Annotated in this window: 201 protein-coding genes, 7 tRNA genes, 2 other RNA genes and 4 pseudogenes (2 of these 214 only partly in view); 147 read left to right on the top strand and 67 right to left on the bottom strand. The window is 55.7% G+C overall.

Translation table 11 applies throughout. The annotated features are described in order from the left end of the window. A protein-coding gene (gene mltF, locus LC417_RS17400; protein WP_033758659.1) for a membrane-bound lytic murein transglycosylase MltF crosses the window boundary here: on the bottom strand, positions 1-108 show its beginning. It extends 1,359 nt beyond the left edge of the window; 108 of the gene's 1,467 nt are visible here — the first part of the coding sequence; it begins with the start codon at positions 106-108; the stop codon falls past the left edge of the window. A gap of 267 nt (positions 109-375) precedes the next feature. Here mltF and purL point away from each other — a divergent pair, with 267 nt between their 5' ends. The 5 genes from purL to glnB all read left to right on the top strand — a co-directional run bounded on the left by purL (position 376) and on the right by glnB (position 8,799). After that, positions 376-4,263 carry a phosphoribosylformylglycinamidine synthase gene (gene purL / locus LC417_RS17395; RefSeq protein ID WP_223566186.1) on the top strand — a complete coding sequence of 1,296 codons (3,888 nt, stop codon included), beginning with the start codon at positions 376-378 and terminating at the stop codon, positions 4,261-4,263. Positions 4,264-4,842: 579 nt separating this feature from the next. Further along, the gene (locus tag LC417_RS17390; RefSeq protein ID WP_089415030.1) at positions 4,843-6,270 is read left to right on the top strand and encodes a HAMP domain-containing sensor histidine kinase; all 1,428 of its coding nucleotides are present in this window, start codon (positions 4,843-4,845) and stop codon (positions 6,268-6,270) included. Between the two features lie 3 nt (positions 6,271-6,273). Then, a complete protein-coding gene (qseG, locus tag LC417_RS17385; RefSeq protein ID WP_033769680.1) occupies positions 6,274-6,942 on the top strand; it encodes a two-component system QseEF-associated lipoprotein QseG in 669 nt (222 codons plus the stop codon). Then, on the top strand, positions 6,942-8,276 hold the full coding sequence (gene glrR / locus LC417_RS17380) for a two-component system response regulator GlrR (RefSeq protein ID WP_010257627.1): 1,335 nt from the start codon (positions 6,942-6,944) through the stop codon (positions 8,274-8,276). The genes qseG and glrR overlap by 1 nt, the downstream gene beginning before the upstream one ends. Before the next feature lie 184 nt (positions 8,277-8,460). Beyond that, on the top strand, positions 8,461-8,799 hold the full coding sequence (gene glnB, locus LC417_RS17375) for a nitrogen regulatory protein P-II (protein ID WP_003848647.1): 339 nt from the start codon (positions 8,461-8,463) through the stop codon (positions 8,797-8,799). A gap of 236 nt (positions 8,800-9,035) precedes the next feature. Here the strand turns inward: glnB and hmpA are convergent, their stop codons facing one another. Further along, a complete protein-coding gene (gene hmpA / locus LC417_RS17370) occupies positions 9,036-10,220 on the bottom strand; it encodes an NO-inducible flavohemoprotein (protein WP_124890208.1) in 1,185 nt (394 codons plus the stop codon). A gap of 326 nt (positions 10,221-10,546) precedes the next feature. Between hmpA and glyA the strand changes: the two genes are divergently transcribed. After that, on the top strand, positions 10,547-11,800 hold the full coding sequence (gene glyA / locus LC417_RS17365; RefSeq protein ID WP_010257616.1) for a serine hydroxymethyltransferase: 1,254 nt from the start codon (positions 10,547-10,549) through the stop codon (positions 11,798-11,800). 128 nt (positions 11,801-11,928) lie between these two features. Then, entirely contained in the window at positions 11,929-13,077 is a 1,149-nt protein-coding gene (locus LC417_RS17360; RefSeq protein ID WP_223566185.1) for a 3-phenylpropionate MFS transporter, read from the top strand. Here the strand turns inward: LC417_RS17360 and csiE are convergent. After that, positions 13,059-14,327: a stationary phase inducible protein CsiE gene (csiE, locus tag LC417_RS17355; RefSeq protein ID WP_010671313.1), complete on the bottom strand. Its 1,269-nt coding sequence runs from the start codon at positions 14,325-14,327 to the stop codon at positions 13,059-13,061. The genes LC417_RS17360 and csiE overlap by 19 nt on opposite strands. A 155-nt stretch (positions 14,328-14,482) precedes the next feature. On the opposite strand from csiE, the gene LC417_RS17350 reads away from it, so the two are divergent. The 3 genes from LC417_RS17350 to LC417_RS17340 all read left to right on the top strand — a co-directional run bounded on the left by LC417_RS17350 (position 14,483) and on the right by LC417_RS17340 (position 17,298). Further along, complete coding sequence (locus tag LC417_RS17350) at positions 14,483-15,109, top strand: DUF1007 family protein (RefSeq protein ID WP_010257608.1); 627 nt, start codon at positions 14,483-14,485, stop codon at positions 15,107-15,109. Continuing rightward, the gene (locus LC417_RS17345; protein WP_223566184.1) at positions 15,100-16,080 is read left to right on the top strand and encodes a nickel/cobalt transporter; all 981 of its coding nucleotides are present in this window, start codon (positions 15,100-15,102) and stop codon (positions 16,078-16,080) included. The genes LC417_RS17350 and LC417_RS17345 overlap by 10 nt, the downstream gene beginning before the upstream one ends. 204 nt (positions 16,081-16,284) lie before the next feature. Beyond that, positions 16,285-17,298 carry a TIGR04086 family membrane protein gene (locus LC417_RS17340; protein ID WP_010257601.1) on the top strand — a complete coding sequence of 338 codons (1,014 nt, stop codon included), beginning with the start codon at positions 16,285-16,287 and terminating at the stop codon, positions 17,296-17,298. A 63-nt stretch (positions 17,299-17,361) separates the two neighbouring features. On the opposite strand, the gene suhB is transcribed toward LC417_RS17340, so the two are convergent. Further along, positions 17,362-18,165, bottom strand: a complete 804-nt coding sequence (gene suhB / locus LC417_RS17335) for an inositol-1-monophosphatase (protein WP_008926709.1) — start codon at positions 18,163-18,165, stop codon at positions 17,362-17,364. Between the two features lie 132 nt (positions 18,166-18,297). On the opposite strand from suhB, the gene trmJ reads away from it, so the two are divergent. The 5 genes from trmJ (at position 18,298) to sseB (ending at position 23,186) form a co-directional block, all read left to right on the top strand. Further along, positions 18,298-19,050 carry a tRNA (cytosine(32)/uridine(32)-2'-O)-methyltransferase TrmJ gene (gene trmJ / locus LC417_RS17330; protein WP_010257594.1) on the top strand — a complete coding sequence of 251 codons (753 nt, stop codon included), beginning with the start codon at positions 18,298-18,300 and terminating at the stop codon, positions 19,048-19,050. Positions 19,051-19,180: 130 nt separating this feature from the next. Further along, on the top strand, positions 19,181-19,678 hold the full coding sequence (gene iscR, locus LC417_RS17325) for a Fe-S cluster assembly transcriptional regulator IscR (protein ID WP_010257591.1): 498 nt from the start codon (positions 19,181-19,183) through the stop codon (positions 19,676-19,678). A gap of 88 nt (positions 19,679-19,766) precedes the next feature. Further along, positions 19,767-20,927, top strand: coding sequence for an IscS subfamily cysteine desulfurase (locus LC417_RS17320; protein WP_089415033.1), 1,161 nt, complete (start codon positions 19,767-19,769; stop codon positions 20,925-20,927). Positions 20,928-21,088: 161 nt separating this feature from the next. Beyond that, positions 21,089-22,375, top strand: coding sequence for an aminopeptidase PepB (pepB, locus tag LC417_RS17315; RefSeq protein ID WP_010257585.1), 1,287 nt, complete (start codon positions 21,089-21,091; stop codon positions 22,373-22,375). Positions 22,376-22,421: 46 nt separating this feature from the next. Next, positions 22,422-23,186 (top strand): enhanced serine sensitivity protein SseB, encoded by a 765-nt coding sequence (gene sseB, locus LC417_RS17310; protein ID WP_010257582.1) that lies wholly within the window; start codon positions 22,422-22,424, stop codon positions 23,184-23,186. 270 nt (positions 23,187-23,456) lie between these two features. Here sseB and sseA read toward each other — a convergent pair whose 3' ends face one another. After that, positions 23,457-24,299, bottom strand: a complete 843-nt coding sequence (sseA, locus tag LC417_RS17305; RefSeq protein ID WP_223566183.1) for a 3-mercaptopyruvate sulfurtransferase — start codon at positions 24,297-24,299, stop codon at positions 23,457-23,459. Between the two features lie 146 nt (positions 24,300-24,445). Here sseA and LC417_RS17300 point away from each other — a divergent pair, with 146 nt between their 5' ends. The 13 genes from LC417_RS17300 to LC417_RS17240 all read left to right on the top strand — a co-directional run bounded on the left by LC417_RS17300 (position 24,446) and on the right by LC417_RS17240 (position 44,569). Continuing rightward, on the top strand, positions 24,446-29,341 hold the full coding sequence (locus LC417_RS17300) for an alpha-2-macroglobulin (protein WP_223566182.1): 4,896 nt from the start codon (positions 24,446-24,448) through the stop codon (positions 29,339-29,341). Beyond that, positions 29,342-31,681, top strand: a complete 2,340-nt coding sequence (gene pbpC / locus LC417_RS17295) for a peptidoglycan glycosyltransferase PbpC (protein WP_223566181.1) — start codon at positions 29,342-29,344, stop codon at positions 31,679-31,681. Positions 31,682-31,856: 175 nt separating this feature from the next. Continuing rightward, a complete protein-coding gene (ndk, locus tag LC417_RS17290) occupies positions 31,857-32,288 on the top strand; it encodes a nucleoside-diphosphate kinase (protein WP_003848684.1) in 432 nt (143 codons plus the stop codon). Between the two features lie 187 nt (positions 32,289-32,475). Continuing rightward, complete coding sequence (locus tag LC417_RS17285) at positions 32,476-33,645, top strand: bifunctional tRNA (adenosine(37)-C2)-methyltransferase TrmG/ribosomal RNA large subunit methyltransferase RlmN (protein ID WP_010257560.1); 1,170 nt, start codon at positions 32,476-32,478, stop codon at positions 33,643-33,645. Positions 33,646-33,725: 80 nt separating this feature from the next. After that, the gene (gene pilW / locus LC417_RS17280) at positions 33,726-34,460 is read left to right on the top strand and encodes a type IV pilus biogenesis/stability protein PilW (RefSeq protein ID WP_050679759.1); all 735 of its coding nucleotides are present in this window, start codon (positions 33,726-33,728) and stop codon (positions 34,458-34,460) included. Beyond that, entirely contained in the window at positions 34,450-35,469 is a 1,020-nt protein-coding gene (gene rodZ / locus LC417_RS17275; RefSeq protein ID WP_033758630.1) for a cytoskeleton protein RodZ, read from the top strand. Before pilW ends, rodZ begins: the two co-directional genes overlap by 11 nt. Positions 35,470-35,506: 37 nt before the next feature. Beyond that, entirely contained in the window at positions 35,507-36,628 is a 1,122-nt protein-coding gene (gene ispG / locus LC417_RS17270; RefSeq protein WP_003848692.1) for a flavodoxin-dependent (E)-4-hydroxy-3-methylbut-2-enyl-diphosphate synthase, read from the top strand. Positions 36,629-36,733: 105 nt separating this feature from the next. Continuing rightward, positions 36,734-38,008 carry a histidine--tRNA ligase gene (hisS, locus tag LC417_RS17265; protein ID WP_010257545.1) on the top strand — a complete coding sequence of 425 codons (1,275 nt, stop codon included), beginning with the start codon at positions 36,734-36,736 and terminating at the stop codon, positions 38,006-38,008. 39 nt (positions 38,009-38,047) lie between these two features. Continuing rightward, entirely contained in the window at positions 38,048-38,665 is a 618-nt protein-coding gene (locus LC417_RS17260; RefSeq protein ID WP_010257542.1) for a YfgM family protein, read from the top strand. 19 nt (positions 38,666-38,684) lie between these two features. Further along, positions 38,685-39,866, top strand: coding sequence for an outer membrane protein assembly factor BamB (gene bamB, locus LC417_RS17255; RefSeq protein WP_010257539.1), 1,182 nt, complete (start codon positions 38,685-38,687; stop codon positions 39,864-39,866). Positions 39,867-40,040: 174 nt separating this feature from the next. Further along, on the top strand, positions 40,041-41,531 hold the full coding sequence (gene der, locus LC417_RS17250; RefSeq protein ID WP_010257536.1) for a ribosome biogenesis GTPase Der: 1,491 nt from the start codon (positions 40,041-40,043) through the stop codon (positions 41,529-41,531). A gap of 62 nt (positions 41,532-41,593) precedes the next feature. Beyond that, entirely contained in the window at positions 41,594-41,815 is a 222-nt protein-coding gene (locus LC417_RS17245) for a zinc ribbon domain-containing protein (RefSeq protein ID WP_072101274.1), read from the top strand. Between the two features lie 312 nt (positions 41,816-42,127). Continuing rightward, on the top strand, positions 42,128-44,569 hold the full coding sequence (locus LC417_RS17240; RefSeq protein WP_050679732.1) for a glucose/quinate/shikimate family membrane-bound PQQ-dependent dehydrogenase: 2,442 nt from the start codon (positions 42,128-42,130) through the stop codon (positions 44,567-44,569). Positions 44,570-44,839: 270 nt separating this feature from the next. Here the strand turns inward: LC417_RS17240 and LC417_RS17235 are convergent, their stop codons facing one another. The 3 genes from LC417_RS17235 to xseA form a co-directional block, all read right to left on the bottom strand. After that, positions 44,840-45,172: a protealysin inhibitor emfourin gene (locus LC417_RS17235; protein ID WP_010671321.1), complete on the bottom strand. Its 333-nt coding sequence runs from the start codon at positions 45,170-45,172 to the stop codon at positions 44,840-44,842. Next, the gene (locus tag LC417_RS17230; RefSeq protein WP_033758623.1) at positions 45,169-46,182 is read right to left on the bottom strand and encodes a M4 family metallopeptidase; all 1,014 of its coding nucleotides are present in this window, start codon (positions 46,180-46,182) and stop codon (positions 45,169-45,171) included. The genes LC417_RS17235 and LC417_RS17230 overlap by 4 nt, the downstream gene beginning before the upstream one ends. A 780-nt stretch (positions 46,183-46,962) precedes the next feature. After that, complete coding sequence (xseA, locus tag LC417_RS17225) at positions 46,963-48,336, bottom strand: exodeoxyribonuclease VII large subunit (RefSeq protein ID WP_033758621.1); 1,374 nt, start codon at positions 48,334-48,336, stop codon at positions 46,963-46,965. Positions 48,337-48,504: 168 nt separating this feature from the next. Here xseA and guaB point away from each other — a divergent pair, with 168 nt between their 5' ends. From guaB to LC417_RS17210, 3 genes and pseudogenes are all read left to right on the top strand, one after another. After that, a complete protein-coding gene (gene guaB / locus LC417_RS17220; protein WP_223566180.1) occupies positions 48,505-49,971 on the top strand; it encodes an IMP dehydrogenase in 1,467 nt (488 codons plus the stop codon). A gap of 68 nt (positions 49,972-50,039) precedes the next feature. Beyond that, on the top strand, positions 50,040-51,620 hold the full coding sequence (gene guaA / locus LC417_RS17215; protein WP_010671325.1) for a glutamine-hydrolyzing GMP synthase: 1,581 nt from the start codon (positions 50,040-50,042) through the stop codon (positions 51,618-51,620). 303 nt (positions 51,621-51,923) lie between these two features. Next, a pseudogene (locus LC417_RS17210) lies at positions 51,924-52,616 on the top strand (tyrosine-type recombinase/integrase); the annotation flags it as partial. Positions 52,617-53,322: 706 nt separating this feature from the next. Here LC417_RS17210 and LC417_RS22545 read toward each other — a convergent pair. After that, entirely contained in the window at positions 53,323-55,962 is a 2,640-nt protein-coding gene (locus LC417_RS22545) for an ATP-binding protein (RefSeq protein ID WP_223566179.1), read from the bottom strand. A gap of 125 nt (positions 55,963-56,087) precedes the next feature. Between LC417_RS22545 and LC417_RS22605 the strand changes: the two are divergent. Further along, a pseudogene (locus LC417_RS22605) lies at positions 56,088-56,209 on the top strand (transposase); the annotation flags it as partial. Positions 56,210-56,387: 178 nt separating this feature from the next. Here the strand turns inward: LC417_RS22605 and LC417_RS17200 are convergent. Next, a pseudogene (locus LC417_RS17200) lies at positions 56,388-56,567 on the bottom strand (transposase); the annotation flags it as partial. Positions 56,568-57,147: 580 nt separating this feature from the next. Between LC417_RS17200 and LC417_RS17195 the strand changes: the two are divergent. Beyond that, positions 57,148-57,921, top strand: coding sequence for a DUF3750 domain-containing protein (locus LC417_RS17195; RefSeq protein WP_010260100.1), 774 nt, complete (start codon positions 57,148-57,150; stop codon positions 57,919-57,921). 30 nt (positions 57,922-57,951) lie between these two features. Here the strand turns inward: LC417_RS17195 and LC417_RS17190 are convergent, their stop codons facing one another. Further along, positions 57,952-58,131, bottom strand: a complete 180-nt coding sequence (locus LC417_RS17190) for a hypothetical protein (protein ID WP_022624131.1) — start codon at positions 58,129-58,131, stop codon at positions 57,952-57,954. Positions 58,132-58,324: 193 nt separating this feature from the next. Here LC417_RS17190 and LC417_RS17185 point away from each other — a divergent pair, with 193 nt between their 5' ends. Both LC417_RS17185 and LC417_RS17180 read left to right on the top strand, forming a co-directional pair. Next, positions 58,325-58,570, top strand: a complete 246-nt coding sequence (locus LC417_RS17185) for a hypothetical protein (protein WP_010671328.1) — start codon at positions 58,325-58,327, stop codon at positions 58,568-58,570. A 20-nt stretch (positions 58,571-58,590) separates the two neighbouring features. Continuing rightward, on the top strand, positions 58,591-59,088 hold the full coding sequence (locus tag LC417_RS17180; RefSeq protein ID WP_022624132.1) for an AlpA family transcriptional regulator: 498 nt from the start codon (positions 58,591-58,593) through the stop codon (positions 59,086-59,088). 3 nt (positions 59,089-59,091) lie between these two features. Here the strand turns inward: LC417_RS17180 and mgtE are convergent, their stop codons facing one another. The 5 genes from mgtE to ppk1 form a co-directional block, all read right to left on the bottom strand. Further along, complete coding sequence (gene mgtE, locus LC417_RS17175; protein WP_031594028.1) at positions 59,092-60,525, bottom strand: magnesium transporter; 1,434 nt, start codon at positions 60,523-60,525, stop codon at positions 59,092-59,094. 140 nt (positions 60,526-60,665) lie between these two features. Beyond that, the gene (locus LC417_RS17170) at positions 60,666-60,851 is read right to left on the bottom strand and encodes a YfgG family protein (protein ID WP_010671331.1); all 186 of its coding nucleotides are present in this window, start codon (positions 60,849-60,851) and stop codon (positions 60,666-60,668) included. A 101-nt stretch (positions 60,852-60,952) separates the two neighbouring features. Continuing rightward, positions 60,953-61,567 carry a tellurite resistance methyltransferase TehB gene (gene tehB, locus LC417_RS17165; RefSeq protein WP_010671332.1) on the bottom strand — a complete coding sequence of 205 codons (615 nt, stop codon included), beginning with the start codon at positions 61,565-61,567 and terminating at the stop codon, positions 60,953-60,955. Between the two features lie 41 nt (positions 61,568-61,608). Next, a complete protein-coding gene (gene ppx, locus LC417_RS17160) occupies positions 61,609-63,135 on the bottom strand; it encodes an exopolyphosphatase (protein ID WP_010260078.1) in 1,527 nt (508 codons plus the stop codon). A 5-nt stretch (positions 63,136-63,140) separates the two neighbouring features. Beyond that, complete coding sequence (gene ppk1 / locus LC417_RS17155; RefSeq protein WP_010260075.1) at positions 63,141-65,201, bottom strand: polyphosphate kinase 1; 2,061 nt, start codon at positions 65,199-65,201, stop codon at positions 63,141-63,143. 150 nt (positions 65,202-65,351) lie between these two features. Here ppk1 and LC417_RS17150 point away from each other — a divergent pair, with 150 nt between their 5' ends. Genes LC417_RS17150 through pstB form a run of 3 tightly spaced genes read left to right on the top strand, consistent with a single transcriptional unit; the run spans position 65,352 to position 69,850 of the window. Continuing rightward, positions 65,352-67,439, top strand: a complete 2,088-nt coding sequence (locus tag LC417_RS17150; RefSeq protein WP_223566178.1) for an ABC transporter permease subunit — start codon at positions 65,352-65,354, stop codon at positions 67,437-67,439. After that, entirely contained in the window at positions 67,436-69,070 is a 1,635-nt protein-coding gene (gene pstA / locus LC417_RS17145) for a phosphate ABC transporter permease PstA (protein WP_060680726.1), read from the top strand. The genes LC417_RS17150 and pstA overlap by 4 nt, the downstream gene beginning before the upstream one ends. 12 nt (positions 69,071-69,082) lie before the next feature. Then, the gene (gene pstB, locus LC417_RS17140) at positions 69,083-69,850 is read left to right on the top strand and encodes a phosphate ABC transporter ATP-binding protein PstB (RefSeq protein ID WP_010260068.1); all 768 of its coding nucleotides are present in this window, start codon (positions 69,083-69,085) and stop codon (positions 69,848-69,850) included. A 109-nt stretch (positions 69,851-69,959) separates the two neighbouring features. On the opposite strand, the gene purN is transcribed toward pstB, so the two are convergent. Together purN and purM are read right to left on the bottom strand one after the other, a co-directional pair. Continuing rightward, on the bottom strand, positions 69,960-70,598 hold the full coding sequence (gene purN, locus LC417_RS17135; protein ID WP_033788088.1) for a phosphoribosylglycinamide formyltransferase: 639 nt from the start codon (positions 70,596-70,598) through the stop codon (positions 69,960-69,962). Further along, positions 70,595-71,635 carry a phosphoribosylformylglycinamidine cyclo-ligase gene (gene purM, locus LC417_RS17130; RefSeq protein ID WP_010671337.1) on the bottom strand — a complete coding sequence of 347 codons (1,041 nt, stop codon included), beginning with the start codon at positions 71,633-71,635 and terminating at the stop codon, positions 70,595-70,597. Before purM ends, purN begins: the two co-directional genes overlap by 4 nt. Positions 71,636-71,865: 230 nt before the next feature. Between purM and upp the strand changes: the two genes are divergently transcribed. From upp to hda, 3 genes are all read left to right on the top strand, one after another. Further along, positions 71,866-72,492 (top strand): uracil phosphoribosyltransferase, encoded by a 627-nt coding sequence (upp, locus tag LC417_RS17125; RefSeq protein ID WP_009088774.1) that lies wholly within the window; start codon positions 71,866-71,868, stop codon positions 72,490-72,492. Between the two features lie 147 nt (positions 72,493-72,639). Continuing rightward, the gene (uraA, locus tag LC417_RS17120) at positions 72,640-73,923 is read left to right on the top strand and encodes a uracil permease (protein ID WP_010671338.1); all 1,284 of its coding nucleotides are present in this window, start codon (positions 72,640-72,642) and stop codon (positions 73,921-73,923) included. 107 nt (positions 73,924-74,030) lie between these two features. Then, a complete protein-coding gene (gene hda / locus LC417_RS17115; protein ID WP_195719715.1) occupies positions 74,031-74,732 on the top strand; it encodes a DnaA inactivator Hda in 702 nt (233 codons plus the stop codon). On the opposite strand, the gene arsC is transcribed toward hda, so the two are convergent. Together arsC and LC417_RS17105 are read right to left on the bottom strand one after the other, a co-directional pair. After that, on the bottom strand, positions 74,729-75,070 hold the full coding sequence (arsC, locus tag LC417_RS17110) for an arsenate reductase (glutaredoxin) (protein WP_086906249.1): 342 nt from the start codon (positions 75,068-75,070) through the stop codon (positions 74,729-74,731). The two genes, hda and arsC, sit on opposite strands and share 4 nt — an antisense overlap. A 32-nt stretch (positions 75,071-75,102) precedes the next feature. Next, positions 75,103-76,566: a M48 family metallopeptidase gene (locus tag LC417_RS17105; RefSeq protein ID WP_223566177.1), complete on the bottom strand. Its 1,464-nt coding sequence runs from the start codon at positions 76,564-76,566 to the stop codon at positions 75,103-75,105. A 754-nt stretch (positions 76,567-77,320) separates the two neighbouring features. Between LC417_RS17105 and LC417_RS17100 the strand changes: the two genes are divergently transcribed. The 9 genes from LC417_RS17100 (at position 77,321) to LC417_RS17060 (ending at position 85,957) form a co-directional block, all read left to right on the top strand. Beyond that, on the top strand, positions 77,321-77,926 hold the full coding sequence (locus tag LC417_RS17100; RefSeq protein ID WP_223566176.1) for a DsrE family protein: 606 nt from the start codon (positions 77,321-77,323) through the stop codon (positions 77,924-77,926). 31 nt (positions 77,927-77,957) lie between these two features. After that, entirely contained in the window at positions 77,958-78,566 is a 609-nt protein-coding gene (locus tag LC417_RS17095) for a DsrE family protein (RefSeq protein WP_010671341.1), read from the top strand. A 124-nt stretch (positions 78,567-78,690) separates the two neighbouring features. Next, positions 78,691-79,716 carry a LacI family DNA-binding transcriptional regulator gene (locus LC417_RS17090; protein WP_223566175.1) on the top strand — a complete coding sequence of 342 codons (1,026 nt, stop codon included), beginning with the start codon at positions 78,691-78,693 and terminating at the stop codon, positions 79,714-79,716. Continuing rightward, positions 79,700-80,722: an ABC transporter substrate-binding protein gene (locus LC417_RS17085; RefSeq protein WP_223566174.1), complete on the top strand. Its 1,023-nt coding sequence runs from the start codon at positions 79,700-79,702 to the stop codon at positions 80,720-80,722. Before LC417_RS17090 ends, LC417_RS17085 begins: the two co-directional genes overlap by 17 nt. Beyond that, positions 80,722-81,597, top strand: coding sequence for an ABC transporter permease (locus LC417_RS17080; RefSeq protein ID WP_045139763.1), 876 nt, complete (start codon positions 80,722-80,724; stop codon positions 81,595-81,597). Before LC417_RS17085 ends, LC417_RS17080 begins: the two co-directional genes overlap by 1 nt. Continuing rightward, positions 81,594-82,409 (top strand): ABC transporter permease, encoded by an 816-nt coding sequence (locus tag LC417_RS17075; protein ID WP_022624145.1) that lies wholly within the window; start codon positions 81,594-81,596, stop codon positions 82,407-82,409. Before LC417_RS17080 ends, LC417_RS17075 begins: the two co-directional genes overlap by 4 nt. Beyond that, positions 82,406-83,389, top strand: a complete 984-nt coding sequence (locus LC417_RS17070; protein ID WP_223566173.1) for an ABC transporter ATP-binding protein — start codon at positions 82,406-82,408, stop codon at positions 83,387-83,389. Before LC417_RS17075 ends, LC417_RS17070 begins: the two co-directional genes overlap by 4 nt. 10 nt (positions 83,390-83,399) lie before the next feature. Beyond that, positions 83,400-84,230 carry a phosphodiesterase gene (locus LC417_RS17065; protein WP_223566172.1) on the top strand — a complete coding sequence of 277 codons (831 nt, stop codon included), beginning with the start codon at positions 83,400-83,402 and terminating at the stop codon, positions 84,228-84,230. Between the two features lie 161 nt (positions 84,231-84,391). Beyond that, the gene (locus tag LC417_RS17060; protein ID WP_010260020.1) at positions 84,392-85,957 is read left to right on the top strand and encodes a sensor domain-containing diguanylate cyclase; all 1,566 of its coding nucleotides are present in this window, start codon (positions 84,392-84,394) and stop codon (positions 85,955-85,957) included. A gap of 99 nt (positions 85,958-86,056) precedes the next feature. Here LC417_RS17060 and bcp read toward each other — a convergent pair whose 3' ends face one another. After that, entirely contained in the window at positions 86,057-86,524 is a 468-nt protein-coding gene (gene bcp / locus LC417_RS17055) for a thioredoxin-dependent thiol peroxidase (RefSeq protein ID WP_010260016.1), read from the bottom strand. A gap of 157 nt (positions 86,525-86,681) precedes the next feature. Continuing rightward, positions 86,682-87,263, bottom strand: a complete 582-nt coding sequence (locus LC417_RS17050; RefSeq protein WP_010260011.1) for a glycine cleavage system transcriptional repressor — start codon at positions 87,261-87,263, stop codon at positions 86,682-86,684. Positions 87,264-87,406: 143 nt separating this feature from the next. Here LC417_RS17050 and dapA point away from each other — a divergent pair, with 143 nt between their 5' ends. The 6 genes from dapA (at position 87,407) to ypfH (ending at position 93,941) form a co-directional block, all read left to right on the top strand. Beyond that, the gene (dapA, locus tag LC417_RS17045; protein ID WP_010260008.1) at positions 87,407-88,285 is read left to right on the top strand and encodes a 4-hydroxy-tetrahydrodipicolinate synthase; all 879 of its coding nucleotides are present in this window, start codon (positions 87,407-87,409) and stop codon (positions 88,283-88,285) included. A gap of 14 nt (positions 88,286-88,299) precedes the next feature. Then, positions 88,300-89,331: an outer membrane protein assembly factor BamC gene (gene bamC / locus LC417_RS17040; RefSeq protein WP_010260005.1), complete on the top strand. Its 1,032-nt coding sequence runs from the start codon at positions 88,300-88,302 to the stop codon at positions 89,329-89,331. 145 nt (positions 89,332-89,476) lie between these two features. Further along, complete coding sequence (purC, locus tag LC417_RS17035; protein ID WP_010260002.1) at positions 89,477-90,190, top strand: phosphoribosylaminoimidazolesuccinocarboxamide synthase; 714 nt, start codon at positions 89,477-89,479, stop codon at positions 90,188-90,190. Between the two features lie 130 nt (positions 90,191-90,320). Then, a complete protein-coding gene (locus LC417_RS17030; protein ID WP_033778684.1) occupies positions 90,321-91,187 on the top strand; it encodes a neutral zinc metallopeptidase in 867 nt (288 codons plus the stop codon). Next, on the top strand, positions 91,187-93,187 hold the full coding sequence (locus LC417_RS17025; protein WP_223566171.1) for a tRNA(Met) cytidine acetyltransferase TmcA: 2,001 nt from the start codon (positions 91,187-91,189) through the stop codon (positions 93,185-93,187). Before LC417_RS17030 ends, LC417_RS17025 begins: the two co-directional genes overlap by 1 nt. A gap of 73 nt (positions 93,188-93,260) precedes the next feature. Continuing rightward, positions 93,261-93,941, top strand: a complete 681-nt coding sequence (ypfH, locus tag LC417_RS17020; protein WP_010259992.1) for an esterase — start codon at positions 93,261-93,263, stop codon at positions 93,939-93,941. Between the two features lie 93 nt (positions 93,942-94,034). On the opposite strand, the gene LC417_RS17015 is transcribed toward ypfH, so the two are convergent. The 3 genes from LC417_RS17015 to LC417_RS17005 are packed head-to-tail and all read right to left on the bottom strand — an operon-like array spanning position 94,035 to position 95,743. Continuing rightward, on the bottom strand, positions 94,035-94,223 hold the full coding sequence (locus tag LC417_RS17015) for a YpfN family protein (RefSeq protein WP_003848800.1): 189 nt from the start codon (positions 94,221-94,223) through the stop codon (positions 94,035-94,037). Positions 94,224-94,245: 22 nt separating this feature from the next. Beyond that, positions 94,246-95,373: a succinyl-diaminopimelate desuccinylase gene (dapE, locus tag LC417_RS17010; RefSeq protein ID WP_010671351.1), complete on the bottom strand. Its 1,128-nt coding sequence runs from the start codon at positions 95,371-95,373 to the stop codon at positions 94,246-94,248. Position 95,374: 1 nt separating this feature from the next. Next, entirely contained in the window at positions 95,375-95,743 is a 369-nt protein-coding gene (locus tag LC417_RS17005; RefSeq protein ID WP_187492419.1) for an ArsC family reductase, read from the bottom strand. Between the two features lie 283 nt (positions 95,744-96,026). On the opposite strand from LC417_RS17005, the gene LC417_RS17000 reads away from it, so the two are divergent. Further along, on the top strand, positions 96,027-96,218 hold the full coding sequence (locus tag LC417_RS17000; RefSeq protein ID WP_010259981.1) for a hypothetical protein: 192 nt from the start codon (positions 96,027-96,029) through the stop codon (positions 96,216-96,218). A gap of 104 nt (positions 96,219-96,322) precedes the next feature. Here the strand turns inward: LC417_RS17000 and acrD are convergent, their stop codons facing one another. From acrD to narQ, 3 genes are all read right to left on the bottom strand, one after another. Further along, complete coding sequence (gene acrD / locus LC417_RS16995; protein WP_182500249.1) at positions 96,323-99,439, bottom strand: multidrug efflux RND transporter permease AcrD; 3,117 nt, start codon at positions 99,437-99,439, stop codon at positions 96,323-96,325. 167 nt (positions 99,440-99,606) lie between these two features. Continuing rightward, positions 99,607-100,236: a two-component system response regulator NarL gene (gene narL / locus LC417_RS16990; protein WP_010259976.1), complete on the bottom strand. Its 630-nt coding sequence runs from the start codon at positions 100,234-100,236 to the stop codon at positions 99,607-99,609. A 137-nt stretch (positions 100,237-100,373) separates the two neighbouring features. After that, complete coding sequence (gene narQ / locus LC417_RS16985; RefSeq protein ID WP_062758776.1) at positions 100,374-102,062, bottom strand: nitrate/nitrite two-component system sensor histidine kinase NarQ; 1,689 nt, start codon at positions 102,060-102,062, stop codon at positions 100,374-100,376. 254 nt (positions 102,063-102,316) lie between these two features. On the opposite strand from narQ, the gene LC417_RS16980 reads away from it, so the two are divergent. The 4 genes from LC417_RS16980 to LC417_RS16965 all read left to right on the top strand — a co-directional run bounded on the left by LC417_RS16980 (position 102,317) and on the right by LC417_RS16965 (position 106,348). Continuing rightward, positions 102,317-102,589, top strand: coding sequence for a DUF1471 domain-containing protein (locus LC417_RS16980; RefSeq protein WP_010671356.1), 273 nt, complete (start codon positions 102,317-102,319; stop codon positions 102,587-102,589). Positions 102,590-102,867: 278 nt separating this feature from the next. Next, entirely contained in the window at positions 102,868-104,364 is a 1,497-nt protein-coding gene (gene ansP / locus LC417_RS16975; RefSeq protein WP_010259970.1) for an L-asparagine permease, read from the top strand. A 142-nt stretch (positions 104,365-104,506) separates the two neighbouring features. Next, on the top strand, positions 104,507-105,085 hold the full coding sequence (gene nudK, locus LC417_RS16970) for a GDP-mannose pyrophosphatase NudK (RefSeq protein ID WP_031592577.1): 579 nt from the start codon (positions 104,507-104,509) through the stop codon (positions 105,083-105,085). A 189-nt stretch (positions 105,086-105,274) separates the two neighbouring features. Then, positions 105,275-106,348: a DUF1176 domain-containing protein gene (locus LC417_RS16965; RefSeq protein ID WP_010259965.1), complete on the top strand. Its 1,074-nt coding sequence runs from the start codon at positions 105,275-105,277 to the stop codon at positions 106,346-106,348. On the opposite strand, the gene ampH is transcribed toward LC417_RS16965, so the two are convergent. From ampH to amiA, 5 genes are all read right to left on the bottom strand, one after another. Continuing rightward, positions 106,345-107,508 carry a D-alanyl-D-alanine-carboxypeptidase/endopeptidase AmpH gene (gene ampH, locus LC417_RS16960; RefSeq protein WP_033772869.1) on the bottom strand — a complete coding sequence of 388 codons (1,164 nt, stop codon included), beginning with the start codon at positions 107,506-107,508 and terminating at the stop codon, positions 106,345-106,347. The two genes, LC417_RS16965 and ampH, sit on opposite strands and share 4 nt — an antisense overlap. A 256-nt stretch (positions 107,509-107,764) precedes the next feature. Continuing rightward, positions 107,765-109,765, bottom strand: a complete 2,001-nt coding sequence (gene tkt, locus LC417_RS16955; protein ID WP_010259958.1) for a transketolase — start codon at positions 109,763-109,765, stop codon at positions 107,765-107,767. Positions 109,766-109,822: 57 nt separating this feature from the next. Further along, a complete protein-coding gene (tal, locus tag LC417_RS16950; protein ID WP_010259954.1) occupies positions 109,823-110,773 on the bottom strand; it encodes a transaldolase in 951 nt (316 codons plus the stop codon). A gap of 346 nt (positions 110,774-111,119) precedes the next feature. Beyond that, the gene (gene hemF / locus LC417_RS16945; protein ID WP_010259951.1) at positions 111,120-112,034 is read right to left on the bottom strand and encodes an oxygen-dependent coproporphyrinogen oxidase; all 915 of its coding nucleotides are present in this window, start codon (positions 112,032-112,034) and stop codon (positions 111,120-111,122) included. 100 nt (positions 112,035-112,134) lie between these two features. Continuing rightward, entirely contained in the window at positions 112,135-112,983 is an 849-nt protein-coding gene (gene amiA, locus LC417_RS16940) for an N-acetylmuramoyl-L-alanine amidase AmiA (protein WP_010259947.1), read from the bottom strand. A gap of 207 nt (positions 112,984-113,190) precedes the next feature. On the opposite strand from amiA, the gene LC417_RS16935 reads away from it, so the two are divergent. From LC417_RS16935 to LC417_RS16890, 10 genes are all read left to right on the top strand, one after another. Then, positions 113,191-113,616 carry a GNAT family acetyltransferase gene (locus tag LC417_RS16935; protein ID WP_003848834.1) on the top strand — a complete coding sequence of 142 codons (426 nt, stop codon included), beginning with the start codon at positions 113,191-113,193 and terminating at the stop codon, positions 113,614-113,616. Then, positions 113,606-114,073: a DUF2919 family protein gene (locus LC417_RS16930; protein ID WP_129063083.1), complete on the top strand. Its 468-nt coding sequence runs from the start codon at positions 113,606-113,608 to the stop codon at positions 114,071-114,073. Before LC417_RS16935 ends, LC417_RS16930 begins: the two co-directional genes overlap by 11 nt. A 65-nt stretch (positions 114,074-114,138) precedes the next feature. After that, positions 114,139-114,756, top strand: a complete 618-nt coding sequence (locus LC417_RS16925) for an RpoE-regulated lipoprotein (RefSeq protein WP_010259938.1) — start codon at positions 114,139-114,141, stop codon at positions 114,754-114,756. A 253-nt stretch (positions 114,757-115,009) separates the two neighbouring features. Next, a complete protein-coding gene (locus LC417_RS16920; RefSeq protein ID WP_052271804.1) occupies positions 115,010-116,026 on the top strand; it encodes a sulfate ABC transporter substrate-binding protein in 1,017 nt (338 codons plus the stop codon). Then, on the top strand, positions 116,026-116,859 hold the full coding sequence (cysT, locus tag LC417_RS16915) for a sulfate/thiosulfate ABC transporter permease CysT (RefSeq protein WP_010259932.1): 834 nt from the start codon (positions 116,026-116,028) through the stop codon (positions 116,857-116,859). Before LC417_RS16920 ends, cysT begins: the two co-directional genes overlap by 1 nt. Continuing rightward, positions 116,859-117,734: a sulfate/thiosulfate ABC transporter permease CysW gene (gene cysW, locus LC417_RS16910; protein ID WP_010259929.1), complete on the top strand. Its 876-nt coding sequence runs from the start codon at positions 116,859-116,861 to the stop codon at positions 117,732-117,734. Before cysT ends, cysW begins: the two co-directional genes overlap by 1 nt. Continuing rightward, a complete protein-coding gene (cysA, locus tag LC417_RS16905) occupies positions 117,724-118,812 on the top strand; it encodes a sulfate/thiosulfate ABC transporter ATP-binding protein CysA (RefSeq protein ID WP_010259925.1) in 1,089 nt (362 codons plus the stop codon). The genes cysW and cysA overlap by 11 nt, the downstream gene beginning before the upstream one ends. Positions 118,813-118,893: 81 nt before the next feature. Beyond that, positions 118,894-119,778: a cysteine synthase CysM gene (gene cysM, locus LC417_RS16900; protein WP_033772372.1), complete on the top strand. Its 885-nt coding sequence runs from the start codon at positions 118,894-118,896 to the stop codon at positions 119,776-119,778. Positions 119,779-119,946: 168 nt separating this feature from the next. After that, on the top strand, positions 119,947-120,627 hold the full coding sequence (locus LC417_RS16895) for a response regulator transcription factor (protein ID WP_223566170.1): 681 nt from the start codon (positions 119,947-119,949) through the stop codon (positions 120,625-120,627). Continuing rightward, positions 120,624-121,964, top strand: a complete 1,341-nt coding sequence (locus LC417_RS16890) for an ATP-binding protein (protein ID WP_061901216.1) — start codon at positions 120,624-120,626, stop codon at positions 121,962-121,964. Before LC417_RS16895 ends, LC417_RS16890 begins: the two co-directional genes overlap by 4 nt. 61 nt (positions 121,965-122,025) lie before the next feature. Here the strand turns inward: LC417_RS16890 and crr are convergent, their stop codons facing one another. The 5 genes from crr to cysZ form a co-directional block, all read right to left on the bottom strand. Beyond that, positions 122,026-122,526 (bottom strand): PTS glucose transporter subunit IIA, encoded by a 501-nt coding sequence (gene crr, locus LC417_RS16885; protein WP_010259911.1) that lies wholly within the window; start codon positions 122,524-122,526, stop codon positions 122,026-122,028. 42 nt (positions 122,527-122,568) lie between these two features. Continuing rightward, positions 122,569-124,296 carry a phosphoenolpyruvate-protein phosphotransferase PtsI gene (gene ptsI, locus LC417_RS16880; protein ID WP_010259908.1) on the bottom strand — a complete coding sequence of 576 codons (1,728 nt, stop codon included), beginning with the start codon at positions 124,294-124,296 and terminating at the stop codon, positions 122,569-122,571. Between the two features lie 161 nt (positions 124,297-124,457). Beyond that, positions 124,458-124,715 (bottom strand): phosphocarrier protein Hpr, encoded by a 258-nt coding sequence (gene ptsH, locus LC417_RS16875; protein WP_003848868.1) that lies wholly within the window; start codon positions 124,713-124,715, stop codon positions 124,458-124,460. 387 nt (positions 124,716-125,102) lie between these two features. Further along, on the bottom strand, positions 125,103-126,071 hold the full coding sequence (gene cysK, locus LC417_RS16870; RefSeq protein WP_010671366.1) for a cysteine synthase A: 969 nt from the start codon (positions 126,069-126,071) through the stop codon (positions 125,103-125,105). Positions 126,072-126,212: 141 nt separating this feature from the next. Next, positions 126,213-126,980 (bottom strand): sulfate transporter CysZ, encoded by a 768-nt coding sequence (gene cysZ, locus LC417_RS16865; protein WP_187500619.1) that lies wholly within the window; start codon positions 126,978-126,980, stop codon positions 126,213-126,215. A gap of 218 nt (positions 126,981-127,198) precedes the next feature. On the opposite strand from cysZ, the gene zipA reads away from it, so the two are divergent. The 3 genes from zipA to LC417_RS16850 all read left to right on the top strand — a co-directional run bounded on the left by zipA (position 127,199) and on the right by LC417_RS16850 (position 130,512). After that, positions 127,199-128,197 carry a cell division protein ZipA gene (gene zipA / locus LC417_RS16860; protein WP_022624162.1) on the top strand — a complete coding sequence of 333 codons (999 nt, stop codon included), beginning with the start codon at positions 127,199-127,201 and terminating at the stop codon, positions 128,195-128,197. Between the two features lie 76 nt (positions 128,198-128,273). Continuing rightward, on the top strand, positions 128,274-130,301 hold the full coding sequence (gene ligA / locus LC417_RS16855) for an NAD-dependent DNA ligase LigA (RefSeq protein ID WP_223566169.1): 2,028 nt from the start codon (positions 128,274-128,276) through the stop codon (positions 130,299-130,301). After that, positions 130,294-130,512: a DUF3820 family protein gene (locus LC417_RS16850; RefSeq protein WP_003848878.1), complete on the top strand. Its 219-nt coding sequence runs from the start codon at positions 130,294-130,296 to the stop codon at positions 130,510-130,512. Before ligA ends, LC417_RS16850 begins: the two co-directional genes overlap by 8 nt. Before the next feature lie 27 nt (positions 130,513-130,539). On the opposite strand, the gene LC417_RS16845 is transcribed toward LC417_RS16850, so the two are convergent. Then, a complete protein-coding gene (locus tag LC417_RS16845) occupies positions 130,540-131,553 on the bottom strand; it encodes a bile acid:sodium symporter family protein (protein ID WP_223566168.1) in 1,014 nt (337 codons plus the stop codon). A 95-nt stretch (positions 131,554-131,648) separates the two neighbouring features. Between LC417_RS16845 and LC417_RS16840 the strand changes: the two genes are divergently transcribed. Beyond that, the gene (locus tag LC417_RS16840; protein WP_010259882.1) at positions 131,649-132,569 is read left to right on the top strand and encodes a LysR family transcriptional regulator; all 921 of its coding nucleotides are present in this window, start codon (positions 131,649-131,651) and stop codon (positions 132,567-132,569) included. Here LC417_RS16840 and LC417_RS16835 read toward each other — a convergent pair. The 7 genes from LC417_RS16835 to LC417_RS16805 all read right to left on the bottom strand — a co-directional run bounded on the left by LC417_RS16835 (position 132,566) and on the right by LC417_RS16805 (position 133,886). Continuing rightward, positions 132,566-132,907: a FlxA-like family protein gene (locus LC417_RS16835; protein ID WP_010259880.1), complete on the bottom strand. Its 342-nt coding sequence runs from the start codon at positions 132,905-132,907 to the stop codon at positions 132,566-132,568. The two genes, LC417_RS16840 and LC417_RS16835, sit on opposite strands and share 4 nt — an antisense overlap. Positions 132,908-133,147: 240 nt before the next feature. Beyond that, positions 133,148-133,283: non-coding RNA, RtT sRNA (locus tag LC417_RS16830), on the bottom strand. Positions 133,284-133,325: 42 nt separating this feature from the next. Then, positions 133,326-133,461, bottom strand: a non-coding RNA gene (locus LC417_RS16825) — RtT sRNA. Between the two features lie 42 nt (positions 133,462-133,503). Further along, a tRNA-Lys gene (locus tag LC417_RS16820) sits at positions 133,504-133,579 on the bottom strand. A 4-nt stretch (positions 133,580-133,583) separates the two neighbouring features. Next, a tRNA-Val gene (locus LC417_RS16815) sits at positions 133,584-133,659 on the bottom strand. Between the two features lie 34 nt (positions 133,660-133,693). After that, a tRNA-Val gene (locus LC417_RS16810) sits at positions 133,694-133,769 on the bottom strand. A 41-nt stretch (positions 133,770-133,810) separates the two neighbouring features. Then, positions 133,811-133,886, bottom strand: a tRNA-Val gene (locus tag LC417_RS16805). A 272-nt stretch (positions 133,887-134,158) separates the two neighbouring features. Here LC417_RS16805 and gltX point away from each other — a divergent pair. Continuing rightward, entirely contained in the window at positions 134,159-135,574 is a 1,416-nt protein-coding gene (gltX, locus tag LC417_RS16800; protein ID WP_010257834.1) for a glutamate--tRNA ligase, read from the top strand. Positions 135,575-135,607: 33 nt separating this feature from the next. Here gltX and LC417_RS16795 read toward each other — a convergent pair whose 3' ends face one another. The 3 genes from LC417_RS16795 to LC417_RS16785 form a co-directional block, all read right to left on the bottom strand. Continuing rightward, positions 135,608-135,961 carry a YfeC-like transcriptional regulator gene (locus LC417_RS16795; protein ID WP_010257835.1) on the bottom strand — a complete coding sequence of 118 codons (354 nt, stop codon included), beginning with the start codon at positions 135,959-135,961 and terminating at the stop codon, positions 135,608-135,610. A 24-nt stretch (positions 135,962-135,985) separates the two neighbouring features. Then, positions 135,986-136,339: a YfeC-like transcriptional regulator gene (locus LC417_RS16790; protein WP_010257838.1), complete on the bottom strand. Its 354-nt coding sequence runs from the start codon at positions 136,337-136,339 to the stop codon at positions 135,986-135,988. A gap of 111 nt (positions 136,340-136,450) precedes the next feature. Further along, positions 136,451-137,239, bottom strand: coding sequence for a formate/nitrite transporter family protein (locus LC417_RS16785; protein ID WP_010257841.1), 789 nt, complete (start codon positions 137,237-137,239; stop codon positions 136,451-136,453). Between the two features lie 359 nt (positions 137,240-137,598). Here LC417_RS16785 and LC417_RS16780 point away from each other — a divergent pair. Then, positions 137,599-137,674 (top strand) — tRNA-Ala (locus LC417_RS16780). A 44-nt stretch (positions 137,675-137,718) separates the two neighbouring features. Further along, a tRNA-Ala gene (locus LC417_RS16775) sits at positions 137,719-137,794 on the top strand. 326 nt (positions 137,795-138,120) lie between these two features. Here the strand turns inward: LC417_RS16775 and LC417_RS16770 are convergent. After that, positions 138,121-139,311: a NupC/NupG family nucleoside CNT transporter gene (locus tag LC417_RS16770; protein WP_223566167.1), complete on the bottom strand. Its 1,191-nt coding sequence runs from the start codon at positions 139,309-139,311 to the stop codon at positions 138,121-138,123. Positions 139,312-139,680: 369 nt separating this feature from the next. Between LC417_RS16770 and LC417_RS16765 the strand changes: the two genes are divergently transcribed. Beyond that, complete coding sequence (locus LC417_RS16765) at positions 139,681-140,922, top strand: Nramp family divalent metal transporter (protein ID WP_010257845.1); 1,242 nt, start codon at positions 139,681-139,683, stop codon at positions 140,920-140,922. 362 nt (positions 140,923-141,284) lie between these two features. Here the strand turns inward: LC417_RS16765 and LC417_RS16760 are convergent, their stop codons facing one another. Together LC417_RS16760 and mgrA are read right to left on the bottom strand one after the other, a co-directional pair. Next, positions 141,285-141,680 carry a DUF2502 domain-containing protein gene (locus LC417_RS16760; RefSeq protein ID WP_010257849.1) on the bottom strand — a complete coding sequence of 132 codons (396 nt, stop codon included), beginning with the start codon at positions 141,678-141,680 and terminating at the stop codon, positions 141,285-141,287. A gap of 172 nt (positions 141,681-141,852) precedes the next feature. Continuing rightward, positions 141,853-142,842 (bottom strand): L-glyceraldehyde 3-phosphate reductase, encoded by a 990-nt coding sequence (gene mgrA / locus LC417_RS16755; RefSeq protein ID WP_010257851.1) that lies wholly within the window; start codon positions 142,840-142,842, stop codon positions 141,853-141,855. Between the two features lie 219 nt (positions 142,843-143,061). Between mgrA and ipdC the strand changes: the two genes are divergently transcribed. Both ipdC and glk read left to right on the top strand, forming a co-directional pair. Beyond that, the gene (gene ipdC / locus LC417_RS16750; protein WP_223566166.1) at positions 143,062-144,714 is read left to right on the top strand and encodes an indolepyruvate decarboxylase; all 1,653 of its coding nucleotides are present in this window, start codon (positions 143,062-143,064) and stop codon (positions 144,712-144,714) included. A 160-nt stretch (positions 144,715-144,874) separates the two neighbouring features. Further along, positions 144,875-145,840, top strand: coding sequence for a glucokinase (gene glk, locus LC417_RS16745; RefSeq protein ID WP_010257856.1), 966 nt, complete (start codon positions 144,875-144,877; stop codon positions 145,838-145,840). Between the two features lie 156 nt (positions 145,841-145,996). Here glk and LC417_RS16740 read toward each other — a convergent pair whose 3' ends face one another. Beyond that, positions 145,997-146,725: a LytTR family DNA-binding domain-containing protein gene (locus tag LC417_RS16740; protein WP_033769736.1), complete on the bottom strand. Its 729-nt coding sequence runs from the start codon at positions 146,723-146,725 to the stop codon at positions 145,997-145,999. Beyond that, on the bottom strand, positions 146,722-148,392 hold the full coding sequence (locus LC417_RS16735) for a sensor histidine kinase (protein WP_010257859.1): 1,671 nt from the start codon (positions 148,390-148,392) through the stop codon (positions 146,722-146,724). The genes LC417_RS16740 and LC417_RS16735 overlap by 4 nt, the downstream gene beginning before the upstream one ends. A 279-nt stretch (positions 148,393-148,671) precedes the next feature. Here LC417_RS16735 and LC417_RS16730 point away from each other — a divergent pair, with 279 nt between their 5' ends. Together LC417_RS16730 and alaC are read left to right on the top strand one after the other, a co-directional pair. After that, positions 148,672-149,196, top strand: coding sequence for a GNAT family N-acetyltransferase (locus LC417_RS16730; protein WP_223566165.1), 525 nt, complete (start codon positions 148,672-148,674; stop codon positions 149,194-149,196). A 117-nt stretch (positions 149,197-149,313) separates the two neighbouring features. Beyond that, positions 149,314-150,546, top strand: a complete 1,233-nt coding sequence (alaC, locus tag LC417_RS16725; protein ID WP_033758563.1) for an alanine transaminase — start codon at positions 149,314-149,316, stop codon at positions 150,544-150,546. A 51-nt stretch (positions 150,547-150,597) separates the two neighbouring features. On the opposite strand, the gene ypdK is transcribed toward alaC, so the two are convergent. From ypdK to LC417_RS16710, 3 genes are all read right to left on the bottom strand, one after another. Continuing rightward, positions 150,598-150,672: a membrane protein YpdK gene (ypdK, locus tag LC417_RS16720; protein WP_099257831.1), complete on the bottom strand. Its 75-nt coding sequence runs from the start codon at positions 150,670-150,672 to the stop codon at positions 150,598-150,600. Between the two features lie 202 nt (positions 150,673-150,874). Further along, the gene (locus LC417_RS16715) at positions 150,875-151,903 is read right to left on the bottom strand and encodes an HlyD family secretion protein (protein WP_010257869.1); all 1,029 of its coding nucleotides are present in this window, start codon (positions 151,901-151,903) and stop codon (positions 150,875-150,877) included. Positions 151,904-151,905: 2 nt separating this feature from the next. Next, entirely contained in the window at positions 151,906-153,504 is a 1,599-nt protein-coding gene (locus LC417_RS16710) for an MFS transporter (RefSeq protein WP_089415058.1), read from the bottom strand. Between the two features lie 149 nt (positions 153,505-153,653). On the opposite strand from LC417_RS16710, the gene LC417_RS16705 reads away from it, so the two are divergent. The 5 genes from LC417_RS16705 (at position 153,654) to LC417_RS16685 (ending at position 157,659) form a co-directional block, all read left to right on the top strand. Next, positions 153,654-154,439 (top strand): IclR family transcriptional regulator, encoded by a 786-nt coding sequence (locus tag LC417_RS16705; protein WP_010257875.1) that lies wholly within the window; start codon positions 153,654-153,656, stop codon positions 154,437-154,439. 7 nt (positions 154,440-154,446) lie between these two features. Beyond that, entirely contained in the window at positions 154,447-154,899 is a 453-nt protein-coding gene (locus LC417_RS16700; RefSeq protein WP_033769738.1) for a universal stress protein, read from the top strand. A 9-nt stretch (positions 154,900-154,908) separates the two neighbouring features. Beyond that, complete coding sequence (locus LC417_RS16695; protein ID WP_010257881.1) at positions 154,909-155,715, top strand: hypothetical protein; 807 nt, start codon at positions 154,909-154,911, stop codon at positions 155,713-155,715. Positions 155,716-155,989: 274 nt separating this feature from the next. Beyond that, positions 155,990-156,271 (top strand): lipoprotein, encoded by a 282-nt coding sequence (locus tag LC417_RS16690; protein ID WP_033758553.1) that lies wholly within the window; start codon positions 155,990-155,992, stop codon positions 156,269-156,271. Positions 156,272-156,783: 512 nt separating this feature from the next. Continuing rightward, the gene (locus tag LC417_RS16685) at positions 156,784-157,659 is read left to right on the top strand and encodes an SMP-30/gluconolactonase/LRE family protein (protein ID WP_064703376.1); all 876 of its coding nucleotides are present in this window, start codon (positions 156,784-156,786) and stop codon (positions 157,657-157,659) included. 38 nt (positions 157,660-157,697) lie between these two features. Here LC417_RS16685 and LC417_RS16680 read toward each other — a convergent pair whose 3' ends face one another. After that, entirely contained in the window at positions 157,698-158,924 is a 1,227-nt protein-coding gene (locus LC417_RS16680; RefSeq protein ID WP_022624176.1) for an OFA family MFS transporter, read from the bottom strand. A gap of 285 nt (positions 158,925-159,209) precedes the next feature. On the opposite strand from LC417_RS16680, the gene LC417_RS16675 reads away from it, so the two are divergent. After that, positions 159,210-159,443: a hypothetical protein gene (locus LC417_RS16675; RefSeq protein ID WP_010257893.1), complete on the top strand. Its 234-nt coding sequence runs from the start codon at positions 159,210-159,212 to the stop codon at positions 159,441-159,443. A 36-nt stretch (positions 159,444-159,479) separates the two neighbouring features. Here the strand turns inward: LC417_RS16675 and LC417_RS16670 are convergent, their stop codons facing one another. Then, on the bottom strand, positions 159,480-160,379 hold the full coding sequence (locus LC417_RS16670; RefSeq protein ID WP_223566202.1) for a DMT family transporter: 900 nt from the start codon (positions 160,377-160,379) through the stop codon (positions 159,480-159,482). A 177-nt stretch (positions 160,380-160,556) separates the two neighbouring features. Between LC417_RS16670 and LC417_RS16665 the strand changes: the two genes are divergently transcribed. From LC417_RS16665 to LC417_RS16545, 25 genes and pseudogenes are all read left to right on the top strand, one after another. Next, on the top strand, positions 160,557-161,426 hold the full coding sequence (locus LC417_RS16665) for a helix-turn-helix domain-containing protein (RefSeq protein WP_223566164.1): 870 nt from the start codon (positions 160,557-160,559) through the stop codon (positions 161,424-161,426). 565 nt (positions 161,427-161,991) lie between these two features. Then, positions 161,992-162,492, top strand: a complete 501-nt coding sequence (gene tssB, locus LC417_RS16660) for a type VI secretion system contractile sheath small subunit (protein WP_010671384.1) — start codon at positions 161,992-161,994, stop codon at positions 162,490-162,492. A 33-nt stretch (positions 162,493-162,525) separates the two neighbouring features. Beyond that, positions 162,526-164,073, top strand: a complete 1,548-nt coding sequence (tssC, locus tag LC417_RS16655; RefSeq protein WP_223566163.1) for a type VI secretion system contractile sheath large subunit — start codon at positions 162,526-162,528, stop codon at positions 164,071-164,073. A gap of 18 nt (positions 164,074-164,091) precedes the next feature. After that, positions 164,092-165,429, top strand: a complete 1,338-nt coding sequence (gene tssK / locus LC417_RS16650; protein ID WP_223566162.1) for a type VI secretion system baseplate subunit TssK — start codon at positions 164,092-164,094, stop codon at positions 165,427-165,429. Further along, positions 165,426-166,079, top strand: coding sequence for a type VI secretion system protein TssL, short form (gene tssL, locus LC417_RS16645; RefSeq protein ID WP_223566161.1), 654 nt, complete (start codon positions 165,426-165,428; stop codon positions 166,077-166,079). The genes tssK and tssL overlap by 4 nt, the downstream gene beginning before the upstream one ends. Before the next feature lie 3 nt (positions 166,080-166,082). Further along, on the top strand, positions 166,083-167,807 hold the full coding sequence (locus tag LC417_RS16640) for an OmpA family protein (RefSeq protein ID WP_223566160.1): 1,725 nt from the start codon (positions 166,083-166,085) through the stop codon (positions 167,805-167,807). A gap of 4 nt (positions 167,808-167,811) precedes the next feature. Continuing rightward, on the top strand, positions 167,812-168,303 hold the full coding sequence (gene hcp / locus LC417_RS16635) for a type VI secretion system effector Hcp (RefSeq protein ID WP_033758542.1): 492 nt from the start codon (positions 167,812-167,814) through the stop codon (positions 168,301-168,303). Between the two features lie 302 nt (positions 168,304-168,605). Beyond that, positions 168,606-171,245 carry a type VI secretion system ATPase TssH gene (tssH, locus tag LC417_RS16630; RefSeq protein ID WP_223566159.1) on the top strand — a complete coding sequence of 880 codons (2,640 nt, stop codon included), beginning with the start codon at positions 168,606-168,608 and terminating at the stop codon, positions 171,243-171,245. Continuing rightward, positions 171,238-171,786 (top strand): hypothetical protein, encoded by a 549-nt coding sequence (locus LC417_RS16625; RefSeq protein ID WP_033772344.1) that lies wholly within the window; start codon positions 171,238-171,240, stop codon positions 171,784-171,786. Before tssH ends, LC417_RS16625 begins: the two co-directional genes overlap by 8 nt. Beyond that, complete coding sequence (locus tag LC417_RS16620) at positions 171,780-172,241, top strand: putative T6SS immunity periplasmic lipoprotein (RefSeq protein WP_223566158.1); 462 nt, start codon at positions 171,780-171,782, stop codon at positions 172,239-172,241. The genes LC417_RS16625 and LC417_RS16620 overlap by 7 nt, the downstream gene beginning before the upstream one ends. Positions 172,242-172,274: 33 nt before the next feature. Beyond that, positions 172,275-172,742, top strand: coding sequence for a putative T6SS immunity periplasmic lipoprotein (locus LC417_RS16615; RefSeq protein WP_341275054.1), 468 nt, complete (start codon positions 172,275-172,277; stop codon positions 172,740-172,742). A gap of 303 nt (positions 172,743-173,045) precedes the next feature. Continuing rightward, positions 173,046-175,682 (top strand): type VI secretion system Vgr family protein, encoded by a 2,637-nt coding sequence (locus LC417_RS16610; protein WP_191918366.1) that lies wholly within the window; start codon positions 173,046-173,048, stop codon positions 175,680-175,682. Continuing rightward, positions 175,675-176,214, top strand: a complete 540-nt coding sequence (locus LC417_RS16605; RefSeq protein WP_033772340.1) for a hypothetical protein — start codon at positions 175,675-175,677, stop codon at positions 176,212-176,214. Before LC417_RS16610 ends, LC417_RS16605 begins: the two co-directional genes overlap by 8 nt. Before the next feature lie 8 nt (positions 176,215-176,222). Beyond that, positions 176,223-178,127, top strand: a complete 1,905-nt coding sequence (locus LC417_RS16600) for a LysM domain-containing protein (RefSeq protein ID WP_223566157.1) — start codon at positions 176,223-176,225, stop codon at positions 178,125-178,127. Then, the gene (locus tag LC417_RS16595) at positions 178,124-178,804 is read left to right on the top strand and encodes a hypothetical protein (protein WP_223566156.1); all 681 of its coding nucleotides are present in this window, start codon (positions 178,124-178,126) and stop codon (positions 178,802-178,804) included. Before LC417_RS16600 ends, LC417_RS16595 begins: the two co-directional genes overlap by 4 nt. 29 nt (positions 178,805-178,833) lie before the next feature. Beyond that, positions 178,834-179,100 (top strand): PAAR domain-containing protein, encoded by a 267-nt coding sequence (locus LC417_RS16590; protein ID WP_071998046.1) that lies wholly within the window; start codon positions 178,834-178,836, stop codon positions 179,098-179,100. A 3-nt stretch (positions 179,101-179,103) separates the two neighbouring features. After that, a complete protein-coding gene (locus LC417_RS16585) occupies positions 179,104-180,264 on the top strand; it encodes a hypothetical protein (RefSeq protein WP_223566155.1) in 1,161 nt (386 codons plus the stop codon). Next, complete coding sequence (locus LC417_RS16580; protein WP_223566154.1) at positions 180,251-183,670, top strand: ImcF-related family protein; 3,420 nt, start codon at positions 180,251-180,253, stop codon at positions 183,668-183,670. Before LC417_RS16585 ends, LC417_RS16580 begins: the two co-directional genes overlap by 14 nt. Next, positions 183,670-185,265: a type VI secretion system protein TssA gene (tssA, locus tag LC417_RS16575; RefSeq protein ID WP_223566153.1), complete on the top strand. Its 1,596-nt coding sequence runs from the start codon at positions 183,670-183,672 to the stop codon at positions 185,263-185,265. The genes LC417_RS16580 and tssA overlap by 1 nt, the downstream gene beginning before the upstream one ends. A gap of 20 nt (positions 185,266-185,285) precedes the next feature. Then, positions 185,286-187,049, top strand: coding sequence for a type VI secretion system baseplate subunit TssF (gene tssF / locus LC417_RS16570; protein WP_158149145.1), 1,764 nt, complete (start codon positions 185,286-185,288; stop codon positions 187,047-187,049). Continuing rightward, positions 187,004-188,107 (top strand): type VI secretion system baseplate subunit TssG, encoded by a 1,104-nt coding sequence (gene tssG, locus LC417_RS16565; RefSeq protein WP_033772329.1) that lies wholly within the window; start codon positions 187,004-187,006, stop codon positions 188,105-188,107. The genes tssF and tssG overlap by 46 nt, the downstream gene beginning before the upstream one ends. Further along, the gene (gene tssJ, locus LC417_RS16560; RefSeq protein ID WP_171820335.1) at positions 188,088-188,624 is read left to right on the top strand and encodes a type VI secretion system lipoprotein TssJ; all 537 of its coding nucleotides are present in this window, start codon (positions 188,088-188,090) and stop codon (positions 188,622-188,624) included. The genes tssG and tssJ overlap by 20 nt, the downstream gene beginning before the upstream one ends. Next, positions 188,617-189,069, top strand: coding sequence for a type VI secretion system baseplate subunit TssE (gene tssE, locus LC417_RS16555; RefSeq protein WP_223566152.1), 453 nt, complete (start codon positions 188,617-188,619; stop codon positions 189,067-189,069). The genes tssJ and tssE overlap by 8 nt, the downstream gene beginning before the upstream one ends. A gap of 14 nt (positions 189,070-189,083) precedes the next feature. Then, positions 189,084-189,554: pseudogene (locus LC417_RS16550) on the top strand (hypothetical protein). A gap of 91 nt (positions 189,555-189,645) precedes the next feature. Next, complete coding sequence (locus LC417_RS16545; protein WP_223566151.1) at positions 189,646-191,031, top strand: VasL domain-containing protein; 1,386 nt, start codon at positions 189,646-189,648, stop codon at positions 191,029-191,031. Positions 191,032-191,262: 231 nt separating this feature from the next. Here the strand turns inward: LC417_RS16545 and LC417_RS16540 are convergent. Continuing rightward, positions 191,263-191,337, bottom strand: a tRNA-Arg gene (locus LC417_RS16540). 304 nt (positions 191,338-191,641) lie between these two features. Continuing rightward, entirely contained in the window at positions 191,642-192,577 is a 936-nt protein-coding gene (locus LC417_RS16535; RefSeq protein ID WP_010671426.1) for a formate/nitrite transporter family protein, read from the bottom strand. Between the two features lie 242 nt (positions 192,578-192,819). Here LC417_RS16535 and ccmA point away from each other — a divergent pair, with 242 nt between their 5' ends. The 10 genes from ccmA (at position 192,820) to mlaA (ending at position 200,698) form a co-directional block, all read left to right on the top strand. After that, entirely contained in the window at positions 192,820-193,437 is a 618-nt protein-coding gene (gene ccmA, locus LC417_RS16530; RefSeq protein ID WP_010671427.1) for a cytochrome c biogenesis heme-transporting ATPase CcmA, read from the top strand. Next, complete coding sequence (gene ccmB / locus LC417_RS16525; RefSeq protein ID WP_010671428.1) at positions 193,437-194,096, top strand: heme exporter protein CcmB; 660 nt, start codon at positions 193,437-193,439, stop codon at positions 194,094-194,096. Before ccmA ends, ccmB begins: the two co-directional genes overlap by 1 nt. 68 nt (positions 194,097-194,164) lie before the next feature. Further along, positions 194,165-194,905, top strand: coding sequence for a heme ABC transporter permease (locus LC417_RS16520; protein WP_031590561.1), 741 nt, complete (start codon positions 194,165-194,167; stop codon positions 194,903-194,905). Continuing rightward, a complete protein-coding gene (gene ccmD / locus LC417_RS16515) occupies positions 194,902-195,135 on the top strand; it encodes a heme exporter protein CcmD (RefSeq protein ID WP_010257916.1) in 234 nt (77 codons plus the stop codon). Before LC417_RS16520 ends, ccmD begins: the two co-directional genes overlap by 4 nt. Then, positions 195,132-195,617: a cytochrome c maturation protein CcmE gene (ccmE, locus tag LC417_RS16510; RefSeq protein WP_061901238.1), complete on the top strand. Its 486-nt coding sequence runs from the start codon at positions 195,132-195,134 to the stop codon at positions 195,615-195,617. The genes ccmD and ccmE overlap by 4 nt, the downstream gene beginning before the upstream one ends. Further along, positions 195,614-197,572: a heme lyase CcmF/NrfE family subunit gene (locus tag LC417_RS16505; RefSeq protein WP_010257919.1), complete on the top strand. Its 1,959-nt coding sequence runs from the start codon at positions 195,614-195,616 to the stop codon at positions 197,570-197,572. Before ccmE ends, LC417_RS16505 begins: the two co-directional genes overlap by 4 nt. Next, the gene (locus tag LC417_RS16500) at positions 197,569-198,126 is read left to right on the top strand and encodes a DsbE family thiol:disulfide interchange protein (protein WP_010671431.1); all 558 of its coding nucleotides are present in this window, start codon (positions 197,569-197,571) and stop codon (positions 198,124-198,126) included. Before LC417_RS16505 ends, LC417_RS16500 begins: the two co-directional genes overlap by 4 nt. After that, positions 198,123-198,575, top strand: coding sequence for a cytochrome c-type biogenesis protein (locus tag LC417_RS16495; RefSeq protein WP_022625093.1), 453 nt, complete (start codon positions 198,123-198,125; stop codon positions 198,573-198,575). The genes LC417_RS16500 and LC417_RS16495 overlap by 4 nt, the downstream gene beginning before the upstream one ends. Further along, on the top strand, positions 198,575-199,783 hold the full coding sequence (gene ccmI, locus LC417_RS16490; protein ID WP_223566150.1) for a c-type cytochrome biogenesis protein CcmI: 1,209 nt from the start codon (positions 198,575-198,577) through the stop codon (positions 199,781-199,783). Before LC417_RS16495 ends, ccmI begins: the two co-directional genes overlap by 1 nt. Positions 199,784-199,933: 150 nt before the next feature. Then, positions 199,934-200,698, top strand: a complete 765-nt coding sequence (gene mlaA, locus LC417_RS16485) for a phospholipid-binding lipoprotein MlaA (RefSeq protein WP_010257927.1) — start codon at positions 199,934-199,936, stop codon at positions 200,696-200,698. Between the two features lie 136 nt (positions 200,699-200,834). On the opposite strand, the gene fadL is transcribed toward mlaA, so the two are convergent. Further along, positions 200,835-202,118, bottom strand: a complete 1,284-nt coding sequence (fadL, locus tag LC417_RS16480; protein WP_010671434.1) for a long-chain fatty acid transporter FadL — start codon at positions 202,116-202,118, stop codon at positions 200,835-200,837. 358 nt (positions 202,119-202,476) lie between these two features. Between fadL and LC417_RS16475 the strand changes: the two genes are divergently transcribed. From LC417_RS16475 to sixA, 4 genes are all read left to right on the top strand, one after another. Further along, positions 202,477-202,773, top strand: a complete 297-nt coding sequence (locus tag LC417_RS16475; RefSeq protein ID WP_010671435.1) for a YfcZ/YiiS family protein — start codon at positions 202,477-202,479, stop codon at positions 202,771-202,773. A 158-nt stretch (positions 202,774-202,931) separates the two neighbouring features. Then, on the top strand, positions 202,932-204,242 hold the full coding sequence (gene fadI, locus LC417_RS16470) for an acetyl-CoA C-acyltransferase FadI (RefSeq protein ID WP_033767497.1): 1,311 nt from the start codon (positions 202,932-202,934) through the stop codon (positions 204,240-204,242). Continuing rightward, the gene (fadJ, locus tag LC417_RS16465) at positions 204,242-206,338 is read left to right on the top strand and encodes a fatty acid oxidation complex subunit alpha FadJ (RefSeq protein ID WP_223566149.1); all 2,097 of its coding nucleotides are present in this window, start codon (positions 204,242-204,244) and stop codon (positions 206,336-206,338) included. The genes fadI and fadJ overlap by 1 nt, the downstream gene beginning before the upstream one ends. Before the next feature lie 224 nt (positions 206,339-206,562). Next, entirely contained in the window at positions 206,563-207,045 is a 483-nt protein-coding gene (gene sixA / locus LC417_RS16460) for a phosphohistidine phosphatase SixA (protein ID WP_010257941.1), read from the top strand. A gap of 29 nt (positions 207,046-207,074) precedes the next feature. On the opposite strand, the gene smrB is transcribed toward sixA, so the two are convergent. Continuing rightward, positions 207,075-207,623 (bottom strand): endonuclease SmrB, encoded by a 549-nt coding sequence (gene smrB / locus LC417_RS16455; protein ID WP_010257944.1) that lies wholly within the window; start codon positions 207,621-207,623, stop codon positions 207,075-207,077. Between the two features lie 159 nt (positions 207,624-207,782). On the opposite strand from smrB, the gene prmB reads away from it, so the two are divergent. The 6 genes from prmB to LC417_RS16425 are packed head-to-tail and all read left to right on the top strand — an operon-like array spanning position 207,783 to position 212,397. After that, positions 207,783-208,715: a 50S ribosomal protein L3 N(5)-glutamine methyltransferase gene (gene prmB / locus LC417_RS16450; RefSeq protein WP_010257947.1), complete on the top strand. Its 933-nt coding sequence runs from the start codon at positions 207,783-207,785 to the stop codon at positions 208,713-208,715. Between the two features lie 45 nt (positions 208,716-208,760). Next, positions 208,761-209,846, top strand: a complete 1,086-nt coding sequence (aroC, locus tag LC417_RS16445) for a chorismate synthase (RefSeq protein ID WP_010257950.1) — start codon at positions 208,761-208,763, stop codon at positions 209,844-209,846. Positions 209,847-209,850: 4 nt separating this feature from the next. Beyond that, a complete protein-coding gene (mepA, locus tag LC417_RS16440) occupies positions 209,851-210,675 on the top strand; it encodes a penicillin-insensitive murein endopeptidase (protein WP_010257953.1) in 825 nt (274 codons plus the stop codon). Between the two features lie 8 nt (positions 210,676-210,683). Further along, positions 210,684-211,487, top strand: coding sequence for a sulfite exporter TauE/SafE family protein (locus tag LC417_RS16435; protein WP_010257955.1), 804 nt, complete (start codon positions 210,684-210,686; stop codon positions 211,485-211,487). Positions 211,488-211,534: 47 nt separating this feature from the next. Further along, on the top strand, positions 211,535-212,080 hold the full coding sequence (locus LC417_RS16430) for an elongation factor P hydroxylase (RefSeq protein ID WP_003854284.1): 546 nt from the start codon (positions 211,535-211,537) through the stop codon (positions 212,078-212,080). A 32-nt stretch (positions 212,081-212,112) separates the two neighbouring features. Next, positions 212,113-212,397, top strand: coding sequence for a YfcL family protein (locus tag LC417_RS16425; protein WP_010257960.1), 285 nt, complete (start codon positions 212,113-212,115; stop codon positions 212,395-212,397). Between the two features lie 33 nt (positions 212,398-212,430). Here LC417_RS16425 and mnmC read toward each other — a convergent pair whose 3' ends face one another. Next, positions 212,431-214,437 (bottom strand): bifunctional tRNA (5-methylaminomethyl-2-thiouridine)(34)-methyltransferase MnmD/FAD-dependent 5-carboxymethylaminomethyl-2-thiouridine(34) oxidoreductase MnmC, encoded by a 2,007-nt coding sequence (mnmC, locus tag LC417_RS16420; protein ID WP_223566148.1) that lies wholly within the window; start codon positions 214,435-214,437, stop codon positions 212,431-212,433. A 154-nt stretch (positions 214,438-214,591) separates the two neighbouring features. On the opposite strand from mnmC, the gene fabB reads away from it, so the two are divergent. After that, positions 214,592-215,812 carry a beta-ketoacyl-ACP synthase I gene (gene fabB / locus LC417_RS16415; RefSeq protein ID WP_010257968.1) on the top strand — a complete coding sequence of 407 codons (1,221 nt, stop codon included), beginning with the start codon at positions 214,592-214,594 and terminating at the stop codon, positions 215,810-215,812. An 85-nt stretch (positions 215,813-215,897) separates the two neighbouring features. Here the strand turns inward: fabB and LC417_RS16410 are convergent, their stop codons facing one another. Continuing rightward, positions 215,898-217,322: a PLP-dependent aminotransferase family protein gene (locus LC417_RS16410; protein ID WP_223566147.1), complete on the bottom strand. Its 1,425-nt coding sequence runs from the start codon at positions 217,320-217,322 to the stop codon at positions 215,898-215,900. 87 nt (positions 217,323-217,409) lie between these two features. Here LC417_RS16410 and LC417_RS16405 point away from each other — a divergent pair, with 87 nt between their 5' ends. After that, the gene (locus LC417_RS16405; protein WP_050679676.1) at positions 217,410-217,853 is read left to right on the top strand and encodes a rhodanese-like domain-containing protein; all 444 of its coding nucleotides are present in this window, start codon (positions 217,410-217,412) and stop codon (positions 217,851-217,853) included. A gap of 1 nt (position 217,854) precedes the next feature. Here the strand turns inward: LC417_RS16405 and flk are convergent, their stop codons facing one another. Further along, positions 217,855-218,904, bottom strand: coding sequence for a flagella biosynthesis regulator Flk (flk, locus tag LC417_RS16400; RefSeq protein WP_223566146.1), 1,050 nt, complete (start codon positions 218,902-218,904; stop codon positions 217,855-217,857). A gap of 203 nt (positions 218,905-219,107) precedes the next feature. After that, the gene (locus LC417_RS16395) at positions 219,108-220,007 is read right to left on the bottom strand and encodes a DMT family transporter (protein ID WP_010257979.1); all 900 of its coding nucleotides are present in this window, start codon (positions 220,005-220,007) and stop codon (positions 219,108-219,110) included. Positions 220,008-220,104: 97 nt separating this feature from the next. On the opposite strand from LC417_RS16395, the gene LC417_RS16390 reads away from it, so the two are divergent. From LC417_RS16390 to LC417_RS16340, 11 genes are all read left to right on the top strand, one after another. Then, on the top strand, positions 220,105-220,884 hold the full coding sequence (locus LC417_RS16390) for a helix-turn-helix domain-containing protein (protein ID WP_033772307.1): 780 nt from the start codon (positions 220,105-220,107) through the stop codon (positions 220,882-220,884). Between the two features lie 55 nt (positions 220,885-220,939). Then, a complete protein-coding gene (gene pdxB, locus LC417_RS16385; protein ID WP_033778724.1) occupies positions 220,940-222,073 on the top strand; it encodes a 4-phosphoerythronate dehydrogenase PdxB in 1,134 nt (377 codons plus the stop codon). A 302-nt stretch (positions 222,074-222,375) separates the two neighbouring features. Continuing rightward, positions 222,376-223,383: an aspartate-semialdehyde dehydrogenase gene (locus tag LC417_RS16380; RefSeq protein WP_033778725.1), complete on the top strand. Its 1,008-nt coding sequence runs from the start codon at positions 222,376-222,378 to the stop codon at positions 223,381-223,383. Between the two features lie 2 nt (positions 223,384-223,385). After that, complete coding sequence (gene truA, locus LC417_RS16375; RefSeq protein WP_008926481.1) at positions 223,386-224,189, top strand: tRNA pseudouridine(38-40) synthase TruA; 804 nt, start codon at positions 223,386-223,388, stop codon at positions 224,187-224,189. A 29-nt stretch (positions 224,190-224,218) separates the two neighbouring features. Further along, positions 224,219-224,881, top strand: a complete 663-nt coding sequence (locus tag LC417_RS16370) for a DedA family protein (protein ID WP_223566145.1) — start codon at positions 224,219-224,221, stop codon at positions 224,879-224,881. Positions 224,882-225,025: 144 nt separating this feature from the next. Beyond that, positions 225,026-225,940 (top strand): acetyl-CoA carboxylase, carboxyltransferase subunit beta, encoded by a 915-nt coding sequence (gene accD, locus LC417_RS16365; protein ID WP_010257992.1) that lies wholly within the window; start codon positions 225,026-225,028, stop codon positions 225,938-225,940. Between the two features lie 94 nt (positions 225,941-226,034). Then, entirely contained in the window at positions 226,035-227,303 is a 1,269-nt protein-coding gene (gene folC / locus LC417_RS16360; RefSeq protein WP_223566144.1) for a bifunctional tetrahydrofolate synthase/dihydrofolate synthase, read from the top strand. After that, positions 227,293-228,081, top strand: a complete 789-nt coding sequence (gene dedD / locus LC417_RS16355) for a cell division protein DedD (RefSeq protein ID WP_223566143.1) — start codon at positions 227,293-227,295, stop codon at positions 228,079-228,081. Before folC ends, dedD begins: the two co-directional genes overlap by 11 nt. Positions 228,082-228,346: 265 nt before the next feature. After that, a complete protein-coding gene (gene cvpA / locus LC417_RS16350) occupies positions 228,347-228,832 on the top strand; it encodes a colicin V production protein (RefSeq protein ID WP_003854265.1) in 486 nt (161 codons plus the stop codon). A 37-nt stretch (positions 228,833-228,869) separates the two neighbouring features. Further along, complete coding sequence (gene purF, locus LC417_RS16345) at positions 228,870-230,387, top strand: amidophosphoribosyltransferase (protein WP_010258001.1); 1,518 nt, start codon at positions 228,870-228,872, stop codon at positions 230,385-230,387. Positions 230,388-230,499: 112 nt separating this feature from the next. Then, a protein-coding gene (locus LC417_RS16340; protein ID WP_010258003.1) for a UbiX family flavin prenyltransferase crosses the window boundary here: on the top strand, positions 230,500-230,686 show its 5' end (the start). The gene runs 383 nt beyond the window's last position; only the first 187 of its 570 coding nucleotides appear in the window; the start codon lies at positions 230,500-230,502; its stop codon lies beyond the right edge, outside the window.

Genomic DNA, 230,686 nt, shown 5'->3' with positions numbered 1-230,686 from the left:
AATCTGGTCCTGCCCACCCCCATACCAGGGAATGGATGGCCATAGCGCTAACGCTAACAGCACGGCAACCAGACCGATAAACAGATAATTAAATTTTAGGCGTTTCAAATAGTTATCTCTCGCTGGCTCTAAGGCCTCTGTCTTTTAAAGGCAGTATTTGTCTTCTTTGAACTCCCAGAGCGAGGGGCATTTTGCGCAACAAAATCACGCTGAGCAACTTTTATAGCAGCTTTTGCGCAAAATTCAGGCAAATCCGGGTCGCCAAAAATTGTGCGCAAACGGTTTCGTCGCGAGGTCGCTTTCTCTATAATACGCCCCGTTTTCCCTGTTGCGCCCAATGAAGCGTCGCCCGGCGCCCTGACGAGAGATTTATTAATGGAAATTCTGCGTGGTTCGCCCGCCCTGTCGGCATTTCGTGTAAACAAACTGCTGACCCGCTTTCAGGACGCTCATCTGCCGGTGAGTGATATTTACGCTGAGTACATCCATTTTGCTGATGTCAGCACGCCCTTAAGCGCTGACGAACAGAGCCGTCTGCAGCGCCTGCTGAAATATGGTCCCTCTCTCGCTGAACATGCCCCACAGGGGCGTCTGCTGCTGGTGACGCCTCGTCCCGGCACCATTTCGCCCTGGTCATCCAAAGCCACTGACATTGCCCACAACTGCGGTCTGCCGCAGGTCCGTCGCCTGGAGCGCGGCCTGGCCTTTTATGTACAGGCCCCACAACTGACGGAAGCGCAGTGGCAAACGCTGGGCACACTGCTGCACGATCGGATGATGGAAACGGTCTTCGGCGATCTGGCGCAGGCTGAACAGCTGTTCGCGCATCACACGCCACAGCCGGTGAAAAGTGTCGATCTGCTGGGTGAGGGCCGTCAGGCGCTGGTTCAGGCGAATATCTCACTGGGTCTGGCGCTGGCTGACGATGAAATCGACTATCTGGTGGCGGCGTTTACCGCATTGGGCCGCAATCCCAACGACATTGAACTCTATATGTTTGCGCAGGCGAACTCTGAGCACTGTCGTCACAAGATCTTCAACGCCGACTGGATTATCGACGGCGAGAAACAGCCAAAGTCGCTGTTTAAGATGATTAAAAACACCATGGAGCAGACGCCGGACTACGTGCTCTCTGCTTACAAAGATAACGCCGCCGTGATGGAAGGCTCAGAGGTTGGCCGCTTCTTTGCTGACGCCGGAGAGAGCGAATACCGCTGGCATCAGGAAGCCGCACACATCCTGATGAAGGTGGAAACCCATAACCACCCGACGGCCATCTCGCCGTGGCCTGGTGCTGCGACCGGTTCCGGTGGTGAAATTCGTGATGAAGGCGCAACCGGAAGGGGTTCAAAGCCAAAAGCGGGCCTCGTCGGTTTCTCCGTATCGAACCTGCGTATCCCTGGCTATGAACAGCCGTGGGAAGAGGACTTCGGCAAACCGGCCCGCATCGTCAGCGCGCTGGAAATTATGACCGATGGCCCGCTGGGCGGCGCTGCATTTAACAATGAATTTGGTCGTCCGGCTCTGAATGGTTACTTCCGTACCTATGAAGAGCAGGTCACCAGCCACAACGGCACTGAGCTGCGTGGCTACCATAAGCCCATTATGCTGGCGGGCGGCATCGGGAATATCCGTGCCGATCACGTGCAGAAAGGTGAAATCACCGTAGGCGCGAAGCTGGTGGTGCTGGGCGGTCCGGCAATGAATATCGGCCTGGGCGGCGGCGCGGCCTCATCAATGGCCTCGGGCCAGTCTGATGCCGATCTCGACTTTGCCTCGGTACAGCGTGATAACCCGGAGATGGAGCGCCGTTGTCAGGAAGTGATCGACCGCTGCTGGCAGCTGGGCGATGCGAACCCGATTCTGTTTATCCACGACGTGGGCGCTGGCGGTCTCTCCAATGCGATGCCGGAGCTGGTCAGCGATGGCGGTCGTGGCGGCCGGTTTAACCTGCGTGACATCCTGAGTGATGAGCCAGGCATGAGTCCGCTGGAGGTCTGGTGTAACGAATCACAGGAACGTTATGTGATGGCAGTGGCACCCGATCAGCTGGCGCAGTTTGAGGCAATTTGTCAGCGCGAACGCGCACCGTTCGCGGTCATTGGTGAAGCTACCGAAGAGCTGCACCTGAGCCTGGAAGATAGTCATTTCGGTAATAAGCCGATCGATATGCCACTTGATGTCCTGCTGGGCAAAACGCCGAAGATGACGCGGGATGTGGTGACGCAGCAGACGCAGGGCACTGCCCTGCAGCGTGACGGCATTACGCTGGTCGATGCGGTGAACCGCGTGCTGCATCTGCCTGCCGTGGCGGAAAAAACCTTCCTGATCACCATCGGTGACCGCAGCGTGACCGGCATGGTGGCGCGCGACCAGATGGTGGGACCGTGGCAGATCCCGGTTGCCAACTGTGCGGTGACTACCGCCAGCCTCGACAGCTACCACGGCGAAGCGTTTGCACTGGGCGAACGTTCACCGGTTGCACTGCTGGACTTCGCGGCCTCGGGTCGTCTGGCCGTCGGTGAAGCCCTGACCAACCTGGCGGCTACCCATATTGGTTCGCTGAAGCGTGTGAAGCTTTCCGCAAACTGGATGTCCGCAGCCGGTCATCCGGGTGAAGATGCCGGTTTATATGCGGCGGTGAAAGCGGTCGGCGAAGAGCTTTGCCCGGCGCTGGGGATCACCATCCCGGTCGGTAAAGATTCGATGTCGATGAAAACACGCTGGCAGGAAGGCAGCGAACAGCGCGAAATGACCTCACCGCTGTCGCTGGTGATTACCGCTTTTGCCCGCGTCGAAGATGTCCGTCGCACCGTCACGCCACAACTGCAGGCCGATCAGGATAACCTGCTGCTGCTGATCGATCTGGGCAACGGCGCGAATACGCTGGGCGCAACCGCGCTGTCGCAGGTTTACCGTCAGCTTGGCGACAAACCTGCCGACGTGCGCGATGCCGCTCAGCTGGCGGGCTTCTTCAATGCCATCCAGGCGCTGGTGGCTGAGCAGAAACTGCTGGCTTATCACGATCGCTCCGACGGTGGTCTGCTGGTGACGCTGGCCGAGATGGCGTTTGCTGGTCACTGCGGCATCGACGTTGACATCGCCTCGCTGGGTAACGATGCGCTGGCTGCCCTGTTTACCGAGGAGCTGGGCGCGGTGATTCAGATCAACGCCGCCGATCGCGCCGTGGTTGAGCAGATCCTGGCGGATCACGGCCTTGCCGACTCGACGCATCTGCTGGGCAGCGCGCAGCCGGGCGATCGCTTTGTGATCCGTTCTGGTGACAGCGCGGTCTACAGTGAAAGCCGCAACACGTTGCGTACCTGGTGGGCGGAAACCACCTGGCAGATGCAGCGTCTGCGCGACAACCCGGCGTGTGCCGATCAGGAGCATGAAGCGAAGAAAAACGACAGCGATCCTGGCCTGAACGTTAATCTGACCTTTAATCCGCAGGAAGATGTTGCTGCCCCGATGATCGCCACTGGCGCACGTCCAAGGGTCGCGGTGCTGCGTGAGCAGGGCGTGAACTCCCATGTAGAGATGGCCGCCGCCTTTGATCGGGCAGGTTTCACCGCCATTGACGTTCATATGAGCGATCTGCTGGCCGGACGTCGCGGTCTGGAAGAGTTCCAGGCGCTGGTCGCCTGTGGCGGCTTCTCCTACGGCGATGTGCTGGGTGCCGGTGAGGGCTGGGCGAAATCGATTCTGTTTAATCCGCGCGTGCGTGACGAGTTCGAAACCTTCTTCCATCGTCCGCAAACCCTGGCGCTGGGCGTCTGCAACGGCTGCCAGATGATGTCTAATCTGCGTGAACTGATCCCAGGCAGCGATCTCTGGCCGCGCTTTGTGCGTAACCAGTCTGAGCGCTTTGAAGCGCGCTTCAGTCTGGTAGAAGTGGCTGCCAGTCCCTCGCTGTTGCTGGACGGCATGGCCGGTTCGCATATGCCTATCGCCGTTTCGCACGGTGAAGGCTTTGTTGAAGTGCGTGATGCTACGCATCTGGCGGCGCTGGAGTCGAAAGGGCTGGTGGCACTGCGCTTTGTCGATAACTTCGGCAAGGTGACAGAAACCTATCCGGCTAACCCGAATGGCTCACCAAACGGCATCACTGCCGTGACTAATGAAAGTGGTCGCGTCACTATCATGATGCCGCATCCGGAGCGGGTGTTCCGCACCGTCAGCAACTCCTGGCATCCGGCAGAATGGGGCGAAGACAGCCCGTGGATGCGTATTTTCCGCAATGCGCGCAAACAGCTGGGTTAATGTAATCCGCTGAAAAGAGCAGGAGGCCAGTGTGCCTCCTGTTCTTTTTTGTGACTCTGTTGGCAAATGGCGACAATGAGCAGGTCGTACTGTCTCTTTTTGGCGACATCTATCTCGTTGATTTTTAATGAACGCCTCTCCGGCGCGATTTCATGTCGCTCAGCGGAGACAGTTTTCCCTTACTGTAATCAGATTTTGCGCAACAGTTGTCCGGTAAGCTTATTCAATCTGCTGAAAAATATAATGATTTATTTTCTGGCATGGAACTTGCTATACTCATGCAGCTGCTCATTCACCTGTTTATGATTGCCCCGCTTAGCGGAGAAGAGCTCATAAAGCCCGAATGACGCACCAAACGGAGCCTGCCGTCCAACTGACCGATAATCGCTTGCGTTATCAAACACCGGACGTAACGTTGAGTAAGGCTCCACCCATTTTTACGCGATGCATCACGCGTCGTGCCAGCGGCAGGCCATTGAGCCTGCCGTTTTCTTTTGTTCCCCTTTCTTCCGCCGACACCTTTCTTCCGCTGACAGAGTCCGTTAGCATCCAGACAGCAAATCTTAAGGAAGCGGCTGCGTGAAAAAATGGCGTTTATTTCCCCGTTCTCTGCGTCAGCTGGTGCTGATGGCGTTTGTACTGGTGCTGCTGCCGTTGCTGGTGCTGGCCTGGCAGGCGTGGGAAAGTCTCTCTGCGTTAAGCGAACAGGCAGCGGATACCAACCGCAATACCTTCACCGATGTTCGCAGAAGTGAGGCGATGGCACGAACGGCGGTTGAGCTGGAGCGCAGCTATCGCCAGTACTGCGTGCTGGATGATGCCTCGCTGGCGCGCCTTTATCAGACCCAGCACACCCGCTACAGCCAGATGCTGAGTTCGCACAGCGCCAGCCTGCCCGAGCTGCCCGCATTCCAGACTTTACAGGCGACGTTGCCGCTGCTGACACCGTTAAAGTGCGATAACGGTAATCCGGTTACGCCTGCCGCAGAGGCGCTGGATCGTTTTTCTGCCACCAATGCGCAGATGGTGCAGGACACGCGCGAAGTGGTGTTTTCGCGCGGCCTTCAGCTGCAGCGCGAAATTGCCGATCGCGGCCAGTTTTTTGGCTGGCAGGCGCTGATTCTGTTTATCATCAGTCTGGCGTTGATGACGCTGTTTACCGGCATGATTATCGGGCCGGTCAAGCGTATTGAGCGGATGATCAACCGGCTTGGCGAAGGCCGGGAACTGGGTAACAGCGTGACATTTCGCGGCCCGCGCGAGTTACGCTCGCTGGGACAGCGCATCGTCTGGCTCAGCGAACGGCTTCAGTGGCTGGAATCGCAGCGCCATGAATTCCTGCGCCATCTTTCTCACGAACTCAAAACACCGCTGGCCAGCCTGCGTGAAGGCACCGAACTGCTGGCGGACGAGGTAGCCGGGTCGCTGAACGCCGATCAAAAAGAGGTGGTCACTATCCTCGACGGCAGCAGCCGTCATCTGCAGCGGCTGATTGAACAGCTGCTTGATTACAACCGTAAACTGGCAGATGGCCCGATCCAGCTGGAACCGGTCAGCGTGGCGGAAATTGTGGAGGGGGTAGTGAATGCACACGCACTCTCGGCGCGCGCCAAACTCATGCAGACGGTTGTCAATCTGGAGGTCAGTCACTGCCTTGCCGAACCGATGTTACTGATGCGGGTCATCGATAATCTCTATTCGAACGCCGTGAACTACGGCAGCGAATCCGGTACCATCTGGCTGCGCAGTCAGCAGCAGGGCGATCGGGTCTGGATTGATGTCGCGAACAGCGGTACGCCGATCCCGCCGGAAGAGCAGGCAATGATTTTCGAACCTTTTTTCCAGGGTAGCCAGCAGCGCAAAGGGCCGGTAAAAGGCAGCGGGCTGGGATTGAGTATTGCCAAAGATTGCCTGCGCCGGATGCATGGCGACCTGACGCTGGTCTCCTGCGAGCAGGCTGACGTCTGTTTTCGAATTGAACTGAACACCACAGCCGGGAATGTCTGACTGATGAAATATTTACCCGTTTTACTGTTGAGCACACTGATCACGCTGCTGCTCAGCGGATGTACGACCTCCCCGGCCACCTCATCCCTGCCGTCAGGCCATCAGGTAGCGGAACCCGAGGTCAGCGTGGCTGATTACCTGGCGACCCGCTGCAGTGACCTGTGGACGATAGAGAATAGTGCGGCACTGAGTAATCCCCTCTACTGGATGCGGGCCATCGATTGCGCTGAACGCCTTTCCCCCGCCGAGGCCCGAGCCGAAGCCCACCGCTGGCCGGTTGAGAGCTGGTCGCGCGCTTTCAAGCAGGGCGTGCTGATGTCGAACGGCAACGTGACGCCAGTGGAGCGTCGTCGCTATGTTGAAACCCTGGATCGCTACAGCGGCGATTTCCCGCAGTCTGTGCGTCCGCTGCTCCAGTTGTGGCGCAGTAATCAGGCCGCGCAGCTCGACCTGAGTGAAGCGCGCACCCGTTATGTTCATCTGCAACAGAGCAGCGATACCCAGCTGGAGGCGATACGCCAGCAGATGGTTAAACAGCAGCAGCAGCTCAGCGACACGCAGCATAAGCTGGAGCGGCTTACTGATATTGAGCGCCAGCTTTCATCGCGGAAAGCCCCGGATGTGTCTGACAGCGGCCATGGCACTGCGCTGCCGCAGGATGAGGAGCAATAATGGTCAGACAAGCGGCAAAACTGCTGCTGGTGGATGACGATCCCAGCCTGCTAAAGCTGCTGGGCATGCGTCTTCGCAGCGAAGGTTATCAGGTCACCACCGCGGCCAGCGGACCCGAAGCGTTGCGTCTGCTGCAGAAAGAAAAAATCGAGCTGGTGATCAGCGATCTGCGGATGGATGAGATGGATGGTCTGGCGCTGTTTGGCGAGATCCAGAAACGCCACACCGGTCTGCCAGTGATTATCCTGACGGCACACGGTTCTATCCCGGACGCAGTTTCCGCCACGCAGCAGGGCGTGTTCAGCTTCCTGACTAAACCGGTGGATAAAGATGCGCTTTACAAAGCGATCGATGAAGCACTGGCTCAGCAGGCGCCGGTCAGCGATGACCGCTGGCGGGAAGCGATCGTCACCCGCAGCCCGCTGATGTTGCGGCTGCTGGAGCAGGCACATATGGTGGCGCAGTCGGACGTCAGCGTGCTGATTAACGGGCAGAGCGGTACCGGTAAAGAGATGCTGGCACAGGCGATTCACGCCGCCAGCCCGCGAAACGGCAAGCCCTTTGTCGCCATTAACTGTGGCGCACTGCCGGAGCAGTTGCTGGAGTCAGAGCTGTTCGGGCATGCCAAAGGGGCCTTTACCGGCGCAGTCAGTGCCCGTGACGGTCTGTTTAAAACCGCAGGTGGCGGCACGCTGTTCCTGGATGAGATTGGCGATATGCCGCAACCGCTACAGGTTAAGTTGCTGCGGGTGTTGCAGGAGCGTAAGGTCAGGCCGCTGGGCAGCGATCATGATATTGAGATTGACGTGCGCATTATTTCAGCCACGCATCGCGATCTGCCGAAGGCGATGGAGAAAAAGGAGTTTCGCGAGGATCTCTTCTATCGTCTTAATGTGGTGAACCTGAAGATTCCGGCGTTGCATCAGCGCACTGAAGATATTCCGCTGCTGGCTAATCATCTGCTGCGACAGGCGGCGGAACGGCATAAACCGCAGATCCGCAGTTTTTCCGTTGATGCGATGAAGCGGTTGATGGCGGCCAGCTGGCCGGGCAACGTGCGTCAGCTGGTTAACGTGATTGAACAATGTGTAGCGCTGAGCTCATCGCCGGTCATCAGCGATGCGCTGGTGGAGCAGGCGTTGAGCGGTGAGAACAGCGCTTTGCCGACCTTTGCAGAGGCGCGCAATCAGTTTGAGCTGAACTATCTGCGTAAGCTGTTGCAGATGACCAAAGGCAATGTAACCAATGCCGCACGTCTGGCTGGACGCAACCGCACGGAGTTCTATAAGCTGCTGTCTCGTCATGAGCTGGATGCCAGTGATTTCAAAGAGTAGCGGAGGCTGCGGAGTGATACCGGCAGGTTGCCTGCTCAGGCCCGAATCAGAATGGGTGCGGTCAGCATAATCTGGCAGCGCTTGCGGCAACCTGAAGAATCCCGGATATTACCGCCCGACAGCGCCAGCAACATTTATACTTGATAAACCCTCTGACCATGGAGGGAGTGAAAAAGGGTCTGACATGAAAAAGATTGATGCGATTATCAAACCATTCAAACTCGATGATGTCCGTGAAGCCTTAGCGGAAGTCGGCATCACCGGGATGACCGTGAGTGAAGTAAAGGGTTTTGGCCGCCAGAAAGGGCACACCGAGCTTTACCGCGGCGCAGAGTATATGGTCGACTTTTTACCTAAAGTGAAAATCGAGATGGTGGTGGGCGACGATATCGTTGATACCTGCGTCGAGACCATTATGCGCACTGCGCAGACCGGCAAAATCGGTGACGGTAAAATCTTTGTCTTCGACGTGGCGCGCGTGGTGCGCATCCGAACTGGCGAAGAGGATGAAGAGGCGATCTGATTATATCTTTATCAGCTCTTTATCAGCATAAAGAAGCCCGCGCTGCGGGCTTTTTTATGCCTGAGAAACCTGATACGGATGATTGTGCGATCGTGCCTGCTCAGGGAACACGGTCAGATCGGAAAGACGCAAAACCCGCCATCCATGGCACGCTCGGCCCGCGCCGTCCTGGCGCGGGACGCTTTCCTCTTCTGCCCGTGTTCCCTTCGCTTTAGGCTAATTCGTTGCTGCCAGATTTACATCCCTTTGTGCGGGCCGAAAAGTTCGTAATGAATGCGTGTATCTGCCACGCTGGCATCACGCAGTTGCGCCACCACATGCTGCATAAAGGGCAGCGGACCGCAGAGGTAGAAGTGGGTGTCGGGTGAGGCGAGACGTGCGGAGATCGCGGTGATATCCATCAGACCCTGCGCGTCATAGCGACCGGCATCTTCAGCGGCGGGATCGCGATACCAGACCTGACTGACGAAATCGGTGAGCTGCGCGCCCGTTGCTATCACTTCCGGGCCAAATGCATGCTGTTTGCCGTTCTCTGCTGCGTGCAGCCAGCTGACCGGCGCGCGGTGCTGACGGGCCGCCAGGGCATGCAGCATCGCCAGCATCGGCGTCTGACCCACGCCCGCGGATATCAGCGCCACCGGGGTTGCAGCATCGACCTCAAGGAAGAAGTCGCCATGCGGTGCGGCCAGCATCAGCTCATCACCCACTTTGCCATTCTGATGCAGCCAGCCGGAGACGGTGCCCTGCGCTTCACGTTTCACCGCAATCCGGTAATCTTTGCCATTACTGAGGTGAGTAAGCGAGTACTGGCGAATCTGGTGATGTTCGAAACTGGCGGGCTGCAGATGCACCGTCAGATACTGACCCGGTTTAAAGGCCGCTACCGGGCCGCCATCTACCGGACTGAAGGTAAAGCTTTTAATCACCTCGCTCTGCTGCTCAACAGCACTGATGCGAAACGCACGAGTGCCGCGCCAGCCACCGGTTTGCTGCTCCGTCGCCTGATAAATCTCCTCTTCGCGATTAATGAACACATCTGCCAGTACGCCATAGGCCCGGCCCCAGGCTGCCAGCGCCTCTTCACCCGGATTCAGCAGCTCTTTAATGGTTGCCAGCAGATTTTCACCGACGATGGCGTATTGCGCAGGCTGAATATTCAGGCTGGTATGTTTCTGTGCAATCTTTTCCACCGCAGGCAGCAGCACGGCCAGGTTCTCCAGATTCGCGCCATAGGCGCAAATGGCGTTGAACAGCGCTTCACGCTGATCGCCATTGCGCTGGTTGTTCATATTGAAAACATTTTTGAGTTCAGGATGGTGCGACAGCATACGGTCATAGAAGTGTGCGGTAAGCGCAGGACCACAGGCGGCGATGGCAGGCAGGGTCGATTTAACCGTGGCGATAGTGTGTGCATCAAGCATAAAAGCGGCCTCTCATTTAAAGATGTATTTTAAATGCATCTTATAGCCGTCTCGCCTGTGGTGTAAATAACCCGATAAATTTCCCGGTTGTCAAAGTGGCAACTTTTTGGTGCATCCTGAGAAACCGCCGTCACATCCTGAAGAAAAATTGTGGCGTCTGACAGGGTGAAAAGGTGTAAAAAAGCCCTGCCAGTAGCCAGCCAATCGTTTGCGTAAAAAGAGGAGGTTCACCCTACCTTCACCTGTTAAAACGGTTTACACTGTGGGCCTTCGCCCCTGAAGGGGGGTAAATACCGTCAGAAAGTTAGCTGAGTCAGGAGATCCGGATGTTAAAGCGTGATATGAACATTGCCGATTACGATGCCGAGTTGTGGCAGGCGATGGAGCAGGAGACAGTGCGTCAGGAAGAGCACATTGAACTGATTGCTTCTGAAAACTACACCAGCCCGCGTGTTATGCAGGCACAAGGTTCTCAGCTCACCAATAAATACGCTGAAGGCTATCCGGGCAAACGCTACTACGGCGGCTGTGAGTACGTTGATATCGTTGAGCAACTGGCGATCGATCGCGCAAAAGAACTGTTTGGTGCCGATTACGCTAACGTGCAGCCACACTCAGGTTCACAGGCTAACTTTGCGGTTTACACCGCGCTGCTGCAGCCGGGCGATACTATTCTGGGGATGAACCTGGCGCACGGTGGACACCTGACTCACGGCTCACCGGTTAACCTGTCGGGCAAACTCTATAACGTTGTGGCTTACGGTATCGATGAGACCGGTAAAATTGACTACGACGAACTGGCTGAACTGGCGAAGACGCACAAGCCAAAAATGATCGTTGGCGGATTCTCAGCTTACTCCGGCGTTTGCGACTGGGCGAAAATGCGCGAAATCGCGGATAGCGTAGGTGCATGGCTGTTTGTGGACATGGCACACGTTGCCGGCCTGATTGCTGCAGACGTTTACCCGAGTCCGATCCCGCATGCGCACATCGTGACCTCTACCACTCACAAAACGCTGGCGGGTCCGCGCGGTGGTATCATTCTGGCGAAAAACGGCGACGAAGATTTCTATAAGAAACTGAACTCTGCTGTCTTCCCTGGCGGTCAGGGCGGTCCTCTGATGCACGTTATCGCTGGTAAAGCGGTTGCGTTCAAAGAGGCGATGGAGCCGGAATTCAAAACCTACCAGCAGCAGGTGGCAAAAAACGCCAAAGCGATGGTTGAGGTGCTGATTGAGCGTGGCTATGACATCGTTTCTGGCGGCACGTATAACCATCTGTTCCTGATCGATCTGGTGAGCAAAAACCTGACCGGTAAAGAAGCGGATGCGGCGCTGGGCCGTGCCAACATCACGGTTAACAAAAACAGCGTACCTAACGATCCGAAAAGCCCGTTTGTGACTTCTGGTATCCGTATCGGTACGCCAGCTGTTACCCGTCGTGGCTTCAATGAAGCGGACGTGCGTGAGCTGGCTGGCTGGATCGCGGATGTGCTGGATAACGTCAATGACGAAGCGACCATTGAGCGCACCAAAAAGAAAGTGCTGGAAATCTGCAGCCGTCTGCCGGTCTACGCTTAATCGTTAACCTGTTGTGAGACAGCATACAAAGGATGGCATCAGCCATCCTTTTTTATTGCCTGTCCTGCGGCGCTCTGCCAGAGTAGCGCCCACTCATGCTGCCAGGCAGCACTCTTGCTGGAGGGAATATGGCAATCGGCTCCGCCAGATGGCTCGGATTGGGCTACTTCACTTACTTCTTCTGTTACGGCATTTATCTGCCATTCTGGGGCGTGTGGCTGAAAGGCACCGGTCTCGATGCTGAAAAGATTGGCCTGTTGCTCGGCTGTGGCATGGTGGCACGCTTTGTCGGCAGTCTGCTTATCGCCTCTCAGGTCAAAAATCCTTCAAGGTTGATTACGGCGCTGCGTCTGCTGGCGCTGATGACCTGCCTGTTCGCCGCCGGTTTCTGGGTGGGTGAGCAGTGGATGTGGCTGCTGGCCGTGATGATCGGCTTTAACCTCTTTTTCTCGCCGCTGGTCCCACTTAGCGATGCGCTGGCCGCCACCTGGACACAGCAGATAGGGCTGGCGTACGGGCCGGTCAGGCTGTGGGGTTCGCTGGCCTTTGTGATCAGCTCGGCGTTAACCGGCGTGCTGGTCAGTGCTTACTCTTCAAACGCCATTTTGCTGCTGCTCTCCGTCGGCGTCATCTCTATGCTGGCAGGTATGATGCTGACACCCGCCACCCAGCCACAGGGTAATGAACGGCAGGGCGCGGCGGGCGGCGGCTGGCAGGTGTGGCGTGAATTGCTGCGTGAGAATGCGGTATGGCGATTTATGCTCTGCGTAACACTGCTGCAGGGTGCGCACGCCGCCTATTACGGCTTCAGTGCTATCTGGTGGCAGGGGAGTGGCTATTCCGCCTCCACGGTGGGTTATCTCTGGTCGCTGGGCGTGGTGGCCGAAATCGTCGTGTTTGCCCTGAGCAACCGGTTGTTCCGCCGCTGGAGCGCGCGCGATCTGCTGCTGCTTTCGGGCATTTGTGCGTTAATCCGCTGGAGCCTGATGGGTGCTACTACCGCGCTGCCGCTGCTGATTGTGGCGCAAATCCTCCACTGTGGCAGCTTCACCGTCTGTCATCTGGCGGCGATGCGTTTTATTGCGGCGCGTCAGGGAGCGGAAGTGATCCGTCTGCAGTCGCTCTATTCCGCGCTGGCGATGGGGGGTGGCATTGCGATAATGACCATGATCTGCGGCGTGCTGTTCGCTCATCTGCAGGGGCATCTGTTCTGGGTGATGGCACTGGTGGCGCTGCCCGCGCTATTTCTGCGTCCCGGCTACGACTCCAGTAAATAACGAATCCGCTGCTGATGGTGTAACGTCAGCGGCAGTTCCGCATGCACCAGCGGCGGGGAGAAGAGTGGCAGCGAGGTGGGGTAGGGCGAAATGATGATGTCCACATCCCGCGGTGCGCCATCCCGCTGAAACTGTTTCACGTCCTGATAGGTAATATTGATCGGCAGCAGCGTGATCTCCCGGATCTGCTGCTCCACATCCTGCTCCAGATCGGTATCGTCACCCGTCAGAATCAGCACCTGCTTCTCCTGCAACGCATTCTCCTGCATCAGCCAGGCACCAAAAATAACGGTGATTAAGCTCACCTCTTCCGGGCTGAACGCAATCCCATATTGCTGCTCAAACGCCTGCAGCGCCTGCTGAGTGGTGCGCAACAGGCGGGGATAGAGGCGGCTGACATCCAGCGCCACGCTGTTGTCGATGCCGATAGTGAAGTGGGTGCGATCCAGCGCCTGCGCCAGATGAGGATAGAGCTGGTTAAGCAGCTCGTCGCGATCAGCAAAAGTAATGTCGGCACACCGTTCAAAGTCATTAATCAACTGCTGCGTCGCAGCCATTAACTGCTGCTCAGCAGGATGTGCAATCGCATCCACGACAGGCGTATGTATCTGGCTGAACAGCAGTGTCCAGAAGTCGGTTTCACTGACGGGCGGCGCAAGGTGGCAGCGTTTGCGCCAGTGGTGAATCACATCCTCAGCGGCCTGCCGCTCAGCCTTCTGCTGCAGCCAGTGACACTGCGCTTCACTGAACAGCACCGGCTGGCGCTGGCACAATCCATATTTCATGAAAATCTGCAGAAAAAGCCGGTCGCGTTCGCTGAAATCGCGCTTCAGACGCAGGCTACAGTGCTGGATCAGCGCCTGTAAATTGGTCTCATCCCACAGCGCCTTCTCAATCTTCATCACCTTCAGGCGCTGACGCAGGGGAGCTGCAAAATGGTCGCAGACGAAATCCTGCGATAAACGCAAACTGCGTCGCAGGTTGTGCAGCAGACAGAGGCGCCGATCCAACTCTGTGCCATGAAGACGAAAGCTGCCATCCACCATCTGATGCAATTCCAGCTGGTGATATCGCTGTATCTCAAGGCCCACATCCGCGATATCCTGTCGGGCAACAGCAGGATCGACGCCATTCAGCTGGCAGACTTTTTCAAGCGTAAGCACGGGTGTCGGCAGAAACAGCAGCAATAAAAGATGGCACTGACGCTGTGAGCGGGTGAAGAGTGGTGCCAAAGGGGTAGCAGAACTCATCAATCAGGTTTCCAGCAGGCTATTTTGAGCTAAGAATAGTCAACCCCGTCAGCGCCTGCGCGGTTTACGCGGTTTATTTGCCGGAGGTTTAAGGCGGGTCACAAAATTTTGTTACTTATAGATTCTTTTCATCGGGAACGTTACTTTATAACATTATGAAACGCACACTCTTTGCCCTCTTGATGGTATTAAGTCCGGCTGTAATGGCACATCCTCACAGCTTCATCGATATGAAAACCGAACTGGTGGCGCAGGATGACACCTTTACCGGATTAAAGATGACCTGGACCATGGATGAGATTACCTCCGCCGATCTGCTTTACGACGCGGGCGAGGCGAAACCAGGCAGCGTGGTGTGGAAGAAGCTGGCGGCAGGCGTGATGGCGAACGTGCTGGGCCAGCACTACTTTTCTGAAATCTGGCACAACCAACAGCGGGTAAAGTTTTTGAATCTGCCAACCGAATACAACCTGTCACGTAACGGCCATAAAGCGGTGCTGGAATTTATTCTGCCGCTGGCGGAACCCCCGAAGCTGACCGGGCAGCGCTTTGAGATCCTGACTTTTGATCCCACCTATTTCGTCGATATGTTCTATGACAATCCCGGTGCGTTAACGCTGCCGACGGCGCTGCAGGCGCGCTGCAAGTTCGCGCTGAACACGCCAAAGCCCAATGATTCACTGAAGCAGTATGCGCTGTCGCTGGATAAAGCCGACGCGCCTGCAGAGGAGATGGATTTAGGCCGCCAGTTTGCCCAGACGGTGATACTGACATGTCAGTAATCTCCACTCCGTTACGGGCTTCCCGCCTCTGGCCGCTGTGGCTGATGGCGGGCGTGCTGCTGAGCAGCGCATTGCTGGTCTGGCTCTACTGGCCGCAGATTCTGATGCAGAGCATACTGTGGCAAAAAGATCTGCATCGGCAGATGACTCAGCTGCTACAGCAGGTTGCGGAACAGCCCCACCAGGCAGGCATTTCGCTGGTGATATTCAGCCTGCTGTATGGCGTACTGCACGCGCTGGGGCCGGGCCATGGCAAAGTGGTGATCGCGACCTTTCTGGCAACCCATCCCACCAGAGTGAAAACCAGTATCAGGCTGACGCTGCTCGCCTCACTGCTGCAGGGTTCGGTGGCGATTGTCCTGGTGACGGTGATGCTGTTGCTGCTGAAAACGTCATCGCGACAGCTGCATCTCAGCAGTTTCTGGCTGGAGAAGGGCAGTTATCTGCTGGTGATCGGGCTGGGCGTGATGATCGGTTATCGGGCGCTGCGTTCGCTGTGGCGGACATTGCGTCCGCGTCCGGCCCCGGTATTTCGCGCCTTCAAATCTCACCATCAGCATGACGATCAGTGCGGATGCGGACACGCACATCTTCCGACACCGCAGCAGATGAGCGGCAATCTCAGCGTGAAAACCCAGCTGCTGGTGGTGGTGTCGATGGGATTACGTCCCTGTTCCGGCGCGATTATGATGCTGCTGTTTGCCAAAGTGATTGGTGTCTATGGCTGGGGGGTTATCTCTGCTGCGGTGATGGCGCTGGGCACGGCACTGACCATTTCGGCGATTGGCCTGCTGGTTCAGCAGGCGCGCACGGTGGCGCAACGGCTGGCACAGCCTGGCGTTACCGCAGGCATGACGCGACTGCTGATCCCCGCGCTGGCCTTAACCGGCAGTCTGATTTTAATCGTAGCGGGTATCGCGCTATGGCAGTCAGCGCAGATGACGCTGGGTGGCGGAATTCGACCTTTCTGAATAAAAGCGCAGCGGAAATAAAATTGCCGCTGCGCTCTTCTCTTCGTTAATTATCTCTGAATTCATCTCTTTATTTTTTTCTCTGGCTGGTTTAGTGGTGAAATGACTATTCCCTGTCTACGCTGATAATACCAAAACGGCATTCCGCCGTCGGGATGATAAAAGATCAAGACCGCTTTCTGTTTATTGCGAGGAGTATATTTCATGGCTGATACCCGTATTAATAATGGCTACACCGAAACGCTGGCGACCGGGCCGGCTGGATTGCCGTTAAAACGTATTTCCTGGAGCGCCGTGTTTGCCGGTGTCATTTGTGCGTTGATCGTTCACATTATTCTGACGCTGCTGGGAACCGCCATTGGTGCAACAACCATTGATCCGATGAAAGAACAGAATCCACTCGACGGCCTGGGCACAGGCGCGCTGGTCTGGACTGCCATTGAAATGCTGGTCGCGATGGCTGCAGGTAGTTATGTTGCAGGCCGACTGGCTCAGCGCGAAGGCGCACTGCACGGTTTACTGATGTTTGGCCTTAGCACAATTTTCACTATTTACCTGGCTATTGCGCTGGCGACCAGTGTATTAGGCGGCGCGATGAATATTGTGGGCTCAGGCTTCCAGGCGCTGGGTAGTGGTATTTCCGCCGCTGCGCCATCCGTTACCCAAATGGCAAAAGACAAACTGCAGGAGAGTAATATTAATTTAGATAACCTGCAGAACGAACTGGAAACGACTTTACGCCAGACCGGGAAACCGGAATTACAGCCAGAGAACTTAAAGCAGGATGCAAATAAAGAAGCGCAGAATGCTGAAAACCAGGCTAACAACACCGCAAACCATCCACAGACAGCGGATACTGATCTGGCTAACTGGTTAAAAGGGGTGATGGATCGTCATTCCGATACCCTGCAGGCAGCCGATCGTGATGCGCTGAAAAATATTATCAAAGCGCGCACCGGCAAAAGCGATCAGGAAGTGGATCAGATCGTGGCCAAAACTGAACAGAGCTATCAGCAGGCCGTTCAGAAGTATCAGGAACTGAAACAGCAGGCTGAACAGAAAGCGCGTGAAGCCGGTGAAAAAGCCGCTGCCGCGACTGCGAAAGCGAGCTGGTATGCCCTGATTCTGCTGATCATCGAAGCGGTGCTGGCAGGCGTGATGGGTATGGTAGGTCGTCGTACTCAGCCTCGTCAGGTGCTGTCACACGAACGTCGTTAATCATCACTGAGTAACAGGCAATAAAAAAGGCGGCTGAGAAGCCGCCTTTTTCTGTACTGAGACTTAGCGTTTTAACGCTTCGCTCAGCTCATCACGCATGTTCGACAGCATCGATTTCACCACACGTGGGTTACCCGCGACCAGGTTACCTGACAGCAGATAGCCATGGTTGCCGGTGAAGTCGGTCACCAGACCGCCCGCTTCACGGACCAGCAGTTCACCCGCCGCAAAATCCCACGGCTTCAGGCCAATCTCAAAATAGCCATCTACGCGACCGGCAGCCACATAGGCCAGATCCAGCGCAGCAGAACCGGTGCGGCGGAAGTCAGCACACTGGGTAAAGAGTTTGGTCATGATATTCATGTAAGCCGGCGCGTGCTGCTTCATTTTGAACGGGAAGCCGGTCGCCAGAACGGTGCCATCCAGATCGCGGGCCGTGCTGCCACGCAGACGATAGCCATTCAGCTGAGCGCCCTGACCGCGTGAAGAGGTGAAGAGTTCATTGCGCATTGGATCGTAAACGACGGCGACTTCGGTGCGGCCTTTAATGCGCACAGCGATAGAAACAGCAAAGTGGGGTAAACGTTTGATGAAGTTTGAGGTGCCATCCAGCGGATCGATAACCCATTGAACATCCTGATCTTCGCCCGCCAGTTCACCGCTTTCTTCGGTGATGATGGTATGTTTCGGGTAAGATTTACGAATAATTTCGATAATCAGGCGTTCTGCTTCGCGGTCAACATTCGTTACGAAGTCGTTGCTGCCTTTCTGGCTGGCTTCGACGGCGTCCGGGGTTTCATAATATTTGGCAATTAAATTTCCGGCCTTGCGCGCTGCGCGCACGGCAATGTTGAGCATTGGATGCATCGGTATCTCTCGCTGGATGTTAAAGAACGGGGAAAACGGCGCGGAGTATAGCAGCGTGTTCGGTAAATGTCCTGCTTTATGTTAATATTCTCTCTACTGATTTTACTGACCCGTTTCTGAGTATCCCTAATCATGTTGCAAAATATTCGTATCGTGCTGGTCGAGACTTCTCACACCGGTAACATGGGCTCCGTTGCGCGCGCCATGAAAACCATGGGCTTAACCAACCTCTATCTGGTTAATCCGCTGGTCAAGCCTGACTCACAGGCTATCTCACTCGCGGCCGGTGCCAGCGACGTTATCGGCGACGCCAAAATTGTCGACTCGCTGGATGAGGCCATTGCCGGATGCAGTCTGGTGGTCGGCACCAGCGCACGTTCCCGCTCGCTGCCCTGGCCGATGCTGGATGCGCGCGAATGTGGCGTGAAAAGCGTGGAAGAGGGCCAGCAGGCACCGGTTGCGCTGGTATTTGGTCGTGAACGTGTCGGCCTGACCAATGACGAGTTGCAGAAGTGCCACTATCACGTCGCAATTCAGGCAAACCCGGAATACAGCTCGCTGAATCTGGCGATGGCCGTACAGATTATCGCCTATGAAGTGCGCATGGCATGGTTACAGGCGCAGGAGCAGGCCAGCCCGCCGCCACAGTATGAAGAGTCACCTTATCCACTGGTGGATGATCTCGAGCGCTTCTATCAGCATATGGAACAGATGATGCTGAACAGCGGCTTTATCCGTGAAGCCAATCCTGGCCAGGTGATGAGCAAACTGCGTCGTCTTTACACCCGCGCCCGCCCGGAACGCGACGAACTGAACATCCTGCGCGGCATGCTTTCGTCGTTTGAAAAGCGAAAAAACGATAAAAAAGAAGCGGATAATAGTTGAGTGAATTACCAGGTTAAATACCTGACTAATTTACCAGGTTAAATAGTTGACCAATTTACTCGGGAATGGCAGACTTCAGAGCATCTGTTGCTAATCCTCCGATAACCGGACGCTATTGAGGTCGTACGCTATGAGACTGACATCCAAAGGACGTTATGCCGTTACTGCAATGCTGGACGTTGCCCTTCACTCCCATGAAGGTCCGGTCCCGCTGGCTGATATTTCAGAGCGTCAGGGCATTTCGCTCTCCTATCTGGAGCAGTTATTCTCCCGATTGCGTAAAAATGAGCTGGTGTCCAGCGTACGTGGTCCGGGCGGCGGTTATCTGTTGGGCAAAGCGTCTAATACCATCTCTGTCGGTGAAGTGATCACCGCCGTTGATGAGTCTGTTGATGCCACCAAATGTCAGGGTAAAGAAGGCTGCCAGGGCGGCGAGCGTTGCCTGACTCACGTGCTGTGGCGCGATCTGAGCGTGCGTATCAGTGACTTCCTGAACAATATTACACTGGCTGAGCTGGTGAATAATCAGGAGATCCTGGATGTAGCCGATCGTCAGAATGCGATTGATAATCGTCGCTTCCAGAGCCCGCGCACGCAGGAAATTAACGTCAACCAACGCGCCTCGTAATCCCCGCTGTTGCGGCCCTTACTGCTAACGCGGTCAGGGCCGAATCTGCTATAAAGACGTATGATTTTTTATACGGAGCTGTAGCGCAATGAAATTACCGATTTACCTGGATTACGCCGCCACCACGCCGGCCGATCCGCGTGTGGCCAGCAAAATGATGCAGTTTCTGACGCTGGATGGCACGTTCGGTAATCCGGCCTCGCGATCGCACCGTTTTGGCTGGCAGTCTGAAGAAGCGGTTGATGTTGCGCGTAATCAGATCGCCGAACTGGTCAATGCCGATCCGCGTGAAATCATCTTTACCTCTGGCGCCACCGAATCCGATAACCTCGCGATTAAAGGTGCAGCTCACGCCCATCAGGCGCGCGGCAAACATATCATCACCAGCCAGACAGAACATAAAGCGGTGCTTGATAGCTGCCAGCAGCTTGAGCGTGAAGGCTTTGCTGTCACTTATCTCACCCCGGCGGCTAACGGCATTATCTCGCCTGACCAGCTGCGTGCGGCGCTGCGCGACGACACGATTTTAGTCACCCTAATGCACGTTAATAATGAAACCGGGGTGATTCAGGATATCGCCGCCTTTGGCGAACTCTGCCGCGAACGTGAGATTCTGTTTCATGTGGATGCGACCCAGAGCGTCGGCAAGCTGCCTATCGATCTCAGCCAGTTACCGGTTGATTTGATGTCCTTTTCTGCCCACAAACTCTATGGCCCGAAAGGCATCGGCGCACTCTATGTACGGCGTAAACCGCGTGTGCAGATTGCTGCGCAGATCCACGGCGGCGGACATGAACGCGGTATGCGATCCGGGACATTGCCGGTGCATCAGATTGTCGGCATGGGCGAGGCGTATCGTATCGCAGCAGAAGAGCGCGAAACCGAGATGGCGCGCCTGCAGACTCTGCGCGATCGTCTGTGGCAGGGCATCAGCACACTGCCCGACGTCACCCTCAATGGCGATCTGCAGCAGAGCGCACCGAACATTCTTAACCTCAGTTTTGCTGACGTTGAGGGTGAATCACTGATCATGGCGCTGAAAGATCTGGCGCTCTCTTCCGGCTCGGCCTGCACCTCCGCCAGCCTGGAGCCTTCCTATGTATTGCGGGCGCTGGGCCTGACTGAAGAGCTGGCGCACAGTTCGTTGCGCTTCTCGCTGGGACGCTTCACAACCGAGGAAGAGATCGACTACGCCATTGCCCTGGTGCAGAAATCAGTGACCCGTCTGCGGGCCTTAATGAAATCCTGATATCCGGTCATAGTCCGGAAATTGCGCCTATATTTGCACTTCGCTGGCAACACCTGACGGAATCTGTTATCAGGTCTCTCTGCGAATTATATTTAACATCTTATTAAAGCCGTTATAACAATCAGGCTGGATGAAACAGATAACGATTATGGAGCTTTTCGATGACCACACAACCCATGAATATTACGCTTAGCAGCCAGCCCGCCGATGCGCGCTGGGGCGAAAAAGCGATTCTCAGCAGCAACGACAGCGGCATGACACTGCATCTGACCGGCGCGGATGCGCTGAATATCATTCAGCGTGCGGCTCACAAAATCGACAGCCAGGGGATCCGCCATGTGGCGCTGACCGGCGAAGGCTGGCACCTTGAGCAGTGCTGGGCATTCTGGCAGGGCTTCCGTGGTCCGAAAGGCCAGCGTCAGGTTGAGTGGCCGGCGCTGGGCGAACATGAGCAGGCGGAGTTTGATCGCCGTCTGAAAATTATCGACTGGGTTCGCAACGTTATTAACCTGCCTGCGGAAGATCTTGGGCCAGAACAGCTGGCACACAATGCAGTCGATCTGATCAGTGAAGTGGGCGGCAGTGCCGTCAGCTATCGCATCACCAAAGGCGACGATCTGCGGGTACAGGGGTATATGGGCCTGCACACCGTTGGACGCGGTTCAAATCGTCCGCCGGTATTTCTGGCGCTCGATTACAACCCGACCGGCGACGACGATGCCCCGGTCTACGCCTGTCTGGTCGGTAAAGGCATCACCTTTGATACCGGTGGCTACAGCCTGAAGCAGAGCAGCTTCATGGACTCAATGAAATCTGACATGGGCGGCGCGGCGACCGTCACCGGCGCGCTGGCCATGGCGATTTCGCGCGGTCTTAACAAGCGCGTCAAACTCTACCTCTGCTGTGCCGATAATATGGTCAGCAGCAACGCCTTTAAACTGGGCGACATCATTCGCTATCGCAACGGTAAATCGGTGGAAGTGATGAACACCGATGCGGAAGGGCGTCTGGTCCTGGCCGACGGTTTAATCGACGCCAGCGAGCAGAACCCGACGATGATCATCGATGCTGCGACGCTGACCGGTGCGGCTAAGACGGCGCTGGGCAACGATTACCATGCGCTGTTTACCTTTGATGATGTGATGGCACAGTCGCTGATGGGCAGCGCGGTGAGTGAGAACGAACCTTTCTGGCGTCTGCCGCTGGCCGAATTCCATCGCAGCCATCTGCCGTCTAACTTCGCCGATCTCAATAATATCGCCAGCCCGTCACATGCGGCGGGTGCCAGTAGCGCGGCAGCGTTCCTGTCACACTTCGTCAGTAACTATCAGCAGGGCTGGCTGCACATCGACTGCTCCGCGACCTATCGCAAAGGCGCAGTTGACCAGTGGGCGGCGGGTGCAACAGGTCTTGGCGTGCGTACCCTCGCCAATCTGTTACTGAAATAAGCCGATCTCAGCGGTGGCTGATGCCGCCGCTGTTCAAAGGAAAACTATGAATCGTCTTGAAGAGGTGCTGAAGCTGGCGGCCACTGAGCCTGCCCATCGGCCCGAATTTTTTCAGCTGTTGCTGGAATCTGATGCCTGGGTGCCAGGTGAAAGCACCACGCAACAGCTTGATGCCAGCACGCCCGTTGATCTGCAGCACTGGGAAAAAGAGGATGGCAGCAGCATCATTCCTTTTTTCACGTCAGAAGAGGCGATGAGTGAAGCGGTGAGCGGTGAGCAGTCCTGGCTGCGTCTGCCGGTACGAACGCTGTTTGAGATTACACGTGGCGAGACGCTGTTTCTCAATCCCAAACTGCCTTCCGGTAAAGAGTTTACTGCGGCCGAGATCACCCATCTGCTGGCTGAAGAGGGCAGTGCACTAAGCCAGCAAACCGTGCTGGAAGGCGGACAGTCACTATTGCTGTCTGAGGTGGCTGAACCCCCTGCGCAGATGATCGACTCACTGACTCAGCTCTTCAGCAAGCATAAGCAGGTGCGTCGCGCGTTTATCGCCAGTATCCGTGAGCGGGCTGACGAAGCGCCCAATCTGCTGATTGGCATTGAAGCGGACAGCAATATTGAGACGATCATTCAGGCGGCGGGCAGCGTGGCAACCGATACGCTGCCGGACGATGCGCCGGTTGATATCTGTGAGGTGACGCTGAACGATCGCGGCATCAGCCACTTCTTTACCGCCCACATCACGCCATTCTATGAGCGTCGCTGGGGCAGTTTCCTGCGCGACTTCAAGGGCAGTGAGCGGATTATCTGAGACAACAAAGTAAACAGGCGGCTCACGAGCCGCCTCATATAGCTGATATCCTGAATCAGGGGGAGTCTGGCCGCAACGAATAAGCTTAACGCGCAGGGAACAGGGTCAGAGGAGGAAAGCGTCCCGCGCCATGGACGGCGCGGGCCGAGCGGCCAGGGAGTGGCTTTAGCGACTTTCCGATCTGACCCTGTTTCCTGTGCTACCTCGTTCTTACAGCTGATCGAATCCGATATTATTAAAAAAACAGGCGGCTCATGGGCCGCCTGTTTTTTATTTCGCGATAGGTAAGTCGTCGCGACTGCCCCATTCGCCCCAGGATCCGTCATACAGTGTGACATCCCGTGCGCCCAGCGCCGTCAGCGCCAGAATCACCACCACCGCCGTCACGCCTGAGCCACAGCTGGCGACCACCGGTTGGGTAATATCGACGCGCGCATCGGCAAACAGCGTCTGAAGTTCCGCCTCCGGCTTGAGTTTTCCCTGTTCAACCAGGCTGTTCCACGGCACGTTCAGGCTGTTGGGAATATGGCCACGATGCAATCCGGGACGTGGTTCATCCACTTCGGCGTTAAAGCGATTGGCAGGACGCGCATCAATAATCTGTGCGCCGCCTTCATGGCTGACCAGCAGTACGTCCGTCAGGCGTTTCACCCGGCTTTCATCCGCGTGGGCCTCAAACTCACCTTCCGGCAGATTCACTTCGCCGGTTGCCAGCGCAAAACCGGCTTCTTTCCAGCCCTGCAAGCCCCCGGCCAGAATCGACACCTGAGCCACACCAAAGGTTTTCAGCATCCACCAGGCGCGTGGCGCAGAAAAGAGATTACCCTCGTCATACACCACCAGGTGCTTATCACTGCTGACACCCAGTTCACGCATCGCGACGGCAAAACTTTCGGCGCGGGGCAGCATATGGGGGTAAGGGCTGGTGTGATCGGAAAGCGCTTCAATATCGAAGTAAGGGGCGTCGGGTAAATGACCCGCCAGATATTCGGCCTGGATATCGCGAACCGCTTCCATCCCGGGTGGCAACAACCGTGCATCCAGCACCTGAAGCCGCTCATCGTTGTAGTGCTCTTGTAACCAGTCGGCGGACACAAACAGTGGCGTCGTCATAACAACCTCATCTCAGCAATCTGTCATACCAGTGTCAGGGAATGTGCGCACCATCTCAAGAGAAGCGTTGATTAAATGCGAGCATTGATATGAAATTGCGCTGCGTAATCAAACGACACTCCCTGCGTCCCGGTGAAGGAACTACCATGAAGAAACGCAATACCCGGCTGCTGCTCAGCATGCTGATCGGTGGCTCGCTGCTGTCAGCGACCCTGTTACCTGTTTTGCCTCTCCAGGCGGCAGAAGCACCCGCAACCTCCCAGGTCAGCAAACCGCTGACGATTATCGATCTCTCGGAACTGCAGATCGATAATGCCGCTGCGCTGGTCTTAACCTTCAGTCAGCCGCTTGATGATAAACAGGATATCGCGCAAAAAGTCAGGCTGACCGACGATAAACAGGGCCGGGTGGATGGCGGCTGGGAGCTTTCTGCTAACCGCAAAACGTTGCGCTTCCGCCATCCCGAGCCGTCGCGTCACTTCACCGTCACGGTGGATGCGGGACTGCGCGCGGCCAGCGGAGAGACGCTTGCCGCCGGTTACAGTCAGAAAATCGCCACCCGTGATATCCAGCCGATGGTGGGCTTTGCCAGTCGCGGTTCACTGCTGCCGCTGCGTATCACCCAGGGACTGCCGGTGCTGGCGCTGAATGTTGACCAGGTCGATGTCGATTTCTTCCGGATAAAGAATGCCGGCCTGGCGGAATTTCTCTCGCAGTGGAATTACGGCAACAACCTCTCAAGCTGGCAGTCGCAGGAGCTGCTGAAAAGCAGCCAGCTGGTTTATAGCGGACGCTTTGAGCTCAATCCGGCGCGTAACACGCGTGAAAAATTGCAGCTGCCGATGCGTGACATTACCGCACTTCAGCAGCCGGGCGTCTATCTGGCGGTGATGAAGCAGGCCGGTACTTATCGCTACAGCCAGCCCGCCACGCTTTTCACCCTCAGCGATATTGGCCTGTCACTGCATCGCTTCCCGACCCGGTTCGAACTGTTCGCCCAGAGTCTGGCAGACGGTCAGCCGCTTTCCGGGGTCAGCGTCAGGTTACTGGATGAGAAGGGGCAGGTGCTGCAAAGCGGTACCAGTGACAGCACCGGTCATCTGAGCCTCAAGGCGGATGAAAAAGGCAAGCTCCTGCTGGCAATTCAGGGAGAACAGACCTCAATGATCGACCTGGCGCGTCCGGCGCTGGATCTCGCTGAATTCCCGGTCGCGGGGCCGCAGGGCTATGACAAACAGCTGTTTGTTTTTGGTCCGCGCGATATCTATCGTCCCGGCGAAACGGTCATCGTGAATGCGCTGCTTCGTGATGCCGACGGACACCCCTTGCCCGCGCAGCCGATCAAAGCGGAGCTGGTGCAGCCCGATGGCCAGGTGATGCGGACTTTTGTCTGGCAGCCTGAAGCGGGATTCTACCAGCAGCGACTGGCGCTGTCCGCGTCGGCCATGACCGGCGACTGGATGTTGCGACTGAATACCGGCGATAACCTCAAGCGAGAGTGGAAGTTTCACGTCGAAGATTTTCTGCCGGAGCGTATGGCGTTAACCCTGAAAAATGACCCTCAGCCACAGGCCGCTGATGCCAGTGTTGAGTTCGGTATTGAGGGGCGCTATCTCTATGGCGCCCCGGCAGCAGGTAACACGCTACAGGGTCAACTCTATCTGCGACCGGCACGCGAGGCGGTGACTGCACTGCCAGGCTACCAGTTTGGTGACATCACCGAAGAGGGGTTAAAGCGCACGCTGGATGAGGTGGATCTCAAGCTCGACGCCAGCGGTAAAGCAGAACTCACGGTAGAAAATCAGTGGGATCAACTCCACTCCCCGCTCAATCTGATCCTGCAGGCCAGCCTGCTGGAAACCGGCGGACGTCCGGTCACCCGTCGTGCCACCCAGGCCATCTGGCCCGCTGAAGCGCTGCCAGGTATCCGGCCGCTGTTTGGTAACAAGGCGGTTTATGACTACCGCAGTGACAGCTATCACGATGAGCCGACTGTGCCGGAACAGAGCCTGGCCGAATTCGACATTGTCTATGCCAACAGTCAGGGCAAAAAACTGGCGGCAGAGAAGCTGGATGTTCGCCTGATCCGTGAACGCCATGATTACTACTGGAGCTTCTCTGACAGCGAAGGCTGGCAGTCGCAGTATAGCGACAAGGATCTGCAGGAAGATGAACGCGCCATCTCTGTCCCGGCTGATGGCAGCACCAAAGTCAGCTTCCCGGTCGAGTGGGGCCACTACCGGCTGGAAGTGCAGGCGGGCGAGAAAATCGTCAGCAGCGTGCGGTTCCAGGCCGGTTATGACTGGCAGGATAACACCAACGGCACGGGGGCATTGCGCCCGGATCAGGTCAGACTGAAGCTGGATAAAGCGGCTTACCAGCCGGGCGATACCGTGCATCTGCAGGTTGAGTCACCGGCGGCCGGTAAAGGTTACCTGATGGTGGAGTCGAGCAGCGGCACGCTCTGGTGGCAGCCACTGACCGTACCTAAGGGCGGCACAACGGTGGATGTCCCTGTTGCTGAGAGCTGGCAGCGTCACGATCTCTACTTCAGCGCCATCGTGGTGCGAGACGGCGATAAGGTCAGTGGCGCAACGCCAAAACGCGCGGTGGGGCTGTTGCATCTGCCGATGGCGACGGAGGCGCGCCGCTTAAATCTGACGCTGGATGCGCCCGATAAAATCCGTCCTGAGCAACGCCTGACGGTAAAAGTCCACGCCAGTCGTGACGGCGGCCCGCTGCCTGAAAAAGTGAATGTACTGCTGTCAGCAGTGGACAGCGGCGTTCTGAGCGTCACGGATTATAAAACCCCCGATCCGTGGCAGGCGTTTTTTGGTCGTAAACGCTATAACGTCGATCAGTACGACGTCTTTGGCCAGCTGATCGAAGGCGGTGGCCGGCTCGCGGCACTGCGTTTTGGTGGTGATGGCGAAGATGAATCGATGACGCGCGGCGGCAAAAAGCCGGTGACGCACGTCAATATCGTGGCGCAGCAGTTACAGGCAGTCACGCTGGATAAAGAGGGCAACGGGTCGATTACGCTGCCGATCCCGACCTTTAACGGTGAACTGCGGCTGATGACCCAGGCATGGAGCGACGACAGCTTCGGAGCGGCCGAACGTAAACTGGTGGTCGCGGCGCCGCTGATCAGCGAACTGGCCACCCCGCGCTTCCTTGCCAGCGGCGATACAGCCTCACTGGCGCTGGATCTCACTAACCTGACCGATCTGCCGCAAACCCTGAAGGTGGATCTGAGCAGCAGTGGCTTAGTGGATCTGGCCGGGGCTGCCAGCCAGAGCGTGACGCTGGCCAAAGGCGCACGTACCACACTTCAGATTCCGGTCACGGCGAAAACCGGCTTTGGTGATGGTGAGGTCGCCGTGCAGATTTCCGGTCTGAACCTGCCGGGCGAGCAGGTGAAGCCCAGCAAACAGCAGTGGAAAATCGGCGTCAGACCACCTTATCCGGCCCGGACGCTGAATTTCGATGCCGTCATCAATTCCGATCAGCCCTGGCAGGTCGCGGCAACCGCGTTTACCGGCCTGGATGCTCAGACCCTGAGTGGACAGCTGACGCTGAGCAATCGTCCGCCGCTCAATATCGCCAGTTATATCAGTGCGCTTTACGCCTATCCCTACGGCTGTCTGGAACAGACCACCAGCGGCCTCTGGCCGTCGCTCTACACCAGCCATGCCGAGCTGACCGCGATGGGGATAAAAACCAGCAGTGACGAGGCGCGCCGGGCCGCCGTCGACACCGGCATTGCCCGTCTGGCGGGCATGCAGCGGGCCAACGGTAGCTTCGGGCTGTGGGACAAACAGAGTGAGGAGGAGTTCTGGCTGACGCCTTACGTGACCGATTTCCTGCTTCGCGCCAGCGAGGCGGGCTATGCGCTGCCGGATAATGTAGTTGATCGCGCTAACGCACGGCTGCTGCGCTATCTGCAGGATCCCGCGCAGATCAGCGGCGGCGGCAGTGATAACAACGCCGCGCTGCAGTTCAGCGTGCAGGCTTACGCCGGACTGGTGCTGGCGCGTCAGCAGCGTGCGCCGCTGGGGGCGCTGCGCGCCTTGTATGAAAAGCGTGAGAAGGCCCGCTCCGGCCTGGCGCTGATGCAGCTTGGCGTGGCGCTGAAGCTGATGGGTGACGGGCAGCGCGCATCGCTTGCGATCATGCAGGGTGCCAGTCTGACGCGCTCAGATAAAGAGTGGTATGGCGACTATGGCAGCACGGTGCGCGATCAGGGGATGATGATAGCCCTGTTAGCAGAGAATAAGCTGCAGCCTGATTTGCAGAATAGTCTGCTGCTGTCGCTGTCAAAAGAGGTCAACGGCAAGCGCTGGTTCTCGACTCAGGAGAATAACGCGCTCTATTTAGCGGCGCATACGCTGCAGCGTGCGCAGGGCGGAAGCTGGCAGGCGCAACTGTCGGGCAATGCACAGCCTCTGCAGGGTGATGCGCCACTGAATAAAGGGCTGGGAGCTGAACGACTGTTGCAGGGCTTAGCCATCAGTAATCCGGGCAGTGCGCCGCTGTATGGTCGTCTGGATGTCACCGGTTATCCGCTGGCCGCGCCACAGCCGGAGAGCAATGTGCTCGGGATAAAACGTGAATACTTTACGCTGGATGGCAAAGCCGCCGATCTCAGCAATCTGCGCAGCGGCGAGTTGCTGGTGGTGCGTCTGACCGTTTCGTCGAAGCGCAGCATCACCGATGCGCTGGTGGTGGATCTGCTGCCTGCCGGTCTGGAGCTGGAAAACCAGAACCTGGCTGACAGCAGCGCCAGCCTCGGCGACAGTGCGGATGCGCTGAAGGAGAGCATGGGTGACATGCAGCAGGCAGACATCAGACACATTGAGTTCCGTGACGATCGCTTTGTGGCGGCACTGGCGGTGGATACTTATCGTCCCGCGACGCTGGTCTACCTGGCGCGGGCGGTCACACCGGGTCGCTATCTGATGCCACCACCGCAGGTCGAGTCGATGTATGTGCCGGAGTGGCGCGCCACCGGCAGCACGCCGTCGCAGCTGCATATTCAGTAAGTGACGCGACGCGTGGTAAACGTCAGCAGCATCAAAAAGTGGTGGCTCGCGCTGCCGCTTTTTTTTCTGGCGCTGTGGCTGGCGACATGGGGGCTGGATCGGCTTTTCCCGTTGCCGCTTAAACAGGTGCAGCCTGCGCGGGTGGTTGTTGCCAGCGACGGTACACCATTGTGGCGCTTTGCTGACAGCAAGGGGATCTGGCGCTATCCGGTCACGCCAGAGGAGGTGGCTCCGGCCTATCTGCAGGCGCTGCTGACCTACGAAGATCGCTGGTTCTGGTATCACCCTGGCATCAATCCCCTGGCTCTGCTGCGCGCCGCCTGGCAGGATCTGCGCCATCAGAGCGTGATTTCCGGAGGCAGCACGCTGACCATGCAGGTGGCACGCCTTATCGACCCGCAACCCCGAACGCTGCGCGGCAAGCTGATTCAGGCGTGGCGGGCGCTGCAGCTGGAGTGGCATCTTTCCAAACGAGACATCCTGACGCTCTACCTTAACCGTGCGCCCTTTGGCGGCACGCTGGAAGGGGTGGGCGCGGCCAGCTGGAGCTGGCTGGGAAAAGCCCCGTCACAGCTGACGCCGGGCGAGGCGGCGCTGCTGGCCGTTTTGCCGCAGGCACCCAGCCGTCTGCGGCCCGATCGCTGGCCTGAGCGGGCAGAAGCCGCACGCAACAAAGTGCTGGATCGGCTGGCGGAATACCGGATCTGGTCTGCTGAACAGGTGGCGGAAATCCGTCAGGAGCCGGTGTGGCTGCCGCCGCGCCAGATGCCACAGATGGCGCCGCTGCTGGCCCGGCGACTGCTGTCGATCAGCCACAGCGATAAGATTGTCTCTACGCTTGACCCCTCACTGCAGCGCGAACTGGAAAGTCTGGCGCTGAATGTTAAAAATCAGCTTCCTCCACGCACTTCGCTGGCGATGCTGGTGGTGGATCACACCACCATGGCGGTTCGCGGCTACGTCGGCTCGGCTGATTTTACCGATGACAGCCGTTTTGGCCATGTGGATATGATCGCCAGCGTGCGTTCGCCAGGCTCGGTGTTAAAACCCTTTATTTACGGCATGGCGCTGGATGAGGGGCTGATTCATGCTGAATCACTGCTGCAGGATGTGCCGCGTCGCTTTGGTGATTACCGGCCAGGCAACTTCGATACCGGATTTCACGGGCCGGTCAGCGCCAGTGACGCGCTGGTGCGGTCGCTGAATCTGCCTGCGGTGCAGCTTCTGGAGGCGCTGGGACCGAAAAACGTTGCAGCGCGCCTGCGCAATGTCGGTCTGAACTTACGTTTCCCCCCCGGCGCTGAACCTAATCTTTCCCTGATTCTCGGCGGCACCGGAGCGCGCATGGATGAGATCGTGGCAGCCTACAGCGCCTTTGCCCGCCACGGCAACGCCGGCCAGCTGCGCTGGATGCCCGATCAACCCTTACAGCAGCGGCCGCTGCTTTCGCCTGAGTCGGCGTGGATCATCCGGCGTATCCTGGCCGGGGAAGCGCAGCCCGCGGGCAATGGCAGCGTACCCGATGTGGTGCCACTGGCCTGGAAAACCGGCACCAGTTATGGCTACCGCGACGCCTGGTCGGTGGGGATCAATCCCCGTTATCTGATTGGCGTCTGGGTCGGAAGACCGGATGCGACGCCGGTTGCCGGGCAGTTTGGTTTTGCCTCTGCCGTGCCCGTCATGAATCAGATCAACAGCCTGCTGATGAGTCGCCTTGGCAGACGTGATGTTCCGGGCGATCCGCGGCCGGCCTCGGTGACGGTGGCGAGCATTTGCTGGCCTGGCGGTCAGCCGTTGCCCGCCGGAGACGAAAACTGTCGCCAGCGACGGCAAAGCTGGGTCGCCGCCGACACGCTGCCGCCTACACTGCTGGCACCCGGCCAGGAGAGCCTCAGCGGATTACGCCTGGGCTACTGGCAGAATGCGCAGGGACTGCGCGTCGCAGCAGACTGCCCCGGCGCCACCCGCCATGAACGGCTGGTCTGGCCGCTGCCGCTGGAGGCCTGGCTGCCGCCTCAGGAGCGGCGGGCGCAACGTCTGCCCCCTGTCGATGCCCGGTGTCCGCCGTTACAGCAGGGCAGCAGCGCTCCGCTGATCGTTACCGGCGTGATTGAGGGGCAAATTGTCAGACCGCTGCCGGGCAGGAGCGCGCTGACAATGCCGGTCGCGGTGCAGGGAGGGCAGGGCGCGCAGCGCTGGTGGTTCCTGAATGGTGAGCCTCTGATGACGCAGAACGCCGCAGACAGCCTGTCGCTGCAGCTCGATCATCCGGGCGAGTATCAGCTGGTGGTGATGGATGAAGAGGGGCAACTTGTCTCGGTCACCTTCAGCCGGGGCTGACGCTTTTTTGCGCTAAATCATAACTATGGCGCGTCTGCTTCGACTCAGATCAAGAATTTTCATCAAATTAGGGATCTCTGATAGGCAATGCCGGACTCAGCCCCTATAATCGGCGCCGTTTCTTAACCGGGGCGGACGCCACCGGTTTCTTCAGAACGTCAAGACAGAGGTCATCATGGCAATCGAACGTACTTTTTCTATCATCAAGCCAAACGCCGTCGCTAAAAATGTGATTGGTGCTATCTACAACCGTTTTGAAAGCGCTGGCTTCAAAATCGTTGGCGCAAAAATGCTGCAGCTGAGCAAAGAGCAGGCTGAAGGTTTTTACGCTGAGCACCAGGGCAAGCCATTCTTCGATGGTCTGGTTGAATTCATGACCTCTGGCCCGGTTGTTGTTTCCGTGCTGGAAGGTGAAAATGCCGTTCAGCGTCACCGTGACCTGATGGGTGCCACTAACCCGGCAAACGCACTGGCTGGCACACTGCGTGCTGACTACGCTGACAGCTTCACCGAAAACGCCACGCACGGTTCAGATTCTGCTGAATCCGCTGCCCGCGAAATCGCTTATTTCTTTGGCGAAAACGAGATCTGCCCACGTACCCGTTAATCGCCTGGCGATAAACGTTACGTCGGCTTTACAAAAATCTGCGTAGGGGAGGTCACTCCCGCCTGTTATCAGGCTGCAGATGTTGTACAATATTGCGCCTTCATTGACTCAGCTTAATGAAGGCGCAATTTTTTTCACCTATCCCTGAACAGCGCCATAACGTGTAACAACGAGGCCAGAGAATATTATGTCCGAACAGATTGTGACGTCCGCGTCAGCATCCCCTATTGTCGTCTCCCCCAAAAGCCAGAAAATAAACCTGCTGGATCTCAACCGTCAGCAGATGCGCGAATTCTTCCTGTCGCTGGGCGAAAAGCCTTTCCGCGCCGATCAGGTCATGAAGTGGATTTATCACTACTGCTGCGATGACTTCGAGCAGATGACCGACATCAACAAAAAGCTGCGTAACCGGCTGATGGAGCTGACGGAGATCCGTGCGCCAGAAGTGGCAGAAGAGATGCGCTCTACCGACGGCACCATCAAATGGGCCATTCGCGTGGGCGACCAGCTGGTGGAAACGGTCTATATCCCGGAAGGGGACCGCGCCACGCTCTGTGTCTCTTCACAGGTGGGTTGTGCGCTGGAGTGTAAATTCTGTTCGACCGCACAGCAGGGCTTTAACCGTAACCTGCGGGTGTCAGAAATTATTGGTCAGGTGTGGCGCGCGGCGAAAATTGTCGGCGCAGCCAAAATCACCGGCCAGCGTCCTATCACCAACGTGGTGATGATGGGCATGGGCGAGCCGCTGCTCAACCTCAATAACGTGGTCCCGGCGATGGAGATCATGCTGGATGACTTCGGTTTTGGTCTGTCGAAGCGTCGCGTGACCCTCTCTACCTCGGGTGTGGTACCTGCGCTGGATAAACTGGGCGATATGATCGACGTCGCGCTGGCGATTTCCCTGCACGCGCCTAACGATAAGTTGCGTGATGATATTGTCCCGATCAACAAAAAGTACAATATCGAAACCTTCCTGGCGGCGGTGAAACGCTACATTGGCAAATCTAACGCCAATCAGGGACGCGTGACCATCGAGTACGTGTTGCTGGATCACGTCAATGACAGCACAGATGATGCGCATGAACTCGCCGCATTACTGAAAGAAACACCTTGTAAAATCAACCTGATCCCCTGGAACCCCTTCCCGGGCGCGCCTTATGGCCGTAGCTCCAATAGCCGCATCGATCGTTTCTCCAAAGTCCTGATGGACTATGGTTTTACGACCATCGTGCGTAAAACCCGTGGCGACGATATCGATGCCGCCTGTGGTCAGTTAGCCGGTGAGGTGATCGACCGTACCAAGCGTACGATGCGTAAAAAAATGGCGGGTGAAGCCATCTCTGTGAAGGCTCTCTAGAAGAGTGACTCAGAGCGTTTCCTGAAGTGATGACGCGTGGCAGGCTGCAGCCTGTCAACGTCAACCGGATGGAAACGATTATGCGTAACGGATTACCTGCAGTTTTACTGGCGCTGTTTGTTGTAAGCGGGTGTGTCAGCCAGCATCACGAACCCGGAGCAGAAGAGGTGCGTCTGCAGTTAGGGATGCACTATCTGGCGGGTGGCGACTATGCCGCAGCTGAGCGAAACTTTCTGCGGGCACAGGCCGCCGCGCCAGAGGATTACCGGGTCTCGCTTGCGCTGGCTCGACTGGCGCAGAAGCAGGGTAATCAGACAGCGGCGCAGGCACGGTTTATACTGGCACAGCAGCAGGCCCCGGATAATGGTTTTGTTGCTAACAATTACGGTGCGTTTCTCTGCGCTTTAAGGCAGTATGGCGAAGCGCATCAACAGTTTAGTCGGGCAAGCGCAGCACAGCAGTTTGATGCACGCAATGACGCGCTTGAACTGGCAGGGTTTTGTTATCTGCAGGCTGGCGATATTGCCGATGCCCGCAGGACACTACGCCAGGCCATTGAGGCTGACAGACGCAAAGCTGATTCGCTGCTGTCGGAAGCTGAAAAGCAGATGGCAGATAACCATCTGGCGAAGGTGCAGGTTTTGCTTGATATTTACCAGCAACAGCTGCCCGCAACGGCACGAAGTCTGGCGTTACACTTACGTTTCGCCGCGCTACAGGGAGATGCCGCTGACGTTTCACGTTATGGCGACCAGTTAGCGCGACGTTTTCCGCAATCGATACAGTACCAGCGTTATTTAGCTAATGAATACTGAAGCCACTCAAGAAAACTCTGCATTACATTCAACAGGTGAACGCCTGCGTCTGGCCCGTGAGCAGATGGGGCTGACGCAGCAGAACGTCGCTGAACGCCTGTGCCTGAAACTTTCTACCGTGCGTGATATCGAGGAAGACAAATCGCCTGCCGATCTGGCCTCCACGTTCCTGCGCGGATACATTCGCTCCTACGCGCGTCTGGTGCACATTCCTGAAGAGGAACTGCTGCCGATGATGGCGAAACAGACACCGATTCGGGCTTCAAAGATCGAGCCGATGCAAAGTTTCTCGCTGGGCAAACGCCGCAAGAAACGCGACGGCTGGTTGATGATTTTCACCTGGCTGGTGGTGTTTGTGGTGGTGGGCCTGACCGGTGCCTGGTGGTGGCAGAATCATAAAGAGTCGCAGGATGATCTGGTGCCGATGACCGATCAGAACAGCAGCAGCGGTGATAGCGGCCAGTCCATTCCGCTGGGTGAATCCAGCGGTGACAGCGCGGCACCTGCCGCACCTGACGAAAGCAATACCACCAGTGACAACAGCGCAGCCAGTGCGCCAGCGAGTGCGGCTCCGGCCGCCACTGGCAGCAATAGCGCGACCACCGCACAGCCGGATACCACCAGCAATGCCGTGGTTTCACCGAGCCAGGCGCCCGTGGACAACTCAGCGGCTGCACCTGCGGCCGCTAACACGAATACCAATAACAGCACGGCACCTCAGATGCCAGTAGGTGCAGCGGCGGTCAGTGAACCGGCTGCTGACCCTAATGCGGTGGTGATGACCTTTAACGCCGACTGCTGGCTGGAAGTGAGCGATGCCACCGGCAAAAAACTGTTCAGCGGCATTCAGCGCAGTGGTGGTAAACTCAGCCTCGCAGGAACGCCTCCGTATCGTCTGAAAATTGGCGCGCCTTCCGCTGTTCAGGTGCAATATCAGAATCAGCCCGTTGATTTAAGTCGTTTTATCCGTAATAACCAGGTTGCTCGCCTGACGTTGGGTGCGCAATAACAGCGTATCGCGTACCGGGCAATTGTGGAGAAGAAATATGCATAACGAAGCACCCATTATCCGTCGTAAATCCAAACGCATTTACGTCGGCAAGGTGCCGGTCGGTGACGGCGCACCCATCGCTGTCCAGTCGATGACCAACACCCGCACCACTGACGTGGAGGCGACGGTAAATCAGATCAAAGCCCTTGAGCGAGTCGGTGTCGACATCGTTCGTATCTCGGTGCCTACCATGGATGCCGCAGAAGCATTCAGACTGATCAAACAGCAGGTAAACGTCCCGCTGGTTGCAGATATTCATTTTGACTACCGCATCGCCCTGAAAGTCGCCGAGTATGGCGTCGACTGCCTGCGCATCAATCCCGGTAATATCGGGAACAATGAGCGCATCCGTATGGTGGTCGACTGCGCGCGCGACAACAATATTCCGATTCGAATTGGCGTGAACGCCGGTTCGCTGGAAAAAGATCTGCAGGAAAAGTATGGCGAGCCGACGCCGCAGGCGTTGCTGGAATCTGCCATGCGCCATGTCGATCATCTCGACCGTCTTAACTTCGATCAATTCAAAGTCAGCGTTAAAGCCTCTGACGTTTTCCTCGCGGTTGAATCTTATCGTCTGCTGGCGAAACAGATTGAACAGCCACTGCATCTCGGTATCACCGAAGCGGGTGGCGCGCGGGCTGGCGCAGTGAAATCGGCGATTGGACTGGGTCTGCTGCTGTCAGAAGGGATCGGCGATACGCTGCGTATCTCGCTGGCCGCCGATCCGGTAGAAGAAGTCAAAGTCGGTTTCGATATCCTCAAGTCACTGCGCATCCGTTCTCGTGGCATCAACTTCATCGCCTGTCCGACCTGCTCACGTCAGGAGTTCGACGTTATCGGTACGGTCAACGCGCTGGAGCAGCGTCTGGAAGACCTCATCACCCCGATGGATGTCTCCATCATCGGCTGCGTGGTCAACGGACCCGGCGAGGCGACTCTCTCTACGCTGGGCGTGACCGGCGGCAGCAAGAAGAGTGGTTTCTACGAGGATGGTGTGCGTCAGCGTGATCGTCTCGACAACAATGACATGATCGATCAGCTGGAAGCGCGCATTCGTGCTAAAGCGTCGATGCTGGATGCCAGTCGCCGTATTGATGTGCAGCATCTGGAAAAATAATGGCGTACGCGGTTTGCGTGCGTGACTTTTTTGACTGAACCTGTGCGGTTTCATCCTCATAAGGTATGATGCCGGACAGGTTTTTTTGCATTAAGAGATTCTAACGTGGCGAAGAATATTCAGGCGATTCGCGGGATGAACGACTACCTGCCTGCGGATACCGCCCTCTGGCAACGGATTGAAGGCGTTCTCAAGCAGACGCTGGCGAGCTACGGTTACAGCGAAATTCGCTTACCGCTGGTGGAGCAAACCCCACTGTTTAAACGCGCCATCGGTGAAGTCACCGACGTGGTTGAAAAAGAGATGTATACCTTCGAAGACCGCAACGGTGAAAGCCTGACGCTGCGTCCGGAAGGCACTGCAGGTTGCGTGCGAGCCGGTATTGAACACGGTTTACTCTACAACCAGGAGCAGCGCCTGTGGTATATGGGCCCGATGTTCCGCTATGAGCGTCCGCAGAAAGGCCGCTATCGTCAGTTCTACCAGATTGGCGTGGAAGTGTTTGGTCTGCAGGGACCGGACATCGATGCTGAACTGATCATGCTGAACGCCCGCTGGTGGAAAGCCCTGGGTATCTCTGAGCACGTTCGTCTGGAACTCAACTCTATCGGTTCGCTGGAAGCACGCGCGCATTACCGCGACGCGCTGGTCGCCTTCCTTGAACAGCATAAAGAGGTGCTGGATGAGGATTGTAAACGCCGCATGTACACCAATCCGATGCGCGTTCTCGACACTAAAAATCCCGATATTCAGCAGCTACTGAATGATGCGCCACAGCTTGGCGACTATCTTGATGACGAATCACGCGAACATTTCAGCGGCCTGTGTGCCCTGCTGGATGACGCCGGGATCAGCTACACCGTCAATCAGCGTCTGGTACGCGGTCTTGATTATTACAATCGCACCGTGATTGAGTGGGTCACCGATAGCCTGGGTTCACAGGGCACGGTATGTGGTGGCGGTCGCTATGATGGCCTGGTTGAGCAGCTCGGTGGGCGCGCAACACCTGCCGTTGGCTTTGCCATGGGCATGGAGCGTCTGGTGCTGCTGGTTCAGGCGGTTAATCCTGAATTTGAACCGACGAGCAATGTGGATGTCTATGTTATCGCTTCAGGTCAGGGCGTGCAGTCTGCAGCAATGCAGCTGGCTGAGAAATTGCGTGATGAAGCGCCAGAACTGAGGCTGATGACCAACTTTGGCGGCGGCAACTTCAAGAAACAGTTTGCCCGTGCTGACAAGTGGGGCGCTCGCGTCGCACTGGTGTTAGGCGAGGACGAGGTCAAAGCCGGTCAGGTCGTGATTAAAGATCTGCGCCGTGGCGAGCAGCAAACGCTGGATCAGGCAGAGGCTGCTGCTGTCTTGCGCTCGCTGTTACAGTAAGCGTGACACAGCACCAACCATAGAAAGGAGAGGGATTGCGTGGAAGTGTATAGCAATGAGAACGAGCAGACCGACGCGCTGCGCAACTTTTTTGCCAACAATGGCAAAGCGTTAGCTATTGGCGTGGTGATCGGCATTGCTGCGCTGGGCGGCTGGCGTTACTGGAGCAGTCATCAGGACGATACGGCGAAGACAGTATCAGCGCAGTATCAGCAGCTCACCAGCGCCATGCAGGCGGGCAAACCGGAGACGCTGGAAGCGGTAAACCGTTTTGCCAGTGAAAACAGCAACACCTACGGTGCGCTGGCTGCGATGGATCTGGCGAAGCAGTATGTTGACGCCGGTCAGCTTGATAAAGCCGCGACGCTGCTGCAAAACGGACTGAAAGATACCAAAGATGCCAATCTGCAGGCGGTGATTAACCTGCGCCTGGCACGCATTCAACTGCAACAGAATCAAGCGGATGCGGCGCTTAAAACCCTTGACGGTGTGAAGGGTGATGGCTGGACAGCCATTGTGGCCGATATTCGCGGCGAAGCGCTGCTGACCAAAGGCGACAAGCAGGGCGCGCGCGATGCCTGGAGTAAAGGGGTTGAATCTGACGCCTCTCCGGCATTGAAGCAAATGATGCAGATGAAGATGAATAACTTAAGCTAAGCCAGTCAAGAGAGAGCGCATGGAATTACGTAAATACCTGCTGCCGGGACTGATTTCAGTCACTTTGCTCAGCGGTTGTTCGCTGTTTAGCGGCGAAGAAGATGTAGTAAAAATGGCCCCGTTGCCGAAGGTGGAAAATCAGTTCACGCCACAGAAAGTGTGGAGCACCTCGGTAGGCGATGGTGTCGGTGATTTCTACTCAAATCTGCATCCTGCCTGGCAGGATAATACGGTTTATGCTGCCGACCGCTTTGGTATCGTCAAAGCGCTCGATGCCGCAGACGGTAAAGAAAAATGGAAAGTCGATCTCTCTGAGAAAACCGGCTTCTTCTCTAAAAATCGCTCAGCCATGTTATCAGGTGGCCTGACGGCTGATGGCGATCGGGTCTATGTGGGCAGCGAACGCGGCCAGGTTTATGCCCTCAACAGCAGTGATGGTAGCCTGGCGTGGCAGACGAAAGTCGCCGGTGAAGCACTGTCACGTCCGGTAGTCAGCGATGGTCTGGTGCTGGTTCATACCAGCAACGGCATGTTGCAGGGCCTGGATCAGAGCAGCGGTGCCGTGAAGTGGAGCGTTAACCTGGATATGCCAGCGTTGTCTCTGCGCGGTGAATCTGCTCCGGCTGTCGCTTTTGGTGGCGCGATTGTCGGTGGCGACAATGGTCGTGTCAGTGCCGTGGTGCTGAACCAGGGACAACTGGTCTGGCAGCAGCGTATTTCCCAGGTCAGCGGTGCCACTGAGATCGATCGTCTGAACGATGTCGATACCACTCCGGTTATCGTCAATGGCGTGGTTTACGCGCTGGCGTATAACGGCAATCTGACAGCACTGGATCTGCGTTCCGGCCAGATTTTGTGGAAACGCGAAATTGGCGGTGTGAAAGATCTGATTGTGGATGCCGGCCGCATCTATCTGGTCGATCAGGACGATCGTGTGATTGCGCTTAACGCTGACGGCGGTGTCGCCATCTGGCGTCAAAGCGATCTGCTGCATCGCAACCTGACTTCGCCGGTGCTCTACAACGGCTATCTGGTTGTCGGCGACAGCGAAGGTTATCTGCACTGGCTGAACACCACGGATGGTCGTTTTGTTGCGCAGCAGGAACTGGATAGCTCAGGCTTCCAGACCGAGCCGGTGGTCGCCAGCGATAAGCTGCTGATCCAGTCGAAAGATGGTGAGGTTTATGCGATTACCCGTTAACGGGTACACGTCTGGCAGGTGAAATCCTCCGTTCCGACGGCTCCTGATTTAATCAGGGGCCGTTTCGTTTTTAGTCAGGCATGGTATTCTTTGCGCCTTAAGCCTGAACTTGACGGCCAGAGCCGTTATAATCACGCCATTCGGGCGATTAATTATTTATTGAGGCATTTTGTTATGGTACCTGTGGTCGCGCTGGTTGGGCGTCCCAATGTGGGAAAATCTACGCTATTTAACCGCTTAACCCGCACACGTGATGCGCTGGTAGCGGATTTTCCTGGACTGACTCGCGATCGCAAATATGGTCGCGCCGAAGTGGAAGGGCGCGAATTTATTGTTATTGATACCGGTGGTATCGACGGCACCGAAGAGGGTGTTGAAACGCGGATGGCCGAGCAGTCACTGCTGGCGATTGAAGAAGCGGATGTCGTGCTGTTTATGGTCGATGCGCGTGCGGGCATGATGGCCGCCGATCAGCAAATCGCTAAGCATCTCCGTTCCCGCCAGAAAGCGACTTTCCTGGTGGCCAACAAAACTGACGGGATGGATCCTGATCAGGCGGTTGTGGACTTCTATTCACTGGGCCTGGGCGAGATCCACGCCATTGCGGCATCGCATGGTCGTGGTGTGAGCAGCCTGATAGAAGAGGCACTGCTGCCATGGATGGACAAAGTTGAGACGGTCGAGCTCACGGAAGAAGAAGAGAACCAGGCGTACTGGGCTGCGCTTGAAGCTGACGAGATTGCTGAGCAGGAAGCCGCCGAGGAAGAAGAAAACTTCGACCCGACGGGCCTGCCGATCAAACTGGCGATTGTTGGCCGTCCTAACGTAGGTAAGTCAACACTTACCAACCGTATTCTCGGTGAAGACCGCGTGGTGGTCTACGATATGCCGGGCACCACCCGCGACAGCATCTATATTCCGATGGAGCGTGATGGACGTGAATACGTTCTGATCGACACGGCGGGCGTGCGTAAGCGTGCCAAAATCTCTGACACCGTAGAGAAATTCTCGGTGATCAAGACGCTGCAGGCGATTGAAGATGCCAACGTGGTGATGCTGGTGATTGATGCCCATGCCGGTATTTCCGATCAGGATCTGTCGCTGCTTGGCTTCATTCTCAACAGTGGTCGTTCGCTGGTGATTGTGGTCAACAAATGGGATGGCCTGTCGCAGGAAGTGCGTGATGAAGTGAAAGAGACACTGGACTACCGTCTGGGCTTTATCGATTTCGCCCGCATCCACTTTATCTCTGCGCTGCACGGCAGCGGCGTCGGCAATCTGTTTGAGTCGATCACTGAAGCCTATGACTGTTCGACGAAGCGTGTAAACACCTCGCTGCTGACCCGTATCATGAATATGGCGGCAGACGATCACCAGCCACCGCTGGTACGCAGTCGTCGCGTTAAGCTCAAATACGCGCACGCGGGGGGCTATAACCCGCCTATCGTGGTAATCCACGGTAATCAGGTTAAGGATCTGCCCGATTCTTACAAACGCTACCTGATGAACTATTTCCGTAAATCACTTAACGTGATGGGAACGCCAATTCGTATTCAGTTCAAAGAGGGTGATAACCCTTATGAAGGCAAACGTAACCTGCTGACACCAACGCAGCAGCGTAAACGTAAGCGTCTGCTGGCGCATATGAAAAAGAACAAGCGTTAAGAATAGAGGGCCATCTGGCCCTCTTTTTTTTGCTCTGAATAAACCGGAGCAGGGAGAAAATAGTGACTATTATTTGCGAAAAATGTCAGCAACCGCTGTCGCTCAGTGACGGTGAATTTATCTGTATTACCTGCGGTACGCATTACCCCGCACAACCCTGCTGTCCGGCGTGTCATCAACCGCTTGAGGTGCTCAAAGCCTGCGGCGCGGTGGACTATTTTTGCCGGAACGGACATGGCCTTATCTCCCGCAAGCGCGTCCTTTTCCAGCCGCCAGGTCACTGACGCCGCTTTCAGCTACGCTTAAAACGTCTGAGAATTCAGAGCGACGACTGGCTCATTTTGTAGCAAAAATGCTATTGCGCCGTAACAAATGAGTTGTAGATATTCACTCTGTAATGTACCAGGTGGTACAATCCTGCCGCGTCGTGGGAGGGGCCAGCCACATCCGTGTTCTTCCGGCCCCTTGATCTCACGGACACGGGTCTGTTTATATTTGATTTGAAACCGAGCGGTGCCCGGCGCGGACTGACTTAACGCGCCGGCGTCCGGATGGCATCTGTCCGGGCGCTCTGTTTATTCAGGAGAGTAAGTATTATGGCTGAAACATCCTCCCGCTCCGGAAAGGGGCTGGGAATAGCATCCGTGCTGCTCGGACTGGTGCTGCTTGCCACCGGTCTGTTTTTTGCAATTGGCGGCGGCAAACTGGTTGCACTTGGTGGCAGCGGGTACTTTTTAATTGCGGGTATCGTCACTGTACTCTCCGCAATTCAGTTCTTCCGTCGCAAATCCTCGGCAGTGGTTCTGTTCCTGCTGGTCTTTGTCGGCACCCTGATCTGGTCGCTGTTCGACGCGGGCCTGGAATTCTGGCCGCTGGTATCACGCCTGATGGTGCCTGCCGGACTGATGCTGCTTGCCTTCCTGATCTGGCCTTCACTGCGTAAGCATGAAGGTAAGCGCTCACTGGCAAAACCCTCTTATGCGTTCTCTGCGCTGCTGGCGGCAGGCATGGTTGTTACGCTGGTGCAGATGTTCCAGCCTCATCCTACCGTTGCAGGCACGGGCGAAGAGCTGCCGCTAATCCCGGTAGATAAAGCGAAACAGCAGAAAGACTGGGATAACTACGGTAATACCCCGCAGGGCAGCCGCTTTGTGGCGCTGGATCAAATCACCCGCGACAACGTGAAAGATCTGCAGGTGGCCTGGACCTTCCGCACCGGTGATACCCCTGTCAGCCCGACCGGCAACGGCGCAGAAGATCAGCAGACACCGTTGCAGATTGGCAATACCCTTTATCTCTGCACACCGCACAACAACGTCATCGCCGTTGAAGCCAACAGCGGTAAGCAGATCTGGAAACGTGAAATCAATGCCAAAGCGGAAGTCTGGCCGCGCTGTCGTGGTCTGGCTTACTTTGACGCCACAAAACCGCTGCAGCAGCCAGATAAGCCGGGGTCTTCACCTGTGACTGCCGCAGTGTTGCCAGCCGGTGACAGCTGTCAGCGTCGTATTCTGATGAACACCATCGACGCGCGTCTGATTGCGATCAATGCTGACAACGGTGAGTTCTGTGAAAACTTTGGCGATCACGGCATCGTTGATCTCAAAGCGGGCATGGGCAAGGCACCGGATCCGCAATATCAGCTGACCTCAGCGCCAACCCTGGCTGGCACCACTGTGGTGGTCGGCGGTCGCGTAGCGGATAACGTGCAGACGGATATGCCGGGTGGCGTGTTGCGTGGCTTTGACGTTATCACCGGCCAGATGCGCTGGGCGTTTGACCCAGGCAATGTTGACCCGAATGCGATATTGATGCCGGGTAAAGATTATACCCGCAGTACGCCGAACTCATGGGCACCGATGTCTTACGACCCGGCAATGAACACCGTGTTCATTCCAATGGGCAGTTCGTCGGTTGACCTCTGGGGTGCGAACCGTACTGAGCTGGATCACAAATATGGCGCATCGGTTCTGGCGCTGGATGCCACGACCGGTAAAGAGAAGTGGGTCTATCAGACCGTGCATAACGATCTGTGGGACTTTGACCTGCCGATGCAGCCAAGCCTGATCGACTTCCCGCAAAAAGATGGCACTACCAAACCAGCGGTAGTGATTGGCGGCAAAACCGGCATGATCTTCGTACTTGACCGTATGACCGGCAAGCCGCTGACCAAAGTCGAAGAACTGCCGATGCCGCAGGGTCATATCCCGAACGAGCAGTACACCAAAACGCAGCCACACTCGACCGGGATGCCGCAGATTGGCAACCAGACGCTGAAAGAGTCTGACATGTGGGGTGCCACGCCGTTTGATCAGCTGGCCTGCCGCATTGGCTTCAAATCTATGCGCTATGATGGCCTGTTCACTGTGCCGGACACCGACAAGTCTCTGAGCTTCCCGGGTTCGCTGGGCGGTATGAACTGGGGCAGCATGTCGGTCGATCCGAACAACCACCTGTTGTTCGTCAATGATATGCGTCTGGGTCTGTGGGTCCAGATGATCCCGGCTGATACCAGCAATATTGCGCGCGGCAGCAACGGCGGCGAAGCGATCAACACCGGTATGGGTGCCGTTCCGCTGAAAGGCACGCCATATGCTGTGAATAAAAATCGCTTTATGTCACCGCTGGGTATCCCATGTCAGAAACCGCCATTTGGTACGCTGTCGGCGATTGACATGAAAACGCAGAAAATCGTCTGGCAGGTGCCGGTCGGCACGGTGCAGGATACCGGACCATTCGGTATCAAGATGCGCGTGAAAATGCCGGTTGGCATGCCAACGCTGGGCGGTACGCTGGCCACGCAGGGCGGCCTGGTGTTCATCGCGGGTACGCAGGATTACTATCTGCGCGCCTTTGATTCTTCAACCGGTAAAGAGGTGTGGAAAGCACGTCTGCCGGTGGGCAGTCAGGGTGGCCCGATGAGCTACGTCTCACCGAAAGATGGAAAGCAGTATATCCTGATCTCGGCAGGTGGCGCACGTCAGTCACCGGACCGTGGTGATTATGTAATTGCTTACGCGCTGCCAGACAGCAAGTAACAACACTTAATGAAAAGGGCCGACATTGTCGGCCCTTTTTTACGGAAAAGTCTTGCCTGGTTCGCTGTAAGACCGAGCATGCTCAGGGAACACGGTCAGATCGGAAAGTCGCAAAATCGTCATCCATGACTGCTCGGCCCGCGCCGTCCATGGCGCGGGACGCTTTCCTCTTCTGAACGTGTTACCTTCGCTTTAAGCTCATTTGTCGCTAACAGATGTACATCGGATTATCAGCAGTCTGAGGGCCGACATTGTCGGCCTTTTTTTTGCTTATTTACCGTCGCGCCACAGCGCCTGCAACTCAGGTGGCGCCACCTGTTCCGGAATCAACAGCACTATCGTCCCGACCTCGCGGTGCGTTGCATACTGAATCTGGATGCGAAAATAGCGTTGATCGCCACTGCCCACCTGCGCGGCTTTCTCCTCCGGTTCGCCCAGCGGCATCGCCTGCTGCAGCGCATGGCAGACGCGCTCTCTTTCTGGCGGCGGCAGATCGCCCAGCATAAAGCGTCGTTCGGCGCGTAGCCCCGGAATAAAGGCCATGCCGCCTTCACGCGCGACGATGATGGTGGCGTCATCAGTGAGTTCGGGCAGGTCACTCATAGCACGCCAACCTCCTTCCACGCCTGTTCAATGGCACTGCCGACCGATTCGTTGAACCGTTTTTTACCATGCTGAACGGTGAAGCGGGCAAAGGTCTTGAAGTCAGCATCCTGTGGCAGTTCGTCGTCACACACCGTGTCGTACCAGGCATATCCCGCCTGTTCCCACGCATAACCACCCAGCGCTGTTGCTGCCAGATAAAAAGCCCGGTTAGGGATGCCGGAGTTGATATGAACCCCGCCATTATCTTCACGTGTCTTCACGTAATGATCCATGTGTGCCGGTTGCGGATCTTTGCCCAGCATCGGGTCATCATAGGCCGAGCCAGGTTCAGACATCGATCGCAGACCACGCCCATTGATGCCGCTTGCCAGCAGGCCTTCGCCGATAATCCAGTCCGCCTCATCGGCGCGCTGTTTTTTACTGAACTGTTTCACCAGCGAGCCAAACACATCTGACAGTGACTCGTTCAGTGCACCAGCCTGCTCGAAGTAGATCAAGCCGGCTTCATTTTCCGTCACGCCATGCGCCAGTTCATGCGCCACAACGTCAATCGCAATGGTGAAGCGATTAAAGATTTCGCCGTCACCATCACCAAATACCATTTGCTGACCGTTCCAGAAGGCGTTCTGGTATTTGTCACCGTAGTGCACGGTACCGAGCAATTTCAGCCCCTGATTATCCAGCGAATTACGCTGATAAGCCTGCCAGAAGAAGTCATAGGTTACGCCAAGATAGTCCCATGCTTCCTCAGCCGCCACGTCGTCATTGCCGGGCTGGCCCTCCTGACGAATCAACTTACCTGGCAGGGTCTGCTGACTTTGCGCATCATAAATTTCACGATCCACGTGGCCGCCTGCCGCGGATTTTGCCACCGGCTGCTTTTGCCAGTGTTCCGCCATCAGGTGCTGGACGTGTGTCAGGGTGCGACGCGCCTGCTCCTGCTGGTGGCCGGAACCGTGCGCGATGATTTTGCGAAGGATATAGGGAGGAATAACGCAATAAGCCATCTGAAACTCCTTGGCGACAGGGAATGTGCCAGAAAGTATAGACCCGTCAGGCTGGTTAGACCTCATTAGTAAGGCCAGCGTTAAGTGTAAAAGTGTGAGCTGACGGGCAGAGTCAGGAGACGGTTTTGCGGCGGCGCTTTTCTGAGGCAACAACTTTGGCAAGCCATCTGAAACGCCCTGGCGACAGGGAATGTGCCAGAAAGTATAGACCCGTCAGGCTGGTTAGACCTCATTAGTAAGGCCAGCGTTAAGTGTAAAAGTGTGAGCTGACGAGCAGAGTCAGGAGGCGGTTTTGCGGCGGCGCTTTTCTGAGGCAACAACGTTGGCAAGCCATCTGAAACGCCCTGGCGACAGGGAATGTGCCAGAAAGTATAGACCCGTCAGGCGGGTTAGACCTCATTAGTAAGGCCAGCGTTAAGTGTAAAAGTGTGAGCTGACGGGCAGAGTCAGGAGGCGGTTTTGCGGCGGCGCTTTTCTGAGGCAACAACTTTGGCAAGCCATCTGAAACGCCCTGGCGACAGGGAATGTGCCAGAAAGTATAGACCCGTCAGGCTGGTTAGACCTCATTAGTAAGGCCAGCGTTAAGTGTAAAAGTGTGAGCTGACGAGCAGAGTCAGGAGGCGGTTTTGCGGCGGCGCTTTTCTGAGGCAACAACGTTGGCAAGCCATCTGAAACGCCCTGGCGACAGGGAATGTGCCAGAAAGTATAGACCCGTCAGGCGGGTTAGACCTCATTAGTAAGGCCAGCGTTAAGTGTAAAAGTGTGAGCTGACGGGCAGAGTCAGGAGGCGGTTTTGCGGCGGCGCTTTTTTTCAGGCAGTAACTGCGTCACCTGGCTTTCAACCCAGCCATCATCAAGACGGGTACGGAGCAGGTCGCCGCTCTGGAGCTGTGCGGTTTTCTTCACCACCTGTCCGGCAGTGTCGGTGGTCACGCTAAAACCGCGCGCCAGCGTCGCCAGCGGGCTGACGCCTTCCAGCTGCGCCACCAACTGACCAAAGTGCTGTTTGCTGGTGCTCAGCTGTTTTGTCATGCTCTGCTGCAGGCGGTAGTGCCAGCTTTGCAACTGTTTTTGCGCATCGAACAGCCGCTGCTGAGGCTGCTGGGCATTGAGTCGATGCGACAGACGATCCTGCTGACGCGTGGCCTGACGCAGGCGGGTTTCCATCGCTTCTCCCAGTCGCTGCTGCAGGCGGAACAGGGCGGTCTGCTGACGGGCCAGACGCAGCTGCGGATGCTGCTGTTGCAGACGATGTTCAAGGCGGGAGTAAAGCCGCTGCTGACGTGCCAGGTAGTAATCCATCGCCATCTCCAGCCGCTGTTGCTGTGACTGCAACTGACGCAGCAACTCCAGCTGGTTACGGCTGACAATTTCAGCCGCGGCGGAAGGGGTGGGTGCACGTAAATCGGCAACGAAGTCGGCAATGGTGACATCGGTTTCATGACCCACCGCGCTGACGATGGGAATGCGGCTGGCAAAAATGGCGCGCGCCACGCGTTCATCGTTAAAGCCCCACAAATCTTCCAGCGAACCGCCGCCGCGTCCGACAATTAATACGTCGCACTCGTTGCGCAGGTTGGCGATTTCAATTGCGCGGACGATAGCCGCTGGCGCATCGACGCCCTGAACCACGGTCGGGTAGATGACCACGGGCAGGGAGGGATCACGGCGATGCAGCACGCGTAACACATCGTGCAGCGCCGCGCCGGTGGAAGAGGTGATCACCCCGACCTGACGCGCCGGTTCCGGCAGCGGTTGCTTATGCTGCGGATCAAACAGTCCTTCGGTAGCCAGTTTTGCTTTCAGCAGTTCAAACTGCTGCTGCAGCAAGCCTTCACCCGCCGGATGCATACTTTCGGCAATCAGCTGATAGTCACCGCGTGGCTCATAGAGAGTGATGTTGGCGCGCACCAGCACCTGCTGACCATGCTGCGGACGGAAGGTGACGCGTCGGTTACTGTTGCGGAACATAGCACAGCGAACCTGAGCGCCATCATCTTTCAGCGTGAAGTACCAGTGACCGGATGCCGGTTGCGTGAAGTTGGAGATCTCGGCGCTGATCCAGACCAGGCCCATCTCTTTCTCCAGCAGCTGACGCACTGTCGTATTGAGACGGCTGACGGTAAAAATATTGGCGATGGGTGGCAGCGACATGTGACGAAGATCAAATTCCAAATCAGCAGGTTAATTCATCGATACTACAGGGCTGCCAGTGCGGATCAAGAGTTTTTCGTAAATAATGCTGGAGGCAATCGATTACGGCCTGTATAATGCCGCGGCAATATTTTATCTATTCTCAATCACCCGAGGTGGAGTATTGCCATGTTAAGAATCGCTAAAGAAGCACTCACTTTTGACGACGTTCTGCTCGTCCCTGCACACTCCACCGTCCTGCCGAATACGGCCGATCTCAGCACTCAGCTGACCAAAAATATCCGTTTAAATATTCCTATGCTCTCCGCTGCCATGGACACCGTGACCGAGTCGGGTCTGGCGATTGCGCTGGCACAGGAAGGCGGCTTTGGCTTCATCCATAAAAATATGTCAATCGAACGCCAGGCGGACGAAGTGCGCAAGGTGAAGAAACATGAAAGCGGCGTGGTGACTGAACCACAGACCGTCCTGCCAACCACCCCACTGGCTGACGTTAAAGCGCTGACCGAGCGCAACGGCTTTGCGGGCTATCCGGTGGTTAACCGCGACAACGAACTGGTGGGTATTATCACCGGTCGTGACGTGCGCTTTGTCACTGACCTTTCACAGCCTGTCTCTGCAGTCATGACCCCGAAAGATCGTCTGGTGACGGTGAAAGAGGGCGAAGCGCGCGATGTGGTGCTGCACAGGATGCATGAAAAGCGCGTTGAGAAAGCGCTGGTGGTAGATGACAGCTTCCATCTGCTGGGCATGATCACCGTTAAAGATTTCCAGAAAGCTGAACGTAAACCTAATGCCTGTAAAGATGAGCAGGGCCGTCTGCGTGTCGGTGCGGCAGTTGGCGCAGGTGCAGGTAACGAAGAGCGTATCGATGCGCTGGTTGCAGCGGGCGTTGACGTGCTGCTGATTGACTCTTCACACGGCCATTCTGAAGGCGTGCTGTCACGTATCCGTGAAACCCGTGCCAAATACCCGGACCTTGAAATCGTCGGCGGCAACGTAGCCACCGGTGCAGGCGCACTGGCGCTGGTTGCGGCAGGTGTCAGCGCCGTTAAAGTGGGTATCGGCCCGGGCTCTATCTGTACTACCCGTATCGTAACCGGCGTGGGCGTTCCGCAGATCACTGCCGTCTCTGACGCAGTCACCGCGCTGGAAGGCACCGGTATTCCGGTGATTGCCGATGGCGGTATCCGTTTCTCCGGTGACATCGCGAAAGCGATCGCCGCCGGTGCGTCCTGTGTCATGGTCGGTTCGATGCTGGCGGGGACCGAAGAGTCACCGGGCGAGATCGAACTCTATCAGGGCCGTTCGTTCAAATCCTATCGCGGTATGGGTTCACTGGGCGCGATGTCTAAAGGCTCTTCTGACCGCTACTTCCAGACCGATAACGCCGCTGACAAACTGGTGCCGGAAGGTATCGAAGGTCGCGTGGCCTATAAAGGCCGTCTGAAAGAGATCGTGCATCAGCAGATGGGCGGCCTGCGCTCGTGCATGGGCCTGACCGGTTGCCCGACCATTGATGACCTGCGCACTAAGGCGGAGTTTGTCCGCATCAGCGGCGCCGGCATCAATGAGAGCCACGTGCATGATGTGACCATCACCAAAGAGTCACCGAACTACCGCATGGGTTCATAATCCCGATTTCCCGCCCGGCTTCAGCCGGGCGCTTTTATTGATTAAGTCACCGTTCTGGAAAACCCTCAATGACGACGGAAAATATCCATAAGCATCGCATTCTGATTCTCGATTTCGGCTCACAATATACTCAGCTGGTCGCACGTCGCGTACGCGAGCTGGGCGTTTACTGTGAACTCTGGGCATGGGATGTTACCGAAGAGCAGATTCGCCAGTTCAACCCAAGCGGCATCATCCTTTCCGGTGGCCCGGAGAGCACCACCGAACTGAACAGCCCGCGTGCGCCTGAATATGTCTTCAGCGCTGGCGTGCCGGTGCTGGGTGTCTGCTACGGTATGCAGACGATGGCGATGCAGCTGGGCGGCACCGTTGCTGGCTCAACTGAGCGCGAGTTTGGTTATGCGCAGGTTGAAGTGACGACGCCAAGCGCTCTGGTTCGCGATATTGAAGATGCGATCAGCGCCGCCGGCAAACCGCTGCTGGATGTCTGGATGAGCCACGGCGACAAAGTCACGGCGATCCCGGCTGACTTCGTGACCGTTGCCAGCACAGAAACCTGTCCGTTCGCCATCATGGCTAACGAAGAGAAGCGTTTCTACGGCGTGCAGTTCCACCCGGAAGTGACCCATACCCGCCAGGGCCTGCGGATGCTTGAGCGCTTCGTTATCGACATCTGTGAATGTGAAGCCCTGTGGACGCCAGCCAAAATCATTGAAGATGCGGTTGAACGCCTGCGTGTGCAGGTCGGCAACGACAAAGTGATCCTCGGCCTGTCTGGTGGTGTTGACTCCTCCGTGACGGCAATGCTGCTGCATCGCGCCATTGGCGACCGTCTGACCTGTGTGTTCGTAGATAACGGCCTGCTGCGCCTGAACGAAGCACAACAGGTTATGGATATGTTTGGCGACCACTTCGGCCTCAACATTATTCACGTTGAAGGCGAAGCGCGCTTCCTCGACGCGCTGGCAGGTGAGAATGAGCCGGAAGCGAAACGTAAAATTATCGGTCGCGTCTTTGTGGAAGTCTTCGACGAAGAAGCGCTGAAGCTGCAGGACGTTAAGTGGCTGGCACAGGGCACCATCTATCCGGATGTTATTGAGTCTGCGGCCTCTGCAACCGGTAAGGCGCACGTCATCAAATCGCATCACAACGTCGGCGGCCTGCCGAAAGAGATGAAGATGGGCCTGGTTGAGCCGCTGCGTGAGCTGTTCAAAGATGAAGTGCGTAAGATTGGTCTGGAGCTGGGCCTGCCTTACGACATGCTCTATCGCCATCCGTTCCCGGGCCCAGGTCTGGGCGTGCGCGTGCTGGGCGAAGTGAAGAAAGAGTATTGCGACCTGCTGCGCCGTGCCGATGCCATCTTCATTGAAGAGCTGCATAAAGCGGATCTCTATAACAAAGTCAGCCAGGCCTTCACCGTCTTCCTGCCGGTACGTTCAGTCGGCGTGATGGGCGATGGCCGTAAATATGACTGGGTTGTCTCGCTGCGTGCGGTGGAAACCATCGACTTTATGACCGCACACTGGGCGCACCTGCCGTATGATTTCCTGGGTCGTGTCTCTAACCGCATCATCAATGAAGTCGACGGCATCTCCCGCGTGGTGTATGACATCAGCGGTAAGCCACCAGCGACGATTGAGTGGGAATGATTTCGCGTCTGGCAACAGCCAGTACGTAAAAGCAGTAAAGCACCTCTAAGCCCGCATCACTGCGGGCTTTTTTGTTTTTGTGTCTGACACTTTCTGGCAGCTGTTAGCAACGGGAAGCACGGTTTTTTCAATGGAATTTTTGATAGTACTCTCTGGTTTAGAATTCAGATTTGAGAAAGTACCATGTGATAAATGTCGATTGAGTTATGGTATTTTTTATAACTCACTTAAAAACAGAGGGTTAAATGACTTTTCTGAGCTTTTTGCAACATGGTATTAATTTATATAGGAAAACAATAAACCATGTTGACTGACACCAGGCTGCGTCACCTTAAGCCGAAGGAGAAACTCTATAAAGTTAATGACCGTGATGGTCTGTACGTTGCGATCACTCCGGCGGGGACGATCTCATTTCGTTATAACTATTCGATAAACGGAAGACAGGGGACCGTTACTTTTGGCCGCTATGGTGTTGGAGGGATTACGCTTGCAGAAGCGCGTGAACGGCTCAATGAAGCTAAAAAAATGGTTGCCGGTGGAAGATCGCCTGCGAGGGAGAAAGCCAGAGATAAAGCGCGTATCAAAGATGCGGAGACTTTTGGTGCGTGGGCTGAGAAATGGTTACGCGGTTATCAAATGGCTGAATCGACGCGTGATATGCGGCGTTCGGTATATCAAAGGGAGTTGAAGTCAAAATTTGCCCAGCAGAAACTGATTGAGATTACACATGAAGACTTACGCGCATTAACCGATAACATTTTCGAGAGAGGGGCAGCGGCGACAGCTGTGCACGCCAGAGAGATTGTATTGCAAGTCTATTGCTGGGCTATTGAGCGCGGTCAGAAGGTGGAGAATCCAGCTGATCGGGTACGGCCTGCAAGCATAGCAAAATTTGAGCCTCGTAACAGGACATTGACGGCAGGTGAAGTTGGATTGATGTACCACTATATGAAACATGTAGGCACTACGCCATCAATCAGAGCAGCGATTAATTTATGGTACGTAAAATTTAGTCATTAGTGCATTGGAATTGCAAAATATGCGGCTATGCCCGGCTAGCTTAACTTTATTAGTCTGCATGTTAATTAGACAATTCCTCGCCGTACATATAGTGGATGGGGGCATCGTGAAATAAACCTTAGGCTGGCAAGTGCTTGGCGACTCGCGTTCAGCAATCCGCCAACATGATACCTCGCATTATCTTCTCCAACGTTATCAACCTTGGCATGGACTAGCACAGTCCTTTTGGTATCTAGATTAATTTCAATAAATTCTGCAGCCTCACGGCTGGTTCGCCAGTTCGAACTGTTCTTCAGGTTTCTTAATTCTTTGTTCGATTTGAGTGGGATATTTATCTAAGTTACAGCAGTCTATTTTTCACTAAGTCTAGAAATCCAGGGCTCCAGTCGGGTAGGCCATATTTACGTAGTCAGACAAGCACGCTGAAGCACACCTTAATATCAAATCGCTGCTGGAATTTTTATAGATCATCTCATGTTTATTTTACATGTTCAACGACAGCTGTTTTAAAAAGCTAGGATAATCACGATTAGAACGTTTGAATTCAGTTGTCATCACGTTCTCCTGATTTAATCCAGGAACGTGTCAACGCTATTGAAGATGTTCTATTAATAAAAAAAGCCCATCATCTGGGCTTTTTTTAGATATTTGTATGCTGAATTATTGTGTGGCTGGATATTAATTAATCATCTGTTTGCTTTTCAGGACTGAAAAATTGATCAACGTCATCAAGACTCATGTTACGTTTGAAGTATTGCCCGTCAATAAAAACTACAGTGCCGTCATCACATTGCCAGGCTGGAGATGATGCTTTATAAACTGAGTGGCCATCTTCAATTTTAGTGAGTTTTTTTATGACGTTATCCGGTATGTTAAATTCTTCACTAATTATTTCAAGAACGATTTCATTCAATGCTTTTTGGTTTTCCAACTCAGGAAGCGATCGTGCCCACAGTGGGCCATTTATAAACCCACGAACACCATATCCAACAGAGATACAAGATTCTGTTCTTTTAGATGGTTTATCTTTTGGTCTTTCTAAGGATGCAGCTGAGTTGAAAATAACCCATACCTCATTTTTCTGTTTCAAATAATTAAGGAGTTCAGGTTTATTAAAATAGCTCCCACCAATTTCACAGAATTTTAAATGTCCAATGTTCCCGCCGATCGAGGCAATTTGTTCGGCAATGGTTTCTTGATCTTCATCTTTGGATACAATTTTTTGCAACAAAAAGCTTTGTTCTGTTGCCCATTTTTGTATTGCCTCGGAAGAGGCTAGCAGAGATGCAAAATCTCTTGCTGCCCTTACTGGTATTCCTAATAAAACTCCTCTGAAAGAACCTGTGCATATTTTTGCACCTTGGGACGAAACTGTACCTGAAATACTTTCGTATGGATGGTATCTGTTGGAAAGTCTGTCAGGATAAAGGGTCGCTCTACCAACAATTTCACCTGAATCTTCTTTTATTAATGATACGGTAGATTCGAACGGTAACCCAATTTCATCAAGATATGAATCACCCTCAACCCTTTTAAGGAAATCCGATACTGGCTCCGTTTCCCAGTTCCTACCATCTATGATCTCGAAAATATCTCCAAATGTAACTTTTATCGGAACGTTGGATGTTGGGAAACTCCTTGATATGGCCTCATTTAGAACTTTTATGCCATTTTTAGATACTGACCAAAAATCATGTTTAGTTTCCGAATACCATAAATCTTTCTGAAGTTTTTCCATATCTAGATACACGGATATTTCTGTCCCTCCAGCAGTCATTCTATCAGTGTATTCAGCTCCACACAGTAGTGGACGAGTATTCAGGCCTTCAGGAAATGATAATAGAGTTGTTTGGTCAGGGCTGGAATCAAAGCGGCGAGATTTAATTGCTATTGTATCCCCAAGCATGAAAATAGAAAAAAAACCTATTCCATAGCGACCTGAAACGTTATTTTTATGAGGGAAGTTATCGTTATACTCTCCAATAGCTGTATCGCTCAGCCAGCCGCTTTTCCCAAAGGAAAGTAGATTTTCAACTATGGAGACTTCAGACATACCTACACCATTATCTCTAACATTGAGTAAATATGAATCCTTTTCTTTAATTAACTCGACCTCAACCAACGGAGAAGGTGCTTGCGGATCTACAATTTGTCTGAGACGCACAGAGTCCATAGCGTTTTGTATGATTTCTCTTAATGCTGCCATGTTGTCATGACCGTAAAGTTGGTCACCACCTAAGTTTGCAATAAGCTGCGGAATATCTGAAATTGAAAATTCAGTATCAATTGGATGCCAACCATCGGTTTGAATACAGGTTTTTAAATTTGCTGCAGACTCGATATTTGAAACACGGCGAGCTGCAAATCGGCATTCATTTCCCCTGCGTCTAGCCAATAAATCATCAGTTTTCCTTAGCTCAACATCAATCATTTTGAGGGTGTCGTGTAACATCCACCACTCTTTGGCTTCAGTTTTAGGAAAAGGGCGTAATGCAGCGAAATACAAAGTGTCATTTCGATTTTGAGCTTGAGTTAACTTGTTTTGAAAGGTCCAGTGATGATTGGAATAGTCGGATAGTCTATTTTTTCTGAGTGCACGTAAAAAACCAGGAGCTCTACGTTCGTCAATTTGAGCTGCATCTGCAACACGAAGAACGCATGCCAATTTTAGTAGGTCAATGGACCAACTACTAGGAAAAGGGGAAGGTGCGGGGATTATTTTATCCTGCATGCTATTTTCAAGCTTTGAATGATCCCACCAATGAGATGCTGCTACTTGCCCAATAAAATCACCAAATTTGTCTCTGGCGTCTGCATCATCAATTAGGTAGCGTAAACCTGAGTCTCCTTTCCATGATACTTTAGGTAAATTCCCTGCACGAATAGCATGTTGTTCTCGAAGGAATATTTCAATAATGGATGCGTCATCAATATCTTCATTACTTGTGCTTTTGATTCTATTATGTATTCTTTTCCATTCACGTGAGTCTTTTATTTCTTCAAGACCACCTGGGTAGGCTGCCATAGTCATTGCAGAATCATGGAAAAGAAAACTGCACCCTAATACAAAACCTTCAACTGGATTGATAAAAAAATCAGGACCTACAATTTGACTGCTTATTTCCCAAAGAGCATCCAAGTGTTCTATATCATGAACTGTGTAGTTTGGAAGATCTATCGATATTTCTGATACGAGAACTCGCGCATTCTCTCTAGCTTTAGTGAATGAAGCAACGAGAGCTTCAACAGATGATTGGTGGGCTTTAGCCTGTTCACTTTCGAAGGCCATCTTCCACAGTAATGTCTCTTTGAAATTATTCACAATGCACCTAATTTAATGAGTTTTTTGGATTGATCTTATTACAATACTGACTGTAAACATCCCTGTAAATCGAACCAATCATTTTTAGAGATGTACCGACATACTAACTCTATACTCTTAGGATATTGCTATGCCTAAAGCCCCGATTCACCAAACACCTGATCATCACCGTTCTGAAGTCCGTCAAAGCCGGACGTACTGTTAAGGATGTCTGTGTAAAGCTGGTGTCTTTCAAGCCAGCTATTACATTTATGGACTACCACCGTTTTGCAAGTGCTCTATCTGGTTTTAGTTTATTGCTTACTACTATCTTGCATCAGCAATACTAAACTGTTCCCATATAGGTATGCCAGATGCGGAGATAACCAAAGCGCCTCTTTATCCAGCATAGCTTCAGCGAGCAGCTTCCTGAGTCGGGCGTTTTACTCTTCAGGTGACTTGAGCCGCTTCATTTTGGATACTCCCATGCCGTCAAACTTCCTGCGTGAGGTGTAGAAAGAGACGTCTGAAATAGCGTGCCTGCGGCAGAGTTTCCGGGCAGAAACCCCGACTTCGACCTCGCGGAGGATACTGAAGATCTGTTCGTCGGAAAAACGCTTCTTCATGGAGATGTCTTCACGTTGTTGATGAAGACATTATTAACATCGCGGTGTATTAATTAACGGGGGGCAGGGCAGATGAGTTGCCATCCTGCAGAGGCAGCCTCTATCACGAGAAAGGTTAATCCAACTTCTTGAACATTTTTACTGTGAATGGCATTTTTCATGGCAGCCTGATAGCTTTTATATAATGCTATTTTTTTAAATGGACTTTCTTGTTGAGTTAATAATAGAGTGGCAATAACCCGGTTCTCGCCGATTAAATACTGACGCTTTGAAAGCCCGCTCCTCAGCGGGCTTTTTTATTGCTCTGACCGTGTGCAGACTCGCTATTTTAACCTTTCAGCACATCCAGGTCCGTCGCTGGTGTTTTCCTGTTCACTTTGCCGGAAATTACGCTATCCTCCATGCAGTAAAAGCCCGCAACTGACGTCAGTTGTGTCCCGCTTTTACCCGCCGCTTTCATCGATCGTCCGTATCCCAAAGCCGCCGCTTTCATCGATCGTCCGTATCCCAAAGCCGCCGTTTACTGAAACCGCCTGCTGAACAGGCGATTCGCGATTCTTACGTCACCAGGAATGTTGTCATGCTCTCACTTAAAGTGTTCAGCCTGTTTTTTGTTGCCGTACTGCTGCTATCGCTGGGAGCCAGCATTGCGCAGGCGACGCGTCACAGCGAAACCGCAGAGCCGGGCGGCTGGGCGACCGCCCGACGTGATTCGTCCGGGATAGCACCCGACCCGCGCGCTTTATATAGCCTGGCTATTGTACAGGTCTATGCTGCGCCGACCTATGGCTGGAAAGGGGCGGTGGCGGTGCATCCGTGGATCATCTTCAAGCGCGCAGGTGAAACTCGATTCACTCGCTACGAAGTGATTAGCTGGGGCAGCGGCGATAAAGTCCGGCGCAACACCAACCTGCCTGATGGCTACTGGTATGGCGCAAAACCGCGGCTGCTGGTGGAACATCGCGGACCGGAAGCAGAAGCGATGATCCCGCAGATTGAAGCCGCCATTAAATCCTATCCGTGGCCGACAACCTACCGCGCCTGGCCAGGACCGAACAGCAACACCTTCCTGGCGCATATTGGCCGCGAAGTACCCGCTTTAAGGCTTGATCTGCCCGCTAACGCGCTGGGTAAAGATTACCGGCCACTGTGGCGTCCGGTCGGGCTGCCGCCATCCGGGCGCGGTGTGCAGGTGTCGATTCTGGGTGTGGCGGGAGTGACGCTGGGTGCAGAAGAGGGATTTGAAGTGAATCTGCTGGGCCTGAACATGGGAGTCGATTTCACACCGTTCCGGCTGCGTCTGCCGTTTATTGGCGGCCTGGGAAATGACAACCTTCAGCAGGATAAGCCCTGACAGTCTGGCCCCGTCAGGGGCCGTTTCACTTCAGCACACGCCAAAGTCACCCTCTTCGTGATAGAGATTGACGCTCTCTGCTTTTACTTCGATCTCTTTTTTCGCCGCATCATCAACGCGTGCACACCATAAGGTGTCGCCTTCGACGCGCAGCACCTGCATTTTCGGGCCGCCGGTTTTCGACTGAACAAAATCCTCTGCTTTAAACATATTGCCTCCGTTGTTAATCGTTTCTGCTGCCAGATGACTTCTGGCGCTGATCGTTTTTTGTGTGACGTTTTCCAGTTTATACCCTGACTGTTTTACTGCGAGAAAAAGTCTGCGCATGCTGAGCCGCACTAAGATAATTTCATCAGGTTGTCAGTTGACAACTTATCAATTCGGCGTCAGGATAGGGAAAAACATGGCAAGGAAGCGGCATCCCAACAAAGAGATCGAAACGGCGTTACGTTACGCCGAATCCCATGGCTGGCTGGTCGTCACGGGAGGCCATCACGCCTGGGGAAAAATGTACTGTCCGAAAAATCTGTTGATGTGCCGATGCGGGGAGTTTTGTCTGACCTGTATCTGGAGCACACCAAAAAACGCACATCAGCATGCCCGCGCGCTGCGACGCGTGGTCGACAACTGTCACTATCTGAAGTCCTGATGCAGCACAAGGAGAAGCATATGGAATATTGTTTCACATTACGGTTCAGCCTGCCGGAAGGGCATGCGCCGGTGGATGAACTGCTGGAAACGCTGGCAGCGGCAGGCTGTGATGATGCGCTAATCGGCCTGGGCATGCCGGGCAGAATTGCACTGGAGTTCACCCGGGAGTCTGACTCTGCAACGGATGTATTGAAGCAGGCAGAAGAGGATGTGTTGCGTGCGATACCGGGGGCCACGCTGGTGGAAGCCGCACCCGATTTTGTGGGATTGACGGATGTGGCGGAGATCATCGGCATGACGCGTCAGAATATGCGTAAGCTGATGCTCAGCCACCGCCCGCCGTTTCCGCTGCCGGTGCATGACGGTAAAACCGCCATCTGGCACTTAGCGGATGTGCTGGAGTGGCTGAGTCAGCGTGGTAACTATACGCTGCCTGCGGCGACCCGAGAGCTGGCACAGGTAACGCGGCAGCGCAATCTTAACGGATCGCTGCAACGTTACGGTCTGCAAGCCTGACGATCAGTGCGGCAGCAGGAAGATTGTCGCCAGCCCCAGGAAAATAAAGAAGCCGCCGGTGTCGGTAAGGGCAGTGATCAATACGCTGGAGCCGACGGCGGGATCGCGATTCATTTTAGTCATGACCAGCGGCACCAGCACGCCCATCAGCGCGGCCAGCAGCAGATTAAGCGCCATAGCCAGCATCATAACGCCGCCCAGCGCCATATTGTCATACATCATCCAGGTGATGCCGCCCATGATGCCGCCCCAGAACAGGCCGTTGATCAGCGCCACGCCAAGCTCGCGGACGATCAAAAACGAAAAGTTGCCCGGTTCAACCTGATGTAAGGCCAGCGCCCGCACAATCATGGTGATGGTCTGATTACCGGTATTGCCGCCGATACCCGCGACGATCGGCATCAGCGTGGCCAGCGCCACGATTTGCGAAATCGTCCCTTCAAACAGCCCGATAACCCGGGAGGCGACAAAGGCGGTGCAGAGGTTAATCGCCAGCCAGGCCCAGCGTTTACGTACCGATTTACGCACCGGCGCGAACACATCCTCTTCCTGGCTGATCCCCCCCATTTTACGAATATTGCTTTCGTTTTCGGCATTCACCAGATCGATGATGTCTTCAATGGTCACGCGGCCAATCAGCTTGCCTTTCGCATCGGTGACGGCGGCTGAAATGAGGTTATAACGTTCAAAGGCACTGGCAGCGTCTTCGGCCTTATCATTGAGCTGGAAGGTGGTAGGGCGGGCGTTCATCACGTCGCTCACCAGGGTTTTGGGTTTGTTAAGCAGGATGTCCGTCAGCAGCAGTTCGCCCAGCAGCTGATTATCTTTATTGGTGATAAAGAGTTTATCGGTACCGCCCGGCATGCTTTTGCGCTTGCGCAGAAAGCGTTGCACCGTTGCAAGCGTGACATCTTCACGCACCGTCAGGATATTGAAATCCATCACGCGGCCTACGCGGTCACGGTCAAGCTGCACCATATCGAGCATGCGGGCGCGCAGGGCGGGCTCCACCGTTGCCAGCAGGCGTCCGGTCAGGTCACGTGGCAGATAACGCGCCAGCCAGACCTGATCGTCGATATCCAGCGGCTGGATAGCGCGCAGGATATCGCGGTCGCTCATCTCTTCGGTGAGGCTGGCCCAGACCGTTTCAGACGCTTCAACCAGCACATGGCCGCGCCGCTCGTTCGGCACCAGCCGCCACAGCGCCTGACGTTCTTCTTCGGGCAGGGCTTCGAGAATATCCGCGAGGTCAGCGGCATGCAGTTGCAGAATGTCCTGCTCCAGCGCGTCACGCTGGGCCGCATTTTCACGTTGCTGTTCAGGATTGAGATCGCCCGATTTCTCCAGCAGGGCATCAACCAGATCGTGCTCGCTGAGCAGCAGCGTCAGAATGCGATGACGTATTTCACTTAAACGTTGAGAGTGAGAGGCAGACACATTGGATCCCTTAAGTCTGAAAGCACCAGCACGAAGTGTAGCGTTTCGCCTGAAAAAGGGATGCAAAAAAGAGTCCAGTTATCTGGATAACGTTTAAGTTTCAGGTACGTTTGAGGCGAAAGGTCGTTATTGGTTATTCGCTATCGCGTATCGCCTGATGTTATGGCAACCGGTTCAGGAATAGCTTTCTGTTGCTGATGATGCTCGAAGGCAGCAGGCAGGATAAAAATCAGGCGACTAAAAAGAATGATAAAACTAATCAGCAACACAATGCGGGTCATGGTGCCGGTTTTTTGACGTCTTCGGGGAGAAATAGCGCTGTTCACGCGGGGTGGTTCCTGTAATGACCCCATCTGGGGCGACTGCAATATTTAGTCACAGTCGCCTGATGAAATCAATCGCTGTTGAAAAAAACAGCAGATAAAGATCAGTAACTCGCTTTTTGCGCCAGCAGCGTCGCAAACCGACAGGTGATGCGGTTGCCATTTTCATCTGTGCGATGCAGCTGACCGGGGTGCTCGTTGTACTTCACGATGTGCCAGTTGCGGTAGTAGTGGCTGAGCTCACCTGATTTAAACGCAAAGGAGAAATCAGCCGGGCAGGGCATATCGTCCGTGTTCATCGCCGCCACGATCAGGTTAAAACCGTCTCTGACCGTACAGGCCTGCATGTCGGCAATCAGCTGCGGAATAGTCTGCGGCTGCAGGAACATCATCACCACGGTCGACAGCACAAAGTTAAAGCCGCCATTAAAGCGCGTGTTGTTCAGGTCGCGCTGCTCGGTATGTATGCCGCTGAGATTTTCCTGCGCAATAATCTCCTGCAGGCGCGCCAGGCTTTGCGGATTATGATCCCACGCCGTGACGTCAAAACCGTGCTGATTCAGAAACAGCGTATTGCGTCCCACGCCACAGCCAAGGTCAAGCGCCTTGCCGACGTTGAGCTGGGGCAGCGCCGCAACCACTTCGGAGTGGGGCGGCGTTAAACCATAGGTTTCGGCAAAATAGTTTTCGCCTGAAAGGGGTGCGGTTGGTTGTGTCATATTCATCATTTCAGTTAAACGGGCGCCAGGCGCCCGTGTTGTCAGACTTCTTCTTCGAGGATCAGTTTCCATCCCGTGACGTCATTCCAGTAAACCTGCTCCCGTTCAAGATCGAGCTGAACCAGGTTGTTCTGCGTGAAATAGCCCGCCGGGAAGGTCAGCGTCCAGTGGCCGTCATCGCATTTCAGGGTTAACGCCTCCGGACGCGTGGTGGCCTGTCGCTGATTATTCAGCAGGGTACCCAGGCGAAGCAGGAAGATCAGCGGCACAAACTGCTTTTTCTTGAACAGCGTCACGCGCGGCAGCTCATCAAGCTTTATTGCTTTACGATGGAATCTGACCAGCGCCGCCAGCAGCATCTGCTGATCCTGATTGAAGCCCGGCAGGTTGGTGTTTTGCAGAATATAGGCTGAATGGCGTTGCAGGCCGCTGTGATTGATGGTCAGGCCCACTTCGTGCAGCATCGCCGCCCATTTCAGCAGTGCGGCCAGTTGTGGATTCGCCAGTTTCTGATTCTGCTCGCGCCACTGCAGATAAAGCTGCTCGGTGGTGTCGAGCACGCGTCGTGCCTGATCGCTGTCGATAGCGTAATGGTTCGCCAGACTCTGTGCAGTACGGCTGCGAATATCCTGATGGCGGAAACGGCCCTCCATCTCATAGAGCACGCCTTCACGCAGCGCACCGTCGGAGAGGCGCAATTCGCGAATGGCCAGCGCATCAAATACGCCGCACAGAATCGCCAGCCCGGGTACAAACACACCTTTACGCTCTTCCGACAGACCCGGCAGGCTGAGTGCAGCAAAGGATTTGTGTTTCATCACCTCGTCATAGAGCTTTTCGAGGCGCTCAGGCGTAATCAGCTTCTCTTTTTCATCCATCGCCAGCAGCACTTCGCAGGCGGCTTTGATGGTGCCGGACGCGCCCAGCGCATATTGCCAGCCATGCAGACGATATTGCCACGCCAGCGTTTCCAGCTTCTGTGCGGCCGCTAAACGGGCGCGACGGAAGTTTTCACGGCTGATTTCACCTTTCGGGAAATAGAGCTGGGCGAAACTGACGCAACCCATGCGTCGGCTCTCAACCAGTTGCGGTTCAAAATCCTCACCTATGACCAGTTCGGTGGAGCCGCCGCCGATATCGATCACCAGCTTGCGGCCTTTCTCCGGCTGGGTATGTTCAACGCCCATAAAGATCAGGCGAGCCTCTTCATGGCCCGAAATCACCTCGATCGGATAAGGGATCACCTCGGCCGCACGTTGCAGGAAGGTTTCGGCGTTGACCGCCTCGCGCAGCGTGTGGGTACCGACAATCGTCACGTTGCTCGGACTGAACCCCTGCAGGCGCTCGGCGAACAGGGCCAGGCAGGCTAACCCCCGCTCCATCGCTTCCTCGCTGAGGTTGTGCCGGGCATCCAGCCCGTCAGCCAGATGGACGCGCTGCTTAAGGCGGCCCAGTACCTGCATCGCACCATCGACAACCCGCGCAATCACCATATGGAAACTGTTCGAGCCCAGGTCAATCGCCGCAAACTCCTGGGGTTTTGGCGTACTTTTATGAGAAATTGGCATAGGATTTATTCAGGTTGTTCCAGTTTCTTGATGTAATCATAAATGGCCAGCTGCGATCGCACTTTACGACGATTGCCGCGCTGGACGTAATGGTTACTCAACTCTTTATCGACGATGCGGGCTTTCACCGTATCACTCAACTGAATAGCAATAATGTCGAGTATGCGCTGCCGGATGTGGGGATCGAGAATCGCCACTGCCACTTCGATACGGTAATCAATGTTACGTGTCATCCAGTCAGCGGAGGAGAGGAACACCTTCTTATCGCCGCCATTCTCAAAAATATAGACGCGATCGTGTTCCAGATAACGGTCAACAATACTGATGACACGAATATTTTCACTGATCCCGGGCAAGTCAGGGATTAATGAGCACATTCCGCGCACCAGAAGATTGACCTTCACCCCTACGCTGGAGGCTGTATAAAGCCGATCAACCAGACCTTTGTCCACCAGATTGTTGATTTTCAGAGTAATGCCGCAGGGCTTATTCTGCTGCGCATTAGCAATTTCGGTGTCGATTAGCTCATACAGCATCCTGCGCGAGTTCTGCGGCGAGACCATCAGATGATCGAACGTCACGGGCCGGTAGGGATTCTCAATAAAGTTGAACACCCGACGTACTTCATTGGTGATACGCGCATCCGCGGTCAGCAACGAGTAGTCCGTATAGAGACGCGCGGTTTTCTCGTTAAAGTTGCCGGTACCGATATGCGCGTAGCGCACAATCTCTTCGCCTTCGCGGCGTGAGATCAGGAACAGCTTGGCGTGGATCTTCAGGCCTGGTGCGGAGAAAATGACATGCACGCCCGCTTCAGTCAGGCGTTTCGCCCAGTAAATATTGGCTTCTTCATCAAAGCGCGCCTGCAGCTCCACCACCACCGTGACTTTTTTACCGTTATAGGCGGCATGGATCATCGCATCCATGATGCGGGAATGTTTCGCGACGCGATAGATGTTGATTTTTATCGCCAGCACGCTGGGGTCGAACGACGCCTGACGCAGCAGCTCCAGCACATGCTCAAAGGTGTGGTACGGGTAGTAGAGCAGCACGTCGCGATTGCGAATCGCATCAAAGCCGTTGCGGAAGCCATCAAAGCCGATGTGGCGAATCTGCGGCAGCGGGCGGTTCACCAGGTTATTTTTGCCGACGTTCGGGAAGCCGATAAAGTCTTTGAAGTTGTGGTAGCGGCCGCCTGGCAGGATGGAGTCCAGGTTTGAGATGGAAAGCTTGTGGCACAGCAGCGACACCATCGTGTCGGGCATATCGCGCTGGTAGACGAAACGCACCGGTTCCGCCGTCAGTCGCTGCTTCAGGCTGGAGGACATCAGTTCCAGCAGGCTCGACTCCATCTCCGTGACCAGGTCGTACTCGGCGTCACGCGTCATTTTCATTGAATAGGCGTTGAGCGCGTCGTAGTCGTAGAAGCCTTTAAAAATGTCATCCAGGCAGTAGCGCAGAATGTTATCCAGCAGGATCATCGGTTTACGGCGACGCGGTGGCTCAGCCGGTAAATTGATGAAACGCGGGACTTTGTCGGACGGAATTTCCAGCAGCGCATACTGAATATTGTCACCGCGGATAATTTCTACCGCCAGGTAGGTGTAGTCATCTTTAAGGAATTCGGTCAGATCCGTTTCATGGGTGATCAGAATCGGCGAGATATGCTGACGCAGTTCGTGCTTGAAGTAGTGGCGCAGCCACGCCTGCTGATTGGATGAAAGCTGACGTTCATTGATCAGGAAGATCTGGTTACGTGCCATCTCCAGCAGCAGATCGTTATATAACGCATCAAACTCCTGATCGGACTTCATTACCCGCTGCTGAATTTTCTTAAACAGATGGCGTGGCGTACTGGCGGAACCCTGCTCTTCACCAATCAGAATGCGGCGTTTGAGGTCGGCAAAACGCACTTTATAGAATTCGTCGAGATTATTGGAGTAGATACCCAGAAAGCGCATCCGCTCAATCAGTGGATTGCTTTTGTCTGCTGCTTCCTGCAAAACCCGTTCATTAAAGGATAACCAGCTTAATTCTTTTTCAATATAAAGCTTTACCTGACCCATTCTCACTCCATTTAGCGGTTGCAGGACTGAAGATCCAGTATCCACCAACATTATGGCGAGAGTATGGCAGCGTTGTCCAACGCCAGGAGTTGTCTTATCAATCGGCTACGGGCAACATAGCGGCTTATTTTGGCCTGCTAGCGGAACCGCATGAGCGCAAACCACATTCCTGTCCAATTCAGCGATCGTAAGCGTCGTGCCGTTGACCGTCTGACACGGCGACTGGTCACCTGCTGTGGCGTGGCGATCCTGCTATTGATGCTGCTGCTCTTCTGCTGGCTGATTGGCGTGGTATTACCGCTGTTTAATGCGCCGGGCCTGCAGATTGCGGCCAGCCAGCAACTCTGGGATCGTGCGCCAGCCTTAGCGATTGGCAATCAGGGGAAGGTCGGCTGGCGCATCAGCGAGCGCGGTGCGGCGCGTTTTATTCCGCTGGATGGTCAGCCTGCGGAACCGGCACTGGCGCTGACCCCGCCGCCCGGGGAGATAGTGCGGAGTGCCGATGAGCAGACGCTACTGCTGAATATGCAGGGTGCGCTGACACTGATGCAGCCAACCGCCGACCAGCAGTGGCGTTTTCCGCTGGGAGACAAACCGTTTCATCTGCCCGATGGCGCAGTGACGAAGATGGCGCTGGCGACGCGCCATGCGGGTCAGTGGCGTATAGCCGCACTCACTGAGGCCGGACTCCGGGTGCTGACGCTCGGCACCGATCGCCAGGCCTCGGTTATCCCGCTGCCGCAACGCCAGCTGGATCTGCTGGCGCTCTCGCCGTCCGGCGATCTGCTCTACACCACCGAAGGCAATCTGCTGCGGGTCTGGCAACTTGACGATGACCGTGCACTATTGCGCGAAACGCACGCCCTGCCGCAGCGGCCAAAAAGTCTGCATCTGCTGGTGGGCGGTAAAAGCCTGCTGATTCAGGATGGCAGCGGCGTCACGCAGTGGTTTGCTATCGCTAGCGAACAGGGGCCGCGCCTGCAGCGCATTCGTACCTTTGCCAACAGCGACGGCGAGACCATTCTGGTGACGGAATCACAACGCCGCGTGTTTGCGACGCTCAGCAAACAGGGGCTGTTAAGGCTGTTCGCCAGCAAGCAGGATGGCCCGACACTGCAGCGTCAGCTGGAACCTGGCATTGTGCAGGCTCAGTTTTCGCCGCGTGGCGACAGCCTGCTGATTGAACGGGCGGGAAGCTGGCAGACTCTGCGGCTTGATAATCCGTGGCCGGACGTCACCTGGCGCAATTTCTGGCAAAAAATCTGGTATGAAAATTACCCCGGACCGGACTGGATCTGGCAATCGACCGCGGCGGGTGACAGTTATCAGGCCAAGTTCAGCCTGATGCCGATGGTGATGGGTACGCTGAAAGCGGCGAGTTTAGCGCTGCTGTTTGCCACACCGCTGGCGCTGGCGGCGGCGATGTACACCGCCTGGTTTATGGCGCCCGGCCTGCGACGCTGGGTCAAACCGGCCATTGAGATGATGGGTGCGCTGCCAAGCGTGGTCGTGGGGCTGATTGCCGGGATCTGGCTCGCGCCGCATATTGGTCAGGCGCTGGTAGGTGTGCTGCTGCTGCCGCTGACGCTGGCGGGCACGCTGCTGCTGTGCGGCGTGTTCAGCGCGCGTTTACCGCCGCGCTGGCGTCAGCCGGGTCATGAAGTGCTGATTCTGCTGCCGCTGTTGCTGCTGGTCACGCTGCTGACGCTGTGGCTGCCCACGCTGTTGATACCGGATGCGGGCGACTGGCTGCCGCATTACGAACAGCGCAATCTGCTGGTGGCCGCGCTGGCGATGGGCTTTGCGCTGGTACCGCTGATCTTTACCCTCTCTGAGGATGCGCTGTTCAGCGTGCCGGCTGCACTGGGGCAGGGCTCGCTGGCACTGGGCGCGACGCCGTGGCAAACCCTGACCCGCGTCGTGCTGCCGGGTGCTTCCGCCGGTATTTTTGCCGCTCTGATGATTGGTCTGGGGCGTGCCGTAGGAGAAACCATGATTTTGCTGATGGCGACCGGCAACACGCCGCAAAGTGAAGGTGGCCTGTTCAGCGGCCTGCGCGCGCTGTCCGCCAATATCGCCATTGAGATGCCGGAAGCGGCGGCGGGGAGTGCCCATTATCGCGTGCTGTTTCTTAGCGCCCTGATGCTGCTGCTGTTTACGCTGGTGATCAACACGGTTGCCGAGCTGATCCGTCAGCGGCTGCGCCAGCGCTACAGCCAGCACGAGGAGCAGGCATGAAAGCGATGCAACAGAACGATCGCTGGCGCTGGCTAACCGCCGGTGCCGTAGCCGTCTGCCTGCTGGCCTTTACGCTACTGATTGGGTTACTGGCCTGGCAGGGCGTGCGCGCTTTCTGGCCGCAGCGCGTCGATCTCTACACGTTTAGCCAGCCTGAAGGGGGCGAGACGCGGCTGCTGGGTGAAACCCTGGAACATCAGCGGCGCTTTCCGGCCCCGGCAGATGAGCAGGGCAACAGCGGCGGACAGGTTAATCGCTATCTGATTAAAACCGGTAACCGTGACTGGGACGCACCCGATTTCCGGGTGGTTTACAGTCGCACGGCGGCGCAGGTCAGCCAGCCCGCGGACATCATGGTGCTGCAGCGCCGCAGCCACGGTCAGGCATACGGCTGGTTTGTCGGCCTGCGTGAGGATAATGAAGAGCTGACTGCGCAGGATCCCGATGCACTGCTGCATCAGCGGCTCGGACAGGTGCAGATGCTGGTGCGGCAGGCTAATCAGATTCGCCGGGTCGATATGGCGCGCCTCAACAGCCAGCGTGAGCAGCTTGATGAGCAGGCGGCCACAAACCGTGCTGCCGGGCGCTTTGATTTGCAGGCCGAGTCAGAATATCAGGCCAATCAGGCTGCTTTGCAGCGCCGTTTTAATCAGCTGAGCGAGACACTGGCTTCGCTGCAACAGCAGAGTCAGCGCGATCTGTTAATCCTGCGGGATGTGCATGGCACCGAACATGCGATCCCGCTGACCGAAATCGTTGACAGCTGGAAGCCGAACGCGATGACGCTGACCGGCAAAACGCTGCATTTTCTGCATCAGCTGTGGCGTTTCGTCAGCGATTCACCCGCTGAAGGCGAGAGTGAATCCGGGGCGTTCCCGGCGATCTTTGGCACCGTGCTGATGGTGCTGCTGATGTCGGTGGTCGTGATGCCGCTGGGTGTCATCGCCGCCATCTGGCTGCATGAATATGCCGGACGCAATGCGCTGACCAGACTGGTGCGCATCGCGGTGGTCAATCTGGCAGGCGTTCCTTCAATCGTCTATGGCGTATTTGGTCTGGGCTTCTTTGTCTGGCTGGTGGGCGGCACGATAGACCAGCTCTTCTTCGCCAGCGCGCTGCCCAATCCCACCTTCGGGACACCTGGTTTGCTGTGGGCGTCGCTGACTCTGGCGTTACTAACGCTGCCGGTGGTGATTGTGGCGACCGAAGAGGGACTATCCCGCATTCCCAACAGCCTGCGGCAGGGTTCGCTGGCGCTGGGCGCGACTCAGGCGGAAACCCTGTGGAACGTGGTGCTGCCGATGGCGGTGCCTGCCATGCTGACCGGCCTGATTCTGGCGGTGGCGCGTGCCGCTGGTGAAACCGCGCCGCTGATGCTGGTTGGCGTGGTAAAAATGGTGCCGGAACTGCCCGTCGACGCGGTGTTTCCTTATCTGCATCTGGATCGCAAATTTATGCATCTGGGCTTCCAGATTTACGATCTGGCGTTTCAGAGTCCGAATATTGAAGCTGACCGGCCGCTGGTGTTCGCCACCGCGCTGCTGCTGGTGCTGATTATTCTGTCGCTTAATCTGCTGGCGATGGGCCTGCGTCACCGTCTGCGTGAACGCTATCGCCTTATGACTCAATAACAGGCTATGACTATGACGTCCGACACGGATATCGCGCTGACCGTTAACCAGCTGTCGCTGTGGTATGGCGAGCGCCAGGCACTGCAGGCTATTTCGCTGCAGGTGCCGAAAAACAAGATTACCGCGCTGATTGGTCCCTCCGGCTGTGGCAAATCGACGCTGCTGCGCTGCTTTAATCGCATGAATGATGTGATTGATCATTGCCGGGTCGAGGGTGAGGTGTTGCTGGGATCGCAGCCGATCCTGCGGCCTGAGCAGGATCTCTCGGCGCTGCGTCGTCGGGTCGGCATGGTGTTTCAGCGGCCCAATCCTTTTCCAAAATCGATCTATGAAAATGTGGTCTACGGGCTGCGTTTACAGGGTGTACGCGATCGGCGGGTGCTGAACGAAGCCTGTGAACGTGCGCTGCGCGCGGCGGCGCTGTGGAGTGAGGTCAAAGATCAGCTGTCACAGAATGCGCTGACGCTCTCGACCGGACAGCAGCAGCGGCTGGTGATTGCCCGCGCCATTGCGATTGAACCGGAAGTTCTGCTGCTGGATGAGCCGACCTCCGCGCTCGATCCCATCTCAACGCTGGTGATTGAAGAGCTGATGACTACGCTCAAGCAGCATTTCACGCTGGTGCTGGTGACGCACAACATGCAGCAGGCTTCTCGCGTGTCAGATTACACCGCGTTTATGCATCAGGGCGCGTTAGTGGAGTTTGATGAGACTGACCGTATCTTTACCGCGCCAAAACAGCGACGGACCGAAGATTACATTACGGGGCGCTACGGTTAAGTCAGTAACGGGAGCAGAGCAGGTTGTTATGTCAGACGGCTCATAGGCTCCCTGAGTCTTTACCCCGACCGCCAGCACTTCAGGGGAAGCCCCGGCTTCCCCTGTCGGGTCAGTCGTTAGCATAACCCTGCGGCGGCAGCGGTTCGCCATCCAGCCAGGCCTTGCCGTCACGCATCGCCAGACGACCCTCAACAAACCAGCCGATTACCATCGGATAGATGGCATGCTCCTGATGCTGCACCCGCTCCGTAATCTCCGCTTCGCTGTCGCCGGGAAAAACCGGGACTTTTGCCTGCAGGATCACCGGACCCCCATCCAGCTCGTCAGTGACGAAATGTACGGAGGTGCCATGTTCGCTGTCGCCATTTTCCAGCGCCTGACGATGCGTATGCAGACCCGGATATTTCGGCAACAGGGAGGGGTGGATATTCAGCAGGCGATCGTGAAAATGGGCCACGAACGCGCTGCTGAGAATGCGCATATATCCTGCCAGTACAATCAGGTCTGGACTGTAGGCTTCGATTTCAGCGATGAGCTGGCGATCGAAGGCTTCGCGGTCAGTGAAGTCGCTGGCGGCAAGCGAGTGGGCAGGAATACCTGCCTCCTGCGCCCGCGTAAGGCCATAAGCGGCGGCGCGGTTGCTGAACACGGCAGCCACGCTGCCGTGAATCCGCCCGCTTGCACAGGCGTCAAGGATGGACTGAAGGTTACTTCCGTTGCCGGAAATCAGTACAACCAGCTTTTTCATCCGTTGATGACCACACGCTCTTCGGCATCAGACGCTTTAATTACGCCGAGCTTCCAGGCTTTCTCGCCCGCAGCCTGCATCAGCGCAATCGCGTTGTCCGCGTCTGCCGGACTCAGGGCGATGATCATGCCGACGCCGCAGTTAAAGGTACGGTACATCTCGAAACGGCTGACGTTGCCCGCCTGCTGTAACCAGCTGAAGACGGCCGGCCACTGCCAGCTCTTCTCGTCGATCACCGCCTGAGTGTTATCGGGCAGCACGCGCGGAATATTCTCCCAGAAGCCGCCGCCGGTCAGGTGTGCGATAGCGTGCACATCGACCTGCTCAATCAGGCTCAGGATATTTTTCACGTAGATGCGGGTCGGTTCCAGCAGATGATCGGCCAGCGGTTTGCCTTCCAGCTGTTCAGCCAGCGGATCGGTGTTGCTGACTTCCAGAATCTTACGCACCAGCGAATAGCCGTTGGAGTGCGGGCCGCTGGAGCCGAGGGCGATAAGTACATCGCCATCCTGCACCTTGCTGCCATCAATGATCTCTGACTTTTCCACCACGCCAACACAGAAACCGGCCACATCGTAATCTTCGCCGTGATACATGCCTGGCATCTCAGCGGTTTCACCGCCCACCAGCGCACAACCCGACTGCAGACAACCTTCGGCGATGCCGGTGATCACCGCAGAGGCGGTATCCACATCCAGTTTGCCGGTAGCGTAGTAGTCGAGGAAGAAGAGGGGCTCGGCGCCCTGTACTACCAGGTCGTTGACGCACATCGCCACCAGGTCAACACCAATGGCATCGTGACGTTTGAGATCCATCGCCAGACGCAGCTTGGTGCCAACGCCATCGGTGCCGGAGACCAGCACCGGTTCACGGTATTTCTGCGGCAGCGCGCAAAGCGCACCAAAACCGCCCAGTCCACCCATCACTTCCGGGCGACGCGTCTTTTTCACTACGCCTTTAATACGGTCAACCAGAGCGTTACCAGCATCAATATCAACACCGGCGTCTTTGTAACTGAGAGAGGTTTTGTCGGTCACTGCGAGGTCCCCACGCGAGTTGCGGTTGGTGGTTTAAAATAAAGCGCGGCAATTCTATCAGTGCAGGCAAACGTTTGCGAGTCCGGGATTGCGCATCGGACGATTTTCATTAATCCTCTATTTGTCCCGGTAAAACCCGCGGCTTTGCGCAAGAGCAGGTGGCGCGGAGCGTAAAAGGCGGTATAATCCCGCGATTTTTTTTTAGCTCAACTCATTCCGGGAGAACACCAATGAAGATCGTGGAAGTCAGACACCCGCTGGTCAAACATAAACTGGGCTTGATGCGTGAGCATGATATCAGTACAAAGCGTTTTCGCGAGCTGGCGTCTGAAGTGGGCAGCCTGCTGACCTACGAAGCGACCGCCGATCTGGAAACAGAGCGCGTAACCATTGAGGGCTGGAATGGCCCGGTAGAGATCGATCAGATCAAAGGCAAAAAAATCACGGTGGTGCCGATTCTGCGTGCCGGCCTGGGCATGATGGAAGGGGTGCTGGAGCACGTTCCCAGCGCCCGCATCAGCGTGGTGGGTGTTTACCGTGATGAAGAGACACTGGAGCCGGTTCCCTATTTCCAGAAGCTGGTCTCTAACATCGAAGAGCGCCTGGCGCTGGTTGTCGATCCTATGCTGGCGACCGGCGGTTCCATGATCGCCACCATCGACCTGCTGAAGAAAGCGGGCTGCACCAGCATTAAAGTGCTGGTACTGGTTGCCGCGCCAGAAGGGATTGCCGCGCTGGAGAAAGCGCATCCTGACGTTGAGCTTTACACCGCGTCAGTGGATCAGGGACTGAATGAAAAGGGTTACATCATTCCCGGGCTCGGCGATGCCGGGGACAAGATTTTCGGAACCAAATAAATCGCACAGCCGACCAGAGAGTCGGCTTTTTTTTGGCAAAAAAAAGATCCCCGAACGGGTTTGGTGTGGCTGCGAGGCTCACCGGCGTGCCTGCTGCTGTGCCAGAGGCGCGCGCCCTGGGGGATAAATAACACAAGGGGATAAATGATGACTCGTCGCGCCATTGGCGTCAGTGAACGACCGCCGTTACTGCAAACCATTCCACTCAGCCTGCAACACCTGTTCGCCATGTTTGGTGCCACGGTACTGGTACCGATTCTGTTCCACATCAACCCGGCGACGGTGCTGTTATTTAACGGCGTAGGCACGCTGATCTACCTCTTTATCTGTAAAGGCAAAATTCCCGCTTACCTCGGTTCCAGTTTTGCCTTTATCTCGCCAGTACTGCTATTGCTGCCGCTGGGTTATGAGGTCGCGCTGGGCGGATTTATCCTGTGCGGCGTGCTGTTCTGTCTGGTGGCGCTGATTGTCAAACGCGCGGGCACCGGCTGGCTCGATGTGATGTTTCCCCCGGCGGCGATGGGCGCGATTGTCGCCGTCATCGGTCTGGAGCTGGCGGGTGTTGCCGCAAATATGGCAGGTCTGCTGCCCGCGGAAGGCAGTGCGCCCGACAGTACAACCGTGCTGATTTCGCTGGTCACGCTGGCAGTGACGGTATTCGGTTCCGTGCTGTTTCGTGGCTTCCTGGCGATCATCCCGATTCTGGTCGGGGTGGTGGCGGGTTATCTGCTCTCTGCATTTATGGGCATCGTTGACTGGAGCGGCGTGGTCAAAGCCCCCTGGTTTGCGCTGCCAACCTTCTATACCCCGCGCTTTGAGTGGGTGGCGATGCTGACGATCCTGCCTGCGGCGCTGGTGGTGATTGCCGAGCATATCGGTCATCTGGTGGTCACCGCCAACATCGTAAAGAAAGATCTGATTCGCGACCCTGGCCTGCATCGTTCGATGTTCGCCAACGGCTTATCAACGGTCATCTCCGGCTTCTTTGGTTCAACGCCTAACACCACCTACGGCGAAAACATCGGTGTGATGGCAATTACCCGCGTCTACAGTACCTGGGTGATTGGCGGCGCGGCGATTCTGGCAATCCTGCTCTCCTGTGTCGGCAAACTGGCGGCGGTGATCCAGGCGATCCCGGTACCGGTAATGGGCGGCGTGTCGCTGCTGCTGTATGGCGTGATCGGCGCATCCGGTATCCGGGTGTTGATCGAGTCCAAAGTCGATTACAACAAAGCGCAAAATCTGATCCTGACCTCGGTGATCCTGATCATCGGCGTCAGCGGTGCGAAGGTGCATATCGGTGCTGCGGAGCTGAAAGGCATGGCGCTGGCGACAATCGTAGGGGTTGGATTAGCGCTGATCTTCCGTGTGATCTCGCTGCTGCGTCCGGAAGAAGTGGTGCTGGAGGCTGAAGAATCGCGCGAGCCGTGATCGCAGCAAGCCTGACAGGATCGGGGCAGGGACGCCCCATTCATCTCTTTCTGAAAACTGTGTTAGACTTCCCCCGATTTTTTGCTTGTTCTCTTGCTGAGGTGCTTCTGAACACGCCGGCACAATTGTCATTGCCACTCTATTTACCTGACGATGAAACCTTCTCCAGCTTCTGGCCGGGGGAAAACCCGTCGCTGATTGCCGCGCTGAAAGGCGCTCTCAACCAACAACATGGCAGCTATCTCTACTTCTGGTCACGCGAAGGCGGAGGGCGGAGCCATTTGCTGCACGCCGCGTGCGCCGAGATGTCAGCGCGCAGCGAAGCGGTCGGTTACGTTCCGCTGGATAAACGCACCTGGTTTGTACCGGAAGTACTGGAAGGGATGGAGCAGCTTTCACTGGTCTGCATCGATAACATCGAGTGCATTGCAGGCGAGCCTGAATGGGAAATGGCGATCTTCGATCTCTATAACCGTATTCTGGAAACCGGCAATACGCGCCTGTTTATTACCGGCGATCGTCCGCCACGCCAGCTTAATCTGCAACTGCCCGATCTCGCCTCGCGGCTGGACTGGGGGCAGATCTATCGGCTGCAGCCTCTCTCCGACGAAGACAAATTACAGGCGCTGCAACTGCGCGCCGGGTTACGCGGATTTGAGCTGCCGGAAGATGTGGGGCGCTTCCTGCTGAAGCGACTGGATCGTGAGATGCGCACCCTGTTTGATACGCTGGATCGGCTTGATCGCGCCTCGATCAGCGCCCAGCGTAAACTCACCATTCCGTTTGTGAAAGAGACACTCGGCCTTTAAAACAGGTCGAGCACCGCTTCGGGCGGACGCCCGATCCGCGCCTTGTCGCCATTGATCACTATCGGCCTTTCAATCAGCACCGGATGTTCCACCAGCGCATCCAGCAGTGCACTTTCGCTTTTGTCGCTGAGTGCCAGTTCGCTATAGATCGCCTCTTTAGTCCGCATCAACTGCTGTGCGCTCTGCATTCCCAGTTTCTGTAACAGGATTTGCAGCGTCTCGCGATCGGGCGGCGTTTGCAGATAGAGCACCACTTCCGGCTCGATCCCGCGGGCGTTCAGCAGTGCCAGCGTCTCGCGGCTCTTGCTGCAGCGCGGGTTGTGGTAAATCGTCACCATCTCAGACTCTCCTTTATTCGCAGCGTGAATGCTCAGCCTTTCTGATATTGCTTAAAGCGCTGTTGTAACTGGCGCAGCTGATCGATACGGGCATCGTAGCGCGCCTGTTTCAGGCTGCCGAGCGGCACCTGTGCGCTGGCGCTGCCAAGCGCGGTGATCGCCTGATCGAGCTGGCCATTCAGCGCCAGACTCTCTGCCCGCGCCGATAACTCTTCATCATTCAGTCCCTGCTGTGCAGACGCCTGGGCCAGCAAATCCCAGCCGTTGGGATCATCTTTATTAGCCCAGGTGTAGCGATTCAGAATGCGGCTGGCATTGGCATACTGTTTCGCTTCAACGTAGGCATTGGCCAGGTTGAGCTGCACCACCGGGCTGTTTTTTGCACTGGTGGCGGCGCTGAGCAGGGCGATCGCCTGTTGTGGCTGATTCAGGCCGATATCGATGTCTGACATAAGATCCAGGAACCAGACTTTATTCGGCTGTTTCGCCAGCAACGGCGTCATAATCCGCTTCGCATCGGCAAAACTTTTCGCCTGCAAAAACTGTATGGCTTTGCCATATTGTGACGCCAGCTGCTCACGAGAATTGCCGCTGGCATACTGGCTCAGCAGTTCGTCGGTGAGCTGATTACGCCCGGTTGAGTACATTCCCAGTGAACGCACCTTTGCCAGATAGAAATCTTCTGTAGATTGCACCACCACCGGCCGCATCTGGTTAGCGCGGTTGCGGGCATCCGCCAGACGGCTGTCGGGCAGGGGATGCGTCAGCAGAATTTCAGGAGGCTTCGAGGAGAAACGGCTCTGATCGGCCAGCTTCTGTAAAAAGTTCGGCATCGCCTGAGGATCAAACCCGGCGCGCTGCAGTACCTGAATTCCGATGCGGTCGGCTTCCTGCTCATTACCCTGGGTAAAACTGATAATTCCCTGCTGAGTTCCCGCCAGGGTGCCGGTCAGTGCTGCCATGCCCGCCTGCGGATTGGCCATCGCCAGCAGAATAGAGCCCAGCGCACCGACCCATGTCAGTGGCGCATTGCGCTTCTGATCTTCCATTGCGCGCGCCAGATGGCGCTGGGTAACGTGTGAGATCTCATGCGCCATTACTGACGCCAGCTGGCTTTCATTTTCGGTATAGCGGAACAGCGCTGAGTGCAGCACCACGTTGCCACCAAAAAAGGCAAAGGCGTTGAGCTCATCGTTCTGAATCAGAAAGAAGTGGAACGGGGTTTTCACTGAGTCGGCATGCGACACCAGTCGCTGACCCAGCTGATTAATATACTGATTAAGCAACGGATCGTTGATCAGCGGCGCACTGGCACGCAGCTGGCGCACATAAAAGTCGCCCATCTGCAGTTCCTGATTAATCGACAGCGTCGAACCGGCCGTAGTGCCAATATCGGGAAGTGAATCACTGACATCGGCATAAGCAGGTGACAGAGTAGTGAAAATGAGCGTCGGAAGGAGCGCGGCGATCAGCGTTTTCTTTAACCGGTTCAACATGCCTTAATCCTGTAGAGAGGCCCTGAAAATGGACAGGTGCGCAGCGGGAATGTTCCATTTTTCGCAGATAACGACGGTTCGTGACTATCTTAACCAGAGCATCAAAAGAATGAAATGTCGTTTTCTGGCAAACGACCGACGTAATTTGTGCAAGATCGCCCATTTTGACGAAAAAAACTGAACATCCTGCCAACTTAAACCGCGGTTAAACGAATAAAAACCGGCGGAGTATCGCCGGGTTTGTGAGCGGTTAAGTAACGCCTTATTCATTTATTCCCAATGCGCTTCGGCAGAATAAAGCAGAATCTGCTGCCGCGCAGATTTAGCCTGTGAGCGAATTTTTTTAAAGTTATGTAAATTCACTCAAAAAAACTGACTATGGCATGAGTTTTTCCAGGTCTACTCTGAAAAAATAGCCCTCTCTGAGCCGTGAATCTCCTCTTCGCCATTGATAAATTAAATCGTAGCTTCCGCCGTTATCCTGCTTATTCCAGCTACAACTGGCTGTTATTTATTCCTGTTAATGTCACAGGAAGGGAAAAAAGCTTAAAGAGTCAGGTCCATTCTGATTAAGACCTTTTTTTTCTCCTAATGAAACTTTTCGATTAATACGGAAGGTGAATAATTTCAGCGGTTATCAACCGCGCGCTGACCTGAATTTACGCAGGCGAGAATTATGCCTGCGCTGTGATATAGATAGCCGACCTGATTCAGTCCTGAATCTGCCAGCCATTATTTGCCGGAGAGAAGTGTTATGCGTTCAGTTGTTTCATACGCGTTAATCGCCATTATTGGCGGAGTCGTTGGCGCGGCTGTCACACAGAGTGGCGAGATTTATGACAAAGTGACACGCCATTTTGCAACCGAGCCACAGGAAGCCCCGGGATTCTGGAGTACACCGGCGATTGAAGGTTACGGCAAAATTCATTATGAGCCCGACGCCGCGTTTAAACCGGTGGCAGGCCTGAGCAATAAAATTGTTTTCCAGATTACCCGAAGCGATGGCGCGATGACCGCGCCCAATCTGGGACTGGAGCGTGTGGCGCGCGTGGTGAATTTATATATCGCCTCCGGCATTCCGGCCGATCAGCTGAAGTTTGTCGTTTCGGTCACCGGCGATGCGACGCCCGCCATGCTGGATAATGCCCATTTTAAAAAGTTTTATGGCACCGAAAATCCAAACCTGAAGCTGATTAATGAGCTGAATCAGGCGGGAGTGAAAGTCTCGGTCTGCGATCAGTCCGTGGCATTCCATCACTATCCCAATAACTGGATTGATAAATCTGTAGTCCATGCGCTTTCCAGTCCGACCACCGTATCAACCCTGCAAAACCAGGGATACGCGTGGCTGGCAATGTAATTAATGTTTTAAACGATCGGGAGAAGAGTTAATGCGTCCAGCAGCTTTAGTGGTGATGGCAGCCGTAGCGGGATTTATCGGAGGCAATGTTTTACAGTTGCCGGAATTATTCGATAAGGTCAGCGGAAAAATGGCGGATAATAAATCCGAACCTGCTGATTTCTGGAGTACGCCAGCGATTGAAGGCTACGGCAAAATACATTATGTCGATACGCCTGCATTTAAACCCGGTACGACAGCGGGCCTGAGTAATAAAATAGTATTTCAGATCAACCGCAGTGAAGGGGATATTCGTAAGCCGAATCTCGGTCTGGAGCGCGTAGCGCGCGTCACCAACCTCTATTATGCGGCAGGTGTGCCACTCGACCAGCTGAAATTTGTGGTATCAATTAACGGCGACGCGGTTTCATCAGCGCTGAATAATGACCAGTTCAGCAAAGCCTACGGCGTCGATAACCCGAACCTGAAGCTGATCAGCGAACTGAAAAAAGCGGGCGTTCAGGTCACTATCTGCGATCAGTCAGTGGCGTTTCATCAGCTTGAGCGCAACTGGATCGACCCGATGGTCACTCACACCATCTCCAGCGGCACCACCGTTGCGACCCTGGAAAACAGCGGTTACGCCTTCCTGATGCTTTAATTCCCTCACAGCGGCGTCACTGCCGCTGTCACCTGCCCGTCAAATTCCTGTGATGCCCCTGTCATAGAACGCCGCTAGTGTTGTCGCAATGAGATCGATCTCATCGACAATACACGAGGCAGTTATGACCGATTTAATCAGCGTAGCCAGACTGGCAGGGGTCTCCCGCGCAACCGCCGCACGCGCCTTTTCTGACCCTCATCTGCTAAAACCGGGCACGCTGCAAAAGGTGCTTGCCGCCTCGGAACAGATCGGTTTCCGTCCAAATCATATTGCCCGTCAGCTCCGCACCCAGCACTCCACCACGCTTGGCGTCCTGTTGCCTTCACTGCTCAATCCGGTTTTTGCCATGCAGTTACAGGCGATGGAGCAGCAGGCTCGTCTGGCGGGATATGGGCTGCTGGTAGCAACCAGTGACTATCAGGCTGAGCGGGAAGCGGCCATTGTCGAACATATGCTGCACCAGCGTGTCGCCGGTCTGGTACTGACGGTGGCAGATGCCGACAGCAGTGCGCTGCTGCCGACACTGGCGGCGGCGAAGATGCCCTTCGTGCTGACCCACAACGTTCCGCAACAGCACGAATGGCCCGCGCTGTGCGTAGATAACCGCAAAGCCATTGCCGAAGCGACCGCCCATCTGGTGTCACTGGGCCACCGCCACATCGTGATGGCTGCGGGTCCTATGCAGCAATCTGACCGCGCCCGTCTGCGCTATCTCGGCTACTGCGATGCCATGCAGCAGGCCGGTCTGACGCCGCAGGCGATGATTGAGATGCCCAGCCATATCCAGTCCGATTTCCATCTGTTGCTGCCGCTGATTAATGCACCTTTGCCGCTGACGGCGGTGATTTGCAGTAACGATCTGCTGGCTATCAGCCTGCTGGGCGCCGCTGCGCGTGCCGGCGTCAGCGTACCGAATCAGCTCTCCGTGATCGGCTTCGATGGCATTGAGCTGGGCGAACAGCTTTCACCTTCACTGGCCAGCGTGGTGCAGCCGATTGCGCTAATGGGCGCGCGCGCTATTGACCTGCTTCTGAATCCCGTCGGCGGTAAAACCCATCTGCTGGCACATCATTTACGTCTCGGGGAGAGTGTCGCCCCGGCATTTCATGGCTCTTTTTCAGGGGAACATCATGTCACTCACCGTTAACTTCAAACCTATCGCCAGCGCTGCGCTGCTGGCCGGATGCACGCTTGCCTCATCGTGGGCGCAGGCGGCTGAAAATGCTATCTGCTACAACTGCCCGCCAGAGTGGGCCGACTGGGCGACACAGCTCCAGGCGATCGAAAAAACGACGGGCATTCATGTGCCGCAGGACAATAAAAATTCGGGTCAGGCGCTGGCGCAGCTGGTCGCCGAGAAAAGCAATCCGGTCGCCGACGTGGTCTATTACGGCGTCAGCTTCGGCATTCAGGCAGTCAGTACAGACGTGGTCAGCGCTTACAAACCGGCAAACTGGGATCAGATCCCGGCAGGCATGAAAGATCCTGCTGGCAAGTGGGTAGCGCTGCACTCCGGTACCATGGGTTTTATGGTCAATGTTGATGCGCTGGGTGGCGCGCCGGTGCCGCGTTCCTGGGATGATCTGCTGAAGCCGGAATATAAAGGCATGGTGGGTTATCTTGATCCGGCCAGCGCCTTTGTGGGCTACGTTGCAGCCGTCGCGGTGAACCAGGCGAAAGGCGGCAGTCTTCATGATTTCACCCCGGCCATCAACTGGTTCAAAGCACTGCAACGCAACCAGCCGATTGTGCCTAAGCAGACCGCCTATGCCCGGCTGATTTCAGGCGAAATCCCGATTCTGATCGACTACGACTTCAACGCCTATCGCGCCCGCTACAAAGATCACGCCAATGTGGAATTTGTGATCCCCAGCGAGGGGACGGTCACGGTGCCTTACGTCATCAGCCTGGTGAAAAATGCGCCGCATCCGGCCAACGGTAAGAAAGTGATCGATTTCGTGCTGTCAGATGCCGGTCAGGCGATCTGGGCTAATGCCTGGCTGCGTCCGGTCCGGGCGGGGGCGATGTCACCCGAAGCGAAGAAATATTTTCTGCCTGACAGCGACTATGCGCGCGCTCACACGGTGGATTATCAGCAGATGGCCGACGCGCAGAAGAGCTTCTCCGCCCGTTATCTGAACGAGATCCGCTGATGTCACTCTCAGAGATCAATCCGTTTGCTGCTGGCGACTCAGTTCGCCACCGCCTTCGGCCGCTGGGGGCAAACTGGCCGTGGATGCTGCTGCCTGCGCTGCTGTTCTTTGCTGCCTTCTGGCTGTTGCCGTTTGCTCGTCTGTTGCAGATCGGTATGACGGAAGATCGTACAACTCACCACAGCGGCTACTGGACGGTAATCAGCCAGCCGCAATATCTGCAAAGCCTGCTGAATACCGTGCTGCTCTCGGCAGCGGTCACGCTGGTGACGCTGCTGATTGCTGCGGTGGTGGGCTGCTTTCTGGCACGGCAGCGCTTTACCGGGCGAGGCACGCTGCTGGCGCTGCTGACCTTTCCGCTGGCCTTTCCGGGCGTGGTGGTGGGATTTCTGATGGTCATGCTGGCGGGGCGTCAGGGTGTTCTGGCGCAACTCAGTCTCAGTCTGTTTCATGAACGCTGGGTCCTTGCTTATTCGCTCAGCGGTTTATTTATTGGCTATCTCTATTTTTCGCTGCCGCGCGCCATCGTGACGCTGGTGGCGGCCAGTGAAAAGCTGGACCGTTCGCTGGAAGAGGCCGCCCGATCGCTGGGTGCCAGCCAGTGGCGCATCATCATTGACGTCATCATTCCTGGCCTGAAACCGGCGCTGCTCTCCTGCGGCGCGCTCTGTTTCGCCACCAGCATGGGCGCCTTTGGCACCGCATTTACCCTTGGCACAGAGCTCGCGGTGCTGCCGCTGACCATTTATGGTGAGTTCACTAATTACGCCAACTTTGCCACCGCAGCGGCGCTTTCGGTGGTGATGGGGGCGGTGGCCTGGCTGGCGCTGATGCTGGCGAACGGACTGGCTGCCCGCCGTAAGGAGAAGACATGAAACGCCGGGGGCTGTTCTGGCTGCAGGTGGTGATCACCAGCCTCACCGCGCTGTTTATGATTGTGCCGGTTGTGCTCTCGATGCTGGCGGGCGTCACGCAGAACTATTTCACTGGCCTGCGCAGCGGCCTGACGCTGAAGTGGGTGGAACAGGTGTGGCAGATGTATGCCGACACCTTCTGGCTGTCGCTGCTGATCGCTCTGAGTTGTCTGGCGGTGACGGTTATCGCTGGCGTGCCGGCCGCCTGGGGCTTACTGAAATCACCGTCACGCTGGGCCAGCCGCATTGAGGAGTGCCTGATGCTGCCAGTCGCATTGCCGGGCCTGGCCACCGCACTGGGCATCATTCTGCTTTATGGTCAGTTCAGCGCGTTGCGCGACAGCTGGCTCTTCATCCTTATCGGCCATGTGCTCTTTACCTTGCCCTTTATGATCCGACCGGTGCTGTCGGTGATGCAGGCGATTGATCTGCCGCGCCTTGAAGAAGCTGCCGCCAGCCTGGGGGCAGGCTTCTGGCGCCGCTTCTTTACCGTGGTCGTCCCGAACTGCCGCAACGGCATTCTGGCGGGCGCATTTATGGTGATCACCCTGTCGGTGGGGGAGTTCAACATTACCTGGATGCTGCACACGCCACTGACCAAAACCCTGCCGGTCGGTCTGGCCGACAGCTACACCTCGATGCGGCTGGAAGTCGGGTCCGCCTATACCCTGATCTTTATTATGATGATTTTACCGCTGCTGCTGTTGCTCAACGCCTGTAATCACTGGCTGGAACGGCAATCTTCGCGGCAGCAGAGAGAGGAAACCGTATGAATGAGGCCGTCAACGTGACGCTGAGCCACTGCTCGCGTCGCTTTAATCAGCAGGTCGCGCTGCATCCGCTCGACCTGCGGGTTCACGCCGGTGAAACACTGGTATTGCTGGGGCCGTCAGGCTGTGGCAAAACCACGCTGCTGCGTATTATCAGCGGTCTGGATAGCAGCGATCCCCCGGGAGAGATCTGGTTTGACAAGCGTAACGTCACCGCGCTGCCGATTGAGAAACGCAATGTTGGCATGGTGTTTCAGAACTACGCGCTGTTCCCGACGCTCAACGTGGCGCAGAACGTCGCCTATGGTCTGAAGGTACAGGGCGTGCCACATGCCGAGCGTGATGCGCGGGTCGCGGAGATGCTGGCACTGGTTGACCTGACACATCTGTCCCACCGGGCGATTGATAAATTGTCTGGCGGGCAGAAGCAGCGGGTGGCGCTGGCACGTGCGCTGGCTGCCCGGCCTAAAGTTCTGTTGTTCGATGAGCCGCTGGCGGCGCTTGACGCCAGGCTGCGCGATCGGCTGCGGCTGGAGATCGGCGCGCTGCTCAAGCGGCTGGCGATCACCGCGGTTTACGTCACCCACGATCAGCAGGAGGCGATGGCGCTGGGCGATCGCATCGCGGTGATGGAGCAGGGCCGTCTGGTGCAGCTCGATACTCCGCAGGGAATTTATCAGCGCCCGGCCTCCCGCTTTGTGGCGGATTTTGTGGGCGCCATAAACTGCATTGCGCACGATCCCGACGGTCATCCCCTGCGTTTTTGCCGCCCGGAAGATGTGTTGCTGGCCGACGACACCCGCTATGCCCAGCGCGGTGTGGTGGTGGGCAGTACGTTTCTTGGCGCCTCGCAGCGCTTACTGATCGATATTGGGCTGGATAACCCCATTCAGGTCGAGCGTCATGCCCGCGAAATCTGGCAGGCGGGACAGCGCATCAGCTGGTCGCTGACCCGCCAGGCCGCGCTGGAATTTAGTTGCTAAGGAGTCTGTTGTGTCTGTTCAACCCACAGTCATCGCGCAAATCAGCGATCTGCATATCAAGGCTTTTGGTCGTCTCTCTTATAAACAGGTCGATACCCATGCCGCTTTACTGCAGGTTATCGATACCCTTAACGCGCTGCAGCCGCGCCCCGATGTGGTGGTGATTACCGGCGACCTGGTCGATTTTGGCAGGCCGGAAGAGTATCAGACGCTGCGCGAAGCCCTGCAGCGCCTCCAGTTGCCCTTTTATCTGATGGCGGGCAATCACGACGATCGCGAGGCACTGCGTGCTGCCTTCCCGGATCACACCTACCTGCAGGCGGGACCAACCCTGAACTGGCAGCTTAGTGTGGGCGGCGTCAGGCTGCTGGCCCTGGACTCCAGCGTACCGCAACAGCCGTGGGGGGAGGTGGATGAGCAGCAGTTGCAATGGCTGGATCAGGCACTGCGCGAGGCCGCGGATCAGCCCACGCTGGTGATGCTGCATCATCCCCCTTTTGCCTGTGGCATTGCGCATATGGATCGGCAACGGTTACGCCATCCTGAGGCACTTGAGGCGATCATTGCCCGCCATCCGCAGGTTGAGCGGGTGCTTTGTGGTCATCTGCATCGCAGCCTGCAGACCCGCTTTGCCGGAACCCTGGCCTGTGTCGCACCAGGCGTGTCGCATCAGGTGGTTCTGGATCTGCACCCGGAGGGGCCGGCTCACTTTATTCTGGAGCCGCCCGGCTTTTTGCTCCATTGCTGGCAGCCAATGCAGGGAATGGTCACGCATCAGTGCGCGATTGGCCACTTTTCGGGACCCTGGCCATTTTACGATAGTCAGGGGTTAATCGATTAGTGCCAGCTAAATCTGTATTAAGCGGGGTGATATTTGTCTTAATGCTGCTCAAAAATGCCGACACAGTGTAGACTTAAGCCCGGCTATCAGGGCTTCTGGCACACATTAAAAAAATAATCAGGCATTCACGACATGACACTCTTCTCCGGGGCGGCGACGCCATGTTAAAGCTCTTTCGGCCCAAGGCCGACTTGCGCAATCTGATCGCCCTGCTGGTGATTGTCAGCATTGTTATCACGCTCGCGAATACGCTCTACGCCACCTGGCGGGTGCAGCGCCAGGTGCTGATTGACACCACGCTTGAGGCTAACCGGGCCTATGCCGCCAAGCTGGCCTCAACCAGTGAAATTTTCTTCCAGCTGGCGCAGTCACAGTTGCACTACAGCGCCAATCAGCTAAGCCGTGACTTTAATAATGAAGGACTGCTGAATAGCGAAGTCAATCGTCTGCGTGAGCAGACTACCAGTTTCAACTCGGTGGCCGTGGTGGATGAGCAGGGCGCGATCAAAGCGATCTCGCCCGAATCCCTGACGCTGAAAGGGATGCGTGTCACCAGCGACGCCTCCCGCGAAGCGCTGACGCTGCGGCAGCCGATCATCAGTAAACCGACCCTTTCTGCAGCCAATAATCTGCTGGTGTTTGTCTCCTGGCCAATCTGGAGTCCCGATGGCGACTATCTGGGCTACATCGGCGGCACGATCTATCTGAAGAAAAAAAGCATTCTGAATGCGCTACTGGGTGAACAATTCTACCGTGATGGCACCACGGTCTATGTGCTCGACAGTAATAATGAGGTGTTGTATCACCAGAATCGTCAGCTGATTGGTAAAGTTCTGCCCGCCATCGTCAGTCCGCGTGACGAGCAGACCAATGGCTCGCTGATGCTTGCGGGTGCAGGTGAGTCGACGCAGCTGGCGGGCTATGCCGTCGTCCCGACTACCGGCTGGACGGTGGTAGCGCTGAAGCCGATTAACGTCACGCTGAACCCGCTTTCAGGCCTGTTAATGAAAGTCCTGAAAAACTCGGTGCCGTTCGCACTGCTGACCCTGCTGGTTGCGTTAGGGCTGGCACGGCTGATTGCCCGACCACTGTTCCAGCTGGCCCGCAAAGCCAGCCGTATGGATGCGCAGGGCGTATCAAAAGAGATTGGCGGCATCAGTGCCTGGTATTTTGAGGCGGCGCAGGTCAAGCGCGCGCTACTCACCGGCATCGGACTGGTGCAGGACAAAATCGGTCGTCTGAGTTCGGAAGCCCAGACCGACCCCCTGACTCAGTTGCTGAATCGGCGTGGTCTTAATGCGGTACTGGAGTACTACCGCACGCTACGTCAGCCTTTCTCGGTGCTGGCGCTGGATATCGATCACTTTAAAAACGTCAACGATAGCTGGGGCCACGATGTGGGCGACCGGGTGATTCAGCAGGTGGCGAGCACGCTGCGTGCCAGCGCCCGTCAGTCTGATGTGGTGTGCCGCAACGGCGGAGAGGAGTTTCTGATGCTGCTGCCGGGAACGGCGCTGGATGAGGCGCAGATTATCGCCGAGCGCGTGCGCCTGGGCATTGCAGAAGCCTGGCTCACCGACGTGGGACGCATTACCTTGTCTATCGGCGTCGCGGCATGGAATGGTTCGCAGGATGTCGGGCTGGAAGGCAGTTTAAAACAGGCGGATGCGGCACTCTATGAGGCGAAAAATGCCGGGCGCAACTGCGTTATCGTGGCCGCCGCGTAATCGCGTTAACTCACAGTGTTTCGCAACGGCAGGATAAAAATGGGTGGGGAAGAGGCAGCTAAGCAGGGCGCGGCGTTAAGGCTACCGCGCCCCTCAACATCAGGCTGACTTGACGTAATCCAGCACCATGTCGTGGTGATTCGAGGTCTTGAAGTTATCAAACACTTTTTCGATCCTGCCCTCGGCATCTATCAGGAAGCTGATGCGATGAATGCCGTCATAGGTTTTCCCCATAAACGTTTTTTCACCCCAGACGCCAAACGCCTGGCAGACTTCATGGTTTTCATCGGAGAGCAGGGTAAAGTTCAGCAGCTCTTTTTCGACAAACTTTGACAGTTTTTCCGGTTTGTCGGTGCTGATGCCCAGCACTTCCACGCCCGCTTTTTTCAACTCATCCATGTTGTCACGCAGACCGCACGCCTGCACGGTGCAGCCTGGTGTCATCGCTTTCGGGTAAAAGTACACCAGAACGCGCTGTCCCTGGAAGTCGGTCAGATTCACGTGTTCGCCGTCCTGATCGGGCAGGCTAAATGCGGGTGCAGTATCTCCGGCTTTCAGTGGATTCATTACATCTCTCCATTTTCTTATTCAGGCTGTGGGTAATACACCATCCGGTCAGAAACGGCCAGAGGGAAAATTACCATCAGGGGGTATTTCACCACATAGCCGGTCACCTTTCAGTGGCAGTAATGTGGAGAAATAACTCCGGTTAATTGACCAAAGCTTAGCGTACCGCGCTGACAGATTCGCTGCTGTCGGCATCTGACACACTGTAAAGGCGCAGCGTTCCCTGAGCATTCAGCTCCTGACACAGGGTATTAAACGCCTGCTCAAACGGGGTGCCACTGGTTCGCGTCGGACTGTGAGCGGTCATTTGAATATAGAGCGTAGGGGGCAAATTGTGTTGCGCTGGCGTGATGCGCGACACCAGTTCGGCCACATTCATCTGATGCTTATCGATAAGATCGGTAAAGCGTTCAATAATATGCGGCGAATCAGCCACCTCAACCTGAATGAACGCGGTGTCGGGCATCGGCGGACGGAGCCGGGCATTGGTGCGCTTCATGACGATCAGCAGTTCCAGCTCTGCCCCTTTCAGTGGCAGGGTCGATTCAATCAGTGTGATCGCGTTCCAGCTGCCCGACAGCAGCATGATAAAGGTGAACTCATCCCCAAGCATGGCAAGACGGCTATCTTCAATATTGCAACCGCAGCTGCTGACGTGTCGGGTAATGGTGTTGACGATACCCGGACGGTCAACACCGAGCGCGGTGATCACCAGATGATGGGGCTGAGATTGCGGCAAAATGGCTTTTCCTCTGCTTTCGCTAATAACCATAAGGTAAACATAAAAAAAACTGCTGACAAGCGCGGGAATGGCGTGGCTGGCTTGCTTTTCCCTAAGTGTAAAACGTACCATGAAGCACTTGTTTGTCGAGGGGATCGCCAATGTTTACGGGAAGTATTGTTGCACTCGTTACGCCAATGGATGACAGCGGTAATGTCTGCCGGTCGAGTCTGAAAAAACTGATTGATTATCACGTCGCCAGCGGCACCGCGGCGATCGTTTCCGTCGGCACCACAGGCGAATCTGCTACCCTGAGCCATGAAGAACATGGTGATGTGGTGATGCTGACCCTGGAGCTGGCCGATGGCCGTATTCCGGTGATTGCCGGAACCGGGGCAAACGCCACTGCTGAAGGCATCTCTCTGACTAAGCGTTTTGAAAATTCCGGCGTTGTGGGTTGCCTGACCGTGACCCCATATTATAACCGTCCGACGCAGGAAGGGCTGTTCCAGCACTTTAAAGCGATTGCGAATAGCACCAGCCTGCCACAGATGCTGTATAACGTTCCTTCGCGTACCGGTTGTGACATGCTGCCGGAAACCGTTGCCCGCCTGGCCGAAATCAAAAATATTATCGGAATCAAAGAGGCAACCGGGAACTTATCGCGGGTTAGTCAGATCCAAGAGCTGGTTAATGAAGATTTCATTCTGGTGAGTGGCGATGACGCGACTGCGCTGGACTTTATGCAACTGGGCGGCAAAGGCGTTATTTCGGTGACGGCCAACGTGGCTGCGCGCGAAATGGTCGAACTGTGTCAACTCGCACAGCAGGGCAATTTCGTCGAGGCACGCCGCCTGAATCAGCGTCTGATGCATCTGCACCAGACGCTTTTCTGTGAACCCAATCCTATCCCGGTGAAATGGGCTGCGAAACAGCTAGGATTAATCGCTAACGACACGCTGCGTCTGCCAATGACGCCACTGACTGCAGCCGGCCAGCCGAAAGTGGAGCAGGCGCTGGTGAAAGCGGGTTTGCGATAATTTAGGGAGTTTGAATGAATTACTCAGTAAAGCGGTCAACAGTAGCCACAGTGGTGGGGCTTTCTACCCTGATGCTGTTGTCGGCCTGTTCAAGCGATCAGCGTTATAAGCGCCAGGTCAGCGGTGACGAATCTTATCTTGAAGCCAGTCAGTTAAATGAACTGAAAGCGCCTGCCGGAATGATCCTGCCGGTGCAGCGTGGTGATTTCGACGTGCCGCGCACGACCAGTCAGGCACCCACCGGCAAGCAGCTCGACATCCGTCCGCCAGCCCAGCCGCTGGCGCTGATGAACGGCACCCGCGCACAGTTCAGCAACAATACCGGCGCGCTGATGATTGATAACAGCCGCGGCTCAGTCTGGTCGCAGGTCGTCAACGTGGTGCAGTCTTACAAATTCCCGATTGCTTCCCGTAATGACGCAGGCCAGCAGCTGACGACGGACTGGGTGCAGTGGAACCGTGCTGATGAAGATCAGCAGTATCGTGGCCGCTACCAGATCAGCGTGCAGTCGCAGAGCTATCAGCAGCAGTTAACCGTTCGTCTGCTGGAGCTGCAGCAGGATGGTAAAACCATTACCTCACCTGTGCAGATCCAGCGTTACACCGCGCAGATGCTGAATGACATCAGCACCGGTATGGACAAGATTGATACGGCGAGTGAAAACGCGGCCTCTGGTCGGGTGAATGGGGCCATTGATGTGCAGAGCGGTGCAGATGATACCGGCCTGCCACTGCTGATCCTGCGTACGCCATACAACGTGGCATGGCAGCGTCTGCCTGATGCAATGAAACGCGTCGGGATGGAAGTGACTGACACGACCCGCTCAACCGGCAGCATGAAGGTGACCTACAAGTCACTGAGCAGCAGCGACTGGGATTCAGTCGGTGCGAAAGATCCGGAATTACCAAACGGTGATTACAAAGTGCAGGTCGGCGATCTCGACAACCGCACCAGTCTGCAATTCATCGACCCGAAAGGGCATGTGCTGACCCAGTCGCAGAACGATGCGCTGGTGGCCGTGTTCCAGGCGGCGCTGAACAAATAAAGTTGCCCCAGGCCGGAGATTCTCCGGCCTTTTTATTTTGTTTTTGGCATAATAGCGCGCGGCGAAGTAAACGATTGCGTCAAGGCAATCGCCGCAGCGGCACTGGCCGCTGAACACCCGTTATTTCAAGTCTGGAGTGAACAAGATGCAAAAGCGAGCTGAGTTGTATCGCGGTAAAGCGAAAACCGTATACAGCACCGATAACCCGGATCTGCTGATACTCGAATTCCGCAACGATACGTCAGCAGGTGATGGCGCCCGAATCGAGCAATTTGATCGCAAGGGAATGGTTAACAACAAGTTTAACCATTTTATCATGACTAAATTGCAGGAAGCGGGTATCCCGACCCAGATGGAAGCGCTGCTGTCAGATACTGAAGCGCTGGTGAAGAAGCTGGAGATGGTGCCGGTAGAGTGCGTGGTACGTAACCGCGCCGCAGGCTCGCTGGTAAAACGTCTGGGCGTGGAAGAGGGCATTGTGCTCAATCCGCCGCTGTTTGATCTTTTCCTGAAAGATGATGCAAAGCATGACCCGATGGTCAATGAATCCTACTGCGAAACCTTTGGCTGGGTCAGCAAACAGAACCTGGCGCGGATGCAGGAGCTGACCTTTAAAGCCAACGAGGTGCTGAGCAAACTGTTCGACGATGCGGGCCTGATTCTGGTCGACTTCAAACTGGAGTTTGGTCTGTTTAACGGCGAAGTGACGCTGGGCGATGAGTTTTCGCCAGACGGTGCGCGCCTGTGGGACAAAGAGACGCTGGATAAAATGGATAAAGACCGTTTCCGCCAGAGTCTGGGCGGCGTGGTGGAAGCCTATGAGGCGGTTGCACAGCGGCTGGGCGTGAAGCTTGACTGAGTTTGCCTGCCGCGCAGAAAGAAAAAGGAGAGCCCCGGCTCTCCTTTTTTCATTTCAGGGTAAAGCTGGTGATTGCTGCTTCACACAACTAAAATCATGCCATCTGAAAAAATGACTGAGGGAACACAGCATGCGCTGGCAAGGGCGTCGCGAAAGCGACAATGTAGAAGACCGTCGCGATCAATCGTCCGGTTTAGGCGGCGGAGGCCGCCAGATTCGTCTGCCGCGCGGTAAAGGCGGTATTGTGCTGCTGATTGTCGTGGCCATCGCGGGTTATTACGGTTACGACCTGACCGCACTGCTGACAGGCGGCGAAGTTGCACCGACCAGCCAGCAGCAACAGCGCAGCGTCAGCGCCAATGATGATGAGGCTGCGAAATTCACGAAGGTGATTCTGGCCACCACGGAAGATACCTGGGGCAAACTGTTCCAGCAGATGAACAAACAGTATGTGCCGCCGAAGCTGGTGATGTATCGCGGCGCAACCCGCACCGGCTGTGGTACCGGACAGTCAGTCATGGGGCCGTTCTACTGTCCTGCCGATCAGACCGTCTACATCGACCTCTCTTTTTATGACGAGATGAAAACCAAACTCGGCGCGGACGGTGACTTCGCCCAGGGCTACGTCGTCGCGCATGAAGTTGGCCACCATGTCCAGAAACTACTGGGCATTGAACCGAAAGTGCGTGAAATGCAGCAGGGTGCCAGCCAGACGCAGGTTAATCAGCTCTCCGTCAAAATGGAACTGCAGGCGGACTGTTTTGCCGGTGTCTGGGGACACTATATGCAGCAGGAAAATATCCTTGAAGCGGGCGATCTGCAGGAAGCGCTGAATGCCGCCGAGGCAATTGGCGATGACCGCCTGCAGCAGAAAGGTCAGGGCCGCGTAGTGCCGGACAGCTTCACCCACGGCACGTCTGAGCAGCGCTACACCTGGTTCAAGCGCGGGTTTGATGGTGGCAATCCAGGACAGTGCAACACCTTCGCCAGCAACTAATGAGTCTGCAGCCTCTTACGCAGCTTATGCAGCAGGCCGGTGTGCGTCGTCTGGCGGTGATCAGCGGCGACCCGGCCTGGTGTTTACTACGGGCTGCGGCGTGGCGTGAAACGCTGACCGGCGACTGGCTGGCGTTGAGCCCGGAACCGCTGTTCTCTGCTTCGGATAAAGGGCCGGGTCAGTATAAAACGCCGGTCCTGCACAAACAGCCTGCTGCGGTGCGCACACTGCTTGGCCGTGAATTTCGTCATGCTCTGTTTGACGCTCGTCAGGGCTTTCATGCCGACGCTTTCGCTGCGCTGGCTGGCACGCTCACCGCCGGTAGCTGGCTGTTACTGCTGGTGCCGCCCTGGGAACAGTGGGCGCAGCAGCCTGACAGCGACAGCCTGCGCTGGGCCGATGTCGCTGAACCCATCGCCACCCCTTATTTTGTTCACCACCTGCAACAGCTGATATTAGCGGATGACCAGGTGCTGCTGGAGCGGCAGCATCAGCCATGCCGGTTTCCGGCGCAGCCGGACTGGCCGCAGTGGCACTGTCAGGCACCGCAGCAGCAGCAGGCGATACTCGATCAGCTGATGAGGCTGCCATCGGGGGTTGCCGTGCTGACCGCGCCCCGCGGACGCGGTAAATCGGCGCTGGCGGGTATGCTGGTACGATTGAACGGACATTGTCTGGTGACGGCTCCGGCCAAAGCCTCAACGGAGGTGCTGAGCACCTTCGCCGCTGACGCTTTTCACTTTATGGCACCCGATGCGCTGCTGGCGCTGGAGACGCCACCGCAGGCGGAATGGCTGATTGTGGATGAAGCGGCGGCGATCCCGGCACCGCTGCTTCAGGCGCTGGTCAGTCGATATCCCCGCGTATTGCTCACCACCACCGTACAGGGCTACGAAGGAAGCGGGCGCGGGTTTATCCTTAAATTCTGCGCCGGGCTTCCTGATGCACACTATTTTACGCTCGATGAGCCGCTGCGCTGGTCGCGTTTCGATCCGCTGGAGCAGTGGCTGAACCAGGCGCTGCTGTTTGACGATGCCGCCGCGACCGCACCCGATTCTCCTGTAACGCCTCATCATGTTGAGCGCCACGATTTCAGCGCGCTGGAGGCCGCGTATCGTCTGCTGACCAGTGCACACTATCGTACCTCGCCACTTGATCTGCGCCGCCTGCTGGATGCTCCGGGCATGCAGCTGTGGCGGGCCGGCGACGCGCCGGCGTTACAGGGCGCGCTCTGGCTGGTGGAAGAGGGCGGTCTTGAACCTGCACTGGCACAGGCGGTCTGGGCGGGCACCCGGCGACCCCGCGGGAATCTGGTGGCGCAGTCGCTGGCAGCCCACGCTGGTCTGGCTGAGGCGGCGACATTGCGCTCGCTGCGCATCAGCCGTATTGCCGTGGCGGCGGAGCGGCGTCGTCTGGGAACCGGACAGCAGCTGGTTGCGGCAGCGGCCAGTGCGGCAGCCGGATATGACTACCTCTCCGTCAGCTTCGGCTACACTGAATCTCTCTGGGCGTTCTGGCGCGCCTGTGGCTTTAGCCTGGTGCGGATTGGCAGTCAGCGCGAAGCCAGCAGCGGCTGCTACGCGGCGATGGCCATGTTGCCCTGTTCTGCTGCGGGTGAGGCATTGCAACACCGCGCGGCAGAACAGCTGGCGCGAGACTGGCCGCTGTTGCGCCAGCATATCGCACTGGAACTGCAGTTTGATCAGGTTACTGACGACGGATTGACCGCGCAGGATATTCGTCTGGCGGCGGGTTTTGCCTGGGCGCAGCGGCCACTGGAAGCGAGCCTGCCGGTGTTGCAGCGTCTGGTGCAGGCCAGTTCAGCCTCTTTACCGCTGCTGGCTGCGGCGGTGGCCACACCCACAGCCCTGGGCGAACTGGCCCAGCAGGCGGGAGTGAGTGGGCGCAAAGCGCTAGTCGCAGCGCTGCGTCAGCAGGCGGCAGCGGCCCTCCAGACACTGGGCGTTGATGCAGCCTTGCTGCACCTGCCGTTGAAATAATTCGACCAGCTGGTTCAAATTATCCTCATATGATTTTATGCCAGGCGGCGTAGAGTGAACACAGGAGGTCAACATGACACTGAAATATGTAATCGTTCAACAGCCTGCCACCACAGCACAGCTGTTTCTGCTCTACCATGGCGTTGGCGATAACCCGGATTCAATGGGCGAGATTGGCAACTGGTTTGCCCGAACGTTTCCCGACGCGCTGGTGGTGTCCGTCGGCTCGCCTGGTGCGAGTCGTCAGTGGTTCGGCGAAACCGATCTGCACGATCAGACCGTCCAGCAGCGGGTTGATGCGGCCATGCCGCAGTTTGTTGGGTCTGTGCGTCACTGGCAAAAAAAGAGCAGCGTGCGGCCGGAAGCGACAGCCTTAATCGGCTTTTCGCAGGGCGGCAGTATGGTGCTGGAAGGGGTTAAGGCGCATCCGGATCTGGCGGGCCGCGCGGTGGTGTTTAATGGCCGGTTTATTACCCTGCCGGAGAAGGCCAGTACCCGCACCACCATTCACCTGATCCACGGTGATTATGATGAGCAGGTCCCGCTGCACCATGCGCAGCAGGCGGAGCATCGGCTGACCGCCTGCGGTGGCGATGTTACCCTGGATATCGTTGACGATCTGGAACACGCCATCGATCACCGCAGCATGGAGCTGGCGCTGAATCATCTGCGTTATACGGTGCCAAAACGCTACTTTGATGAGGCGTTAAGCGGCGCAAAACCGGGTGACGATGACGTTATCGTGATGATGTAAAGAAGCCCCTGCGCAAGCTCGATCTTAACGCTGATGAGAGCTGAATTTGTGAAGAACCATAAAAAAGCCCCTGCATAGCAGGGGCTTTTTCGTTTACTTCTTCTTCGGCCAGTTGTCGTCGTCATCCCATTTATCGTTGAAATCACGATGCGGCGGCAGGTCAGGTTTGTTATCCATAAATTTTTTATGATCGATGCGTTTCAGATCTTTATAAACGTTCATCAGCACGCCAACCATCAGCAGGATCACCAGGATCCACCAGTAATCTTTAATAAATTCCATTTGCTGCTCCTTAAAACCGCCGTCAGGCGATCAGTTGTTCCATGATGCGTTGGTACATCCGGCTCAGCATCTGCAGGTCGGAGGCTTTCACACACTCATTGATTTTATGAATGGTGGCATTCACTGGCCCCAGTTCCACCACCTGTGCACCCATCCGGGCAATAAAGCGGCCATCGGAGGTTCCGCCCGTGGTCAGCAGCTGCGGCTTAATTTCATTATAGTGCGCTACAGCTTTCACGACGGCATCAACCAGCTTACCGCGCGTGGTCAGGAAGGGCTGGCCAGAGAGTTTCCACTCAATGGTGTAACGCAACTGGTGACGATCCAGCAGCTCTGCGACCCGCTGACGAATCATCTCATCGGTGAGTTCGGTGCTGAAGCGGAAGTTAAACTGCACAAACAGCTCGCCGGGGATCACATTGTTACTGCCGGTGCCCGCCTGGACGTTGGCAATCTGCATGCTGGTCGCCGGAAAGAACTCATTCCCCTGATCCCACTCGGTCGCGACCAGCTCGTTCAGCGCGGGCATCGCCCGGTGAACCGGGTTATCCGCCAGATGCGGATAGGCGACGTGGCCCTGCACGCCATGCACCATCAGGTTAGCGGTGATTGAGCCGCGACGGCCATTTTTCACCACATCACCTACCACTTCCGTGCTGGAGGGCTCGCCGACCAGGCAATAGTCGAGCCGTTCGCGGCGCGCCATCAGCCGCTCAACCACTTTAACCGTGCCGTTGGCCCCGCTGGCCTCTTCATCAGAGGTAATCATAAAGGCGAGTCGCCCTCGGTGATTGGGACGCACTGCAACAAAACGTTCGGCAGCCACCACCATTGCCGCCAGCGATCCTTTCATGTCGGCCGCGCCGCGACCGAACAGCATGCCGTCGCGGATGGTGGGTTCAAACGGCGGATTAATCCAGCGGCTGGCATCGCCAGGCGGCACCACATCGGTGTGACCGGCAAACGCCAGCGTTTCACCTTCGCCACGGGTGGCCCAGAAATTCAGGGTGTCGTCGATGTTCATCGTTTCAATCTTAAAGCCAATGGCTTCAAGACGGGCGATCAGCAGAGCCTGACATCCGGCATCATCGGGGCTGAGAGAGGGGCGACGAATAAGCTGCTGCGTCAGCTCAATGACCGGGCAAAACATATTATGACTTCTCCTGGATAGCATTCTGATAGGTGGCTTCGCTGAAACCGGCGAGCAGGGCGCCATCCGGGGCGCGCAACAGCGGACGCTTAATCATGGCGGGATGCGCCAGCATCAGCGCTTTGGCGCTGCTGGCATCGGTAACCGCGTCGCGATCACTCTCAGGCAATTTACGCCAGGTGGTGCCCCGGGTGTTAAGCAGAGCCTGATAACCCAGTGCATCGATAAACTCCTGCAGCAGGACATCGTTCAGGCCATCCGCACGGTAGTCGTGGAAGTGATAGTCAACGCCTGCGTCTGTTAAAAAGCGCCGGGCTTTTTTTATGGTGTCGCAATTTTTAATCCCGAACATCACCCACTGCGTGCTCATTGCCCGATCCTTATTGTCCTGTGAGAAGTGAAGCTGAAAAAAGCAGCCAAAGTGCGAGTTTACCATAGTGTGATCCGTTGCGGCATCTGCACAGGCGCGGGAATCGGGCCATAGAGCACGGCAGCGAAGTCATCGTCTGGCATCGGGTAAACGCTATCAATTTCGCAGCTAACCATTACCCTGCTTATCAATAAGAGCTTAGGAATTTCGCCATGTTGATAAAATAGTCTACCGCTGGGTTTAAAATAAATTATTTTCAACGGGGTTAAGGAGTTGCTGAAGTGTGCGTCAGCTTGCAAAACCAGCAACATTCATGTTTTTATGGCGTATGCCGATAGATATAACAGGTGTAAACGTATTCACCTGTATAAAAAAAGAGCGTAACATTGCCAGCACAATAAGAGAGGGCATTATGATTGACACCGAAATGGGAACCTGGAAAGAATTTATCGAAGCGATGTTACGCAACAAGTAACGCGCGAAGAAAAAGCAGGTTAATCCCGCTTGCTGGAATTCTTACCACACACAGAAATAAGGCGGCCACTGATATCAGTGACCGCTTTTTATTTGCGCCTCTACTTAGTCGAGCGGCTTCTCTTTGAGCGGGAAACGGCGGCGTACCAGTACAAAGAACAGCGGCACAAAAAAGATCGCCAGCAGTGTGGCAGAGATCATTCCGCCCATCACACCGGTTCCTACGGCATGCTGGCTGCCGGAGCCCGCTCCGCTGCTGATCGCCATGGGCAGTACACCAAAGATAAAGGCCAGCGAGGTCATCAGAATCGGCCGCAGGCGCTGACGCGATGCCTCCAGCGTAGATTCCACCAGCTCGCGTCCACGGCTGTTGATCTCATTAGCAAATTCTACAATCAGGATGGCGTTTTTGGCGGATAACCCCACTACCGTCAGCAGGCCAACCTGGAAATAGACGTCATTTTCCAGCCCACGCATCCAGGTGGCGATCAGCGCCCCGACCACGCCCAGCGGCACCACCAGCATCACCGAGAACGGGATCGACCAGCTTTCATACAGCGCGGCCAGGCAGAGGAACACCACCAGCAGCGAAATCGCATAAAGTGCCGGTGCCTGCGAACCGGAGAGCCGCTCCTGATAAGAGGCACCGGTCCACTGGAACCCGACGCCCAGGGGCAGGGCATTAACCAGTTTTTCCATCTCATCCATCGCCGTGCCACTGCTGACGCCACTGGCCGCTTCGCCGACAATCTCCAGCGATGAATAGCCGTTGTAGCGTTCAAGACGCGGGGAACCGGTCTCCCAGCGGCTGGTGGCAAACGCGGAGAAGGGCACCATTTTGCCGCTGCTATTTCGCACGTACCATTTGTTGATGTCGTCTGGCAGCATGCGGAATTCAGCGGCAGCCTGCACATAGACCTTCTTCACCCGGCCACGATCCAGGAAGTCATTCACGTAGCTGGAGCCCCACGCGGTGGTCAGGGTGTCGTTGATGGTATCCAGCGACACGCCCAGCGCCTGCGCTTTACGTGCATCAACATCGATCTGCAGCTGCGGGCTGTCATCCAGTCCATTGTGCCGTACCCGCGACAGCGCGTTGTCATTGCCCGCCATCTCCAGCAGTTTGTCACGCATCGCCATCAGTTGGGTATGACCGACGCCCGCGTGATCCTGCAGTTGCAGGTCAAAGCCGGAGCTGCTGCCCATGCCGGTGATGGCTGGCGGGCTGCTGGCAATCACCCGGCCCTCTTTGATCTTCTGGAATGCCTTCGTCGCGCGATCGATAATCGCGAACGAGGTGCGATCGGAACCGGGCCGCGCTTCCCAGTCTTTCAGCCGCACAAACAGACGCGCCACGTTTTGTCCATTGCCGCCCGGACCTGCGCCGATGGTGGAGAAGACCGACAGCACGTTGGCCTTCTCCTCGGTGAGATAATAGTTTTCAACTTTGGCGACGACGCTGGCAGTTTGCTCAAGCGTCGCGCCTGCCGGAAGCTGAACCTGAGTCAGGAATACGCCGCGATCTTCCAGCGGCAGAAACGACGTCGGCAGACGCAGAAACAGAAAGGCCATCAGGCCGATGATGCCGAGATAGAGCAGCAGCCAGCGACCGCCCTTACGCAGGATACCCGCGACCCCGCGCTCGTAGCGGTCAGCATTGCGATTAAAGTGACGATTGAACCAGCCGAAGAAGCCGCGACGCTCAGGCTGCTCGCCCTGCGCCACGGGTTTGAGCAGCGTGGCACAGAGCGCCGGTGTCAGGATCATCGCCACCAGCACCGACAGCACCATCGCCGACACAATGGTAATTGAGAACTGACGGTAGATGGCGCCGACGGTGCCGCCGAAAAACGCCATCGGCACAAACACCGCAGAGAGCACCAGCGCGATACCCACCAGCGCGCCCTGAATCTGGCCCATCGATTTTCGGGTGGCGGCACGCGGCGAGAGTCCCTCTTCATGCATGATACGTTCAACGTTTTCCACCACCACGATGGCATCATCCACCAGCAGCCCGATTGCCAGCACCATGGCAAACATGGTCAGGGTATTGATGCTGAACCCGCAGGCATAGAGCACGCTGAAGGTGCCGAACAGCACCACCGGCACTGCAATAGTAGGAATTAAGGTGGCACGGAAGTTCTGCATAAACAGGTACATCACGCCAAATACCAGCACAATCGCCTCCAGCAACGTCTTCACCACATCTGTGATTGACGCTTTAACGAAAGGGGATGTTTCATAGGCGATTTTTGCTTCCAGACCGTGCGGGAAGTAGTGGGACAGCTCCTCAATGCGCGCCCGCACCAGCTTATCGGTGTTCATCTCGTTGGCACCGGATGCCAGCTTCACCCCCAGGCCTGACGCGGGCTGGCCGTTGTAACGACTCAGATAATCATACTTCTCAGCGCCCAGCGCCACGCTGGCGACATCGCCCAGCGTCACCACCGAACCATCGGGATTGTTCTTCAGGGTAATCGCCCGGAACTGCTCAGGGGTCTGCAGCATCGACTGGGCGTTGACCGTAGCGTTAAGCGCCTGTTTCTCTACCGACGGCAGGCCACCCACCTGACCCACGGCAACCTGGGTGTTCTGCGACTGGATCGCACTGACCACATCTTCCGTGGTCAGCGAATAGGCGATCAGTTTATTGGGATCGAGCCAGATACGCATCGCATATTGCGAGCCGTAAGCGTCAACCTGGCCGACGCCATCAATACGGCTTAGCGGATCCTGAATATTACTGGCGACATAGTCTGAAATATCCTGCTTATCCATGCTGCCGTCGGTTGAAACGAATGCCACCATCAGAATATTACTGTCACCGGTTTTATTGACGGTTACACCCTGCGACTGCACCGCCTGTGGCAATTTTCGCAGTGCGGATTGCAGCTGGTTCTGTACCTGCTGACGGGCTTCATCGGGATTGGTCCCGGCGGTAAAGGTGAGGGTGATCTGTGCCTGGCCGGTGTTGCTGCTGTTAGAGGACATGTACATCAGATTATCGATGCCGGTCATGTTCTGCTCGATCACCTGGGTAACGGTGTTTTCCAGCGTCTGGGCGGATGCGCCCGGATAGTTAGCGGTGATGCGCACGTTGGGCGGTGCCAGATCGGGGTACTGTTCAATAGGCAGCGAAATAATCGAAAGCGTGCCACACAGGCACAGCAGAATCGCCAGAACCCAGGCAAAGATAGGGCGGTCGATAAAGAAATTCGACATTAAATCGACACTCCTCACTACTTTTATCGTTGGTCAGGCCCACCAGCAACGGGCGCTCTGGCAGGAAACTCGGCGGGTCTTTGCCACGTTTCTCCGCCGCCGTTTACTCTACGTGCGGCAGCGGGGGAAATCGTGGAGAAATTGAGGAGAAAATGTAAATTCGTTGGCTATTTGCGGCTTTCAAGCCACATCACCGTGGCGGCGACGCGTGAGCGGACATCCAGTTTCCGCAGCAGGTTACGAATGTGCACTTTTACCGTCTCTTCAGAGATATGCAGAATAGCGGCAACCTCTTTATTCGACAGGCCACGCGCCACCTCCTGCAGCACATCCCGTTCGCGCTCGGTGAGCTGACGCAGAGGATCGGCACTGTGCTGGCGATTAGCCAGATAGCGGGTGACGCCCTCGCTGAAGACCTTTTCGCCCCGTGATGCCTGCAGGATATGCGCCAGCAGGACCTCCGGCTCGCTGTCCTTGAGCAGATAGCCGTCAGCACCGGCATCCACCATGGCAAAAATATCGCTGCGGGCGTCAGAAACGGTCAGCACCAGAATGCGCGAACTGATCCCTTCATGGCGCAGCGCCTTCAGCGTATCCAGTCCGGACATGCCTTTCATATTCAGGTCGAGCAGAATGATGTCCGGTTCCTGATGGCGGGCCTCCGCCAGCGCTTCAGTGCCGTTGCTGGCTTCGGCGATCACCTCCAGCCGGGGATCCAGCGCCAGCAGCTGACGGACACCGCGGCGCATCAGCGGGTGGTCATCCACAATCATCAATGTTAATGCGGGCTGTTGCATATTTTCTCCGTTGCATTGGTTTCAGACTGCGGCAGATCAGACGGTATTGTTCAGGGACAACACCCTGTTCTGTATCGAATAGCCCGCGGTCGCAAACCGATAGATTATTTTAATGAATTAAGACCCGCTCTGGCCTGCTATTCCAGCGGGCGCGCCGGTTGCGGTGGAAAGCGCAACTCCACCCTGGTACCCCGTGGCTGTGCGTGGAGGGTCAGATGGCCGCTCAGGCGCTGAGCGCGCTCCGCCATAATAGTCAGGCCGTAATGGCCCGGCGGTTCCTCAGTGCTGTTCATCCCCACGCCATCATCGGTAATTGTCAGTAAGTGCTCACCTTTTTCACTGTGCTGATAATCCACCCGGATAACCTGCGCACTGGCGTGACGAATCGCATTCAGCAGCGCCTCACGGACGATCTGCAACACATGCACCTGCTGTTGTGCTTCCAGACTCTGCAGTCCGGTCTGATAGTTAAAGTGTATCTCTGCACTGCTCTTCTCCTGCAGCGAGGCGATCATCGCCTGCATGGCCGCCACCAGATCCGCCTGCTCAATGGTCAGACGGAAAGTGGTCAGCAGCTCACGCAGCTGACGATAGGCCTCGGCCAGCGCCTGATCGAAGTCCGCGATAATGGTATGGGCGGCGCTATCGTCTTTATCAACGGCGCGGCGCAGCAGGGTCAGCTGAATGCGTAAAAACGAGAGCGACTGCGCCAGCGAGTCATGTAATTCCCGGGCAATGGTCGTGCGCTCTTCAATCAGCAGCATCTGCTGATACTGCTGCTGTGCCTGCCAGATCCAGATAGCCCGTCCCAGCATCGCCGCCAGGCTGCGCATCAGTTCGTCCGGAGGCGAGGCACCAGCTGTCTGCCAGCGCAGCTCGCCAATCTGCTGCTCGTCCTGCTGTAACGGCAGACGTTGCCACTGACCGGCTGCCTGATCATCACCGGCACGAAACTGAAACTGGTCGCTGTCGAGCCGGATCGCCGTCAGTTTCTCGCGCGTCAGTACATTGGTTAACACGGCTTCAAACAGTGCCGGATGCAGCGGGCTGGCGGTCAGCATTTGTGAGCTGTCATAGAGTAGCGACAGCGTGCGATTCGCCTGGGTTAAATCTTCTGTTTTGGCGCGCACCGTGCTTTCCAGCAGCTGGTAGTGCGAATGCAGCCGTGCCGCCATGCCGCTGAAGGCATGCGACAGCACCCGCAGTTCATTCTGCTGCTCAACGTGCAGCGGCGGAAAAGCAAAGTTGCCGCTCTCTACGTAGCGACTGGCGGTGACCAGCGCATTAAGCGGGCGCACCACCTGCAGTCGGGTAAAGCGAATCGTCATCAGTGCCAGCGCCACAATCGCAATGACCCCCACCAGGCTGCTGGCGGCCACCAGATGCATTTTCAACTCGGTATAGCGTTGCAGACCCAGCACAAAGCGATCGATTTCACCGACGTAGATTGGCACCTGCTGCTGATAAGCCACGGTATCGCCCTGTTGCAACTGTTGCTGCAGCGAGGGCCAGGCGGCACGCAGCCGTTGATAGCGAACACTTACTTCACGGGGTACCCAGGGCCGATCAAGTTTTTGCAGCACCGGGGCATCCAGCGTTTGCTGATAGCGCGCCAGATGATGAGCCAGATTTTGCGGCTGACGGCTGGCATCCCAGGCCATGCGATAGCTCTGCATGCGCAGTGAACCCGCCAGATTGATCGCCTCCGCGTCGCGCTGGCTGCTCAGGAGCGTGACTAATGCCAGACCGGTGGTGAGCAGCGACAGCAGGACAATGGCGCTGAGCGCCTGAGCGATGCTTTGAGTTACGGAACGTTTAACAATCACATGAATGGCCCTGTTGAGAGTGCGGGAATTATAAGAGCGCATTAACGTAACGCAAATGATCCATTCCCTGTTTATCGCACAGGACGTTACACATCGCACATAAAATGACCGCAACTGACAGTTCCCAGGACGTGCTGCTGTTCAACGCTTAAAAAAGGAACAGGTTTACATCGTCCCGATGTTGCTTTTCATTGCAGCGCTAATAATTCATCCAGTCATCAACTCAACCCCGAACACAGATTAAGGAGCATCCAATGAAAAAGCTGAATGCTGTCCTGGCAGGCGCATTACTGGCTACCGCCTCATTTGCCACTTTTGCCGCCGCGCCGGTCGATCAGTCGCAGGCGCAGAGTATGCAGAGCATCGGTAGCGTTTCGGTCTCCGGCGTTCGCGGCTCGCTGGACGATGCGAATCGCCAGCTGTCGCAAAAAGCGGAAGAGATGGGCGCCAGCCATTACCGCGTTATCGGTGTCGATAACCCAGGCGACTCCAGCCTGTGGAGCGGCACCGCAGAGATTTATCGCTAACCCAACCCTCCTGTTTCCATCCCTGTAGCTTTTACCGGCCTGAAAATGGCCGGTTTTTTTGTTTTTGTGCATCAGGATGGATTCTTACAAATCAGCCTGTGCATCTGCCCGGTATATTTTGCTTCGTTCTTGCAGAACGGGTAGGATTCATCGCCGTAAATTCCCGCGCTGCCTGGCACTCACTCACAGGCAAACGCACAGAGGAAAATACCCCGTTTCACAGGGCATTACGCCTGAAATGGGGGCGACGACTGATAGTCAGGACAAACAGGAATGCTATGAAATCTAAAAACAAAACCCCAGGCGAGATGCGCGCTGCGAAACGACGCTGGCTCAACTCTCATGACGCCGGCTACCAGAAGGCGATGGGTAACCGTCACGTACAGATGATTGCGATCGGCGGTGCCATCGGTACCGGTTTGTTCCTGGGCGCAGGTGGCCGTTTGCAGGCTGCTGGCCCCGCCTTAGCCATCATCTATCTGGTGTGTGGCATCTTCTCCTTCTTTATTCTGCGTGCGCTGGGCGAACTGGTGTTACACCGTCCCAGCAGCGGCAGCTTCGTCTCCTACGCCCGTGAATTCCTGGGTGAGAAAGCCTCCTACGTGGCGGGCTGGATGTACTTCGTCAACTGGGCAATGACCGGCATCGTCGATATCACCGCCGTCGCGCTCTACATGCACTACTGGGGCGCGTTTGGTGATGTGCCACAGTGGGTGTTCGCCCTGGGCGCGCTGGCGATTGTCGGCACCATGAACATGATCGGCGTAAAGTGGTTTGCCGAGATGGAGTTCTGGTTCGCGCTGGTGAAAGTGCTGGCAATTGTGATCTTCCTGGTGGTGGGCGTGGTGTTCCTTGGCACCGGCAAACCGCTGGATGGCAACAGCACCGGCTTCCATCTGATCACCGATAACGGTGGCATGTTCCCGCACGGCTTACTGCCTGCGCTGGTGCTGATTCAGGGTGTGGTGTTCGCCTTTGCCTCTATCGAACTGGTAGGTACGGCGGCGGGAGAATGTAAAGACCCGAAAACCATGCTGCCGAAAGCGATCAACAGCGTGATCTGGCGTATCGGCCTGTTCTACGTTGGCTCCGTGGTCCTGCTGGTGCTGCTGCTGCCGTGGAACGCCTATCAGGCGGGTCAGAGTCCGTTTGTTACCTTCTTCTCGAAGCTGGGCGTGCCTTACGTTGGCAGCATCATGAATATCGTAGTGCTGAGTGCGGCGCTCTCCAGCCTGAACTCGGGCCTCTACTCAACCGGGCGTATTCTGCGCTCCATGTCGATGGGTGGCTCTGCACCGAAATTCATGTCTAAGATGAACGGTCAGCAGGTGCCTTATGCCGGTATTCTGGTGACCATCGCCGTCTATGTGATTGGTGTGGTGCTTAACTACTATGTGCCTTCTCAGGTGTTTGAGATCGTCCTGAACGTCGCCTCGCTGGGGATTATCTCCTCCTGGGCCTTTATCGTGGTTTGTCAGCTGCGTCTGCGCAAAGCGATTAAAGAGGGCAAGGCGGATGATGTCAGCTTCAAGCTGCCAGGCGCGCCGTTTACCTCATGGCTGACGCTGCTGTTCCTGTTCAGCGTGCTGGTGCTGATGGCGTTTGACTACCCGAACGGGACTTACACCATCGCCTCCATTCCGCTTATCGCGGTATTGCTGGTGCTGGGATGGTTTGGCGTGCGTAAACGTGTTCACGCCATAGCTGAGACCGAACAGGATCATCACGAAGAGGAGCCTCAGCCGACCCGACTGGCTGACGACACCTCACGCTGATAAGCGCTGCAGCAATCAGGCCAGCCTTCGGGCTGGTTTTTTTTTGGCGTAAACCGCCTCATTCACCGCGAGAATTAAGATAGTTTTCCCGCAAGCTTGCCCCTATGATGAAAGGCTCCCTTTATGCGGTAGCGGAGTCCTCATGTCGTTTAAGATCAACATCATCAAAGATAAGCTCCTGTCCGAAAACTGGTTTGTGCTGCGTAACTACACTTATGAGATCACCGATGGTCGTGGCGAGGTTATCCGCCATAAACGTGAAGTCTACGATCGCGGAAACGGGGCGACCATCCTGCTCTATAACCGTGAAAAGAACAGCGTGGTCCTGACGCGCCAGTTCCGTATCGCCACTTACGTCAACGGTAACGAGGGCGGCATGTTAATTGAAGCCTGTGCCGGCTTGCTGGACGACGACTCTCCGGAAGATTGCATTCGCAAAGAGGCGATTGAAGAGACCGGTTATGCGGTGGGCGAGGTGGAGAAACTTTATGCCTGCTATATGTCGCCGGGCGGCGTCACTGAATTGATCCACTTTTTCGCAGCGGAATATAATGAATCGCTGCGCGACAATGCGGGCGGCGGTGTTGAAGATGAGTCGATCGACGTGCTGGAACTGCCTTTCCCTGATGCACTGGCAATGGTCGCTGATGGCCGCATTCGCGACGGCAAAACCGTCATGCTGTTGCAGCATGCGCAGATTGCTGGCTGGCTGATACCATAAAAAATCATGCAGTTAGCCTGTTGCAGCGTGACAGCGTTGAGCGTGGAAAGTGAAGCATAATCCACTTTTCATGCACGCTTTTTAAGCAGTTAACTGCGCTTTTTGCACAGGTTCACAGAATGGGAACCCTGGCAGGCCCGTTGATGCGCTATCCTCTCCACTCTGGGTATTCGGGGATCGATTTTCTTAATGTCGTATTGGATGAAATCGCTGTGGCTGTTGCCGTCTCTGTGGGTTGCCTGTGTTCAGGCGGAACCGTTGCAAAAGTCATTCAACGACTGGCAAATCACCTGCAACAATGAAGCCTTTTGTGTGGCGCGCAATATTCCGGGCGACAAAGGGTTAGTGATGACGATTTCGCGGCATGCGGGCGTCAACGATCGCCCCTTGCTGCGAATCGACTACGGCAGTGCCTACAGTGGCGCGCTGCCTGGCGGTTCGCTTCAGGATAACCTGCTACTGGATCAGCGCCGTCTGAAACCCGACCTCAAACACTGGACGGTTGAACCGCATCATCTCGCCACCAGCAATGCCATCGCAATTGATGAGTTTCTTGATCTGGTGATGGAGGCGAAAACCCTTCAGCTCACTTTCGATCCCAATGCGCTGATCTCCCTGCGCGGTATGAAGGCCGCGCTGTTGCTGATGGATGACACCCAGGGGCGGGTCAACAGCATGAGCGCATGGGTTAAACGTGGCGATCGCGCCAGCTGGGATGTTCCGCCGCCGCCTGCGCTGCCGCCACTGCCGCCTGCTGTCGAGCCACCCGCGGCATTGACGCGCGATGAGACCAGCGGATTAATTGATTACGGCACCTGGCGGGTCAATACCGACTCCTGCTCACTCGATCCACTGCGCCGTGAAGTCAGCGTGGCGCCACTCACCGATCAGCGCGCGCTGCTGCTGGTGAGTTGTGAAATGGGGGCTTATAACGTGATCGATCTGGCGTTTGAAGTGACGCGCAGCCAGCCGTATGTCGCGCGCGGCATCACCTTAACTCTGCCGTTTACCCCACCAGGTGCCAGTGACCGACAGCTTGAGCTGATTAACGCCGAATATGATGCGGCCAGCGGCCAGCTCTACACCTTTGGTAAAGGACGTGGGTTGGGTGACTGCGGCAGTGCCACTCGCTGGCAGTTTGATGGCACGCGTTTTGTGTTAGCGGAGTATGCGGAGGAGTCAACCTGTGACGCCTGGCACAGCAGTGATGACTGGCCAACCCTGTGGGTCAGCCAGTCTGACGGTGGCGTACAGCAGCGTTAACGAATCGCCTGCACCATCATCGGTGAGCCAAGCTGATTGCCGACCAGTTCGGCCAGCATATTATTCACGCCGTCGCTCATTGGCGTAAAGCGGGTCAGCGGCGAGCGGGTCACCACCACAAATACCCCCACGTTATGCTGCGGCACCATCGCCATATAGGTGATGAAACCGCCGCCGCCGCCGGTTTTCTGAATAATGCCAGGGCGACCATTTTTCGGCCCCATAAAGACCCAGCCCATCCCCAGCGCATCCGCTTTACCCGGCACATCCATGCCTTCTACTTTGCTCAGCTGATCGCGACGATAGATCAGCGTCTGCAGTCGATCGATCTGCGGCGTGCGGTGGTTAACCGAAGAGTTAAGGAACTGCTGCATCCAGCGGCCCATATCATCCGGCGTGGAGTAAACACCGCCGCTGCCAATCGCCGCCAGGGTGTTATTGCACGGACTGGCCCCTTTTTCCGCCACCATCAGGCGTCCGCACTGCTCAGGCGACGGCGTAAACGTCGTGTCCTTCATGCCGAGCGGTCGGGTAATCAGCTGCTGAAACAGTGCCGGATAGGGTTTGCCGGTGGCGCGCGACAGCGCATCACCCAGCAGATCGTAGCCCAGGTTGGAGTAGGCGGCACTGCTGCCTGGCGCCGCTTTGAGGTTAGCGCGCGACAGCCACGCCCAGCGTTCACCACGGGTCGGCCAGACAAATACCGGACGCTGCGCTTTGCCGCCTGGCTGTTCGCGAGGCAGTCCGCTGGTGTGGGTCGAGAGATTGATCAGGCGAATGGGCTGACCATTGTAGGTGGGCACGCGTGAACCCGGCGGCGCATATTTACTCAGGGGATCGTCGAGGCGAATCTGTCCGCGCTCAGCCAGCTTCACCATCACTTCACTGGTCATCAGCTTACTCAGCGAGGCGATGCGAATCAGCGAATCTTTCTGCGGACGGATATTGTTGCCGGGACGGGTTTCACCAAAGCTGGCGAACACCCGCTGATTGCCATCAATCGCCACCAGTGCCATGCCGGTTGCACCGCTGCCGTAAAAGATATGTTCCGCATAGCGATCAACAATCTGAGAGGCCAGCAGCGGATCGGGCGCGACCTGCGCCATGCTTTTTAATGGAAGCAGTGAAACCATCAGGGCCAGTAAATAGGGTGTGCGCATGTTCAACGGAAGTGGCTTCGCTATAAAATCGGAGGAAATCTGCCTTCACTCATCGGGATGCATCAGGACAGAACCGCGTTATCCTGGCAGAACAACAGCAGGAACAGACGGACAGCCAGCGCACAGGCAGCATTAAGTATGACGGCTCTATAGTAATGAGTTTGCGCAGGGCGGGAAGAGGGGAATGGAGTTTTTTTTATGTATCAGGCTATAAGTAGAAATGGCCCTTCCCGGTGAGCCGGGAAGGGCATAAGCATTAAACTGGCTTGAGTAATGCTTCAGCGTGGCTGACGATATTCTCAACCGTGAAGCCAAACTCCGGGAACAGCTGACTGGCCGGGGCGGATTCACCAAAGGTGGTCATACCGACAATCGCACCGTCCAGACCGACATACTTGAACCAGTAGTCAGCAATACCCGCTTCTACCGCCACACGCGCTTTCACGCCGCTCGGCAGTACGGATTCGCGGTAAGCGGCATCCTGCGCATCAAACAGGTCAGTAGAAGGCAGTGAAACCACCCGCACCTTGTGACCGCCTGAAGTGAGCTTATCCGCTGCACCCAGGGTGATCTCAATCTCTGAACCGGTTGCGATCAGAATCACTTCTGGTGTGCCGTCGCAATCCTTCAGCACGTAGCCGCCGCGTTTGATGTTTTCGATCTGCTCCGGGGTACGTTCCGGCTGCAGCAGATTCTGACGCGAGAGGATCAGCGCTGTCGGGCCGTGATGACGTTCGACGGCGGCTTTCCACGCTACAGCGGTTTCGACCTGATCGCACGGACGCCATACGCTCATGTTTGGTGTCAGACGCAGGCTGGCGATCTGCTCTACCGGCTGGTGCGTCGGGCCATCTTCGCCCAGACCGATGGAGTCATGGGTGTAGACCAGAATCTGTCGTGCCTTCATCAGTGCAGCCATACGCGCGGCGTTACGCGCATATTCAACAAACATCAGGAAGGTTGCGGTGTAGGGAACGAAACCGCCATGGTGCGCGATACCGTTACCAATCGCCGTCATACCAAATTCACGCACGCCGTAGTGAATATAGTTACCGGCCGGATCCTCTTTGATCGATTTAGAACCAGACCAGATGGTGAGGTTACTCGGTGCCAGGTCAGCAGAACCGCCGAGGAACTCCGGCAGCATTTTGCCGTAGGCTTCCAGCGAGTTTTGTGACGCTTTACGGCTGGCGATTTTCTGCGGGTTAGCCTGCAACTCCTGAATGAACCGGGTCGCTTCGGTTTCCCAGTTGGCGGGCATTTCGCCATTCATCCGGCGCTCATACTCTTTCGCCAGCTCTGGATGGGCTTCTTTGTAAGCCGCAAATTTTGCATCCCAGGCTTTTTCACGTTCAGCACCCGCCGCTTTGGCATCCCACTGCTGGTAGATTTCAGCCGGGATCTCAAACGCCGGATAGTTCCAGCCGAGCTGTTTGCGGGTCAGGGCAACTTCTGCCTCACCCAGCGCCGCGCCGTGCGACTCCTCTTTACCGGCTTTGTTCGGCGAACCGAAACCGATAATGGTGCGGCAGATAATCAGTGAAGGCTTATCGGTGACGCTCTGCGCCTCTTTGATCGCCTCACGAATGGCATCAGCGTCATGGCCGTCGATGTCGCCAATCACATGCCAGTTGTAGGACTCAAAGCGTTTATGGGTGTCGTCAGTAAACCAGCCTTCGGTCTCGCCATCGATCGAGATACCGTTATGGTCATAGAAGCCGATCAGTTTGCCGAGACCCAGGGTCCCCGCCAGTGAACAGACTTCGTGCGAGATGCCTTCCATCAGACAGCCATCGCCCATAAACACATAGGTGTGGTGATCGACAATCTCATGATCCGGACGGTTAAACTGCGCGGCCAGCGTGCGTTCTGCAATCGCTAAGCCCACGGCGTTAGCCAGTCCCTGACCCAGCGGGCCAGTGGTGGTTTCAACGCCTGGGGTGTAGCCGATTTCCGGGTGACCTGGCGTTTTAGAGTGCAGCTGACGGAAATTTTTCAGCTCTTCAATCGGCAGGTCATAACCGCTCAGGTGCAGCAGGCTATAAAGCAGCATCGAGCCGTGGCCGTTGGAGAGGATAAAGCGGTCGCGATCAAGCCAGGCGGGATTGGTCGGATTATGCTGGAGGAAGTCGCGCCACAACACTTCGGCGATATCGGCCATTCCCATTGGCGCACCGGGGTGGCCTGAATTTGCCTTCTGTACCGCATCCATGCTCAGTGCACGAATCGCGTTTGCCAACTCTCTGCGTGAGGACATAAAGTTCTCCCTTGTTATGCATCAGGGCGGGAAAGTCCCGCCCGACTAAAATAAAGACTACAGGCGTGCGGCGAGCACATCTTCCAGCTTCTGCTGGTCAACCGCGAACTGGCGGATGCCGTCAGAGAGTTTTTCAACTGCCATTGGATCCTGATTATGTTCCCAACGGAACTCCGCCTCGGAGAGCGGCGACGGCTGATGGAAACCTTCAGTTGAAGGTTCCAGTTTGCGCTCAAGCGGCGCATCACTGTTCTGCAACTCTTCCAGCAGGTTAGGTGACAGGGTCAGGCGGTCGCAGCCTGCCAGTGCGATAATCTGCTCCACTTTACGGAAGCTGGCACCCATGATGATGGTGCTGTAACGGTGCTTTTTGTAGTAATCGTAGATGCGACGCACGGATTTCACGCCCGGATCTTCATCCGCCACGTAGGGGTCCATGGGTTTGCGCGAGTTATACCAGTCGTAGATGCGGCCAACGAACGGGGAGATCAGGAACACGCCCGCTTCGGCACAGGCACGCGCCTGAGCAAAGGAGAAGAGCAGTGTCAGGTTGCACTGAATGCCGTTTTTTTCCAGCTCTTCCGCTGCGCGGATGCCTTCCCAGGTCGAGGCCAGCTTAATCAGTACGCGTGAGCGATCGATACCGTGCTCTTCATACATCCGAATCAGTTTTTCTGCTTTGGTCACACACATGCCACGATCGAAGGAGAGGCGCGCATCCACTTCGGTCGAAACACGGCCCGGTATGCTTTTCAGGATTTCCATACCAAGGTTGATCGCCACTTTGTCGCTGGCGTTGATAATCTGCGTCTCTTTGCTGCCGCCCTGTTTTTTGGCGTACTCAATCGCGTCATCCATCAGGTGCTTATACCCTTCGAGACCGGACGCTTTCAGAATGAGTGAGGGGTTGGTGGTGGCGTCTTCCGGATGGTAATTACGAATCGATTCGATATCACCACTGTCCGCCACCACGGTGGTGAACTGTTTTAGGGCTTCTAGCTGGTTCATCTCTAAACTCCTTGAAAAGAAAAATGAAAGCGAACAGGGGGCACCTCAGGCCTCGCAGCCGGTCTGTGGCATGTTCTGCTACCGGGAACGCGAACCCATAACATTGCAACAGAGAGTTTCTGATGAACATGCGGTTTCTCTGATTGTTGCGCTGCGAGGCGGTGCGAAGGAGCCGTCATGCGGTGTTAACCGTGGGGTGCGCCATATTCCACCCATAAGCATAGCAGTCAGGAGGAATGACGCAGGCCACACTGTAGCAATCTGTGCCCTGTAAAAAAGAAGAGGCCGATCAGGCGAGAGGTAAGCGCAGCGCGGGTTGAGACCCGCGCTGCAGCGGCAGAAACGATCAGACTGGCAGGTTCAGCCAGTTCTTCACCGGCAGGAAATCGCGATAGAGGGCGGCTTCAGGTGAGTCGGCATCGGGCTGATAATCATATTCCCAGCGCACCAGCGGGGGCATCGACATCAGGATCGATTCAGTGCGACCGCCGGTCTGCAGACCAAACAGCGTGCCGCGGTCCCACACCAGATTAAACTCCACATAGCGGCCACGGCGGTAGAGCTGGAACTGACGCTCACGATCGCCCCACGGGTGCGCTTTACGGCGCGCCACAATCGGCCGATAGGCATCCATAAAGCCGCGGCCAACCGCCTGCATAAAGCTGAAGCTCTGCTCAAAGTCGGGCGTATTGAGATCGTCAAAAAACAGGCCGCCAATGCCGCGCTGCTCATCACGATGCTTCAGATAGAAATAGTCATCACACCACTTTTTATAGCGCGGATAGACATCCTCGCCAAAAGGCTGGCAGAGGTCAGCGGCAGTCTGGTGCCAGTGCAGCGCATCTTCTTCGAAGCCATAAAAAGGGGTCAGGTCAAATCCGCCACCAAACCACCAGACCGGATCGGCACCCGGTTTCTCCGCGATAAAAAAGCGCACGTTGGCGTGGCTGGTAGGTACATAAGGGTTGTTCGGGTGGATCACCAGCGACACGCCCATTGCTTCAAAGCTGCGACCCGCCAGCTCCGGCCGGTGTGCAGTGGCGGATGCCGGCATCTGATCGCCATGCACGTGCGAAAAGTTGACGCCCGCCTGCTCAAACACCGCGCCGTTGCGCAGCACGCGGCTCTGACCGCCGCCGCCGCCAGGACGCTGCCAGCTATCTTCGGCAAACGCTGCGCCGCCATCTTCAGCCGCCAGCTGGTTACAAATCTCATCCTGCAATGCGAGCAGGAACGCTTTTACGCGGGAAATATCAGCCATTTTTTCGCTTATGGTTTGTCAAAGTCTGACGCGATTATACGCAAAACCGCGCCGCTTGCATGAGTGCGGCGAGTCGCACGGCCTGAACCGGCGACACGCATCAGGCGTTGCGGCGATCAAACTCATCAAAGTAATTGACGATGCCGCTGGCAATAGCCGAGGCGATTTTCTGACGAAACGCGGTGGTGCCGAGCAATTGCTCTTCACGCGGATTGGTAATAAAGGAGGTTTCGACCAGCACCGAGGGGATCGACGGTGACTTGAGTACCGCAAAGGCAGCCTGCTCGGTGTGCTGGCTGTGAAGATGATGAACCGGGCGGATCTGATCCAGTACATGCTTGCCCAGCGTCAGGCTGTTTTTGATGGTGTCTGTCTGCACCAGATCGAACAGGATCTGCTGCAGATAGTGATCCTGCTGCTGCGCTTTCACGCCACCCAGCTTATCCGCATCGTTCTCCCGCTGTGACAGATAACGCGCCATCGAGCTGCTGGCACCGCGATTAGAGAGCGCAAACACCGAGGCACCGCTGGCATCGGGACTGGTAAAACCGTCGGCATGAATCGACATAAAGAGATCGGCGCCGTGCTGGTGGGCGATCTCCACCCGCTGATAGAGCGGAATAAAGTGGTCGCTGTCGCGGGTCAGACGCACTTCTATGCGCGGATGGCTCTGTAGCTGACGTTGCACGTTACCGGCAATCTCCAGCACGATGTGTTTCTCTTCGGAACCCTCTTCGCCAACGGCACCAGAGTCGATGCCGCCGTGACCGGGGTCGATCATCACGATACGTTTCCCGTTCTTAGCGGGCGGGGCAGGGCGCGAGTGACGATTGGCACCAGTAAGCGCAGACTGCTCTTTAGCCTGAACCGCGCGCGGCGATAAAATGGCCAGAGCCAGCCCGGAAAGCAGTAACTGACGGCGATGAATCAAACGTTTAAGCAGGTGCATGTGCGGGTCCGATAACAGGAATCTTGCCGGTGTTATAGCCTAAGGGGCTGCTGCCTGCGATCACAGAACCATTTCAGGGCATTACTTTGTATTGCAGGTCGCGAACAGTAAATTTGCGCTTTTTTATTTGTCGCCCGTCATGGAGGGTTGCGTGCGGCAGAGAATGCGTGATAATCAGCAAATTGTGCTTATTTGCAGGTAAAGAAGATGGAAATCCGCGCCTTCCGCCAGGAAGATTTTGAAGAAGTGATCACCTTATGGGAACGTTGCGATTTGTTACGGCCATGGAACGATCCTGAGCTGGATATCGAACGCAAAATGAATCACGACCCCGATCTCTTTCTGGTCGCTGAAGTGGGCGGCGTGGTCGTGGGCACACTGATGGGCGGCTATGATGGCCATCGCGGCGCGGCTTACTATCTGGCCGTGCATCCCGACTATCAGGGACGCGGCTTTGCGAATGCGCTGATGAACCGTCTGGAGAAGAAGCTTATCGCGCGCGGCTGTCCGAAACTGCATCTGATGATCCGCGAAGAGAATGATCAGGTAGTGGCGTTCTATGAGAAGCTCGATTATGAGCCGGTCGATGCGCTGCTGTTTGGTAAACGTCTGATCGAAGATCGTGAATACTAAGCCGTCACCGGGCTATCTGCCGGACGAGTATGACGCCAGAGGGCAGCTGCGGCTGCCGTTTCTTTTTTGGCTGATCCTGTTACTCCAGGCACGGACCTGGCTGCTGCTGGTGATGGCCGGTGCGTCTCGGCAGCAGGGCAACGATCTGCTGGCGCTGTTCTATCCGGATCGTCAGGCGTTCTGGATCGGCCTTGCGCTGGGTTTACCGGCGCTGGCGGGCCTGCTGCTGACCGGGTATCGCACCCGCCTGCTGCGACTCTGGCAGCACTGGCGCAGCGTGCTGGCGCTGTCGCTGCTGGTGAATCTGCTCTGGCAGGGAATGCAGTTTGTGCAGGGCGATCTGCTCACCTCACCGCTGCCATTGTTGCTGACGCTCTTTGACCTGCTGGCGCTGATCTGGCTGCAATCCAGCCGCCGCTGTCGCGACTGCTTTCTGCCCGAACATCATCTTCACTAAACTTTTTGTCGCTTTGCGACTCCAATCAGTTCCGCCTTTCCGGCATCGCATTTACAGGAGTTCTCATGAAAGCTGTTCGTTCCACGCTACTGATTGCCGCGGTTGTACTGAGCGGCTGTGCCAGTTCGGGTTCCGGCGCTGACAGCAGCCAGCAGGCAAGCTGGTGGAATCCGCTGACGTATCACTGGTCTTCGGCGCTGCCGTGGAACTGGTTCGGTTCCTCGCTGACCGCGACTGAACAGGGTGTGGGTGGGTTAACTGCCTCGACCGCCATGAAAGAGGACGCGATTAATGCCGGACTGAACGGTGACTATAGCCTGCGTCAGGGCATGCGCAGCCAGAACGGTCAGGTGGTCTCTTTCTGGCAGGCGCTGGATGATGGCAACGTTAAGCTGGTGATTTACGGGCAGTCGCAGGTCGAACGTATTGAGGTCATGGACAGCGCAATCGCCAGCAGCGATGGCAGCAAAGTGGGTGATCTCTTCAGTAATAAGTTCAGCAAAGCCTTCGACAACTGCACCTTAGCCAGCGGCACCGATGCGCGTGACGTGGCGTGCCGCGCACCTGGCAGTCAGCATCTGACCTATGTTTATCATGGTGACTGGCATGGACCGGAGGGATTAATGCCCTCGGACGATACGCTGAAAAGCTGGAAAATCAGCAAGATTGTCTGGCAGCGTTAATCCCTCGTCTTCAGCGCGCCGCCCGTCAGGCGGCCGCTGAGCCTCTCAAAACCTTTGCCGGCGCGCACGGCACGGGGTTCCTCCTACCTATCGGCTTTTGCTGATTTTTGCATAAACAGTGCCGTCGTCTTATGCTTTTTTCGACTTTGAAATCATCAAACGATATATAAAACCGTTACTGGTTTTCACTGAGTTATAAATAAACTGGTGCCTCAGCGGGTGAGATCCGCATCAAACTTTTTCAGGGTGCCAAATGACATTACAAGCGATGAAAAAAATCGTGAGCGGTATCGCGTTGTCGCTGAGCCTGGCCGGCGCAGCCAATGCCACTGAACTCCTCAATAGCTCTTACGATGTTTCGCGGGAGCTGTTTGTCGCCCTGAATGCTCCCTTCGTTAAGCAGTGGGATGCCAGCCATCCCGGCGATCCACTGACCATTAAGATGTCGCACGCCGGTTCATCGAAGCAGGCGCTGGCAATCCTGCAGGGACTGCGCGCGGATGTCGTCACATACAATCAGGTTACGGATGTGCAGGTGCTGCACGATAAAGGCAACCTGATTGCCGCAGACTGGAAAAGCCGTCTGCCGAATAACAGCTCGCCTTTCTACTCCACCATGGCGTTTCTGGTGCGCAAAGGGAATCCAAAACAGATTCACGACTGGTCAGATTTGACCCGCAGTGATGTGAAGCTGATTTTCCCGAATCCGAAAACCTCAGGTAATGGCCGCTACACCTATCTGGCCGCCTGGGGCGCAGCGGAGAAAGCGGACGGGGGCGATCAGGCCAAAACCCGTGCCTTTATGACGCAATTTCTGAAAAACGTTGAAGTATTCGACACCGGTGGTCGCGGTGCCACCACGACCTTTGCTGAGCGTGGCCTGGGCGACGTATTAATTAGCTTTGAGTCCGAAGTGAATAACATCCGCAACCAGTACGGCAAAGATGAGTATGAAGTGGTGGTGCCGAAAACCAACATTCTGGCGGAGTTTCCGGTGGCATGGGTGGATAAAAACGTCGCCACCAATAAAACCGCTGATGCGGCCAGCGCTTATCTGAACTATCTCTATACACCTGAAGCGCAGAATATTATTACTCACTACTACTATCGCGTGAACAATGCACAGCTGATGGCGGAGCAGAAAGATCGCTTCCCGCAGACCAACCTGTTCCGGGTGGAAGAGGCGTTTGGCGGCTGGGATAAGGTGATGAAGACGCACTTCGTCAGCGGCGGTGAGCTTGATAAGTTGTTAGCGGCGGGGCGCGGATAATGTTTGCAGCCAGCCAGAAACGCGTGTTGCCCGGCTTTGGTCTCAGCCTTGGCACCAGTCTGCTCTTTACCTGTCTGATTCTGCTGCTGCCTATCAGCGCGGTGATCATGCAGCTGTCGCAGATGACGCTGCAACAGTACTGGGATGTGGTGACCAATCCGCAGCTGATTGCCGCCTATAAAGTAACGCTGCTCTCTGCAGGCGTCGCCTCACTGTTTAATGCGGTGTTCGGCATGCTGATGGCATGGATCCTGACCCGTTACCGTTTTCCGGGGCGGACGCTGCTGGATGGCCTGATGGATCTGCCGTTTGCACTGCCTACGGCGGTGGCGGGTCTGACCCTGGCCGGACTCTTTTCGGTCAACGGCTGGTATGGACAGTGGTTCGCTCAGTTCGACATCAAAATTTCCTATACCTGGATTGGTATCGCCATCGCCATGGCCTTTACCAGCATTCCGTTTGTGGTGCGTACCGTACAGCCGGTGCTGGAAGAGTTAGGCCCGGAGTATGAAGAGGCGGCCGAAACGCTGGGTGCCACGCCGTGGCAGAGCTTCCGCCGCGTCGTGTTGCCGGAAGTGGCACCGGCGCTGCTGGCCGGAACGGCGCTCTCCTTTACCCGCAGCCTGGGTGAATTTGGTGCGGTGATCTTTATTGCCGGTAACATCGCCTGGAAAACGGAAGTCACCTCGCTGATGATTTTTGTCCGGCTGCAGGAGTTCGACTATCCGGCGGCCAGCGCCATCGCCTCGGTGATCCTGGCGGCATCGCTGATTCTGTTATTTGCGATTAACACATTACAGAGCCGCTTTGGCCGTCGTCTGGGAGGTCACTAATGGCTGAGGTTTCACAGATTAATCACGCTGCACGTCAGCCAGTGAACTGGGGTAAGTGGCTGCTGATTAGTATCGGCGCGCTGATCTCGATTCTGCTGCTGGTGGTGCCGATGGCCTCCATCTTCTGGGAAGCGCTGAATCAGGGGCTGATTGTCGCTCTCAGCAATCTGGCGGATCCGGACATGCTGCACGCCATCTGGCTGACCGTAATGGTGGCGTTGATCACCGTACCGGTTAACCTGGTGTTCGGCACGCTGCTCGCCTGGCTGGTGACGCGCTTTACCTTTCCGGGGCGTCAGTTGCTGCTGACCCTGTTTGATATTCCTTTTGCCGTGTCGCCGGTCGTGGCCGGTCTGATGTATCTGCTGTTCTGGGGCGTTAATGGCCCGGCAGGCGGCTGGCTGGATGCGCATAACATCCAGATTATGTTTGCCTGGCCTGGCATGGTGCTGGCGACGGTGTTTGTGACCTGTCCGTTTGTGGTGCGCGAACTGGTGCCGGTGATGCTGAGTCAGGGCAGTCACGAAGATGAAGCGGCGGTGCTGCTGGGTGCCTCTGGCTGGCAGATGTTCCGCCGCGTAACGCTGCCGAACATTCGCTGGGCGCTGCTGTATGGCATCGTGCTGACCAACGCCCGTGCGATTGGTGAATTTGGTGCGGTCTCGGTGGTATCGGGATCGATTCGCGGTGAGACCTACACATTACCGCTTCAGGTTGAATTATTGCATCAGGATTACAACACCGTTGGCGCGTTTACCGCGGCCGCCCTGTTAACCCTGATGGCAATTGTGACGCTGTTTCTGAAAAGTATTGTGCAGTGGCGTTTAGAGCAACAGCACAAACGCCTGCAACAGGAGGGAAATCATGAGCATTGAGATTAACAAGATCAACAAATCCTTTGGTCGCACATCGGTGCTGAACGATATCTCTCTGGATATTGCCTCGGGTGAAATGGTGGCGTTGCTTGGCCCATCAGGCTCGGGTAAAACCACGCTGCTGCGCATCATTGCCGGGCTGGAGCATCAGAACAGCGGTCATATCCGTTTTCATGGCAACGATGTCAGCCGCCTGCATGCGCGCGATCGTCAGGTCGGTTTTGTCTTCCAGCACTACGCGCTGTTCCGTCATATGACGGTATTCGACAACATCGCCTTTGGCCTGACCGTGCTGCCACGTCGTGAGCGTCCTTCAACGGCGGAGATCAAACAGCGTGTTACCCGTCTGCTGGAGATGGTGCAGCTGGCTCATCTGGCGAATCGCTTCCCGGCACAGCTGTCGGGCGGTCAGAAACAGCGTGTGGCGCTGGCGCGTGCGTTAGCGGTTGAACCACAGATTCTGCTGCTGGACGAACCCTTTGGCGCGCTGGATGCTCAGGTGCGTAAAGAGCTGCGCCGCTGGCTGCGTCAGCTGCATGAAGAGCTGAAATTCACCAGTGTATTTGTCACCCACGACCAGGAAGAGGCGATGGAAGTCGCGGATCGCGTGGTGGTGATGAGCCAGGGCAACATTGAACAGGTCGGCACGCCAGATGATGTGTGGCGCGATCCGGCGACCCGTTTTGTGCTGGAATTCCTGGGTGAAGTGAACCGCTTTGATGGCGAGATTCAGGGATCACAGTTCCACGTTGGCGCGCACCACTGGCCGCTGGGCTATACCTCGGCCCACCAGGGCGCGGTTGAGCTGTTCCTGCGTCCGTGGGAAATCGACGTGTCACGCCGCAGCAGTCTGGAAACCCCGCTGCCGGTACAGGTACTGGAGGTGAGCCCGCGTGGACACTTCTGGCAGCTGGTCGTCCAGCCTGCAGGCTGGCAAAGCGAGCCGGTCTCGGTGGTGTTTGAAGGTGAGCAGACAGCGCCGATTCGCGGCGAGCGTCTGTTTGTTGGCTTGCAGCAGGCGCGTCTCTATAAGGGCGATACGCCACTGCGCGCAGTTGCCTTTGCACAAAGCGCCTGATATTTTCTCTTCAACACCGGGCGGGAGTGACACTCCCGCCTTTTTTTCGCATCTGGTTTGTAAGATGCCAGGAACCGCACCGTGACGACTCTCGAAAATACCATCGGCAATACCCCGCTGATTAAGTTGCAGCGCCTGACGCCCGCCAACGGCAGCGAGGTCTGGCTCAAGCTGGAAGGCAATAATCCGGCAGGTTCGGTAAAAGATCGCGCGGCCTGGTCGATGATCAATCAGGCAGAGCTGCGTGGTGATATTTCACCTGGCGATCAGCTGATTGAAGCTACCAGCGGCAACACCGGGATTGCGCTGGCGATGATCGCGGCGATGAAAGGCTACCGACTTCGCCTGCTGATGCCCGACAATATGAGTCAGGAGCGGCAGGACGCGATGCGCGCCTATGGCGCAGAGTTAATTCTGGTGCCCCGTGAACAGGGCATGGAGGGCGCACGCGATCTGGCGCAGGCGATGGCGGCGCGCGGTGAAGGCCGGGTGCTGGACCAGTTTAATAATCCCGATAACCCATTGGGTCACTATCAGACCACCGGCCCGGAATTGTGGCAACAGTCGAACCAGCGCATGACCCATTTTGTCTCCAGTATGGGCACCACCGGCACCATTACCGGCGTGGGGCGTTATCTGAAAGAGCTCAACACGGGCGTGCAGGTGATCGGTTTGCAGCCCAGCGAAGGCAGCAGTATTCCGGGTATTCGACGCTGGCCGCTGGCCTATCTGCCGGGGATCTACCGTCCCGATCTGGTGGATGATGTAATGGATATGACGCAGAAAGAAGCGGAAGAGACCATGCGGGCGCTGGCACGCCGTGAAGGCATTTTCTGTGGCGTCAGCTCAGGCGGCGCGGTGGCGGGTGCGCTGCGCATTGCGCAGGCCAATCCTGGCAGCGTGGTGGTGGCGATCGCCTGCGATCGCGGTGACCGTTATCTCTCTACCGGACTCTACCATCAGTAACTTCTGCCGATGCGGAATCAGGCCTGTGCGCGCATTAACTGCCCACAGGCCTTTTTTTAACCCCAATTTTCGGTGCCAGACAGACTGAATCTGTAAGGATCGCGTAAATCAGGCTGCGCGAATGTTCAGCACAGGACAAAATAGCGGCAATTCTCCAGAGAGATAACCATGAAAATTTTGCTTGTTGATGATGATGTTGAATTAGGCACCATGTTAAGCCAGTACCTGATCGGGGAAGGGTTTGATGCCCAGCTGGTTCTGACCGGCAGCGTCGGGATTCAGGGCGCGTTGTCGGGAGAGTTCACCGCCATGATTCTGGACATCATGTTGCCCGACATGAGCGGCATCGATGTGTTGCGTCAGGTGCGCCAGAACAGCCGGATACCGGTCATTATGCTGACCGCCAAAGGCGATAATATTGATCGCGTGATCGGTCTGGAGATGGGCGCGGATGACTATATGCCCAAGCCCTGCTATCCCCGTGAACTGGTGGCGCGTCTGCGCGCCGTATTGCGCCGTTTCGAAGAGCAGGCGCCACAGCCAGACGCCAGAGAGCCGCTGCGCTGGGGAGAGCTGATGCTTAATCCCGCCACCCGCATCAGCGAATGGCAGGGTAAAACCTTTGATCTGACGGCGTCGGAATTTAATCTGCTGGATCTGCTGCTGCGTGCGCCGGACAGAGTGGTGTCAAAAGATGAGCTCTCCGAAAAGGGACTCGGTCGTCCGCGTGAAGCCTATGACCGCAGCGTCGATGTGCATATCAGTAACATTCGTCAGAAGCTCAGTGCATTAACCGCTGACAGCATCAACATCGAAACCGTTCGCAGCATCGGTTACCGTATTCGATGAAACAGAGTTACCGTGGACGCATGTTCTGGAAGATCTTTATCGGCTTCTGGATCGTTTTTGTCATCATGAGCCAGCTTATCTGGCTCGGCTTCACGCTCTCCGGTAAACGGCATGAACCGCCTGAACTCGTGGCTATCCGTCGTATTGTGGATCTGCAGATGACCTCCGCCGCGTCAGTGCTGGAGCGGGGCGGGCCTGATGCGCTGAATGCGATGCTCTCGGACTGGGATAACAGCGATCGGCAGTTCTTCCACGTCACCCAACAGACAAAACCGTCCCAATCAGAAAACAGCGGCAACCTGGATATCAGAGGGCGCTTTCCTGAAGAGGTGGTGCGCTGGGTTCGCGGCGCGGATGGCAAAGCCTATCATCTGCGCTACGACCTGGATGGCATGCGTAAAGACAGCACGCTGAACATGATGCCGCGAAAATTTCTGAATATTCCTGAGCCGATGTTTGTCTTCGCCGGTTCGGTGGGATTGCTGTTCAGTCTGCTTCTGGCCTGGAATCTGACGCGACCTATGCGTCAGCTGCGGGAAGGATTTTCCCGCGTGGCTGAGGGCGATTTAAGCGTGCGGCTGTTTCCGATCATGCGTAAGCGCCACGACGAGATCTCAAACGTCGCTGAAGCCTTTGACGCTATGGTCGAGCGGCTCGATACCCTGGTGCGCGCCCGTGAAGAACTGTTGCATGATATCTCACATGAGCTTCGTTCACCGCTGGCGCGACTGCAGCTGGCGACCGGGCTGGCCAGACAGACGCCAGAAAGTGTGAACAGTTCGCTTGATCGCATTGATGAAGAGGCGCGTCGGCTGGACAAGATGATCGGTGAACTGCTGACACTGTCGCGGGCTGAGCATGAAAGCATCCCGGATGAGCAATATTTTGATCTGACCGGCTTGCTGCAGGCGGTTATTACCGATGTCCGTTATGAAGCGCAGATCCCAGGCGTGCAGGTAGAGTTGCAGGTCGACGATCGCGCTGATTACACCGTGCGGGGCAATGCAGAGCTGATACGGCGCGGAGCAGAGAATGTATTACGCAATGCGCTGCGCTTCTCTCAGCCAGGGCAGCGGATTGATGTTCATCTGCGCGCAGAACAGCAGTGGCTGGTGATTCAGGTGCGCGATCAGGGGCCGGGTGTCGATGAGGATAAGCTCTCCAGCATCTTTGACCCGTTTGTGCGGGTGAATTCGCCGCTGATGGGCAAAGGTTATGGTCTGGGACTGGCTATCGTGCGCAAGGTGGTGCTGGCGCATCATGGTGAGGTTGAGGCAAGAAACCGGCCAGAAGGCGGACTGGAACTGACGCTGCGTCTGCCGCACTGGCAGCCCTGAACAGGCATACAGCAGAAACGATAACGGCACCCGCGGGTGCCGTTATGTTATGAACGAATGCTTACTTTCTGATGCGAATCACCGGCGTTTCGCCGACGGTGACCTGGCCAGTCAGCTTAATCAATTCCTTGATTTCATCCATGTTGGAGATGACAACCGGTGTCAGGGTTGATTTCGCTTTCTCTTCCAGCAACGGCAGGTCGAACTCGATAACCACGTCGCCTTTTTTGACCTTCTGGCCTTCTTCAGCGATGCGTTTGAAGCCTTCACCTTTCAGTTCTACCGTATCGATACCGAAGTGGACGAACAGCTCAATGCCATTGTCTGATTCGATCGAAAAAGCGTGATTGGTTTCAAAAATCTTACCGATAGTGCCATCAACAGGAGCAACCATTTTGTTGCCGCTGGGCTTGATCGCAATACCGTCGCCCACGATTTTTTCTGCAAACACCACATCTGGTACGTCTTCAATGTTCACGATTTCGCCTGACAGAGGCGCTACGATGTCAATTGTCCCAGCGCTATCCGTTTTTTCGCCAAAAAGTTTAGAAAACAAACCCATGATCTTCTCCTAAGCAGTAATTTGGGGCCAGCATCATGCGGATTAGCAGAGCGTTTTTTCCTTAATGAACTTGTTTACCAGGTTCATTAAATCTTCCGCTGTCGGTTGAGCCAGTGCCTGCTCCGCCAATGCCTTCGCATCTTCAAAATTAGTATTACGAATGATTTTCTTGATGCCAGGGATAGAAATGGCACTCATGCTGAACTCGTCCAGCCCCATTCCCAGTAACAGTAGTGTAGCACGTTCATCACCTGCCAGCTCACCACACATGCCGGTCCATTTACCTTCAGCGTGAGATGCATCAATGACTTGCTTGATTAAGTTAAGCACAGACGGCGCCATTGGGTTGTACAGGTGCGAGATCAAATCATTACCACGATCGACCGCCAGAGTATACTGCGTCAGATCGTTTGTCCCAATACTGAAGAAGTCGACTTCCTTCGCCAGATGATGAGCAATCACGGCTGAAGCCGGGGTTTCCACCATGATGCCGACTTCGATGCTCTCATCAAAGGCTTTACCTTCTTCACGCAACTGCGCTTTCAGCAGTTCCAGCTCCGCTTTCAGGCTGCGTACTTCTTCAACCGAAATAATCATCGGGAACATGATGCGCAGTTTACCGAAAGAGGAGGCGCGCAGAATGGCACGCAGCTGCGCATGCAGAATCTCTTTGCGGTCCATGGCGATACGGATAGCGCGCCAGCCGAGGAACGGGTTCTCTTCTTTTGGCAGGTTCATGTAAGGCAGATCTTTGTCGCCGCCGATGTCCATGGTACGCACGATAACGGCCTGTGAACCCATGGCTTCAGCGACGGCTTTGTACGCCTGGAACTGCTCTTCTTCGCTTGGCAGTGAGTCACGATCCATAAACAGGAATTCGGTGCGGTAGAGACCCACGCCTTCAGCGCCGTTACGTTCAGCACCGGCGATATCGCGCACAGTACCGATGTTGGCGCAGACTTCAACCTGATGACCATCCAGCGTAACGGCTGGCAGATCTTTCAGCTTAGCTAATTCATGTTTTTCCGACAGATACTGGTTCTGTACGGCTTTCAGCTCTTCCTGAATCGCTTCTGAAGGATTGACGTGAATCGCATTGTTAACGCCATCCAGAATCAGGAAATCGCCATTTTTCACCGTGACGGTCACATTGCCGGTACCGACAATGGCTGGGATCTCCAGCGAGCGCGCCATGATTGAGGTATGTGAGGTACGGCCACCCAGATCGGTGATAAAGCCCAGCACCTTCTTCAGGTTCAGCTGTGCGGTTTCTGACGGCGTTAAATCTTTTGCCACCAGAATTGATTCGTCCGGAATAGCGCTCAGGTCAACGATATGCAGACCGAGGATGTTTTGCAGCAGACGCTTACCGATGTCACGTACGTCAGCCGCACGCTCTTTCAGATATTCGTCATCTAACTCCTCCAGTGCTTTCGCCTGGCCATCGATGACCGAGTAAGCAGCAGCATCGGCAGAAGCGTGATCTTTTTTGATCAGGTCGATGATTTCCTGCTCCAGCTCTTCATCTTCCAGCAACATAATGTGGCCTTCGAAGATTGCTGCTTTCTCTTCACCGAGGGTTTCACCCGCTTTGACGCGAATCGCTTCCAGTTGTAATGCCGCTTTGCTGCGGCCATCGAGGAAGCGCTGAACTTCCTGCTCAACCTGGTCATCAGAAATTTTCTTGCGGTTGATGACGATCTCGTCTTCTTTCAGCAGCAGTGCTTTGCCGAAAGCGATACCTGGTGATGCTAAAATGCCTGAAATCATAACGCTACCTTTTAATCACGATGGCTGATGGGACTCTGTGCGGTGCCATTGTCGCGGGACACGTACTCTACGAAAGCAATAACGCGGACAGGTTGTCCGCGATCAAGATGTTTGCACTCAATGGCGCAGAGGAGTCGATTTGCTGGAGAGCTGAGCGGAGATTACTCCAGTTCAGCCATCAGTTTGACCAGATGCTCAACTGCTTTCTGCTCGTCTTCACCTTCCGCGGAAAGGGTCACAACCGTTCCCTGGGTTAAACCCAGTGTCTGCAGCTTGAACAGGCTCTTCGCGCTCGCTGATTTACCGTTAGAGGTCACGGTAATTTCTGACTGGAAAGCTTTGGCTTCTTTAACGAATTGCGCAGCTGGGCGAGTGTGCAGACCGTTTGGTGCAGTAATGGTAACTTCTTGCTGGAACATTCTATTTCCCCAACGTTATCAGGATGAGTGTTATGGATCTAAAGTCTAGCCTGGAGCCTTTACTTTAGCCTGTGTAGGTGCGCGGGTATAGCTTCATGCTGACCAAAGACGCGCATGCGTCAAATCTACAGTCCGTTGCGTCTCAAAACCGATTCTACACGTCACCGGTTAATTATGCCGTGATTCGCCGTTTCACTGAATCCGTAAATCGATTCAGCTTGATCCACTTCAAACGCGGATTAATTTCAGGCATCGAAATAATTGGCAGTCTAAATACCAGAGCGGCGTCACTGAAATCAATCTGCCGGGTGATGAAAGTGAGATCTGCACCACAAAAAAGCACCCGATTGGGTGCTTTTTTCTCCATTTTCGGACTATCGGCCTCTGCTACTGAAGCTCTTTTTCAGTGAAGAGATCGGCAAACAAGGCGGTACTCAGATAGCGTTCACCGGAGGAGGGGAGGATCACCACAATATTTTTGTTGGCGAAGGCTTCATCTTCCTGCAGCTTCAGCGCCGCGGCAACGGCAGCACCGGATGAGATACCGGCCAGAATACCTTCCTCTTCCATCAGCCGACGCGCCGTACTGATCGCTTCTTCATTGGTGATGGCCACGACGCGGTCCACCAGATTCAGCTCAAGGTTGCCCGGGATAAAGCCTGCGCCGATACCCTGAATTTTGTGTGGGCCGGGCTTGATCTCATCGCCCGCCAGCGCCTGAGCAATCACCGGGGAATCGGTCGGCTCAACCGCGACGGTAATCAGATCTTTTTTGCCTTTGGTGTTTTTGATGTAGCGGCTCACGCCGGTCAGCGTACCGCCGGTGCCGACACCGGCAATAAAGACATCCACTTCGCCGTCCGTGTCTTCCCAGATTTCCGGGCCGGTGGTCTTTTCATGGATTTCCGGGTTGGCCGGGTTGCTGAACTGCTGCAGCAGCACATATTTATCCGGATTGCTGGCAACAACCTCTTCAGCTTTGCTGATGGCACCTTTCATGCCTTTGGTGCCTTCGGTCAATATCAGCGTCGCGCCCAGCGCCTTCAGCAACTTACGGCGCTCCACTGACATGGTTTCTGGCATCGTCAGCGTTAATTTATAACCACGCGCTGCGGCGACATAGGCCAGAGCAATGCCGGTGTTGCCGCTGGTCGGTTCAACCAGTTCAACACCCGGTTTCAGAATACCGCGTTTTTCTGCGTCCCAAATCATATTGGCACCGATACGGCATTTTACGCTGAAGCTCGGGTTACGGGATTCAACTTTCGCAAGGATGCGGCCGTTACCGATGCGGTTCAGTCGAACCAATGGCGTATGACCAATTGTCAAAGAGTTGTCTTCATAGATCTTACTCATAGCCTGTCCTTAACTGTATGAATTATTGGGAACCCTATGAGCATACCTTTTCTGCCTGGTGGCGGAAGGAAAGAAATCGTATATCTATATGTCGCCCGGCAATAAGCCCTGCTAAAAAGAGCATAAGGCGCACTGATGAATTTAGCGCAACTCATCACGTGCCAGCGTTGACCGGTAGCGATCGACCCACATGGCGGTGGCACCGCAGACGGCAACCGGCATGATCACGAGGTTCAGAACCGGGATCATGGTGAACAGACTGATTAGCGCGCCAAACTGCATATTGGCCGTTTTGTGCTGACGCAGGGCGTTACGCATCTGCTGAAACGGCACTTTGTGGTTATCAAACGGGTAGTCGCAATACTGGATGGACAACATCCAGGCGCTGAACAGGAACCACAGCACCGGCGCAACGGTCTGGCCAAAGCCAGGAATAAAGTAGAGCAGCAGCAGTCCCAGCGCGCGGGGCAGGTAATAACCCAGTTTTTGCAGCTCGCGCTTCATAATGCGCGGCACATCCTTAATCATTCCAGCCCAGCCGCTGTCCGGCAGGGGCTTGCCTGTCAGGCGGCCTTCCAGTTGCTCGGCCAGCAGGCCGCAAAACGGAGCGGCAATTAAGTTTGCCAGGGTCGAAAAGAAGTAGCTAAACACCAGCACAATCGCAATCACCGACAGCGGCCATAACAGATAGCTCAGCCACTGCAGCCAGTCCGGAATATGGGCCATCAGCCGCGGGATCCAGTCACCGAGACGATAGAACAGCCAGATGAAAGCGCCACCCAGCATCACGATATTGATCAGCAACGGCATCACTACAAAGCGGCGAATGCCAGGCAGACGTACCAGTTTCCAGCCCTGGCTAAAGTAGTGCATGCCGTTAAAATTTGAGACGGAATTCTCAATGGCCATAAAGCCAGTTCTCCTGAAGATGTTAAGGCGCGCCCACTATAACCTGGCTTTTTCTCCAGGCCAGGTGCCGTTTGGGTAAAAAAACAGCGAAAAAGCGTGGGTTGCCTATCTTATTTGTCAGAAAATAGTGCACAGACTTGCACTTGTGTAGCAGGGCAAATACAGTTAGAGAATAAAGTTTGCCGCGGTGGCAAGGTATTGGAACAACAGAGAATACAATGATGCAGGATTTGCGTCTGATATTAATCGTTGTTGGCGCGATCGCCATTATAGCGCTCCTTCTTCACGGGCTGTGGACCAGCCGTAAAGAGCGTTCGTCAGTGTTCCGCGATCGCCCGCACAAACGTCTAAAACAACGTGATGAAAATGATGAGCAGGACCTGATTGACGACGAGGATGATGGCGTCGGCGAGGTTCGCGTTCGTTCTGATCGCAACGTACATCAGGAACCGCGTTTCGATGAGATTCGCGAGCCACAGCCAGAAGCGCCGCGTAAGCCTGCGCCCGCTGAGCCTGTGCGTCAGCCTGCGCCACGACCCGCACCGCAACCCGAACCTGAAAGCGACCCGCTTTTTAACACGGCACCGCAGCCTGCTCCGCAGTCGCGCCCTGAACCGGTTCGTCAGCAGCCCGCACCCACTTTTGTCGCGCCGCCCGTTCAGGCCGACCCGCTGCTGGATCTCGACCCGCTGGAATCTGTACAGCCAGCACCGCAGTACCAGGCAGAACCTGAGCCGCAGCCTGAAGTGACACCGGCGCCCGCGCCAGCACAGCCTGCTGCTAAAGCGCCAGCGGAAAAACCGAAAGAAGCGGTACTGGTGCTGCATGTTGCCGCACACTCGGGCGGTGAACTGAACGGTGAGGCCCTACTGCAGGGTATTCTCCAGGCGGGCTTCCAGTTTGGTGAAATGAACATTTTCCATCGTCATCTCAGTCCGGCTGGCAGCGGCCCTGTATTGTTCAGTCTGGCCAATATGGTTAAGCCGGGCTCGTTCAATCCTGACCTGATGACCGATTTCAGCACACCTGGCATCTCTATCTTTATGATGGTGCCTTCTTATGGCGATGCGAATCAGAACTTCAAGCTGATGCTGCAGTCGGCTCAGCGTATCGCTGATGATGTAGGTGGCGTGGTGCTGGATGATGAGCGTCGCATGATGACGCCACAGAAGCTGGAAACTTACAAAGCGCGTATCCGCGATGTGGTTGGCGTCTGAGACCTGCGCTAAACGCTATCTGAATTGTTAAAAACAAACCCCCGCCTGTCGGGGGTTTTTTATCTGATGGGGCTTTATGAAATCCGTCCAGGATCACATCACCGAACTGCGCACCACGTTGCGCCATCATGAATATCTCTATCACGTTATGGATGCGCCGGAAGTGCCGGATGCTGAATACGATCGTCTGATGCGTGAACTGCGTCAGCTGGAGGAGGAGCACCCGGATCTCATTACGCCAGACTCGCCGACACAACGCGTGGGTGCCGCGCCGCTGACGGTCTTCGAGCAGGTGCGCCATGAAGTCCCGATGCTGTCGCTGGATAACGCTTTTGATGAAGCCACGTTTATGGCTTTCAACAAGCGGGTGCAGGATCGGCTGAAAAGCAGTGACGATATTACCTACTGCTGTGAACTCAAGCTTGATGGCGCTGCGGTCAGCCTGATGTATGAAAATGGTCTGCTGGTCCAGGCCGCAACGCGCGGTGACGGCACAACCGGCGAGAACATTACCGCCAATGTCCGCACCATTCGCGCTATCCCGCTGCGGCTTAAAGGCGACAACATTCCGGCACGGCTGGAAGTGCGTGGCGAAATATTTATGACGCAGCGCGGCTTTGAAAAGCTGAATGAGGAAGCACGCCGGACTGATGGCAAAGTCTTTGCTAATCCGCGCAATGCAGCAGCCGGTTCTCTGCGTCAGCTGGATCCGCGCATTACCGCCAAACGTCCGCTGACCTTCTTCTGCTACGGTTTTGGCCTGCTGGAAGGCGGTGAGATGCCGCACAGTCACATGGGGCGTCTGCAACAGTTTAAAGCCTGGGGCCTGCCGGTCAGCGACCGCATTAAGCTGGTGCACAACGCAGAAGAAGCCCTGGCCTTCTATCGTGATATTGAACAACAGCGTCCGAATCTGGGTTTTGATATTGATGGCGTAGTGATCAAAGTCGATTCACAGGAACTGCAGGAAAAGCTGGGCTTTGTGGCGCGCGCGCCGCGCTGGGCGATTGCCTTTAAATTCCCGGCACAGGAACAACTGACCTGGGTGCGGGACGTCGAATTTCAGGTTGGCCGCACCGGGGCTATCACACCGGTGGCTCGCCTTGAGCCGGTGCAGGTCGCGGGCGTGATTGTCAGCAATGCCACGCTGCATAATGCGGATGAAATCGAGCGGCTGGGATTACGCATCGGCGATCGGGTCGTTATTCGCCGCGCCGGTGATGTGATCCCGCAGGTGGTCAACGTGGTGATGGCCGAGCGCCCTGAACAGACGCGTGAAGTCCTGTTCCCGGCACACTGTCCGGTCTGTGGTTCCGAGGTTGAACGGGTCGAAGGGGAATCGGTCACGCGCTGCACGGGCGGTTTAATCTGCGGTGCTCAGCGCAAAGAGGCGCTGAAGCATTTTGTCTCGCGTCGGGCACTGGATGTTGATGGCATGGGCGATAAGATTATCGACCAGCTGGTGGAGAAAGAGTACGTCAACACGCCAGCGGATCTGTTCCGTCTCACGGCGGGCAAACTGACCGGACTGGATCGCATGGGGCCGAAATCGGCGCAAAACGTTGTCGACGCGCTGGAGAAAGCGAAATCGACTACGCTGGCGCGTTTCCTCTATGCACTGGGCATTCGTGAAGTGGGTGAAGCCACCGCTGCCAATCTGGCTAACCATTTTGGTGAGTTGCAGAAGGTCATGGATGCCGATCTTGAGGCGCTGATTGCGGTGCCGGATGTCGGCAAAGTCGTTGCGGCACACGTGCGCAACTTCATGGAAGAGGAAAGCAACCGTGAGGTTATCCGCCAGCTGGTCGAGGATATCGGTATTCACTGGCCGCAGGTGGTGGCGGTGAGAGCCGAAGAGATCGACAGTCCGTTCGCGGGTAAAACGGTGGTGCTGACCGGCTCACTGTCGCAGATGAACCGCGATGATGCCAAAGCGCAGCTGATCGCTCTGGGCGCAAAAGTCAGCGGCAGTGTCTCAAAGAAAACTGATTTGCTGATTGCCGGTGAAGCGGCTGGTTCAAAGCTGGCGAAAGCAGCGGAGCTTGGCATTGAAGTGATTGATGAAGCGGAAATGATCCGCCTGCTGGGAGCCTCAGATGGATGAACATCAGCTGGTGGCGATAGCCAATACGCCTATGCCGTTTGGCAAATATAAGGGGCGGATGCTGATCGATCTGCCTGAGCCTTATCTGCTGTGGTTTGCCCGCAGTGGGGACTTTCCGTCTGGTCTGCTGGGTGATCTCATGCAACTCACCCTGACAATAAAAATTGAGGGTCTGGAAGGGTTAGTTAAACCGCTTCAGACCCGTAAGTAACGCTGCCCGCACTGGCGGGCAGCCGATCTATTTCTGAGACTCCATTACCGAATCCTTGACCTGCACAGCCTGCTGCTGCTTCTCATTGGTCTTCTTATAACGTCCGGCAATAAATGAGCAGACCATCAGCTGTACCTGATGGAAAATCATCAGCGGCAGCACAATAATCCCCACGGTACTGGCCGGGAACAGGATATTCGCCATCGGCACGCCATTCGCCAGACTCTTCTTCGAACCACAAAACAGCACCACAATTTCATCGGCGCGTTTAAAGCGGAACAGGCGCGAGGCCAGCAGGTTGATAATCAGCACGGCGGTCAGCAGGATGATTGAGCCTGCCACAATCCACAGCAGCGTAATCAACCCAACGCGATGCCAGATGCCGTTAACCACCGCTTCACTGAAGGCGGAGTAGACCACCAGCAGAATGGAGGTCTGGTCGGTTTTGCCAATCAGGCTGCGGTGCTTTTCAACCCAGCCCCCGATCCAGCGCCGTGAGAGGTGTCCCAGCACGAAAGGCACCATCAGTTGCAGCATAATCTTCCCGATCTGCTCCAGTCCATCGCTGGGCCCGCTGCTGTGAATATCCATCACCAGGTTCACCAGCAACGGCGAAATAAACACACCCAGCAGGCTTGATGCAGAGGCGCTGCATACCGCTGCCGCAACGTTACCGCCCGCCATGGAGGTAAACGCGATAGCAGACTGCACGGTCGCAGGCAGGATACAGAGGTAGATAAAGCCGGTATAAATTTCCGGGCCGACATTAACCGGATGCCACCAGACCAGCAACAGACCCAGCACTGGAAACAGCACAAAGGTGCTGAACATAATCCACAGATGCAACCGCCAGTGACTGCTGCCTGAGATGATCTTTTCACGCGACAGCTTGGCACCATGCATAAAGAACAGCAGTGCTATCGCTGCCGTCGCGAGATAGCTGAATATATCAACGTAGATCCCTCTGGCTGGCAGGAAAGAGGCCAGCAGCACGGTGATGATGAGTTTAACCATCATCGGATCGAGTTTTAAAAATCCCATTGTTAAATTCCGGTAAATTTTTCAATAGCGCGATTGTGCGTGAAACCTGTTTAGAAATAAAATTGATTTATTGAATTAATCTATGAGCAGAATCGATGAATTACACCCTGCGTCAGCTACGAACCTTTATTGCGGTGGCTCACTATGGCGGATTCAGCCAGGCGGGGCAGGCGATAGGTCTGAGTCAGTCGGCGGTCAGCCACAGTATTAAAGAGCTGGAAGCGGAAACCGGCGTGCGGTTGCTGGATCGAACCACCCGGGAGGTGATGCTGACTGAAGCGGGAAAACAGCTGGCGTCACGCATGGAGCGCCTGCTGGAGGAGATTCATACCACGCTGCTGGATATCCGCAGTTTTGGCGAACAGCGCAGTGGTACCGTCAGGGTGGCAGCCAGCCAGACCATTTCCGCTCATCTGATGCCGCAATGTCTGGCTGCCAGCCAGCAACACTTTCCTGACATCAAAGTGATACTGCACGATCGCGCCCAGCAGTGGGTGCTGCAAAGTGTGCGTAACGCCGAAGTCGATTTCGGGATTGTGATTGGGCCACTCAGCGACAGCGATTTTGACAGCATCGCGATTCTTGATGAGCCTTTCCTGCTGCTATGCCGTGATGATGATCCGCTGGCGCAGGTGGAAAGGGCAGAATGGTCAATGCTGGATGGCCGCACCATGGTGCTTCAGGACTATGCTTCGGGCAGTCGGGTCCTCATTGATGCGGCGATGCAGCAGCAGAATATCAGGGCTGAAGTCGTTCAGGAGATTGGTCATCCCGCTACGCTGTTTCCGATGGTACAGGTGGGGATCGGCATCAGTATTCTGCCCGCGCTGGCGTTACCGTTACCGGCGGATCGCGCATTAACGGTGCGGCGTCTATATCCTGAAATCAATCGCAGCCTCACGCTGATCAAGCGTAAAAACCGCTCGCTGACGCCTGCTGCCGAAGCGATCTGGCAGGAGGTGCGCCAGCAGGCGACGCTGCTGGCGCAACAACGCGAGGCCAGGCCCGCATTTTAGATGTAGACGTCAATTTTGTTGGTGTCGGTAGGGCGGTTAATCCCGTCTGCTTTGCTCTCACTGACGGACGAGCTGTCACTCTTTGGCTGATCCTGCTCGGCCTGCTTCTGTTCCAGCTGAGCAATCTGTGCCTGCAGCATGGTGATTTGTGACTGATACATCTGCTGCATTTCAGACTTCTGTTCGTCAGTCAGTTCTTTGTTGTCGGCCAGCTCTTTGACTTGCGTTAAGACGTTCTGAATCTGTTTATTCAGCGCCGCGACCTGAGAGGCAACACTGCCGCCACCGCTGTCACCGCCACTGACTGCACTGCTTAGAATTCCGGAAATTGAAGACATCATTTTTCTCCCTGTAAGTTGTCAGATACGTTATCGGCACGCTGTGAAACGACTTGAGAGCTGAAATTGTTAAGGTTGCGAAAAGGTGAGAGCTTATCTGTTACGCCAATGTCAGTGCTCCCTGATCCAGCACGCTTTTTAAAGCCTGAAGTCGCAGAAAAGGGCAGTTCAGATTTAAGTCATGCTTAAGTCAGTGCAGCAGAAACGAAAAAAGCGCCTTAAAGGCGCTTTATTCTGAATTGGTGGGTCGTGCAGGATAGCCTCGGCCCGTCGTGGGCCTCGCCCTGCGGGTGATGCTGTCGCATCAGCCTGAATCGCTCCCGGCGATTCAGTCGAACCTGCAGCAGGTTCTCATCCTGCACGGTAAAGTCCGAGCCCCGGAAACGAAAAAAGCGCCTTAAGGCGCTTTATTCTGAATTGGTGGGTCGTGCAGGATAGCCTCGGCCCGTCGTGGGCCTCGCCCTGCGGGTGATGCTGTCGCATCAGCCTGAATCGCTCCCGGCGATTCAGTCGAACCTGCAGCAGGTTCTCATCCTGCACGGTAAAGTCCGAGCCACGGAAACGAAAAAAGCGCCTTAAGGCGCTTTATTCTGAATTGGTGGGTCGTGCAGGATTCGAACCTGCGACCAATTGATTAAAAGTCAACTGCTCTACCAACTGAGCTAACGACCCGAAGTGGTGGGTGATGACGGGTTCGAACCGCCGACCCCCTCCTTGTAAGGGAGATGCTCTACCAACTGAGCTAATCACCCACTTCGTACTTCAGTACTACTAACAGGCAAGATATGGTGGGTGATGACGGGTTCGAACCGCCGACCCCCTCCTTGTAAGGGAGATGCTCTACCAACTGAGCTAATCACCCATATCTTCATACCTGTTCACTGCGGGCCACGCTGTTAAGAGTGGTGGGTGATGACGGGTTCGAACCGCCGACCCCCTCCTTGTAAGGGAGATGCTCTACCAACTGAGCTAATCACCCCCGCTGTGTGGAGTCGCATTATAGGGATAGTTGATTTTGAGTCAACGCTTTTTAAAACATAAATGTGCGTTCGGTTTATTTTTAAACACCCTGTCGCGCTTTTAGCCAATGTGCTGGTTTTACTGGCAGAAAAGCCCCTTTTCCCGGGCGGCAACTGGCGGGCATGCATTGAGGATTCACCGTCAGATGCTAGAATGTGCCCACTGTTTTTTCGCGTCTAACCTGTTTTTTGTCATCCAGACAGAGAACCCGCGCATCTAAGGCAATACTCAATGAAAATCAAAACACGCTTCGCGCCCAGCCCGACTGGCTATCTGCATGTAGGTGGCGCCCGTACCGCACTTTACTCCTGGCTCTTTGCCCGTCACAACCAGGGCGAGTTCGTGCTGCGCATTGAAGATACCGATCTGGAGCGCTCCACGCCGGAAGCTATCGAAGCCATCATGGATGGCATGAACTGGCTGAGCCTCGACTGGAATGAAGGCCCTTACTACCAGACAAAACGTTTTGATCGTTACAACGCGGTCATTGATGAAATGCTGGAAGCGGGTACAGCCTATAAATGCTACTGCTCTAAAGAACGTCTGGAAGCGCTGCGTGAAGAGCAGATGGCCAACAACGAAAAGCCGCGTTACGACGGCCGCTGCCGTGACAGCCATGAACATCATGCAGATGATGAGCCGTGCGTTGTGCGTTTCCGCAATCCGCAGGAAGGTTCGGTCATCTTTGACGACCAGATCCGTGGCCCGATTGAGTTCAGCAACCAGGAGCTGGATGATCTGATCATCCGCCGCACCGATGGTTCGCCAACCTACAACTTCTGCGTCGTCGTGGATGACTGGGATATGGGCATCACCCATGTGATTCGCGGTGAAGACCACATTAACAACACGCCACGTCAGATCAACATCCTCAAAGCAATTGGCGCGCAGGTTCCGGTGTATGCCCACGTCTCAATGATCCTGGGCGATGACGGCAAAAAGCTCTCCAAGCGTCATGGCGCGGTAGGGGTGATGCAGTATCGTGATGATGGCTACCTGCCAGAAGCGCTGCTCAACTACCTGGTTCGTCTGGGCTGGTCACATGGCGATCAGGAAATCTTCAGCGTGGCCGAAATGGCTGAGCTCTTTACCCTGGATGCGGTCAGTAAGTCTGCCAGTGCGTTCAACACTGAGAAACTGCAGTGGCTGAACCATCACTACATCAATACGCTGCCGCCAGAATATGTGGCGACACATCTGCAGTGGCATATTGAAGAGCAGAAAATTGATACCCGCACGGGCCCGGAACTGGCGAAGCTGGTTGGTCTGTTAGGCGAGCGCTGCAAAACATTGAAAGAGATGGCTGCATCCTGCCGCTACTTCTATGAAGACTTTGCAGAATTTGATGCCGATGCCGCGAAGAAACATCTTCGTCCGGTAGCGCGTCAGCCGCTGGAAGTGGTACGCGATAAGCTGGCCGCGATCGAAGAGTGGACGGCTGAAAACGTACATCAGGCTATTCAGAGCACCGCAGATGAGCTGGAAGTCGGGATGGGGAAAGTGGGCATGCCGCTGCGCGTGGCCGTAACCGGTGCCGGTCAGTCACCCGGACTGGATGTCACCGTGGAAGCGATAGGCCGCAGCCGCAGCGTTGCACGTATTGAGCAGGCGCTGGCCTTTATCAGTGAGCGGGAAGCGCAGGCTTAATAAACAGAACCGGAAGCTTCGCGCTTCCGGTTTTTACTCTTCAGTAATATCCAGACGCTGCAACATGCCTTTAATACCTATCCGTAATATCAGCGCTGACAGCTGCTCCTGTTCAGCCTGACTCATTTGTGGAACCGCATTCACCAACAGTGCCGTCAGTGAATCTGCCGGAACCCTGTACATTGCGGCGGGTTCGTGCAGGCTACGCGTCGAATGGATAAATTTTTCTACGCGATCATCGACATGAATCAATCGCGCCTTGCCGCCCTGAATGCCGGGTCTGGGCAGGGTGGTCCAGTTTTCGCGCTTAATCCATTTGTTCACTGTCTGTCGGCTCAGGCCCGTCTCTGAGGCGAGTTCTTCGGGTGTTAACCATTCCTTTTTCATCATACCTTCCCTGATAAATACACCTTACTCTTCGCTGATTCCCAGTCGCTGCAAAACGCCCTTGATACCTTCGCGTAAGATTAGTGCAGTGAATTGATCCTGCTCGTCCTGAGTCATTTGCTGGACGGAACTTATTAATAACGCAGGTAATGAATTAGACGGAGTGCCATAAGTTGCCGTCGGCTCGTTAAGGTTACGGGTCGACTGAATAAAACTTTTCACGCGCTCATCAATGTGAATCAATCGGGCTTTACCGCCTTGCACACCGGGCTTCGGCGTGGTCGTCCAGTTTTCCCGCTTGATCCATTTATTCACCGTTTGCCGACTGTAACCCGTCTCTGCAGCCAGCTCTTCGGGGGTAAGCCATTCCTTTTTCACGATGCAGTCCCTGATTAATACATTAGCAGGACATATTACAGCAAAACGTAACGGGTGAAAGTAACTGAAGCTGAAATTGCCTTTTGTCTCTCGACAAAAGGCAAAACATCATTACTGAGGATTACTGGCAGGTTCAGCGGCAGGGCGGAATGCAAGGAAATAGGCCAGACCAACGAACACGGCACCACCCACGGCATTGCCTGAGAAGACGGCAATAAAATTAGGAAAGTACTCTGCCCAGCTCATCTGACCGGCAAAAATGGCGGCCGGAATAATAAACATGTTAGCGACAACGTGCTGGAAGCCAATGGCCACAAATGCCATCACCGGGAACCACATGCCGAAGATCTTGCCGACCACATCTTTACTGGCAAAGGCCAGCCATACCGCCAGGCAAACCAGCCAGTTACAGCCGATGCCGGAAATAAAGGCGTGCAGGAAATCAGCGTGGACTTTTGCAGAGGCGATAGCAACGGTCTTCTTCAGGTAATCGCCCTCGGTCATACCCAGCATGTGACCAAAGAACCAGGCGACAGCCACGCTGCCGAGAAAGTTAGCCAGGGTAACCCAGAACCAGTTACGCGCCACGCTCATAAAGCTGATGCGACGGGCGAACCAGGCCACCGGTAAGGTCATCATATTACCGGTCAGCAGTTCACCACCCGCCAGCACGGTCATGATGATCCCCACCGGGAAGACCGCGGCACCTAACAGGCCACCAAAAGAGCCCCATTCAGCGGGAAGGGTGTTGATCACGTGAAGATCCAGCAGGAAGCCGGTCGCAATAAATGCGCCCGCCATAAAGCCGAGAATCAGAAGGATGCTGACAGGTGCACGGCTTTTAGCCACGCCTGACTGGATCGCCAGTTGTGCGATTTCTTTAGGTGTATGCAGCGACATAGTATCTCAGTAGTTTTTTTATGATTAATGGGACGATAACGCCTGGTGGACGTGTGGTGCGCGGGAGAGGGTCCCGGGTACCACTAAATTAGCGGGCTAAGTTTTGCATGCGAAAAAGCCGAAGACAAGAAAATTCCTATAACATATTTAACCGTGAATTAACCTGACGGCAGACTGAATAACAGTTAAAAAACGGTCCTGTGTGAACAGACACGATTTTCCCCTGCAGCATGCTGCTGAAACTTCGCAGGTTGCCGCCTTTTTCAGCGATCAAACAGAGAATGTCATTTTGCCGTTGACACCCCGGAGGGGGTTTCATATTATGCCGTCCGTCGCTTAACGCGACAGTTTTTCGGTTCGGGGCTATAGCTCAGCTGGGAGAGCGCCTGCATGGCATGCAGGAGGTCAGCGGTTCGATCCCGCTTAGCTCCACCAAACTTCTTCCCAAAAGTTTGGCACTGAAAAACGATTCCAGATGTGGGGGTATAGCTCAGCTGGGAGAGCGCTTGCATGGCATGCAAGAGGTCAGCGGTTCGATCCCGCTTATCTCCACCATTTTCTGACACGCCGTTGTCAAAATCCTTTCTGATTAATCTCTTATTCGCCAGTTGCTGCGGATCCCAACGCTATTGCTTTGCCATACGCGCTGCTGCGCACGCTTAATTGCGTTATCAACCGGCATAACCTGCTATGACATCCGATGCTGTTTGCGGGACGCTGTGCCGCCTGTTGTGCACTATCTGAATGCAGATGTGACATGTGCAATGAAAGAGTTAACGCAGGAAAGTGGAATCAGCGGGAAGCAGAGCAAGGATAGAGCAGAAAGAGAAGGGCGAGACCTGCTCGCCCTTTGATGCTTAGAGTAGTGCGCAGAACCGTGCTTAGAACGCCAGAACCAGACCGGCGATAGCGGCGGAAAGCACGCTCACCAGCGTAGAGCCGTACAGCAGCTTCAGACCAAAGCGGGAAACCACGTTGCCCTGTTCTTCGTTCAGACCTTTAATCGCACCGGCCACGATGCCGATAGAAGAGAAGTTAGCGAACGAGACCAGGAACACAGAAAGAATACCTTCTGAATGTGGCGACAGCTGACCCGCGATTTTCTGCAGATCCATCATGGCAACAAACTCATTCGACACCAGCTTGGTCGCCATAATACTGCCGACCTGCAACGCTTCGCCAGCAGGCACGCCCATCACCCAGGCAAACGGATAGAAGACAAAGCCGAGAACGCCCTGGAAGGAGATGCCGAAGATCAGATCAAACAGCGCATTCAGACCTGAAATCAGCGCGATAAAACCAATCAGCATGGCGGCAACGATAATCGCGACGCGGAAACCGGCCAGGATATACTCGCCCAGCATCTCAAAGAAGCTCTGGCCTTTGTGCAGATCCTGCAACTGCAGATCTTCTTCGTTCTCAACGCGATAAGGGTTGATCAGCGACAGCACGATAAAGGTGCTGAACATGTTGAGCACCAGCGCGGCGACCACATACTTCGGCTGCAGCATGGTCATGTAGGCGCCGACGATCGACATCGATACGGTCGACATCGCGGTCGCGGCCATGGTGTACATGCGGCGCTGTGACATTTGGCCCAGGATATCTTTATAGGCGATGAAGTTTTCTGATTGTCCCAGTATCAGAGAACTCACGGCGTTGAAAGATTCCAGTTTTCCCATGCCATTCACTTTCGACAGTACGGTACCAATACCGCGAATCACCCATGGCAGGATACGGAAATGCTGCAGAATACCGATCAGCGCAGAGATAAAGACGATAGGGCACAATACGTTAAGGAAGAAGAAGGCCAGGCCTTTGTCGCTCATGTTGCCGAAGACGAAGTTGGTACCCTCAGCGGCATACTTCAGCAGATGGTCAAAGAAGCCCGCGAATCCTTTGACGAAACCGAGTCCCGCTTCTGAGTTCAGGAAGAACCAGGCGAGCACAATTTCAATCACCAGTAGCTGTATAATGTAGCGAATGCGAATGCTTTTACGATCGTGACTAACCAGCAAGGCGAGTATCCCGACCAACACCAGTGCTAAAAGAAATTGCAAAATATGGGACATGGTTGCTCCAAATTTGAGGAGGGTTGTATTTTGTTGCGTATTCTATGTAACGCGTTACTTAAAAACGAGATCTGAACCACAATATAAGTATTCGCTATCGTTATATTTTCCAGAAAAGTTCCAGAGATCACGTCCTGTTTACAAATACTTCACTTCAGATAACCACATAATTATTGTCTGAATTTTACACCGGGCGTAAAGTGACACTATTGCTCACATTTTTAGCAATCACATCCTTTACTGTAATGTATAGCAATGGCTATACTTTATAGCAGCATCTATTACACCGATAACAACAAACGAATTTCACTTGCACCTGCTAACCCCTAAGCTGCCGGGGCAGGCAAATGTTCAGACAGGGTACCGGATATGTTTGAAAGTCGTACCGCCGAGCGCGCCGCTCGCGGAGTCAGAAAAGTCAAACTCGCACTACTGGGGCCCGCTTTTATCGCCGCTATCGGCTATATCGATCCGGGCAACTTTGCGACCAACATTCAGGCGGGCGCTGCTTACGGCTACAAATTGCTGTGGGTGGTGGTATGGGCCAACATCATGGCCATGCTTATTCAGCTGATGTCAGCCAAGCTGGGTATCGCTACCGGCAAAAACCTCGCTGAACACATCCGCGATCGTTTTCCCCGGCCCGCCGTCTGGTTTTACTGGGTGCAGGCGGAAATTATCGCCATGGCCACTGACCTGGCGGAATTTATCGGTGCCGCGCTGGGGTTCAAACTGCTGCTCGGCATTTCTTTGATGCAGGGCGCGGTGCTGACCGGCATCGCCACGTTCCTGATATTAATGTTACAGAGCCGGGGGCAAAAGCCGCTGGAGCTGGTGATTGGCGGACTGCTGCTGTTTGTGGCGGCGGCCTATATCGTCGAACTCTTCTTCTCTCAGCCCAGTGTCAAAGAGCTGGTGATCGGCATGGCGCTGCCCGCGTTACCAACGTCGGATGCCGTATTCCTGGCGGCGGGTGTGCTGGGTGCGACCATTATGCCGCACGTGATTTACCTGCACTCCGCGCTGACGCAGGGCAAAAGTGAGGACAGCAAAGGTCAGCGGTACTCCTCAACTAAACTGGATGTGGCGATTGCCATGACCATCGCCGGATTTGTTAACCTGGCAATGATGGCGACTGCCGCAGCGGCGTTTCACTTCAGCGGGCACAGTAAAATCGCTGAACTCGATCAGGCCTATCTGACGTTGCAACCGCTGTTAGGTCAGGCAGCGGCGACGGTGTTTGGTCTGAGCCTGGTCGCCGCCGGATTATCTTCAACGGTGGTCGGTACGCTGGCGGGGCAGGTGGTGATGCAGGGCTTTATCCACTTCCATATTCCCCTGTGGGTGCGCCGAACCGTCACCATGCTGCCCTCTTTTATTGTCATCTGGGCCGGCTGGGACCCGACAAGGGTGCTGGTGATGAGTCAGGTGCTGCTGAGTTTTGGTATTGCGCTGGCGTTGATTCCGCTGCTCTCCTTTACCGGCAACCGCGAGCTGATGGGCGATGATATGGTTAACTCGCGTCTGATGCAGAATACCGGGCGACTGATCGTGCTGCTGGTGATTACGCTGAATCTTTACCTGCTGGTGGGTGAAGCGCTGGGGCTGTAGCGGTTATGGTAAACAAGAAAACGCCCGGCTATGCCGGGCATTTTCTTGTTGGCAACGTCTGGCCAGGTTCGCAGTGATACCGAGCCAGCGCAGGAAACACGGTCAGATCGGAAAGACGCAAAATCCGTCATCCATGACATGCTCGGCCCGCGCGATTACGCACCTCATCCCTGAGGTGCGCACGTAGCCGGGCCAACGCGTTGCGTTGTTCAAAAACGCTCCCGGCGTTTTTGTCCATGGCGCGGGACGCTTTCCTCTTCTGACCGTGTTCCCTGCGCGTTGAGTTTATGCGTTGCGGCCAGAATCACACTGATTGAAGTCTTTGTGTTGTCTGAAACGCCCGGTTCTGCCGGGCGTTTTTATTAATGGCGATCGTGTCCGTGATGGTCTGGACCGCGATGGTCAGGACCACGACGGTCATGATGATCCCAGCCACGATCACGATCGCGGCGATACTGATGTTCCCAGCGACGCTCACGGTCGCGCTCATGCCAGCGGCGTTCGCGCTCCCACTGCTGCTGACGACGCCACTCTTCGTGTCGCCACCAGCGGCGTTCGTTGTAAGAATAGCGGTCGTTCCACCAGCGCGGTTCACGCCAGCGACCACCATCCCAGTAATAGCCACGGCGATCGCGATCGCCAAGATTCAGGGTGACGCCGGGGGCCAGAGTAATAGAGGCACTGGAGGCCTGGGCTGTGTGGTGTGCCAGCGGCGACAACAGGGCCAGCAGGGCAGCAAAAATAAGGGCTCTTTTCATTTTCTTCTCCTCATCAACAGTCTGACGCTGTTGCGGCGCAGCGATTATGCCTGCGTATTGCTGTTGTTACCGCATCATTGTGTCGGAAGATTGTGAGGAAATTGGGGAGAGAAAGGGGTTTGAGACTATTCTGGCGCAGAAAACGCCCGGCCTCAGCCGGGCGCTAAAACCGTTACAGCAGCGCCGCGTCAATCGCAGCTAACTCGCTGTCGCTGAACTGACGGCGAGCGAGCATCGCCACCGCGTCATCGATCTGGGCTGTTTTGCTGGCTCCGATCAGTACTGAAGTCACACGCTCATCGCGCAGCACCCACGCCAGCGCCATCTGCGCCAGCTTCTGTTCGCGCTGCTGCGCAATAGCATTAAGCTTGCGGACTTTCTCCATCTTCTCATCCGTCAGCTGGTTCTCATTCAGGAACTTGCTGCCGCTGGCCGCGCGCGAATCTTCAGGAATGCCCTGCAGATAGCGATCGGTGAGCACGCCGCCTGCCAGCGGAGAGAAGGCGATACAGCCGACGCCCGCATCGCCCAGCGTCTGAATCAATCCCTGCTCAGGTGTTCGTTCAAACATCGAATATCGCGGCTGGTGAATCAGACAAGGGGTGCCGAGATCGCGCAGGATAGCTATCGCTTCGGCGGCGAGATCGGCCGGATAGTTAGAAAGGGCAGCGTAAAGTGCTTTGCCCTGGCGCACCACATGATCCAGCGCGCGCATCGTCTCTTCCAGCGGGGTTTCCGGATCGGGACGGTGATGATAGAAAATATCCACATACTCCAGCCCCATTCGCTTCAGGCTCTGATCCAGACTGGCGACCAGATATTTACGCGAACCCCAATCCCCATAAGGCCCCTGCCACATGGTATAGCCCGCTTTAGTGGAGATGATCAGCTCATCACGATGGGCACGAAAATCTTCCCGCAGAATACGACCGAAGTTCTCTTCTGCTGAGCCAGGGGGTGGACCGTAATTGTTGGCTAAGTCGAAGTGCGTAATGCCAAGGTCAAACGCATGACGCAGCAGCTCACGGCTGTTATCGACCCGGGTACTGTCACCAAAGTTATGCCACAGTCCCAGCGAAATGGCGGGCAGTTTAATGCCGCTGCGGCCGCTGCGGCGATATTCCATCTGTTGATAGCGATCGGGATGAGGGAAAAGGGACATTCAGCGCTCCTGGATAAAAACGGGGATATCTGCCAAAAGTCTATCAGTGTATACGGTTACACTTAGTGACAGCGCGCTGCAATTCGTATTTTTACAGAATATTCCGCCAGCGTAACGTCGCCTTTCCAGCCATTGCGGCTGGCTAAAATAGCGGCACGCCTCGCTAATTTCATCCTCTGTCAGATACTTAACCCGACTCTTCCCTGAAAGGAATGCGCAATGTCCACGTTTACTGTTGGAGATTACCTGCTGACCCGTCTGCAGGAGATTGGTGTAAAGCATCTGTTTGGCGTGCCGGGCGACTATAACCTGCAATTTCTTGACCACGTCATCGCCCATCCGGCCATCAGCTGGGTAGGCTGCGCTAATGAGCTTAACGCAGCCTATGCGGCAGACGGTTATGCACGCTGCAACGGCGCGGGAGCGCTATTGACCACGTTTGGTGTGGGCGAGCTCAGCGCGATTAATGGCATTGCGGGCAGTTATGCCGAGTATCTGCCGGTGATCCATATCGTTGGCGCGCCTGCGACACAGGCCCAGTTGCAGGGGGATTGTGTTCATCATTCGCTGGGCGATGGCGATTTCCAGCATTTTATCCGCATGGCCACAGAAGTCAGTGCGGCAACGGCACAGCTTACCGCCGACAACGCCACGGCTGAGATCGATCGGGTGATCGTCAGTGCGCTGCAGGCTCGTCGTCCCGGCTATTTGTCGCTGGCCGTCGACGTGGCGGCCATGGAGGTGCAGCCACCCGCGCAGCCCCTGAACAGTCATCAATCCTCTTCGCCCGCTGCGCGTCGCGCTTTCAGCGACGCGGCGGAACGTTTGCTGGCACCGGCGCAGCGGGTTTCACTCCTGGCCGATTTTCTTGCGCTGCGCTGGCAGCAGCAGTCCGCACTGGCCGCGCTGCGTGAACAGTGTGCGATTCCCTGTGCCAGCCTGCTGATGGGCAAGGGGGTTCTGGATGAACAGCAGCCGGGTTACGTCGGTACCTATGCCGGTGAGGCCAGCGCAGGTCAGGTGTGCGAACAGATCGAGCAGGTGGATGTGGCGATCTGCGTCGGGGTGCGATTTACCGACACCATTACTGCAGGCTTCACGCAGCAGTTTAACCCTGAGCGGCTGATTGATCTGCAGCCCCTCAGCGCCAGCGTGGGCGGTGAACGTTTTGCGCCACTGTCGATGGCGGATGCGCTGAGCGAACTGCTGCCGCTGTTTGAACGCTATGGCCAGCAGTGGCAACCCGGTGCCACGCCGCCCGCCGCGCAGCCTGCAGAACCGGCGGCGGTGATCAGCCAGCAGGCGTTCTGGCAGGCGATGCAGGCATTCCTGCAACCCGGCGACCTTATTCTGGCCGAGCAGGGGACAGCCGCCTTTGGGGCCGCCGCGTTAAGATTGCCCTCGCAGGCGCAGCTGGTGGTTCAGCCATTATGGGGATCAATCGGCTATACTCTTCCGGCAGCATTTGGCGCGCAGACTGCCGATCCTGATCGCCGGGTTATCCTGATCATCGGGGACGGTTCGGCGCAGCTGACAATTCAGGAACTGGGTTCGATGCTGCGTGACCAGCAGCGACTGATACTCTTTTTGCTGAATAATGAAGGCTATACCGTCGAACGGGCGATTCATGGCGCAACACAACGTTACAATGATATTGCCCAGTGGAGCTGGACGGCCTTACCGCACGCCCTTAGCCTGCAGGGCCAGGCGCAGAGCTGGCGTATCAGTGAAACGGTGCAGTTAGAGGAAGTGATGGCGCGACTCTCAGAGCCGAAGTGGCTCTCTCTGGTTGAAGTCGTCATGCAGAAAGAGGATTTGCCGCCACTGCTACGAAAAGTCACCGCCTGCCTGAATCAACGCAACGGCGGCTAAGATTCAGATAGTTGCCGCTGTGCAGGGTGGACTATCGCGGTTAGGCTGTAGCACACCTGAGTAAGACGCTCACCAATCGCACCGGTGAGCGTTGTTGTTTTATGGGCAGAATTTTATAGTGTCCTCCAACTCTTAAGACCCCAAGCGGAGCAACAGAAGAATGACAACCTATGCCTTGGTCGGCGATGTCGGCGGTACTAACGCACGCCTCGCCCTGTGTGAGGTGGAAAGCGGCAGCATCACCCAGGCCAAAACATTCTCAACATCAGAATACGACAGCCTCGAAGCCGTCATCCGCCACTATCTTGATGAACAACAGCAGGACGTTAAAGATGGCTGTATTGCCATTGCCTGCCCGATTACCGATGACTGGGTTGAAATGACCAACCATGACTGGGCGTTTTCCACGCGCAAGCTCAAAGAGAACATCGGTTTTGAACACCTGGAAATCATTAACGACTTCACTGCGGTATCTATGGCGATCCCGATGCTGACCGCCGAAAACGTGATTCAGTTTGGCGGTACAGAGCCAGTCAAAGATAAACCTATCGCGATTTATGGTGCCGGCACCGGATTAGGCGTCAGCCATCTGGTGCATGTGGACAAGCGCTGGGTCAGCCTGCCAGGTGAGGGCGGTCATGTCGACTTCGCTGCCAACAGCGAAGAAGAAGATCAGATCCTGGAAGTGCTGCGCGAAGAACTGGGCCATGTTTCAGCGGAACGTGTGCTGTCAGGTGCCGGTCTGGTTAACCTCTATCGTGCGATTGTTAAAGTGGATAATCGCGTGCCGGAAAACCTGAAGCCGAAAGATGTCAGCCAGCGTGCGCTGGATGACAGCTGCACCGACTGCCGTCGCGCGCTGTCAATGTTCTGCGTCATCATGGGCCGTTTCGGCGGTAACCTGGCGCTGAATCTCGGCACCTTTGGTGGTGTCTATATTGCCGGCGGCATCGTGCCACGCTTCCTGGAGTTCTTTAAGTCGTCGGGTTTCCGTGCGGCGTTTGAAGATAAAGGCCGCTTCCGAGACTATGTTGCCAGCATCCCGGTTTATATGATTACGCACGACCAGCCTGGCCTGCTGGGCGCGGGCGCGCATCTGCGCCAGACGCTGGGTCGCGAAATCTGATTCTGTTTTACCTCGCGCGCGTACTGCCATTTGCGCGCGAGCGATTTTCCCGATCTGCCTGCTTTAGCGGGGCAGGATCGGGAAATCCCCCCGAACTTTTTGCTGCTCTCCTGCTTTGCCATCCCCCTTTCTGAACAGGCCTTTAGCCCTCCTGCGCTACAGGCGCATCAGCTGTCGAAACTGCTTCACCTTACTGCGGCTGACCGGCACCTGAAACTCCAGATCGCGCAGCTTCAGCAGATAGGTGTTGTTAAACCACGGCTCGATTTCACGAATCTTGCTGAGGCTGACGCAGAAAGAGCGGTGGCAGCGGAAAAATTGCTGTTCCGGCAGGCGTGAACAGAACTCGGTAATATTCATCGACATCACGTAGGATTCGCGCCGGGTATAAACAAAGGTCAGCTTCTCATGCGCCTCAACGTAGTAAATATCATTCACGTCAGTGACGATAATGCGCTCATCTTTGATCAGGTTGACCGTCTGCGGCGCGGGCGTGGCGCTGAGATGGCTGACCGCCTGCTGCGCCTGCGCTGTGGCTTCGAGCTTGTTCAGCATGGTAACAATCCGCGACTCCTGATAGGGCTTGAGAATGTAGTCAAACGCCTCCAGCTCAAACGCTTCCACCGCATGCTCTTTCCACGCGGTAATAAAGACAATCAGTGGCTTGTGGGCAAACTGATGGATATTCTGTGCCAGCAGCATGCCATCCAGTGAGGGGATGTTGATATCGAGGAAAATCACATCAACCCGATGCTGTTGCAGGTACTTCAGCACGTCCAGACCATCGTCAAAACAGGCTTCAATCTCGATTTTGCTGTGATGCTGAATCATCCAGCTCAGCTCCTGCTGCGCCAGGAATTCATCTTCCACAATAATGGCTTTCATAACAGATTCTCCGCCAGGCGCTGGCCATTCTTACTCAGCGTAAAGGAAATCTCGGTGCCCGGCTGATGCCGCACGATATTCAATCCCTGACCCGACAAAAGTTTTACCCGATGATGCACATTGAGCAGGCCGATTTTATTACCGGGCATCTCGTTGCGCGCCACCCGTGCTATCACTTCGTCACTGATGCCCTGGCCGGTATCCCGCACCGAGATCCGCACCTGATCGCCCAGATCCCGGACGCTCAGCGTCACCACGCCTTTGCCTTTACAGGGCTGGATGCCATGGACAATGGCATTCTCCACCAGAGGCTGGATCAGCAGACTCGGCAGCAGAAAATGGAGATCCTCATCGACGTCATAGATCATCGTCAGCTTATCGCCAAACCGGGCCTGCTCGATGGCGATGTAATCTTTCACCTGCCACAGCTCTTTACGGATGTCGATTAGCTCATCGTCGTTCAGTTCCAGGTTGTAGCGCAGATAGCGTGACAGATTTATCACCAGCTGACGGGCGGTATCGGGATTGAGCCGGATAGAAGAGGAGATAGCATTCAGGGCGTTGAACAGGAAATGAGGATTTATTTTACTTTGCAGCGCACGCAGTTCCGCTTTATTAGCCATCTCGCGCAACTGCTCGGCACGCGATACTTCAAGCTGGGTTGAGATGATTTGTGACAGGCCGATCGCCATCTCCTTCAGCGAGCCGGTAATACGGTGTGCGCGGCGATAGTAGATTTTCAGCGTGCCGGTGACTTTGCCTTTCTCCCACAGCGGGATCACAATCATGGAGTGAATATCTTTGGTGCGATGCGCTTCATCGTTGTTCTTAATGATAATTTTACCGCTGGCGATCGACTGCGCCGTGGTGGGGCTGATGCCATCATCCCCATGTTTATAATTATGTTCGCCATAGCCGACGTAGGCCAGAATCTGTTTTTTATCGGTCATCGCCACCGCATCGGCTTTGATCTCCCGTCGGATAATGTCACAGATGTTGCGCAGCGAGTCGCTGTTCACCTGACGGAACAGCGGCAGGGTTTTATTGGCGATCTCCAGCGCCAGCTTGGCCTGGCGGGCGGCAATCGCCTCTTTTTCCCCCTCGACGCTCTGCACCAGCAGTACAATGATGCCGATACTGGAGGCACCGAGGATCATCGGCAGGGCAATTTCCGACACAATCGCCAGCCCGAGTGAGGTGGGGCGCGCCCACACAACAATCAACAACATCGTCAGGGCTTCACAGAGCATGCCGCCGACGATACCGGCACGCCAGCGGTGCTCTTTCAGTACCCGGCGATTAATACCGCCCGCGACGATACCGGCAATGATGCTGGTAATCAGGCAGGGCACGGAGGTTACGCCGTGAATATCGATCAGAAAACGGTGCAGACCGGCAATAACCCCGGTGGCGATCCCGACCCAGGGACCAAACAGAATGCCACCCGCCATCACGGCGATGACCCGCACATTCAGCAGTGAACCATCGACATCGACACCCGACCAGGTACTGAACAGCGCAAACAGGGAAAAGATGGCAGTAACGGCTACTTTCTCCGCACGGGTGTGTTCATCTTTTTGCAGCAGCTGACGAAACGGGCGGGTGCGTGTCAGAAAGAACAGGCAGATCAGCATCAGGGCGGCGCGGTCAAATACTGCCAGTAACATCGTGAAGTGGGAGGACACAGGCGACTCGTCGGCAATGGAAAGTGCCTCTATGATAAAAAATGTGATCGCGAACCGCTAGCGTCCCGATCAATCACGGCGGGAGTTAGTGTTTCAGATCAATTTTTACGACATATCTGCAAAAAGGGGAAAGGTTGAGTGCATTAAAGGGGAACAGTTTTTTCGCCCTGCAGAGGCTGGTCGCTAAGGTGCCGTTTTGCTATGTTGCGCGATGAGGTGCGCCAGTGACCGCTGGAAAACCGCGCCCATCGGGAGCAGCAGATGCAACTAGTCACCGCCAGATTAACCCTGAGTAAATTACAGCCAGAAGACTGGCAACTGTTTCGTGCCGTCCATGAAGATCGCGACACCATGACCTGGGTGAGCGAAATCCCCGATGAAGCGGATATCCGCCAGCGCTTCACCGAGCGTCTGGCCCCCTGGCAGGCGAGCAGTTTTCATATGCTCTGCCTGGTTGCGCGACGTCGTGACAACGGTGAGCCGATTGGCCTGTTTGGCTGCAGCCCCGAATGGGAGCCATACCGTCAGGCGGAGGTGGGCTATATGCTGCTGCATCGCCACTGCGGTCAGGGATATGGCAGCGAAGCCCTGGCGGCGCTGTGTCAGTTTTTGCTTGAAGCCGATTTCCACAAACTCAAAGCGATGGTGATTGAAGGGAACTGGGCGTCACGCCGTATTCTGGAGAAAAACGGCTTTCAGCTGGAGGGCACGCTACGGGATAATTATCTGCTGAACGGCTACTGGGTGAACGATTGGCTGCTGGGGCGGCTGAATCCGCAAAAATAAAAATATTTTCCGCCACCCTCGACAAAATGATCCTCGCCACGTTATGTTCGTAACGGGTCACCACAGTGACCCGCGTCGCTCGGACGGTCCGGGCGCTTACGTAATCCAGAGGACATCATGGCTGATAACAGCACACCCCGTCGTTTCTCGCGTATCGAACGTTTACCCCCTTACGTTTTCAACATCACCGCTGAACTGAAGATGGCTGCGCGTCGGCGCGGCGAAGATATCATCGACTTTTCAATGGGCAACCCGGATGGTCCGACTCCGCCACACATCGTCGAAAAGTTATGCCAGGTGGCGCAGCGTGACGATACCCACGGTTATTCCACTTCTCGCGGTATTCCGCGCCTGCGCCGGGCGATCTCGCGCTGGTACGCCGATCGCTATCAGGTTGAGATCGATCCTGAATCAGAGGCGATTGTCACCATCGGTTCCAAAGAGGGGCTGGCGCACCTGATGCTGGCGACGCTGGATCACGGTGATACCGTGCTGGTGCCCAATCCCAGCTATCCGATCCATATCTACGGTGCGGTGATTGCCGGGGCGCAGGTACGCTCGGTGCCGCTGGTGGCGGGTGTCGACTTCTTCAATGAGCTGGAACGCGCCATCCGCGAGAGCTATCCCAAGCCAAAAATGATGATCCTCGGCTTCCCGTCCAACCCCACCGCACAGTGTGTGGAGCTCGACTTTTTCGAACGGGTGATTGCGCTGGCGAAGCAGTACAACGTGCTGGTGATCCACGATCTGGCCTATGCCGACATCGTCTACGATGGCTGGAAAGCGCCATCGATTATGCAGGTGCCGGGCGCGCGTGATGTCGCCGTCGAATTCTTTACCCTGTCAAAAAGCTACAACATGGCGGGCTGGCGTATCGGTTTCATGGTGGGCAACAAAGAGCTGGTCGCCGCGCTGGCGCGAATCAAAAGTTATCATGACTACGGCACCTTTACGCCACTGCAGGTGGCGGCGATTGCGGCGCTGGAAGGGGATCAACAGTGCGTACGCGACATCGCAGAGCAGTACAAACGCCGCCGTGATGTGCTGGTCAAAGGATTGCATGAAGCGGGCTGGATGGTGGATAACCCGAAAGCCTCAATGTACGTCTGGGCAAAAATACCGGACCATTACGCACATCTTGGGTCGCTGGAGTTCGCTAAGCAACTGCTGCAGGAGGCGAAAGTCTGTGTCTCGCCCGGTATCGGGTTTGGCGACTATGGCGACACGCACGTGCGTTTTGCGCTGATAGAGAACAGCGATCGTATTCGTCAGGCGGTACGGGGAATTAAAGCGATGTTTCGTGCCGATGGCATATTGCCAGGCAGCATAAAAATGGAAGAAGAACGCTGACAGCCAGCAGGGGCGACTCAGGGGTCGCCCCGTGGCGGCACTGTCACGCCATTACTTCAGCAGCAGAACAAAGGTTCCGAACCAAAGTAACGCGAAAAAAGATATTCCCATCAAGGCATATTTCACAAAGCAACTCCTCTGAGCGGTTACGATGATGGCGATCCCAAACCAGTGCAACGCGAACAGATGTGGAAAAGAGATCGCCATTTACAGTCATGGTCTGCTCTTTTCCGGGTTGATCTGAATAACTCAGAACAGGATCGAGCGCTAATTTACGCGTAATCCTCCCCAAATGAAATAGGTCCGTTCTGAGATATTGCTCACAATTTTACGGCACTTCGATTTCAGGGATCGCCGACATGCCTACACGTAACTGAGCCAGATGCTGTTGGTCGCCATCCAGCACAATTTTCACCGGCAGACGTTGAACGACTTTAGTGTAGTTGCCGGTGGCGTTATCGGGAGAGATCGCCGAAAAAGTTGCGCCGGTGGCCGGTGCGATGCTGTCCACATGACCGGTAAAGGTCTCGCCCGGCAGGGCGTCCACCCGGATCCGCACCCGCTGGCCGGGACGCACATCGCTTAACTGCGTCTCAAGATAGTTAGCAGTAATGTAGGTTTGCTGCAGTGGCACCACCGCCAGCAGACGGGTGCCGGCTGATACGTACGCGCCGGTCCGCACCGAGCGCTGACCTACCATGCCGTCAACGGGCGCAGTAATGCGCGTGTAGGAGAGATTCAGCCTGGCCTGATCGACGCTGGCCTTCGCCGCTGCAACATCCGCTTCCGCAGAACGCACCGCCGCCTGTAACACCCCCACCTGTTTTACTGCCGACGCCAGCGCGGCCTGACTCTGATGCACGGCTGCCAGCGCCGAGCGCTGGTTTGAGCTGGCTTTCTGCTGATCGTCGGCTGCCACGGTACCGCTTTTATAGAGGCGGTTATAACGATCGGCGCTCTGACCGGCATACTGCGCAGAGGCTTCGCTGGCCGCGACGCTGGCTTTCTGTTGATCAATCACCGACTGCTGCTGCTCCAGCTGTGCCTGACTGCTCAGCAGTTTCGCCTGGCTCACCTGCAGGTCAGCCTCCGCACTCTCAAGCGCCACACGATAGTCACGATCGTCCAGCGTCGCCAGCAGCTGACCCGCTTTGACCTGCTGATTATCCTGCACCTGCACGTGGCTGATGTAGCCCGAGACTTTCGGTGCCACCAGGGTGTAGTCCGCATTGACGTAAGCGTCGTTGGTGCGGTGATCATTGCCGGTCATCAGTGACCAGACCACAAAAGCGATGGCCAGTAACACCAGCAGCAACAGACTCAGCAGCAGGGTTCTTTTCATTTCGAAAGCACGCATATTCAGTTATTCCGGGAAGGGTTTTGAATCAAAGTTTGAGGCGGCCACACCCGTTTTGGCAGGATGGCGGTAAGCAATAACAGGCAGGCGGCAAAGCCGGTCAGCATCAGCCAGCTGTCGCTCAGACCAAGGATCGTGGCCTGATGCCTGACCAGGGAAGCGAATCCGCTGAGATTATCGGCGGCGCTGATGCTGCCATCCGGCAACAGCGGCAAGCTGCTGCTGGCCTGACTGGCCGTCGGCGCTGTCATCAGCCAGCTGCGACTGGCCGCCTGATTAATCAGCACACTGGAGTGAAACTGCTCACGATGCGAAAGGAAAACCTCAACCAGCGTAGAGGCAGCGATGCTGGAAAAGCCGCGCACCGTATTAAACATTGCCGAGGCAAACGGGCCTTCTGGCGGGGCCACAACGCTGGTGGCGCTCATCAGTATCGGCAAAATGATCATCGGTTGTCCGAACGCCTGCAGGATCTGCAGCAGCCAGAAATTCTGTCTTGCCCAGTCACTGGTGATCTGTGTGCCCAGCAGACAGGAGGTCACCAGCAAGCCGACGCCCGCCGTCAGCATCCAGCGGCAGTCGATCCAGCGGATATTCAGCAGGGCTGCAATCAGCGGTGCGATCAGCAGTTGCGGCAGACCCACCGCCAGCGCCAGCGGGGCAAACTCAAGGGTGCGAAAGCCGCTGACCTGAGCAAAATAGGCCGAAGGCAGCGCGGAGCCAGAAAGCCCAAGGATGAGCACGCAGGCCAGGCCCAGCAAGCCATGCGCCAGATTTGGCCGTCGGAGCATCTGCAATTTAAACAGCGGCAGCGGGTGAAACCACTCATTAATCAGGAAAACCAGCAGCAGCGGCAGCGCGGTGAGCAACATACCGGTAATCAGTGGCGAGTTCAGCCAGTCGAGGCGCTCACCCTGGGTCAGCACCAGAATCAGCAGCGCAACACCACTGCAGCCGGTCACCATGCCGAACAGATCGATCTGCTGAAAGCGTTCCGGTCGCAGCGGATCCTGGGGCAATCCCCATCCTGTCAGCAGCATAGCGATCAGCATCAACGGCACGACCTGCCAGAACACCATCATCCAGCTGACGTGATCGGTCCACAACGAGGCCAGCGAGGCCGCCATATTGGGGCCAAACGTCGCGGTCAGGGCATAGCCCGCCAGGCCAAAAAGTTTAAAGGGCGGCGGCAGAAAGCGCAGGGCGACCGTCATCAGCATTGGCGGTAAGGCGCCGCCAAACAGGCCCTGCAATACGCGCAGGCTGATAAACAGCGTCGGATCCCGCACCAGCGGCAGCAGAATGCCAGTCAGCATAAATCCCGCCGACACGCCTAACGTAAAACGCCGCAGCGACAGGGTGACGGCAAACCAGGGCGCAATCATCATGGCGGCCACTTCTGCCGCCTGATAGCCAGAGATAATCCAGCTACCCTGATCGTAACTGATGCCGATCGCGGCACGGATATCGGCCAGCGCGATATCACTGACGCGATCGTTCAGCCCGGAGGTCAGGGCGGCGATGAGCACGCCGACTAATCCCAGTGCCAGTTGCAGTGTAAAAGGATGAGGGGCCGGCGCGGCGGCAGGCTTAGCGTTCATTGCAGGCGATCTCGTTATTATGATGCAGTGTACTGCGATGTGATACAGGTCGTAATATTACATCCCGGTATACTGTATTGCAATGTGGTACAGGCTGTAAAAAGTGCGGCATTCGCGCTACAGTAAGGCAGCTCAAACAGGACGACGCTATGGCACATCAACCCTCCAGCCGCGAGGATGAAAAAACGGGCGGTATACAGGTCATCGCCCGTGCGGCAAAAATTCTTAATGCGCTTGGCGAACAGCCCGGCGGCATGAGCCTCGGTGAGATAGCTCAGGCGGTCGAACTGCCGCGCTCAACGGTGCAGCGTATTGTTGCCGCGCTCGACAGCGCAGAGCTGGTGCGCAGCAGCGGGGCGGGCGGATTGCGTCTGGGGCCGGCGCTGTTAAAACTGATCTCCAGCGTACATACCGATGTGGTTGATCTGGTCAGTCCGCTGCTGGAAAAACTCTCTTCCGACACCAATGAAACCGTCTCGCTGGCGCGCGCCAGCGGCAGTCAGCTGGCGATTATTCACCACGTGGTGGCGTCGCGTGAGCTTCGGGTGGTTCCGCATATGGGACTCAATCTGCCGCTCTACAGCACCTCCGGTGGACGGGCGTTGCTGGCGCTGGAGTGTGAAAAAGATGTACGGACGATCGTTGGCGACGCCTGGCAGGAGTTAACCGATATGACGGTGAAAACGCTGCCTCAGTTGCTGCAACTTATCAGGGAAGTGCGCGAAACCGGTATCGCCGTGGATCGCGGTGAAACGCTGGAAGGTATCTCTACCATGGCGTTTGCGCTGGATACGCTGTTTGGTCGCTTTTCTGTCTCTTTGCTGGTGCCTTCTGCACGTTTTCTGCGACACGAAGCCCGTTTTCGTGACGAGATGCTGAAGTGTAAAGAGGCACTGGTGCGTGAAATCGGCAAAGTCGCCGCGATAGAAGGATAAGCATTCGATGAAAACCCTGCTGATGGCCATTGATCACTCTCCGGTAGCGGAAAAAGTGGTCGCCTTAACCATTGAAGAAGCGCTGGCGCATCGCGCCGATGTGGTCGTGCTGTGCTGCGTCGATCCCGCTTACTCCTCCTGTAATCAGCCAATGGAAATCGATGCGGGTGAAGATCCGGCCGATTTTGTGGCCGCGCAGGATGAGCAGAATACGGCAGAAATGGTGGTGCGCCATGCACTGGCTCCGTTACTGCGTGCGGGCATTAATGCGCGGGGCATGATTCTGGCGGGTGACGCGGCAGATACTATCGTTGCCCAGTCGCAACAGCTTAAGGCCAGCATGATTATCATGGGACGTCGCCATCTCTCCTCTTTGAATCGGCTGTTAAAAGGCTCAGTCAGCGCATCGGTTATTGAGCGCGCTCACTGTCCTGTGCTGATCGATGTGCGTAAGGATTAATCCCGCCGCATGAATGCTCTGCTTTTTATTACGCTGGCCGCGTTTGCGCTGCTGGCGCTGATTGTTATTGTGCTGATCAAAACCACCCGGCTGCGTTTGTGGCAGGGGCTGATCATCTTTCTGCTGCCCCTGATACTGGCAAACCTGCTCTGGTTCAGCTGGGTTGCGCCGCATCAGTTGCAGGCCAGTCAGCGTGAGCAGGCGGTAAATCAACTGGCAAAGATGCCCGGTTATCGGGTGCTGCAGACTCAGGAACCGGCGTTATGGCTGTTGCTGACCCAGGAGCTGACCCGGCGCATCCGGGCGGGGGAGCCAGCTGAGAAGGCGACGGGCGAGCTACGTGGCTGGCTGATTGAGGTGATTAATCAGCGGCTGATGCGCGGAACTGACGCGGCGGTGGTCAACTATATCAGCGTCTCAGTTGAAGAGATGCGGGCGCTGAACCAAATCGATCCGGGCCTCTGCTTCCGTTATCTCTATCCGCAGGTGAGTGGCGGCATCAATCTGCTGACCACACTGCCGCCGTCGCTGAATCGCAAAGAGGCGGATGCCATGGAGCAGCTGCTGCTGAACAGTCCATTGCCCGATCAGCCACTGGATAAGGCGCTGGCGCAGGATGATCTGCAAAAAATTGTCGCCCGGCTCTATCAGCAGTGGGGGGATAAGCTGCAGCAGCTGAATATGCCTGCCGACACGGCGGTTGATCGCTCATCGCTGTGTGCCATGTCGATTGATCTCTACAGCGCGATTCTGGCATTACCTGACAAGCGCGCCGCTAACCTGTTACGTAGAATGATTGCGCTGACTGGCCAGTAAGCGGCAGCGGAGCAGCGGAATGGCGGGCGAAAAAAAGCCCGCTAAGCGCGGGCAGGGAAGAGAGGAACAGATTTTTATTTTTGGCATTTCCTGGTGTGGTGCAGTCTTCGTTTTGTCTGAATGCATCTTGTCACGCCGTGCATGATAGTGATAGCCGTTTAATCGTATTACATTAATCGGTAAAAGCTTCTCAAGTTTTGAACTTTCGCGCATTAATCCTATGGATGCGCGGCATGCTGCGTCATAAACTGCGCGGCAACGTGAGGATAACTTAATGAAAAAACTAATAACCGGCGCACTGGCGCTGATTTTGCTGAGTGGATGTACTGCCAGCAAACCCGGGGCGTTTGAACGTGTAGATGAAGATCCAGGCTCAAATACCGTGCAGTACCGTTTTGACCCGGTAAAGGTCAATCGTGATGCAATGAATATTGATCTGGCGAATTACTGCAGTAATAAAGGCTTTGATAAAGTCGAGGCGTTACCTGCGCAGGAGAGTCATATTCCGGGACTGCAGAAAGCGTGGTTCCAGTGTAATTATGCTGTGAAAAGCTAAATAAAACGGGCGGGATAATTATCCCGCCCTTAAAGTTTAATGATTTTATTTTATGCTGTGTGACATCTTTGCCCGTTAGCGGCGATGGTGACCGCCATGATACCCACCGTGATAACCTCCATAGTAGCCTCCATGATATCCGCCGCCACCCCCGCGGTGCCAGCCATTGTCGTGTCTGGGGCTGATGATACAACCACTTAATAATGTCATCAGCGCAACCACCGAAGCGACTTTAATTAATCTCTTCATCGGAAGCTTCTCCTCTTTTCCAATGACTATGACACTACGCTGGAAAAGTGGAGTGAAGATGTACGCTTTGTAGAGTTATTTAAGAAGATATGACGGAATATTTCAGAGTGCTGCGCTTTGCAGCGGAGAATAATAAAGAAATAAGAATGAACTGAATAGTAAATACTATCAAAGAGAATAGTCTTAAAATCAAGCGGAAATAATTCTCATTTGAAAGTTTTTACAACTACATTATTAGCATGTCAGTTCAATGGGAGAAAAACATGGCGCATGACGTAAAAAATATTCTGGCTTTACAGGCTGAACTGGGCGAATGCCCGCTCTGGTCAGTGGAAGAACAGGTGCTGTACTGTGTCGATATTCTGGCACCCGCCATTCACCGTTTTGATCCGGTCAGCGGTGAACTGCAAACCTTCCCGCAGGCGGAAGAGGTGGGATGCATCGGTCTGCGTGAGCAGGGCGGTCTGATAGCTGCATTGCGTGGCGGTGTCTGGCTGCTGGATGCGCAGGGTAAGCCAGAGAAAAAGATCGCAGAGAATCCCGGTGTGGCTGCGCAAAGTCGCTTTAATGATGGCCGCGTTGATCCCTGGGGGAATTTCTGGTGCGGCAGCCTGTGGGAACCTCAGGACAAAAATGGCGGGCTGCTGTGCCGCGTGACGCCTGACCTGAAACTAGAGGTCAAAGCGCGTGACATTAAAATTTCCAACGGGCTGGCCTTCTCTCCCGACCGGCGCTGGATGTATCACAGTGACACGCCGAATGAAGCGCTCTATCGCTATCCATTAAATGCGCAGGGCGAACCGGGCGAACGCACTCTGTTCCGCCGTTTCGACGCGAAAGGTGGATTGCCGGATGGTGCCGCAGTGGATAGCGAAGGATTTTACTGGTCCGCACAGTTTGATGGCGGTCGCGTAGTACGCATCGATCCCCAGAGCAGCGAAATCGTCGATGAGATCCTGCTGCCGGTGAAGTGGCCAACCATGGTGGCCTTTGGTGGCGCCGATCTTAAAACGCTGTTTATTACCAGTTCACGGGAAGATCGCACCGAAGAGGAGCTGGCACGCTATCCGCAGTCAGGCGATATCTTTGCGGTGGACGTCTCGGTGGCGGGCATGGCAGAGCCGCGATTCCGCGGCTAAACGTGAACGGGCCGCTCTGGCGCGGCCCGTCGTGATGGTTAATGACGTTGCAATACAGGTGTTGCTGTAACAGAACTCTGTGGTAAGCGGATGGTGAGTGACAGGAACAGGGAGATGACCAGCAGCGTCATAATCAGGCTGAAGGTGACGGTGAACCCGCCAAACAGCGAGGCGACCAGTGAGCCCAGCACGCTTCCGATACCAAATCCGAGATAGAGCAGACCATAGTTTTTTGTCAGGTTGTTGAGGCCGAAAAAGTCACTGACCAGCGACGGGAATACCGTGATGGTACCGCCAAAGCTGAAGGCTACACAGGCGAGTGACAGGAAGAAGGTGATCTCATTCATTCGGGTAAACAGCAGCACGCTCATCCCGATCAGCGACACGATTTGCGCCAGTGAAATAACCCGGATGCGCATCATTTTGTCAGACAGTATGCCCAGCACCAGACGGCCACTCAGGTTGGCAATCGCAATCACCGTTACCGCACTGGCAGCGGTCTGTGTAGTCAGATGCACCAGCCCTTCGCCGATATCTTTGGCAACGCCTATCACATAGAGACCGCTCATGCAGGCTGTCAGGAACATCAGCGCCAGCATCCAGTACTGTGGCAGACGCACCGACTGTGCCAGCGTGTAATCCCGCGCATGTTGCTGACCATTCGTGCTGCTCCCGGTATCCTGAAGGGGGGCATCACGCATCAGCAGTGCACCGAGGATAATCATCGACATCGCGAGCACGCCCCAGATCATAAAGGTCTGCTCCAGACCCACCGTCGCCAGCAGCGCCCCGCAGATAAATTTGAATCCCAGACTGCCAAGACCGTAAGCGCCAATCGCACAGGCAGAGATCATTCCTTTGCGCTCCGGAAACCACTTCACGCAGTTTGAGAGCGTCATCAGGTAACCTGCGCCATCCGCCAGACCCACCAGCAGTCCGGCGCTGAAATAGAGCATCATCAGGTTATTAGCATGCGCGGTAAGCCAGAAACCCAGCGCCATCAGCACACCCGCCCCGATAGTGACGCGGCGTACGCCAAAACGTTCCTGTAATTTACCGGCCAGCGAGGAGGCAATAGCCAGCCCCAGACTCAGCAGACCAAACGAAAAAGCAACCTGACTGACCGTCGCATCCAGCTTCTGTGACAGCTGGCCGTTGAACAAACTCCATGTGTAGACTGACCCCAGTGCGAACTGAGTGATTACCGTTCCGAACAATGTAAGCCAGCGAGCACGCTGGTAAGAAGCCTGTTGAGTCTGGTTCATAATTTTTCTCTCCCATCCGGGAATCTGGAAACTGCGGTCAGAATAAAGCAGTGATTCGCGCGCGTGAGCAGTAAAGGCATGAACGGAACGGATCGGGGAATGAAATGCCATTCAGGCGGTATGAATGGCATCGGGAGAGATTAGCGACGTCGCGTCAAAAGTAAGCAAAACGGCAGCTTAATGATTAAGCGTAATTAGCCGTAAGATAATGTTTCATTAAGATGATTCTGTGAGCAGGTTTACAGATTATTTGCCAGGCTAACAGTTCACTTATCAGGAGGAAATATGAAAGACCGGACATATGAATCCAGCACCAGTGAGGATGAAGTTTGCTGCATCATCGGTCAGGCGGTGATTGAACTCAGTACAGAACAACAGCCTGTGACCAAATCGACGCTGGCATTAAAACTGCTGTCGATGGCCGATCGTGATAGTGACGATGAGCGTGTTCTGCTCTACTGGATTGCGCGTAAAGCGATCAATAAACCACAGAAACTCCTTCAGCAGCAGTGGGCATAACGCCCATCCGGACGCGGGCCTCAGCCCGCCTCCGCGTCAGATGATTATCCGGCGACGACTTGCCGGCCAACGGGCAAACATCACGATATTGCCCAGTAAAATCATGACAAGGCCAGGGATGGCGCTGGCATGCCACTCATATCCTTCATAACGGGTAGAGAGTGCCAGCGCCACCAGCGGAAACAGCACCGTTGTATAGGCAGCCCGACTGGCTCCGATACGTCCCACCAGCGTAAAATAGGCCCCGAATCCCATCACCGATCCCACGATAGCCAGATAGATCAATGCCCCAAACCACTGTGTATTCCATGTCGGCTGCAGCGAAACACCCTGCAGCAGCGAGACCAGTGCCATGATCAGCGCACCGTATAACATGCCGTAACTGTTGGTTGTCAGCACGTCACGTTGCAGACGCTGATGCCGCTGACTGATCATATTGCCGAATGAAAATCCCAGGGTGCCCAGCGCACTTAACCCAATGCCCCACATCAAGCCGGCCGAGGCCTGAGTGCTGCGCAGATCGTGCCAGAACAACGCAACAATACCCGCCATGCCGAGCACTATCGCCGGAATCAGACGTGCGGAAGGGCGCTGACGGAAAAATATCCAGCTGTTAATGGCGTTATACATCACCGCCAAAGAGAAAATGACCGACTCCAGTCCGCTGCTGATATAGCCAGAGGCGTAATAAAAGCAGACAAAGTTAAAGCCAAAAACGCAACAGCCCTGCAGCACACAGAAAAGGTGATCCTGCAGCGTCAGCCTGTGCAGACGCTTTATCAGCTTAAGCAGGAATAACATGACCAGCGAGGCCAGCAAAAAACGCCAGAAGACAGCGACGGTTACGGCGCTGATGCCTGCAGACTGTTGCGCATAAATCGCAATCCAGGTCGTGCCCCAGATCAGCACGACTGAGAGATACAAAAACAGGTTCATTACCAGATTCTCCACCGCAAAACGCCGAGTCTGCGCCCGCAACGCTCCCTGGTCTTGCAGCGGATTGCGCAGGGTTTGCAAAATCTTGCGCATTTTTACTCTCTGTCCCGATGTGCTCTGTTTTCTGTCCCGCGCAATCCGTAAACTGGCACTCTGTTTATCTGAACTGATACCCCGATGAGTCGCTTCCAGACCTTTGACATGCTGCAACGCCACAAAGCACAACTGCGCGATCAGGTGCAGCTTCACAGCGGCATTCAGCTTGCAGCCTGGTTTAATAGTGGCGATCGCGTGACAAACCTCAGCGATCATCACACGCTAAGCCTTTACGTGGCGGGCGGCTACGATACCTGGCATAAAACCCCGCATGGCTGGCGTAACGGTGGCGCACCCGATCGCTTCTGTCTGATGCCGGCTGGCACGGAATCGACCTGGGATCTGCGTGCCGATCTCGCCTTTGTTCATCTCTATTGCAGCGAGAACCAGTTGCGGCAACTGGCCGAACGGGTCTGGGACCGCAGTCCGGCGCAGTTAAACCTGCATGAGAAAATCTTTTCTGTTGATGACCGCATTACCCAGCTCTATCGACACTTTCTGCTGAGCAGCGACTGGCAACAGCCCGCCAGCCAGCTGACGCTGAGCAGCGCATCAACACTACTGCTGACCCATCTGCTGCAGCACTACAGCGAAGTTAAGTGGCAACTGCCCCAGGTGAGGGGCGGACTGGCTCCCGCAGTATTACGTCGGGTTCTCGACTTCATTGAGGCTCACATTGACCAGCCTTTAACCTTGGCTGTGCTGGCGCAGGAAGCAGCATTGAGTGAGTTTCACTTTGCCCGCATGTTCCGCCATACCACTGGCGAAGCGCCGCACCAGTTCGTGATGCGCCGTCGTATGGATCGTGCAAGGATGTTGCTTGAGCGGCCCGAGCTGACGATGACCGATATTGCCCTTCAGTGTGGTTACCACTCTTCAGCCCACTTCAGCCATCGTTTCCGGCAGGTTTATGGCATGACGCCCTCAGCGTGTCGTCGGGAAAGTCGATGAACTTCTTAGCGGCAACAGGCACATTAGCAGCGTATAACAGTGCCACAAATCATTAACATAACTTATTATAAAAACTAACCCGTTTGGGCTGGTTCTCGTTTTCACTTTCTGCCGCTATCCTGTAAAAAAAGCATGAACCGCACTTTTTAGCATTGGGTAATTTCTCTGCTCAATCCCGCAATGAACTATTCACTGAAACATTTTTTAGTCCCAGCTATCATGCGCCCCACAGCCGAAATCTTAAGAAAAATCTTATATATCAGATCAGTATCAGATTTTTTCTGGCAAGTTCATCCTGTTACATTTGGTTACATATTATCATTTCCTTTGGTTAACCCACTATTTCTAAACTCGCGCCATGGGTGTTTATCTGAAAAATAAATTCAGGATTTACGCTCTTTCATCACGTCATATCGCCAGTAAATGGAATGTACTCGCTTCTGACCGCAGGTCCTGCTTTTCATTGAATGTTTAATAGCAGGAATGTTTTATGGCAGGGTAAGCCATTCTTAATATTTGACACTGGCTGTGGCGGTTTCTATCACTCCATAGAACAGGGACAGCCATGTCTAACTCTTCCTTTCAGTCCGAAATACCCAAGGCACGTATCAATTTAAAACTTGATTTGCATACGGGCGGGGCGAGCAAGAAAACCGAACTCCCCCTGAAATTACTGGTGGCGGGCGACTTCAGTAATGGTCAGGAGTCCGCGCCACTCTCTGAACGCAAAAAAGTTAATCTGAACAAAAATAACTTTGACTCAGTACTTTCCGAATATTCCCCAAAAGTAAATCTCACCGTTAAAAACACGCTTGCCGGTGACGGTAGCGAAGACAATATCAATCTGACATTCCAGAGCATGAAGGATTTCACCCCTGAGCAGGTTTCCCGGCAGATCCCTCAGCTGAAGGCGATGCTTTCCATGCGTAATCTGCTTCGCGATTTAAAAGCTAACCTGCTGGACAATCAGGCTTTCCGGAAAGAGCTTGAAAAAATTCTGCTCGACCCGGCATTAAGCGCAGAACTCAGATCTGAGTTGTCTGCTCTGGCCCCTAAACAGCCATAACGGTCAGGATGTTTTAACGGATTAATAAGGAAGATGTTGATGTCTGTAAAAAATGAGAATGCCGCGGGTGGCGAGAGTGTGGTGCTGGAACGTCCGGCCGCTGGTGGGGTTTATGCGTCTCTGTTTAAAAAAATCAATCTGAACCCGGTCTCCGAACTCAGTGCACTGGATATCTGGCAGGATGCGCAGGCGATGTCGGATGCGACTGCGGATGAACGTTTAACGGCCGGGATGCAGGTGTTCCTGGAGTGCCTGACAAAAGCGGGCTCAAAAGTTGAAAAACTCGACAAAAACCTGATTGACCATCATATCGCTGAGCTGGACTACCAGATTAGTCGTCAGCTTGATGCTGTCATGCACCATGAGGACTTCCAGGCGGTAGAAAGTCTGTGGCGCGGCGTGAAATCGCTTGTCGACAAAACCGATTTCCGTCAGAACGTGAAGGTTGAACTGCTGGATATGTCCAAAGAAGACCTGCGACAGGACTTCGAAGACTGCCCGGAAATTATCCAGAGCGGACTGTATAAGCATACCTATATTGATGAGTATGACACCCCGGGTGGAGAGCCGATTGCCGCGCTGATTTCCGCCTACGAGTTTGATGCTTCCGCTCAGGATGTAACGCTTCTGCGCAACATATCTAAAGTCTCTGCTGCTGCGCATATGCCGTTTATCGGCTCCGCTGGCCCTAAATTTTTCCTCAAGGATTCGATGGAGGAAGTGGCGGCTATAAAAGATATCGGTAACTACTTTGACCGTGCCGAGTACATCAAGTGGAAATCGTTTCGTGAGACGGATGATTCCCGCTATATCGGTCTGGTGATGCCGCGTGTGCTGGGCCGCCTGCCGTATGGCCCGGATACCTTACCCGTGCGCAGCTTCAACTATGTTGAAGAAGTGAAAGGCCCGGATCACGACAAATACCTCTGGGCCAACGCATCCTTCGCCTTTGCATCCAACATGGTGCGCAGCTTTATCAATAACGGCTGGTGTGTGCAAATCCGTGGCCCGCAGGCCGGTGGTGCCGTTCAGGATCTGCCTATCCACCTGTATGACCTCGGCACCGGCAATCAGGTGAAAATCCCCTCTGAAGTGATGATCCCGGAAACCCGCGAATTTGAATTCGCCAACCTCGGCTTCATTCCGCTCTCCTACTACAAGAACCGCGACTACGCGTGCTTCTTCTCGGCGAACTCGACCCAGAAACCAGCCCTGTATGACACCGCAGATGCGACAGCCAACAGCCGCATCAATGCGCGTCTGCCGTACATCTTCCTGCTGTCGCGTATTGCCCACTACCTGAAGCTTATACAGCGGGAAAATATCGGGACCACCAAGGACCGTCGTCTGCTGGAGCTTGAGCTGAACACCTGGGTTCGTAGTCTGGTGACTGAAATGACCGATCCGGGCGACGAGCTGCAGGCTTCTCACCCGCTGCGCGACGCGAAAGTGACGGTGGAGGATATCGAGGACAACCCAGGTTTCTTCCGTGTGAAGCTCTATGCCGTGCCGCACTTCCAGGTGGAAGGGATGGACGTCAATCTGTCGCTGGTTTCCCAGATGCCGAAAGCGAAATCCTAAGGCGAGGGGAAATCAGGGATGAAAATTTACCGCCCACTTTGGGAAGATGGGGCCGCTCTGGCCCCGCAACAGTTCCAGCAGCAGGCCCGTTGGAATGAACGTGTTGCAGACATGGTCGCCCGGATGGGTATTTCTCATCCCTGGGGCGTGGTTGCGGCAGAATTTGATGATGCAGTGCTTGCGCTCTCGCGCCTAAATGCCACACGTCTGGTGGTGCGCTTTCAGGACGGGACCCTTGTTGATACCGACCTGGCAGACACGCTTCCTCCGGTCTGTGATTTGTCTGTTGCCGCCGGCAGTGAGGCTGTTGACGTGGTTGTCGCGCTGCCACTGCTGAGCGCCGGCGGTGGCAACCTCGATAACGGTCAGGACAGTGAGCGGCCGCGCCGCTGGAAAGCGGAGCGTGTCGTCGTGCAGGAACTGGCCGGCCATGAAAGCGGGGAACTCGCGATCCTGCGTCATGCGCTGACCCTGCGTCTGTCCAGCCAGGAAAACACGGCATACCTGACCTGTCCGGTAGCCCGTCTGGTGCGTAATGCGCAGGGGCAGTGGAGCCGGGACCCGGCTTTTATCCCGCCGATGATGTCCATTGCGGCCAGTCCGTGGCTTACTACCGAACTGAATGACCTGCTGGTGCGCCTGCAGGCACGCAGGAAGCGTTTGATGGCCATGCGCCGTGAAAGCAATGAGCGGATGGCCGACTTTGCGGTCGCCGATGTCTCCCTGTTCTGGCTGCTCAATGCCCTGAACAGCGCTGAACCCGTACTAACTGAATTGTTGCAGACCCCGTCTCGTCACCCGGAACTGCTGTACCGCGAACTGACCCGCCTGGCCGGCAGCCTGCTGACTTTCTCACTTGAGCACGACGCCGGGGATATTCCTGCTTATCAGCACGATGCACCGGAACGGATATTTCCGCCGTTGCTGGCACTGCTCGACAAGCTTCTGGAAGCGAGCCTGCCGTCGCGGGTGGTGAGTATCCACCTGGAGCATCAGGATCAGATCTGGAAAGGTGCCCTGCACGATGCGCGCCTGCGCGAAGGGGCAGACTTCTATCTCTCCGTTCGATCCTCCATGCCGAATCATGAACTACAGACGAAATTCCCGCAGCTGTGTAAAGCGGGCAGCTTTGACGATGTGTCGGATGTGGTGAATGTGGCCCTGAGCGGGATGGTTATCAAGCCGCTGGCCCATGTTCCGGCCGCTATCCCTTTACGTCTTGAGAACCAGTATTTCTCGCTGGATCTGAGTACGGAGGCGGCACGGGCAATGCTTGAGATGGGCAGCTGCACCTTCTACACCCCGCGCTCACTGGGGGATGTAAATCTGGAACTCTTTGCGGTCCTGCGCTCATGAATAAATCCGAACTCAGCCAGATAGAACGTATTTTCTACCCGGGCTGGCTGATGGCCAGCCAGCTGCGGGGCGGTCAGGAAGTCCGGGACGGGGAAGGGCTTTATCGCCGTGCCTGCCGTCTGGTGCAGGAGGCGAAAACGGCGCTCACGGAGGCAGGTTACAGCGACATCAGCCGTGACCATATGGTGTATGCCCTGTGTGCACTGCTTGATGAGAGCGTGATGAATCGCGGAACCACTGATGATGGTTACCTGACGTGGCGTCGTGATCCGCTGCAGGCCCACTTCTTTGGTACCCTCAATGCCGGTGAGGAGCTGTGGGAACGGATCCGCAACCTGCTGAAAGAAACCGCCCCTGACGCCGCCGTTCTGACCTGCATGTACCGCACTTTGCAGCTGGGCTTTGTCGGTCAGTATCGCGCCCAGGATGATGAGCGTCGGGAAGATATCGTTCGTGCGCTCGCGGAACGGGTGCCGGCCTTCACGCTGACACAGGACGCCCCCATTGTTGCCCGGGTATCACGCCTGCGCAGCGGTCGTCGCTGGTACTGGATGACCTTGGTTGTGGCCGCTGTCGCCCTGGTGGCGCTGTGGTTCTTCCTTTCGTCTTCGCTTACCGAGCTGGTGAGCCAGACTGTCAGGCCGGGGTAAGCGATGCGGGATGCGTACCGAAGTCTGTTAACTGCCCTGGGTGCCGTACTGGCGCTGTGGCTCATTCTGGGATTCTGGCCACTGTCCACGGGCAGCCGCGCGGCGCTCAGTCTGCTGGTTGTTCTGGTGTCCGGGGTGATGTTCTGGCGTCAGCGTCGGGCCTCCGGGGCGCGGGCGACCGCTGTCCGGGAGATTGTGGATGAAAACCTGCCGCCGGAAGATTTTCAGGGGGCGGTGATCCTCGTCTGCGGCGACAACGCCCCGCTGTTTGTGTCCGGTTTCCGTCACCGGGAAACCCGGCAGGGCTGGTATCTGTGGGTGAAGGATGCAGAACAGCTGCCACTCCTGGCACAGCACCTGAGCCTGGTGCGCCCGGCCCTGGCGTCGCAAATTTCCATCATGCTGGCGGTGGTACCTGAACAGCACATCTCCGGGGATGATTTTACCCAGAATCTTCGGGGCTGGCAGCGGGCTGTCGTCCAGTGCCGTGCGGCATTTGGCACGATCCCCCCGCTGTGGACCGTGACCTGGGTATCGCCCCCAGTGGTCTGCGCGGAGGCCGAACCCGTCTGGTTTACCACAGTAAGCCAGCGAAGCGGTATTCAGGTGTATCAGCCCGGTCAGGGCAATGTGTCATTGACGGAGTGGACCCGGGAGAGTGGATCTGACGGGAGACTTTCTCGTCTGAGTCAGGGTCTGTGGCTGGACAGCCTGCTTGCCTGGCAGAACAGCGCGGTGAATGACCTGCTGTCGGTACGCCAGGGCGAGCTGCCGGTGATGAAGCCTTGCGTACAGGGCATGTGCATGGTGCCGGTGAGCGGTATCGCGGGGAATCTCTGGCAACAGCACATTACTTCCGTGACGGCGCTGCCACCGGATGCCGTTGTGACGACAGAGCCACTGCCGCTGCCTGAGCTGCTGCTGCCAGCGTTACCGCGCCGACGCGGTGTCAGTCGCAGAATGGTGTTCTGGCGCTATGTCGGATTACTGGGCGGGATTTTCCTGGCCCTTGCCATGCTGGCGTCCTGGATGAACAACCAGCGTCTCATTCGTAATGTGGGCGATCACCTTGCGTTATATCACCAACTGGGGGATAAGCCTGCTGCCCCGAAACTGCGTGCGCAGCAGCGCCTGCGAGCCGATGGCGCATTGCTGGACGACTGGCAGCGTCGCGGGGAGCCACTGCGTTATCGCCTGGGGCTGTATCAGGGGCTGCGCCTGGTGCCGCCTGTTGAGGCTGCCATCAGTGACTGGGCCCCGCCGCCACCGCCTCCACCGGTTATCAAGAAAATCATTCAGGGTCCGAAAACCATTCGCCTCGACAGCATGTCGCTGTTCGATTCCGGCAAATCCGTGCTGAAGGCTGGCTCCACCAAAATGCTGGTCAACTCCCTGGTCGGTATCAGGGCGAAGCCAGGCTGGCTGATTGTGGTGAGTGGGCATACCGATAACACCGGTAATGCACAACTGAACCAGACGCTCTCTCAGAAACGTGCCGAAGCGGTACGCGACTGGATGCGTGATACCGGTGATGTACCGGAAAGCTGTTTTGCGGTTCAGGGCTATGGCGAGAGCCGTCCGATCGCAACCAATGACACCCCGGATGGGCGCGCGCTCAACCGCCGTGTCGAAATCAGTCTGGTACCGCAGGCCAATGCCTGTCAGATACCGGGCCACACCCAGGCGTCATCGCAGGATGATGACGCATCACAACACAATGGAGAGTAATTCCATGGCAATTCCTGTTTATCTTTGGCTGAAAGACGACGGCGGCGCGGACATTAAAGGTTCTGTGGACGTTCAGGATCGTGAAGGCAGCATCGAAGTTGTCGCTCAGGAGCATAACCTGTACATCCCGACGGACAACAACACCGGCAAGCTGACCGGTACCCGTATCCACACCCCGTTCCTGTTCACCAAGGAAATCGACTCGTCCAGCCCGTACCTGTACAAGGCTGTGACCACCGGTCAGACCCTCAAGTCTGCGGAATTCAGGTGGTACAAAATCAACGACGCGGGCCAGGAAGTGGAGTACTTCAACACCAAACTGGAAAACGTGAAAGTGGTGAAAGTGAATCCTGAAATGTATGACATCAAGGATCCTTCCAAAGAGAAGCACAACCACCTTGAGCGCATTGAACTGCGTTACGAAAAAATCACCTGGACCTACAAAGACGGCAACATCATTCATTCCGATAGCTGGAACGAACGCGCCACCGCCTGATTACGCGTCATATTTCGCGCCACAGGTGCGTTGGCTGCGTTCGCTCGCTCCGGTCACATAGTTATCTATGTTCCCGGAGACTTAAGAACTTGCCGCCTTCCTGCGACACGAACTCTTTAGCGTAATCCTCGTTTTTAAGCGGAGGGGGATGACCTTTCCGCTGTTTTGCTGAACGTCTGCAGCTCGCGGGCTTTCAGCAAAGAAAACCACAAACTGCCAGCCTGACCGTATGCGCTTTGGTCCCCTTAACGGGAACAGCGATGGGCGGTAGCGTGTCCAGGAACCGACAAAGAGAGAGATTCATGGAAAACCCAGCCATCCTGTTGCGACGTCTGAACCCTTACTGTGCCCGTGCGATGGAAGGGGCGGCGTCGCTCTGCCAGACCCGCGCCCATGCGGAAATTTTGCCGGAGCACTGGCTGCTGAAGCTGCTCGAACAGGGGGAAGGTGACCTGACGGTGCTGGCCCGCCGCTATGAGTGGGATATGGACCAGCTTTGGCAGGATTTGCTTGCCTGGCTGGATAAACAGCCGCGTTCAGTACGTCAACGTCCACAGTTGTCTGATGCCATTCAGACGCTGATGCAGGAAGCCTGGCTGATTGCTTCCCTTAACGGCGAGGAACAAATCCGCAGCATCCATCTACTGATGGCGCTGGTTTACAAACAGAAACTGGTTCGCTGTGACGGGCTGTGGCCACTGCTGACGCTGGGCCAGAGTCAGCTGGAACGTATGCGTCCGCTGCTTGATGGGCAGTCGGATGAACGTCCGGAAGTGCAGCAGGAAGCCGGACTGGCGCAGAACCACGGTGGTGACTTGGAATTTGTCGGCCGTCCGGTCGATGCAGAGCTGAACGTCGGGGAGCTGAACCTGGCGCTGCAGAACGCGCTGGATAAATTCACTCTGGATGTCACCGCCAAAGCGAAGGAGGGCAAGATTGACCCCGTGTTCGGCCGTGATACCGAAATCCGCCAGATGGTCGACATTCTCTCGCGCCGTCGTAAGAACAACCCGATTCTGGTCGGTGAACCGGGTGTCGGTAAAACGGCTCTGGTCGAAGGTCTGGCGCTGCGTATTGCCGAGGGCAACGTACCTGAATCCCTCAAACCGGTCATCCTGCGCACCCTTGACCTCGGTCTGTTGCAGGCGGGCGCAGGCGTGAAAGGTGAATTTGAACAACGCCTGAAAAACGTCATCGATGCGGTTCAGCAGTCGCCGGTGCCGGTTCTGCTGTTTATCGACGAAGCGCATACCATCATTGGTGCCGGTAACCAGGTGGGCGGAGCCGATGCGGCCAACCTGCTGAAGCCAGCGCTGGCTCGCGGCGAACTGCGCACCATTGCTGCGACAACCTGGTCCGAATACAAGCAGTACTTCGAGCGCGATGCCGCGCTGGAGCGCCGATTCCAGCGGGTGTTGGTGGACGAGCCGGACGATGAGACGGCGTGTCTGATGCTGCGTGGCCTCAAATCCCGCTATGCCGAACACCACAATGTACACATCACTGACGATGCGGTGCGCGCTGCGGTCACGCTGTCCCGTCGCTACCTGACAGGTCGCCAGCTGCCGGACAAGGCCGTTGACCTGCTGGATACCGCCGCTGCGCGCGTGCGCATGAGCCTCGACACCGTGCCGGAACAGCTGACCCGCATTCGCTCGCAGATTACCTCTCTTGAAATGGAGAAGCAGGCGCTGCAGGAAGATATCGCCGTCGGCACTCAGAGTCATGGTGAACGCCTGACCGCCATTGAGCAGGAAGAGAACGATCTCATCGTTGCACTCGACGAGCTTCAAACCCAGTACGGTCAGGAACTGAAACTCACCGGACAACTGCTGGAAAGCCGGCAGGACATCTCCCGTCGTAGCGAGACGCGCACGCTGCAACAGGAGCTGAAGGGCATGCAGCACAGCAACCCGCTGCTTTCCGTTGATGTGGACGTACGCACCGTTGCCACCGTGATTGCCGACTGGACCGGCGTGCCGCTGTCGTCACTGATGAAAGACGAACAGACCGACCTGCTGACCCTGGAAAACGAAATTGGCCAGCGAGTGGTAGGCCAGAATGTTCCTCTGACCGCCATCGCTCAGCGCCTGCGTGCGGCGAAAACAGGCCTCACCTCAGAAAATGGTCCGCAGGGTGTCTTTCTGCTGGTCGGCCCGAGCGGCGTCGGCAAGACCGAAACCGCGCTGGCGCTGGCGGATGTGCTGTACGGTGGCGAGAAGTCACTCATCACCATCAACCTGTCCGAGTACCAGGAACCGCACACGGTGTCGCAGCTGAAAGGCTCCCCGCCGGGCTATGTCGGTTACGGCCAGGGCGGTATTCTCACCGAGGCCGTGCGCAAGCGTCCGTACAGCGTGGTGCTGCTCGATGAAGTGGAAAAGGCGCACCGCGACGTGATGAACCTGTTCTATCAGGTCTTTGACCGCGGCTTTATGCGTGATGGCGAAGGGCGTGAAATCGACTTCCGTAACACAGTTATCCTGATGACCTCGAACCTCGGCAGCGATCACCTGATGCAGCTGCTGGATGAGCAGCCGGACGCCACCGAAGGTGACCTGCACGCGCTGCTGCGCCCGATCCTGCGCAACCACTTCCAGCCCGCGCTGCTGGCGCGCTTCCAGACCGTGATTTACCGCCCGCTGAGTGAGCCTGCCATGGGCACCATCGTGGAAATGAAGCTCGCACAGGTCAGCAAGCGCTTACATCGTCACTACGGCCTGACCACGCAGATTGATGAGAGCCTGTATGACGCGCTGGTCGCCGCCTGCCTGCTGCCGGACACCGGTGCACGCAATGTTGACAGCCTGCTCAATCAGCAAATTCTGCCGGTGCTGAGTCAGCAGCTGCTGACTCATATGGCGGCGAAGCAGAAACCGCAGTCGCTGCGGCTTGGATGGGATGATGAAGAAGGGATTGTACTGGAATTTACACATGACTGATGAAACGCAGGATGAGTACAGGATTAAAGAAGGTGGTGTCAGGCTACTTACGACGGGTGAGATACAGATGGCACACTCTGTATTTTTATCCACCATTGATTATTCGAAAGTATGGATCCACAGAGAGAGTTATCTCCCTTTCAATCTACAGGATAAGAATACGGCTATGACCCCAAATGGGGAGATTTATTTTCGTGACCAATACTGCGACGATTTCTCCCAGACAACTGACGATCTTCAACATATGTTCATCCATGAAATGGGGCATGTCTGGCAACGAATGAAAGGCATGAATATTATTATGAGAGGATTGGTCAGTTGGATGGTTAGTTATCGTTACACTCTTGATGGTCGCCTGTTAAGTGAATATCCGATGGAGCAGCAGGCGCAGATTATTGCAGATAATTTTACACTAGAGGCTCATGGCTATGATGGTTGGTTGCGTCTCAGGGGCTGGGAGATCGTTACTCTTGATGGTGATGCATCTGAATCAATCATCCGAGAAATGTATAGAAATTCATTGAGAGGGTTTCCATGGTAAAAATAAAGTGGTGGCATTCAGTACTGTTTCTTATTTTAGCTGTCACTTCTGCCTTTACATTAACCGGATGCCCGTGGGGTGGGATGAAATATTACCCAGCTGAAACAGCCAGCGTCTGGATGAAGAATAATGCAGTTTGTTATTACGTCCCAGATAGTAAGGATTATCAGCCTGTTTTCATCTCTATCAACCTCAGGAATAAATCGTCTAAAGAAAGGCAGTTTACCGAAAACCCGAATTTACGAATTATTGATGGTCAATTATGTATTAGTCCTTCGTTTTACCATTTTCCTGATACGTCAAAAGCCCCATTTATTGTTGAGGTTGTATTGCAGTCTAAGAGTAAAAGTAACCATCCAAGGAGCTTTGTCACCGGATTTGAAATGATCAACGGTAAGGCCCGGGATGTATCGTTGACGACACGGGAATACCATGTGCCAGCGACGGCACGCTAAACACTATACTGAATAGTAACATTCGGTTTCTATATGATGATAATCCGATGCTTTGATTTATGCCTGAAAGGAATATTCACCTTCTTTTTCCTTTCCGTGCTGACAGGATGTCCTGGCCCGGGAGACAGGATGATTCCTCATGAAACCACATCTGTCAGCAAGCAGGGGGAAAATGTATGTTTAGATATTCCAGATGCTCAGGATTATCAACCTGCTGACATGGGGATAAATCCACGAGGAACACCTTCGAAGGAGAAGGATTTTAATTTCTCTCCAGGCCTCACGATCGTTAATGGAAAATTATGCATTCCACCTTCTTTTTATCATTTTCCGGATAAGGGGAAGCTTATTTTTGAGTATGTATTGATTTCAAAGAAACATGAAGATGAGCCACGGAAATTTGTCGTTGGCGTGGGGGTGAATAATGGGCAGGTATACAATTTTCCTCTGATCGATCGAGAAATAGCAAGGCCATATGGATCAATTCAAGTTTCCGAGTAGCTGGTCAATATAAGATAATGAGAACATTCACCTTTATTGCGTTGGTCGTGATAAGCGTACTCTTTCTTCCGGTTGCTTTTATTTACACGTTTGTTAAGCGCTTTATCCCCATTAGTGGCGATGGCGAATACGGCATAAACAATTTTGAAATGACCGTATTGCTGATTAAAACCTTCGCCAGTGCCCTCGGGGCCGGAGCCATAATCACGCTTTTTCGTACTCGCTGAGTACCCCGATTAAACCTGCAATTTGCCCTTCGGCAAAAAAGTCATGGACTGCAGGTAATCCCATGGAGTCAATATCATGAGTCTGACTGATACGCTTAAGAACACCCTGTCTGCGCTAACTGAAGGCAGACTGAACCGCTACCGTCTGGATATTCCGTCCTGCGCAGCCTCATTGGATGTGGAAGAGTTTAGCGGTAAGGAGTTCATGAGTGAGCTTTACCACTACGACATTATCTTTACCAGCAGCGATCAGAATATCAGTTCAGCGCAACTGTTGACCAAACCAGCCACGCTGACCATGGGAACTGGGCCACTGATGGGGTTGACCGGGCAGAAAGTGGTGCATGGTGTGGTGACGCATTTTAAGCGTATCAGTGGTTCACGTGACCAGGCAACGTACCAGATTATTATTGAGCCGTTCTTGTCTTTGCTGCGCAAGCAATTCCGTACCCACCGCTTTTTTGTCAATAAGTCGGTACCGGAAGTTGTCGCCGAAGTGTTGCAGGAGCATGGCCTGAAAGGCTGGGAGTATGAGTTCACCCTAAAAGCCGACTATCCGAAGCGTGAACAGATTAACCAGTACAAGGAAAATGACCTTGCGTTCATTGAGCGTCTGCTGGCCGAAGTGGGGATTTTCTACTTCTTTACCCTGCAACCCGACACCCAGACCGAAGTGGTGCATTTCGCAGACAAACAGAGCGCATGGACGTTTGGTAAGTCTTTGCCACTCAGCAGTCCATCGGGAATGAGTGACAGTGCAGCGGACTCGGTATGGGGGGTTAATGTCCGACAGAACGTGGTTGAGCGCTCTGTCACCGCCAGTGATTACAATCACCGTGAAGCCCAGAATGTCCTGACCTCTGTACCGGCGGACATGACCCGCGGCGACGGTGACGGTGTTACCTACGGTGAGGTTTATCACTATCTACCGCGTCATCTTGAACGTGGCGACAAAATCACACCTTCAGCGGAAACCGGCAATTTCTGGGCACGCCTTGAGCATGAGCGTTTTCTTTCCGGACAGACGATTATCAGCGGGTGCAGCAATGATGCCCTGCTTTCTCCGGCCCAGGTGCTGACCATCAGTGAAAGTGTGGTACCACCGACACTGCCATCAGAAACGGACAACGGCATAATCATCACCCGAACGGGCTATATAGCCAGCCGTAAAGATGCCCTGATCGTGATGTGGGAAGGGATGCCGTATTACGAGAACCGCTGCTGGCGTCCTGCTGCTAAAAAGCGCCCGGTGGTCAGCGGCACCCTGACGGCACGAGTGACCAGCGCCAAAGATAACGACATCTACGCCTGGCAGGATGCATCCGGCATGTACCGGGTGAAGTTTGATGCCGACCGTGATGATAAAAAACAGGGCATGGAAAGCATGCCGGTGCGTTTTGCCAGGCCTTACGGTGGTGATAAGTACGGCTTCCACTTCCCGCTGATACAGGGCACGGAAGTCGCCATTGCGTTCCACGAAGGTGATCCAGATCGTCCGTATATTGCGCACGCGCTGCACGACTCCCGCCACGTTGACCATGTCACTGAAGCCAACAGCACCCGAAATGTTATCCGCACAGCTGGCCTGAACAAGCTGCGGATGGAGGATAAGCGCGGCGAGGAACACATCAAGCTCAGTACAGAGTACGGGGGTAAGACGCAGCTTAATTTAGGTCACAACGTGGATGCTTCCCGCGAACTGCGCGGTGAAGGTGCGGAGTTGCGTACCGATCGGTATGTGTCCATCCGGGGTGGTGCCGGGGTGTTTATCACTGCAGATAAACAGCCGTTTGCCGGGGACAATATGCTCTCTATGCAGGAGGCGATTGCCCAGCTCGAGAATGCACTGAGTATTGCGCGAAGCATGTCAGACGCAGCTGAAACTGCGCAGGCGCTACCCGCGGATATTCAGAGCCAGGTGAAGTTGACTAATGCCCTCAAAGATCTTGTGCAGCCAGGAATGGTGTTGAATGCACCAGAAGGCGTGAGCATCACCAGCCCACAGGCGGTTCGCATGGCGTCGGGTAGTGCCAGCGTTGGGATCATGTCGCAACAGAATACAGACATTAGCGCTCTTAAACGATTTACCGTAGCAGCAGGTGAAGCCGTGAGTATGCTGGCCCGTAAGGCCGGGATGAAACTCTTTGCGACTAAGGGAAAAGTAGAAATCCAGGCTCAGGATGATGCGCTTGAGGCGATAGCCAAAAAGGATGTGACCGTAACCAGCACAGATGGGCGGGTAGAAATCACGGCTGCGAAAGATGTCGTGCTTAAAAATCTGGAGGGTTCGTTCATCCAGTTGCAGGGTAAGAATATTATTCTGGGCTGTGAAGGTAATATCCTGTGGAAATGTGCCAATGCGCAGAAAATGGGCAGTGTAAGCATGAGTAGTGTTATGCCCCAGTTTCCATCGGGATATAGTGGGAAGTTTACTGCATCGTCTGTTGCAGGAGTTCCAGTTGCTGCCGCGGCATACATGTTGACATCGAGTAATGGGCAGAAATTATTTGGTAGAACAGACGAGAATGGTGAAACATTTCCTGTTTACTCATCAAACCCGAATGAGTCTTTTGAACTTGAAATGATTCAAAGTGATTATTGGTACGATAGTGAAAATATTGTGGACAGAGTACATTGCACATCATTTTCAGATATGTCATTCCAGGACGATGGCTGTCAATGCAGTGATTGTGAGGGAAATAAAAGTGCGTGATATTACTTTTAAGTTTAAAATTTTGTTATGTATGTTGCTGACTCCATCTTTTTCTTTTGCAAGTGGCACATGGAATGCTAAATCAGCACAAATGCAATGTGGCTCAGCTTTGGTAAAGGTCAGTGCTGAATGCCAGGTGAATCAAAAAAGCCCAACGGAGAATATATGCAAAAATTACCACTTGGAAATAAAGAACGGCACGAATAATAAAGAGTTTTCTTTGCCATACATCCCGAACAGCCAAAAAGCTCTCCTGGAAAAACAGGGTTATTCCTTCAATAATGTAGTTAAGCCTGGTGATTGGGCTCCCTCCACTATGAAATGCTATGACAATGAAAATATTGTGATCGGATACCATCTTGGGCTGGATGAAGATGAGAGCGTAAAGGGATCATTGTTGTCATATATTGATGCCCCATTTATTGATCTTTCAGGGAACTTTATTACAGGCAACAAGCTTTCTGAGCTTAGATCTCGAGAAATGAAAAACCCCTACGATAATACAAGCATAGACTTTATTAGCAATCGCTGAGGTATGGTATGTCTGATTTATATGAGTATTTAAATGCCAAAAAGGGAAAGGCATATTTTGATGACCAGATTAAACCATTTTCTTTAATCTCAATCTATCCGGATATAGATACATCCCGAAAGCTAAGAGGTAACAGTCGTACAATAGGAGATGCTAATAAAGATGTCCAGGATACTATTATAGATATGATAATTACCATAGCTGTCCGCTATGGATTAAGTTATAAAGAGATATCTTATATATTATTAACTACTAAGGTTGAGTCTGGATTTAATCCCGATGCGGCAGCGGGGACTACTAGTGCAGCTGGTTTAGCACAAGGAACGGTTGGTTTTATCAACGATGCATTGACACAATCTGAAGACATTCTTGGTTTTCAGCTAGATCTTCGTAATGAGGAAGTTTTTGACGCTGAAAAAGGATGCTATGCGGTTATTTATTCCTTTTTACTTAACAAATCGAAGGTGATGGAGAGTTACACATCAGATCAAAGTGAATACTGGGAATGGCTTTATTTGTTGCATCATGATGGTGCCTATAGTTTAGGAAAATATCTCGATGGTACACGTGAGAAAAGTGCAGATGGCGAGAAGTGGGCGCTTTATATAACTAAGCATTTATCAGTTGTGGAAGGGTTACTAAAAAATACTGAAGTTAATACTATATTTAAACTGTCTACCGGAAATAATACAGCATTCAAAAACAAAAATTATATTGCTGCAATTTTTCCATTTCCCATTTCAATATGCCCAAATTTAGTGTCAGACTATGAGAAAGCTCTAGTTTTTATCAAAGGCGTGACTGATGCAAACGGGATGACTAAATCAGTCAATGCTATCGCAGGTTCAGAAATTGTGTTTGCTATTCTTGCTGATAATTACAAAGAATTAGCCAAAGCAACTGTTGAAAAAAATACCAATGAAAAGCATAAGACTCTAACTTATACCGTTAAGAAAGGCGACACTTTATCAGCAATAGCGAAGAAATATCGTGTATCAGTAGAGAAATTGGCAAGAATTAATAAGATCCATAACGTCAACATGTTGCGCATTGGTGCGAAATTAAAAACACCTGATAGTAATCAAAACCATGGATATGTTAGCCGCTATGTTTCTGAGCAGACCAGGAAAGAGATTCTCAAAAGCATCGGAGTTGAAAATGCTAATGCTAAAGCAGCCATTGAGTATTCAAGAAGCCATATTGTTTTACCTAAAGGAAGCAAGTCAGCAGACTCGGAAAAGAAAAATAATGTAATTCATATTAAAACGACGACGACGGATAAGTCCGTTGCTCGCAGGAGTAAAAATGAACCAGAGAAGCATCAGACTACTTCAGAGGGAAAGGCAAAAGAAATTTCTGTTGTTAACGACTTTGAACCTCTAGTCAAGTTTCGAACTGATATATCTGAAAAATTACAGAGCTTGGTTTCTGCTCATTCAATTGATGTTATTAAAGGAATAATGAAATCTGCAGGTGTCCATAAAATTACTATCACTAGCACCCTACGCACTCCCGAAGAGCAAGTGGAAGCAATGTACAACAATATGTGCAACAAGGGTGTACAATCCCAGCTTGATTATTATGCTGCTGCGGGTCGGGAAGTTGTACAAGTAGGTATCGCTGTGGGTGGCATAGATAAAAGTAAGGAGAATCAGGTTAAAAAAGCCATGATTGATAAAGTCAATTCTTTACAAAAAGATGGACGTCTTGTTTCAAAACATTGTGTTTCGCTTGAATCGTATGCTCAGAGAAATGTATTTGATATAAGTAAAAGATTATTACCTGTCACTTTGCAGCGGGCTTTTGATAAGGCTATTACAAAATATGTAAAAGATAATCCAGGAAAAGTGAAATATATCAGTCCATTTGAAAATCGTGGTGAACCAGCATTCCATGTGGAGATTGTACAATGAATAAAATATTGTTTTTTATTGCTGTCGTTCCTTTTTTTGCATTTTGCAATACTATTAAGGTAAAAGATGGTCTGTATTATGGATATTGGGTTTATAAAGATCATGGTGCCGTGAAAGAGTATGGTGTTTTAGCTAACGAACCTAGAAAATTGATGGGTGAATATATATTAACGCCTGTTCATAAGTTTACTGATGATAATGAAATATATATTAAAGTTAAGGGGGGTATCCCAATCGTATATTTTTATCAAAAAAGTGTTGGGTCTGATCTTAATACGGTTGGATGGGCTGGCGCTAGATTTACTGAGGGGGATATGATTATTTCTACAAGCACTATTCGAATGGTCACAGAGGATGCCACAGACCATATATTTGTTGGTGAGGAATTCTTAGGGAAACGGATAAGGCTTAAAAAGGATGAAGTGGTTCCGTTGTCATTAATTGATGACAATAGTTTTAATGTGGACTGTAATCAATACTTGGATATTAATGCTTATAGGGAGAATGGTATTCCTGATTATGAAGAGCCAGATCCAAAAGGACGGGAAGGGATAGGTTTATCTTATCCTGCAACGGTTTTTGCAGTCGGTGAACTCGGTGTTTGTTCTGCATTTCTCGATGATGATATTGTTCCTCAAATTAAAAACGGATGGATTAATTTCCGTCGACTCAATTAAAACATATAAACTAATTTGTTAGGTGTGATATGTCCAAAGGATTTGTATTGCCAGGAGATAAAACTACTCACGGCGGTGAGGTTATATCTGCATCTTCGACCATAATCGTGAACGGAAAGAATGTAGCCCTCGTTGGCGATGAAATTAATTGCCCTGTTGAAGGGCATGGTATTAATGCCATTATAGAAGGGTCACCAGAATGGATCTCTGATGGGAAGCCTGTTGTTGTGGATGGCTGCGAATGTGAATGTGGTTGCCATGTTATCTCCAGTGCGCCGGATTGTTCAGTAGGATAAGTTATGAGCTGGGAGCGTCAGAAAGCTACAATTTCTGCAGAACCTGATGAGCCGTCACTGGTCATCTGGCTGATTGCAGGCCTTATTGCTGTTATTGCTGGAGTGTTGCTCTTTGTACTCCACGCCAATCAGTTTCTGGATGAATTGCAAAAATTTAACCTCTGGATTGTTGCCGGAAGCCCTCTTTTTATCTGGTTCGTGACGATTTGTATTCGCGGCTGGATGTATAACCACGCAATGGATCGTCACCAGTTTGAATCTGATGAAGCAGATTATGCACAGCAGCAATGGATTTCCTGGGCCGGGCGTTATCTGGCGGTTCTGCATAGCCGGGTTATCCTGCCTCATGAATTGACGCCATCCACATTTCTGCAGGCCCCCAAAGATCTTGAGCAGGGTAGCTCTCTTTCTCGGAGAATAACGTTACCTGTGGGCGAAGATGCTTTTTCAGCATTGATTGGGGGCCTGGACATATCAGAATTACAGCGCTTAACTGACCTCCCTTTCCACGCAACCTTACTGACGGATTCACACGATCCTGATAAGACATTGCAGAGAGAATTTTCAGCATGCTGGCTCCAGTTAGTTGGACAGGCGTTTCCCGTACCGTTACTGACAATTCTTAAAGACCGAACCTTCGATTGGGTGGGCGAACGTCTTAAATCCCCGGTTCTGGATGTTGAGCTTCTGTTAGTTCACCAGACTCAGGGAGGGAATGAGTACAGTGATTCGCTCTCGGCTTTAATGCTGACCTCTGATGATGTAGCAACGAAGTATCAGCTTAACCATCACGCTCGCCTTCTTCGGCCTATGTCGCTTGAATCAACCCAAATGCTGAGTGAAGAGCTTGATACCTTTTTCTCGACCCAATCACAGGCTATCGCTGCGCGTGCAATAGTGGGTGACAGCATGGAGTGGGGTGATGATTTTTCCACTCTGCTGGCCAGTGCAAAACAATATGAAGGCCGCTGGAAACCCCAGCAGTGCCATTGGCTGGAGAAATATGCCGGGCTCAGCGGTCCTTTCTCACCGTGGATTATGGCCGCCGTCGTCAGTGATATAGCTATGCTCACAAAAGAAGATTGCCTGATGCTTTCGGGTGACAAAGAGCAGCGATTTGTAAATACCGTAACTACAGGGAATCTGATGAATGGCGAAGGATAACTCAGTGTGGCGTGGTAACTGGGGACGCATCAGTATTACTGCGCTGATTGCTGTCGCGATCGGATTGGCTATCTGGAAAAAGGGGGATGCGTTCGGACTGACCAGTATTGGCCTTAAGCTGCTGGTATTTATGGCGGTGATAATCCTTCTGCTGCTTGTCCGCCATGGCAAAATCATTTGTCTTGCGATTAAACAACAGTGGTCGCGTTTTCAGGCAAAGCGTAAAAGTGTCCTGCCTGCCGATGAAGGACGTGTCAAACAGACCGCCCCACGCAATGTCACCGTCGACTCCATCCGCCTCGCCATGCGTAACCTCTACGGTCGGCGCTGGGGCCGTAAAACACGTATCCTGCTGATAACTGGTACTGCTGCAGAAGTGGAGCAGCTCACACCCGGCCTCACCAGCCAGCTCTGGCAGGAAGATCGCGGTACGCTGTTACTGTGGGGCGGTGATCTCAATACGCCAGCGGACAGTGCCTGGCTGACCGCGCTGCGCAGACTGCGACGCCGTCCGGTGGATGGGCTGGTGTGGGTCACTTCAGCCTTTGACCAGCTCCCAGCACCAGGGCTGGAGCAGCCATTGCCTGTACCGTCTGAAAGCACCATGGATTCCCTATCTCATGCCATTAGCGCCCGCATGGATGCGCTGGGCTGGAAACTCCCGCTGTATGTCTGGTCCCTGCATCCGCGCGCCGGTAAGCCGGAAAGGCGTATTACGCAGGCGGCAGGTTGTCTGTTACCTGTCGGTTGTCGTACCGAAGGGCTGGCAGAACAACTCTCTGCCCTGACGCCGGATTTGACTTCACAGGGTCTGCAGCAGACCTGCGGTGATGTGAAACATAACTTCTTACTGACGCTGGCTGACCAGCTCATTCGCGAACCAGAAAGTGTGACTGCACCGCTGTCGGTGATGCTCAATCCGTACCGCCCGCTGCCGCTGGCTGGTGTGGTGTTTAGTCAGCCCTCTGCCGGTGCCGAACGTGTCGTAACACATCACTGGGGCATGGATAAGCGCTGGGATGTTTTGCCTGAGTCTGTCCGCACGCTTCCTGCCGGACTGCGTCCGCGCAAGCCGGGCATTCCATGGCGCAAAGTGTTTGCGTCAGTTGTCGCCCTGGCGATGGTGGGCTGGGCTGCATGGATGAGCATCGCGTATGTCACCAACCGCAGCCAGATTGACGGCGCGAATATCCAGACCGCACTTGCCGCCCGACAGAATCAGCCGCTGGAGCAGCGCCTGCACGCGCTGTCTGAACTCCAGAAAACCCTGGCTCGTCTGCAGTACCGCTCTGAGCATGGCGTGCCGTGGTTCGAGAAGGCCGGCCTGAGCCAGAATAATGCCCTGCTGGCAGCACTCTGGCCACGCTATCAGGACAGTGCACTGCCGCTGTTGCGGGATGCGGCCGCAACCCATCTTCAAAAGCAAGTCAGCGCCTTTAACGCGTTGCCGCCGGGTAGCCCACTGCGTGAGCAGATGGCAAAAGCCACCTATGACCAGCTCAAGCTCTACCTGATGCTGGCGCGTCCGGAACATATGGACGCGGCCTGGTTCAGCCCGGCGCTGTTGCACGACTGGCCAAAACGCGATGGCGTGAAAGACGGTGTCTGGCAGGGCGTGGCGCCGTCACTGCTGTCGTTCTATGGTGCGCAGCTGGTTGCGCACCCTGAGTGGAAATTGCGGGCAGATGAGAACATGGTCAGCCAGGCGCGTTCCCTGCTGGTTCGCCTGATGGGCTTACGTAACAGTGAGTCGACCCTGTACCAGAAGATGCTCTCCCAGGTGGCGCATCTGTATGTCGATATGCGCCTTGAAGACATGACCGGCGATACCGATGCATCCCGTCTGTTCAGCACTACGGAAATCGTGCCGGGCATGTTCACCCGTCAGGCCTGGGAGCAGGCCGTGCAGCCCGCCATCGAGAAGGTGGTGAAGGCGCGCCGGGACGAGCTTGACTGGGTGCTGACTGACAGTAAGCGTCAGGTGAATAAACAGAACGAAACCTCGCCGGAAGCACTGAAAAAACGTCTGACCGAGCGCTACTTCGCTGACTTCGGCGGAGCCTGGCTGGAGTTTCTCAACAGCCTGCGCTGGAACCGGGCCACCACGCTGTCGGACTCTATTGACCAGCTGAGTCTGATGGCTGATGTGCGTCAGTCACCTCTGGTGGCGTTGATGAACACCCTCAATGTGCAGGGGCGCACGGGTCAAACTGGCGAAGCGATTTCCGACTCGCTGGTGAAGTCAGCGAAGAACCTGCTCGGTGGTGACAACAAAGATGCCATTGACCAGAGTGTCGGGGTTCATGGCCCGCTGGATGCGACCTTTGGCCCGGTGCTGGCGCTGATGGACAAGATCCGCACGGGCGCACAGGAGTTGAGTCTGCAGTCGTTTCTGACCCGCGTGACGCAGGTGCGTCTGCGACTGCAGCAGGTGACCAATGCTGCTGACCCGCAGGCTATGGCCCAGACCATTGCCCAGACCGTATTCCAGGGCAAGGCTGTGGATCTGACCGAAACCCGCGACTACGGCAGCCTGATTGCCGCGAGTCTCGGTCAGGAGTGGAGCGGCTTTGGGCGCACGGTGTTTGTGAACCCAATGGAGCAGGCCTGGCAGCAGGTGCTGACCCCGGCGGCCGACAGCCTCAATGCACAGTGGCAGCAGGCGGTGGTGGCTGAGTGGAACAGTGCCTTTGGTGGCCGTTATCCGTTCAACAACTCCAGCAGTGATGTTTCTCTGCCGCTGCTGGCCAAATACCTCAACGCAGATTCCGGGCGTATCGCGCAGTTCCTGCAAATCCGCCTCAAAGGCGTGCTGCACAAAGAGGGCAACCACTGGGTGCCGGACAGCATCAACTCGCAGGGCCTGGCCTTTAATCCGGCGTTCCTCAACGCCATCAACACCCTGAGTCATATCTCGGATGTGGCCTTCACCGAAGGCAATGCCGGCATGAACTTCGAGCTGCGCCCGGGCACCGCCGCTGGCGTGATGCAGACGGATATGATTATCGACAGCCAGAAGCTGACCTATTTGAACCAACTGCCAGCGTGGAAGCGCTTTTCGTGGCCTGCGGATACCGAAGTCCCTGGCGCGAACCTGAGCTGGGTTAGTATCCAGGCTGGCACCCGTCAATATGCCGAAATTCCGGGAGCATGGGGCTGGATACGCCTGCTTGATAAAGCCGCCGTCAGTGCTTACCCGGGTGTCGACAGCAGTTACAGTCTGAGCTGGAAAGCGCAGGATGGCCGTATGCTCAATTACACCCTGCGTACCGAAGCGGGCGAGGGGCCATTGGCGCTGCTGAAGCTGCGTAATTTTCGCCTGCCGGAAACTATCTTCAGCACCACCGGCGTCATACCGTCAGACCCGGCGACAGATACGGCCAGTGACGACGGGGAGGCGTACTGATGAGCACACTCAATGCCTTACTCAGTGCCTGCCAGGCAGAGCAGGAACCATTACTTTTAGAAACCCGTGAGCGTGTGGCGCAGTGGGGCAGCTGGCTGCAGCCGCTGTCCGGTTCATCACCCGTGGGCGAGGATCCGGGCTATAACGATGACTTCCAGCAGATGCGCGAGGAGGTCAACAAGCTCTCCGGCGCGGATACCGAGCTCATCTGCCGGCTGGCAGAGAAGCTGCTGACCACGACCGCCAAAGATATCCGTGTGGCGACGTACTACTGCTGGGCGAAGCTGCACCGCGAAGGTGAGCAGGGGCTGGCGGAAGGGCTCGAACTGCTGGCCGGTTTGCTGGAGCGCTTTGGACCACAGCTGCACCCGCAGCGTGACCGCAGCCGTAAGGCGGCACTGGAATGGCTGGCAGGGTCGCGCATGACCGACTCGCTTTCCCTGTACCCGGAAGTGGTCAGGATCGATGCGATGCGAACCACTGGTGCGCTGCTGCTGATATCACAGCTTATTGAGAATGAGCCCGATGAAACCCGTCCTGAACTCAATGCGCTGTATGGTGCCCTGGAAAGTCGTTTGCACAAAGCGGGGGGCGTGGATGCCGTGGTACCGCAGAACGCCAGTACCAGCGAAACCCCTTCACCTGCCAGTCACAACGATGCACCGGCTATCGGGCGTATCACTTCCGGCCAGGATTTGCTGGCCCAGGCCCGCACCCTCACCGAATATCTGCGTGAGCAGCCGGACGGCTGGCTGTCAGCACACCATCTGATGAAGAGCCTGCGTCACGACACCCTGCGGGCTATCCCGGCCCCGGATGCGCAGGGGCGTACACGCATCGAGCCACCAAGGGCGGATCAGCGCGCGTTACTCAAACGCCTCTACCTGCAGCAGAACTGGGCTGAAATGCTGGATACAGCAGACAGCACGTTTTCCCGCGGTGCCAACCACCTGTGGCTGGATTTACAGTGGTACATCCACCAGGCGCTGACGAAATCCGGCAAGGAAACGCTGGCCGACATTGTCACGGCTGATCTGAAAGGGCTGCTGTCGCGCCTGTCCGGGCTGGAGACGCTGGCGTTCAGTGACGGCACGCCGTTTGCGGACGAAGTGACGCTGAACTGGATCCAGCAGAGCGTGCTGGACACCGTCGGCGGTTGGGGTAATGACACGCCATCAGCCCCGGTCACCGCCGGTAACGATGACATTCTGTCGCTGGAGCCGAAAGCCGTAGCGCTGGCCGACAGTGAAGGCCCGGATGCGGCGCTGGGCTGGTTGCAGACCCGGCCCGGCATCGCCACCGCGCGCCAGCAATGGCTGTTGCGACTGCTAATGGGCCGCATTGCTGAGCAGTACGGTAAGAATGACCTGGCGGTGCACCTGTTTGCAGAACTGGGTGAGCGCGCCAGAGAAGTGACCCTCAATGACTGGGAGCCAGAGCTGCTGTTTGAGGTACAGGCCCGTCATCTGAAACTCCTGCGCCTGAAAGCTGGTCGCAGTGAGGCTGATAAGACCCGCCTTACGCCGGTAATGGACCAGTTACTTGCCGGGCTGATCGCCGTCGATCCCGCCCGTGCCGCCGTGCTTTGCGGTTAAATCGACAGGAACAGAAATAAATGGAAGATTTGACCCTGCGTTATTACGACGCGGAAATGCGCTACCTCCGTGAAGCGGCCAAAGAATTTGCTCAGACCCATCCGGATCGGGCCGCGATGCTGGATCTGGATAAGGCCGGCACACCTGATCCCTATGTCGAACGTCTGTTTGAAGGTTTTGCTTTTTCGATGGGGCGGCTGCGCGAGAAGATTGACGACGACCTGCCGGAACTGACCGAAGGGCTGGTCAGCATGCTCTGGCCACACTACCTGCGCACCATTCCTTCACTCTCAGTAGTGGCGTTCACACCTGCGCTTCAGGCCGTGAAGATGGCGGAAGTGATGCCAGCGGGTCTGGAAGTGTATTCCCGCCCGGTGGGGCCTAAAAATACGGTCTGTCGCTACCGTACTACCCGGGATGTGATGCTCAACCCGCTGAACATCTCAGGGGTGACTATGACCACTGAGCCTGACGGGCGTTCGCTGCTGCGGATGCGCTTTGCCTGCAGCACTCAGGCAGACTGGTCCCATGCTGACCTCAGTCACCTGAGCCTCTATCTTGAGGCTGACGCGCCCGTCAGTAGCCAGCTGCACCTGATGCTGACCAGAAGGCAGGCCGCTCTGTATATGCGCCTGCCCGGGCAGATCGACCGTATCCGGCTTGACGGGTATTTCTCACCGGGCGGGTTTGCCGAAGAGGATGGGCTGTGGCCGAAAGGCGACACCGCATTCAGTGGCTACCAGCTGCTGCTGGAGTATTTCACCTTCCGCAACAAGTTTATGTTTGTCCACCTCAACGGTCTGGACGACATTACGCCGCCTGCCGGGGCTGAGTACTTCGACATCGAAGTGGTCTTCAGCACGCCGTGGCCATCAGACCTGCCGGTCACCGATGATGCGGTTCGCCTCCACTGCGTGCCGGTGATTAACCTGTTTACGCTGGAGGCTGACCCTCTCACCATCACCGGGCTTGAAAGTGAGTACCTGCTGCGTCCTAAGCGGCTCCAGGACGGGCATACTGAGATTTATTCGGTGGATTCGGTTACCGGTTCAAACCGCACCAGTGATGCCGAATACGTGCCGTTCAGCAGCTTCCGCCACAAGGGCGGGATGATGCGCAGTCATGCGCCACCTCGCTATTACCACACCCGCGTTAAGCGGGGTGTCACCGGGCTGTATGACACCTGGCTGATTCTGGGCGGGCACCAGTGGGAAGATGACCGCCTGTTTGAGCGCGAAGCCGTATCGCTGCAAATCACCGGCACCAACGGTCAGTTACCGCGCCGGGCGCTTCAGAGCACGCTGCTCGACCGCAGTGAGCAGGTGGTCAGTACACCGCTTTCAGTACGCAACCTCTGTAAGCCCACGCTGCCGGTTTACCCGCCTGCGGAAGACCGTTTCCACTGGCGGGTATTGAGCCACCTCGGCTCCGGGTTTCTGAATATGATGAGTACTGCCGAAGTGCTGCGCGGGACGCTGGCACTCTATAACTGGCAGGGAGATGAACTGAATACCCGGCGTCTGGAGGCGATTCAGCAGGTGGAGCACCACCGCCTGCAACGTTTTGAGCAGGGCTACCTGCTGCGGGGGCTGGATATCGAAGTGACCCTCGACAGCAACGGCTTCACCGGCGAGGGCGATATTCACCTGTTCGGTGAAATGCTAAACCGGTTCTTCGCTCTGTATGCCGATATGAACCAGTTTAACCAGCTCACCCTCATTGTTCAGCCAGAAGGAAAATGCATCCGGTGGAAAGAGAATCACAGTCCGCGCCTGCCCGGCTGATAGCGCAACTGGGGGACCGGCTGCCATATATCAACTTTTACCGCTTCTGCCAGTTGCTGGAGCAGAACCAGCCGGACAAACCGGTTACGGGCAGTACCTGGCAGGTACGTCATGAACCGGTACGTTTTCGGCCACACCCGGGGATGGGTTTTCCGGCTTCAGAAATTAAAGGTATTGAGCAGTCTGAGCATTCGCATCTGCCGCCGACTGTGCGCATCACCTTTATGGGACTCTACGGCGTGGAGTCCCCGCTGCCGACGCACTATATCGATGACATTACCCAGCGACGGGAAGGGTATGAGGCCACCGCGGATTTCCTCGATATCTTCAACCACCGGCTGATTGCCCAGTACTACCGTATCTGGCGTAAATACTCATACCCGGCGACTTTCGAAGAAGGCGGTAAGGACAACACCTCGCAGTACCTGCTGGGACTTGCCGGGCTCGGGATTAACGGCTGCACGGACAGTATCGCGACTCCGGCTTCACGCTTTCTGGCACTGCTGCCGGTCATGTTGCTGCCGGGGCGTACCGCAGAAGGCATGGCCTCGCTGGTGCGCCTGCTGGCACCCAACACACAGGCGAAAATCTGGCACCACGATAAACGCCGCGCGCCGCTGAAAAAGCCCCTGACCATGAGCGTCAGCCAGCCCGTCACCCTGACAAACCGTCCGGTGATGGGCAGCTATGCCACCGACGTGAACAGCCGGGTGCTGATGCGCCTGACTACCTCTGACCCGGCTGAAGTACAGGGCTGGTTACCGGGCGGGGAGCTTCACACGGATTTAATGGCGCTGCTGCATGTCTATCTTGGCTCCCGCCTCGATGTGCGGTTACAGCTGTGTGTCGACCGAAGTCTGCTGCCTGACGCGACCATCAGCAGTAAACCGCAGGCAGGTGCCGTGCAACTGGGCCGTACCGCCGTGATGCGGCCGCTGAATGCAGCGAACACCGTCATGCACCCCAAAACCATAACCATCAATCTTGGCCGCTATGAGCGGGTACAGGAAAATATTCACCGCAGGGAGACCGATGAAGATGGCGATTACCGCTGGTAAATTTCCTCTGGTTGCACTGGCCGCGGGCATCACACTGATGCTCGCTGGCTGTGGGCTGACCCAGAAAGTGACGGACGGCACCGTTGCCGTGACCAAATCGATTTTTTACAAGCAGGTAAAAACCCTGCATCTGGATATCCGCGCCCGCGAGGCCGTTAACAGCAATGCAGGCGGGGTGGCGCTGTCGACGGTGGTGCGTATTTACCAGCTCAAAGACCGGAAAACATTCGACATGACGGACTATCCGTCACTGTTTAAGGCTGACAGTCAGGCCATCAAAGCAGACCTGGTGGCGGAGAAAGACATCCGCCTGCAGCCGGGTGGGGCAGTGACGGTTGATATGCCGATGGAAGAGAGTGCGCAGTATGTGGCGGTGGCCGGGATGTTTATGTCACCGGACCAGGAGAACAACACTTGGCGTGTGGTGCTGAGTCGTGACGATCTCGATCCGGATAAAGCACGCGTCATTGAGGCGGGGAACAACCGGCTGACACTTCAGGCGCTGAAAGATGAGTGAGTTATCCCGTCCTTCATTGTATGAAACACTCTACGGCAACTTCACCGGCGGCCTCGATCTCCATCAGGTCAGTGAACAAAATCAGGTCATCCTGTCGGTGCTGGATAACATGCAGCGCATCCTCAACTGTCGCGCCGGCACGCTGGCGCATCTGCCGGACTATGGCCTGCCGGATATGACCAAAATACTGCAGGGCATGCCGGGTACCGCCCATGAGCTGATGGGTGCTCTGTCGACTGTTCTGCTCAGATATGAGCCACGCCTGAGAAAAATAGCCGTTGTCCTGCTGGAACAGAACATCCCCGGCGAGCTGCGCTATGCCATTGATGCAGAACTTAACGGTGTTGGCCTCGTACGCTATGGCACCGAGTTTATGCCAGAAGGGCGGGTTCTCCTGCGACACCTGAAGCAACAGCAGTATCTTGACACAGCAACCCGTCTGTAAGGCCAGTTAATACCATGTCAGTAAAATCACAGTTCCTCGAAAAACTACAGGCCAGAGAGCCAGCCCCGATCTTATCTACCAGCAAGACTCAGGCCGATATTGCAGCGTTTCGCCTGCGAATGGTGCAGCTTCAGGAGCAGATGGATGCGTGGCTGGTGGGTACCGGATTGAATGTGGAAACATTTACCGTTGCTGTTACGGACCTGCTGGTGGAGGACAGGACTTTTGAGATTGCCGCTATCACCCTGCGTTACGACGACCGCTCTGTAAAATTTACACCGGTATTTTTGTACGGTTAGGGCGTGACAGGATGCGTGGAATTGACCCTTTATGCAGAAGGCAGTGTGACGTCTGTGGGGCGCCTTTTCATGCGGGCAGGTCATTTCAGTGACTGGTCCTTTACTCCGCCGGGAGCATTATCCCGTCCCGGACAGAGTTTTGATGAAAGCACCTTTTTTAGTCTGATTCTGGCGCTTCTGCCATAACTGCTGGTATTGCAGTACCCGTTCCTCTGAATATGCCCGCATAAGCGTTAATCATCCATATTTCCGTACGCGTCAAAATGGACAACTGGTCATGAATCACATCCCCCCACATAAAATCAAAACCGGTGGTGACCCGCGCATGCTACCGGATTATGCCGCCCTGCGTGATGAACTGAGTAAGCTGACACATCCGGCTCGCCCGGATGTGAACTGGCATTATGCCGAAAAACGCTGTCTCTCACTGTTTGAACAAAATGGTGTGGAGCTACAGACGCTGTCCTGGTACACGCTGGCCCGTACGCAACTGGCTGGTTTATTGGGGCTCAATGAAGGGCTGGCGATACTCGAGGCACTGATAAGCCATCAGTGGGGCGCACTCTGGCCGCAGCCTGTCCATGCCCGCATGAAAATCCTCAGTAGTCTGAGTCAGCGTTTACAGCAACTGATTCGCTCGCTCCCGCTAAATCACAGCGACCTCAGCCAGCTGTATCGGGCGGAGCAACAGCTTACCGCTCTGGGTGAGGTGCTGCAGGGCCTGGAGCTTAAGCATCTGAGCCAACTTGATACGTTACGTACCTTGATGCACAACAGTGCTGCCAGGCTGGAAAACAGCGATGGCATAACCAGCACCAGGCCGGACATTCAGCCAGGTATCAGGTTGCCTGCCACCGCGATGAATAGTGCCGCAGCATCCACGAAGGACCTTGCTGGTAGTCCGCCTGAAGATACGTCAGCGAGCGTAGTGAAGTGGGTTTATGCGGCGCTGCCGGAACACCAGGCGAATGCAGAAGCATTGGCGGCAATACCCAATCAGGTAAAAAAATGGAAATTCTTCACTGCCGGGATGTGTACCATGCTGGTGATAAGCACAGTCACACTATGGAGCTGGCAGTTTCTTAATCGGCCAGTCCCGTTGCAGACTCAGCTTGCAGCCTCACTGGCTCCATTGCCTGCACCTCTTACGTCTGAACAGCTGGATATGTCGCGTCAGCAAGCTCCGTTACCACAGGTTTTAATAACACAAACACAGCAGCAGCTTGCCCGGCTGGGTAAATTGCCTCCTGACTGGAATATTGACTACAGTCGACAGTTGCTGGAACAGGTCCGGGTAATTTGGCCGCAGCAGGCTAAGCCACTAATCCAGCAGTGGCAGCAACAGCTTAATGCTGCCGCATTGCCAACAGAACAGCTGAATGGCTGGTCTCAGGGAATGGCGACACTACAAAAACTGAGTGACAGGCTAAACGCACTGGATGGGCAGAAAGGAAAATACCTGACGGTCAGTGAGCTGAAATCAGTCGTTTTTTCCGCTATGCAATCCTTTAATCAATCCATACCGGCTGAAGAGCAGCTAAGGGTATTGTCACAAAATCCGGCAGACGAACCTTTGCCTTCGGCTGCCAGAGCTCAGCTGGAGATGCATCTGAAGCAACTGATAGCCCGTTATGCAGAAATAAAACAGGATGCATTAAAATAAAAAAAAGATATTTAAAGCACAGGTATCCAGCTGATAACCCAGACCTGGCAGGTCATAATCACAACTCATTCACTGGTGTTCATTGATTTGTCCAAAGAACATAGCCAGGGCCGGCAGATGATTATTGATTCTGAGAAGAAAAAGGGCAAAGGGGGATAGCCGTCAGTAATGGCTTGTTATTGATTATTAAGAGTTTTAATTGATAGGGCGGGTTTAAGTTCAGGGCAGGCCTGGTGTCCCCTGCAGGAATCGAACCTGCAACTAGCCCTTAGGAGGGGCTCGTTATATCCATTTAACTAAGAGGACAGCGGCGCGCAGTATAGCGCAAACAGGCAGTGAGATTCACTACATCGCCGTCCGTTTGCTCATTCCGTCAGCAATCCCGGTTTTCTGCGCGCGCTAACGTTACGTGCAGAAAGCGGAAACAGCTGTACTGAAGTCCGGGATGTCATCCAGACTGAAGCGGCACCCCGACTCTAAAATCTTCACTCCCTCTTTGCAGCAGACACTTCCAGTAAACGTTTTTCAGACGCCCGCCTGGCAAATCGCCTTCAGCAAACAGACCTGAAAAGCAGACAGAGCGGTTCAATCTGCTCTGTCTGCCCTGGATTTACTCAGCCTTTTCCTGCTCTTCACGCTGGCGACGTTTCTCCTGCTTCTTCTTCTCAGCCTTCGCTTTAGCCACAGCAGCTTCACTCATGTCGTTGCGGATCTGCGCGTGGCTGATCAGGGCAAAAATCAGCGTGCCGCCGGTAATGTTGCCGAGCAGCGTCGGCAGGGCAAACGGCCAGAAGAATTCATACCAGCTGATGCTGCCATTAAAGACCAGATAGAGCACTTCCACCGATCCCACCACGATATGCGCCAGATCACCCAGCGCAACCAGCCAGGTCATCATCACAATCACCAGCAGTTTGGCACCCCCCGCCGAGGGGAACATCCAGACCATGGTGGCGATAATCCAGCCGGAGATCACCGCATTGGCAAACATCTCGCCGGGCGTATTTTCCATCACCTTCATACTGATGTTGGTAAATGCCTGACGGGTAGCTTCGTCAAATATCGGCATCTCATTAAACGCCAGCGCACCCAGTGCCGTCCCGATCAGGTTACCCAGCAAGACGATGCCCCATAAACGTAATAGCAGGGCGCCATTACTCCAGGTCGGTTTGTGCATCACCGGCAGGACTGCCGTGACGGTATTTTCGGTAAACAGCTGCTGACGCGCCATGATGACGATAACAAAACCAAAGGTATAACCCAGGTTTTCAAGCAGAAACGCCCCTGGTACGCCATCCAGATGCACCTGAAATATCCCCTTCGCCATCAGCGAGGCGCCCATGGATAAGCCCGCCGCAATGGCTGACCAGAGCAGCGCCATACCGTCGCGCTCCAGCTCTTTTTCCCCATCCTGGCGTATCTCTTCATGGATGGCGGCGGCGCGGGAGGGTAAAGCCTCCTCATCGACTTCGATGTCAGTGCCCTTATCCTTCTCTTCACTCTCGACGTCGTTAGGACCCTGTTCATTACCTGATGAAGGCTTCATATTTTCTCCTGGTGATAGTGCTGTCGCGTAATAAGCGTAGCCGTTTTTTATTTGCCGATAATGTAACGATCGATGCGAATAAGCGTAACAACGTTTTTCGGAACTGCATTTTTATTCAGACTGCGGGCGATACCGCACGAATAAACCCATGGCATCGAAACTGAGCGGTGGCTCACACTTCGGCCCACAGCAACATTGTGGTAATATCCCGGCCACTTTTAGCTGGTGCGATTCCCCCCTCGATGTTGGAAATCATTACGCTCACTTGTGCATACGACGAACGTGCGCTGTTCCGGCAGCTCTCATTTCGCGTCTCTGCAGGCGACATTGTGCAGATTGAAGGCCCCAATGGTGCCGGTAAGACCTCACTCTTACGCCTGCTGGCTGGCCTGAGCCGTCCTGAACAGGGTGAAATACGCTGGCAGCAGCAGCCAATCCTGCGGCAGCGCGAAGCCTGGCATCAGGCGATGCTCTATCTGGGCCATCATCCCGGTGTCAAAGGCGTGCTTACGCCGCTGGAAAACCTGCGTTTCTACCATCCTGATTGCAGTGATGCGCAGATCTTTGCTGCGCTGGAAAGCGTCGATCTCACGGGCGACGAAGAGGTGCCGGTTAGCCGGTTATCGGCGGGCCAGCAGCGTCGGGTAGCGCTGGCGCGGCTGTGGCTCAGCCAGGCCCGCATATGGATTCTCGACGAGCCGCTGACCGCCATCGACAAAGCGGGTGTTAAAAAATTAATGGCGAAATTCGCCCGGCATGCCGATAACGGTGGCGCAGTGATCCTGACAACCCATCAGGATTTGCCCGCGGATGCTGCGCGGGTGCGCAAAATTCGCCTCGGCGACGGGGAGGCAGGCTGATGCTGTTTCGCCTCATCCAGCGTGAATTGCGCATCGCCTTTCGCGGCGGGGCGGATGTAGTCAATCCGCTCTGGTTTTTCCTGATTGTTATTACCCTGTTTCCGCTGGGCATCGGACCTGACCCGCAACAGCTGGCGCGCATTGCACCGGGCGTAGCCTGGGTTGCCGCGCTGCTGGCGTCGCTGCTGGCGCTGGAGCGGCTGTTTCGCGATGACTTCAGCGATGGTTCGCTGGAGCAACTGGTACTGCTGCCGACGCCGCTCCCGGTAACGGTTATCGGCAAAGTGGTGGCGCACTGGCTGGTCACAGGCGTGCCGCTGATTATCCTGTCGCCGCTGGCCGCGCTGCTGCTGTCACTGGATTTTAATGGCTGGCGGGCGATGGCCCTGACGCTGCTGCTCGGCACGCCAACCCTGAGTTTTCTCGGTGCCATTGGTGTAGGTCTCACGGTGGGTTTACGGCGCGGTGGCGTATTGCTTAGCCTGCTGGTGCTGCCGCTGGCCATTCCGGTCTTGATCTTCGCCAGTGCGGCGATGGAGGCGGCCAGTCAGGGGTTGCCGATTAATGGCTATCTGGCGATTCTCGGCGCGATGCTGCTGGGCAGCGCCACGCTCTCCCCGTTTGCCACGGCGGCAGCGCTAAGAATTACTTTGCAATAACAGCCGTTGAAATAACCGCGCGTAAAAGACGCGGCAACACTCTTTTATCGTTAATGTGAGCATTTGATATGTGGAAAGCGTTACATCAGCTGGCCAGGCCCGAACGGCTCTATCAGTTTTCGGGGCGACTGGTGCCGTGGTTCGCCATCTCAGGGCTGGCGACGTTGCTGCTGGGCTGGGCCTGGGGCTTTGGATTTGCTCCCGCTGACTATCAGCAGGGCGACAGTTTCCGCATCATGTACATTCATGTGCCCGCCGCGATGTGGTCGATGGGCATTTATGCCTCGATGGCCATCGCCGCCTTTATCGGTCTGGTGTGGCAGATGAAAATGGCCGATCTGGTTTCCGCCGCCATGGCACCGGTGGGCGCGGTCTTTACCTTTATTGCGCTGGTCACCGGATCCGCATGGGGCAAGCCGATGTGGGGGACCTGGTGGATCTGGGATGCGCGCCTCACTTCGGAGCTGGTGCTGCTGTTCCTCTATATGGGCGTGATTGCGCTCTGGCACGCTTTTGATGACCGCCGCACCGCAGGCCGGGCCGCGGGTGTTCTCATCCTGGTCGGCGTAGTTAATCTGCCGATCATTCACTTCTCAGTGCAGTGGTGGAATACCCTGCATCAGGGCTCGTCGGGCATTCTCCAGCAGGCGATTGCGCCAGTGATGCGAACACCGCTGCGCTGGGCAATCATCGGTTATCTGCTGGTATTTATCACGCTGACCCTGATGCGGCTGCGCAACCTGATTCTGTTAACCGAACGTCATCGTCCCTGGGCGATTGATGTGGCGAAGCGGGGAGAGCAGGCATGACACCCGCCTTTTCCTCCTGGCACGCCTTCTTTGAGATGGGGGGCTACGCCTTCTATGTCTGGCTGGCAGTTGCCTGCACGCTGATTCCGCTTGTCGGGCTGACGCTGCATACCCTGTTGCTGCGCCGCCGCCTGCTGGCTGAGATCCGCCAGCGCGACGCGCGGGAACGCCGCATTCGGGCAGCGAAATCTAAAAAAGCCGCGGCTGAAGCGGCAGGAGAGACATTGTGAATACCCGTCGACGCAACCGCCTCTATGCGGCAGTGGCGATTCTGCTCGGCCTCGGCCTGGCCACCGCGCTGGTGATGTATGCGCTGCGCTCAAACATCGATCTGTTCTATACCCCAGGTGAAATCCTTTACGGCAAAGGCGAGGCGCACGAGAAGCCCGAAGCGGGCCAGCGGCTGCGCGTCGGCGGCATGGTGATGCCCGGCAGCGTCCGGCGCGATCCGAATACGCTTGCCGTGTCGTTCAAACTTTATGATGCCCGCGGCGTGGTCAGCGTCAGTTTTGAAGGCATCCTGCCGGATCTGTTCCGTGAAGGGCAGGGCGTCGTCGCGCAGGGCGTGCTGGCGGCGGGCAACCAGGTGATCGCCAAAGAAGTCCTGGCGAAACATGATGAGAAATATACGCCGCCGGAGATTGAAGACGCGATGAAGAGTAATCACACCGGCCCCCAGTCGCTGTATCAGGCGGGAAATAAATCATTATGATGCCCGAGATTGGTACTTTTCTGCTCTGCCTGGCGCTGGGGCTCTCCCTGCTGCTGAGCAGCTATCCGCTATGGGGCGCAGTGCGCCAGGATGCCCGCCTGATGGCAATGGCACGTCCGCTGGCCTGCGGTCTGTTTATCTGCATCGCGGCGGCTTTCGCGCTGCTGGTCTGGGCCTTTATCAGCAACGATTTTACCGTTGCCTATGTCGTCACAAACTCCAACAGCCTGCTGCCGGTTTACTATCGCATTGCTGCCACCTGGGGCGCGCATGAAGGATCGCTGCTGCTGTGGGTGTTGCTGCTCAGCACCTGGACATTGGCGGTGGCGATATTCAGTCGCGGTATGCCGCAGGATGCGCTGGCACGCGTGCTGGCGGTCATGGGCATGATCAATCTCGGCTTCCTGCTGTTTATCCTGCTGACCTCGAATCCATTTGGCCGCACGTTGCCGGACTTTCCGATAGACGGGCACGACCTGAATCCGATGCTGCAGGATATCGGCCTGATCTTCCATCCGCCGCTGCTCTATATGGGTTATGTCGGCTTTTCGGTGGCGTTTGCTTTTGCTATCGCCTCGCTGATGGCCGGACGGCTGGATACGGCCTGGGCGCGCTGGTCGCGTCCCTGGACCACGGCGGCCTGGGTCTTTCTGACGATTGGTATTGTCCTTGGCTCGGCCTGGGCCTATTACGAGCTGGGCTGGGGCGGCTGGTGGTTCTGGGACCCGGTTGAAAATGCGTCGTTTATGCCGTGGCTGGCAGGCACCGCCCTGATGCACTCGCTGGCGGTCACGGAAAAGCGAGGCACCTTTAAGGCCTGGACCGTGCTGCTGGCGATTACCGCGTTTTCGCTGAGCCTGCTGGGGACGTTCCTGGTGCGATCCGGGGTACTGGTGTCGGTGCATTCCTTCGCCTCGGATCCGGCACGCGGGATGTTTATCCTCGCGTTTCTGGTGATTGTTATCGGCAGTTCGCTCCTGCTCTACGCGATTAAAGGCGGGCAGGTACGTGGCCGGGTGCAGAATGAAACCTGGTCGCGCGAATCGTTTTTGCTGGGTAATAACGTGCTGCTGATTGCCGCGATGCTGGTGGTTCTGCTCGGCACATTGTTGCCGCTGGTGCACAAGCAACTGGGCCTGGGCAGCATTTCGGTCGGTGAGCCGTTCTTCAACACTATGTTCAGCTGGCTGATGGCGCCGTTTGCTTTGCTGATGGGGATCGGACCGCTGGTGCGCTGGCGTCGCGATGAGCCGCAGAAGCTGGCAAAGCGGCTGGCGCTGGCGCTTATCGTGACCCTGGCCTGTTCCGTCATCATTCCCTGGTGGCTGCAGGATCGCATTGAGGCGATGACCGTGGTTGGCCTGCTGATGTCACTCTGGATTATCGTGCTGACGCTGCTGGAACTTCATGAGCGCGCCACTCACCGTCATCCGTTCTTTGCCGGTTTACGTCACCTGTCGCGCAGTCACTGGGGCATGGTACTGGGCCATCTTGGGGTAGGGGTGACGGTGATCGGTATTGCATTCAGCACCCAGTACAGCGTGGAACGCGATGTGCGGATGAAGGCGGGTGATAGCATCGATATTCATCACTATCACTTTGTCTTCCGCGGCGTGCAGAATCTGCAGGGGCCTAACTACAGCGGCGGCATGGGCATCATCGATGTCACGCGCAACGGCAAACATGAAGCGACGCTGCAGGCAGAGAAACGCTTTTATACGGCCGCCCGCACCATGATGACCGAAGCGGCGATTGATGGGGGTTTCAGCCGCGATCTCTATGCGGCGCTGGGCGAAGAGCTGGAGGATGGCGGCTGGGCCGTGCGCATCTACTACAAACCCTTTGTCCGCTGGATCTGGTTCGGTGGCGCGCTGATGGCGCTGGGTGGGCTGTTCTGCCTGTTTGATCCCCGTTATCGTTCGCGCAAAAAAGCGGGAATTGAGGAGCGGACATGAACAAGAAAATCCTGTTTATTCCCCTGATGCTGTTTCTGTTGCTGGCGGCGGCGCTGCTGTGGCAGCTGACACGTAATGCCGATGGCGACGATCCGACCCGTCTCGAATCCGCTCTGATCGGCAAGCCGGTGCCGCTGTTCCGGCTGGAAGCACTCGATCAGCCAGGCAAAACCTACGACCAGCGCGTGCTGACGGATGGCAAACCGATATTGCTGAACGTCTGGGCGACCTGGTGTCCTACCTGTCGCGCCGAGCATCAGTATCTGAATACGCTGGCGGAGCAGGGCATTCGCGTCGTCGGACTGAACTACAAAGACGATCGTCACAAGGCGGTTAACTGGCTGAATACGCTGGGCAACCCCTACGCGCTTAGCCTCTATGATGGCAACGGCATGCTGGGACTGGATCTCGGCGTCTATGGCGCGCCGGAAACCTTTCTGATCGACGGTAAAGGGATCATCCGTTATCGCCACGCGGGCGATCTCAATGCGCGCGTCTGGGATCAGGAAGTGAAACCCTTGTGGATGAAATATAGCGCGGAGGCGGGATCATGAGAACGCTGTTACTGCTGTGCGGCCTGCTGTTCAGCATTAACCTATGGGCAAGCATCGACACGCTGCAATTTGACTCGGTGGCTCAGGAAGAACAATACCGCGACCTGACCGCTTCACTGCGCTGTCCGAAGTGCCAGAACAACAGCATCGCCGACTCAAACGCCATGATTGCCGCCGATATGCGGCTGAAAGTCTATCAGCTGATGAAGCAGGGCCAGAGTCGCCAGCAGATCATCGACTATATGGTGGCGCGTTACGGCAATTTCGTCAGCTATTCGCCACCGGTCACGCCCTCAACCCTGGTTTTGTGGGCTGGTCCGGCGCTGTTTGCGCTGCTGGGCGGCGCGGTGATTATCCTGCGCAGCCGTCAGCGAAAAACCCGCAGTGAGCTGGATGAAGATGAGCAACAGCGTCTTAATGCGCTACTGAAGTCAGACAGGAAGCCGTAATGAGTGCATTTTGGATCACCCTTTTTCTGTTACTGCTGGCGGCCTGTACGCTGTTCCTGGCGGCGGGCTGGCGGCAACGTCAGGCCAGCACAGGCGATCGCGATCGCCTTAATCAGCGCTTCTACCATCAGCGGATAGATGAGCTGGCACAGGATGAAGATCAGGGCGTCGTCGCTCAGCGTCCGCTGATGGAGCGGGAGTTACAGCAGACACTGCTGGCGGATATTCCACCGGCACAGACGATGAAATCACACAGCAGCAGTCGCTGGATTTTGCTGCCAGGCCTGATCGTGCTGATTGGGGTATCGCTGGGAACTTACCTGAAAACCGGTGGCCTGGCACAGCTCACGGGCTGGAAGCAGGTGCAGCAGGCATATCCTGAGCTGCGTGCCCGACTGATGGACCCTGGCGCTAAACCGCTGAGCATGGAGGAGCTGGCGCGTTTACAGCTCGGATTGCGTACCGCGTTGCAAACGGAACCGGATAATCTGGCTGACTGGACGATGCTGGGACGGCTCGGCATGGTGCTGAATAATGCCGATATCGCCAGCCAGGCATTTGAGCATGCGCTACAGCTTGCTCCCAACGATCTGGCGCTAAAACAGGATTATGCTGAAGTCCTGACGCGATCCCCCGACCCGCAGGATAACCGTCAGGCGTCACTGCTGCTGCAGGCATTGCTTAAAGCGGATCCGCAAAACCTGCGTACGCTGAGCCTGCTGGCATTTAATGCTTACGGACAGCAGCAATATGATCAGGCTATCGACGCATGGCAGACCCTGCTGGGTCTGTTGCCGGCCGGTGATTCGCGACAGGCGATGATCGCCCGCAGCATCGAAAAGGCCAGAAGTGCCGCCGGGCAACAGAGTCGTCAACTGGCACTGACCGTGACGCTGGCACCTAAGGCAGAAAAAATGTTACCGCAGGACGGAGTGTTGTATATTTCGGTTTCTGACGGTGCTTCACCGGTGCCGGTGGCTGTTAAGCGGATGCCGCTCAGTCACTTCCCGTTGTCGCTGACGCTGGATGACAGCAACGCCATGATGCCGGATCGCCTGCTTTCGGCGCAGCATCAGGTCGAGGTCCGGGTGCGTATCTCCCGTGACCCAGCCAATCCCCGGCCGGGTGACTGGCTGGGCCTGAGCGCAGTGACGCCCTGGGATGGGCATCAGCCGATCGCGGTAGAGATTAATCAGCAGCTTCCCTGAACGCATCAACTGACCGCGTTCAGGATGATGCGTGCCATTGCCTGCTGCCTCTGGCACAAAGTCAGCTATGCTCATCGGGTAAGTCGATACGATACCGGGCTGTGACCTGAACGATGGGTAGACCTTTTTCATCCGCACAGGGAGATTGGAATGAATTATCGCCTGACCAGCCTGGCTGTCGCCAGCGTCCTTCTGGTAGGTTGTGCCAGTTCAAAGCCGGCGAATAGCGATCCTGCTCAGCGCAGCGATCCGTTCGAAGGCTTTAACCGCACGATGTTTAACTTTAACTACAACGTGCTGGATCCGTATGTATTGCGTCCGGTCGCTGTGGCCTGGCGTGATTATGTGCCGGTGCCGGCACGTACCGGCCTGAGCAATTTCCTCGGCAACCTGGAAGAACCTGCCAGCATGGTCAACGCCATCCTGATCGGTAACGGACGTGATGCAGGTATTCACTTCACCCGTTTCTTCCTGAACAGCGTGCTGGGACTGGGCGGCTTCATTGACGTTGCCGGTAAAGCGAATCCGGAACTGGCGCGTGAAGAGCCGCACCGTTTCGGTACCACGCTGGGTCACTATGGCGTCGGCTACGGGCCTTACGTTGAGTTGCCTGCTTACGGCAGCTTCACGGTGCGTCAGGATGGCGGCGACTACGTTGATACGCTTTATCCGATCCTTGGCTGGCTGACCTGGCCAATGTCGATTGGTAAATGGACGCTTGAAGGGATTGAGACCCGCGCGCAGTTGCTGGACTCTGATGCAATCCTGAAACAGCAGAGCGATCCGTACGCCTTTATCCGTAACGCTTACTTCCAGCGTCACGACTTCCTGGCGCGCGGCGGCAAGCTCAAGCCGGAAGATAATCCTAACGCAGCCGCGATTCAGGATGACCTTAAGGATATTGACGCCGAGTAATCGCCCGCGATGCGCCGCCAGAGATGGCGGTTTTTGCCTCTTTGCGCAGGGCGTATGCTCCCTGAGCCATTAAGCGATCCACGTCCACAAAAAAGGGCGACTCACCAGAGTCGCCCTTTTTAATCGTAACATCCGGTCAGAACTTGTAGTTAAAGTTCGCGCCGTAGAGCCAGGCCTTGCCTTCAGAGGTAAAGGTATAAGGACCTTCTTTCACCGTCACTTTCTGTCCGTGCATATAAGAGATGCCTAAATCCACCGAGGCATCATCGTTAAAGGCATAGGATGTACCGGCACTCAGCCATAAACGATCCTGGTCAGGGATGGAGATAGAGCGCTTATCGGCCGGAACCGGGCTGTCATCAAACGCAATACCGGTACGGAACGTCCAGTTCTTGTCGTAGGAATAGGTTGTACCCAGTGCAATGCGGTAGGCATCGTGGAAGCTTTCATCTTTATAGAACAGTGTCTGGCCGTTAGAGCCAGTGGCTTTCAGCTCCTGGAACTGGCTCCAGCTGGTGTAAGCCATGCTGTAGTGAACCGCCCACTGCGGTGCCACTTTATGCCAGCCCGACACTTCCCACATCTCTGGCAGATTCAGCGTTAACGCGCCTGGAACGGTGGTGCCGTTGGTGCCAAAAGGTACGCCTGACACTTCCGGATTATTCACCGCATTCAGCCGGGATGAGAGATTACTTTTGTAATCGCCATCAAAATCAACTTTCACTTCTGAACGATAGGTAAAGCCGAAGCGGTTATTTTCATCCACTTCATACAGGATGCCAGCATTCCAGCCGTAGCCCCACTCATCGCCTTTCAGATGGGCAACCTGCGTATCAGCCGGAACCCCCAGACGCGCGCCTGACTCACCGGCATAACGCTCAATTTTGGCTTTAGCGTAAACCGCATCAAAACCGATGCCTGCACTAAAATGTTCATTAAACCGATAAGCGGTGCTGAGATTTAAATTGCCGGTCATCAGGTCAGTTTTACCGCCGTAACCGCCAGCGGTGTAGCCATTATTAAACTCTGTTGCTAAGCCGTAGTTTGAGGTTGCAGATGCGCCAATCCACCACTGATCGTTGATGGGCTGGACATAATGAATATTGGGTACCCACTGATTAGGGGCAATATTATTCGCATCCAGGCTGCGGCCACTGGGACTGCGACCACTGATATTTACATCCGGCGCAATATAGACAGCCCCGATAGAAAATTCCGGGCGATCCATTAACGCCATTGTCGCCGGGTTACGGCTGGCAGACGCCGCGGTATCACCCATTGCCCCTTCGCCTGAATATGCGCGACCTAAACCAATCGAAGAGAATTCATTTAACTGAAACCCAGCAGCGTAAACGTGGGAAGAGACAAGCGCCACTGCAGCCGCCACGGCTGACTTTGCAAACAGGTTTTTATGGTTCATGACCACAACCTCATGTGAATTATTATTTAACGCTATAACGTCGCGTAACAAAGGACGGCGGATTGTAGGGACTGATGTAAAGCGCACATATCAGACCAGTGCGGAGAGTATAGGTCCGACCTGTGTGCATGTTGCAATATTGTTTTTAAAATATTTCAGGTTTGATCGCTTAAAATTCGATCTGCATAACAAAAAGCCCCTGATCCTGGACAGCATAACTATTCCAGTTTGTTCTGGATCAATTTTTATTGTGATATTCGTCACTTAGCAACAGGTGCGTGGCGCATCTTTCAGCGAGCAGGTAAGATTTCGTCCATAAAATCGCTCAACCTATGCAATTGCTGGTCTGGAGAATGAAATGACTGATGCCATTAAAAAATGCAGTGCGACCGAAACCGCAGCCTGTTGTTGTGTTGATGTCGGCACGGTAATGGATAACACCGATTGCACCGCCAGCTGGTCAGAATGGTTTGCGCAGCGTGCCGATGCGGAAGCGAAATTAGCGCAACTGACCGAACGTGCCCGCGAGGTTGAATCAGAACCCTGTCTGATTGAATCGCGCTTCAGCGAAGTGGATCAGGGAGTGCAGCTGGATATCGATTTCACCTTCAGCTGCCAGGCTGAAACCATGATTTTTCAACTCGGTTTGCGTTAAGTCCCATTACGCCGCGTCACTGCGGCGTTTTTCATTTTCGTGTTTCCCTTCGCACTTTTTCCCTTCCGATATTGGCGGCTCACCCGCTTGTGGTTAACACTGATCAGGTCAGACCTCTTCAGGCAATGATGCCACAGTCCCAGCCACAGGTGAGAACAATGAGCAAAGCGCAGCCGCTGCTGACGCGTGATGGTGAACGCATCGCAATAACCCACGGATTACGCACCCCTTTCTTACGCCAGGCGACCGGCTTCCATGGCATTCCCGCCATTGAGCTGGGACGCATGGTGGTCAGCGAATTAATGGCGCGCAGTGAACTGCCGGCTGAGGTGATCGAGCAACTGGTCTTTGGGCAGGTGGTGCAGATGCCGGAAGCGCCGAACATTGCGCGTGAAATTGTATTAAGCAGCGGGTTGAGTGTGCATACCGATGCCTACAGCGTCAGCCGTGCCTGCGCCACCAGCTTTCAGGCGGTAGCGAATGTGGCAGAAAGTCTGCTGGCGGGCACCATCTCTGCCGGTATTGCCGGTGGCGCAGACTCTTCGTCGGTGTTGCCGATTGGGGTCAGTAAAACGCTGGCCCGCGCGCTGGTGGATCTCAATAAAGCCCGCAGCTTCGGTCAAAAACTGCACATCCTGCGGCGTCTGCGTCCGCGTGATCTGCTGCCGGTCCCGCCCGCAGTGGCGGAGTATTCGACCGGCCTGCGCATGGGCGACACTGCGGAGCAGATGGCTAAGAGTCACGGCATCACGCGCGAAGCACAGGATGCGCTGGCGCTGCGATCCCATCAGCATGCCGCAAGGGCCTGGCAATCCGGGGTACTGAATCAGGAAGTCATGGCAGCCTTTGTGCCGCCGTGGAAAAGCGCCATCGATCAGGACAATAACGTGCGGATGAACGCCAAAGCGGAGGATTACGCCCGACTGCGTCCGGCATTTGATCGCCAGCACGGCAGCGTCACCGCGGCCAACAGCACGCCTCTCACCGACGGCGCGGCGGCAGTGATTCTGATGCGCGAGGGCCGCGCCCGTGAACTGGGCATCAGGCCGCTGGGCTATCTGCGCAGCTACGCCTTTACCGCCATTGGTGTGCAGCAGGATATGCTGCTGGGCCCGGCTTACGCTTCACCACTGGCACTGGATCGCGCCGGCATAACCCTGGCCGATCTGACGCTAATCGATATGCATGAAGCTTTTGCTGCCCAGACGCTGAGCAACCTGCACATGTTTCGCGACGAGCGCTTTGCCCGTGAAGTGCTGAATCGCCCACACGCGCTGGGCGAAGTGAATGAAGAGCGCTTTAACGTGCTGGGCGGATCGATCGCCTATGGTCATCCTTTTGCCGCCACGGGTGCGCGCATGATCACCCAGACGCTGAATGAATTACGCCGTCGTGGTGGCGGGTTAGGACTGGTCACGGCCTGCGCGGCAGGCGGCCTGGGTGCGGCAATGATTCTGGAGGCCGAATAATGGAGCAGAATGCGTTTCATCTGAAGATGCGACTGGATCACGTCGGCATCATTACGATCGATGTCCCTGGTGAAAAGATGAACACCCTGAAAGCGGAATTTGCCGGGCAGATCACCGCCATCATTGCGGAAGCGCGGCGTGATCCGCAACTGGCTGGCCTGGTGCTGATTTCCGGCAAAGCGGACAACTTCATCGCGGGCGCAGACATCAGCATGATTGATCGCTGTAAGAGCGCGCAGGAAGCCGAAGCGCTGGCAAAACAGGGCCAGGAAGTGATGGCTGCGCTCGACGCGCTGCCGTTCCCGGTGGTCGCGGCGATCCACGGCGCCTGCCTCGGCGGCGGACTGGAACTGGCGCTGGCCTGTGATGCCCGTATCTGCTCGCTGGATGATAAAACCCGCCTCGGTTTGCCGGAAGTGCAACTCGGCTTACTGCCAGGCTCTGGCGGCACTCAGCGGCTGCCACGCTTAATCGGCGTGCAGCAGGCGCTGCCACTGATTCTTACTGGCAAAGCCCTGCGGGCGAAACAGGCCCGTAAGCTGGGCGTGGTTGATGACGCCGTTCCTCTGGCGATTCTGCTGGAGACCGCTATTGCCCGGGTGAAAAAGGGCAAGGTTAGTGGACGAACGCTGCCGATGCGCGATCGTCTGCTACATGGTCCGGTTGGCCGTCAGGCGCTATTTGCGCTGGCGACCCGACAGACCGCAGCCAAAACGCAGGGTAACTATCCGGCGGCAAAACGCATTATTGAGGTGGTGCGCATCGGGCTGGAGCAGGGCAGTCGGGCCGGACATGAGGCTGAAGCACGTGCCTTCGGTGAGCTGGCGATGACGCCAGAATCTGTTGCGCTGCGCGGGATCTTTTTCGCGACTACGGCTATGAAAAAGGAGCGGGGCGGTGAAGCGGAACCCGGCACCGTTAAGTGTGTTGGTATCCTCGGCGGCGGCCTGATGGGCGGCGGCATCGCCAGCGTCACTGCAATCAACGCCGGGTTGCCGGTACGCATTAAAGATATCAGCCTGGAAGGGGTGAACCATGCGCTGAAAACCAGCTGGGAACTGCTGAGCAAAAAGGTTAAACGCCGCCAGCTCTCTCCGGCACAGCGTCAGCAGCAGATGGCACGTATCACGGGCGGCATCGATTATCAGGGCTTCTCACAGCGCGACGTGGTAATTGAAGCCGTATTCGAAGATTTAGCCCTGAAGCAGCAGATGGTCAGCGAAGTGGAGGCACACTGTCAGCCGCATACGCTGTTTGCCTCAAATACCTCTTCGCTGCCGATTGAGGCGATCGCCGCCGGCGCCCAGCGTCCTGAGAACGTCATCGGGCTGCACTATTTCAGTCCGGTAGAGAAAATGCCGCTGGTGGAGGTGATTCCTCATCTGAATACCTCTACCGCGACGCTGGTGACGATTGTGGCGCTGGCGCGCAGTCAGGGTAAAACCCCGATTGTGGTGGCGGACAAGCCTGGCTTCTATGTTAACCGCATCCTGACGCCCTATATAAATGAAGCGATGCGCTGCCTGCTGGAGGGCGAGCCGATTGACCATATTGATCGGGCGCTGGTGAAGTTTGGTTTCCCGGTCGGCCCGATTCAGCTGCTGGATGAGGTCGGTATCGACGTTGGCAGCAAAATCAGTCCCATCCTGTATCAGGCTTATGGTGAACGCTTTGCCGCGCCAGCCGCTTTTGATGCGGTGCTGAAAGATGGTCGCAAGGGGCGTAAAAACAGCAAAGGCTTTTATCGCTATGACCAGCCGCGCTGGCAGCGTAAAAAACCGGACGCTTCGCTGTATAATTTGCTGAAAGTCTCGCCGCAGGCCAGGCAGAGTGAAGCGCAGATTGCTGAACGCTGCGTGATGATGATGCTGAACGAAGCGGCACGCTGTCTTGATGAGCAGGTGGTTCGCTGCGCCCGTGATGGGGATATCGGTGCGGTGTTTGGCATCGGCTTTCCGCCTTTCTTAGGCGGCCCGTTCCACTACATGGACAAACTGGGCGCGGCGGAAGTGGTCAACAGATTAACCCGGCTTGCGCAGCAGCATGGCGAACGATTCACACCCTGTGAGGCGCTGATTCAGGCGGCTGCAAAATAGACGAAATTTTACATTTCTGCTGAAAATGGAATAACCAATCCGATTCAGCGGCTTAGAAAAGCGCCGCCAGAGTGTGCGGCGCAGCATGATTCTGAGAAGTGCTTATTTAATAAACAACCGGTTGACTATACTAAAGCCATTAGGGTAAAACACAGCGTTCATTCGCAGAGTGAAGAGTCAGGCGCTACGCGTCGGGCGATGTCGACAAACAACAGCGGTGCTTTATGCAAGTTTTTATCATGCGTCACGGCGATGCGGCTCTGGAAGCAGCCAGTGATTCAGTCAGGCCTTTAACCTTATGTGGCTGCAATGAATCACGTCAGATGGCCAACTGGCTTAACAGCCAGACGCCGGACATTGAGCGTGTCCTGGTGAGTCCCTATTTACGCGCGCAGCAAACGCTCGCGACCGTGCGTGAAGCCTTTCCCCTGCCGGAAAGCCAGGACGTTCTGCCGGAATTAACGCCGGGCGGCGATCCGGAGATGGTCGGGTGTTATCTGCAGGCCCTGGCGAATGAAGGCGTGAAATCGGCTCTGGTGATCTCACATTTACCGTTGGTGGGGTATTTAGTCTCTGAACTGTGCCCGCAGGAAGCACCGCCAATGTTCGCCACTTCCGCTATTGCCTGCGTGGAATTCGATCCCGCAGCGAGTGCCGGTAAACTGCTGTGGCAGGTCAGTCCCAAAAAGCTGGCTAAAGCAATCTGACGTCTGTGGGCCGATCATTCCGGCCCCTCTCAGGGCAATTCAGGCGGTTGCCACTCCTCAATCTCAATCAAAACCAGCAGCGCGGCGTCACCGCCGAACATTTTGGGCGCCTGATGAAAAGCCATCACCCACGGATGCTGGGCCAGCCACAGCGGCGTCTGCTGCTTCAGAATATGCTTTCCATGACCGGTCATGACGCTGGCGCAGAACAGATGTTCACGGCGGCAGGCGGCGATCAGTGCCCCCAGTTCCTGCTTGGCCTGCTGCTGCGTTAAGCCGTGCAGATCGAGGAAAATCTCTGGCGTATAGTCGCCGCGACGTAATTTTTTCAGCTCAAAATGGCTGACATCGGCGCGCACGTAACGGGTGGCACCTTCCGTTGAGAGCAGTGGCTGAAACTCATCCGAAAAGTAATGACTGTTGTCCGCCTGCTCTGAAAGCAGACGTTTTACCGGGATGTGGCGGGTTTTAACCGGCGCTTTGTGGACAAACGTGTCCTGTTTTAACTGGCGTGTACCCGTCATCAACTGGCGAAACAGCGCCTGGTCATCCGGGCTTAGTGGTGTTTTTTTACTCATGGCAGGTCAGTCATATCAGAAAAGGCTGTCACACAGCAGAGCCGATACCTTACCGTTAAGCGTCATTAAATGTCAGCTTTTTCACCTCGCTGCGCTGAATTCTCCCCGGCTTCATGGCACACTACTGGCCGATTTAGCAAAAGGCCTGCGGAGGGCTACGTGGACAAAATTTTCGTCGATGAGGCAGTGAACGAGCTGCACACCATTCAGGACATGCTGCGCTGGGCGGTCAGCCGCTTTTCCGCTGCCGGAATCTGGTACGGACATGGCACAGACAATCCCTGGGACGAAGCCGTTCAACTGGTCCTGCCGTCACTCTGGCTGCCGCTGGATATTCCTGAAGATATGCGCAATGCGCGTCTGACCGCCAGCGAACGTCTTCTGATCGTTGAGCGCGTCATTCGTCGCGTTAACGAGCGCATTCCGGTCGCCTATCTGACTAATAAAGCCTGGTTCTGCGGCCACGAGTTCTTTGTTGATGAGCGCGTGCTGGTGCCGCGTTCACCGATTGGCGAACTGATTGAGAACCGCTTTGCCGGTCTGGTCAGCACGCCACCTCATCATATTCTGGATATGTGTACCGGCAGCGGCTGCATCGCGATTGCCTGCGCCTATGCCTTCCCGGAAGCGGAAGTGGACGCGGTGGATATCTCCACCGGTGCGCTGGCGGTTGCCGAGCAGAACATTGAAGAACATGGCCTGATTCATCAGGTTACGCCGATTCGCGCTGACCTGTTCCGCGAATTGCCACCGCTGAAATATGATCTGATCGTCACCAATCCGCCGTATGTTGATGCGGAAGATATGGATGATCTGCCGAACGAATATCGCCACGAACCAGAGCTCGGGCTGGCGGCAGGCAGCGACGGCCTGAAGCTGGTGCGTCGCATTCTGGCCTGTGCACCAGATTATCTCAGCGAGCAGGGCGTACTGGTCTGCGAAGTGGGCAACAGCATGGTGCACATGATCGAGCAGTATCCCGACGTGCCCTTTACCTGGCTGGAATTCGACAACGGCGGTGATGGCGTCTTTACGCTGACGCGCCAGCAGATTGTCGACGCAAAACACCATTTCTCTTTTTACAAAGACTAAAAGTGGGGCGAAGCATCGCCCGCCGAACCCTGAGAAGGAAATAGCATGGCCGGAAACAGCATCGGGCAATTTTTTCGAGTAACGACCTTTGGCGAGTCCCATGGGCTTGCGCTGGGCTGTATCGTTGACGGCGTGCCGCCAGGCATCCCGCTGACCGAAGCGGATATTCAGCATGACCTCGATCGCCGTCGTCCTGGCACATCGCGCTATACCACGCAGCGCCGCGAGCCGGATCAGGTGAAAATTTTGTCCGGCGTCTTTGAGGGTGTGACCACCGGTACTTCGATTGGCCTGCTGATTGAAAATACCGATCAGCGTTCGCAGGATTATGGCGCTATCAAAGATCTCTTCCGGCCGGGCCATGCTGATTACACCTACGAGCAGAAATATGGTCAGCGCGACTACCGTGGCGGTGGACGCTCGTCGGCGCGCGAAACCGCGATGCGCGTGGCGGCCGGTGCGATTGCCAAGAAATACCTGCAGATGAAACACGGTGTCGTGGTGCGCGGCTATCTGTCACAGATTGGTGACATCGCCTGTGAGCTGAAAGACTGGAGCATCGTGGAAGAGAATCCGTTCTTCTGCCCGGATGCGGACAAGCTGGAGGCGCTGGATGAACTGATGCGCGGCCTGAAAAAAGAGGGCGACTCCATTGGCGCTAAAGTCACGGTCATGGCAGATCACGTGCCGCCAGGCCTGGGCGAGCCGGTATTTGACCGGCTGGATGCCGATCTGGCACATGCGCTGATGAGCATCAATGCCGTTAAAGGCGTTGAAATCGGCGACGGCTTTGCGGTGGTTAACCAGCGCGGCAGCCAGCATCGCGACGAGATCCGCCACGATGGTTTCCAGAGCAACCACGCCGGGGGGATTCTGGGCGGCATCAGCAGCGGCCAGACCATCAGCGCCAATCTGGCGATGAAACCAACCTCCAGCATCACCGTGCCGGGTAAAACCATTACCCGCGACGGCGAAGAAGTGGAGATGATCACCAAAGGCCGCCACGATCCCTGCGTCGGGATCCGCGCAGTGCCGATCGCCGAGGCGATGATGGCGATCGTCCTGATGGATCATCTGCTGCGCCAGCGGGCGCAGAACGGTGACGTTAACAGCTCCGTACCGCGCTGGTGATGCCATGAAGGCTCTTCTGCTTACCCTGAGTGCGCTGTTGATCAGCGCCTCCAGCCTGGCGGCGACGCCGTGGCAACGCATCCAGCAGCCGATCACCGGCGCACCGCAGTCAATCGGCGGCTTTGCCAACGGCTGTATTGTTGGCGCCGAGGCGCTGCCGCTGAATTCACCGCACTATCAGGTGATGCGTCAGGATCAGCGGCGCTACTTTGGTCATCCCGATCTGATTCAGTTTATTCAGCGTCTCAGTACGCAGGTGCATAACCTGCAACTGGGCAACGTGCTGATAGGCGACATGGGCATGGCAGCAGGCGGACGTTTCAGCAGCGGTCACGCCAGCCATCAGACCGGGCTGGATGTCGATATCTGGCTGCAACTGCCGAAAACCCGCTGGAGCGCCCAGCAACTGCTGAAGCCGCAGCCGCTCGATCTGGTCGGGCCGGGTGACAAAAATGTGATTGCGCGTCACTGGCAGCCAGAAATTGATAGCCTGATTAAACTGGCCGCCAAAGATGATGATGTGACACGGATCTTCGTCAATCCGGCGATTAAAAAGCAGCTTTGTGCCGATGCGGGTAACGATCGTGACTGGCTGCGTAAAGTGCGCCCGTGGTTTGCTCACCGTGCCCATATGCATGTGCGCCTGCGCTGCCCGGCGGGCAGTATCGGCTGTGAAGATCAGCCTGCACCGCCTGCTGGCGATGGCTGTGGCGCAGAGCTGCAGAGCTGGTTCCTGCCAAAACAGCCTGGCTCGGGCGCGCCGGTGAAACGTGAGCCGCCGCCATTACCGCCTGCCTGTCAGGCCCTGCTGGATAAACATCTACTGTAGGGGATTCCATGGATTGGTTTGTGGTCAGCCCGCTGCTCGTCGGGCTGCTGTTTTTAATCGCCATGCTCGCCGGTTTTATTGATTCAATCGCGGGTGGCGGGGGATTACTTACGGTACCTTCGTTGCTGGCGGCGGGCCTCTCTCCGGCCCAGGCGCTGGCGACCAATAAACTGCAATCGGTCGGTGGATCGTTTTCCGCCAGTCTCTACTTTATCCGGCGTGGTGCGGTCAATCTGAATGAACAGTGGCTGAACATTGCCATGACGCTGCTGGGTTCCGTGCTGGGCGCGATACTGATTCAGCGCCTGCAGGCGGATTTCCTGCGCCAGATGCTGCCGCTGTTTTTAATCGCTATCGGTCTGTGGTTCCTGCTGATGCCGCGACTCGGCGAAGTGGATCGCGCGCGCCGTCTGCATGGTCTGGCCTTTGCCCTGGTCGGCGGCGGGGCTGTGGGGTTCTATGACGGATTTTTCGGACCGGGTGCAGGATCTTTTTATGCGCTGGCTTTCGTCACGCTCTGCGGCTACAACCTTGCCAAAGCGACCGCCCATGCCAAGGTCCTCAACTTCACCTCGAACCTCGGCAGCCTGCTGTTCTTTATGTTCGGCGGCAAAGTGGTGTGGGGAACCGGCCTGATCATGATGCTCGGCGCTTTCTGCGGCGCGCGTCTGGGCGCAAGACTGGTGCTGAGCCGCGGACAGAAGCTGATCCGCCCGATGGTGGTGATTGTGTCTGCCGTCATGAGCATTAAATTACTGTGGGACAGCCATGGCAGCGCCGTTATGGCCTGGCTTGCCACGCTGCAATCGTAACCTAAAACCTAAAACCTAAAACCTAAAACCTAAAACCTGATACCGTCATGAACCCGACTCATCATTATGAACAGCTGATCACGCTGTTTGATCGCTGTTTCAGCGATGAATTTCAGACCCGTCTAATTAAAGGCGATGATGAACCGATCTATCTTCCTGCTGATGCCGAATCGCCGTGGAATCGTGTGGTCTTTGCTCACGGCTTCTACGCCAGCGCCCTGCATGAGATCTCTCACTGGTGCATCGCCGGTGAAGCGCGCCGCAAACTGGTCGATTTTGGCTACTGGTACTGTCCGGATGGCCGCGATGCGCTGACCCAGAGTCAGTTTGAAGCGGTGGAAGTGAAGCCACAGGCGCTGGAGTGGATGTTTTGTACGGCGGCAGGCTTTCCCTTCAACGTGAGTTGTGACAATCTCGACGGGGATTGTGAGCCGGATCGCATTGCGTTCCAGCGTAAAGTGCATGCTCAGGTCATGAGCTATCTGACGTCGGGCATTCCCGACCGTCCCGCGCGTTTTATTACCGCCCTGGCGGAATTTTATGGCAGGCCTTCATTAACAGCATCGCAGTTTCCCTGGCCGGACGATCTGTGATGCAGAAAGGCATTATTAAAAGAGGAATTGAGATGATCGCAGAATTTGAAGCGCGTATTCTGGCCCTGATTGACGACATGGTCGAGCATGCCAGTGACGATGAGCTGTTCGCCAGCGGTTATCTGCGCGGGCATCTGACACTGGCGGTCGCTGAAGTGGAGCAACTGGGCGAACATACGCCAGAAGCGCTGCAGATTCAGGTGACCCGCAGTCTGCAAAATGCCATTGCTGCCGGAGAACTCTCGCCGCGCGATCAGGCATTAGTGGTCGGGATGTGGGATAACCTGTTTGTTCAGGCACGCCAGCTCTCCGCGTAATGGTGCAGGGCGGCATGCCGCCCTTAGCGTCCGCTAAACGGCTTTTCCCTTCAGTAATTTCCTCACCCAGTAACGATTCGGATTGAGTGCTGCCAGGGTACTGGCATCCAGAGGCTGCGGCTCGCCCGCCAGCTGAGCTGCCAGCACTTCGGCCGCCAGCGGCGCACTGCACAGGCCGCGCGATCCCAGCGCCCCAAACAGATACAAGCCCGCAAGATCGGGTGCGTCAGCGATATCGCCGCCTGCCGCCTGCTGTGCCGGTAAATCAGCATACTGCGCCAGCGTAGCAGCATAATCCGGCACGCCGCCCACCATCGGCAGGTGATCCCGGGTGGCGCAGCGCACCCCCATTCTTGCCTCTCCGTCACTGACATCCACCGTTTCGGCCCAGCTGCTGTCAGGCAGGCAATGCAGCAGGCGGCTGCGGTTCTCCTGCTGATCCTCCTCCCGATACGCGGTTGCGGTATCGCCACGGTGATAGCTGGCCCCGATACAGTGCGTACCAAACTGCGGGCTGACGGGCGTCAGATAGCCGTCGTAACAGAGCACCGTTTGCAGCGCGTTGAGGCCCGGCGTGGAGGGAACATGGCTTACCTGACCGGCCACCGGATAGGTCGGCAGCGGGGCGCTTTGCGCAAAGTCGGCAATCGCATGACCGTTTGCCAGTACGACGGTCGGATGACGCACAGCCGGACGATCGCTGAACGTCAGCGTCCAGTGATCATCCTCCCGGGAAAGCGCGCTCACCCGGTGCAGCCAGTGAATGCGCAATCCCTGGGTCTCGCCATGCGCCAGCATCGCGGTGGTCAGCTCTGCCGGTGAGAGCCAGCCGCCTTGCGGATAGAAAATGCCGCCACAGCCATGTTCAACATTCGCCAGTTTTTCAGCTTCTGCCACATCGACGCCACAGGCGATGATTTCAGGCAGGTCCATCGCCAGCATCTGATCGATCTTCTTACGGCTTTTCTCATCCCAGCCCAGCTGCAGCACACCGCTCCAGTGATGCTCATAGGTGACGGTTAATTGATCATAGAGCCGCCGGGCAAAGCTGAATGCCGAGGGGAAAAAAGTGGCAAGTGCCGGGTCGTGCTGATTGAGCAGCGGATAGAGCGCTCCCTGACGGTTGCCGGATGCGCCCAGCGCGGGCGCCTCATCGGCGCAATAAAGCGTTACCCGCCAGCCGCGACGCAGCAGCGCCAGCGCCAGGGTGGCACTGGCGACGCCGCCGCCAATCAGTGCCACATCACGCTGCTCCGCAGCCTGACGATGATACCAGGGCTGCGCGGCGGGCAGCGGAGGCGCATCCTGCAACGGCCCGCATAGCATTTCGCGCTTCGGACCAAATCCTTTGCGGCGGATGACCGCAAAGCCCGCCTGCTGCAGACCGCGCCGGACAATACCTGCAGCCGTAAAGGTCGCGAAGGTCCCCTGCGGCCGCGCCAGTTTTGCCATCATGCCGAACAGCTCCGGCGTCCACATATCCGGGTTCTTTGAGGGCGCGAACCCATCCAGGAACCAGGCATCTACCTGACGATTCAGGCTCTCATCCAGCTGGCCCATCAGCAGGTTAATATCGCCCAGCCACAGGTCGAGCGTGATGCGGCCGCCATCAAACAGCAGACGCTGACAGCCGGGCAGGGCAGCGGGCCACTGCGCCTGCAGCGCCTCCGCCCAGGGGGCCAGTTCGGGCCAGTGCTGCTGCGCCGCAGTTAAATCTTCACGGGTTAACGGAAATTTCTCAAAGCTGATGAAATGCAGACGTTTTAAAGTGGCGTCGGGCTGTTCGCGCTGAAACGCATCGAACGCCTGCCACAGCGTCAGGAAATTAAGACCGGTGCCAAAACCGCTCTCCGCCACGATCAGCAGATCGCGCGGATGCTCAGTAAAACGCTGGGGAAAACCGTTGCCGCCAAGGAAGACATAGCGTGTCTCTTCCAGACCGTTGTCATTAGAGAAATAGACATCGCCAAACGCTCGGGAAACAGGTGTACCCTGTTCATTCCAGTTTAGCTTTGCATGTTCAACCGGGGTCAATTTCACGGTAAAGGCTCGTTTTTCAGGCAGTGGCGCGATTCTAGCGACCCGCGTGACATGACGCAAATTTACAAAAGGAAATAGCTGATCGGACTTGTTCGGCGTACAAGTGTACGCTAGAGTGCATGCCAATTAAGAAGAAGTGGATGAGGAAGATTGAATGAAACGTGCTGTGATTACTGGCTTAGGGATCGTTTCCAGTATTGGTAATAACCAGCAGGAGGTGCTGTCATCTCTGCGTGAAGGACGCTCTGGCATCACCTTTTCTGAAGAGATGAAAGATTCCGGCATGCGTAGTCACGTCTGGGGTAACGTTAAATTAGATACCACCGGCCTCATCGATCGCAAAGTTGTGCGCTTTATGAGTGATGCGTCCATCTATGCTTATCTTTCCATGGAAGAAGCGATTAAAGATTCTGGCCTCAGCGCTGAAGCGTATCAGAGCAACCCACGAGTGGGTCTGATTGCGGGTTCAGGCGGCGGCTCCCCACGTTTCCAGGTATTTGGTGCTGACGCAATGCGCAGCCCACGCGGCCTGAAAGCGGTTGGCCCTTATGTGGTCACCAAAGCGATGGCCTCTGGCGTCTCTGCCTGCCTCGCAACGCCATTCAAAATTCATGGCGTAAATTACTCGATTAGCTCCGCCTGTGCCACCTCTGCGCACTGTATCGGTAACGCCGTTGAGCAGATCCAGCTTGGCAAACAGGATATCGTTTTTGCGGGCGGCGGCGAAGAGCTGTGCTGGGAAATGGCCTGTGAGTTCGACGCCATGGGCGCGCTCTCTACCCGTTACAACGACACGCCAGAAAAAGCGTCACGCACTTATGACAATGAGCGCGACGGCTTTGTTATCGCCGGTGGTGGTGGCATGGTCGTCGTTGAAGAGCTGGAGCATGCGCTGGCACGTGGTGCGCATATCTATGCCGAAATCGTCGGTTATGGTGCCACTTCAGACGGTGCAGACATGGTTGCTCCATCAGGTGAAGGCGCAGTGCGCTGCATGAAGATGGCGATGCACGGTGTCGATACCCCAATTGACTATCTGAACAGCCACGGAACCTCTACCCCAGTGGGTGATGTGAAAGAGCTGGGTGCGATTCGTGAAGTGTTTGGCGATAACACGCCATACATCTCAGCAACGAAAGCGATGACCGGCCACTCTCTGGGTGCGGCTGGCGTGCAGGAAGCGATCTACTCGCTGCTGATGCTGGAGCATGGTTTTATCGCGCCAAGCATCAACATCACCTCGCTTGACGCGGCAGCAACCGGTATGAACATCGTCACTGAGCCGATGGAAAAAGAGCTGACTACCGTGATGTCTAACAGCTTTGGTTTTGGCGGTACCAACGCCACATTGACCATGCGTAAATATCAGGCGTAATTATTACGTCAGCACTCTGAAGGGCCGGCTTGCCGGCCCTTTTTGTTTTACAGCCCATCCGCTTTACCTCGTTCAACCCTCCGTTTTAGCCCTCCCGCTGCAGCAGCCGCAGCAATGTATCGCATCCCGCCACAATCTCGTCAGGCGTCAGTGCGGCAAAGCCCAGCATCCAGCCTTGCTGAGACGAAGGCCCGGCATAGAGCGGACTCAGACGCGGCAGCAGCAAACCCTGTTGAGCCGCCAGTGCGCTTAATCGCGCTTCATCCTGTTGCAGTCTGACAGTTACCTGTAATCCGCCGCTGCTGGTAATCGGCGTGATCCACGGCGACAGTTGCTGAGCGATTAGCGTCAGCAGCAGATCGCGACGGCTGCGATAGAGCTGACGCATCAGCCGCAGATGGCTGGCGAAATGTCCCTGTTGCAGAAAGGCGGCGGTGACAGCCTGCGGCAGCAGGGCGCTGTGTCCATCCAGCACGCTGCGTGCCTGGCCTATGGGGGTAATAAGCGCGGGCGGGACCACCATCCAGGCCAGCCGCAGGGAGGGAAACAGCGACTTCGAGAAGGTACCCAGCGTAATCACCCGCTGATGGCGATCCAGTCCCTGTAGCGCAGGGATAGGACGTTCGTCGTAGTGAAATTCGCTGTCATAATCGTCTTCGATCAGCCAGCACCGGTTGCGCTGCGCCCAGTCCAGCCACGCCAGGCGTCGCGCCAGGCTCAGCGTCACGCCGGTAGGATAATGATGCGATGGCGTCAGATACATCAGTTTTGCACTGCCGCTGGCGGGGATGGCACCTTCGGCATCGACCTCAATCCCGCGCACCTGTGCGCCGGCAGCCAGAAAGGCGTTACGCGCACCAGGATAGCCCGGCTCCTCCATCCATACCTCATCACCGGGATCGACGAACATCATTGCCAGTAACTGCAGTGCCTGTTGTGAACTGGTCAGAATGATCACCCGTTCCGGCTGGCATGCCACGCCCCGGGAAAGTGCCAGATAATCCGCGAGTGCGCTGCGTAACGGCAGGTAGCCGCAGGGATCGCCGTATCCCATTGCGGCGCTGCCCAGTGAACGCTGCACGCTGCTGCCGAGGCGTCGCCACGTGTCATGGGGAAAAGCGCGTAACTCCGGTGAACCGGCGGCGAATGCATGGGGAAAAGGGGGATCCTGACAGCCACCGGTTGCCAGTACCTGCTGGCCCCGCGCCGAGAAACGGACGGGCTGAGGCCGGGCTGGAAATGATGATGAGTGGGTGGGGATGATGATGGCAACAAAAGTACCGCGACCGGTCTCGCGTCGCAGATAGCCTTCACTTTCCAGCTGTCCGTAGGCCGCTTCCACCGTCACACGTGACAGACGCAGATCCTGCGCCAGCTGACGACTGGACGGCAACTGCTGACCAGCATGCAGATGGTGCCGGTTGATCGCCAGTCGCAGGGTAGAGCAGAGCCGCTCGCGCACGCCGCCACTGGTCTGATGCTGAAAAAGTTGTAATAACGGTGAAGACATATGGGTCTTATACCTGATGGGGAATGGGTATCAGTAAGCAGTCCACTTTGCCGTAAACTGCAGACTCACCACAACAGGAGAATCGCTATGTCATCGGTTTTACGAATTCCGGCCGCTACCCCGCAGCAAAGCCTCGACTATCTGCAGGCAAAACTCGCTTTTTACACCGACGCCTGGGATCTGGCGGAAGATCTGGAACGGCAAATCCCGGATATCGTGGTAATCGATGCTCGCGCGCCGGAGGCTTATCGCGCCGGGCATATTTGCGGCGCGATCAACTTTCCGCATCGCGAGATGGATACCACTACGACGGCCCGGCTCGATCGCAGCAAAGTTTATGTCACGTATTGTGACGGCATTGGCTGTAACGGCTCGACGAAAGCGGCCTGGAAACTGGCCTCGCTGGGATTTCAGGTGAAGGAGTTGATTGGCGGGCTGGATTTCTGGAAACGTGACGGTCATCCGCTGACCTGGGGTGATGCACCGGGCGAATGGCCAGTCGCCGCGCCCAAAGCATTCTGTGGTTGTTAACTCAGAGGACCAGCCAGAGCAAAAGGGTGATGACAACCAGAGCGACAAAGAAGCCCAGCAGGGGGCGCTTTGCCAGAGGCTGAATCGCGGGCGGCAGCGAGGCGACAAAGGGCGACCAGATCGGCTGCGGTTTAATCTCGCTGGCAGACAGCGGCTGTTCGAGAAGTTTTTCTGCCCGGTCGGCGCGACGGCTGAACAGGAAGTTCAGCAGATCCTGGGTCTGCGTTACGGTGAGCACCGTCTGCGGTGTCGCCTGAAAACGCTGCTGGCTGTAATCCTCCAGTTGTTGCCGCTCCTGCTGATCAAGCGGCTGTTTCAGGGACGCTTCCAGCAATTGCAGCGTCGATGCACTATGCTGACTCAGCGTCTGACGCACCTGCAGATACTGGGTCAGCAGCGGGAAGTGGCGCGACGGGATGGGATCACCGCTGGTCAGATTCACCAGTTTCAGCGCAGCCGTCCACAGCTTACCGGTGGATTCGCCAGTGGCAGCGGCCAGGCGTACCACCTGCTGATTCAGCGTATGGTGCTCGGCAGGCAGCAGCGTGCGATCGCTGACGCGGATCTGCTGCGGTTGAGGAATCGTCATCTGCCCGTTCTGCAGCATCGTCAGCACCTGGCGCAGCTGATCCTGGCTCAGCGCGCTCAGTACGGTCTGACCAAATTGCTGACGAATAAAGTCGCTGACGGCCTGACGGTTATTCCCTTTCGGCAGCAGATCGGTGAGCTGGGTCATCAGCTGGCGTGTGGCATGCCCATTTTGCGTCTGCGTAAGGCGGCCATTAAGGTACTGTTCCGCTGCCGGAAAATGACGCGACTGCAACTCAGCTTCACTCTTTACGCCCACTTCATGGCGTACGCCCGCCCACAGTTCAGGCGCTTTAAGATTACTGAGCGATGAGATACGCACGATCAGGCGTTCTAACGTCGTGCGCTGCGCAGGGGAGAGGGGCTGTTCACCGGCCACTGAACCGTGACGCGTTACGCCAGTTTGCGGATTGACAGATGAACGATCGCCGACCGGCACACCGGGGCCGCTGAGTGGTTGCATGGCGGATTCCTTGGGAAAACAGAACAGCGTGGGGTGCGCCGGAAAATGAATAGGCCATGATAGCAAAAGCCCCCGGGAAATCCCACGGGGGACATGCGTTTCGGCGCGAGATTTACGCTTCAGTTGTAGACTCTCTTCACTGCCATCCTCAACAGTACCCTCACTCGCCACAGCCGCTACCCGTAATCTGCCGGCCGCGCTATTCAGGCCTGTGGGTGGCTCACCGGTTTACGGCGGGATAAGGGGGTACGCAGCCGCTGCGCCAGTATCACACCGCCAAGCGTCAGACCGCCGCCAATCCAGTGGTAACTGTGTAGTTGCTCATGCAGGAAAATCACCGCGATCACCGCGGTAAATACCGGGATCAGATTCATAAAGATACTGGTGGTGCTGGCACCCAGACGCTGCACACCGTGGATCCACAGGAACGGCGCGATGATCGAAGCAAACAGACCGGCAAAGGCCACCAGCGGCAGGTTGTGCCGGTTAAGCGCCACCTCGGGGGCCAGCAGAAAGCCAGGCAACAGCAGCACGACACCGAATAAAATCTGCACATACAGGCTTTGCCAGATCGGCAGCGGCAGTGCCCAGCGTCGTGTCAGCACGCCATACAGCGCATAGGCGGCGGAGGCGGCCAGCATCAGCAGTTCACCTTTGCCCAGACCGTGATTCAGCAGCTGCATCACGTTGCCCTCACTGACCAGCCACACCAGACCGGTAAAGGAGATGATGCTGCCGAGCAGGATGCCCAGCGTCGGCGCAATCCGTAGGATCACCACGCTCAGCAGCACGGTGAGCAGGGGGATGAGGGCGCCGATAATGCCCATAAAGAGTGCGCTGACACTTTGTGCTGCGTAGTAGGCGAGACTCTGATAGAGCACCATGCCGAGCAGGCCAAGGATCGCCAGCCGCCAGAGGTGCGGTTTAATGACCTGACGCGTGCGCCAGACGCCGGGCAGCACAAAGGGCGTCAGCACCAGCAGCGCCAGTAACCAGCGGTAGAATGAGATCGCCGCCGGATCGATCGCATCCGCCGAGAGTTTGCTGACAATTGAGTTGATCGACCAGATTATTACCGCAAAGAGCGGGTACAGGAAAAACATGCTGACTCTCCACACGCCATAATGAGGCGCAGTGTACGCTTGTCCGGATTTATTCAGATAGTTAATATCGGACAAAATTAGTTGTGGAGCGGACAGAATGACCCTGAAAGTGATCTACCAGCCGCCCCTTGACGCGCCGCAACTGCGCTACTTTATGCGTTATGAGCAGGCCAATGCCCGCACCGAATATCTGCCGCATGCGCATGCCTGGGGTCAGCTCATTATGGTGAAAAGCCACGTACTGGAGATGCAGGTCGAGGGTGAGCGATTGCTGACACCGGCAGATATTCCGGTCTGGATCCCACCGGGTCAGCTTCATAGTAGCTATAACCATCGTCAGGCACAGTTCCGTACCTTTAATCTGGCGGCCCCGTTATGCGCCGATCTGCCCCGGCGCGCCTGCCTGCTGCTGGTCGATCCCATTGCACACGCCATTTTGGATGAGTTTGCTGAGCAGCAAATCGAGCAACCCGAAACGGATGCGCAGTGGCGGCTGTGCGAGGTGCTGCGCGATCGCCTGCAGCTGGCGCAGGTACAGGAGAGTTATCTGCCCACCTCTGACGATAAATTTCTGGCGCCGGTGTTACATGCGCTGGAAGCGCATCCGGGCGATAACACCACGCTGGCAGGCTGGGCGGCGCGGGTCTTTACCACCGAACGGACGCTGGCGCGGCGCTGCCAGCAGCAGCTTCATATGACCTTTGGCGAGTGGAGGCAGCGGCTGCGGTTTCTGCGCGCCATTGTGCTGCTGGAGCAGGGGGAAAGCGTGCAGAGCATCGCCCATGAGCTGGGGTACAGTTCAGCTTCGGCGCTGATTGTGATGTTCCAGCAACAGGCGGGAACCACGCCCGAACGCTACCGTGCGCGGTTAGGCTAACGCGTCGCTTTGTGCCAGAATAATTGCCTGATATGTAACTGACAGGAAAGCCGTGGTGAAAATTCTGGTCGATGAAAATATGCCTTATGCCCGTGAGCTATTCAGCCGTACCGGCGACGTGGTCGCGGTGCCGGGGCGTCCGCTGCCGGTAGCTGAACTGGCCGATGCCGATGGCCTGATGGTGCGCTCAGTCACCCAGGTTAATGAGGCCCTGCTGGCAGGAAAGCCGGTGAAATTTGTCGGAACCGCCACGGCGGGCACCGACCATATCGACGAGAACTGGCTGCAGCAGGCGGGCATTGCGTTCTCTGCCGCACCCGGCTGTAACGCCATTGCGGTGGTGGAGTATGTTTTTTCTGCGCTGCTGCTGCTGGCGGAACGCGATGGTTTCCAGCTGCGTGACCGCACTGTCGGCATCGTTGGCGTCGGTAACGTCGGTGGGCGACTGCAAAAGCGTCTTGAGGCCTGGGGCATCAAAACCCTGCTGTGCGATCCGCCGCGCGCCGATCGCGGTGATGAGGGGGATTTCCTGTCGCTGGAGGCTGTGACAGAGCAGGCTGATATTCTGACGTTCCATACGCCGCTGTTTAAAGAGGGCCCGTATAAAAGCTGGCATCTGGCGGATGCGGCCCTGCTGATGGCGCTAAAGCCTAATACTATTCTGATCAACGCCTGTCGCGGCCCGGTGGTGGACAACAGCGCGCTGCTGGAGGTGCTGAAAATGCGGCACGATCTTAGCGTCGTGCTGGATGTCTGGGAGCCGGAGCCGGATCTGTCGCTGGCGCTGCTGGATAAGGTCGATATCGCCACGCCGCACATCGCGGGCTACACGCTGGAAGGCAAAGCGCGCGGCACCACCCAGGTGTTTGAAGCCTGGTGCGACTTTATTGGTCAGCCGCAGCAGGTGCCGCTCAGTACCTTACTGCCGGTGCCGGAATTCAGTGAAATCACCCTGAATGGCCCGCTGGATCAGCCAACGCTGAAACGCCTGGCGCATCTGGTGTATGATGTGCGCCGCGATGATGCCCCCCTGCGTAAAGTGGCGGCGAAACCCGGCGAGTTTGATCGCCTGCGCAAGCAGTATCAGGAGCGCCGCGAGTGGTCATCGCTGCAGGTGAACTGCGATGACGCCACAACCGCTGAGCTGCTGAACCAGCTGGGCTTTAACGCAATCATCTCCCCGGAATAGCGGGCGCTGCAGGTCAGGCGCCCTGGCGCGGTTTCCGCACTGAATTAATCAGTGAACGGAAGGCGCGCGCTGCTGGCATGTCTGCATGACGGCGGGTTCTGGGGGGATATACCCAATGGATTTCGGGTTGCATTGAGGCGGCAAGAGAACGAATCCCGATGAGCTTACTCAGGTAAGTGATTCGGGTGAGTGAACGCAGCCAACAAAGATGCAACGTGAAAGACGACGGGGATAAATCTGAATCCCTGGGCGGTGAATATCACCGCCTTCTGTTTTTATGTCATTGTCTGGAGTAAACCAACATGTCTGACGGCTGGAATATTGCGCTACTTGGCGCGACAGGCGCAGTAGGGAACGCTGTACTGGAACTGCTGGCGGAACGCCAGTTCCCGGTTGGTGAATTATATTTGCTGGCCAGCGAAAACAGCGCGGGCGAAATCAAACGTTTCGAAGGCCGCTCGGTGCGGGTCGAAAATGCGGAGACGTTCGACTGGTCACAGGCGCAGCTGGCCTTTTTCGTGGCGGGACGTGACGCCTCGGCGCGCTTTGCCGATGAAGCGGCCAATGCCGGTTGTCTGGTGATCGACAGCAGCGAGCTGTTTGCGCTGGAACCCGATGTGCCGCTGGTGGTGCCAGATGTGAATCCGCAGGTGCTGGCAGATTATCGCAATCGCAACATCATCAGCGTGGCGGACAACCTGGTAAGCCAGCTGCTGACCGCAATTAAACCGCTGGTGGATGCGGCCGGATTGAGTCGTTTACAGGTGACTAACCTGATCTCAGTCTCCAGCTACGGCAAAGTGGCTGTCGATGCGCTGGCCGGGGAAAGTGCCCGCCTGCTGAACGGTCTTCCGGCCGATGAACACCATTTTGGTCGTCAGCTGGCGTTTAACCTGATGCCACAACAGGCCGACGCAGAAGGCAGCGTGGAGAGTGAGCGTCGCCTGATTGATCAGGTGCGTAAGGTATTGCAGGACGAAGGCTTACCGATTGCGGTCAGCAGCGTACAGGCTCCGGTGTTCTACGGTAATGCGCAGATTGTGCATATCGAAAACCTGCGCCCGCTCTCTGCGGAAGAAGCGCGTGCCGAACTGGCGCTGGCGTCAGATATTCGTCTGAGCGAAGAGGATGAAGTGCCGACGCCGGTCACGGATGCCTCAGGCAACGGCGAACTGAGCATCGGCGCTGTGCGCAACGACTACGGTATCCCGGAGCTGCTGCAGTTCTGGTCAGTAGCGGACAACATTCGTTTTGGCGGCGCGCTGATGGCGGTGAAAACCGCTGAGAAACTGGTTCAGGAGTATCTGTAACCATGTCCGATGGTCAGACGCAAAAACTGGCGCTCGGCATCGAGTATGACGGTAGCCGTTACTACGGCTGGCAGCGTCAGAATGAAGTCCGCAGCGTGCAGGAGAAGGTAGAACGCGCGCTGTCGAAAGTCGCCGATCATCCGGTCAGCATTTTTTGTGCTGGCCGCACCGATGCAGGCGTACACGGGACGGGGCAGGTGGTCCATTTCGAGACCACCTCGCAGCGGCCTGATGGCGCCTGGACGCTGGGCGTCAACGCTAATCTGCCGCCGGATATTGCGGTGCGCTGGGTGAAAGCGGTGCCGGATGAATTTCATGCCCGCTTCAGCGCCACGGCCCGACGCTATCGCTACCTGATCTACAATCAGCGTCTGCGTCCGGCGGTGCTGGCGCAGGGCGTGACGCACTTTTACCATCCTCTGGATGCAGAGAAGATGCAGCGCGCCGGGCAGTGTTTGTTAGGCGAGAATGATTTCACCTCATTCCGAGCCGTGCAGTGCCAGTCGCGTACACCGTGGCGCAACGTGATTCACCTCAACGTGACGCGTCAGGGTCCCTACGTGATTGTGGATATCAAAGCCAATGCCTTTGTGCATCACATGGTGCGCAATATCGTGGGCAGCCTGATGGAGATAGGCTGCGGCAATAAGCCGGAGTCATGGATGGCAACGCTGCTGGCGGCGAAGGATCGGACATTAGCCGCAGCCACAGCCCGGGCAGAGGGGTTGTATCTGGTGGCGGTGGATTACCCATCCCACTTTGCGTTACCACAGCCGTCGATGGGACCGTTGTTCCTCGCGGATTAATTCACTTTCAGGACTTAAAAGGGCGCGCCATGGAGTTTCTCCATTTTCTGGTTGATTTTATTCTGCACATTGATGTGCATCTTGCCGAACTGGTTGCACAGTACGGTATCTGGATTTACGCTATTTTGTTCCTGATTTTGTTCTGCGAAACCGGTCTGGTGGTGACGCCCTTCCTGCCGGGTGACTCGTTGCTGTTTGTGGCGGGCGCACTGGCGGCGTTGCCGGGTAACGATCTTAATGTGCATGTGATGGTGGCATTATTAGTGGTGGCCGCGGTTCTGGGCGACGCAGTGAACTACACCATTGGCCGCATGTTTGGCGAAAGGTTGTTCAGTAACCCGAACTCGAAGATTTTCCGTCGCAGCCATCTGGATAAAACCCATGTGTTTTATGCCCGTCATGGTGGAAAAACCATTATCCTGGCGCGCTTCGTGCCGATCGTGCGAACCTTTGCGCCGTTTGTTGCCGGTATGGGCCATATGTCCTATCGCCACTTCGCGCTGTTCAACGTAACGGGTGCGCTGCTCTGGGTGCTGCTGTTCTCCTATGCCGGCTACCTGTTTGGCGATCTGCCGGTGGTGCAGGAAAACCTGAAGCTGCTGATTGTGGGCATTATCCTGGTCTCGATTCTGCCAGGTGTGATTGAAGTCTGGCGTCATCGCCGTCAGGCTAAGCAGCAGAAGCAGCCGTAAGGCTGCGCTCAGGGGTAAGACCAGATTTTTATCCACAGTCTGAACAGGTTGTGGTTTAATGAGCGACATTTACCGTCTGCTGAAGCGGTTTTCAGCAGTATCAAGACGACTGGACCAGGTCAGTTTTAAACAGAAAGGTCATCAATGAGCTGGATTGAACGCATTCTTAATAAAAGCACCGGAACGCCTGTGCGCAAAGCCAGTATCCCGGAAGGGGTCTGGACCAAGTGTGACAGCTGTGGTCAGGTGCTCTACCGCGCCGAGCTGGAGCGTAATCTTGAGGTCTGCCCGAAGTGTGACCATCACATGCGGATGCACGCACGTGAGCGCCTCGGCAGTGTCCTCGATCAGGGCACGATGGTTGAGCTGGGTAGTGAACTTGAACCTAAAGATCTGCTCAAGTTCCGTGACTCCAAAAAGTACAAAGATCGTCTGATCGCGGCCCAGAAAGACACCGGTGAGAAAGATGCGCTGGTGGTCATGAAAGGTCAGCTGCACGGCATGCCGGTTGTTGCGGCGGCCTTTGAATTTGCCTTTATGGGCGGTTCAATGGGCTCTGTGGTCGGTGCGCGTTTTGTACGTGCGGTTGAGCAGGCGTTAGAAGATAACTGCCCGCTGATCTGCTTCTCCGCCAGCGGCGGGGCGCGTATGCAGGAAGCGCTGCAGTCGCTGATGCAGATGGCGAAAACCAGTGCGGCACTGGCAAAAATGCGTGAGCGCGGTCTGCCTTATATTTCCGTGCTGACTGACCCGACTATGGGTGGTGTTTCGGCCAGTTTTGCCATGCTGGGCGACCTCAATATCGCGGAACCTAAAGCACTGATCGGCTTTGCCGGCCCACGCGTTATTGAGCAGACCGTGCGTGAAAAACTGCCGCCGGGCTTCCAGCGCAGTGAGTTTCTGATTGAAAAGGGCGCGATTGATATGATCATTCGCCGTCCGGAAATGCGCTACAAACTGGCAAGCCTGCTGGCAAAAATGATGAACCTGCCGGCACCGCTGCATGATGGTGAACAGTCCGCTCCGGCGACGACTGAATCGGAAAGCAACGAGGCCTGACAGGAGATAGAGAGGTGCGTCCAAAGCACCTCTTACCAATGCACCGTATACCGCAGCAGCAGCCTGCCAGGTATAAATAAGCAAAACGGGACATATGGACAATCTTCACCTTCCCCAAGCCACGTCGCCTTTGGCCACGTGGCTTTATTATCTTGAGCACCTGCATACTCAGGCCATTGAACTGGGTCTGGACCGTATTCGTCAGGTAGCGCTTCGTCTCGACCTGCTGAAACCCGCTCCTTTTGTCTTTACCGTGGCCGGTACTAATGGCAAAGGCACCACCTGTCGCACCCTGGAAACGCTGCTGATCGCCGCGGGTTACCGCGTTGGCGTGTACAGCTCACCGCATCTGGTGCGCTATACCGAGCGCGTTCGGGTTCAGGGAGAGGAGCTGAGTGAAGCGCAGCACTGCGCCAGTTTTGCGGAGATTGAAGCCGGACGTGCAGATATTTCGCTGACCTATTTTGAATTTGGCACGCTCTCTGCGTTGAATCTGTTCCGCCAGGCGCAGCTGGATGTCGTGATCCTCGAAGTCGGCCTCGGTGGACGGCTGGATGCGACAAACATCGTGGATGCCGATGTCGCGGTGGTCACCAGCATTGCACTCGATCACACCGACTGGCTTGGCCCGGATCGCGAAAGCATCGGGCGTGAAAAAGCCGGTGTGTTCCGGGCGGGAAAACCTGCGGTCGTGGGTGAACCGGATATGCCGCAGAGTATTGCCGTGGTCGCACAGGAAAAAGGTGCGCAGCTGATGCAGCGCAACCGTGACTGGTCGTGGCATGCGCAGGCAGAAAGCTGGTCACTGCGTGATGCGACAGGTGAGCTGAACGATCTGCCGCTGCCGCAGGTGCCGCTGCCTAACGCGGCGACCGCGCTGGTTGCGCTGCGGGTCTCCGGGCTTGAGGTCAGTGAGGCGCAGATTCGCGCCAGCCTGCCGCTGGCGATGCTGCCAGGCCGTTTTCAGACCCTCAGCGAATCACCGCGCGTTATTCTGGATGTCGCCCATAACCCGCATGCGGCAGCGTATCTGGCGTCGCGGCTGGCGTCACTGCCGAAACGCGGCAAAGTGCATGCCGTGGTGGGCATGCTGCATGACAAAGATATCGCCGGAACGCTGGCGGCGCTGGCACCGGTGGTCGATGCCTGGTACTGCGCGCCCCTCGAGGGTCCGCGCGGCGCCAGTGCTGAGCAACTGCTGAACAACCTTTCGCAGGGCGAGGCTTTTAGTTCGGTTGAGCTCGCCTGGCAGCAGGCACGCCAGCGGTTAGCGCCGCAGGACATTGTGCTGGTCTGTGGTTCATTCCACACCGTTGCACAGGTCATGGAATCGATTGAAACGGAGAAAGGACGTGGCAAGTAAGTTTCAGAACCGTTTAGTCGGCACCGTTATTCTGGTCGCCGTTGGCGTGATTGTGCTGCCAGGGCTGCTGGATGGTCAGAAAAAGCATTACAAAGAGGAGTTTGCCGCCATTCCGCTGGTGCCGAAACCTGACGATCAGCAGGACAGCGAAATGGTGCCGCCGGTAACCCAGTCGCTGCCGGCACAGCCGCCCGAAGGCGCGGGCAATGCGGTCATCAGCAGCAATGGCAATGGCAACGGTAAAACCAACGCTACGGCAGAGCAGGGTCGGACTCAACCGGAAGACGAGAGCGATCCGGTAGTGGTTTCGCCGCCGCCGGTCCATCAGTCTGTGCCCGCACAGACGGTGACGAAGCCGAAGGTCGTTGAGCAGCAGAAACCGAAAGTAACAGAACAGCCTAAGCAGAAGCCGGTCGAACAGCAGAAGCCAAAAGCCGTGGAGCAGCCTAAACCTAAACCGGTTGAACAGCCTAAAGTGGTCGAACAGCCGAAGCAGGAAGAGCCGCCGAAAACGGCAGAGACGACAGCGCCGGCAGGGCAGGCTTATGTGGTGCAGTTAGGTGCGCTGAAAAACGCCAGCAAAGTGAATGAGATTGTCGCGCAGCTGCGGCTGTCGGGCTATCGCGCCTTTACCGTTCCTTCAACGCCGGTACAGGGTCAGATCACCCGCATTTACGTTGGGCCTGATGCGTCGAAAGCCAAAATGCAGAGTGCGGTTGGCGAGCTGAAAAGTATCTCAGGACTGGGCGGTGTCGTGAAACCCTACAGCGCCCGCTAAAACGGGCGATTGGCGCTGCCGATAGCAGTAACAGGCAGCGTCTTTTACCCCTCAGACAGCGCGTTTAATGCGCGCTGCCGCGAAAAAAATTGACGATTTTCAACGGCCTGTCCGGCTGAGAATCACCCGGGCGATAGCGTTTTTTTTCATCGCCTTTTTTATGGATGCAGAAAAAGAAAACCGCTACGCAAACGTTTTCTTTTTCTGTTAGAATGCGCCCCGAACTGGATGCAGGGGTGCAATTGCACTGGCGCTGGAAGAGTTCATGATCTGGATTGATTACGTCATTATTGCGGTAGTTGGTTTTTCGGCTCTGGTCAGCCTGGTCCGTGGGTTTGTCCGGGAAGCCTTATCTCTTGTTACCTGGGGATGCGCGTTTTTTGTCGCCAGTCATTACTACGCCTACCTTGCAGTCTGGTTTACAGGTTTTGACGACGAACTGGTTCGTAACGGTATCGCCATCGGTGTGCTGTTTGTGGCAACCCTGATTGTGGGGGCCATTGTGAACTACGTTATCGGCACGCTGGTGGAAAAAACCGGCCTGTCGGGAACCGACCGGGTGTTGGGCGTCTGTTTCGGGGCATTGCGTGGTGTGCTGATCGTAGCCGCTTTGCTGTTCTTCCTCGATACATTCACTGGCTTTTCCAAAAGTCCGGACTGGCAACAGTCTCAACTCATTCCCGAGTTCAGTTATATAATCAGGTGGTTTTTTGATTACCTGAAAAGCACGTCGAGTTTTTTACCCCGGTGATGTGACCGGGAGTGCGGCTTAATGAGGAAATGACAACATGTGCGGTATTGTCGGTATCACCGGTTTCATGCCGGTCAACCAGTCGATCTATGACGCGTTAACGGTGCTCCAGCACCGCGGGCAGGATGCCGCAGGCATTTGTACTATCGATGCGCTGAAATGTTTTCGCCTGCGAAAGGCAAACGGCCTGGTCAGCGACGTTTTCGAAGCACGCCACATGCAGCGTCTGCAGGGCAATATGGGGATCGGTCACGCGCGTTATCCAACCGCGGGAAGCTCCAGTGCCTCTGAAGCGCAGCCATTCTATGTAAACTCCCCGTATGGCATCACCCTGGCGCACAACGGTAACCTGACCAACGCCCACGTGCTGCGTAAGCACCTGTTTGAAAAGGGCCGCCGTCACGTTAATACCACCTCAGATTCTGAAATCCTGCTGAACATCTTTGCGCAGGAGTTAGATCGTTTCCAAAACGATCCGCTGACAGCCGACAACATCTTTGCTGCGGTTGCTGCCGTGCATCAGCAGGTGCGCGGAGCCTATGCGGTGGTGTCGATGATTATCGGCCACGGCATGGTCGCCTTCCGTGATCCTAACGGTATCCGTCCGCTGGTGCTGGGCAAGCGCGTTATCGCTGATGGCCGCACCGAATATATGGTCGCCTCCGAGAGCGTGGCGCTGGATACGCTGGGCTTTGAGTTCATCCGTGACGTTGCACCGGGTGAAGCGGTTTATGTGACTGAGGCGGGCCAGCTGTCTACCCGCCAGTGCGCTGAAAATCCGAAAAGCAATCCGTGCCTGTTCGAGTATGTCTATTTTGCGCGTCCCGACTCCTTCCTCGACAAAATCTCGGTCTACAGCGCCCGTGTCCGTATGGGTACCAAGCTGGGTGAGAAAATTGCGCGCGAGTGGGAAGATCTCGATATCGACGTCGTGATTCCGATTCCTGAAACCTCCACCGATATCGCGCTGGAAATTGCACGTATTCTCGACAAACCCTATCGCCAGGGCTTCGTGAAGAACCGGTACGTTGGCCGTACTTTTATCATGCCGGGCCAGCAGTTACGCCGCAGCGCGGTGCGCCGCAAGCTCAACGCTAACCGCGCCGAATTCCGTGATAAAAATGTGCTGCTGGTGGATGACTCTATTGTTCGCGGTACCACCTCAGAGCAGATCATTGAGATGGCGCGTGAAGCGGGCGCAAAAAGGGTTTATCTGGCGTCAGCGGCGCCGGAAATTCGTTTCCCGAACGTCTACGGTATCGATATGCCCAGCGCCACGGAACTGATTGCGCATGGCCGTGAAGTGGAAGAGATTCGCCAGCTGATTAAAGCCGATGCGCTGATCTTCCAGGATCTGGACGATCTGATCGAAGCGGTTCGCGAAGAGAATCCGGACATTGCGCAATTTGAGTGCTCGGTGTTCAACGGCATTTACGTGACGAAAGATGTCGATCAGCAATATCTGGAGTATCTCGAGTCGCTGCGTAATGATGATGCCAAAGCGCTTCAGCGGCAGAACGAAGTCGAAAACCTCGAGCTGCACAACGAAGGCTGATACCTTCAGCAGGCGGGCAGCATAAAACAGGGCGGGAGCAATCCCGCCCTGTTTGTTTTCAGAAACCCGCAGGCCGCGTATGATGGCCCATTGGCTGAAATAAGGTTGGAATATGAAACGACTCATCATTGGCATCTCTGGCGCAAGCGGGGTGATCTATGGCGTGCGCATGCTGCAGGTGTTGCAGCAGGTGGAAGAAGTAGAAACGCATCTGGTTATGAGTCAGGCGGCGCGTCAGACGCTGGGACTGGAGAGCGATTATTCGCTGCGTGACGTGCAGGCGCTGGCCGATGTGGTGC

It is taken from the genome of Pantoea sp. OVA07A (assembly GCF_019969975.1).
Taxonomy (GTDB): domain Bacteria; phylum Pseudomonadota; class Gammaproteobacteria; order Enterobacterales; family Enterobacteriaceae; genus Pantoea; species Pantoea agglomerans.
The sequence above is the reverse complement of the archived record's forward strand: the minus strand, read 5'-3'. Positions and strand labels throughout refer to the sequence as shown.

Coding starts and splice junctions, on each gene's coding strand:
- purL (WP_223566186.1), top strand. CDS start 376: ATGGAAATTCTGCGTGGTTCGCCCGCCCTGTCGGCATTTCGTGTAAAC.
- qseG (WP_033769680.1), top strand. CDS start 6,274: ATGAAATATTTACCCGTTTTACTGTTGAGCACACTGATCACGCTGCTG.
- glrR (WP_010257627.1), top strand. CDS start 6,942: ATGGTCAGACAAGCGGCAAAACTGCTGCTGGTGGATGACGATCCCAGC.
- glnB (WP_003848647.1), top strand. CDS start 8,461: ATGAAAAAGATTGATGCGATTATCAAACCATTCAAACTCGATGATGTC.
- hmpA (WP_124890208.1), bottom strand. CDS start 10,220: ATGCTTGATGCACACACTATCGCCACGGTTAAATCGACCCTGCCTGCC.
- glyA (WP_010257616.1), top strand. CDS start 10,547: ATGTTAAAGCGTGATATGAACATTGCCGATTACGATGCCGAGTTGTGG.
- LC417_RS17360 (WP_223566185.1), top strand. CDS start 11,929: ATGGCAATCGGCTCCGCCAGATGGCTCGGATTGGGCTACTTCACTTAC.
- csiE (WP_010671313.1), bottom strand. CDS start 14,327: ATGAGTTCTGCTACCCCTTTGGCACCACTCTTCACCCGCTCACAGCGT.
- LC417_RS17350 (WP_010257608.1), top strand. CDS start 14,483: ATGAAACGCACACTCTTTGCCCTCTTGATGGTATTAAGTCCGGCTGTA.
- LC417_RS17345 (WP_223566184.1), top strand. CDS start 15,100: ATGTCAGTAATCTCCACTCCGTTACGGGCTTCCCGCCTCTGGCCGCTG.
- LC417_RS17340 (WP_010257601.1), top strand. CDS start 16,285: ATGGCTGATACCCGTATTAATAATGGCTACACCGAAACGCTGGCGACC.
- suhB (WP_008926709.1), bottom strand. CDS start 18,165: ATGCATCCAATGCTCAACATTGCCGTGCGCGCAGCGCGCAAGGCCGGA.
- trmJ (WP_010257594.1), top strand. CDS start 18,298: ATGTTGCAAAATATTCGTATCGTGCTGGTCGAGACTTCTCACACCGGT.
- iscR (WP_010257591.1), top strand. CDS start 19,181: ATGAGACTGACATCCAAAGGACGTTATGCCGTTACTGCAATGCTGGAC.
- LC417_RS17320 (WP_089415033.1), top strand. CDS start 19,767: ATGAAATTACCGATTTACCTGGATTACGCCGCCACCACGCCGGCCGAT.
- pepB (WP_010257585.1), top strand. CDS start 21,089: ATGACCACACAACCCATGAATATTACGCTTAGCAGCCAGCCCGCCGAT.
- sseB (WP_010257582.1), top strand. CDS start 22,422: ATGAATCGTCTTGAAGAGGTGCTGAAGCTGGCGGCCACTGAGCCTGCC.
- sseA (WP_223566183.1), bottom strand. CDS start 24,299: ATGACGACGCCACTGTTTGTGTCCGCCGACTGGTTACAAGAGCACTAC.
- LC417_RS17300 (WP_223566182.1), top strand. CDS start 24,446: ATGAAGAAACGCAATACCCGGCTGCTGCTCAGCATGCTGATCGGTGGC.
- ndk (WP_003848684.1), top strand. CDS start 31,857: ATGGCAATCGAACGTACTTTTTCTATCATCAAGCCAAACGCCGTCGCT.
- LC417_RS17285 (WP_010257560.1), top strand. CDS start 32,476: ATGTCCGAACAGATTGTGACGTCCGCGTCAGCATCCCCTATTGTCGTC.
- pilW (WP_050679759.1), top strand. CDS start 33,726: ATGCGTAACGGATTACCTGCAGTTTTACTGGCGCTGTTTGTTGTAAGC.
- rodZ (WP_033758630.1), top strand. CDS start 34,450: ATGAATACTGAAGCCACTCAAGAAAACTCTGCATTACATTCAACAGGT.
- ispG (WP_003848692.1), top strand. CDS start 35,507: ATGCATAACGAAGCACCCATTATCCGTCGTAAATCCAAACGCATTTAC.
- bamB (WP_010257539.1), top strand. CDS start 38,685: ATGGAATTACGTAAATACCTGCTGCCGGGACTGATTTCAGTCACTTTG.
- der (WP_010257536.1), top strand. CDS start 40,041: ATGGTACCTGTGGTCGCGCTGGTTGGGCGTCCCAATGTGGGAAAATCT.
- LC417_RS17240 (WP_050679732.1), top strand. CDS start 42,128: ATGGCTGAAACATCCTCCCGCTCCGGAAAGGGGCTGGGAATAGCATCC.
- LC417_RS17235 (WP_010671321.1), bottom strand. CDS start 45,172: ATGAGTGACCTGCCCGAACTCACTGATGACGCCACCATCATCGTCGCG.
- LC417_RS17230 (WP_033758623.1), bottom strand. CDS start 46,182: ATGGCTTATTGCGTTATTCCTCCCTATATCCTTCGCAAAATCATCGCG.
- xseA (WP_033758621.1), bottom strand. CDS start 48,336: ATGTCGCTGCCACCCATCGCCAATATTTTTACCGTCAGCCGTCTCAAT.
- guaB (WP_223566180.1), top strand. CDS start 48,505: ATGTTAAGAATCGCTAAAGAAGCACTCACTTTTGACGACGTTCTGCTC.
- guaA (WP_010671325.1), top strand. CDS start 50,040: ATGACGACGGAAAATATCCATAAGCATCGCATTCTGATTCTCGATTTC.
- LC417_RS17195 (WP_010260100.1), top strand. CDS start 57,148: ATGCTCTCACTTAAAGTGTTCAGCCTGTTTTTTGTTGCCGTACTGCTG.
- LC417_RS17190 (WP_022624131.1), bottom strand. CDS start 58,131: ATGTTTAAAGCAGAGGATTTTGTTCAGTCGAAAACCGGCGGCCCGAAA.
- LC417_RS17185 (WP_010671328.1), top strand. CDS start 58,325: ATGGCAAGGAAGCGGCATCCCAACAAAGAGATCGAAACGGCGTTACGT.
- LC417_RS17180 (WP_022624132.1), top strand. CDS start 58,591: ATGGAATATTGTTTCACATTACGGTTCAGCCTGCCGGAAGGGCATGCG.
- tehB (WP_010671332.1), bottom strand. CDS start 61,567: ATGACACAACCAACCGCACCCCTTTCAGGCGAAAACTATTTTGCCGAA.
- ppx (WP_010260078.1), bottom strand. CDS start 63,135: ATGCCAATTTCTCATAAAAGTACGCCAAAACCCCAGGAGTTTGCGGCG.
- ppk1 (WP_010260075.1), bottom strand. CDS start 65,201: ATGGGTCAGGTAAAGCTTTATATTGAAAAAGAATTAAGCTGGTTATCC.
- LC417_RS17150 (WP_223566178.1), top strand. CDS start 65,352: ATGAGCGCAAACCACATTCCTGTCCAATTCAGCGATCGTAAGCGTCGT.
- pstA (WP_060680726.1), top strand. CDS start 67,436: ATGAAAGCGATGCAACAGAACGATCGCTGGCGCTGGCTAACCGCCGGT.
- pstB (WP_010260068.1), top strand. CDS start 69,083: ATGACGTCCGACACGGATATCGCGCTGACCGTTAACCAGCTGTCGCTG.
- purN (WP_033788088.1), bottom strand. CDS start 70,598: ATGAAAAAGCTGGTTGTACTGATTTCCGGCAACGGAAGTAACCTTCAG.
- upp (WP_009088774.1), top strand. CDS start 71,866: ATGAAGATCGTGGAAGTCAGACACCCGCTGGTCAAACATAAACTGGGC.
- uraA (WP_010671338.1), top strand. CDS start 72,640: ATGACTCGTCGCGCCATTGGCGTCAGTGAACGACCGCCGTTACTGCAA.
- arsC (WP_086906249.1), bottom strand. CDS start 75,070: ATGGTGACGATTTACCACAACCCGCGCTGCAGCAAGAGCCGCGAGACG.
- LC417_RS17105 (WP_223566177.1), bottom strand. CDS start 76,566: ATGTTGAACCGGTTAAAGAAAACGCTGATCGCCGCGCTCCTTCCGACG.
- LC417_RS17100 (WP_223566176.1), top strand. CDS start 77,321: ATGCGTTCAGTTGTTTCATACGCGTTAATCGCCATTATTGGCGGAGTC.
- LC417_RS17095 (WP_010671341.1), top strand. CDS start 77,958: ATGCGTCCAGCAGCTTTAGTGGTGATGGCAGCCGTAGCGGGATTTATC.
- LC417_RS17090 (WP_223566175.1), top strand. CDS start 78,691: ATGACCGATTTAATCAGCGTAGCCAGACTGGCAGGGGTCTCCCGCGCA.
- LC417_RS17085 (WP_223566174.1), top strand. CDS start 79,700: ATGTCACTCACCGTTAACTTCAAACCTATCGCCAGCGCTGCGCTGCTG.
- LC417_RS17080 (WP_045139763.1), top strand. CDS start 80,722: ATGTCACTCTCAGAGATCAATCCGTTTGCTGCTGGCGACTCAGTTCGC.
- LC417_RS17075 (WP_022624145.1), top strand. CDS start 81,594: ATGAAACGCCGGGGGCTGTTCTGGCTGCAGGTGGTGATCACCAGCCTC.
- LC417_RS17070 (WP_223566173.1), top strand. CDS start 82,406: ATGAATGAGGCCGTCAACGTGACGCTGAGCCACTGCTCGCGTCGCTTT.
- LC417_RS17060 (WP_010260020.1), top strand. CDS start 84,392: ATGTTAAAGCTCTTTCGGCCCAAGGCCGACTTGCGCAATCTGATCGCC.
- bcp (WP_010260016.1), bottom strand. CDS start 86,524: ATGAATCCACTGAAAGCCGGAGATACTGCACCCGCATTTAGCCTGCCC.
- dapA (WP_010260008.1), top strand. CDS start 87,407: ATGTTTACGGGAAGTATTGTTGCACTCGTTACGCCAATGGATGACAGC.
- bamC (WP_010260005.1), top strand. CDS start 88,300: ATGAATTACTCAGTAAAGCGGTCAACAGTAGCCACAGTGGTGGGGCTT.
- purC (WP_010260002.1), top strand. CDS start 89,477: ATGCAAAAGCGAGCTGAGTTGTATCGCGGTAAAGCGAAAACCGTATAC.
- LC417_RS17030 (WP_033778684.1), top strand. CDS start 90,321: ATGCGCTGGCAAGGGCGTCGCGAAAGCGACAATGTAGAAGACCGTCGC.
- LC417_RS17025 (WP_223566171.1), top strand. CDS start 91,187: ATGAGTCTGCAGCCTCTTACGCAGCTTATGCAGCAGGCCGGTGTGCGT.
- ypfH (WP_010259992.1), top strand. CDS start 93,261: ATGACACTGAAATATGTAATCGTTCAACAGCCTGCCACCACAGCACAG.
- LC417_RS17015 (WP_003848800.1), bottom strand. CDS start 94,223: ATGGAATTTATTAAAGATTACTGGTGGATCCTGGTGATCCTGCTGATG.
- dapE (WP_010671351.1), bottom strand. CDS start 95,373: ATGTTTTGCCCGGTCATTGAGCTGACGCAGCAGCTTATTCGTCGCCCC.
- LC417_RS17005 (WP_187492419.1), bottom strand. CDS start 95,743: ATGAGCACGCAGTGGGTGATGTTCGGGATTAAAAATTGCGACACCATA.
- acrD (WP_182500249.1), bottom strand. CDS start 99,439: ATGTCGAATTTCTTTATCGACCGCCCTATCTTTGCCTGGGTTCTGGCG.
- narL (WP_010259976.1), bottom strand. CDS start 100,236: ATGCAACAGCCCGCATTAACATTGATGATTGTGGATGACCACCCGCTG.
- LC417_RS16980 (WP_010671356.1), top strand. CDS start 102,317: ATGAAAAAGCTGAATGCTGTCCTGGCAGGCGCATTACTGGCTACCGCC.
- ansP (WP_010259970.1), top strand. CDS start 102,868: ATGAAATCTAAAAACAAAACCCCAGGCGAGATGCGCGCTGCGAAACGA.
- nudK (WP_031592577.1), top strand. CDS start 104,507: ATGTCGTTTAAGATCAACATCATCAAAGATAAGCTCCTGTCCGAAAAC.
- LC417_RS16965 (WP_010259965.1), top strand. CDS start 105,275: ATGTCGTATTGGATGAAATCGCTGTGGCTGTTGCCGTCTCTGTGGGTT.
- ampH (WP_033772869.1), bottom strand. CDS start 107,508: ATGCGCACACCCTATTTACTGGCCCTGATGGTTTCACTGCTTCCATTA.
- tkt (WP_010259958.1), bottom strand. CDS start 109,765: ATGTCCTCACGCAGAGAGTTGGCAAACGCGATTCGTGCACTGAGCATG.
- tal (WP_010259954.1), bottom strand. CDS start 110,773: ATGAACCAGCTAGAAGCCCTAAAACAGTTCACCACCGTGGTGGCGGAC.
- hemF (WP_010259951.1), bottom strand. CDS start 112,034: ATGGCTGATATTTCCCGCGTAAAAGCGTTCCTGCTCGCATTGCAGGAT.
- amiA (WP_010259947.1), bottom strand. CDS start 112,983: ATGCACCTGCTTAAACGTTTGATTCATCGCCGTCAGTTACTGCTTTCC.
- LC417_RS16935 (WP_003848834.1), top strand. CDS start 113,191: ATGGAAATCCGCGCCTTCCGCCAGGAAGATTTTGAAGAAGTGATCACC.
- LC417_RS16925 (WP_010259938.1), top strand. CDS start 114,139: ATGAAAGCTGTTCGTTCCACGCTACTGATTGCCGCGGTTGTACTGAGC.
- LC417_RS16920 (WP_052271804.1), top strand. CDS start 115,010: ATGACATTACAAGCGATGAAAAAAATCGTGAGCGGTATCGCGTTGTCG.
- cysT (WP_010259932.1), top strand. CDS start 116,026: ATGTTTGCAGCCAGCCAGAAACGCGTGTTGCCCGGCTTTGGTCTCAGC.
- cysW (WP_010259929.1), top strand. CDS start 116,859: ATGGCTGAGGTTTCACAGATTAATCACGCTGCACGTCAGCCAGTGAAC.
- cysA (WP_010259925.1), top strand. CDS start 117,724: ATGAGCATTGAGATTAACAAGATCAACAAATCCTTTGGTCGCACATCG.
- LC417_RS16895 (WP_223566170.1), top strand. CDS start 119,947: ATGAAAATTTTGCTTGTTGATGATGATGTTGAATTAGGCACCATGTTA.
- LC417_RS16890 (WP_061901216.1), top strand. CDS start 120,624: ATGAAACAGAGTTACCGTGGACGCATGTTCTGGAAGATCTTTATCGGC.
- crr (WP_010259911.1), bottom strand. CDS start 122,526: ATGGGTTTGTTTTCTAAACTTTTTGGCGAAAAAACGGATAGCGCTGGG.
- ptsI (WP_010259908.1), bottom strand. CDS start 124,296: ATGATTTCAGGCATTTTAGCATCACCAGGTATCGCTTTCGGCAAAGCA.
- ptsH (WP_003848868.1), bottom strand. CDS start 124,715: ATGTTCCAGCAAGAAGTTACCATTACTGCACCAAACGGTCTGCACACT.
- cysK (WP_010671366.1), bottom strand. CDS start 126,071: ATGAGTAAGATCTATGAAGACAACTCTTTGACAATTGGTCATACGCCA.
- cysZ (WP_187500619.1), bottom strand. CDS start 126,980: ATGGCCATTGAGAATTCCGTCTCAAATTTTAACGGCATGCACTACTTT.
- zipA (WP_022624162.1), top strand. CDS start 127,199: ATGATGCAGGATTTGCGTCTGATATTAATCGTTGTTGGCGCGATCGCC.
- ligA (WP_223566169.1), top strand. CDS start 128,274: ATGAAATCCGTCCAGGATCACATCACCGAACTGCGCACCACGTTGCGC.
- LC417_RS16850 (WP_003848878.1), top strand. CDS start 130,294: ATGGATGAACATCAGCTGGTGGCGATAGCCAATACGCCTATGCCGTTT.
- LC417_RS16845 (WP_223566168.1), bottom strand. CDS start 131,553: ATGGGATTTTTAAAACTCGATCCGATGATGGTTAAACTCATCATCACC.
- LC417_RS16840 (WP_010259882.1), top strand. CDS start 131,649: ATGAATTACACCCTGCGTCAGCTACGAACCTTTATTGCGGTGGCTCAC.
- LC417_RS16835 (WP_010259880.1), bottom strand. CDS start 132,907: ATGTCTTCAATTTCCGGAATTCTAAGCAGTGCAGTCAGTGGCGGTGAC.
- gltX (WP_010257834.1), top strand. CDS start 134,159: ATGAAAATCAAAACACGCTTCGCGCCCAGCCCGACTGGCTATCTGCAT.
- LC417_RS16795 (WP_010257835.1), bottom strand. CDS start 135,961: ATGAAAAAGGAATGGTTAACACCCGAAGAACTCGCCTCAGAGACGGGC.
- LC417_RS16785 (WP_010257841.1), bottom strand. CDS start 137,239: ATGTCGCTGCATACACCTAAAGAAATCGCACAACTGGCGATCCAGTCA.
- LC417_RS16770 (WP_223566167.1), bottom strand. CDS start 139,311: ATGTCCCATATTTTGCAATTTCTTTTAGCACTGGTGTTGGTCGGGATA.
- LC417_RS16765 (WP_010257845.1), top strand. CDS start 139,681: ATGTTTGAAAGTCGTACCGCCGAGCGCGCCGCTCGCGGAGTCAGAAAA.
- LC417_RS16760 (WP_010257849.1), bottom strand. CDS start 141,680: ATGAAAAGAGCCCTTATTTTTGCTGCCCTGCTGGCCCTGTTGTCGCCG.
- mgrA (WP_010257851.1), bottom strand. CDS start 142,842: ATGTCCCTTTTCCCTCATCCCGATCGCTATCAACAGATGGAATATCGC.
- ipdC (WP_223566166.1), top strand. CDS start 143,062: ATGTCCACGTTTACTGTTGGAGATTACCTGCTGACCCGTCTGCAGGAG.
- glk (WP_010257856.1), top strand. CDS start 144,875: ATGACAACCTATGCCTTGGTCGGCGATGTCGGCGGTACTAACGCACGC.
- LC417_RS16740 (WP_033769736.1), bottom strand. CDS start 146,725: ATGAAAGCCATTATTGTGGAAGATGAATTCCTGGCGCAGCAGGAGCTG.
- LC417_RS16735 (WP_010257859.1), bottom strand. CDS start 148,392: ATGTTACTGGCAGTATTTGACCGCGCCGCCCTGATGCTGATCTGCCTG.
- LC417_RS16730 (WP_223566165.1), top strand. CDS start 148,672: ATGCAACTAGTCACCGCCAGATTAACCCTGAGTAAATTACAGCCAGAA.
- alaC (WP_033758563.1), top strand. CDS start 149,314: ATGGCTGATAACAGCACACCCCGTCGTTTCTCGCGTATCGAACGTTTA.
- LC417_RS16715 (WP_010257869.1), bottom strand. CDS start 151,903: ATGCGTGCTTTCGAAATGAAAAGAACCCTGCTGCTGAGTCTGTTGCTG.
- LC417_RS16710 (WP_089415058.1), bottom strand. CDS start 153,504: ATGAACGCTAAGCCTGCCGCCGCGCCGGCCCCTCATCCTTTTACACTG.
- LC417_RS16705 (WP_010257875.1), top strand. CDS start 153,654: ATGGCACATCAACCCTCCAGCCGCGAGGATGAAAAAACGGGCGGTATA.
- LC417_RS16700 (WP_033769738.1), top strand. CDS start 154,447: ATGAAAACCCTGCTGATGGCCATTGATCACTCTCCGGTAGCGGAAAAA.
- LC417_RS16695 (WP_010257881.1), top strand. CDS start 154,909: ATGAATGCTCTGCTTTTTATTACGCTGGCCGCGTTTGCGCTGCTGGCG.
- LC417_RS16690 (WP_033758553.1), top strand. CDS start 155,990: ATGAAAAAACTAATAACCGGCGCACTGGCGCTGATTTTGCTGAGTGGA.
- LC417_RS16685 (WP_064703376.1), top strand. CDS start 156,784: ATGGCGCATGACGTAAAAAATATTCTGGCTTTACAGGCTGAACTGGGC.
- LC417_RS16680 (WP_022624176.1), bottom strand. CDS start 158,924: ATGAACCAGACTCAACAGGCTTCTTACCAGCGTGCTCGCTGGCTTACA.
- LC417_RS16675 (WP_010257893.1), top strand. CDS start 159,210: ATGAAAGACCGGACATATGAATCCAGCACCAGTGAGGATGAAGTTTGC.
- LC417_RS16670 (WP_223566202.1), bottom strand. CDS start 160,379: ATGAACCTGTTTTTGTATCTCTCAGTCGTGCTGATCTGGGGCACGACC.
- LC417_RS16665 (WP_223566164.1), top strand. CDS start 160,557: ATGAGTCGCTTCCAGACCTTTGACATGCTGCAACGCCACAAAGCACAA.
- tssB (WP_010671384.1), top strand. CDS start 161,992: ATGTCTAACTCTTCCTTTCAGTCCGAAATACCCAAGGCACGTATCAAT.
- tssC (WP_223566163.1), top strand. CDS start 162,526: ATGTTGATGTCTGTAAAAAATGAGAATGCCGCGGGTGGCGAGAGTGTG.
- tssK (WP_223566162.1), top strand. CDS start 164,092: ATGAAAATTTACCGCCCACTTTGGGAAGATGGGGCCGCTCTGGCCCCG.
- tssL (WP_223566161.1), top strand. CDS start 165,426: ATGAATAAATCCGAACTCAGCCAGATAGAACGTATTTTCTACCCGGGC.
- LC417_RS16640 (WP_223566160.1), top strand. CDS start 166,083: ATGCGGGATGCGTACCGAAGTCTGTTAACTGCCCTGGGTGCCGTACTG.
- hcp (WP_033758542.1), top strand. CDS start 167,812: ATGGCAATTCCTGTTTATCTTTGGCTGAAAGACGACGGCGGCGCGGAC.
- tssH (WP_223566159.1), top strand. CDS start 168,606: ATGGAAAACCCAGCCATCCTGTTGCGACGTCTGAACCCTTACTGTGCC.
- LC417_RS16625 (WP_033772344.1), top strand. CDS start 171,238: ATGACTGATGAAACGCAGGATGAGTACAGGATTAAAGAAGGTGGTGTC.
- LC417_RS16620 (WP_223566158.1), top strand. CDS start 171,780: ATGGTAAAAATAAAGTGGTGGCATTCAGTACTGTTTCTTATTTTAGCT.
- LC417_RS16615 (WP_341275054.1), top strand. CDS start 172,275: ATGATGATAATCCGATGCTTTGATTTATGCCTGAAAGGAATATTCACC.
- LC417_RS16610 (WP_191918366.1), top strand. CDS start 173,046: ATGAGTCTGACTGATACGCTTAAGAACACCCTGTCTGCGCTAACTGAA.
- LC417_RS16600 (WP_223566157.1), top strand. CDS start 176,223: ATGTCTGATTTATATGAGTATTTAAATGCCAAAAAGGGAAAGGCATAT.
- LC417_RS16595 (WP_223566156.1), top strand. CDS start 178,124: ATGAATAAAATATTGTTTTTTATTGCTGTCGTTCCTTTTTTTGCATTT.
- LC417_RS16590 (WP_071998046.1), top strand. CDS start 178,834: ATGTCCAAAGGATTTGTATTGCCAGGAGATAAAACTACTCACGGCGGT.
- LC417_RS16585 (WP_223566155.1), top strand. CDS start 179,104: ATGAGCTGGGAGCGTCAGAAAGCTACAATTTCTGCAGAACCTGATGAG.
- LC417_RS16580 (WP_223566154.1), top strand. CDS start 180,251: ATGGCGAAGGATAACTCAGTGTGGCGTGGTAACTGGGGACGCATCAGT.
- tssA (WP_223566153.1), top strand. CDS start 183,670: ATGAGCACACTCAATGCCTTACTCAGTGCCTGCCAGGCAGAGCAGGAA.
- tssF (WP_158149145.1), top strand. CDS start 185,286: ATGGAAGATTTGACCCTGCGTTATTACGACGCGGAAATGCGCTACCTC.
- tssG (WP_033772329.1), top strand. CDS start 187,004: ATGCATCCGGTGGAAAGAGAATCACAGTCCGCGCCTGCCCGGCTGATA.
- tssJ (WP_171820335.1), top strand. CDS start 188,088: ATGGCGATTACCGCTGGTAAATTTCCTCTGGTTGCACTGGCCGCGGGC.
- tssE (WP_223566152.1), top strand. CDS start 188,617: ATGAGTGAGTTATCCCGTCCTTCATTGTATGAAACACTCTACGGCAAC.
- LC417_RS16545 (WP_223566151.1), top strand. CDS start 189,646: ATGAATCACATCCCCCCACATAAAATCAAAACCGGTGGTGACCCGCGC.
- LC417_RS16535 (WP_010671426.1), bottom strand. CDS start 192,577: ATGAAGCCTTCATCAGGTAATGAACAGGGTCCTAACGACGTCGAGAGT.
- ccmA (WP_010671427.1), top strand. CDS start 192,820: ATGTTGGAAATCATTACGCTCACTTGTGCATACGACGAACGTGCGCTG.
- ccmB (WP_010671428.1), top strand. CDS start 193,437: ATGCTGTTTCGCCTCATCCAGCGTGAATTGCGCATCGCCTTTCGCGGC.
- LC417_RS16520 (WP_031590561.1), top strand. CDS start 194,165: ATGTGGAAAGCGTTACATCAGCTGGCCAGGCCCGAACGGCTCTATCAG.
- ccmD (WP_010257916.1), top strand. CDS start 194,902: ATGACACCCGCCTTTTCCTCCTGGCACGCCTTCTTTGAGATGGGGGGC.
- LC417_RS16505 (WP_010257919.1), top strand. CDS start 195,614: ATGATGCCCGAGATTGGTACTTTTCTGCTCTGCCTGGCGCTGGGGCTC.
- LC417_RS16500 (WP_010671431.1), top strand. CDS start 197,569: ATGAACAAGAAAATCCTGTTTATTCCCCTGATGCTGTTTCTGTTGCTG.
- LC417_RS16495 (WP_022625093.1), top strand. CDS start 198,123: ATGAGAACGCTGTTACTGCTGTGCGGCCTGCTGTTCAGCATTAACCTA.
- ccmI (WP_223566150.1), top strand. CDS start 198,575: ATGAGTGCATTTTGGATCACCCTTTTTCTGTTACTGCTGGCGGCCTGT.
- mlaA (WP_010257927.1), top strand. CDS start 199,934: ATGAATTATCGCCTGACCAGCCTGGCTGTCGCCAGCGTCCTTCTGGTA.
- fadL (WP_010671434.1), bottom strand. CDS start 202,118: ATGAACCATAAAAACCTGTTTGCAAAGTCAGCCGTGGCGGCTGCAGTG.
- LC417_RS16475 (WP_010671435.1), top strand. CDS start 202,477: ATGACTGATGCCATTAAAAAATGCAGTGCGACCGAAACCGCAGCCTGT.
- fadI (WP_033767497.1), top strand. CDS start 202,932: ATGAGCAAAGCGCAGCCGCTGCTGACGCGTGATGGTGAACGCATCGCA.
- fadJ (WP_223566149.1), top strand. CDS start 204,242: ATGGAGCAGAATGCGTTTCATCTGAAGATGCGACTGGATCACGTCGGC.
- sixA (WP_010257941.1), top strand. CDS start 206,563: ATGCAAGTTTTTATCATGCGTCACGGCGATGCGGCTCTGGAAGCAGCC.
- smrB (WP_010257944.1), bottom strand. CDS start 207,623: ATGAGTAAAAAAACACCACTAAGCCCGGATGACCAGGCGCTGTTTCGC.
- aroC (WP_010257950.1), top strand. CDS start 208,761: ATGGCCGGAAACAGCATCGGGCAATTTTTTCGAGTAACGACCTTTGGC.
- mepA (WP_010257953.1), top strand. CDS start 209,851: ATGAAGGCTCTTCTGCTTACCCTGAGTGCGCTGTTGATCAGCGCCTCC.
- LC417_RS16435 (WP_010257955.1), top strand. CDS start 210,684: ATGGATTGGTTTGTGGTCAGCCCGCTGCTCGTCGGGCTGCTGTTTTTA.
- LC417_RS16430 (WP_003854284.1), top strand. CDS start 211,535: ATGAACCCGACTCATCATTATGAACAGCTGATCACGCTGTTTGATCGC.
- LC417_RS16425 (WP_010257960.1), top strand. CDS start 212,113: ATGATCGCAGAATTTGAAGCGCGTATTCTGGCCCTGATTGACGACATG.
- fabB (WP_010257968.1), top strand. CDS start 214,592: ATGAAACGTGCTGTGATTACTGGCTTAGGGATCGTTTCCAGTATTGGT.
- LC417_RS16410 (WP_223566147.1), bottom strand. CDS start 217,322: ATGTCTTCACCGTTATTACAACTTTTTCAGCATCAGACCAGTGGCGGC.
- LC417_RS16405 (WP_050679676.1), top strand. CDS start 217,410: ATGTCATCGGTTTTACGAATTCCGGCCGCTACCCCGCAGCAAAGCCTC.
- flk (WP_223566146.1), bottom strand. CDS start 218,904: ATGCAACCACTCAGCGGCCCCGGTGTGCCGGTCGGCGATCGTTCATCT.
- LC417_RS16395 (WP_010257979.1), bottom strand. CDS start 220,007: ATGTTTTTCCTGTACCCGCTCTTTGCGGTAATAATCTGGTCGATCAAC.
- LC417_RS16390 (WP_033772307.1), top strand. CDS start 220,105: ATGACCCTGAAAGTGATCTACCAGCCGCCCCTTGACGCGCCGCAACTG.
- LC417_RS16380 (WP_033778725.1), top strand. CDS start 222,376: ATGTCTGACGGCTGGAATATTGCGCTACTTGGCGCGACAGGCGCAGTA.
- truA (WP_008926481.1), top strand. CDS start 223,386: ATGTCCGATGGTCAGACGCAAAAACTGGCGCTCGGCATCGAGTATGAC.
- LC417_RS16370 (WP_223566145.1), top strand. CDS start 224,219: ATGGAGTTTCTCCATTTTCTGGTTGATTTTATTCTGCACATTGATGTG.
- accD (WP_010257992.1), top strand. CDS start 225,026: ATGAGCTGGATTGAACGCATTCTTAATAAAAGCACCGGAACGCCTGTG.
- folC (WP_223566144.1), top strand. CDS start 226,035: ATGGACAATCTTCACCTTCCCCAAGCCACGTCGCCTTTGGCCACGTGG.
- cvpA (WP_003854265.1), top strand. CDS start 228,347: ATGATCTGGATTGATTACGTCATTATTGCGGTAGTTGGTTTTTCGGCT.
- purF (WP_010258001.1), top strand. CDS start 228,870: ATGTGCGGTATTGTCGGTATCACCGGTTTCATGCCGGTCAACCAGTCG.